At 70.5% G+C, this 224,781-nt stretch carries 211 protein-coding genes, 1 tRNA gene and 7 pseudogenes (2 of these 219 running past the window's edge); 112 read left to right on the plus strand and 107 right to left on the minus strand.

Features of this window, described 5'->3' with window-relative positions; all coding sequences use genetic code 11:
• The 3 genes in view from tyrS to L3Q67_RS40975 are tightly spaced (at most 44 nt apart) and all read right to left on the minus strand, a layout consistent with a single transcriptional unit that may run on beyond the window.
• On the minus strand, nt 1-288 hold the 5' portion of the coding sequence (gene tyrS / locus L3Q67_RS40965; RefSeq protein ID WP_499186776.1) for a tyrosine--tRNA ligase. It extends 987 nt beyond the left edge of the window; 288 of the gene's 1,275 nt are visible here — the first part of the coding sequence; it begins with the start codon at nt 286-288; its stop codon lies off the left edge, out of view.
• Between the two features lie 44 nt (nt 289-332).
• Nucleotides 333-953, minus strand: coding sequence for a DNA-3-methyladenine glycosylase (locus L3Q67_RS40970; RefSeq protein ID WP_499186777.1), 621 nt, complete (start codon nt 951-953; stop codon nt 333-335).
• Nucleotides 950-1,561 (minus strand): VOC family protein, encoded by a 612-nt coding sequence (locus L3Q67_RS40975; protein WP_499186778.1) that lies wholly within the window; start codon nt 1,559-1,561, stop codon nt 950-952. The genes L3Q67_RS40970 and L3Q67_RS40975 overlap by 4 nt, the downstream gene beginning before the upstream one ends.
• A gap of 114 nt (nt 1,562-1,675) precedes the next feature.
• Between L3Q67_RS40975 and L3Q67_RS40980 the strand changes: the two genes are divergently transcribed.
• Genes L3Q67_RS40980 through L3Q67_RS40990 form a run of 3 tightly spaced genes read left to right on the plus strand, consistent with a single transcriptional unit; the run spans nt 1,676 to nt 3,451 of the window.
• A complete protein-coding gene (locus L3Q67_RS40980) occupies nt 1,676-2,182 on the plus strand; it encodes a hypothetical protein (RefSeq protein WP_499186779.1) in 507 nt (168 codons plus the stop codon).
• Nucleotides 2,151-2,819 (plus strand): DUF4166 domain-containing protein, encoded by a 669-nt coding sequence (locus tag L3Q67_RS40985; RefSeq protein ID WP_499186780.1) that lies wholly within the window; start codon nt 2,151-2,153, stop codon nt 2,817-2,819. Before L3Q67_RS40980 ends, L3Q67_RS40985 begins: the two co-directional genes overlap by 32 nt.
• Complete coding sequence (locus tag L3Q67_RS40990) at nt 2,816-3,451, plus strand: TetR/AcrR family transcriptional regulator (protein ID WP_499186781.1); 636 nt, start codon at nt 2,816-2,818, stop codon at nt 3,449-3,451. Before L3Q67_RS40985 ends, L3Q67_RS40990 begins: the two co-directional genes overlap by 4 nt.
• Here the strand turns inward: L3Q67_RS40990 and argH are convergent.
• The 8 genes from argH to L3Q67_RS41030 form a co-directional block, all read right to left on the minus strand.
• Nucleotides 3,444-4,859 carry an argininosuccinate lyase gene (argH, locus tag L3Q67_RS40995; RefSeq protein WP_499186782.1) on the minus strand — a complete coding sequence of 472 codons (1,416 nt, stop codon included), beginning with the start codon at nt 4,857-4,859 and terminating at the stop codon, nt 3,444-3,446. The genes L3Q67_RS40990 and argH overlap by 8 nt on opposite strands.
• A 49-nt stretch (nt 4,860-4,908) precedes the next feature.
• Nucleotides 4,909-5,400 (minus strand): arginine repressor, encoded by a 492-nt coding sequence (locus L3Q67_RS41000; RefSeq protein ID WP_209665689.1) that lies wholly within the window; start codon nt 5,398-5,400, stop codon nt 4,909-4,911.
• Complete coding sequence (argF, locus tag L3Q67_RS41005) at nt 5,397-6,335, minus strand: ornithine carbamoyltransferase (protein WP_499186783.1); 939 nt, start codon at nt 6,333-6,335, stop codon at nt 5,397-5,399. Before argF ends, L3Q67_RS41000 begins: the two co-directional genes overlap by 4 nt.
• 4 nt (nt 6,336-6,339) lie before the next feature.
• On the minus strand, nt 6,340-7,536 hold the full coding sequence (locus L3Q67_RS41010; RefSeq protein WP_499186784.1) for an aspartate aminotransferase family protein: 1,197 nt from the start codon (nt 7,534-7,536) through the stop codon (nt 6,340-6,342).
• A complete protein-coding gene (gene argB, locus L3Q67_RS41015; protein ID WP_499186785.1) occupies nt 7,533-8,453 on the minus strand; it encodes an acetylglutamate kinase in 921 nt (306 codons plus the stop codon). The genes L3Q67_RS41010 and argB overlap by 4 nt, the downstream gene beginning before the upstream one ends.
• On the minus strand, nt 8,450-9,601 hold the full coding sequence (argJ, locus tag L3Q67_RS41020; protein ID WP_499186786.1) for a bifunctional glutamate N-acetyltransferase/amino-acid acetyltransferase: 1,152 nt from the start codon (nt 9,599-9,601) through the stop codon (nt 8,450-8,452). The genes argB and argJ overlap by 4 nt, the downstream gene beginning before the upstream one ends.
• Nucleotides 9,598-10,635: an N-acetyl-gamma-glutamyl-phosphate reductase gene (gene argC, locus L3Q67_RS41025; RefSeq protein ID WP_499186787.1), complete on the minus strand. Its 1,038-nt coding sequence runs from the start codon at nt 10,633-10,635 to the stop codon at nt 9,598-9,600. Before argC ends, argJ begins: the two co-directional genes overlap by 4 nt.
• A gap of 102 nt (nt 10,636-10,737) precedes the next feature.
• Nucleotides 10,738-11,217, minus strand: coding sequence for a helix-turn-helix domain containing protein (locus L3Q67_RS41030; RefSeq protein ID WP_499186788.1), 480 nt, complete (start codon nt 11,215-11,217; stop codon nt 10,738-10,740).
• 129 nt (nt 11,218-11,346) lie between these two features.
• Between L3Q67_RS41030 and L3Q67_RS41035 the strand changes: the two genes are divergently transcribed.
• Nucleotides 11,347-12,033 (plus strand): DNA alkylation repair protein, encoded by a 687-nt coding sequence (locus L3Q67_RS41035; RefSeq protein WP_499186789.1) that lies wholly within the window; start codon nt 11,347-11,349, stop codon nt 12,031-12,033.
• An 8-nt stretch (nt 12,034-12,041) separates the two neighbouring features.
• Here L3Q67_RS41035 and pheT read toward each other — a convergent pair whose 3' ends face one another.
• The 6 genes from pheT to infC form a co-directional block, all read right to left on the minus strand.
• Nucleotides 12,042-14,567, minus strand: a complete 2,526-nt coding sequence (gene pheT, locus L3Q67_RS41040) for a phenylalanine--tRNA ligase subunit beta (protein ID WP_499186790.1) — start codon at nt 14,565-14,567, stop codon at nt 12,042-12,044.
• A complete protein-coding gene (gene pheS, locus L3Q67_RS41045) occupies nt 14,567-15,634 on the minus strand; it encodes a phenylalanine--tRNA ligase subunit alpha (RefSeq protein WP_499186791.1) in 1,068 nt (355 codons plus the stop codon). Before pheS ends, pheT begins: the two co-directional genes overlap by 1 nt.
• 126 nt (nt 15,635-15,760) lie before the next feature.
• Nucleotides 15,761-16,579: a TrmH family RNA methyltransferase gene (locus L3Q67_RS41050; protein ID WP_499186792.1), complete on the minus strand. Its 819-nt coding sequence runs from the start codon at nt 16,577-16,579 to the stop codon at nt 15,761-15,763.
• Nucleotides 16,580-16,590: 11 nt separating this feature from the next.
• Complete coding sequence (gene rplT / locus L3Q67_RS41055; RefSeq protein WP_499186793.1) at nt 16,591-16,971, minus strand: 50S ribosomal protein L20; 381 nt, start codon at nt 16,969-16,971, stop codon at nt 16,591-16,593.
• A 61-nt stretch (nt 16,972-17,032) separates the two neighbouring features.
• Nucleotides 17,033-17,227 carry a 50S ribosomal protein L35 gene (gene rpmI / locus L3Q67_RS41060; protein WP_113692815.1) on the minus strand — a complete coding sequence of 65 codons (195 nt, stop codon included), beginning with the start codon at nt 17,225-17,227 and terminating at the stop codon, nt 17,033-17,035.
• Nucleotides 17,228-17,298: 71 nt separating this feature from the next.
• Entirely contained in the window at nt 17,299-17,928 is a 630-nt protein-coding gene (infC, locus tag L3Q67_RS41065) for a translation initiation factor IF-3 (protein ID WP_499191766.1), read from the minus strand.
• 223 nt (nt 17,929-18,151) lie between these two features.
• Here infC and L3Q67_RS41070 point away from each other — a divergent pair, with 223 nt between their 5' ends.
• The 3 genes from L3Q67_RS41070 to L3Q67_RS41080 are packed head-to-tail and all read left to right on the plus strand — an operon-like array spanning nt 18,152 to nt 20,231.
• Nucleotides 18,152-18,526 carry a DUF1844 domain-containing protein gene (locus tag L3Q67_RS41070; protein ID WP_209665677.1) on the plus strand — a complete coding sequence of 125 codons (375 nt, stop codon included), beginning with the start codon at nt 18,152-18,154 and terminating at the stop codon, nt 18,524-18,526.
• A 56-nt stretch (nt 18,527-18,582) separates the two neighbouring features.
• The gene (locus L3Q67_RS41075) at nt 18,583-19,233 is read left to right on the plus strand and encodes a GntR family transcriptional regulator (protein ID WP_499186794.1); all 651 of its coding nucleotides are present in this window, start codon (nt 18,583-18,585) and stop codon (nt 19,231-19,233) included.
• On the plus strand, nt 19,233-20,231 hold the full coding sequence (locus L3Q67_RS41080) for an aminocyclopropane-1-carboxylate deaminase (protein ID WP_499186795.1): 999 nt from the start codon (nt 19,233-19,235) through the stop codon (nt 20,229-20,231). Before L3Q67_RS41075 ends, L3Q67_RS41080 begins: the two co-directional genes overlap by 1 nt.
• A gap of 546 nt (nt 20,232-20,777) precedes the next feature.
• Here L3Q67_RS41080 and L3Q67_RS41085 read toward each other — a convergent pair.
• From L3Q67_RS41085 to L3Q67_RS41095, 3 genes are read right to left on the minus strand one after another with little or no spacing between them, the layout of a single operon-like run.
• On the minus strand, nt 20,778-21,161 hold the full coding sequence (locus L3Q67_RS41085; RefSeq protein ID WP_499186796.1) for a RidA family protein: 384 nt from the start codon (nt 21,159-21,161) through the stop codon (nt 20,778-20,780).
• A 5-nt stretch (nt 21,162-21,166) separates the two neighbouring features.
• Nucleotides 21,167-21,928, minus strand: a complete 762-nt coding sequence (locus L3Q67_RS41090) for an IclR family transcriptional regulator (protein ID WP_209665673.1) — start codon at nt 21,926-21,928, stop codon at nt 21,167-21,169.
• A complete protein-coding gene (locus L3Q67_RS41095) occupies nt 21,925-22,869 on the minus strand; it encodes a sugar kinase (RefSeq protein ID WP_499191767.1) in 945 nt (314 codons plus the stop codon). The genes L3Q67_RS41090 and L3Q67_RS41095 overlap by 4 nt, the downstream gene beginning before the upstream one ends.
• Before the next feature lie 150 nt (nt 22,870-23,019).
• Between L3Q67_RS41095 and L3Q67_RS41100 the strand changes: the two genes are divergently transcribed.
• The 8 genes from L3Q67_RS41100 to L3Q67_RS41135 all read left to right on the plus strand — a co-directional run bounded on the left by L3Q67_RS41100 (nt 23,020) and on the right by L3Q67_RS41135 (nt 33,226).
• Entirely contained in the window at nt 23,020-24,318 is a 1,299-nt protein-coding gene (locus L3Q67_RS41100) for an amino acid deaminase (protein WP_499191768.1), read from the plus strand.
• 9 nt (nt 24,319-24,327) lie between these two features.
• Entirely contained in the window at nt 24,328-25,926 is a 1,599-nt protein-coding gene (locus L3Q67_RS41105) for an N-acyl-D-amino-acid deacylase family protein (RefSeq protein WP_499186797.1), read from the plus strand.
• Nucleotides 25,923-27,320: a GntP family permease gene (locus L3Q67_RS41110; RefSeq protein ID WP_209665670.1), complete on the plus strand. Its 1,398-nt coding sequence runs from the start codon at nt 25,923-25,925 to the stop codon at nt 27,318-27,320. Before L3Q67_RS41105 ends, L3Q67_RS41110 begins: the two co-directional genes overlap by 4 nt.
• Before the next feature lie 56 nt (nt 27,321-27,376).
• Entirely contained in the window at nt 27,377-28,504 is a 1,128-nt protein-coding gene (locus tag L3Q67_RS41115; RefSeq protein ID WP_499186798.1) for a lactonase family protein, read from the plus strand.
• A 160-nt stretch (nt 28,505-28,664) separates the two neighbouring features.
• Nucleotides 28,665-29,960 (plus strand): type 2 periplasmic-binding domain-containing protein, encoded by a 1,296-nt coding sequence (locus tag L3Q67_RS41120; protein ID WP_499186799.1) that lies wholly within the window; start codon nt 28,665-28,667, stop codon nt 29,958-29,960.
• A 7-nt stretch (nt 29,961-29,967) separates the two neighbouring features.
• Complete coding sequence (locus tag L3Q67_RS41125) at nt 29,968-30,927, plus strand: carbohydrate ABC transporter permease (RefSeq protein WP_499186800.1); 960 nt, start codon at nt 29,968-29,970, stop codon at nt 30,925-30,927.
• Complete coding sequence (locus L3Q67_RS41130) at nt 30,924-31,835, plus strand: carbohydrate ABC transporter permease (protein WP_499186801.1); 912 nt, start codon at nt 30,924-30,926, stop codon at nt 31,833-31,835. Before L3Q67_RS41125 ends, L3Q67_RS41130 begins: the two co-directional genes overlap by 4 nt.
• Nucleotides 31,832-33,226 (plus strand): beta-N-acetylhexosaminidase, encoded by a 1,395-nt coding sequence (locus tag L3Q67_RS41135; RefSeq protein WP_499186802.1) that lies wholly within the window; start codon nt 31,832-31,834, stop codon nt 33,224-33,226. The genes L3Q67_RS41130 and L3Q67_RS41135 overlap by 4 nt, the downstream gene beginning before the upstream one ends.
• 1 nt (nt 33,227) lies before the next feature.
• On the opposite strand, the gene L3Q67_RS41140 is transcribed toward L3Q67_RS41135, so the two are convergent.
• Nucleotides 33,228-33,950, minus strand: coding sequence for a TetR/AcrR family transcriptional regulator (locus tag L3Q67_RS41140; RefSeq protein ID WP_499186803.1), 723 nt, complete (start codon nt 33,948-33,950; stop codon nt 33,228-33,230).
• 100 nt (nt 33,951-34,050) lie between these two features.
• Between L3Q67_RS41140 and L3Q67_RS41145 the strand changes: the two genes are divergently transcribed.
• Complete coding sequence (locus L3Q67_RS41145) at nt 34,051-35,409, plus strand: serine hydrolase domain-containing protein (RefSeq protein WP_499186804.1); 1,359 nt, start codon at nt 34,051-34,053, stop codon at nt 35,407-35,409.
• On the opposite strand, the gene L3Q67_RS41150 is transcribed toward L3Q67_RS41145, so the two are convergent.
• From L3Q67_RS41150 to L3Q67_RS41165, 4 genes are all read right to left on the minus strand, one after another.
• Nucleotides 35,410-36,336, minus strand: coding sequence for an LCP family protein (locus L3Q67_RS41150; protein WP_499186805.1), 927 nt, complete (start codon nt 36,334-36,336; stop codon nt 35,410-35,412). It abuts the gene before it with no gap.
• Nucleotides 36,333-36,836 (minus strand): SigE family RNA polymerase sigma factor, encoded by a 504-nt coding sequence (locus tag L3Q67_RS41155; protein WP_499186806.1) that lies wholly within the window; start codon nt 36,834-36,836, stop codon nt 36,333-36,335. The genes L3Q67_RS41150 and L3Q67_RS41155 overlap by 4 nt, the downstream gene beginning before the upstream one ends.
• An 82-nt stretch (nt 36,837-36,918) precedes the next feature.
• Entirely contained in the window at nt 36,919-37,590 is a 672-nt protein-coding gene (locus L3Q67_RS41160) for a response regulator (protein WP_499186807.1), read from the minus strand.
• Nucleotides 37,587-39,179 carry a sensor histidine kinase gene (locus tag L3Q67_RS41165; protein ID WP_499186808.1) on the minus strand — a complete coding sequence of 531 codons (1,593 nt, stop codon included), beginning with the start codon at nt 39,177-39,179 and terminating at the stop codon, nt 37,587-37,589. Before L3Q67_RS41165 ends, L3Q67_RS41160 begins: the two co-directional genes overlap by 4 nt.
• A 190-nt stretch (nt 39,180-39,369) precedes the next feature.
• Here L3Q67_RS41165 and L3Q67_RS41170 point away from each other — a divergent pair, with 190 nt between their 5' ends.
• Nucleotides 39,370-40,692: a cation:dicarboxylase symporter family transporter gene (locus L3Q67_RS41170; RefSeq protein ID WP_499191769.1), complete on the plus strand. Its 1,323-nt coding sequence runs from the start codon at nt 39,370-39,372 to the stop codon at nt 40,690-40,692.
• Between the two features lie 101 nt (nt 40,693-40,793).
• On the opposite strand, the gene L3Q67_RS41175 is transcribed toward L3Q67_RS41170, so the two are convergent.
• From L3Q67_RS41175 to uvrA, 3 genes are read right to left on the minus strand one after another with little or no spacing between them, the layout of a single operon-like run.
• Nucleotides 40,794-41,666, minus strand: a complete 873-nt coding sequence (locus tag L3Q67_RS41175) for an alpha/beta fold hydrolase (RefSeq protein ID WP_499186809.1) — start codon at nt 41,664-41,666, stop codon at nt 40,794-40,796.
• Nucleotides 41,667-41,678: 12 nt separating this feature from the next.
• On the minus strand, nt 41,679-42,134 hold the full coding sequence (locus L3Q67_RS41180) for an SRPBCC family protein (RefSeq protein ID WP_499186810.1): 456 nt from the start codon (nt 42,132-42,134) through the stop codon (nt 41,679-41,681).
• 31 nt (nt 42,135-42,165) lie between these two features.
• Nucleotides 42,166-45,027, minus strand: a complete 2,862-nt coding sequence (gene uvrA, locus L3Q67_RS41185) for an excinuclease ABC subunit UvrA (protein WP_499186811.1) — start codon at nt 45,025-45,027, stop codon at nt 42,166-42,168.
• A 191-nt stretch (nt 45,028-45,218) separates the two neighbouring features.
• On the opposite strand from uvrA, the gene L3Q67_RS41190 reads away from it, so the two are divergent.
• The gene (locus tag L3Q67_RS41190; RefSeq protein WP_499186812.1) at nt 45,219-45,896 is read left to right on the plus strand and encodes an MBL fold metallo-hydrolase; all 678 of its coding nucleotides are present in this window, start codon (nt 45,219-45,221) and stop codon (nt 45,894-45,896) included.
• Between the two features lie 50 nt (nt 45,897-45,946).
• On the opposite strand, the gene L3Q67_RS41195 is transcribed toward L3Q67_RS41190, so the two are convergent.
• Nucleotides 45,947-46,351: a type II toxin-antitoxin system VapC family toxin gene (locus tag L3Q67_RS41195; RefSeq protein WP_499186813.1), complete on the minus strand. Its 405-nt coding sequence runs from the start codon at nt 46,349-46,351 to the stop codon at nt 45,947-45,949.
• Nucleotides 46,344-46,622, minus strand: coding sequence for a type II toxin-antitoxin system Phd/YefM family antitoxin (locus L3Q67_RS41200; protein WP_499186814.1), 279 nt, complete (start codon nt 46,620-46,622; stop codon nt 46,344-46,346). The genes L3Q67_RS41195 and L3Q67_RS41200 overlap by 8 nt, the downstream gene beginning before the upstream one ends.
• Before the next feature lie 440 nt (nt 46,623-47,062).
• On the opposite strand from L3Q67_RS41200, the gene L3Q67_RS41205 reads away from it, so the two are divergent.
• Nucleotides 47,063-49,171, plus strand: coding sequence for a UvrD-helicase domain-containing protein (locus L3Q67_RS41205; RefSeq protein WP_499186815.1), 2,109 nt, complete (start codon nt 47,063-47,065; stop codon nt 49,169-49,171).
• Nucleotides 49,172-49,177: 6 nt separating this feature from the next.
• On the opposite strand, the gene ligD is transcribed toward L3Q67_RS41205, so the two are convergent.
• Together ligD and L3Q67_RS41215 are read right to left on the minus strand one after the other, a co-directional pair.
• Nucleotides 49,178-50,128, minus strand: coding sequence for a DNA polymerase domain-containing protein (gene ligD / locus L3Q67_RS41210; protein ID WP_499186816.1), 951 nt, complete (start codon nt 50,126-50,128; stop codon nt 49,178-49,180).
• Nucleotides 50,129-50,146: 18 nt separating this feature from the next.
• Nucleotides 50,147-51,223, minus strand: coding sequence for an SRPBCC domain-containing protein (locus L3Q67_RS41215; RefSeq protein ID WP_499186817.1), 1,077 nt, complete (start codon nt 51,221-51,223; stop codon nt 50,147-50,149).
• A gap of 183 nt (nt 51,224-51,406) precedes the next feature.
• Between L3Q67_RS41215 and L3Q67_RS41220 the strand changes: the two genes are divergently transcribed.
• A complete protein-coding gene (locus tag L3Q67_RS41220; RefSeq protein ID WP_499186818.1) occupies nt 51,407-52,453 on the plus strand; it encodes a potassium channel family protein in 1,047 nt (348 codons plus the stop codon).
• Between the two features lie 3 nt (nt 52,454-52,456).
• Here L3Q67_RS41220 and L3Q67_RS41225 read toward each other — a convergent pair whose 3' ends face one another.
• The 7 genes from L3Q67_RS41225 to L3Q67_RS41255 form a co-directional block, all read right to left on the minus strand.
• Entirely contained in the window at nt 52,457-52,777 is a 321-nt protein-coding gene (locus tag L3Q67_RS41225; protein WP_499186819.1) for an ArsR/SmtB family transcription factor, read from the minus strand.
• Nucleotides 52,778-52,819: 42 nt separating this feature from the next.
• Entirely contained in the window at nt 52,820-54,544 is a 1,725-nt protein-coding gene (locus L3Q67_RS41230) for an aminotransferase class V-fold PLP-dependent enzyme (RefSeq protein WP_499186820.1), read from the minus strand.
• Nucleotides 54,541-55,314 (minus strand): amino acid ABC transporter ATP-binding protein, encoded by a 774-nt coding sequence (locus L3Q67_RS41235; RefSeq protein ID WP_499186821.1) that lies wholly within the window; start codon nt 55,312-55,314, stop codon nt 54,541-54,543. The genes L3Q67_RS41230 and L3Q67_RS41235 overlap by 4 nt, the downstream gene beginning before the upstream one ends.
• Complete coding sequence (locus tag L3Q67_RS41240; protein WP_499186822.1) at nt 55,304-56,215, minus strand: amino acid ABC transporter permease; 912 nt, start codon at nt 56,213-56,215, stop codon at nt 55,304-55,306. Before L3Q67_RS41240 ends, L3Q67_RS41235 begins: the two co-directional genes overlap by 11 nt.
• On the minus strand, nt 56,202-57,152 hold the full coding sequence (locus L3Q67_RS41245) for an ABC transporter substrate-binding protein (RefSeq protein WP_499186823.1): 951 nt from the start codon (nt 57,150-57,152) through the stop codon (nt 56,202-56,204). Before L3Q67_RS41245 ends, L3Q67_RS41240 begins: the two co-directional genes overlap by 14 nt.
• Nucleotides 57,153-57,264: 112 nt before the next feature.
• Nucleotides 57,265-57,537: a hypothetical protein gene (locus L3Q67_RS41250; RefSeq protein ID WP_499186824.1), complete on the minus strand. Its 273-nt coding sequence runs from the start codon at nt 57,535-57,537 to the stop codon at nt 57,265-57,267.
• A 175-nt stretch (nt 57,538-57,712) separates the two neighbouring features.
• Nucleotides 57,713-60,385, minus strand: coding sequence for a glycoside hydrolase family 2 protein (locus L3Q67_RS41255; RefSeq protein WP_499186825.1), 2,673 nt, complete (start codon nt 60,383-60,385; stop codon nt 57,713-57,715).
• 113 nt (nt 60,386-60,498) lie between these two features.
• Between L3Q67_RS41255 and L3Q67_RS41260 the strand changes: the two genes are divergently transcribed.
• Entirely contained in the window at nt 60,499-61,173 is a 675-nt protein-coding gene (locus L3Q67_RS41260) for a histidine phosphatase family protein (RefSeq protein WP_499191770.1), read from the plus strand.
• Here L3Q67_RS41260 and L3Q67_RS41265 read toward each other — a convergent pair.
• The 4 genes from L3Q67_RS41265 to L3Q67_RS41280 form a co-directional block, all read right to left on the minus strand.
• On the minus strand, nt 61,163-61,900 hold the full coding sequence (locus L3Q67_RS41265; RefSeq protein ID WP_499186826.1) for an ABC transporter permease: 738 nt from the start codon (nt 61,898-61,900) through the stop codon (nt 61,163-61,165). The two genes, L3Q67_RS41260 and L3Q67_RS41265, sit on opposite strands and share 11 nt — an antisense overlap.
• 820 nt (nt 61,901-62,720) lie before the next feature.
• Entirely contained in the window at nt 62,721-63,209 is a 489-nt protein-coding gene (locus L3Q67_RS41270; protein ID WP_499186827.1) for an MmpS family transport accessory protein, read from the minus strand.
• A 103-nt stretch (nt 63,210-63,312) separates the two neighbouring features.
• Complete coding sequence (locus tag L3Q67_RS41275; RefSeq protein ID WP_499186828.1) at nt 63,313-64,767, minus strand: SDR family oxidoreductase; 1,455 nt, start codon at nt 64,765-64,767, stop codon at nt 63,313-63,315.
• Between the two features lie 38 nt (nt 64,768-64,805).
• A complete protein-coding gene (locus tag L3Q67_RS41280) occupies nt 64,806-65,756 on the minus strand; it encodes a threonine ammonia-lyase (protein WP_499186829.1) in 951 nt (316 codons plus the stop codon).
• 41 nt (nt 65,757-65,797) lie between these two features.
• On the opposite strand from L3Q67_RS41280, the gene L3Q67_RS41285 reads away from it, so the two are divergent.
• The 3 genes from L3Q67_RS41285 (at nt 65,798) to L3Q67_RS41295 (ending at nt 68,480) form a co-directional block, all read left to right on the plus strand.
• Nucleotides 65,798-66,538 carry an AraC family transcriptional regulator gene (locus L3Q67_RS41285; protein WP_499186830.1) on the plus strand — a complete coding sequence of 247 codons (741 nt, stop codon included), beginning with the start codon at nt 65,798-65,800 and terminating at the stop codon, nt 66,536-66,538.
• Nucleotides 66,535-67,413: a hypothetical protein gene (locus L3Q67_RS41290; RefSeq protein ID WP_499186831.1), complete on the plus strand. Its 879-nt coding sequence runs from the start codon at nt 66,535-66,537 to the stop codon at nt 67,411-67,413. The genes L3Q67_RS41285 and L3Q67_RS41290 overlap by 4 nt, the downstream gene beginning before the upstream one ends.
• A gap of 77 nt (nt 67,414-67,490) precedes the next feature.
• Nucleotides 67,491-68,480 (plus strand): aldo-keto reductase family protein, encoded by a 990-nt coding sequence (locus L3Q67_RS41295; protein WP_499186832.1) that lies wholly within the window; start codon nt 67,491-67,493, stop codon nt 68,478-68,480.
• A gap of 2 nt (nt 68,481-68,482) precedes the next feature.
• Here L3Q67_RS41295 and L3Q67_RS41300 read toward each other — a convergent pair whose 3' ends face one another.
• Nucleotides 68,483-69,973 (minus strand): FGGY-family carbohydrate kinase, encoded by a 1,491-nt coding sequence (locus tag L3Q67_RS41300; RefSeq protein WP_499186833.1) that lies wholly within the window; start codon nt 69,971-69,973, stop codon nt 68,483-68,485.
• A gap of 148 nt (nt 69,974-70,121) precedes the next feature.
• Here L3Q67_RS41300 and L3Q67_RS41305 point away from each other — a divergent pair, with 148 nt between their 5' ends.
• On the plus strand, nt 70,122-71,108 hold the full coding sequence (locus L3Q67_RS41305; protein WP_499186834.1) for a LacI family DNA-binding transcriptional regulator: 987 nt from the start codon (nt 70,122-70,124) through the stop codon (nt 71,106-71,108).
• Here the strand turns inward: L3Q67_RS41305 and L3Q67_RS41310 are convergent, their stop codons facing one another.
• Genes L3Q67_RS41310 through L3Q67_RS41320 form a run of 3 tightly spaced genes read right to left on the minus strand, consistent with a single transcriptional unit; the run spans nt 71,109 to nt 74,662 of the window.
• A complete protein-coding gene (locus tag L3Q67_RS41310) occupies nt 71,109-72,113 on the minus strand; it encodes a substrate-binding domain-containing protein (RefSeq protein WP_499186835.1) in 1,005 nt (334 codons plus the stop codon).
• Between the two features lie 12 nt (nt 72,114-72,125).
• The gene (locus L3Q67_RS41315; RefSeq protein ID WP_499186836.1) at nt 72,126-73,103 is read right to left on the minus strand and encodes an ABC transporter permease; all 978 of its coding nucleotides are present in this window, start codon (nt 73,101-73,103) and stop codon (nt 72,126-72,128) included.
• Nucleotides 73,100-74,662, minus strand: a complete 1,563-nt coding sequence (locus L3Q67_RS41320) for a sugar ABC transporter ATP-binding protein (RefSeq protein ID WP_499186837.1) — start codon at nt 74,660-74,662, stop codon at nt 73,100-73,102. Before L3Q67_RS41320 ends, L3Q67_RS41315 begins: the two co-directional genes overlap by 4 nt.
• A gap of 364 nt (nt 74,663-75,026) precedes the next feature.
• Between L3Q67_RS41320 and L3Q67_RS41325 the strand changes: the two genes are divergently transcribed.
• Both L3Q67_RS41325 and L3Q67_RS41330 read left to right on the plus strand, forming a co-directional pair.
• Nucleotides 75,027-75,611, plus strand: a complete 585-nt coding sequence (locus tag L3Q67_RS41325) for a MerR family transcriptional regulator (RefSeq protein ID WP_395906180.1) — start codon at nt 75,027-75,029, stop codon at nt 75,609-75,611.
• 58 nt (nt 75,612-75,669) lie between these two features.
• The gene (locus L3Q67_RS41330) at nt 75,670-76,326 is read left to right on the plus strand and encodes an RES family NAD+ phosphorylase (protein ID WP_209665629.1); all 657 of its coding nucleotides are present in this window, start codon (nt 75,670-75,672) and stop codon (nt 76,324-76,326) included.
• Between the two features lie 86 nt (nt 76,327-76,412).
• On the opposite strand, the gene L3Q67_RS41335 is transcribed toward L3Q67_RS41330, so the two are convergent.
• Genes L3Q67_RS41335 through L3Q67_RS41345 form a run of 3 tightly spaced genes read right to left on the minus strand, consistent with a single transcriptional unit; the run spans nt 76,413 to nt 79,955 of the window.
• Entirely contained in the window at nt 76,413-76,922 is a 510-nt protein-coding gene (locus L3Q67_RS41335; protein ID WP_499186838.1) for a GNAT family N-acetyltransferase, read from the minus strand.
• A complete protein-coding gene (locus L3Q67_RS41340; RefSeq protein ID WP_499186839.1) occupies nt 76,919-78,850 on the minus strand; it encodes a S9 family peptidase in 1,932 nt (643 codons plus the stop codon). Before L3Q67_RS41340 ends, L3Q67_RS41335 begins: the two co-directional genes overlap by 4 nt.
• A gap of 40 nt (nt 78,851-78,890) precedes the next feature.
• A complete protein-coding gene (locus L3Q67_RS41345; RefSeq protein WP_499186840.1) occupies nt 78,891-79,955 on the minus strand; it encodes a TerC family protein in 1,065 nt (354 codons plus the stop codon).
• Between the two features lie 287 nt (nt 79,956-80,242).
• Between L3Q67_RS41345 and L3Q67_RS41350 the strand changes: the two genes are divergently transcribed.
• The 3 genes from L3Q67_RS41350 (at nt 80,243) to L3Q67_RS41360 (ending at nt 85,599) form a co-directional block, all read left to right on the plus strand.
• A complete protein-coding gene (locus L3Q67_RS41350; protein ID WP_499186841.1) occupies nt 80,243-83,155 on the plus strand; it encodes an alpha/beta fold hydrolase in 2,913 nt (970 codons plus the stop codon).
• Nucleotides 83,152-84,114, plus strand: a complete 963-nt coding sequence (locus L3Q67_RS41355; protein ID WP_499186842.1) for an ABC transporter permease — start codon at nt 83,152-83,154, stop codon at nt 84,112-84,114. The genes L3Q67_RS41350 and L3Q67_RS41355 overlap by 4 nt, the downstream gene beginning before the upstream one ends.
• Nucleotides 84,115-84,225: 111 nt before the next feature.
• The gene (locus L3Q67_RS41360; protein ID WP_499186843.1) at nt 84,226-85,599 is read left to right on the plus strand and encodes an alpha/beta hydrolase family protein; all 1,374 of its coding nucleotides are present in this window, start codon (nt 84,226-84,228) and stop codon (nt 85,597-85,599) included.
• Between the two features lie 845 nt (nt 85,600-86,444).
• Here L3Q67_RS41360 and uvrB read toward each other — a convergent pair.
• From uvrB to L3Q67_RS41375, 3 genes are all read right to left on the minus strand, one after another.
• A complete protein-coding gene (gene uvrB / locus L3Q67_RS41365; protein ID WP_499186844.1) occupies nt 86,445-88,601 on the minus strand; it encodes an excinuclease ABC subunit UvrB in 2,157 nt (718 codons plus the stop codon).
• A gap of 38 nt (nt 88,602-88,639) precedes the next feature.
• On the minus strand, nt 88,640-89,845 hold the full coding sequence (locus L3Q67_RS41370) for a DUF5685 family protein (protein WP_499186845.1): 1,206 nt from the start codon (nt 89,843-89,845) through the stop codon (nt 88,640-88,642).
• A 193-nt stretch (nt 89,846-90,038) separates the two neighbouring features.
• Entirely contained in the window at nt 90,039-90,455 is a 417-nt protein-coding gene (locus tag L3Q67_RS41375; protein WP_499186846.1) for a RidA family protein, read from the minus strand.
• Nucleotides 90,456-90,513: 58 nt separating this feature from the next.
• Here L3Q67_RS41375 and L3Q67_RS41380 point away from each other — a divergent pair, with 58 nt between their 5' ends.
• The 7 genes from L3Q67_RS41380 (at nt 90,514) to L3Q67_RS41410 (ending at nt 96,872) form a co-directional block, all read left to right on the plus strand.
• Complete coding sequence (locus L3Q67_RS41380; RefSeq protein ID WP_499186847.1) at nt 90,514-91,029, plus strand: ribonuclease FAU-1 family protein; 516 nt, start codon at nt 90,514-90,516, stop codon at nt 91,027-91,029.
• A complete protein-coding gene (locus L3Q67_RS41385) occupies nt 91,026-91,661 on the plus strand; it encodes an endonuclease V (RefSeq protein ID WP_499186848.1) in 636 nt (211 codons plus the stop codon). The genes L3Q67_RS41380 and L3Q67_RS41385 overlap by 4 nt, the downstream gene beginning before the upstream one ends.
• Before the next feature lie 127 nt (nt 91,662-91,788).
• On the plus strand, nt 91,789-92,703 hold the full coding sequence (locus L3Q67_RS41390; protein WP_499186849.1) for an ABC transporter ATP-binding protein: 915 nt from the start codon (nt 91,789-91,791) through the stop codon (nt 92,701-92,703).
• Nucleotides 92,700-93,449: an ABC transporter permease gene (locus tag L3Q67_RS41395; protein WP_499186850.1), complete on the plus strand. Its 750-nt coding sequence runs from the start codon at nt 92,700-92,702 to the stop codon at nt 93,447-93,449. Before L3Q67_RS41390 ends, L3Q67_RS41395 begins: the two co-directional genes overlap by 4 nt.
• Nucleotides 93,450-93,463: 14 nt before the next feature.
• Nucleotides 93,464-94,966, plus strand: a complete 1,503-nt coding sequence (locus L3Q67_RS41400) for a glycosyltransferase family 39 protein (protein WP_499191771.1) — start codon at nt 93,464-93,466, stop codon at nt 94,964-94,966.
• A 2-nt stretch (nt 94,967-94,968) separates the two neighbouring features.
• Complete coding sequence (locus L3Q67_RS41405; RefSeq protein ID WP_499186851.1) at nt 94,969-96,243, plus strand: sensor histidine kinase; 1,275 nt, start codon at nt 94,969-94,971, stop codon at nt 96,241-96,243.
• Entirely contained in the window at nt 96,240-96,872 is a 633-nt protein-coding gene (locus tag L3Q67_RS41410) for a response regulator (protein WP_209665619.1), read from the plus strand. The genes L3Q67_RS41405 and L3Q67_RS41410 overlap by 4 nt, the downstream gene beginning before the upstream one ends.
• Here L3Q67_RS41410 and coaE read toward each other — a convergent pair.
• Nucleotides 96,859-97,767, minus strand: a pseudogene (gene coaE, locus L3Q67_RS41415) (dephospho-CoA kinase); the annotation flags it as partial. The gene L3Q67_RS41410 and the pseudogene coaE sit on opposite strands and share 14 nt — an antisense overlap.
• 139 nt (nt 97,768-97,906) lie before the next feature.
• On the opposite strand from coaE, the gene L3Q67_RS41420 reads away from it, so the two are divergent.
• The 8 genes from L3Q67_RS41420 (at nt 97,907) to L3Q67_RS41455 (ending at nt 112,840) form a co-directional block, all read left to right on the plus strand.
• A complete protein-coding gene (locus L3Q67_RS41420; protein WP_499186852.1) occupies nt 97,907-98,122 on the plus strand; it encodes a hypothetical protein in 216 nt (71 codons plus the stop codon).
• A gap of 86 nt (nt 98,123-98,208) precedes the next feature.
• Nucleotides 98,209-98,844: a TetR/AcrR family transcriptional regulator gene (locus L3Q67_RS41425; RefSeq protein ID WP_499186853.1), complete on the plus strand. Its 636-nt coding sequence runs from the start codon at nt 98,209-98,211 to the stop codon at nt 98,842-98,844.
• Between the two features lie 255 nt (nt 98,845-99,099).
• A complete protein-coding gene (locus tag L3Q67_RS41430; protein ID WP_499186854.1) occupies nt 99,100-105,756 on the plus strand; it encodes an SDR family NAD(P)-dependent oxidoreductase in 6,657 nt (2,218 codons plus the stop codon).
• Between the two features lie 29 nt (nt 105,757-105,785).
• Nucleotides 105,786-109,610, plus strand: a complete 3,825-nt coding sequence (locus L3Q67_RS41435; RefSeq protein ID WP_499191772.1) for a beta-ketoacyl synthase N-terminal-like domain-containing protein — start codon at nt 105,786-105,788, stop codon at nt 109,608-109,610.
• Nucleotides 109,607-109,894, plus strand: a complete 288-nt coding sequence (locus L3Q67_RS41440; RefSeq protein ID WP_499186855.1) for an acyl carrier protein — start codon at nt 109,607-109,609, stop codon at nt 109,892-109,894. Before L3Q67_RS41435 ends, L3Q67_RS41440 begins: the two co-directional genes overlap by 4 nt.
• Nucleotides 109,891-110,673, plus strand: a complete 783-nt coding sequence (locus L3Q67_RS41445; RefSeq protein ID WP_499186856.1) for an alpha/beta fold hydrolase — start codon at nt 109,891-109,893, stop codon at nt 110,671-110,673. Before L3Q67_RS41440 ends, L3Q67_RS41445 begins: the two co-directional genes overlap by 4 nt.
• Nucleotides 110,670-111,800, plus strand: a complete 1,131-nt coding sequence (locus L3Q67_RS41450) for a glycosyltransferase (RefSeq protein WP_499186857.1) — start codon at nt 110,670-110,672, stop codon at nt 111,798-111,800. Before L3Q67_RS41445 ends, L3Q67_RS41450 begins: the two co-directional genes overlap by 4 nt.
• Nucleotides 111,797-112,840, plus strand: coding sequence for a class I SAM-dependent methyltransferase (locus tag L3Q67_RS41455; RefSeq protein ID WP_499186858.1), 1,044 nt, complete (start codon nt 111,797-111,799; stop codon nt 112,838-112,840). Before L3Q67_RS41450 ends, L3Q67_RS41455 begins: the two co-directional genes overlap by 4 nt.
• On the opposite strand, the gene L3Q67_RS41460 is transcribed toward L3Q67_RS41455, so the two are convergent.
• Entirely contained in the window at nt 112,810-114,654 is a 1,845-nt protein-coding gene (locus tag L3Q67_RS41460; protein WP_499186859.1) for an AfsR/SARP family transcriptional regulator, read from the minus strand. The genes L3Q67_RS41455 and L3Q67_RS41460 overlap by 31 nt on opposite strands.
• Before the next feature lie 524 nt (nt 114,655-115,178).
• Nucleotides 115,179-116,690 carry a 30S ribosomal protein S1 gene (gene rpsA / locus L3Q67_RS41465; protein WP_499186860.1) on the minus strand — a complete coding sequence of 504 codons (1,512 nt, stop codon included), beginning with the start codon at nt 116,688-116,690 and terminating at the stop codon, nt 115,179-115,181.
• Nucleotides 116,691-116,962: 272 nt separating this feature from the next.
• Between rpsA and L3Q67_RS41470 the strand changes: the two genes are divergently transcribed.
• The 6 genes from L3Q67_RS41470 (at nt 116,963) to L3Q67_RS41495 (ending at nt 122,758) form a co-directional block, all read left to right on the plus strand.
• Entirely contained in the window at nt 116,963-117,808 is an 846-nt protein-coding gene (locus tag L3Q67_RS41470; RefSeq protein ID WP_499186861.1) for a class I SAM-dependent methyltransferase, read from the plus strand.
• Nucleotides 117,805-118,698 carry a GNAT family N-acetyltransferase gene (locus L3Q67_RS41475; RefSeq protein ID WP_499186862.1) on the plus strand — a complete coding sequence of 298 codons (894 nt, stop codon included), beginning with the start codon at nt 117,805-117,807 and terminating at the stop codon, nt 118,696-118,698. The genes L3Q67_RS41470 and L3Q67_RS41475 overlap by 4 nt, the downstream gene beginning before the upstream one ends.
• On the plus strand, nt 118,695-119,531 hold the full coding sequence (locus L3Q67_RS41480) for a GNAT family N-acetyltransferase (RefSeq protein ID WP_499186863.1): 837 nt from the start codon (nt 118,695-118,697) through the stop codon (nt 119,529-119,531). The genes L3Q67_RS41475 and L3Q67_RS41480 overlap by 4 nt, the downstream gene beginning before the upstream one ends.
• 97 nt (nt 119,532-119,628) lie before the next feature.
• On the plus strand, nt 119,629-120,291 hold the full coding sequence (locus L3Q67_RS41485; RefSeq protein WP_499186864.1) for an ABC transporter ATP-binding protein: 663 nt from the start codon (nt 119,629-119,631) through the stop codon (nt 120,289-120,291).
• Complete coding sequence (locus tag L3Q67_RS41490; protein WP_499186865.1) at nt 120,288-122,183, plus strand: YhgE/Pip family protein; 1,896 nt, start codon at nt 120,288-120,290, stop codon at nt 122,181-122,183. Before L3Q67_RS41485 ends, L3Q67_RS41490 begins: the two co-directional genes overlap by 4 nt.
• The gene (locus L3Q67_RS41495; protein WP_499186866.1) at nt 122,180-122,758 is read left to right on the plus strand and encodes a TetR/AcrR family transcriptional regulator; all 579 of its coding nucleotides are present in this window, start codon (nt 122,180-122,182) and stop codon (nt 122,756-122,758) included. The genes L3Q67_RS41490 and L3Q67_RS41495 overlap by 4 nt, the downstream gene beginning before the upstream one ends.
• 2 nt (nt 122,759-122,760) lie before the next feature.
• Here L3Q67_RS41495 and L3Q67_RS41500 read toward each other — a convergent pair whose 3' ends face one another.
• Entirely contained in the window at nt 122,761-123,360 is a 600-nt protein-coding gene (locus L3Q67_RS41500; protein WP_499186867.1) for a Rossmann-fold NAD(P)-binding domain-containing protein, read from the minus strand.
• A gap of 487 nt (nt 123,361-123,847) precedes the next feature.
• Nucleotides 123,848-126,562 carry a DNA polymerase I gene (gene polA / locus L3Q67_RS41505; RefSeq protein WP_499186868.1) on the minus strand — a complete coding sequence of 905 codons (2,715 nt, stop codon included), beginning with the start codon at nt 126,560-126,562 and terminating at the stop codon, nt 123,848-123,850.
• 78 nt (nt 126,563-126,640) lie between these two features.
• On the opposite strand from polA, the gene L3Q67_RS41510 reads away from it, so the two are divergent.
• Complete coding sequence (locus L3Q67_RS41510) at nt 126,641-127,045, plus strand: PaaI family thioesterase (RefSeq protein WP_499191773.1); 405 nt, start codon at nt 126,641-126,643, stop codon at nt 127,043-127,045.
• Between the two features lie 5 nt (nt 127,046-127,050).
• Complete coding sequence (locus L3Q67_RS41515) at nt 127,051-128,010, plus strand: LysR family transcriptional regulator (RefSeq protein ID WP_499186869.1); 960 nt, start codon at nt 127,051-127,053, stop codon at nt 128,008-128,010.
• Here the strand turns inward: L3Q67_RS41515 and L3Q67_RS41520 are convergent.
• The 7 genes from L3Q67_RS41520 to L3Q67_RS41550 form a co-directional block, all read right to left on the minus strand.
• Entirely contained in the window at nt 127,988-128,767 is a 780-nt protein-coding gene (locus L3Q67_RS41520; RefSeq protein ID WP_499186870.1) for an alpha/beta hydrolase family protein, read from the minus strand. The genes L3Q67_RS41515 and L3Q67_RS41520 overlap by 23 nt on opposite strands.
• Before the next feature lie 181 nt (nt 128,768-128,948).
• A complete protein-coding gene (locus L3Q67_RS41525; protein WP_395906252.1) occupies nt 128,949-129,662 on the minus strand; it encodes an ABC transporter ATP-binding protein in 714 nt (237 codons plus the stop codon).
• Complete coding sequence (locus L3Q67_RS41530) at nt 129,649-130,602, minus strand: ABC transporter ATP-binding protein (protein WP_499186871.1); 954 nt, start codon at nt 130,600-130,602, stop codon at nt 129,649-129,651. Before L3Q67_RS41530 ends, L3Q67_RS41525 begins: the two co-directional genes overlap by 14 nt.
• On the minus strand, nt 130,602-131,726 hold the full coding sequence (locus L3Q67_RS41535) for a branched-chain amino acid ABC transporter permease (RefSeq protein WP_499186872.1): 1,125 nt from the start codon (nt 131,724-131,726) through the stop codon (nt 130,602-130,604). Before L3Q67_RS41535 ends, L3Q67_RS41530 begins: the two co-directional genes overlap by 1 nt.
• Nucleotides 131,723-132,712: a branched-chain amino acid ABC transporter permease gene (locus L3Q67_RS41540; protein WP_499191774.1), complete on the minus strand. Its 990-nt coding sequence runs from the start codon at nt 132,710-132,712 to the stop codon at nt 131,723-131,725. The genes L3Q67_RS41535 and L3Q67_RS41540 overlap by 4 nt, the downstream gene beginning before the upstream one ends.
• Nucleotides 132,713-132,834: 122 nt before the next feature.
• Nucleotides 132,835-134,016: a branched-chain amino acid ABC transporter substrate-binding protein gene (locus L3Q67_RS41545; RefSeq protein ID WP_499191775.1), complete on the minus strand. Its 1,182-nt coding sequence runs from the start codon at nt 134,014-134,016 to the stop codon at nt 132,835-132,837.
• A 264-nt stretch (nt 134,017-134,280) separates the two neighbouring features.
• Entirely contained in the window at nt 134,281-134,892 is a 612-nt protein-coding gene (locus L3Q67_RS41550) for an ANTAR domain-containing response regulator (protein ID WP_209665594.1), read from the minus strand.
• 220 nt (nt 134,893-135,112) lie between these two features.
• Here L3Q67_RS41550 and L3Q67_RS41555 point away from each other — a divergent pair.
• A tRNA-Leu gene (locus L3Q67_RS41555) sits at nt 135,113-135,186 on the plus strand.
• Nucleotides 135,187-136,169: 983 nt separating this feature from the next.
• On the opposite strand, the gene L3Q67_RS41560 is transcribed toward L3Q67_RS41555, so the two are convergent.
• Both L3Q67_RS41560 and L3Q67_RS41565 read right to left on the minus strand, forming a co-directional pair.
• Nucleotides 136,170-137,039 (minus strand): type II secretion system F family protein, encoded by an 870-nt coding sequence (locus tag L3Q67_RS41560; protein WP_499186873.1) that lies wholly within the window; start codon nt 137,037-137,039, stop codon nt 136,170-136,172.
• A pseudogene (locus tag L3Q67_RS41565) lies at nt 137,036-137,341 on the minus strand (CpaF family protein); the annotation flags it as partial. The gene L3Q67_RS41560 and the pseudogene L3Q67_RS41565, both read right to left, overlap by 4 nt.
• On the opposite strand from L3Q67_RS41565, the gene L3Q67_RS41570 reads away from it, so the two are divergent.
• Together L3Q67_RS41570 and L3Q67_RS41575 are read left to right on the plus strand one after the other, a co-directional pair.
• A complete protein-coding gene (locus L3Q67_RS41570) occupies nt 137,273-137,785 on the plus strand; it encodes a replication-relaxation family protein (protein WP_499186874.1) in 513 nt (170 codons plus the stop codon). The pseudogene L3Q67_RS41565 and the gene L3Q67_RS41570 overlap by 69 nt on opposite strands.
• 303 nt (nt 137,786-138,088) lie before the next feature.
• A pseudogene (locus L3Q67_RS41575) lies at nt 138,089-139,071 on the plus strand (C40 family peptidase).
• Nucleotides 139,072-139,398: 327 nt separating this feature from the next.
• Here the strand turns inward: L3Q67_RS41575 and L3Q67_RS41580 are convergent.
• Entirely contained in the window at nt 139,399-140,040 is a 642-nt protein-coding gene (locus L3Q67_RS41580; RefSeq protein ID WP_499186875.1) for a gamma carbonic anhydrase family protein, read from the minus strand.
• 1,002 nt (nt 140,041-141,042) lie between these two features.
• Between L3Q67_RS41580 and L3Q67_RS41585 the strand changes: the two genes are divergently transcribed.
• Nucleotides 141,043-141,423, plus strand: a complete 381-nt coding sequence (locus L3Q67_RS41585; protein ID WP_499186876.1) for a hypothetical protein — start codon at nt 141,043-141,045, stop codon at nt 141,421-141,423.
• 296 nt (nt 141,424-141,719) lie between these two features.
• Here the strand turns inward: L3Q67_RS41585 and L3Q67_RS41590 are convergent, their stop codons facing one another.
• The 4 genes from L3Q67_RS41590 to L3Q67_RS41605 all read right to left on the minus strand — a co-directional run bounded on the left by L3Q67_RS41590 (nt 141,720) and on the right by L3Q67_RS41605 (nt 144,455).
• Nucleotides 141,720-142,505, minus strand: coding sequence for an SDR family NAD(P)-dependent oxidoreductase (locus L3Q67_RS41590; protein WP_499186877.1), 786 nt, complete (start codon nt 142,503-142,505; stop codon nt 141,720-141,722).
• Nucleotides 142,506-142,582: 77 nt separating this feature from the next.
• On the minus strand, nt 142,583-143,893 hold the full coding sequence (locus L3Q67_RS41595; RefSeq protein ID WP_499186878.1) for a sigma-70 family RNA polymerase sigma factor: 1,311 nt from the start codon (nt 143,891-143,893) through the stop codon (nt 142,583-142,585).
• 35 nt (nt 143,894-143,928) lie between these two features.
• A complete protein-coding gene (locus L3Q67_RS41600) occupies nt 143,929-144,090 on the minus strand; it encodes a GNAT family N-acetyltransferase (RefSeq protein WP_499186879.1) in 162 nt (53 codons plus the stop codon).
• Nucleotides 144,087-144,455 carry a hypothetical protein gene (locus tag L3Q67_RS41605; RefSeq protein ID WP_499186880.1) on the minus strand — a complete coding sequence of 123 codons (369 nt, stop codon included), beginning with the start codon at nt 144,453-144,455 and terminating at the stop codon, nt 144,087-144,089. Before L3Q67_RS41605 ends, L3Q67_RS41600 begins: the two co-directional genes overlap by 4 nt.
• A gap of 236 nt (nt 144,456-144,691) precedes the next feature.
• Here L3Q67_RS41605 and L3Q67_RS41610 point away from each other — a divergent pair, with 236 nt between their 5' ends.
• The 6 genes from L3Q67_RS41610 to L3Q67_RS41635 all read left to right on the plus strand — a co-directional run bounded on the left by L3Q67_RS41610 (nt 144,692) and on the right by L3Q67_RS41635 (nt 150,856).
• Nucleotides 144,692-145,849 (plus strand): sensor histidine kinase, encoded by a 1,158-nt coding sequence (locus tag L3Q67_RS41610; RefSeq protein WP_499186881.1) that lies wholly within the window; start codon nt 144,692-144,694, stop codon nt 145,847-145,849.
• Nucleotides 145,846-146,502 (plus strand): transcriptional regulator, encoded by a 657-nt coding sequence (locus L3Q67_RS41615; RefSeq protein ID WP_499186882.1) that lies wholly within the window; start codon nt 145,846-145,848, stop codon nt 146,500-146,502. The genes L3Q67_RS41610 and L3Q67_RS41615 overlap by 4 nt, the downstream gene beginning before the upstream one ends.
• Before the next feature lie 64 nt (nt 146,503-146,566).
• On the plus strand, nt 146,567-148,438 hold the full coding sequence (locus L3Q67_RS41620; protein WP_499186883.1) for an alpha/beta hydrolase family protein: 1,872 nt from the start codon (nt 146,567-146,569) through the stop codon (nt 148,436-148,438).
• A 90-nt stretch (nt 148,439-148,528) separates the two neighbouring features.
• Complete coding sequence (locus L3Q67_RS41625; RefSeq protein ID WP_499186884.1) at nt 148,529-148,723, plus strand: hypothetical protein; 195 nt, start codon at nt 148,529-148,531, stop codon at nt 148,721-148,723.
• 198 nt (nt 148,724-148,921) lie between these two features.
• On the plus strand, nt 148,922-149,584 hold the full coding sequence (locus tag L3Q67_RS41630) for a hypothetical protein (RefSeq protein WP_499186885.1): 663 nt from the start codon (nt 148,922-148,924) through the stop codon (nt 149,582-149,584).
• 528 nt (nt 149,585-150,112) lie between these two features.
• The gene (locus L3Q67_RS41635) at nt 150,113-150,856 is read left to right on the plus strand and encodes a peptide chain release factor 1 (RefSeq protein WP_499186886.1); all 744 of its coding nucleotides are present in this window, start codon (nt 150,113-150,115) and stop codon (nt 150,854-150,856) included.
• Nucleotides 150,857-151,057: 201 nt separating this feature from the next.
• On the opposite strand, the gene L3Q67_RS41640 is transcribed toward L3Q67_RS41635, so the two are convergent.
• The gene (locus L3Q67_RS41640; protein ID WP_499186887.1) at nt 151,058-151,477 is read right to left on the minus strand and encodes a hypothetical protein; all 420 of its coding nucleotides are present in this window, start codon (nt 151,475-151,477) and stop codon (nt 151,058-151,060) included.
• A gap of 373 nt (nt 151,478-151,850) precedes the next feature.
• A complete protein-coding gene (locus L3Q67_RS41645) occupies nt 151,851-153,236 on the minus strand; it encodes an MFS transporter (RefSeq protein ID WP_499186888.1) in 1,386 nt (461 codons plus the stop codon).
• A 61-nt stretch (nt 153,237-153,297) separates the two neighbouring features.
• Between L3Q67_RS41645 and L3Q67_RS41650 the strand changes: the two genes are divergently transcribed.
• Complete coding sequence (locus L3Q67_RS41650; RefSeq protein WP_499186889.1) at nt 153,298-153,933, plus strand: TetR/AcrR family transcriptional regulator; 636 nt, start codon at nt 153,298-153,300, stop codon at nt 153,931-153,933.
• On the opposite strand, the gene L3Q67_RS41655 is transcribed toward L3Q67_RS41650, so the two are convergent.
• A complete protein-coding gene (locus L3Q67_RS41655; RefSeq protein WP_499191717.1) occupies nt 153,905-155,407 on the minus strand; it encodes a SulP family inorganic anion transporter in 1,503 nt (500 codons plus the stop codon). The genes L3Q67_RS41650 and L3Q67_RS41655 overlap by 29 nt on opposite strands.
• Before the next feature lie 202 nt (nt 155,408-155,609).
• Between L3Q67_RS41655 and L3Q67_RS41660 the strand changes: the two are divergent.
• The 3 genes and pseudogenes from L3Q67_RS41660 to L3Q67_RS41670 form a co-directional block, all read left to right on the plus strand.
• Nucleotides 155,610-155,954, plus strand: a pseudogene (locus L3Q67_RS41660) (MFS transporter); the annotation flags it as partial.
• A 113-nt stretch (nt 155,955-156,067) separates the two neighbouring features.
• Nucleotides 156,068-156,403, plus strand: a pseudogene (locus L3Q67_RS41665) (MFS transporter); the annotation flags it as partial.
• A 91-nt stretch (nt 156,404-156,494) separates the two neighbouring features.
• Nucleotides 156,495-156,953, plus strand: coding sequence for an MFS transporter (locus tag L3Q67_RS41670; protein ID WP_499191809.1), 459 nt, complete (start codon nt 156,495-156,497; stop codon nt 156,951-156,953).
• On the opposite strand, the gene L3Q67_RS41675 is transcribed toward L3Q67_RS41670, so the two are convergent.
• Nucleotides 156,950-157,387 carry a hypothetical protein gene (locus tag L3Q67_RS41675; RefSeq protein WP_499186890.1) on the minus strand — a complete coding sequence of 146 codons (438 nt, stop codon included), beginning with the start codon at nt 157,385-157,387 and terminating at the stop codon, nt 156,950-156,952. The two genes, L3Q67_RS41670 and L3Q67_RS41675, sit on opposite strands and share 4 nt — an antisense overlap.
• On the opposite strand from L3Q67_RS41675, the gene L3Q67_RS41680 reads away from it, so the two are divergent.
• The gene (locus L3Q67_RS41680; RefSeq protein WP_499191776.1) at nt 157,374-157,781 is read left to right on the plus strand and encodes a four-helix bundle copper-binding protein; all 408 of its coding nucleotides are present in this window, start codon (nt 157,374-157,376) and stop codon (nt 157,779-157,781) included. The genes L3Q67_RS41675 and L3Q67_RS41680 overlap by 14 nt on opposite strands.
• A 42-nt stretch (nt 157,782-157,823) precedes the next feature.
• On the opposite strand, the gene L3Q67_RS41685 is transcribed toward L3Q67_RS41680, so the two are convergent.
• A complete protein-coding gene (locus L3Q67_RS41685; protein ID WP_499186891.1) occupies nt 157,824-158,024 on the minus strand; it encodes a hypothetical protein in 201 nt (66 codons plus the stop codon).
• A gap of 347 nt (nt 158,025-158,371) precedes the next feature.
• Between L3Q67_RS41685 and L3Q67_RS41690 the strand changes: the two genes are divergently transcribed.
• The 3 genes from L3Q67_RS41690 to L3Q67_RS41700 all read left to right on the plus strand — a co-directional run bounded on the left by L3Q67_RS41690 (nt 158,372) and on the right by L3Q67_RS41700 (nt 160,029).
• Nucleotides 158,372-158,788 carry a PRC-barrel domain-containing protein gene (locus L3Q67_RS41690; RefSeq protein WP_499186892.1) on the plus strand — a complete coding sequence of 139 codons (417 nt, stop codon included), beginning with the start codon at nt 158,372-158,374 and terminating at the stop codon, nt 158,786-158,788.
• Nucleotides 158,789-158,860: 72 nt separating this feature from the next.
• A complete protein-coding gene (locus L3Q67_RS41695) occupies nt 158,861-159,220 on the plus strand; it encodes an STAS domain-containing protein (protein ID WP_499186893.1) in 360 nt (119 codons plus the stop codon).
• A gap of 569 nt (nt 159,221-159,789) precedes the next feature.
• Complete coding sequence (locus tag L3Q67_RS41700) at nt 159,790-160,029, plus strand: hypothetical protein (protein WP_499186894.1); 240 nt, start codon at nt 159,790-159,792, stop codon at nt 160,027-160,029.
• Nucleotides 160,030-160,114: 85 nt separating this feature from the next.
• Here the strand turns inward: L3Q67_RS41700 and L3Q67_RS41705 are convergent, their stop codons facing one another.
• Together L3Q67_RS41705 and L3Q67_RS41710 are read right to left on the minus strand one after the other, a co-directional pair.
• Entirely contained in the window at nt 160,115-160,660 is a 546-nt protein-coding gene (locus L3Q67_RS41705) for a DUF4232 domain-containing protein (RefSeq protein ID WP_499186895.1), read from the minus strand.
• A gap of 98 nt (nt 160,661-160,758) precedes the next feature.
• Complete coding sequence (locus tag L3Q67_RS41710; RefSeq protein ID WP_499186896.1) at nt 160,759-161,958, minus strand: cation:proton antiporter; 1,200 nt, start codon at nt 161,956-161,958, stop codon at nt 160,759-160,761.
• A 300-nt stretch (nt 161,959-162,258) separates the two neighbouring features.
• On the opposite strand from L3Q67_RS41710, the gene L3Q67_RS41715 reads away from it, so the two are divergent.
• Together L3Q67_RS41715 and L3Q67_RS41720 are read left to right on the plus strand one after the other, a co-directional pair.
• The gene (locus tag L3Q67_RS41715) at nt 162,259-162,726 is read left to right on the plus strand and encodes a hypothetical protein (RefSeq protein ID WP_499186897.1); all 468 of its coding nucleotides are present in this window, start codon (nt 162,259-162,261) and stop codon (nt 162,724-162,726) included.
• Nucleotides 162,727-162,873: 147 nt separating this feature from the next.
• Nucleotides 162,874-163,837 (plus strand): annotated as a pseudogene (locus L3Q67_RS41720) (IS481 family transposase).
• Here the strand turns inward: L3Q67_RS41720 and L3Q67_RS41725 are convergent.
• The 3 genes from L3Q67_RS41725 to L3Q67_RS41735 all read right to left on the minus strand — a co-directional run bounded on the left by L3Q67_RS41725 (nt 163,834) and on the right by L3Q67_RS41735 (nt 166,161).
• Nucleotides 163,834-164,310, minus strand: coding sequence for a copper chaperone PCu(A)C (locus tag L3Q67_RS41725; RefSeq protein WP_499186898.1), 477 nt, complete (start codon nt 164,308-164,310; stop codon nt 163,834-163,836). The pseudogene L3Q67_RS41720 and the gene L3Q67_RS41725 overlap by 4 nt on opposite strands.
• Before the next feature lie 217 nt (nt 164,311-164,527).
• Nucleotides 164,528-165,238: a DUF3040 domain-containing protein gene (locus L3Q67_RS41730; protein WP_499186899.1), complete on the minus strand. Its 711-nt coding sequence runs from the start codon at nt 165,236-165,238 to the stop codon at nt 164,528-164,530.
• Nucleotides 165,235-166,161: a universal stress protein gene (locus L3Q67_RS41735; RefSeq protein ID WP_499186900.1), complete on the minus strand. Its 927-nt coding sequence runs from the start codon at nt 166,159-166,161 to the stop codon at nt 165,235-165,237. The genes L3Q67_RS41730 and L3Q67_RS41735 overlap by 4 nt, the downstream gene beginning before the upstream one ends.
• Before the next feature lie 526 nt (nt 166,162-166,687).
• Between L3Q67_RS41735 and L3Q67_RS41740 the strand changes: the two genes are divergently transcribed.
• From L3Q67_RS41740 to L3Q67_RS41765, 6 genes and pseudogenes are all read left to right on the plus strand, one after another.
• Nucleotides 166,688-166,882 (plus strand): STAS domain-containing protein, encoded by a 195-nt coding sequence (locus L3Q67_RS41740; RefSeq protein WP_499186901.1) that lies wholly within the window; start codon nt 166,688-166,690, stop codon nt 166,880-166,882.
• A 14-nt stretch (nt 166,883-166,896) separates the two neighbouring features.
• Complete coding sequence (locus L3Q67_RS41745; protein ID WP_499186902.1) at nt 166,897-167,241, plus strand: hypothetical protein; 345 nt, start codon at nt 166,897-166,899, stop codon at nt 167,239-167,241.
• 186 nt (nt 167,242-167,427) lie between these two features.
• Complete coding sequence (locus L3Q67_RS41750; protein WP_499186903.1) at nt 167,428-169,260, plus strand: glycoside hydrolase family 15 protein; 1,833 nt, start codon at nt 167,428-167,430, stop codon at nt 169,258-169,260.
• Nucleotides 169,261-169,281: 21 nt separating this feature from the next.
• A complete protein-coding gene (locus L3Q67_RS41755; protein ID WP_499186904.1) occupies nt 169,282-169,785 on the plus strand; it encodes a DUF421 domain-containing protein in 504 nt (167 codons plus the stop codon).
• A 66-nt stretch (nt 169,786-169,851) separates the two neighbouring features.
• Nucleotides 169,852-171,315, plus strand: coding sequence for a peptide MFS transporter (locus L3Q67_RS41760; RefSeq protein WP_499186905.1), 1,464 nt, complete (start codon nt 169,852-169,854; stop codon nt 171,313-171,315).
• 216 nt (nt 171,316-171,531) lie between these two features.
• Nucleotides 171,532-171,993 (plus strand): annotated as a pseudogene (locus L3Q67_RS41765) (alanine:cation symporter family protein); the annotation flags it as partial.
• 52 nt (nt 171,994-172,045) lie between these two features.
• On the opposite strand, the gene L3Q67_RS41770 reads toward L3Q67_RS41765, so the two are convergent.
• Both L3Q67_RS41770 and L3Q67_RS41775 read right to left on the minus strand, forming a co-directional pair.
• On the minus strand, nt 172,046-172,270 hold the full coding sequence (locus tag L3Q67_RS41770) for a hypothetical protein (protein ID WP_499186906.1): 225 nt from the start codon (nt 172,268-172,270) through the stop codon (nt 172,046-172,048).
• 322 nt (nt 172,271-172,592) lie between these two features.
• Entirely contained in the window at nt 172,593-173,264 is a 672-nt protein-coding gene (locus tag L3Q67_RS41775; RefSeq protein ID WP_499186907.1) for an HAD family hydrolase, read from the minus strand.
• Nucleotides 173,265-173,348: 84 nt separating this feature from the next.
• Between L3Q67_RS41775 and L3Q67_RS41780 the strand changes: the two genes are divergently transcribed.
• Nucleotides 173,349-173,681 (plus strand): ArsR/SmtB family transcription factor, encoded by a 333-nt coding sequence (locus tag L3Q67_RS41780; protein WP_499191777.1) that lies wholly within the window; start codon nt 173,349-173,351, stop codon nt 173,679-173,681.
• 6 nt (nt 173,682-173,687) lie between these two features.
• Here L3Q67_RS41780 and L3Q67_RS41785 read toward each other — a convergent pair whose 3' ends face one another.
• Nucleotides 173,688-174,455, minus strand: coding sequence for an SDR family NAD(P)-dependent oxidoreductase (locus L3Q67_RS41785; RefSeq protein WP_499186908.1), 768 nt, complete (start codon nt 174,453-174,455; stop codon nt 173,688-173,690).
• Between the two features lie 53 nt (nt 174,456-174,508).
• On the opposite strand from L3Q67_RS41785, the gene L3Q67_RS41790 reads away from it, so the two are divergent.
• The 7 genes from L3Q67_RS41790 (at nt 174,509) to L3Q67_RS41820 (ending at nt 180,692) form a co-directional block, all read left to right on the plus strand.
• Entirely contained in the window at nt 174,509-174,859 is a 351-nt protein-coding gene (locus L3Q67_RS41790) for an ArsR/SmtB family transcription factor (protein WP_499186909.1), read from the plus strand.
• Between the two features lie 155 nt (nt 174,860-175,014).
• Complete coding sequence (locus L3Q67_RS41795; protein WP_499186910.1) at nt 175,015-175,212, plus strand: hypothetical protein; 198 nt, start codon at nt 175,015-175,017, stop codon at nt 175,210-175,212.
• Nucleotides 175,213-175,296: 84 nt separating this feature from the next.
• Nucleotides 175,297-175,974, plus strand: coding sequence for an MtrA family response regulator transcription factor (locus L3Q67_RS41800; protein ID WP_499186911.1), 678 nt, complete (start codon nt 175,297-175,299; stop codon nt 175,972-175,974).
• The gene (locus L3Q67_RS41805; RefSeq protein WP_499186912.1) at nt 175,971-177,329 is read left to right on the plus strand and encodes a sensor histidine kinase; all 1,359 of its coding nucleotides are present in this window, start codon (nt 175,971-175,973) and stop codon (nt 177,327-177,329) included. Before L3Q67_RS41800 ends, L3Q67_RS41805 begins: the two co-directional genes overlap by 4 nt.
• Nucleotides 177,326-177,544 (plus strand): hypothetical protein, encoded by a 219-nt coding sequence (locus tag L3Q67_RS41810; protein WP_499186913.1) that lies wholly within the window; start codon nt 177,326-177,328, stop codon nt 177,542-177,544. Before L3Q67_RS41805 ends, L3Q67_RS41810 begins: the two co-directional genes overlap by 4 nt.
• Nucleotides 177,545-177,549: 5 nt before the next feature.
• Nucleotides 177,550-178,224, plus strand: coding sequence for a winged helix-turn-helix transcriptional regulator (locus tag L3Q67_RS41815; protein ID WP_499186914.1), 675 nt, complete (start codon nt 177,550-177,552; stop codon nt 178,222-178,224).
• 1,193 nt (nt 178,225-179,417) lie between these two features.
• On the plus strand, nt 179,418-180,692 hold the full coding sequence (locus L3Q67_RS41820) for a cation:proton antiporter (RefSeq protein WP_499186915.1): 1,275 nt from the start codon (nt 179,418-179,420) through the stop codon (nt 180,690-180,692).
• Nucleotides 180,693-182,131: 1,439 nt separating this feature from the next.
• Here L3Q67_RS41820 and L3Q67_RS41825 read toward each other — a convergent pair.
• Nucleotides 182,132-182,431, minus strand: coding sequence for a hypothetical protein (locus L3Q67_RS41825; protein ID WP_499186916.1), 300 nt, complete (start codon nt 182,429-182,431; stop codon nt 182,132-182,134).
• Between the two features lie 500 nt (nt 182,432-182,931).
• Complete coding sequence (locus L3Q67_RS41830) at nt 182,932-185,274, minus strand: ATP-binding protein (protein WP_499186917.1); 2,343 nt, start codon at nt 185,272-185,274, stop codon at nt 182,932-182,934.
• A 197-nt stretch (nt 185,275-185,471) separates the two neighbouring features.
• Between L3Q67_RS41830 and L3Q67_RS41835 the strand changes: the two genes are divergently transcribed.
• The 3 genes from L3Q67_RS41835 to L3Q67_RS41845 are packed head-to-tail and all read left to right on the plus strand — an operon-like array spanning nt 185,472 to nt 186,584.
• On the plus strand, nt 185,472-185,753 hold the full coding sequence (locus L3Q67_RS41835) for a hypothetical protein (protein ID WP_499186918.1): 282 nt from the start codon (nt 185,472-185,474) through the stop codon (nt 185,751-185,753).
• Between the two features lie 49 nt (nt 185,754-185,802).
• Nucleotides 185,803-186,171, plus strand: a complete 369-nt coding sequence (locus L3Q67_RS41840; RefSeq protein ID WP_499186919.1) for a hypothetical protein — start codon at nt 185,803-185,805, stop codon at nt 186,169-186,171.
• Nucleotides 186,172-186,191: 20 nt separating this feature from the next.
• The gene (locus L3Q67_RS41845; RefSeq protein ID WP_499186920.1) at nt 186,192-186,584 is read left to right on the plus strand and encodes a hypothetical protein; all 393 of its coding nucleotides are present in this window, start codon (nt 186,192-186,194) and stop codon (nt 186,582-186,584) included.
• Between the two features lie 95 nt (nt 186,585-186,679).
• Here L3Q67_RS41845 and L3Q67_RS41850 read toward each other — a convergent pair whose 3' ends face one another.
• Together L3Q67_RS41850 and L3Q67_RS41855 are read right to left on the minus strand one after the other, a co-directional pair.
• On the minus strand, nt 186,680-187,948 hold the full coding sequence (locus L3Q67_RS41850; RefSeq protein ID WP_499186921.1) for a cyclase family protein: 1,269 nt from the start codon (nt 187,946-187,948) through the stop codon (nt 186,680-186,682).
• Complete coding sequence (locus tag L3Q67_RS41855) at nt 187,945-189,243, minus strand: helix-turn-helix transcriptional regulator (RefSeq protein WP_499186922.1); 1,299 nt, start codon at nt 189,241-189,243, stop codon at nt 187,945-187,947. The genes L3Q67_RS41850 and L3Q67_RS41855 overlap by 4 nt, the downstream gene beginning before the upstream one ends.
• 26 nt (nt 189,244-189,269) lie before the next feature.
• Between L3Q67_RS41855 and L3Q67_RS41860 the strand changes: the two genes are divergently transcribed.
• Both L3Q67_RS41860 and L3Q67_RS41865 read left to right on the plus strand, forming a co-directional pair.
• On the plus strand, nt 189,270-190,517 hold the full coding sequence (locus tag L3Q67_RS41860; protein WP_499186923.1) for an FAD-dependent oxidoreductase: 1,248 nt from the start codon (nt 189,270-189,272) through the stop codon (nt 190,515-190,517).
• Between the two features lie 153 nt (nt 190,518-190,670).
• Nucleotides 190,671-192,143: an alpha/beta hydrolase gene (locus L3Q67_RS41865; RefSeq protein WP_499186924.1), complete on the plus strand. Its 1,473-nt coding sequence runs from the start codon at nt 190,671-190,673 to the stop codon at nt 192,141-192,143.
• An 88-nt stretch (nt 192,144-192,231) separates the two neighbouring features.
• Here L3Q67_RS41865 and L3Q67_RS41870 read toward each other — a convergent pair whose 3' ends face one another.
• From L3Q67_RS41870 to L3Q67_RS41895, 6 genes are all read right to left on the minus strand, one after another.
• Nucleotides 192,232-192,921, minus strand: coding sequence for a type 1 glutamine amidotransferase domain-containing protein (locus tag L3Q67_RS41870; protein WP_499186925.1), 690 nt, complete (start codon nt 192,919-192,921; stop codon nt 192,232-192,234).
• Nucleotides 192,922-193,002: 81 nt separating this feature from the next.
• Nucleotides 193,003-193,596, minus strand: coding sequence for a TetR/AcrR family transcriptional regulator (locus L3Q67_RS41875; protein WP_499186926.1), 594 nt, complete (start codon nt 193,594-193,596; stop codon nt 193,003-193,005).
• Between the two features lie 79 nt (nt 193,597-193,675).
• Nucleotides 193,676-194,416, minus strand: coding sequence for an MBL fold metallo-hydrolase (locus L3Q67_RS41880; protein ID WP_499186927.1), 741 nt, complete (start codon nt 194,414-194,416; stop codon nt 193,676-193,678).
• Between the two features lie 25 nt (nt 194,417-194,441).
• Nucleotides 194,442-195,014 (minus strand): hypothetical protein, encoded by a 573-nt coding sequence (locus L3Q67_RS41885; protein WP_499186928.1) that lies wholly within the window; start codon nt 195,012-195,014, stop codon nt 194,442-194,444.
• Nucleotides 195,015-195,030: 16 nt separating this feature from the next.
• Nucleotides 195,031-196,179, minus strand: a complete 1,149-nt coding sequence (locus tag L3Q67_RS41890) for a zinc-dependent alcohol dehydrogenase (RefSeq protein WP_499186929.1) — start codon at nt 196,177-196,179, stop codon at nt 195,031-195,033.
• 90 nt (nt 196,180-196,269) lie between these two features.
• Nucleotides 196,270-196,476 (minus strand): hypothetical protein, encoded by a 207-nt coding sequence (locus tag L3Q67_RS41895; RefSeq protein WP_499186930.1) that lies wholly within the window; start codon nt 196,474-196,476, stop codon nt 196,270-196,272.
• A 93-nt stretch (nt 196,477-196,569) separates the two neighbouring features.
• Here L3Q67_RS41895 and L3Q67_RS41900 point away from each other — a divergent pair, with 93 nt between their 5' ends.
• From L3Q67_RS41900 to L3Q67_RS41920, 5 genes are all read left to right on the plus strand, one after another.
• On the plus strand, nt 196,570-196,986 hold the full coding sequence (locus tag L3Q67_RS41900) for an OsmC family protein (RefSeq protein ID WP_499186931.1): 417 nt from the start codon (nt 196,570-196,572) through the stop codon (nt 196,984-196,986).
• Between the two features lie 39 nt (nt 196,987-197,025).
• Entirely contained in the window at nt 197,026-197,865 is an 840-nt protein-coding gene (locus L3Q67_RS41905; RefSeq protein WP_499186932.1) for a manganese catalase family protein, read from the plus strand.
• Nucleotides 197,866-197,890: 25 nt separating this feature from the next.
• Complete coding sequence (locus tag L3Q67_RS41910; RefSeq protein ID WP_499186933.1) at nt 197,891-198,133, plus strand: DUF2630 family protein; 243 nt, start codon at nt 197,891-197,893, stop codon at nt 198,131-198,133.
• A gap of 159 nt (nt 198,134-198,292) precedes the next feature.
• A complete protein-coding gene (locus tag L3Q67_RS41915) occupies nt 198,293-199,006 on the plus strand; it encodes a GAF and ANTAR domain-containing protein (protein WP_499186934.1) in 714 nt (237 codons plus the stop codon).
• A 49-nt stretch (nt 199,007-199,055) separates the two neighbouring features.
• A complete protein-coding gene (locus L3Q67_RS41920; protein ID WP_499186935.1) occupies nt 199,056-199,784 on the plus strand; it encodes a GAF and ANTAR domain-containing protein in 729 nt (242 codons plus the stop codon).
• 171 nt (nt 199,785-199,955) lie between these two features.
• Here the strand turns inward: L3Q67_RS41920 and L3Q67_RS41925 are convergent, their stop codons facing one another.
• The 3 genes from L3Q67_RS41925 to L3Q67_RS41935 form a co-directional block, all read right to left on the minus strand.
• A complete protein-coding gene (locus tag L3Q67_RS41925; protein WP_499186936.1) occupies nt 199,956-201,143 on the minus strand; it encodes a sialidase family protein in 1,188 nt (395 codons plus the stop codon).
• Nucleotides 201,144-201,251: 108 nt separating this feature from the next.
• Complete coding sequence (locus tag L3Q67_RS41930) at nt 201,252-201,683, minus strand: GbsR/MarR family transcriptional regulator (RefSeq protein ID WP_499186937.1); 432 nt, start codon at nt 201,681-201,683, stop codon at nt 201,252-201,254.
• Nucleotides 201,680-202,450: an alpha/beta fold hydrolase gene (locus L3Q67_RS41935; RefSeq protein ID WP_499186938.1), complete on the minus strand. Its 771-nt coding sequence runs from the start codon at nt 202,448-202,450 to the stop codon at nt 201,680-201,682. Before L3Q67_RS41935 ends, L3Q67_RS41930 begins: the two co-directional genes overlap by 4 nt.
• Before the next feature lie 148 nt (nt 202,451-202,598).
• Here L3Q67_RS41935 and L3Q67_RS41940 point away from each other — a divergent pair, with 148 nt between their 5' ends.
• The gene (locus tag L3Q67_RS41940; protein ID WP_499186939.1) at nt 202,599-203,450 is read left to right on the plus strand and encodes an alpha/beta fold hydrolase; all 852 of its coding nucleotides are present in this window, start codon (nt 202,599-202,601) and stop codon (nt 203,448-203,450) included.
• Here L3Q67_RS41940 and L3Q67_RS41945 read toward each other — a convergent pair whose 3' ends face one another.
• The 3 genes from L3Q67_RS41945 to L3Q67_RS41955 are packed head-to-tail and all read right to left on the minus strand — an operon-like array spanning nt 203,451 to nt 205,437.
• Complete coding sequence (locus tag L3Q67_RS41945; RefSeq protein ID WP_499186940.1) at nt 203,451-204,026, minus strand: DUF4232 domain-containing protein; 576 nt, start codon at nt 204,024-204,026, stop codon at nt 203,451-203,453.
• Between the two features lie 54 nt (nt 204,027-204,080).
• Nucleotides 204,081-204,980 (minus strand): pyridoxamine 5'-phosphate oxidase family protein, encoded by a 900-nt coding sequence (locus L3Q67_RS41950; protein WP_499186941.1) that lies wholly within the window; start codon nt 204,978-204,980, stop codon nt 204,081-204,083.
• Nucleotides 204,981-204,984: 4 nt separating this feature from the next.
• Nucleotides 204,985-205,437, minus strand: coding sequence for a VOC family protein (locus tag L3Q67_RS41955; RefSeq protein WP_499186942.1), 453 nt, complete (start codon nt 205,435-205,437; stop codon nt 204,985-204,987).
• A gap of 105 nt (nt 205,438-205,542) precedes the next feature.
• On the opposite strand from L3Q67_RS41955, the gene L3Q67_RS41960 reads away from it, so the two are divergent.
• Nucleotides 205,543-206,061, plus strand: coding sequence for a CGNR zinc finger domain-containing protein (locus L3Q67_RS41960; RefSeq protein ID WP_499186943.1), 519 nt, complete (start codon nt 205,543-205,545; stop codon nt 206,059-206,061).
• Between the two features lie 4 nt (nt 206,062-206,065).
• Here L3Q67_RS41960 and L3Q67_RS41965 read toward each other — a convergent pair whose 3' ends face one another.
• Complete coding sequence (locus L3Q67_RS41965; RefSeq protein ID WP_499186944.1) at nt 206,066-206,959, minus strand: LLM class oxidoreductase; 894 nt, start codon at nt 206,957-206,959, stop codon at nt 206,066-206,068.
• 94 nt (nt 206,960-207,053) lie between these two features.
• The gene (locus tag L3Q67_RS41970; protein WP_499186945.1) at nt 207,054-208,016 is read right to left on the minus strand and encodes a LysR family transcriptional regulator; all 963 of its coding nucleotides are present in this window, start codon (nt 208,014-208,016) and stop codon (nt 207,054-207,056) included.
• Between the two features lie 103 nt (nt 208,017-208,119).
• Here L3Q67_RS41970 and L3Q67_RS41975 point away from each other — a divergent pair, with 103 nt between their 5' ends.
• The 3 genes from L3Q67_RS41975 to rph all read left to right on the plus strand — a co-directional run bounded on the left by L3Q67_RS41975 (nt 208,120) and on the right by rph (nt 212,566).
• Nucleotides 208,120-209,184 carry a spore photoproduct lyase family protein gene (locus tag L3Q67_RS41975; protein ID WP_499186946.1) on the plus strand — a complete coding sequence of 355 codons (1,065 nt, stop codon included), beginning with the start codon at nt 208,120-208,122 and terminating at the stop codon, nt 209,182-209,184.
• Nucleotides 209,185-209,232: 48 nt separating this feature from the next.
• Nucleotides 209,233-209,865, plus strand: a complete 633-nt coding sequence (locus L3Q67_RS41980) for an HAD family hydrolase (RefSeq protein WP_499186947.1) — start codon at nt 209,233-209,235, stop codon at nt 209,863-209,865.
• A 118-nt stretch (nt 209,866-209,983) separates the two neighbouring features.
• Nucleotides 209,984-212,566 (plus strand): phosphoenolpyruvate synthase, encoded by a 2,583-nt coding sequence (gene rph, locus L3Q67_RS41985; protein ID WP_499191778.1) that lies wholly within the window; start codon nt 209,984-209,986, stop codon nt 212,564-212,566.
• Between the two features lie 23 nt (nt 212,567-212,589).
• Here the strand turns inward: rph and L3Q67_RS41990 are convergent, their stop codons facing one another.
• On the minus strand, nt 212,590-213,558 hold the full coding sequence (locus tag L3Q67_RS41990) for a nitrilase family protein (protein ID WP_499186948.1): 969 nt from the start codon (nt 213,556-213,558) through the stop codon (nt 212,590-212,592).
• A gap of 69 nt (nt 213,559-213,627) precedes the next feature.
• Here L3Q67_RS41990 and L3Q67_RS41995 point away from each other — a divergent pair, with 69 nt between their 5' ends.
• Nucleotides 213,628-214,500, plus strand: coding sequence for a LysR family transcriptional regulator (locus tag L3Q67_RS41995; RefSeq protein ID WP_499186949.1), 873 nt, complete (start codon nt 213,628-213,630; stop codon nt 214,498-214,500).
• A gap of 6 nt (nt 214,501-214,506) precedes the next feature.
• Here the strand turns inward: L3Q67_RS41995 and L3Q67_RS42000 are convergent, their stop codons facing one another.
• Complete coding sequence (locus tag L3Q67_RS42000) at nt 214,507-215,292, minus strand: NAD(P)-dependent oxidoreductase (RefSeq protein WP_499186950.1); 786 nt, start codon at nt 215,290-215,292, stop codon at nt 214,507-214,509.
• A gap of 92 nt (nt 215,293-215,384) precedes the next feature.
• Here L3Q67_RS42000 and L3Q67_RS42005 point away from each other — a divergent pair, with 92 nt between their 5' ends.
• The 7 genes from L3Q67_RS42005 to L3Q67_RS42035 all read left to right on the plus strand — a co-directional run bounded on the left by L3Q67_RS42005 (nt 215,385) and on the right by L3Q67_RS42035 (nt 221,143).
• Entirely contained in the window at nt 215,385-216,056 is a 672-nt protein-coding gene (locus tag L3Q67_RS42005) for a GntR family transcriptional regulator (protein ID WP_499186951.1), read from the plus strand.
• A 152-nt stretch (nt 216,057-216,208) separates the two neighbouring features.
• Nucleotides 216,209-217,171 carry a DUF6282 family protein gene (locus L3Q67_RS42010; RefSeq protein ID WP_499186952.1) on the plus strand — a complete coding sequence of 321 codons (963 nt, stop codon included), beginning with the start codon at nt 216,209-216,211 and terminating at the stop codon, nt 217,169-217,171.
• Entirely contained in the window at nt 217,168-217,884 is a 717-nt protein-coding gene (locus L3Q67_RS42015) for a PIG-L deacetylase family protein (RefSeq protein ID WP_499186953.1), read from the plus strand. The genes L3Q67_RS42010 and L3Q67_RS42015 overlap by 4 nt, the downstream gene beginning before the upstream one ends.
• Nucleotides 217,881-218,510, plus strand: coding sequence for an RraA family protein (locus L3Q67_RS42020; RefSeq protein WP_499186954.1), 630 nt, complete (start codon nt 217,881-217,883; stop codon nt 218,508-218,510). The genes L3Q67_RS42015 and L3Q67_RS42020 overlap by 4 nt, the downstream gene beginning before the upstream one ends.
• Nucleotides 218,507-219,271: an ABC transporter ATP-binding protein gene (locus L3Q67_RS42025; protein ID WP_499186955.1), complete on the plus strand. Its 765-nt coding sequence runs from the start codon at nt 218,507-218,509 to the stop codon at nt 219,269-219,271. Before L3Q67_RS42020 ends, L3Q67_RS42025 begins: the two co-directional genes overlap by 4 nt.
• A complete protein-coding gene (locus tag L3Q67_RS42030; protein WP_499186956.1) occupies nt 219,268-220,119 on the plus strand; it encodes an ABC transporter permease in 852 nt (283 codons plus the stop codon). Before L3Q67_RS42025 ends, L3Q67_RS42030 begins: the two co-directional genes overlap by 4 nt.
• On the plus strand, nt 220,112-221,143 hold the full coding sequence (locus L3Q67_RS42035; RefSeq protein ID WP_499186957.1) for an ABC transporter substrate-binding protein: 1,032 nt from the start codon (nt 220,112-220,114) through the stop codon (nt 221,141-221,143). The genes L3Q67_RS42030 and L3Q67_RS42035 overlap by 8 nt, the downstream gene beginning before the upstream one ends.
• A 13-nt stretch (nt 221,144-221,156) precedes the next feature.
• Here the strand turns inward: L3Q67_RS42035 and L3Q67_RS42040 are convergent, their stop codons facing one another.
• A complete protein-coding gene (locus tag L3Q67_RS42040) occupies nt 221,157-221,396 on the minus strand; it encodes a hypothetical protein (protein ID WP_499186958.1) in 240 nt (79 codons plus the stop codon).
• 273 nt (nt 221,397-221,669) lie between these two features.
• Between L3Q67_RS42040 and lanKC the strand changes: the two genes are divergently transcribed.
• Together lanKC and L3Q67_RS42050 are read left to right on the plus strand one after the other, a co-directional pair.
• The gene (lanKC, locus tag L3Q67_RS42045; protein WP_499186959.1) at nt 221,670-224,198 is read left to right on the plus strand and encodes a class III lanthionine synthetase LanKC; all 2,529 of its coding nucleotides are present in this window, start codon (nt 221,670-221,672) and stop codon (nt 224,196-224,198) included.
• Between the two features lie 47 nt (nt 224,199-224,245).
• Entirely contained in the window at nt 224,246-224,380 is a 135-nt protein-coding gene (locus tag L3Q67_RS42050) for a hypothetical protein (protein WP_499186960.1), read from the plus strand.
• 246 nt (nt 224,381-224,626) lie between these two features.
• On the opposite strand, the gene L3Q67_RS42055 is transcribed toward L3Q67_RS42050, so the two are convergent.
• Nucleotides 224,627-224,781 carry the 3' end of a helix-turn-helix domain-containing protein gene (locus L3Q67_RS42055; RefSeq protein ID WP_499186961.1) on the minus strand. It continues 169 nt past the right edge of the window, so only the last 155 of its 324 coding nucleotides appear in the window; its start codon lies off the right edge, out of view; the stop codon is at nt 224,627-224,629.

The following is a 224,781-nucleotide window of genomic DNA, read 5'->3' on the forward strand; positions in this document are numbered from 1 at the left end:
ACCGACCACGTCGAGCGTGTTCAGCGTGCGCTCCCCGGTGTCGCGCGGGTCACCGATCATCCCGGTGGCGCCGCCGGCCAGCACGATCGGCCGGTGCCCGGCGCGCTGGAACCGGCTCAGCATCAGCAGCGGAACCAGGTTGCCCGCGTGCAGGCTGGGCGCGGTCGGGTCGAAGCCGCAATAGAGCGTGAGCGGGCCCTGGTCCAGGTCTCGGCGCAGGGCGTCGACGTCGGTGGACTGCGCGATCAGGCCGCGCCAGGACAGTTCGTCAAGGATGTGCTCACTCACGCCCTGAATGATCCCCCACCAGCGCAATCGGATTCCGGGCGGGCTCACCGCCCCGGCCGCACCCGCCCGCCTCGCCGGTAGGTCGACACCGCGGGCGAGCCGTCCACCCAGAACCGCCACGGGGTGTCCATCGCCGCGGCGACGCCGACCCGCGGGCCGGTGCGGATCTCGCTGGTGGGGACGCGCTCCCCAGTCAGCAACCGCACCGGCGAACCGGGGTCGAGCAGGTCGGTGCCGTTGTGCGCGCGGTCAAGGCCGAGCGCCGAGGTGAGGATCGCCGGGCCGTTCGCGACCGTGGCGGAGCGGGCCTTCGGCCGTCTGGCACGGACGACGTCGGCGCCTTCGACGACCTCGGCCGCGCGCAGCAACACCGCGCCGGGCACCCCGTCCGTGGCGCACACCACGTTGGCGCAGAAGTGCATCCCGTAGACGAAGTACACGTACAGGTGACCCGCCGGGCCCCACATCACGTCGTTGCGCGGAGTCCGGCCGCGGTAGCAGTGCGACGCCGGATCGTCGTGGCCGCGATAGGCCTCCACCTCGACCAGGCGCACACGGACCGTGCCGTCGGGGCCGTCGGCCTCGATCTCGCAGCCCAGCAGGAACGGTGCCGCGACGACCGGGTCGATGGCCAGTTCGTCCGCGGTGACCAGTCGCCCCGTCATTTCAGCACCAGCGCGCCCGAAGTGGTGGCGAACTCGGCCACCAGGGCCGGTTCGGCTGCCTTCGTCACCGCGAGTTCGGTGTCCAGCGCGGCGAACACCGGGGCGAAGCTCGCCGGATCGGGGTGCTCGCCACGCAGTGAGATCAGGCGCGTGCCGGTCACGGCGGTGCGCGACGGGTGTGGTGTGTCGCCCCAGCCGATCACGAACGGCACGAGCCCGCCGCGATCGTCCGGCGGGAAGGCCAGCCGCCAGGACAGCAGCACACCGTCGGGACGGCGGCGGGACATCGGCACGGCGTCGCCGGGTTCGTGCCCGGCCACGCGGGCGCGGTCCAGTGCCGCATCGAGGTCCGGCACCTGGATCGCCCAGGTCACCAGCCTGGGCGCGGTGAGTTCGTCGATGCCGAAGGGCCGGGGTGTGGCCGGCTCGGGCTGCTCCGGGTCCGGGCCGATGACCTCCAGGAACGCGTTCTCGCCGAGTGCGGCGAGGTGGTTGCGCGTGCCCAGGCCGGGGTGCGGCCCGCCGGGACTCAGCGTGATTCCGCGTTCGGCCAGGTCGTCGACCGTCCTGGCGAGGTCCGGTGTCGCGTAGACCAGGTGATCCAGCACCGCGCTCCCCTCTTCGTGTCCGTTTTCCCCCTGACGAGCCTAGCCAGCGTGAGTTTTGAGCAATCGCTCAACTCGGGCTACAGTGATTTGAGCGGTCGCTCAAGAGGAGGCGTGATGGCCCGGATCGAGGTGGAGACGAGCATCCGGACGGACCTCGGCACACTCTGGCGCTACACCCAGGACCCGGCGCTGCACCAGCGCTGGGACCTGCGGTTCGCCGAAATCGTGCCGCTGGCGCCCGGCCGGTTCCGGTACACCAGCCGCTTCCTCGGCGTGGCGGTGACCGGGGTGGGCACGCACGCCGGCGAACGGCACCGGCCGGACGGCGGCTGCACTTCGGCGCTGGAGTTCCGCTCGGCCGATCCGCTGTCGCTCATCCGCCAGGGCTCGGGGTACTGGCGGTACGCACCGGAGCCGGATGGCGTCCGTTTCACCACCGGCTTCGACTACACGACGCGCTGGGGCGCGCTCGGCGACGCGGCCGACCGGGTCTTCCGGCCGGTCTTCGCCCGGCTCACCGCGCACTCGTTCGAACTGCTCCGCCGCTGGCTCGAAGACGGTGTCGAGCCGGAAGGACAAAGGAGGCGACTTGACCATCTTCGAACAAGCTTTCGGTGCTGACTTCCCGCGCCTGCACCCGCGGGTGCGGCAGCGGCTCAGCCTGGGCACCGCGTCCGGGACCGGCATGATCGGACGCGGGGTGATGGAGCGGATCTGGCGTGGTCCGGCGTTCACCGCGCCGTTCCTGCGACTGGGCACCACCCGGCACATCCTCTTCCCCGAACAGGGCCACGACGTGCCGTTCACCATCGAGAACTACCCGTACGCGGACTCTTTCGGCCGCGAGACGCTGTCGTTCGTGCGCACCTTCGAACTCCCCGGCAGGCGGCGGCGGTTCGACGCGCAGATGGTGCTCGACCCGAGGAGCGGGCGCATCGTCGACTACCTCGGCACGCACCAGCACGTGGCGACCGACCTGCGGCCGGAGGTGCGCGGCGACGGTGGATTCCGGCTCACCTCGGGAGAGTTCCGGCTGCACGAAGGTCCACTGCGGACGGTGCTGCCGCCGCGGATCGCCGGCACCGCGGTGGTCGAGGAGTGGTTCGACGAGGACCTCGGGCAGTTCCGGATCGAGGTGGTGGTGGCCAACCCGCGGTTCGGCCCGGTGTTCGGCTACCACGGCCGGTTCACCGCCACCTTCGTCGAGCAGAGGGTGAGCGGCGCGGTGAAACCCCTGCGCGAGAAGGTGTTGTGGTGAACACCAAGCAACGGCTGGTCGAGGGCGTGCTGGCGGTCATCCGCGGTCAGGGCATCACCGCGGTGTCCGCCCGCTCGGTGGCGGCCGCCGCCGGGGCGAACCAGGCGCTGATCTTCTACCACTTCGGCACCGTGGAGGAACTGATCGCCCAGGCCTGCGTGCAGACCACCGAAGCACGGGTCGCCACCTACCGGGACCGGTTCGCTTCGGTGGCCTCGCTCAGCGAACTGCTCGACCTCGGGCGCGAAATCCACGAGACCGAACGCGCCGACGGCAACCTCGCCGTCCTGGCCCAGGCGCTCGCCGGAGCGCAGAGCGGCGGGCGGCTCGCCGAAGCCACCCGCGAGGCGCTGGGCAAGTGGACGGCCGAGGTGGAGAGCACGCTGGTGCGCGTGCTCGCCGGTTCACCGCTGACCGAGTTCGCCGATCCGGCCGGGCTGGCGCGGGCGACCTCGGCCGGGTTCCTCGGGCTCACGCTGTTCGAGACGGTCGACCAGGAAGGCGGTGAGCAGGCGCTGGGCGCGCTGGCTCAGCTCGCCGCCCTGGCCGACGTGCTAGAAAACCTCGGCCCGATGGCCACCAAGGCCGTGCGGGCGAAACTGCGGTCGGCGGCGAAGAACCGCGCTACTTGAGCCAGTCGCGCAGTCCGCCGATCCGCTGCACCAGTCGCTCGCGTTGTTCGGTGACCCGCACGGGCGCGGTCCCGCCGCGCGCGTCGCGAGAAGCGACCGAGCCTTCGATGGTCAGCACCTCGCGCACGGCGGGGGTGAGCGTGGGGTGAATCTTCGCCAGCTCGTCGTCGGTCAGGTCTTCGAGACCGGCGCCGCGGCCCTCGGCCACGCGGACGCACTCCCCCGCGGCCTCGTGCGCCACACGGAACGGAACCCCTTGGCGCACCAGCCATTCCGCGATGTCGGTGGCCAGGGTGAAGCCCGCGGGCGCCAGTTCGGCGAGGCGGCGGGTGTGGAAGGTGAGCGTGCCGAGCATGCCCGCCAGCGCCGGGAACAGCAGGTCCAGCTGCTCGACCGAGTCGAACACCGGCTCCTTGTCCTCCTGCAGGTCCCGGTTGTAGGCCAGCGGCTGCGCCTTGAGCGTGGCGAGCAGGCCGGTGAGGTTGCCGATCAGCCTGCCGGACTTGCCGCGGGTCAGCTCGGCCACGTCCGGGTTCTTCTTCTGCGGCATGATCGAACTGCCGGTGGCCCAGGCGTCGTCGAGCGTGACGTAGCCGAACTCGGCGGTGTTCCAGATGATCACCTCTTCGGCGATCCGCGACAGGTTCACGCCGAGCATGGCGAGCGCGAAGGCGAACTCGGCGGCGAAGTCCCTCGACGCCGTGCCGTCGATGGAGTTCTCCACGGAGGTGTCGAAGCCCAGTTCCGCGGCCACGGCTTCCGGGTCGAGGCCGAGCGAGGAACCGGCGAGCGCGCCGGAACCGTAGGGCGACTCGGCGGTCCGCGCGTCCCAGTCCCGCAGGCGGCCGACGTCACGCAGCAGCGCGTGCGCGTGGGCCTGGAGGTGGTGCGCGAGCAGCACCGGCTGCGCGTGCTGGAGGTGGGTCCGGCCGGGCAGGATCGCGTCGGCGTTGCGTTCGGCCTGCGACACCAGCGCCTCGACCACGTCGAGCGTGCCCGCGATCATCCGGCGCGCGGCGTCACGCAGATACATCCGGAACAACGTGGCGACCTGGTCGTTGCGCGAACGGCCCGCGCGCAGCTTGCCGCCCAGATCGGCACCCGCACGCTCCAGCAGCCCGCGTTCGAGCGCGGTGTGCACGTCCTCGTCCGCGATCTCCGGACTGAACGCGCCGGACGCCACGTCCTCAGCGAGCGCAGCCAGCGCGGCCAGCATCCCGGTCAGCTCGTCCTCGGTGAGCAGCCCGGCCTTGCGCAGCACCCGGGCGTGCGCCCGCGAACCGGCGATGTCGTACGGTGCCAGCCGCCAGTCGAAGTGCGTCGACAGGCTCAACGCCGCCATCGCCTCGGCCGGTCCGCTGGCGAACCTGCCGCCCCACAACTGGACCGGCTGTTCTTTCGCGCTCACTCGCTCACACTTTCTCGTCGCTGAAGTCGTCGTTCGCCGGGCACCCTACTCACTCCTCGGGAGTGGACGAGCGGTCCGCCAGCTCGGCGAACCGCTCGGCCAGGCCCTTGCCGGTCAGCGGCTCGCGCGCGATGACCGCCACGGTGTCGTCGCCGGCGATGGAACCGACGACCTCCTCCAGCGCGGCCCGGTCGATCGCGCTGGCGAGGAACTGCGCCGCACCCGGCGGGGTGCGCAGCACCATGAGATTGCCGGAAGCGTCCACCGAGACCATCAGCTCGGCGAGCAGCTTGGCCAGGCGGGAGGTCCCACCCTGGACCCCGCGCACCGGGCTGCCGTCCTCCGGGATCACGTACACCGGCGCACCCGAATCGGCGCCGCGCAACTTCACCGCGCCCAGTTCGTCGAGATCGCGCGACAGGGTCGCCTGGGTGACGTCGGTGCCCTCGGCGGCCAGCAGCTTGGCCAGCTCGGTCTGGCTGCGGATGGCCATCGTGGACACCAGCTCGATGATCCGCGCCTGCCTGGCCGCCCTGCTCATCGGCGTCGCTCGTCGTGCTTGTTCTCGAACAGCCAGACCAGCAGCGCCTTCTGCGCGTGCAGCCGGTTCTCCGCCTCGTCCCACACCGCGCTGGCCGGGCCGTCGAGCACCTCGTCGGTGATCTCCCAGCCGCGGTGCGCGGGCAGGCAGTGCAGCACGATCGCCTCCGGCGCGGCTCGCTCCAGCAGGGCTGCGTTCACCTGGAGCGAGCGGAACGGGCCGACGCGGTCGAGCCCGTCGTTCTCCTGGCCCATCGAGGTCCAGGTGTCGGTGACCAGCACATCGGCCCCGTCGACCGCGGCGTGCGGGTCGGTGAACACGGTCGCGCTGCCCCCGGTCTCGGACGCGCGGTGCTTGGCGTCCAGCATCACCTGCTGGTCCGGCTGGAAACCCTCCGGCGAGACCACGCGGACGTGCAGGCCCGCGGTGGTGCCGCCGAGCAGCAGCGAATGCGCCATGTTGTTGGCGCCGTCGCCGAGGTAGACCAGGGTCAGCCCGGCGAGCTTGCCCTTGCGCTCGCGGATGGTCTGCAGGTCGGTGAGCACCTGGCAGGGGTGGAACTCGTCGGTGAGCGCGTTGATCACCGGAATCCGGGAGACCGCGGCCATCGCGTCCATGCGCTTCTGCGCGAAGGTCCGCCAGACCACGGCGTCGACGTACCGGGAAAGCACCCGCGAGGTGTCCTCGATGGTCTCCTCGCGGCCGAGCTGCATGGACCGGCCGTCGACGATCACCGGGTGCCCGCCGAGCTGGGCGATCCCGACGTCGAAAGAGAGCCGGGTGCGGGTGGAGTTCTTCTCGAAGATGGCCGCGATCGACTTGCCCTCGAGCGCCCGCGAGCTCAGCGGGGCGGCCTTGAGCTGGTCGGCCAGGTCGAGCACGGCGAGCTGCTCGACAGGGGTCAGGTCGTCGTCACGGAGGAAGTGCCTTGGCATGGGTTCAGTCCTGGGTGGTGGTGCCGAGCGCGTCGGGCAGCGCGGCCAGGAAACCGGCCGCCTCCTGCGCGCTCAGGGTCAGCGGGGGTGCCAGGCGGACGGTGTCCGGCTGGATCGGGTTGACCAGGTAACCGGCGTCCTGGGCGGCGGCGGCGACCGCGGCCGAGGCCGGTTCCGCCAGCGTGATGCCGAGCAGCAGCCCGTGGCCGCGCACGCCGGTCACCAGCGGGTGCCCGAGCTGTTCGACGCCGGCGGTGATCTCCTTGCCCAGCGCGGCGACGTGCTCGTTCAGCCCCTCGGCGGCGATGGTGCGGAGCACGGCCAGCCCGGCCGCGCAGGACACCGGGTTGCCGCCGAAGGTGGTGCCGTGGTGGCCGGGGCCGAACAGGTCGGCCGCCGCGCCCACACCGATCACCGCGCCCAGCGGCAGGCCGCCGCCGAGGCCCTTGGCCAGCGTGATCACGTCCGGCACGATGCCGTCGTGCTGGTAGGCGAACCAGGCACCAGTGCGGCCGATGCCGGTCTGCACCTCGTCGAGCACCAGCAGCGCGCCGGCCGCTTCGGTGATCTCCCTGGCCGCGCGCAGGTAGCCGTCCGGCGCGGGCACCACACCGCCCTCGCCGAGGATCGGCTCCAGGAAGACCGCGGCGGTGTCGGTGTCCACCGCGGCCCGCAGCGCGTCGACGTCACCGAACGGGACGTGTTCGACGCCCGGCACCAGCGGTACGAACGGCTCCTTCTTCGCGGGCTGCCCGGTGAGCGACAGCGCGCCCATGGTCCGGCCGTGGAAGGCGCCCTCGCAGGCGATCACCTTGGTGCGGCCGGTGCGCCTGCTGATCTTGAGCGCGGCTTCGTTGGCCTCGGCACCGGAGTTGACGAACAGGACCTTGCCGCCGCCCCGCAGGCCGGCCACGTCGAGCAGTGCCTCGGCCAGCTCGACGGTCACCGGGTTGATGTAGAGGTTCGAGGTGTGCCCGAGCTGCTTGACCTGCGTGGTCACCGCCTCGACCACCGCCGGGTGGGCGTGCCCGAGCGCGTTGACCGCGATGCCGCCGATCATGTCCACATAGGACTTGCCGTCGGCGTCCCACACCGTCGCACCCTCGCCGCGCACCAGGGTGAGCTTCGGGGTGCCGTAGTTGTCCATCAGCGCGGAGCGCCAGCGCGCCTGACCGTCCTCATTGGACTCGATGGTCGTCATCCCGGCTCTCCTTCCCGCAGCACCATGGTGCCGATCCCCTGGCTGGTGAACACTTCGAGCAGCACCGAGTGCGCGATGCGCCCGTCGATCACGTGCGCCCGCCGGACCCCGCCGCGGATGGCGCGCACGCAGGCCTCCATCTTCGGGATCATGCCGCTGGCCAGCCCCGGCAGGAGCTGCTCCAGCCGGTCCACCCGGATCCGGTCCACCAGCGAGGACCGGTCGGGCCAGTTCGCGTAGAGGCCCTCGACGTCGGTGAGCACCACCAGCTTCTCGGCACCGAGCGCGGCGGCCAGCGCACCGGCGGCGGTGTCGGCGTTGACGTTGTGCACCACGCCGTCCACGTCCGGGGCGACCGTGGAGACCACCGGGATGCGGCCCGCGTTCACGATGTCGAGCACCGCGTCCGGGTTGACCGAGGCCACCTCGCCGACCAGGCCGATGTCCACCGCCTCGCCGTCCACCGTGGCCTGCTTGCGTTCCGCGGTGAACAGCCGCGCGTCCTCACCGGAGATGCCGACCGCGTACGGGCCGTGTGCGTTGATCAGGCCGACCAGCTCGCGGCTGACCTGCCCGACCAGCACCATGCGCACGATGTCCATGGTCTCCGGCGTGGTGACCCGCAGGCCGCCCTTGAACTCGCCTTCGATGCCGAGCCGCCCGAGCATCGCGCTGATCTGCGGCCCGCCGCCGTGCACCACCACCGGGCGCAGCCCGGCGAGGCGGAGGAACACCATGTCCTCGGCGAAGGCGCGCTTGAGCTCGTCGTCGATCATCGCGTTGCCGCCGTACTTGACCACGACGGTGGCCCCGTGGAACCGCTGCAGCCACGGCAGCGCCTCGACCAGCACACCCGCCTTCTCGGCGGCCGTGGTCAGCCGTTCGTCGGCGCTGATCACCGATTCGGACGGGGTCACGTCGAGTACGCCGAGTTCTCGTGCACGTAGGCGTGCGTGAGGTCGTTCGTCCAGATGGTGGCCGCGGCCACGCCCGCCTTGAGGTCGACGGTCACGGTCACCTCGCGCGGGTTCAGGTCCACCTTTTCGCGTGGCTCACCCGGTTCACCACCGCGGCACACCCAGACACCGTTGAACGCCACGTCGAGGCGGTCCGGCTCGAACACCGCCTCGGTGGTGCCGACCGAGGCGAGGATGCGGCCCCAGTTCGGGTCCTTGCCGAACACCGCGGTCTTGAACAGGTTGCTGCGGGCGATGGCCCGGCCCACGTCCACCGCGTCCTGCTCGGTGGCCGCGTTCACCACCTCGATGCTGATGTCGTGGTCGGCGCCCTCGGCGTCGGCGAGCAGTTGCTGGGCGAGGTCGTGGCAGAGGTCGCGCAGCACCTCGCCGAACTCGTTCGGCCCCGGCTTCACCCCGGAGGACCCGCTGCACAGCAGGACCACGGTGTCGTTGGTGGACATGCAGCCGTCGGAATCGAGCCGGTCGAAGGTGAGCCGGGTGGCTTCGCGCAGCGCGGCGTCCGCGGTGGCCGCGTCCACGTCGGCGTCGGTGGTGAGGACCACGAGCATGGTGGCGAGCGCGGGGGCCAGCATGCCCGCCCCCTTGGCGATGCCGCCGATGCGGAAACCCTTGCCCTCGTACACCGCCTCCTTGGCCCGGGTGTCGGTGGTCATGATGGCCTCGGCGGCGGCCGGGCCGCCGTCCGCCGACAACGCCTCGACGGCGGCGTCGATCCCGGTGCGCAGCTTGTCCGCCTGCAACTGCTCGCCGATCAGGCCGGTCGAGCAGACGACCACCTCGACGGCGCCGAGGCCCAGCCGGGCGGCGACCTGCTCGGCGGCGCTGTGCGTGTTCTGGAACCCCTGCGGGCCGGTGTAGCAGTTGGCGCCACCGGAGTTGAGCACGACCGCGCGGGCGCGGCCGTCGTCGAGCGCGCGCTCGCTCCACAGGACCGGGTTGGCCTTGCAGCGGTTCGTGGTGAACACGGCCGCGGCCACGTCGGACGGGCCCTCGTTGACCACGAGGGCGACGTCGGGTTTGCCGCTGGGCTTGAGGCCCGCGGTCACCCCGGCGGCCCGGAAGCCCTGCGGCGCGGTGATCGTCATGGTGCTACTCCCACTGTGGAAAGTCCGGTGGTCTCGTCAAAACCCAGTGCCAGGTTCGCCGACTGCACCGCGCCCCCGGCGGTGCCCTTGGTCAGGTTGTCCAGCGCGGCGATGACCACCAGGCGCCGGGCGTCGGCGTCCACGGTCACCTGCAACTGCACGGCGTTCGAGCCCAGCACGGCGGCGGTGGCCGGCCAGCTGCCCTCCGGCAGCAGGTGCACGAACGGCTCGTCGTGGTAGGCCTTCTCGTACTCGGCCCTGATCGCGTCAGCATCCACAGCGCCCAAGTCCGAGCGCAGGGGCGCGCTCGCCGTGGTCAGGATCCCGCGCGGCATCGGGGCGAGCACCGGCGTGAACGAGACGGTCACCCGCTCGCCCGCGACCAGCCCGAGGTTCTGCGCGAACTCCGGCGTGTGCCGATGCGCTCCGCCGACGCCGTACGCGCTGGCCGAGCCCATCACCTCGGAGCCGAGCAGGTGCGGCTTGGCGCTCTTGCCCGCACCCGAGGTGCCGGTCACCGAGACGAAGTGCGCCTCCGGCTCGACCAGCCCCGCGGCGAAAGCGGGCGCGAGCGCCAGCGAGCCACCGGTCGGGAAGCAGCCGGGCACGGCGATCCGCTTGGTGCCGTACAGCTTCTCCCTGGCGCCGGGCAGTTCGGGCAGGCCGTAGGGCCAGGTGCCCGCGTGCTCGCCGCTGTACCAGCGCTGCCAGTCCGAGGCGTCGCGCAGCCGGTGGTCGGCACCGAGGTCGACCACCAGCACCTCCTCACCGAGCTGCGCGGCGATCTCGCCGGAATGCCCGTGGGGCAGGGCGAGGAACACCACGTCGTGCCCGGCAAGCGTGTCCGCCGTCGTCTCGGCGAGCACCCGGTCGGCGAGCGGCACGAGGTGCGGCTGGTGCTTGCCCAGCCGGTCCCCCGCGCTGCTCGCCGCCGTGAGCGCGCCGATTTCGATCTCCGGGTGGACCAGCAGCAGGCGCAGGAGTTCGCCCCCCGCGTACCCGCTGGCACCGGCCACCGCCGCCTTCACCGTCATACGCATGATTATGCACGCCGACGCAATCCTAAACAAACTGGGCTGGAGCGTGGCGGGCCTTCCTCCCGCCGGTGGGCCGGTCGCACGCGGGGCCGCGCGGAGTCACGGACCTGGTGGATCCTCCCCTCGGCGGCTGGGTGGTTCCGGCAGGTGGGCGCCCCGGACCTCCGGATCGCAGCCCACCCTGGGCAGGCGGGCGCGGATGCTGCCCGGGCTGCGGCCGAAGTCCGCCGCGATCGCCTCGACCGGTTCGCCGGCCAGCCAGCGGCGTTCGAGGTCGGCGTCCTGCTCGGCCGACCACGGTTGCCCCCGCTGGGCCGGCCGTGGACCTGGTCTTCGTGCGCCGGACCGGCCGAGCGCGCCCGCCGAGCGCAGGGCCCTGGAGAGCACGGTGGCCAGCGTGGCCGCGGCCGTGGGGTCGAGTTCGAGGCGCCCGTCCGCGACGGGCTCGCCCTGCGGGCCGGTGGCGTTGACGTCCACCACCACCCGCGGCGGGTCCGCCTCCGGCAGGGAGGCCGCCTCGACGGTGTAGGTACCGGTTTCGGTCCGGATCTGGGTCCGGTGCTGTTCGGAAACTGTCACGCGCCGGACGCTAGCCACGGGGTCCGACAGTTTGCGGACACCGGCGGTGATCGGGTGCTCGCGGAGCGCGGTGGCGGGAAAGTGTCGGTCGGGGTGCTTAGGGTGAGCGGTCCGAGGGGAAGGACGGTTATGACCGCAGAACTGGTGGCGGCCGCACGGGCCGGGCTCGCCGAACTGGGCGACGCGGCCAAGGCACCGCAGATGCAGCGGTACATGAAGTCGGCGATGCCCTTCCGCGGGGTGCCCACGCCTGCCCGGCGGAAGCTGGCGAACCGGTTGTTCCGGGCGCACCCACTGGCGGACGTCGCCGAGTTCACCGCGGTCACGCTGCAGTTGTGGCGTGAGGCCGAGTACCGGGAGGAGCGGTACCTGGCGATCGACCTGACCGGGCACGGCGCCTACCGGGGCTGGCAGTCCGCCGATCTGCTCGAGTTGTACGAGGAGCTGATCGTCACCGGGGCGTGGTGGGACTACGTGGACGAGGTGGCCATCCGCCGGATCGGCCCGCTGCTGCGAGCCGAGCCGCGCGTGCTGAAGCCGGTGCTGCTGGAGTGGTCCACCGGCCAGGACCGGTGGCGGCGCCGCACCTCGATCATCTGCCAGATCGGGGCGAAGGCCGCCACCGACACCGAACTGCTCACGCGAGCCATCGAAGCCAGCATCGGCGAGCCGGACTTCTTCCTGCGCAAGGGGATCGGCTGGGCCCTGCGGGAACTGGCGAAGACCGACCCGGAGTGGGTACTGGCCTTCGCCGAGAACCACGGCGGCCTCTCCCCGCTGTCGCGAAGGGAGGCGCTCAAGCACCTGAAAAACTGAAAACGGCGTCAGGCGCGCAGGGTGACCCCGAACCGCTCGGCGGCCGCGGCGACAGCGGCGTCCCTGGCGGCAGTGGCCTCTTCGACCTTGAGCGTGCGGTCCGGCGCGCGGAACCGCAGCTTGTAGGCGAGGGAGCGCTTGCCGGCTTCGAACTGCTCGCCGCTGTAGACGTCGAACAGCGCGATGTTCTCGAGCAGTTCGCCGCCACCACCGCGCAGCGTCTCGGCCAGCTCGGCCGAGGGCACGGAGCTGTCGGCGACCAGTGCCACGTCCAGCAGCACCGGCGGGTACGGCGAGACGGCGGGCGCCGGGCGGCGCTCGACCAGCGGGATCGCGTCGAGGTCCAGCTCCATCGCCACCGTGCGCTTGGGCAGGCCGAGTGCGTCGATCACCTTGGGGTGCAGCTCACCGGCGTGGCCGACCGGCCAGTCACCGGCGAACAGCCGGGCGCAGCGGCCGGGGTGCCAGGGCAGCAGGTCCGCCGAGCGGGCCTCCAGCTCGACGCCGGCGGCCGCGGCGACGGTGCGGGCGGCTTCGATGGCGTCCGCCCACGAGGCCATCGCGCCTTCGCCCCACCAGCCGGGGCGTTCGCGGTGACCGGTCGCGACCACGGCGACGTGCACCGGCTGCGCGGGCACGGCGGCCTCGAGCGCGGCCAGCTCCTCGTCGGCGGGGCGCTGCCCCACGCCGACCGCGGGCATCGCGGTCTGCTTGCCCGCGGGCAGCACGACCTGGCCGACCTGGTAGAGGCCGACGTCGCGGAAGCCGCGGGAAACGTTGCGCTGCAAGGTTTCCAGCAGACCGGGCAGCAGCGAGGTGGCCAGCTGGTCCTTGTCGGACTCCAGCGGGTTGAGCACCTTCACCGCGTTGCGGCGCACGTCGTCCTCGGGCAGCCCGAAAGCGTCCCAAGTGGACTTCGCGACGAACGGGAAGGGCAGCACCTCGACGTAACCGGCCGCGGCCAGCGAACGCGAGACGGTGCGGCGGCGGCGCTGGGCCTCGGTCAGCCCGGAACCGGCCGGGGCGGTCGGCAGCTCCGACGGGATGCTGTCGTAGCCCTCCAGCCGGAGCACCTCCTCGACCAGGTCGGCGGGCTGCACCAGGTCACCGCGCCAGCTCGGCGGCACGGCGGTGACCAGCGCGTTCCCGTCGTCGGAGGTGCCGATGCCGACCTTGCAGCCGATCTGGGTGAGCCTGCGCGCGGTGACCCCGCGGTCGTAGCGCACACCGGCCACCTCGTCCGGCAGGCTCATCGGCATGGTGATCGGCGTGGGCTGCGGGGCCTGCCCGGCGTCGGTGCGGCCCGGCTGGATGCGGCCTTCGCCGTACTGGCGCAGCAACCGCGCCGCCAGCTCCACCGCCACGGGCGGGAGCTGCGGGTCGGTGAACCGCTCGAACCGCTTGGCCGCCTCGGAGAACAGCTTGTGCCGGCGCGCGGTCCGGCTGATCGACGACGGGTCCCAGTGCGCGGCTTCGAGCAGCACGTCCGTGCTTTCCGGGGTGATCTCCGTGCTCGCGCCGCCCATGGTGCCCGCCAGCGAGATGACGCCGGAGTCGTCGGCGATGACGATGTCGTCGCCGTCCAGCTCGCGCTCGGCGTCGTCCAGCGTGGTCAGCTTCTCGCCCGGCTTCGCCCGGCGGACGACCAGCTCGCCCTGCACCGCGCTGGTGTCGAAGGCGTGCAGCGGGTGACCCAGTTCGAGCATGACGTAGTTGGTCACGTCCACGGCCAGCGAGATCGGGCGCATCCCGGCCAGCAGCAGGCGGCGGCGCATCCACCACGGCGTCGGCGCGGAGGCGTCCAGCCCGGTGACCCGGCGCAGCACGAAGCGCGGGCAGCCTTCGGGGTCCTCGATGCGGACCGGCCACGCCTCACCCTCGGCCACCGGGACTTCGAGCAGTCCCGGGTCGCCGAAGGGTGCGTCGAGCGCGTTCGACAGCTCGCGCGCCAGGCCGCGGATCGACAGCGCGTAGCCGCGGTCCGGCGTCGGCACCAGGTCCAGCACGGTGTCGGCCAGGCCGATCACCTCGGCGGCGTCGTCACCGGGACCGGCTGTCCCCGGCGGCAGCACCAGGATGCCGGAGTGGTCCTCGCCGAGCCCCAGCTCCTTGGCCGAGCAGATCATGCCGTCGCTGATCCGGCCGTAGGTCTTGCGCGAGGCGATGGCGAAACCGCCGGGTAGCACCGCGCCGGGCAGCGCGGCCACCACGAGGTCGCCCTCGGCGAAGTTGCTGGCACCGCAGACGATGCCGCGGGTCCTGATCGCCGAAGGGTCCGGCTCCTCGGTGCCGGTCTCTTCGGGCGCGTGCTCCTCGCCCACCTCGACCCGGCAGAACCGGATCGGCTTCTTGAACCCGGTGAGCTCCTCGATCTCCACGACCCGGCCGATCACCAGCGGGCCGGTGACCGTGTCGAGCGGGTGCATCCCGTCGACCTCGATGCCGATGCGGACGAAGGCGTCGACCAGCTCCTGCGGCCCGACCGCCTCACCGAGTTCGAGGTGCTCGGTCAGCCAGCTGACGGGAACTCGCACTACGCCTCCGTTCCGAAGGGAAGGGTGAACCGGACGTCGCCCTCGACCATGTCGCGCATGTCCGGGATGCCGTTGCGGAACTGCAGGGTGCGCTCCAGGCCCATGCCGAACGCGAAGCCCGAGTAGACCTCGGGGTCGACCCCGCACGACCGCAGCACGTTGGGGTTGACCATGCCGCAGCCGCCCCACTCGACCCAGCCGGGGCCGCCCTTCTTCTGCTCGAACCACACGTCGACCTCGGCCGACGGCTCGGTGAACGGGAAGAAGTGCGGGCGCAGCCGGGTTTTCGAGCTCTCCCCGAACATGGCGCGCGCGAAGGCGTCCAGCGTGCCCTTGAGGTGGGCCATCGTGATGCCCTTGTCCACCGCGAGGCCCTCGACCTGGTGGAACACCGGCGTGTGCGTGGCGTCCAGCTCGTCGGTGCGGTAGGTGCGGCCGGGGCAGACCACGTAGACCGGCAGGTCGCGGTGCAGCAGCGTCCGGGCCTGCACCGGCGAGGTGTGCGTGCGCAGCACCAGGCCGGAGCCCTCCGGCGCCACGTAGAAGGTGTCCGCCAGCTGGCGCGCGGGGTGGTCCTTGCCGAAGTTCAGCGCGTCGAAGTTGAACCACTCGGCTTCCAGCTCGGGCCCGTCGGCGACCTCGTAGCCCATGCCGACGAACACGTCGGCGACCCGCTCGGCGAGCGTGGTCATCGGGTGCCGGGCACCGGCCGAGACCTTGTCCCACGGCAGCGTCACGTCGACGGCTTCTTCGCGCAGCACCCGCTCGTCCCGCTCGACCTGCAGGGTGGCACGGCGCGCGTCGAAGGCGTGCTGGACGGCCGCGCGGGCCTCGTTGACCCGCTTGCCCGCTTCGGCCTTCTCCTGCTTGGAAAGGCCGCCGATCTGCCTGCGGGCGAGCAGCAACGGGGAGTTGTCACCCAGGTGCGCCGGCTTGACCGCGGCGAGGGCGTCGAGGTCCGCGGCCGCGGCGAAGTCCGTGTCCGCGGACTTGACGGCGGCCTGCAGGGTTTCCGGGGCCAGCGCGTCGGCGGTGGCCGGCTCCTGGCTGTCGTTGGCTTCGGACATAGCTCCTCGGCGTCCACTCGGGACGGGTTCGCGGGCGCACGTGCACATTCAGCCGCAGAGTCTAGGCGACCGGCGAATCACCGCGGCGGCTAACCCCTGCTCAACGACGATATCTTGAAAGATCAACTAGCGGTGGGCCGCCATGGCGCTCGCGTAGAGGCACAAACTGGCGGCGGTGGCCAGATTGAGGCTTTCGGCCTTGCCGTAGATCGGCACCCGGATGCCGCGGTCGGCGAGGGCGAGCAGGTCGGCGGAAAGGCCGTGCGCCTCGTTGCCGAGCACCCAGGCGGAGGGGGCGGCGAGGTCGTCGGCGGACTCCAGGCCCGCCTCGGCGTAACCGTCGGCGGCGAACACGCGGAGACCGGCGGCGCGGCAGGCTTCGATGACCTTGGCCACGTCCCGTTCGCGGGCGACCGGGAGGTGGAAGAGGCTGCCGGTGGAGGCGCGCACGCACTTGCCGTTGTGCGGGTCGACCGTGTCACCGGCGAAGATCACCGCGTCCGCGCCGGCGGCGTCGGCGACCCGCAGCACGGTGCCGGCGTTGCCAGGGTCGGCGATGCCCGCGAGGACCGCGACCAGGCGCGGCGAGCCGGACAGCGCGTCGGCGAGCGGGACGTCGACCAGTTCGCAGACGGCGACGAGTCCTTGCGGTGAAACGGTTTCCGATAGCATCTCGGCGGCGCGCTGGGTGATCGAGGAGATCCGCGCACCGCTTTCCGCCGCGCGGGCGACGAGTTCCGGGTGCTTGTCCGCCGCGGCTTCGGTGGCGAACAGCTCGTGCACGGTCCCGTACGCCAGCGCTTCGCGGACGGCCTGCGCGCCTTCGGCGAGGAAGCGGCCCGCTTCGGTGCGCCCGGACCGGGAAGTCAGCCTGCGCGCAGCAACGACCCGGGGGGTCTTGTGGCCCGACAGTGCGGGCAGACCGTCCCCGGGTCGCTGGTTCACGCCGGTGGTGCTCAGGCCGACTTCTTCTCTTCGCCGGTCGTCACGTTCTTCTTGGCCAGCTCGGCCAGTGCCGTGAAGGCGACGGCGTCGTTCACCGCGAGGTCGGCGAGGATCTTGCGGTCGACCTCCACCCCGGCGGCCTTGAGGCCCTGGATGAACCGGTTGTAGGTCACCCCGTTCGCCCGGGCGGCCGCGTTGATGCGGGTGATCCACAGCTGGCGGAAGTCACCCTTGCGGGCCCGGCGGTCCCGGTAGGCGTAGTTCAGGGAGTGAAGCGTCTGCTCCTTGGCCTTGCGGTACAGCCGAGAGCGCTGACCGCGGTAACCACTGGCCAGTTCGAGAGTTGTGCGACGCTTCTTCTTGGCGTTCACCGCCCGCTTGACGCGTGCCACGGGTCCATCCTGTCGATCTCGGGGGGCGGGTTACGCCCCGGGGTGTTCAGAGCAAGTGCGGTCAGCGGCCGAGGAGGCGCTTGACGCGGCTGACGTCGGCCTTGGCGAGCTCGGTGGTGCCTTCGAGGCGCCGGGTCACCTTGCTGGCCTTCTTCTCCATCAGGTGACGGCGGCCGGCCTTCTGGCGGCGGATCTTGCCGGTGCCGGTGACGCGGACTCGCTTGGAGGTCCCGCTGTGGGTCTTGTTCTTGGGCATTTCATCCTCTTTCGTGCGGCAGCACACCGATTTCTCGGTGTGCTGCTGACTGTGCGGGCCCGGGGCCGGTACTAGGAATCCGCCACTTCGGCTTCGGCCTCGGCTTCCTTGGCCTTCGCCTTCGGCGGCTTCACGTTCTTGTGCGGCGCCAGCACCATGATCATGTTGCGGCCGTCCTGCTTGGGCGAGGACTCCACGAAGCCGAGCTCCTGGACGTCGTCGGCCAGCTTCTGCAGCAGGCGGAAACCGAGCTCCGGCCTGGACTGCTCCCGGCCACGGAACATGATCGTGACCTTGACCTTGTTACCAGCGGCGAGGAAGCGGGACACGTGGCCCTTCTTCGTCTCGTAGTCGTGCTGGTCGATCTTCGGGCGCAGCTTCTGCTCTTTGATGACGGTCAGCTGCTGGTTGCGGCGCGACTCACGGGCCTTCTGGGCGCTCTCGTACTTGAACTTGCCGAAGTCCATGAGCTTGGCGACCGGCGGCCGTGCCTGCGGGGCGACCTCGACGAGGTCCAGGTCCGCTTCCTGGGCGAGCCGGAGTGCGTCCTCTATGCGGACGATGCCGACCTGTTCCCCGTTGGGTCCGACCAACCGGACCTCGGGAACGCGGATGCGCTCGTTGATGCGCGTCTCGGAGCTGATGGGGCCTCCTTGGTCCGAGTAATGTTCTGCTTCGCTCGTTCGACCTGGTGCCCACATACCAAAGGCCCCGGCTTCCGCATCTGCATGCGGCCGCGGGGCCCTCATCCGATCGGCCGCCGACACGAGGTCGGCTGCCTTCGCGACGGCCACGCCCGAGCGGGTCGTGCCGTTTCGCGAGACCGGACCCGGCCGCCTGAAAACGGTGACGCGGGTGGGAGCGGGGCTCCACTTGCCGCCCCCGATCACTCAGGGGCTGGTCGCTCGTGGAAGGGTACCAGACGTGTCGTTCAACGCTGGACACCAGCCTCAGAATTCCCCCGCGACGGACGCCGACGGCATCCGCGAGCTCGAAACGATCCCCAGTGTAGAGGTGATCAGCCGGGCCGCCGTGATGCTGATGTCGGCCGGCGCCGAGCGGCTCGGCCTCGCCGACGTGGACCCGGACAACAGCCCCCGCCGCGACCTAGACGAGGCGCGGCGCCTGATCACCGCGCTGGCCGGACTGGTCACCTCGTCGGCGGAGTACCTCGGTGCGCACGCCGGCCCGCTGCGCGACGGACTGCAGTCCTTGCAGAAGGCGTTCCGCGAGGCCTCGGCCGTGCCGGACGCGCCGGGCCAGGGTCCCGGCGAGAAGTACACCGGCCCCGTGCACTGAGCCGGCCTCCCGGCGGACCCTGGCGGTCCCGCTTTCCGACAGCTAACATGTTAGATATGAGTGGGTTGGCACCTGTCCGCCGCGTGCTGCTGCGGGACGAGGCTTATGAACACCTGCGGCGGGCGATCGTCACGGGAGAACTGAAGCCCGGTGAGCAGTTGCGCGAGCACGACCTGGCCGCCGAACTGGGCTTGTCCCGGGCGCCGGTGCGGCAGGCGCTGACCAGGCTCACCGCCGAAGGCCTCGTCGAATCGAAGCCGCAGAGCTTCACCCGTGTCGCGCCACTCGAAAGCGACGACGTGCGTGACGCGCTCCTGTTGACCCGCGCGCTGCACGAGTTCGCCGTGCGTACCGCGCGGCTGACCCCGGAACACCTGGCGCGGATGCGGGCGGCCAACGCGAAGTTCGCCGCCGCCATTGAAGCGCGGGAGGTCGACGCGGCGATCGAGGCGGACGACGAGTTCCACGACGTGCCGGTCGAGGCGTGCGGCAACCGGGCGGTGGCCGAGACGCTCGACCGCTACACCCCGCTGCTCCGCCGCCTCGAACGCGCGCGGTTCTCCAGCCTGCCCGCGCACCGGTCGATCCGGCGGCACGAGCAGTTCATCGAAGCCTGCGCGGCGGGCGACACGGGCGAAGCCGTCCGTATCACCGGCCGGATCTGGGCCGAACTCGGCGACCTGCTGGACGCCGGAAAGGAAAGCTGATGTCCCTCGGCTCGTTCCCCCGCTACCCGTTGCTGTTCGGCCCCTCGCCGGTGCACCGCCTCGACCGGCTCACCGCGCACCTCGGCGGCGCCGAGATCTGGGCCAAGCGCGAGGACGTCAACTCCGGGCTGGCTTACGGCGGCAACAAGACGCGCAAGCTGGAGTACCTGGTCGCCGACGCGCTCGCGACCGGGGCGGACACACTGATCTCGATCGGCGGGGTGCAGTCCAACCACACCAGGCAGGTGGCCGCGGCGGCCGCCCGCACCGGGTTGAAAGCGGTGCTGGTGCAGGAAAACTGGGTGGACTGGGAAGATCCCGGGTACGACCGGGTGGGCAACATCCAGCTCTCCCGGCTGATGGGGGCCGACGTCCGGCTGGTGGACGCCGGTTTCGGCATCGGGTTCAAGGAGAGCTGGGAGCGGGCGGTCGCGGAGATCGAGGCGGGCGGCGGCAAGCCGTACGCGATCCCCGCCGGTGCTTCGGACCACCGGCTCGGCGGGCTCGGGTTCGCGAACTGGATGCTCGAAGTCGAGGCGCAGGAACGGGAACTGGGCGTCCACTTCGACACCATCGTGGTCTGCTCGGTCACCGGGAGCACGCAGGCGGGCATGATCGCGGGCGCCACGCTGGGCGACCGGCCGCGCCGGATCATCGGCATCGACGCCTCGGCGAAACCGGCGGAGACCCGGACGCAGGTCGGCCGGATCGCGAAGGCGACCGCCGAGCTGATCGACGCGCCGCGGGAACCGGACGAGGTGGTGCTGGACGAGCGGTACCACGCCGGGGTCTACGGCGTGCCGGACGAGTCCACTGTGGACGCCATGCGCACGGCGGGCAGGCTGGAGGGCATGATCACCGACCCGGTGTACGAGGGCAAGTCGATGGCGGGCCTGATCGACCTGGTCACCCGCGGCGAAATCCCGCGCTCTTCCACGGTGCTCTACGCCCACCTGGGCGGCCAACCGGCCCTGAACGCCTACAGCGAGGTGCACTAGAGCGCCGCGAAATCGCGCCGATCAACAAAGCGAGACGCGCTCGGCCGCCCAGCGACACGGTGCGCCCCACCCCGCCGACCCGATCAACAGCAATCCCGCCGCCACACCGAAGACGCGGCAGAAAACTCAGTCACCGACTGAGCACCGCGAGACCGCGCCGATCAACAAAGCGAGACGCGCTCGGCCGCCCAGCGACACGGTGCGCCCCACCCCGCCGACCCGATCAACAGCAATCCCGCCGCCACACCGAAGACGCGGCAGAAAACTCAGTCACCGACTGAGCACCGCGAGATCGCGCCGGTCAACGGAGTGGGGCGCGCTGGGCCGCCCAGCGACACGGTGCGCCCCACCCCGCCGACCCGATCAACAGCAATCCCGCCGCCACACCGAAGACGCGGCAGAAAACTCAGTCACCGACTGAGCACCGCGAGATCGCGCCGGTCAACGGAGTGGGGCGCGCTGGGCCGCCCAGCGGCACGGTGTGCCTCACTCCGTTGACCGGATCACAAGCGATCTCGCCGCCACGCCGGAGGCGTGGCAGAAGACTCAGTCGCCGACGACGGCCAGCAGGTCGATTTCGACCAGCAGGCCGGCGGGCAGGCCGACGTAGACGGTGGTGCGCGCCGGGTACGGCTCGCCGATGAGTTCGTTGTAGACCTGGTTGAATTCGGCGAAGTGCCCGGTGTCGGTCAGGTACACCCGCGTCATCACCACGTCGTCCCAGCTCGCCCCGGCCGCCTCCAGCACGGCGGTGAGGTTCTTGAACGTCTGGCGGGTCTGCTCGCCGACCGTGTCCCCGACGATCTTGTTCGTGCCGGGTTCGAAGGCGACCTGGCCGGCCAGCTGCAGGATGTTCCCCTTGCGAACGGCCTGCGCGAAGTTCGCCACCGGCGTCGGGGCGTTCTCCGTGCTGATCGCGACCTTGCCCATGTGCTTCATCCTTCCGTGTTCCTCGCTCCCGTCCATCCACTGTGGATGGACGCCTCCTCCGCGGCCGACACCAGGTCCGGTACCAGCGCGAGCAGTCCTTCGTAGTCCAGCAGCACCTTCGGCACCGACAGGCTGGCCGCGGCCAGCACTTCGCCGCCCGCACCGCGCACCGGCGCGGCGATGCAGTGGATGAAGTCCTCGTGTTCGGCGTTGTCCACCGCGTAGCCGCGGCGCTCGACCTGCGCCAGTTCGGCCAGGTACCCGGCCGCCGAGGAAATCGTATTGGTGGTCAGCCGGACGTAGTCGATCCGGTGAGCCACCTCATGCCGCCGGTCCGGCGTGAACGAGGCGACCAGCACCTTGCCGACCGCGGTGCAGTGCAGCGGCGCGCGTTTGCCGACCCGCGAGTACATCCGGACCGAGTGCCGTCCCTCGTACTTGTCGATGTAGACGACTTCGCCGTCCTCATAGCTGGCCAGGTGCACGGTGTGCCCGGTGCGCGCGTTGAGCGCGGCGAGCGCGGGCTGCGCGGCGCGCCGGACGTCGTAGCCCTCCAGCGCCTGGTTCGCCAGGTCGAACAGCGCGCTGCCGAGCCGGTAGTACCGCGTGCCGTCGCGGCGGACGAAGTGGTGCTGCTCGAGCGTGCGCAGCAGCCGCAGCACGGTCGACTTGTGCACGCCGACCTCTTCGGCGAGCTGGTCCAGCGTCCGGTGTTCCTTGGCCATCCCGGAAAGCAGGGTGAGCGCCCGGTCCAGGCTCTGGCTCATGCGCGTACCACTCCCTCGTCCGTCAGCCGGGTCGCCGCCCAGGCCGCCTCGTCGGCGGCGAGCAGTCCGGCGATCACGTCCGGGGGCAGCGGCGGCCCCACGTCGTCGTGCGTGCGCAGCGTAGAGGCCGCCTGCAGGTGCCCGGACCGCAGCCGGGTCAGCGGGTCTTCCCCGCGCAGGGTCGCGGCGAGGAACCCGGCCGCGAAGGCGTCCCCGGCGCCGACCGGCTCGACCACGTCCACCTTCAGCGCGGGCGCGAACACCGGCTCGCGATCGCCTTCGAGCAGGGTCGCGCCGCGGGCGCCGTGCTTGATCACCAGCGTTTCGGGCTCCGGCAAGCGTTTGCGCAGCACACCGGGATCGCCGCTCCCCCAGACGATCTCGGCTTCGTCGTCACCGGCGAGCACGATGTCGGCCTGGCGGGCGAGCGCGGTCAGTTCGGCGGCGTGGTCGCGCCCGGTCCACAGCACCGGCCGGAAGTTCAGGTCGAACGAAACGCGCGTGCCCGTTCTCGGCCAGGCGAGCACCTCGCGCACGAGTTCGGCGCAGGAGGCCGACAGCGCCGAGGTGATCCCGCTCAGGTGGATCACGTCGACGGCACCGAGGTCGAGGCGCCGCAGCAGTTCCGGGCCCATCGCCGAAGCCGCCGAGCCGGTCCGGTAGTAGCGCACCGGGCTGCCACCCGAGCCGCTTTCCTTGACGTACAGCCCGGTCGGCCGCGCGGGATCGACGACGGCGTCGCTCACGTCCACCCCGGCCGCGCCGATCTCGTCGAGCAGCGCGCGCCCGAACGGATCTTCGCCGACGGCGCTGACCCAGCGGCTGCGCAGGCCCAGTGCGGCGAGGTGGCAGGCCACATTGGACTCCGCGCCGCCGACCGTGCGCTGCCAGGTCCGCACCCGGTGCGGTGGCCCGGCCTCACCGGGGACAAAGAGCGCCATCGACTCGCCGATGCAGAGCACTTCCGGCAGGTTGGACAAACCCGACTCCCCGCGTTTTCTCGCCGTTGACCAGTCGCGACCCGGATGCTACACCTATGCCACGCAATATGCGCAACGCCCGTTGCAACATATGCAACGCTTGGAGGCTGGCTGGTGAGCTGCGTGATCAACGAAGCGGCACTCGAGAGCGCCCGCAACGAAACCATCGACTGGCGGTTCAAGTCGATCCCGGCCGGGCTGTCCGGCCGCCGGATCGGCGAGGCCGCGGCGGCCAAGCCGGACCTGTTCACCGGTGGCTTCCTCGGCCCGGTCGTGGTGCTCGAAGAGGACGCGCTCGCGCACAACCTCCGCGCCATGGCGGACTGGTGCGCGAAGCACGGTGTCGAACTGGCGCCCCACGGCAAGACCACGATGGCGCCCGCGTTGTTCGCCCGCCAGATCGAGCACGGCGCCTGGGGCATCACCACCGCGAACGCCAGCCAGCTGCGGATCTACCGCGCCTTCGGCCTCTCCCGGATCCTGCTGGCCAACCAGCTGGTGGACCCGGCCGCGCTGGCCTGGCTCTCCGCCGAACTGGACGCCGACCCGTCGTTCGAGTTCACCTGCTGGGCCGATTCGACCGACGGCGTGGCGCGGATGAGCGCGGCGCTGACCGGGACGCGACCGGTGGACGTGCTGGTGGAGCTGGGCGCGGACGGCGGCCGCACCGGCGCCCGTGACCGCGCCACCGCGATCGCCGTCGCCGAAGCCGTGCACGCCAGCCCGGCGCTGCGGCTGGCCGGGGTCGGCGGTTACGAGGGCGCCCTCGCGCACGACGCGAGCGAAGCCGCCCAAGCCCGGATCAAGTCCTATGTGGACGACCTGCGTGAGCTGGCGGTCGACCTGCACGGGCGCGGGCTGTTCGCCGACGTCGACGAGATCATCGTGACCGCCGGGGGCAGCGCCTACTTCGACCAGGTCGCCGAGGGCATCACCACCGGCTGGCCGGACGGGCTGACCATCCGCCCGGTGCTGCGCAGCGGCGCCTACCTGACCCACGACGACGGCTTCTACCGCGGGATCTCCCCGCTGGGCGAGCACCCGCGCACCACCGGCGAGCCGTTCCGGTCCGCGTTGCGTGCCTGGGCCCAGGTGACCTCGAAGCCGTCCGACGAACTCGCGTTGCTCACGCTCGGCAAGCGCGACGCCTCCTTCGACGAAGGACTGCCCGAACCGCAGTTGCGCCGCGGGCCGGACGATCGGGTGGAGCCGCTGTCCGGGCACACCCTCACCGCGATGAACGACCAGCACGCCTTCCTCGCCCTGCCGCCCGGGTCTCCCGTCGCGGTCGGCGACTGGATCGGGCTCGGGTTGTCGCACCCCTGCACGGTGTTCGACAAGTGGCCGCTCATCCCCGTGGTGGACGCCGACGGCCGGACGGTCGTCGACTTCGTCCGCACCTACTTCTAGGGGCTGGTTATGGACCTCGTGATCTCCGGCGCGCGGATCGCCGACGGCACCGGCGCGCCGATCGAGACCGGTGACGTCGGCATCGACGGCGGCCGCATCGCCGCGATCGGCGCGCCCGGTTCGCTCAGCGGGCGCAAGACACTCGACGCCGGCGGGCTGGTGCTGGCCCCCGGTTTCATCGACATGCACTCCCACTCGGACATCCAAGTGCTGGCGCAGCCGGACCACCTGGCGAAGGTGTCCCAGGGCGTGACCACCGAGGTCCTCGGCCAGGACGGGCTGTCCTACGCCCCCGTCGACGACTCGACGCTGGCCGCGCTGCGGGCCCAGCTCGCCGGCTGGAACGACGACCCGCCCGGCTTCGACTGGAACTGGCGCTCGGTCGGCGAGTACCTCGACCGGCTCGACCAGGGCATCGCGGTGAACGCGGCGTACCTCATCCCGCAGGGTTCGGTGCGCATGCTGGCCGTCGGCTTCGACGACCGGCCCGCCACCGAGGCCGAGCTGAACCGGATGCGCGAACTGCTGGTCACCGGGCTGGCCGAAGGCGCGGTCGGCATGTCCTCCGGGCTCACTTACACCCCGGGCATGTACGCGAGCACCGAAGAACTCGTGGACCTGTGTGCCGTGGTCGGCGCGCACGGCGGGTTCTACAGCCCGCACCACCGCAGCTACGGCGCCGGGGCGCTGGAGGCGTTCGCGGAGATGGTCGACGTGTCGCGGCGCTCGGGCTGCCCGCTGCACCTCGCGCACGCGACGATGAACTTCTCGGTGAACAAGGGCCGCGCGCCGGAACTGCTGCGGCTGCTCGACGACGCGCTCGCCGAGGGCTGCGACATCTCCCTCGACACCTATCCGTACCTGCCCGGCGCCACCTACCTCTCCGCGTTGCTGCCGAGCTGGTCGGCCGAGGGCGGGCTGGAAGCGACGCTGAACCGGCTGGCCGATCCGGACACCCGCGAGCGGATCCGTGTCGAGATCGAGGAAACCGGTTCGGACGGTGCGCACGGCGTGCCGATCGACTGGGAGGCCATCGAGATCAACGGCGTGCGGAACCCGGACAACGCGCACCTGGTCGGGCACAGCGTGGCCGAGTCCGCGCGGCGTGCCGGGCGCCCGATCTCCGAGCTGTACTTCGACGTGCTGATCTCCGAGCGCCTCGGCACCTCGTGCCTGATGCACGTCGGGCACGAGGAGAACGTGCAGGCGATCATGCGGCACGTCACGCACACCGGCGGCAGCGACGGCCTGCTCGTCGGCGCCCGCCCGCACCCGCGGGCTTGGGGGACCTTCCCCCGCTACCTGGCCAGGTACGTCCGCGAACTGGGCGTGCTGGACCTCGCCGACTGCGTCGCGCACCTCACCGGGCGCGCGGCGAAGCGCCTGCGCCTGGCCGATCGCGGTCTCGTGCGCACGGGGTACGCGGCGGACCTGGTGCTGTTCGACCCGGACGCGGTCGCCGACACCGCCACCTTCGACGAACCCCGGCAGCAGGCCGGCGGCATCCCGTACGTCTTCGTCAACGGGGTCGCCGCGATCGACGGCGGGCGGGCCACCGGCGCGCTCGCCGGGCACTCACTACGCAAGCGAGAAAGCACGACCACATGACCGGATTCATCGACTGGCTGCAGCACTCCACAGCCGGTCTGCTCACCCTCGCCGCGCTTTCCATCGCGGTGCTGCTGCTGGCGATCATCAAGCTCAAGCTCGAGCCGTTCATCGCGCTGATCGTGGTGGGCCTGCTCACCGCGCTCGCCGCGGGCGTACCGGTGGGCACGCTGGTCGGCTCCGCGCAGAAGGCTTCGGACTCCCTGCTGGAAAAGGGGTTCGGCGGCATCCTCGGGCACATCGCGGCGATCATCGGGCTCGGTACCCTGCTCGGCGCGATCCTGGAGAAGTCCGGCGGCGCGCGGGTGCTGACCACCACGCTGCTGCGGGCCTTCGGCGAGAAGCGCGCGCCGCTGGCGATGGGCGTGGCCGGGTTGATCTTCGGCATCCCGGTGTTCTTCGACATCGGCATCTTCGTGCTGGCGCCGCTGGTGTACGTGGCCGCCAAGCAGGGCGGCAAGTCGATCATCCTGTACTGCATGCCGCTGCTCGCCGGGCTTTCGGTGACGCACGCCTTCCTGCCGCCGCACCCCGGTCCGGTGGCCGCGGCGGGCCTGCTGGGCGTGGACCTCGGCTGGGTCATCCTGATGGGCGCGATCTGCGGGCTGCCTGCCTGGTTCATCGGCGGCGTGCTGTATTCGTCGTGGATCGGCAAGAAGATCGTGCTGCCGGTGCCCGAGGAGATGCTCGTCGAGAACGGTGACGACGAGCAGGAGAACCCGCCTTCGCTGAAGCTGGTCGCGTTCATCATCGCGGTGCCGCTGGTGCTGATCCTGGTCGGCACGTTCGGCAGCATCTGGCTGCCCAAGGACGCCACGACGCTGTCCGGCATCGCCGCGTTCATCGGCACGCCCGCGGTGGCGCTGACCATCGCGGTGCTGCTGGCTTCGTGGCTGCTCGGCACCCGGCGCGGCATGACCGGCAAGCAGCTGAGCGAGCTGTCCGCCACCGCGCTGCGGCCGGTGGCGATGATCCTGCTGGTCGTCGGCGCCGGTGCGTTCTTCGGCGCGGTCCTTTCGGCGACCGGCATCGGCAAGGCCGTGGCCGGTTCGCTGGACGACGCCGGGCTGCCGGTGATCCTGGCCGCGTACGTGATCAGCTGCGGCATGCGGATCGCGCAGGGCTCGGCGACCGTGGCCATCGTGACCACCAGCGGCATCATCGCGCCGACGGTCACCGAGCTGGGTTACTCGCAGGTGCAGCTGGCGCTGCTGGTGGTGGCCATCGCCGCCGGGTCGATCATCGCCTCGCACGTCAACGACGGCGGGTTCTGGATCGTCTCGCGGTACTTCGGCATCTCGGTGGCCGACACCCTGAAAACGTGGACAGTGCTGGAAACCGTGCTCTCGGTCGCCGGTTTCGCCGTAGCCGCACTGATCATGGCGTTCGTCTGAGCAGTACCCCGTGAAGCCGCCACAACACGATTCACCACAACTGAAGGAGTGGATGGATGGCAGGGTTCGATCGCCGGAGATTTCTGGGGGCCGTCGGTGCGGCGGGCGCGGTCGGCATGACCGGTGTGTTCACCGGGCGGGCCGCGGCGAGCACGGAAAGGGCGGGTTGCGTGGTCTACCTGGGCAGTTACACCACCTGGGGTGAGCCCCCCGGCGTCGGCCTCCAGGTGGCCACCCGCGGCAGCGGCCCGGCGCTGACGCTGGGCGCGACCGTGCCCGGCGTGGACGACGCGTCGTGGCTGGCGGTGGCCAGGGACAAGCTGTACTCGACCAACGAGCTGGTGCCGGACGGCCGGGTGACCACGCTGAGCGCGGGCAACCCGCCGAAGGTGCTCGGCACCCAGCCGGTCAAGGGCGCCGGGACCACGCACCTGTCGGTGCACCCCGGCGGGCGGTACGTGCTGGCCGCGAACTACACCGACGGCACGGTGTCCGTGCTGCCGATCCGGAGCGGCGGCACGCTCGGCGCGCCGACCGACGTGGTCAAGCACGTCGGCGCGGAGCGGGAGGCCCACGCCCACCAGGTGGTGACCGATCCCAGCGGCCGCTGGGTGGTCGCGGTCGACCTGGGCGCGGACTCGGTCTACGTGTACAAGCTGGACCAGGGCACCGGGAAGCTCACGCAGCACCAGCAGCTCAAGCTGCCCTCGGGGGCCGGGCCGCGGCACCTGGTGTTCCACCCGAACGGCCGGTACGCCTACATCCTCGGCGAGCTGCGCGCGGAGATCACCGTCGCCGCGTGGGACTCGAACGCCGGCAAGCTCACCGCCGGTGCCGTGGTGCCGACCGTCCCGCCGACCGCTCCGGTGCCCCAGTACCCGGCGGAGATCGCCATCTCGAAGGACGGCCGGTTCGTCTACGCCTCGAACCGCGGTGAGGACACCATCGCCACCTTCGGCGTCGGCGCGGCGGGTGCGCAGCTCAAGCGGATCGGCGAGAACGTCAAGACCGGTGGCGCCTGGCCGCGGCACTTCACCCTGGACCCGAGCGAGAAGTGGGTCTACGTGGCGAACCAGCGGTCGAACACGGTGACCTGGCTGCCGCGCGACCCGGCGACCGGCCTGCTGGGCAAACCGGCGGGCTCGCTGACGGTGAACCACGTCGCCTTCGTGCTCTTCCGGTAACTGAACGCTATGAGTGGGGCATTACTTGCGTTCAATGCAAGTAATGCCCCACTCATAGCATTGGCGGGGTGGTCTAGACCCTTGTGTGGGGTGCGGCACCCACCTACGATTCGTTGCTAATAGCGAAACGCCCATTGCGAATAGTGCAACGGAGTGCTTGATGAACAGAAGACTCAGCCGCGTGTTCGCGGCGGTGGCGCTGGCCGCGGGGCTCACCGCCTCCGCGTGCGCGCCCACCCAGTCCGGCGGCCCGAGCCAGGGCGGGGACGAGCAGACCGGCCCGCTGCGGGTGTGGTTGTTCGACGAAGCCAAGCGCCAGCCCAAGGAAGCCGTGGTGAACGAGGCGATCGCCGAGTTCGAAGCCGCGCACCCCGGCGTGGACGTCGAGGTGCAGTGGGTCGCGGTCGAGGGCCGCGCCGACAAGTTCTCCGGTGCCTTCAACGACCCGAACAACGCGCCCGACGTCGCCGAGTTCGGCAACACCGACGCGGCGAGCTACGCCGAGACCGGTGCCTTCGCCGACCTGACCGCCGACGTCCAGGGCTGGTCCGAGGGCGCCGACCTGCTGCCGACCGTGCTCGACACGGCCAAAGTGGACGGCAAGGTCTACGGCCTGCCGTGGTTCACCGGCATCCGCGCGCTGTACTACCGGACCGACGTGTTCACCGAGCTCGGCCTGCAGCCGCCGAAGTCGATCGCGGAGCTGACCGAGACCGCGCGCAAGATCCGCCAGGCGAAGCCGGACCTCTACGGCATCTCCGTCGGCGGCCAGTACACCTACGCGATGCTGCCGTTCCTGTGGGCCAGCGGCGGCGAGATCGCCCGCCAGGACGGCGAGCGCTGGTCGGCCTCGCTCACCTCGGGTGAGGCGAAGGCGGGCATCTCCGCCTACGCCGACCTGATCAAGCCGGACATCTGCCCGCCGGAGCAGTGCGCCAACCTGACCGGGACGCAGAGCGTGCAGGCGTTCTCCGGTGGCAAGGCGGGCATGACCGTCGGCGGTGACTTCAACCGCAAGGCCGTCGAAGAAGGCATGAAGGACAAGTACGCGGTGGTGCCGCTGCCGGGCAAGGACCCGGGCTCGATCGCCCCGGCCTTCGCCGGGGGCAACCTGCTCGGCGTGTTCGGCGCGACCAAGCGCAAGACCCTGGCCGTGCAGTTCACCCAGCTGCTGGGCAGCGCCAAGTACCAGTCCAAGATGTACACCGCGATGGGGAACCTGCCCACGCTCGGCAGCGTGCAGCAGCAGCTGGCCGCCACCGACCCGTTCCTCAAGCCGTTCGCGGACACGCTGACCGCGGGCACCAAGTTCGTGCCCGCCACCCCGGCCTGGTCGAAGATCGACGCCCAGAAGATCCTGCCCACCGCGGTGCAGCAGATCGTCACCGGGGAGCAGAACATCGACGGCGCGCTGGCCGGGGCGAGCGAGCGCATGAACAACGCGTTCGGTTCTTAGGAGCCCGATGGCCACGCAGATCCTCCCGGTCGCGAAACCGCCGCGCGGTGGTGCCGCTCGCCCGTCCCGCAAGCGCGGCGACGGGCGGGCGGCAGCGATCTACCTGCTGCCCGCGGCGATCCTGCTGCTCGCGATCCTGGCGTACCCGATCTACCAGCTGGTGCTGATCTCCTTCTACGACTACGGCCAGGCCCAGGCGGCAGGCCGCGCGCCGCTGGAGTTCATCGGGTTCGACAACTACGCGAAGCTGCTGGGGCAAGCGCAGTTCTGGACGGTGCTGGCGAAGACCGTCGGGTTCGCCGGGGTCTGCGTGGTCGGCAGCCTGCTGGTCGGCACCACGCTCGCGGTGCTGGCCGGCCGGGTGCGCGCGCTGCCGCGCATGCTGCTGTTCATCGCCGCGCTCGGGGCGTGGGCGACCCCCGCGCTGGCCGGGTCCTACATCTGGCTGTTCCTCTTCGACACCGACTTCGGCCTGGTCAACGAGGTGCTCTCCGGCCTGGGCTTCGAATCCATGGCGCGGCACTCGTGGACCTTCGACACCTACAGCGCGTTCGGGCTGGTCGCCGCCGAGGTGATCTGGTGCTCGTTCCCGTTCGTGATGATCACCATGTACGCCGGGATCAAGGCGATCCCGGAGGAGGTGCTCGAAGCGGCCACTTTGGACGGTGCTTCGTGGACGAAGATCGCCACCTCGGTAATGCTGCCGATCCTGCGGCCGGTGCTGATGATCGCCACCATCCAGTCGATCATCTGGGACTTCAAGGTGTTCACCCAGATCTACGTGATGACCAACGGCGGCGGGCTGGCCGGGCGGAACCTGGTGCTCAACGTCTACGCCTACCAGGAGGCGTTCGCCGGGGCCGACTACGGCCTCGGCGCGGCCATCGGCGTGGTGATGACGGTGCTGCTGCTGTCGATCACCACGCTCTACGTCCGTTCGCAGAAACGGGAAGCGGGGCTGTTATGACGGCGACGGCGACCGCGCCGCCGGTGGTGCGGACCGAAACCCGGACGCCGAGGCGGCGGCGGCGCGCCCAGCGGCCGGGCAGGCTGATCGCGGAGATCATCACCGTGGTGGTGGCCGGGATCGTGGCCTTCCCGCTGTACTGGATGGTGCTCTCGGCGCTCAAGCCCGCCGGGGAGATCCAGTCGGCGAACCCGCGGCCGTGGACCTTCTCCCCCAGCTTCGACAGCTTCGAGCGGGTGCTGGGTTCGGCCGGACTGGGCCGCTACTTCGTCAACAGCGTGATCGTCGCGGTGGTGGTGGTCGCGCTGTCCATGCTGCTGTCCTTCCTGGCCGCGGTGGCGCTGACCCGGTTCCACTTCAAGGGCCGCACGGTGCTGCTGGTGATGTTGCTGGTGGCGCAGATGGTGCCGATCGAGGCGCTGACCATCCCGCTGTTCTTCCTGATGCGCTCGGTCGGGGACGTGGCGCCCGCGTTCGGGCTGAACGAACTGGGGTCGCTGGTGCTGGTGCACCTGGCCTTCACCCTGCCGTTCGCGATCTGGATGCTGCGCGGGTTCGTCGCCGCGGTGCCCGCCGAACTGGAGGAAGCCGCCACCGTGGACGGCGCCAGCCGGTTCCGGTTCACCTGGCAGATCCTGTTCCCGCTGGTGGCGCCCGGCCTGGTGGCGACCAGCGTGCTCTCGTTCATCCACGCCTGGAACGACTTCCTGTTCGCCAAGACCTTCATCATCTCCGACACCAGCAACCAGACGCTGCCGCTGGGCATCCTGGTGTTCTTCAAACCCGAAGAGAACGACTGGGGCGCGATCATGGCCGGGTCCACGCTGATGACCATCCCGGTGCTGGTGTTCTTCCTGCTGGTGCAGCGGAAACTGGTCTCCGGCATGGCGGGGGCGGTGAAGGGGTGACCGGCTTCGACGGACTGCTCCCCCGCCCGGTCTCGGTCACCCTGGCACCCGGGGTGTCCACTGTGGATACCGTGACGCACCGGGACGACGCCGGGCTGCCCGCCGAGGGGTACCGGCTGGAGATCACCCCGGACGCGATCACGTTGACCGCTTCCGCCGCGGCGGGCCGGTTCTACGGCATGGAGACGCTGCGGCAGTTGCGTGGGCCGTCCGCGTTCCGGGCCGCCGGTTCCGCGCCGGGCGAGGTGCCGTGCGGCGTGGTGGTCGACCACCCGCGGTTTTCCTGGCGCGGGTGCCTGCTCGACGTGGCACGCAACTTCCGCACCAAGGCCGAGGTGCTGCGGTTCGTCGACCTGCTCGCCGCGCACAAGCTCAACGTGCTGCACTTCCACCTGACCGACGACCAGGGCTGGCGGGTGGAGATCCCCGGGTTCCCGCGGCTGACCTCGGTCGGCGCCTGGCGCCACGAGTCGATGGTCGGCAGGCACGACGGGCCGGAGCGCGACGGCCGCCCGCACGGCGGCTTCTACACCGTCGAAGACCTGCGTGAGATCGTCGCCTACGCGGCCGAGCGGCACATCACCGTGGTGCCGGAGATCGACGTGCCGGGCCACTCGCAGGCGGCCATCGCCGCGTACCCGGAACTGGGCGGCGGCGAGCCGGTCGAGGTGTGGACCTCGTGGGGGATCAACCCGCGCCTGCTGGACCCCACCGAGTCCACTGCGGACTTCTACCGGCGGGTGTTCGACGCGGTGCTGGACATCTTCCCCAGCGAGGTGATCGCGATCGGCGGGGACGAGGTGCCCGGAGCGACCGAGCGGCACGCGTGGTTCGTCGACCGGATGATCGAGCACCTCGAAGCCCGCGGGCGGCGCGCGCTGGGCTGGGACGAGATCCTCGACGGCAAGCCGGCGACCTCGGCGATCATCGGTTCCTGGCGTGGCGAGGAAGCCGGGGTGCTCGCGGCGGCTCAGGGCCACGACGTGGTGATGTGCCCGGAACAGCACGTCTACCTGGACCACCGCCAGTCGGACCATCCGGACGAGCCGATCCCGGTCGGTTACCTGCGCACGCTCGCGGACGTCTACGCCTACGAGCCGTATCCAGCCGAAATGCCCGAGGACGCGCGTCCGCGGGTGCTCGGGGCGCAGGCCCAGGTGTGGACCGAGCACCTCGATTCGGTGCGGCGCGTGGACTACGCGGCGTTCCCGCGGCTGTGCGCGTTCTCGGAGGTCGTGTGGTCCACCGGCCCGCGTGACTTCGACGAGTTCTCCGCGCGGTTGACGGAATCCCACTTGCCGCGACTGGACGCGCTCGGCGTCGAGTACCGCCCGCTCGCCGGGCCGCACCCGTGGCAGACCCGCCCCGGCGTCCCGGGCCGGCCCCGCTAGGTCAGCGACCCAGGCGGTTCTCGAGGCCGTCGAGCATACGTTCCAGGCCGTACTCGAAGCTGTCTTCCCGCGCCTCGCCGGGATCTTCGTGCGTGGTGGTCTCGCTGAACAGCTTCTTCAGGCGTGGATAGGGTTCCGCCGCCGCTTCCACGGTCGGCCGCAGGTATTCGCCCCACTCCTGCTCGCTCTTCCCGCTGCGCGCGAGCATGGTCAGCCACGCCGCCTCGGTGATCCCCATGCCGATCACGTAGGAGACCATCGCGCCCAGCGCGCGGTCCGCCTCGGCCAGGGTGAACCCGGCCGATTCGAAGATGCCGAGCATGCCGTCGTTCAACCGCATCACGTTCGGCCCCAGGTAGGACAGCCCGACCTGGCCGAGCGCCGAGGCGATCCACGGGTGGCGCACGATCATCGACCGGATGCTCTGCGCGCAGCCCCGCGCGACCGCGCGCCATTCACCACCGGCAGGCACCTCGATCTCGCCGTAGACCTCGTCCACGACCAGCTCGATCAGCTCGTCCTTGTTCGCCACGTGCCGGTAGAGCGAGGTCGCCCCGGCACCGAGCCGGGTGCCGAGCGTGCGCATGCTCAGCGCCTCCAGCCCGTCGGCGTCGAGCAACCGGACCGCCTCGGCGACGATCTGCTCCCGGCTCAGGGCCGGCTGCTCCCGGCCGCGACGCGGCCGCGTCCACACCGAGGGGATCGCCTGCTTGTCACCTGCCATGCCGTCAGCCTAGCGCACAGTGTGCGCATGGACGTACGTTGATCCCTATGCGTACAGTGTGCGCAAGAAGAGAACGTCGTACGCACCCGAGGAGCAGGACATGACTTTCGACCGCACCCGCTGGCAGGCCCGGTTCGACGAGCTGCGCGCGGCACACCAGGTGCCCGGCGCCACGCTCGCCGTGCTGGCCGACGGCGAGATCCACGAGCTGGCCAGCGGTGTGCTGCACCGCGGCACCGGCGTGGCGGCCACCACCGACTCGGTGTTCCAGCTCGGGTCGGTGACCAAGGTGCACACCGCGACCCTGGTCATGCAGCTCGCCGACGCCGGGCTGCTGGACCTCGACGCGCCGGTTCGCGAGGTGCTGCCGGACTTCGCGGTGGCCGACGCCGAGGCGACCAAGACCGTCACCCCGCGCCAATTGCTCACCCACACCAGCGGCATCAGCGGCGACTTCACCCTGGACACCGGCCGCGGCGACGACTGCCTCGCCCGCTACGTCGACGCGTGCCACGAAGTCACCCAGGACGTGACCTCCGGCGCGGCGATCTCCTACAGCAGCACCGGGTACAACGTCCTCGGCCGGATCATCGAGGTGCTCACCGGCCAGACCTGGGACGACGCGCTCAGGGACCGCCTGCTCACCCCGCTCGGCATGACCAGCTCGGTCACCCTGCCCGAGGACGTCCTGCGGTTCCGCGCCGCGATGGGTCACGAAGGCGACGAGCCGATGCCGTCGTGGACGCTGATCCCGCGCTCGGGCGGTCCCTACGGCGGCACGCTGTGCTCCACCGCCGCCGACGTGGTCCGGCTGGCCCGCGTGCACCTCGACGGCGGCACCGCACCGGACGGCACCCGGGTGCTCGACGCGGGGACCGTGGCCGAAATGCAGCGGCACGCGGTCGATGTACCGGACCGGTGGACGGTCAGCTCCGACGGCTGGGGCCTGGGCTGGACGCTCTACGACTGGGACGGCGTCACCGGCTACGGCCACGACGGCGCGGCCACCGGCCAGTACTCCTACCTCCGGGTGTTCCCGCGGGCCGGGGTGATCGCCGTGCTGCTGGCCAACGGCGGTCACTCCCGGCACCTCTACGCGGACCTCTTCGGCGAGCTGCTCGGCGAACTGGCCGGCGCGCGGATGCCCGCCGCCTTCGGCGTCGCCGAGCAGCCGCCGGTGGTCGACTTCGGCCGCTACCACGGCACCTACCTGCGCGAGGGCGTGGAGCTGACCGTGTCCGAGCGCGACGGCAAGCCGCACCTGCGGTACGCCTTCGTCGGCGGCATGGCGCACTTCGCGCCGCCGATGGAGCTGGACCTGGTGCCGGTTTCGGAGACCGTGTTCGCCGCGCCCGGACTCGGGGCCTTCGCCGGGGACTGGATGCCGATCGTGTTCAGCACCCTGCCCGACGGCACCCTCTGCCTCTACTCCGGCATGCGGGCCGCCCCACGGGCCTGATCAGTCGACGCAGGGGGCGGCGCCACCCGGACCGCCGCTCCCCGGGGCACCGGCGAAGAATCCGTCCACAAAGGACTTCACCGCCACCGGGTCCACCTCCAGCACCGAACCGGCACCGGTCTCCGCGGACCCGCGCACGGGGATCACCGCCATGTCGCCTGCCGCATCGACCCGGGCGGCGAAGTCCGCGAGGTCCCAGTCCGGATCGGTGCGCAGGTTGCCTGCCGCCAGCTTCGTGAAGTCCATTGTGGACCCGGCGAGCTTCGTGGTCAGGTTCTGCAGGAACACGCGCTGCCGGGCGGTCCGGTCGAGGTCACCGTTGGGCAGCCCGGCCCGTTGCCGCAGGAAAGCCAGCGCGTCGCCGCCGGAGAGGGTCTGCTTCCCGGCCGGGAACCGCGCCCCGCTGTGTGGATCGTCGGCCGGATTCCGCAGGCAGACCTCGACCCCGCCGACGGCGTCGCTCAGCCGGACGAACCCCGCCGCGTCGAGCACCGCGTGGTGGCCGGGCCGCACCCCGGTCAGCGCCTGCACCGCCTCGACCAGGCCGTCGGCGCCCCGGGCGGCGAAGGTCTGGCTCAGCTTCTCCTCGCCCGTCCACGTGTCGCGGGGCAGGGAAACCGCACGCAGTACCCCCTGCGTGTCCAGCCGGGCCAGCAGGATCGCGTCGGCCCGTCCCGATTCGTCCACCCCGATCAGCAGGACGTCCGTCTCGGCGGGTGCCGCGGCGACCGGCGCGTCCGGGGTGGCGGACGGTCCGGCGACCAGAAAGGCCGTGACGAGCCCGGCGGCCACCACGAGCGCGGCCGCCACCACCGGCAGGACCGGGCGGCGGCGCTTCTGCCGCATCCCGGCCAGCACCTCCTCGGCGGGCGGCGCCTGCCCCGCCTGGTCGGCGATCGCCTGGCGGATCAGCTGTTCGTCGGTCATCGCGGCACCTCCGCTGGGATCCGGGCGTCCGCGCGCAGCGTGGCGAGCGCGCGGGAGATGTGGCTGCGCACGGTGCTTTCCGTGCAGCCGAGTACCTGGGCGATCTCCTGGTCCGTGCAGTCCTCGTAGAAGCGCAGCACGATGGCCGCGCGCTGGCGGCGCGGCAGCACCGCGATCCGGGCGCGCATGGCGTCGCGCTCGGCGTGCCGGACCGCCGGGTCGCCCGCCGGCGGGGTCAGCGCGTCGAGGGTGCCCATGGAGGACGCGATGTCCCTGGCGGCACGGCGGTGGCGCCACGACAGGTACTCGTTGGTCACCATCCGCTTGACATAGAGGTAGGGCGCGTCCATCTGCTCGATCCGGGACCAGCGGCGCTGCACGCGCAGCAGCACGTCCTGCACGATGTCCTGGGCGAGGTGGCGGTCGCAGGTCACCGCGGTGGCGTACCGCAGCAGCCGATCGAGCCGATCGGCGGCGAACTGGTCGAATCCGTCCGGCACCACAGCTCCCTTCTGCCTGGTTCGAGTGGGGCGAACGGGAAACCCCGGCAGAGGCCCGGATTGTTGAACACTGTGACCGGCGTCACGCCGGGCGGTACCAGACCTCCGGCCTGCCGACCTGCCCGTAGTGCGGTTCCCGCCGGGCCAGGCCGCTGTCGGCCAGGTACTCCAGGTACCGCCGCGCGGTCACGCGCGACACCCCGACCACCGTGGCCGCCGCGCCCGCGGACAGCCCCTCCCCCGCGGTGGCCAGCGCCTCGGTGATCGTCTCCAGCGTCTGCGCGCTCATGCCCTTGGGCAGCGCGTGGTGGTCCGGCGAGCGCAGGGTCGCCAGCACACCGTCCACATCGGCCTGTCCGCTGACCTCGCCGGACTCGGTGAACCGGTCGCGGAACCGCGCGTACCGCTCCAGTTTCTCCCGCAGTGAGGCAAAGGTGAACGGCTTGAGCAGGTACTGCACCACGCCCACGGACACCGCCGCCTTGACCACGGCCAGGTCCCGCGCGGAGGTCACCGCGATCACGTCGACCGCGAGCCCGGCCGCCCGCAGCGCCCGGCACACCGCCAGGCCGTGGCTGTCAGGCAGGAAGAAGTCCAGTAGCACCAGGTCCACCGGCATCCGTTCGCAGGTCCGCAGCGCGTCCCCGCCGGAGTGCACCACGGCGACCACGGTGAAGCCCGCGACGCGCTCGACGTACCGCCGGTGCGCCTCGGCCACCACCGGATCGTCCTCGACCACCAGCACCCGGATCATGCCTCACCCCGCACCGGCAGCCGGACGGTGAACACCGCGCCGACGTCCCTGGAGATCCCGATCGTGCCGCCGTGGCGGCGCACCGCCTGCCCGGCCAGCGCGAGCCCCAGCCCGCGCCCGGCCGGTCCCTCGGCGGGTTTGCTCGTCCAGCCGCGGCGGAACACCTGCTCGGCGCTGGCCGGGTCGATGCCCGGCCCGGTGTCGGCGACCCTCAGCAGCAGTTCGCCGTGCTCCTGGCGCACGGTGACCGAGACCGTCGGCCTGCCCTGGCTCGCGCCGGCGATCGCCGCGTCGATCGCGTTGTCGACCAGGTTGCCGAGGATGGTCACCAGATCGCGCGTGTCCAGTCCGCCGGTGCCGGAGTCCATCGCGGTGTCCGGCGTGAGCACCAGTTCGGCACCGCGCTCGCTGGCCTCGGCGGCCTTTCCCAGCAGCAGGGCCGCGATCACCGGTTCGGAGACCGCGCCGACCACCTGATCGGTCAGCTGCTGCGCGATCTCCAGTTCGGCGGTGGCGAACCGCACGGCTTCCTCCGGCTCGCCCATCTCCACCAGCGACACCACCGTGTGCAGCCGGTTCGCCGACTCGTGGGCCTGCGACCGCAGCGACTCGGCGAAGCTGCGCACGGTATCCAGCTCACCGGTCAGCGTCTGCAACTGGGTGTGGTCGCGAAGGGTCACCACGCTGCCGAGCGAGCGCTCACGCGACCGCACCGGCTGCGCGCTGAGCAGCAGCACGCCGGTTTCGGTCACGTGGATCTCGTCGGCCCGCGGTTCGCCGGAGAGCAGCGCGGCGGTCAATTCCTCGGGCAGCCCGGCCTCGGCGACCGGGGTGCCCTGTACCTCCGGCGGCAGGTCGAGCAGGGTCCGCGCGCCGTCGTTGATCAGCGCGATCTTCCCGCGGGAATCGATCAGCACCAGCCCTTCGCGGACGGCGTGCAGCACGGCCTCGTGGTAGTCGAACATCGCGCTCAGTTCGGCGGGCGCCACCCCCCGCGTCTGCCGTTTGAGCCGCGCGCTCACCAGCAGGCTGGCGGTGAACCCGACCGCGAGCACCAGCCCGGCCACGGCGAGCACGGTGACCACCCGCTCGCGCAGTTCCGCGCTGATCGTGCTGACCGTGATGCCGACGCTCACCAGCGCGATCACCCGCCCCGGCTCGGCTTCCACCGGCACCACCACGCGCATGGACGGCCCCAGCGTGCCGGTGTAGGTCTCGGTGAAGGTCTCGCCCCGCAGCGCGGCGGCGGTGTTGCCGACGAACGGCTGCCCGATCAGCGCCGGGTTCGGGTGCGTGTACCGGATGCCGCCGGTGTCCATGATCGTGATGAAGTCGACCCCGGTGTCCGCGCGGACCCGCTCGGCGAACGGCTGCAGCACCCCGCTCGGCTCCGGGCCGAGCACCGCGGTCCGCACGCTCGGCGAGTCCGCGACGGTGACCGCGACCGCGGTGACCTCCTCGACCGCCCGGTCCTCGGTGGCCCGTTCGGCGTCCACATAGGCCAGTGTCACCCCGCCGCCGACCAGCACCGCGACCAGCACCACCTGCACGAGCAGGAGCTGGCGCGCGAGGCTCCACCGGTTCGACACGCCCACATACCAGCACACCCGCCGCGCGGGGCGTCGATGTGGCGCGGTTCGTGAACGAAATGAACACAACCGTGACGCCGCTCACCCGGGTGCGCATAGTCACCGGAAACCTTGACGCAACCTGGAGGCAACGGTGCCATCACCGACGACCACAGCCGGTTCGGCTCCGCCCGCCCCGCGCCGGGACCGGATGCACTACCTCTACCTCGCCGTGATCGCGGCCGTCGTGCTCGGCGTGGTCCTCGGTTTCGCCGCGCCGGACGTGGCCAAGGAGCTCAAGCCGCTCGGCACCGGGTTCGTGAACCTGATCAAGATGATGATCTCGCCGATCATCTTCTGCACGATCGTGCTCGGCATCGGCTCGGTGGCCAAGGCCGCCAGCGTCGGCAAGGTCGGCCTGATGGCCATCGTGTACTTCCTCGCGATGTCCACCTTCGCGCTGGCGATCGGCCTGGTCGTCGGCAACATCCTCCACCCCGGCGAGGGCTTGAGCCTGACGCCGGAAGCCGCCGCGAAGGCACAGCAGCAGGCGGAAGGTTCCGAGGGCACCGTCGACTTCCTGCTCGGCATCATCCCGGAAAGCCTGGTTTCGGCGTTCACCGAAGGTTCAGTGCTGCAGACGCTGCTGGTCGCCCTGCTCACCGGGTTCGCGCTGCAGAAGATGGGCCGCGTGGGCGAGCCGGTGCTGCGCGGCATCGAGCACATCCAGCGGCTGGTGTTCCGGATCCTGGCGATGATCATGTGGGCCGCGCCGATCGGCGCGTTCGGCGCCATCGCCGCGGTGGTCGGCGAAACCGGCTGGGACGCGCTGAAGAGCCTCGCGGTGATCATGCTCGGCTTCTACGCCACCTGCCTGCTGTTCGTGTTCGTCGTGCTGGGCTCGGTGCTGTGGTTCGGCGCCCGGGTCAACCTGTTCTCGCTGCTGCGTTACCTCGGCCGCGAGTTCCTGCTGATCGTGTCGACCTCGTCCTCGGAATCGGCGCTGCCGCGGCTGATCGCGAAGATGGAGCACCTCGGGGTGAGCAAGCCGGTCGTCGGCATCACCGTGCCCACCGGGTACTCGTTCAACCTCGACGGCACCGCGATCTACCTGACCATGGCGACGCTGTTCATCGCCACCGCGCAAGGTAGCCCGCTGCCGGTCACCGAGCAGATCTCGCTGCTGGTGTTCATGATCATCGCCTCCAAGGGCGCGGCCGGGGTCAGTGGCGCCGGCATCGCCACGCTGGCCGGTGGCCTGCAGTCGCACCGCCCCGAACTGGTCGACGGCGTCGGTTTCATCCTCGGCATCGACCGGTTCATGTCCGAAGCCCGCGCGGTGACCAACTTCGCCGGCAACGCGGTGGCCACCGTGCTGATCGGCTCGTGGACCAAGGAGTTCGACCGCACCCAGGCACAGCGGGTGTTCGGCGGGGACGACCCGTTCAACGAAGCCACCCTGATCGACGACCACAAACCCGCCGGCGGCGACGAAGCCACGCCGCCGCAGCGGGAGCCCGCGGCGGTCAACTAGCCCGCCCGTCGCCCACCACCACCCTCAACGGAGCGCTCCGCGCCAGAGTCCAACCGCCGCCCTGACGCGGTCGCGAGCTTCCCCCAGGGCTCGCGACCGCGTCAGCCTTTGTCCGACACGAATTCCAGCAGTCGCTCGACCGTCCGCTCCGGCTGCTCCCCCACCAGCGCGTGCGTCGCCTCCGGCCACAACTCCACCTCGGCCCGCGGGAACAACGTCCGCGCCCGCTCGGCCGCCACCTCCGGGTCGTGCACCACGCTCCGGCCGCCGATCAGGGCGAAAACCGGTAGCCGGACCGACCGCAGCACACCGTCGTCCGGATAAGCGAGAGGCGGCAAGCCGGTCCGGAACTCGCTCATCCCGGCGAGCAGCACCTTCGCCGCGGGCACGTCCATCGACGGCGGATTGCCCGAGCACCAGCGCAGGAACCGCTTCATCAGCGCGTCGCCCGGCCAGAGGAACGCGATCGTCGCCCCGGCGTAGAAGCGCTTGGTCAGCTTGCCGAGGGTGTTCGCCGGGTCGAACAACGCGATCGAGGCGAGCCTGCCGGGGAAGTGCCGCGCCTGGTTCAGCGTCTGCCAGCCACCGGCGGACAACCCCGCGAGGTGGAAGCCGTCCAGCCCCAGTTCCTCGAACACGTCCTCCAGCGCCCTGGCGCGCTCGGCGCCGTCGCGCATCGGCGAGGTCTGCACGCTGCGCCCCGGCTCGCCGAGCGTGTCCACGGTGTAGACGGTGCGCTCGGCGATGAGGCCGGGAAGATTGGGCGCCCACATCGCCGAACTCGCGTGCGAGCCGTGCAGCAGCACGATGGGCGCGCCGCCCGCCGAGCCGTAGCGGTAGACGCGCACCGTGCCGTACCGGCTCGGCACGTCCAGTTCCGTGCGCTCCGGCGGGCACTCCCGCATCGCCTCGTCATACGCCGCGAAGTAGCGGGCGCGCCCCTCGACCGTGGTGAAATGACCGACTCTCCCCATGGAGCCAGTCAATCACCTCCCGGTGACCGTGCCCACCCGTTCGGCAAGGCCACGGCGGCCGCGGCGCATCATCAGCGCGTGGTTCGCCCGGAACACCGGCGCCGCCACCGGCGAGAGCAGCCGCAGCAGCGGTTTGTTCACCACCACCTGCTGGGTGATGTCCAGCCGGGTGCCGCCGTCCTGCGCGGAGAGCAGGCAGCCGAGCGAACCCTCGAGGTCCCCGCCGAGGTCCACCAGCAGCCTGCCGTCGCGCTCGTTCTCCTCGACCCTGGTCATGGTGATCCTCAGCTCGTACGGCAATCGCGCGCGGCAGAGGAGCTCCGCGGTGTCGTCGGCCACCTGCCGCACCGATCGCACATCCGGCCACCACTCGGAATAGGCAGCCAGATCGACCAGTGCGGCGAACACCGGCCGCACCGGAGCCTCCACCAGCCAGACGTCGCGAAACCGGTAGTTGTTCACCCGCACGCGGCCATTATGGACAGATCCGCCCGATCATTCAGCCGATCGGCAGGATTTCCCGGAGGAACTCGCCCGTGTAGCTGCCTTCGGTCTCGGCCACCTGCTCCGGCGTGCCCTCCGCGACCACCGTGCCGCCACCGGACCCGCCTTCGGGACCCATGTCGATCAGCCAGTCGGAGGTCTTGATCACATCCAGGTTGTGCTCGATCACGATCACCGAGTTGCCCTTGTCCACCAGGCCGTTGATCACGCCGAGCAGCTTGCGGATGTCTTCGAAGTGCAGCCCGGTGGTCGGCTCGTCGAGGATGTAGACCGTCTTGCCGGTCGAGCGCTTCTGCAGCTCGCTGGCCAGCTTGACCCGCTGCGCCTCACCGCCGGACAGCGTCGGCGCGGGCTGGCCGAGCCGGACGTACCCGAGGCCGACGTCGACCAGGGTCGCCAGGTGCCGGTGGATCGCCTTGATCGGCTCGAAGAACTCGGCGGCCTCCTCGATCGGCATGTCCAGCACGTCCGAGACGGTCTTGCCCTTGTAGTGCACCTCGAGCGTCTCGCGGTTGTACCGCGCGCCCTTGCACACCTCGCACGGCACGTAGACGTCCGGCAGGAAGTTCATCTCGATCTTGATCGTGCCGTCGCCCGCGCACGCTTCGCAGCGCCCGCCCTTGACGTTGAACGAGAACCGGCCCGGCTGGTAGCCGCGGACCTTGGCCTCGGTGGTGGCCGCGAACAGCTTGCGCACGTGGTCCCACACGCCGGTGTAGGTGGCCGGGTTCGACCGCGGGGTGCGCCCGATCGGCGACTGGTCGACGCGGACCAGCTTGTCCACGTTGTCCAGGCCCTTGATCCGGGTGTGCCTGCCGGGGACCTGGCGGGCACCGTTGAGCTTGTTCGCCAGCACCGTGGCCAGGATGTCGTTGACCAGCGTGGACTTGCCGGAGCCGGAGACCCCGGTGACCGAGACCAGGCAGCCGAGCGGGAAGGAGACTTCGAGCCCGCGCAGGTTGTGCTCGCGCGCGCCGACCACGGTCAGCTGGCGCTTGCGGTCGATCGGGCGCCGGATCTCCGGCACGGCGATCTCCCGGCGCTTGGACAGGTAGTCCCCGGTCAGCGACTGCTTGTTCTTCAGCAGCTTCTTGTACGGTCCACTGTGGACGATGTGGCCGCCGTGCTCGCCGGCGCCGGGGCCGATGTCGACCACCCAGTCGCTGGAGCGGATCGTGTCCTCGTCGTGCTCGACCACGATCAGCGTGTTGCCGAGGTCACGAAGCCGGGTCAGCGTCTCGATCAGCCGGTGGTTGTCGCGCTGGTGCAGGCCGATGGACGGCTCGTCCAGCACGTACAGCACGCCGACCAGGCCGGAGCCGATCTGCGTGGCCAGCCGGATGCGCTGCGCCTCGCCACCGGAGAGCGTGCCGGAGGCGCGGTCCAGCGAGAGGTAGTCGAGGCCGACGTCGAGCAGGAACTGCAGCCGCGCCTGGATTTCCTTGAGCACGGCACCGGCGATCATCGACTCGCGCTTGCCCAGCGACAGGCCGTTGAGGAACTCCGAAGCCTCGTCCACCGAGAGCGCGCAGACCTCGGCGATCGACCGGGGCCCGTGCGTGCGGTGCTCCAGGGTGACCGCGAGGATCTCCGGCTTGAGCCGCGTGCCCTGGCAGGTGGGGCACGGGACCTCGCGCATGTAGCCCTCGTACCGCTCGCGCATGTACTCGGACTCGGTCTGCTCCTGGCGGCGCTCGAGGAACGGGATGACGCCCTCGAAGTTGGCGTAGTAAGAACGCTGGCGGCCGTAGCGGTTGCGGTAGCGGACGTGCACCTGCTCGTCGACGCCGTGCAGCACGGCCTTCTGCGCCCGCGCGGGCAGCCGTCGCCACGGCGTGTCCATCCGGAAGCCGATGGTCTCGGCCAGCGATTCGAGCAGCCGCAGGAAGTACTCGGCGCTCTGGCCACCGGCCCACGGCGCCACCGCGCCCTCGCCGAGTGACAGCTCGTCGTCCGGCACCACCAGTTCCGGGTCGACCTCCTTGCGGATGCCGATGCCGGTGCACTCGGGGCAGGCGCCGTAGGGCGAGTTGAAGGAGAACGAGCGCGGCTCGAAGTCCTCGACGGCCAGCGGGTGGCCGTTGGGGCAGGCGAGGTGCTCGGAGAAGCCGCGGATGCGGTGCGTGTCGTGCTCGGGCAGGTCGACGAATTCCAGCTCGACCAGGCCGTCGGCCAGGCGCAGCGCGGTCTCGATGGAGTCGGTGAGGCGCTGCTTCGAGCCGGTCTTCACCGCCAGCCGGTCGATCACCACGCCGATCTCGTGCTTTTCCTGCTTCTTCAGCTTCGGCGGATCGGTCAGCGAGTGCACCGCGCCGTCCACCCGCACCCGCGAGTAGCCCTGCTGCTGCAGGTTGGCGAAGAGGTCGACGTACTCGCCCTTGCGGCCGCGGACCACCGGCGCGAGCACCTGGAAGCGGGTGCCCTGCTCCATCTCGAGCACCTGGTCGACGATCTGCTGCGGGGTCTGCTTGCTGATCGGCTCGCCGCACTTGGGGCAGTGGGGCTTGCCGGCGCGGGCGTAGAGCAGGCGGAGGTAGTCGTAGACCTCGGTGATGGTGCCCACCGTCGAGCGCGGGTTGCGCGAGGTGGACTTCTGGTCGATCGACACCGCGGGTGAGAGGCCCTCGATGAAGTCGACGTCGGGCTTGTCCATCTGACCGAGGAACTGCCGGGCGTAGGCCGAGAGTGACTCAACGTAACGCCGCTGGCCCTCGGCGAAGATCGTGTCGAAGGCAAGGCTGGACTTGCCCGAACCGGACAGGCCGGTGAACACGATCAAGCTGTCCCGCGGGAGGTCGATGTCGACACCGCGGAGGTTGTGCTCACGGGCACCGCGAACAACGAGGCGATCTGCCACGCGAGGTCCCTTCACTGGATTCGGAACGGCCGGGTGTGAGGCGGCCGCCTCCATGCTAGGTCGCACCACCGACAATTTCGGATCGTGGAGGTCCTGCCTGGTGGGGCTGCGAATTCGCGCCGGGTTCGAGGGTACGTGCCCCCGCGCGGCGGGTTCGATGGGGTGAGGTGATTCGTACTAGAGTTCGACGCGTGAACGTCGTGGACACCTACACCGGCCATGTCGAACCGGGCGGCGACGCCGCCCGGCGGACCCTGCCGAAGCTGACCATCACCAAGCTGTCGGTCGGGCCGATGGACAACAACGCGTACCTGCTGATCTGCCGGTCCAGCGGAGAGGCCCTGCTGATCGACGCGGCGGCCGACCCGGAGCGCATTTCGGACCTGATCGGCCACGGCCCGGACCGCCCGGCGTTACGCACCGTGGTCACCACGCACCAGCACGCCGACCACTGGCAGGCACTGGGCGCGGTGGCCGGCGCGAACGGCTCGAACACCGCCGCCCACCCCGCCGACGCCGAACCGCTGCCCGTCCCGCCCGACTTCCTCGTCGAACACGGCGACACCCTGACGGTCGGCGAGAGTGTGCTCGAAGTCATCCACCTGCGCGGTCACACCCCGGGCTCCATCGCCCTGCTCTACCGGGACCCCGCAGGCCCCCCACACCTCTTCACCGGCGATTCCCTCTTCCCGGGAGGCGTAGGACGGACGACCACGCCTGAGGACTTCACTTCCTTGATCGACGACGTGACATCACGGGTGTTCGACGAGTTGCCGGACGAGACGTGGTTCTACCCGGGTCACGGGGACGACTCGACCCTCGGAGAGCAGCGCCCACACCTGAACGAATGGCGCGAGCGCGGCTGGTGAGTTAAGCGACGCGGGCTGCCACGTGCACTTTGACATGCCTTCGACACTGTTCAGACAGCAACGACTTCGACCATGTTGCCCAAGCCTTTGAAATCGTCCGCGTTGCGGGTGTAGAGCGGCAACTGTCGCGAGGACGCGATGGCGGCGATCATCAGATCCATCCGGCGAGGCCGAGGGTCTCGCTTCGCCGAGAGAACCAGCGCCACCAATGTTCCGTAGCGGGCGGCCGCCTCACCGTCGAACGGCAGCGGCACGAAGTCGACGATGGCGGCACCGAGTTTCTCGGTGCGCGCCGCACGGACGGCGACGTCCTTTGCCATCGCCACGCCCTGATGCAGTTCAGCCATGGTGACAGCGGTGAGTTCGGGAATCTCGGGTAGTACAGCAGGATCGAGCAGGCCAAGGTCGATATAAGTACAGGTGTCGAGCACGCCCGCCTCGTGACGTTCAGTCACGAGATCGCTCCCACGCGTCATCAGAGTCCACACGATCGTCGGTGCCGAAGAACTCATCGGCCTCCCGGCGCATCTGGGCAGCCTCGACCGTGGGCAACTTCCGATGCCGCTCCACCAACTCGTCGGCAGTGAGGCGACGCCTACGCGGTAGCGGCCGCAGCTCAGCCACTTCGACGCCGTTGCGAGTGACGTGGTAGATCTCGCCGGCCTCGACGGCGTCCATGACGGCAGCGGAGTTATTGCGGAACTCGCGCTGGGTGATCACCTTCATGAGACGAGTGTAGCCCCGTGTAGCTCGCCGAGCTACGCACAGCTGGCTCGCCGGCTTGACTGTCCTCGGACGAGCAGCGGTCGGCCGTACAGGCACACCCCAAGCCGACCGTGAAACCACCTCGTGCGCATTTCCTGTGCTTACCGTCCCAGACTGCACCCAGTGCACGAACAAGCACTATTCCTACGGCATCGGAGTGGAATCACGCCGGAAGCCACCTAGTCGATGATCTTGGATTTACCGTTGCCGACCAGAAGCTCTTGTTTCGGGGAGGTCGCGTGAATCTGAGCAGGCATGCCGCACGACTTGTGGAGCAAGAAGCGTCCGAGAGGCTGAGACGAGCTCTCCCCGATCTCACGCCCTTGCAACGACGGGTATTCGAAGGGCTGCTGGTCCGAACCGCGCAAAGCTGGTCACTTCTGCTGCGACGTGCTCTTCCCGTGAAAGACCACAGCAGAGCCGATGCGTTCCTGTTCGGTCCGACTGGCGTATACGCCGTGATCGTCGCCGAACAACCGCCTGACGCGGCCGCGGCTCAGGCGATACGCCGCCACGCCGAGGAGCGACTGGCCGGTATCCGTGATCATCGAGGCCAACTCCTCGCCGGCAGCGCCGTTCACCTGGTCCTCGTCACTGCCGGCCGGACCACTGGAAATTCGCACCGGAACGATCGGCCGTATTGGGCGGTGGATGAAACGAAGCTGAACGAACTTTTCCGGCGCGATCTGGCCCACCTCAATCGCAAGCAGATCACCGCGATCACCGAACAGGCAGCGCCACGCCTCGCTGACTACCTGCGATTGGCCGTCCCCAAACCGGAACGCGCGCCCGAGCCGGACGGGCTCCTCCTCGCCGAAGATCTCACCGCGGACCAGGTGGCGGCTGCCCAAACCCGGTCATTCGATTCCTGGCTGACCTTCCTGCACCCCCAGCAACTGGCGATCGTGACCCGGCGGTACAACGGCCCGGCCCGGATCAGCGGTCCGGCGGGCACCGGTAAGACCGTTGTCCTGCTACACCGGCTCCGGCACTTGGCGAGGCATGCGCCGGGTCCGCTGTTGCTCACGACCTTCGTGAAGAATCTCCCTCCGGTCACCGAAGCTTCCTTCCGGCGCCTGGCGCCGGAAGTCGCGGACCGGGTGGAGTTCATCAACCTGCACGCCTGGCTGGGCAGGTTCCTGACCGCCCGCGGCCATCGGCTCAACGTCAACTCCACCCAGATCCGAACCGCCTTTTCCCGTGCTTGGTCACACCACCGCGACGCACTGGAACCGATCGTTCCCCACCAGGAGTACTGCTGGACCGAAGTGGACCGGGTCATCAAGGGCCGTGGTATCACCTCGTTCGAGGAATACGTGGGCATCTCGCGGCGGGGTCGTGGGATGCGCCTGGCCCCGCGGCACAAAGAACTGTTCTGGCAGCTTTACCTGACCTATCAGGAGAAACTGGCCGAACGCGATCTCCACGACTACAACGACATGGTCAGCGTCGCGCATACCGAATTGTCGGAACGGCCGCTGGACGAGCCGTACGCCGCGGTGGCGGTGGACGAGGTCCAGGACATAACGCTGACCGGATTGCGGTTCCTCCGCGAGCTCGCCGGGGACGGCCCCGACCGGCTGTTGCTGGTCGGCGATGGACAGCAGCAGGTGTACCCCGGTGGCTGGCGTCTTTCCGACGCCGGGATCCCCATTCAGGGACGCGGTGAAGTGCTGCGGGTCAACTATCGCAACCGGGCCGAAGTGCTGGCTTTCGCCCAGCGCTTCGACGCGGACAACGAAGTCGACGACCTCGACGGCGCGAGCGGGGTCGCTCTGCTGGACGTCGAATCGGTGAACTCCGGTGGCACCACGCTGTCCTGGCGCGGCCCGGCAGCCGAACTCGGAGCAGCGTTGCGCACCCGAGTCGAGCAGCTTTCCGTGCCACTCGGGCAAACGGCACTCGTGGTGTTCCACCATCGAGACTTGTCCCTGTGCACCAAACCGTTGCGTGAGGCCGGGATTCCCATGACCCTGCTGGAACACTACCGCGGGGAAACGGATGACCGGCTGAAGGTCGGGACGGTGCATCGGGCCAAGGGGCTGGACTTCCAGGCCGTTCTGGTCGTCGATGTCCCGGACAAATCGGTCGAGAACGAACAGGAAGCCCGTGATCTGCGCAGTCGGCAGCGCCTGGTCGCCGCGACCCGCGCACGCGACTTCCTCTGGTGGGGCGTCGTTGCGGAAACCGAGCTCGATCGAGAGCCCGAACCGCCCACACCGCCCCCGGCCGTGGTGGAGTGCGTGCACGAGATGCCGATCGAGTGGTGCGGGACCTGCAAGAAGCCCCCACGCGGAGTCCTGCCTCGGGGCTATCGGACGCGGGGCGGCAACGCCTACCACAACGATCAGCACTGCAACTGGCTCCGGAAGGGCCAAAGCCGGTCAGAGCGCCAAGGCAAGAACGTGCACGACAAGGTTCCGGTCGCCTGGGCGGCGGTACGGCCAGGCGAACTCGAACCCTGCGAATTCTGCTGCACTCCCCAGTGGCTGAAGCGGCACGGTCACTGACCGCGGTTATTCGCGGCGGGCTCGGGCTCGGCGTTTTCCTTCGTGCATGGCTTGCACCCGGGCGATCGGGATGGTGTGGCCTTCTTCGACCAGGTCCGCGGGCAGGTGTTGCGGCTCGGGCATCTGCGCTGCCCAGGGGTCGGACTCGCCCAGTAGGGCCAGGGCGGTGCGCAGGGTGAAGTCGGCGGGTTTCACCCGGTCGAGGTCGTCCCAGGCGACGGGGAACGAGACCGGGGTGCCGGGGCGGAGGCGGGGGCTGTAGGCGGCGACCACGGTGGCGCCGCCGGATCGGGTGGAGTCCAGGAACACCTTGCCTTCCCGGTCTTCGCGGATGAACGCCGTGGTGGCGAGCACCGGGTCGATGCGTTCGGCGCGGGCGGCGACGGCGCGCGTCGCCGCGGCGACGTCGTCGATGGCTTGGGTGGGCGCGAGCGGCACGAAGATGTGCACGCCCTTCGAGCCGCTGGTCTTCACCACGCCCCGCAGGCCGTCGTTCGCCAGTGCCTCGCGGACCAGGAACGCCGCCCGCACCACCACGTCGAAGTGGTCGCCGGCGGGCGGGTCCAGGTCGAGCACGAGGTGCGTCGGGTGCGCGCGCTCCTCGGCGAGGCTGAGCGTCGGGTGGTACTCGACGGCCCGCTGGTTGGCGAACCACAGCAGGGTCGGCCGGTCATCGCAGAGCGCGTAGGAGACCTCGCGCTTCGAACTGTCCGCCCACAGCGCCACGGTCTTCACCCACTCCGGCGTGTTCTTCGGGACGTTCTTCTGCATGAACGGCGCCCGGCCGCGCAGCACGCGCACCACCGAAAGCGGCCTGCCGCGCAACCCGGGGATGATCCGGTCCGAGACGGCGTCGAGGTAGTCGACGAGGTCCCGTTTGGTCGCCCCCGACTCGTCGAAGAGCGGCTGATCCAGGTTGGTCAGCGGCACCCCGTCGCGCTCTTCGTCCGCAGCCATCGGCCCACCTCGTCCGGGTCAGGAAGTCCTGCGCACACGATAGGTCAGATGCTCGGCCGCCGGGGTCGACACGGAGGCGACACGGTCGAGCCGCACCGGCGCGTCCGGCGCGAAGAGCGGCGTGCCCCCGCCGAGCACCACCGGCGCGAGGTGCAGTACCAGCTCGTCCGCCAGCCCGGCCCGCAGGAACGCGCCGCAGGTCTCCCCGCCACCCATGATCACCACGTCCTTGCCGCCCGCGACGGCGTGCGCCTGTTCGAGCGCGCTTTCCAGGCCGTCGGTGACGAAGTTGAACCGGCGGCCCGACAACCGCACCTTCTCGGGCACCGAATGGGTGATCACGAAGACGGGTGGGGCGTCGCTCTGATCACGCTCCGCGCCGTAGCCGACCTCCTCGTTCCAGCCGGTCGGGCCGTCGATGAAGTCGAACAGGCGCCGGCCCATGATCACCGCGCCGGACCGCTCGTAGGCGGCGTCGAGCACCTCCTTGTCCCGCTTGCCCGAGCGCGCCCCCATCGCCCAGAGGTGCAGGTCGTCGCCGCCGATGCCGAGGCCGTGCTCGGTGTCCGGGTTCGGCCCGGTGACGTAACCGTCCAGCGACATGGAGATGTCCACGACCACCAGTCCTCTGGCCGGGCCGACCAGCGCCGCCAGGCGGTCCATCGAATCGCGGATGCCGTACTCCATCCCGCTCTCCACCGCGGTGTCACGGGCCTCGACGCTCGGGAAAACGCTGCGGTTGCGCAACCGGGTGCGGCCGCCGAGGTCCTCGAAGGTGGAGGACTCGAGGCTGACGCTGCCGGGCCACCCTTCGTACTCGAAGGTTTGAACAATCTGCTGGTTCGGCACCACCGTGTGGAAGACGCCGTTGAAGTAGTACTCGCCCTCGTTGTCGGTGTGCACGTAGCGGTAACGCCCTCCCGGGCGCGCGTCGAACTCGAGCACGCGGATTTCGACCTCGCGCGGCCCCATCCACCGCGCCAGCAGTTCCGGGTCGGTCGAGGCGCGGAACAGCAGCTGCGGCGGCGCGTCGAACTCGCGGACCACCTCGATGAACGGGGTGCCGGGCTGGGCGGTGATCGTCGTGCCGGTCATCCTTCGACTCCTTAGTCAACGAACTCGTTTATCAACGGATGCGTTGACCATAGGTGGCCCCGTCGAGCCAGTCAAGGAACAACCCGGGCGTGATGATCCCGTGACGCCATTCGGGTGACCTGCGGACCGGCTCGCGATTACCGTGTCCCGAATCCGGAGGACCGCGACGCAGGGAGGTGTCGGATGCCCGTGTTCCTGATCCGCCTCATCCGCCGCGCCCTCGGCTCGCGCGTCGGCCTGCCACCGCTGGCCGTGGCGCTCTCCGTGTTCGTCACCAGCTGGCCGTTGATGCTGCTGGCCGAGCCCGCCGGGAGCGAACTGGTCGAGCCGGCGAACTTCTGGTGGTGGTTCGTGGTCACCGCCTCGACGGTCGGCTACGGCGACTTCTACCCGGAGACCAGCTGGGGACACCTGGTCGGCGGCTATGTGATCATCGGCGGCATCGCCACGCTGACCACGCTGTTCGCCCAGCTGGCGTCCATGATCGAAAAACGGAGGGGACGGCGCATGCACGGTTCCGGCACGCTCGAGGTCGCCGGCCACATCGTGGTCCTCGGCTACACCCCCGGCCGCACCGAGCGCATCCTCGACGAACTGCATTCCGACGAATCCTTGCGCGCGGTGCTCGGCGCGTGGCCCGAGGTGGAGTCGAACCCGCTGCCGGAACGCACGGTGGAGTTCGTCCGCGGCGACCTGACTTCGGAAAGCGTGCTGCGGCGGGCTTGCGTGCACCGCGCCCGCGCCGTGCTCATCGACGCGCGTGACGACAACGAGGCGCTGGCCATGGCGGTGACCGTCGACCACCTGCAGACCCAGGCGCACGTGGTGGTCGCCCTGCGCGACCTCGACCGGGCGAAGCACTTCCGGTACGTCAGCGAGGCCATCCACTGCGTGCAGTGGCACAACCCGCACATGCTGACCGAGGAACTGCAGGATCCCGGCATCACTCAGGTCTACGAAGAACTGATGACCCACGGCGGCAACGGCAACACCTATTCACTGCGGCTGCCGGAGACCACGGCCTTCGGCGACTGCCAGACCGCGCTGGGCCGCCAGCACGACGCGACGGTGCTCGCCGCCCGCACCCCGGACGACCTGCTGGTGAGCCCGTCGTGGGACACGGCGCTGCCGGCCGGTTCGGTGCTCTATTTCGTGAGCCGGGAACGGATCAGCGAGGCGCAGTTGACCGCGGCCCTGCGCCGGCACCGCACCCGGGTCGCGAGCGAGTAGCACTCAAGGGTTGCTCTCCAGCTCGGCTTTCAGGTCGGTCAGCGCGGAGATCCGCTGCTCGGTGTACTTGTCGATCCAGCGGTTGTGGATGAGCCGGATGGGGACCGCGTTCAGGAAGTGGAGCTTTTCCCGGCCCGATCGCCGCGTGAGCACCAGGTTCGCCTCTTCGAGCACCTTGAGGTGCTTCATCACGCCGAACCGCGACATCTCCAGTTCCGACTCGAGCTCGGTGAGGGTGCGCCCGTCCCTGGCGAAGAGCAGGTCGAGCAGGAACCGGCGCGTCGGGTCGGCGAGCGCCTTGAACACCCGGTCGTCGTCGGTCATCCGCCCAGGATACGTGACCGATAAGTCACACGCCAGCGTGGCTCATTTCCGGATTTCGTTGAGGTAGTTGTAGATCGTGTACCGGGTCACCTCCAGTTCGGTGGCCAGGAAGTCCACCGCGTCCTTGATCAGGAAGAAGCCCGCCTCGTCCAGCTCCCGCACCACCGCCGCCTTGTGCCGCTTCTTCATCAGCTCGACCGGGATGGCCACCTTCTCCACCGCCCGCTCGATCAGGAACCGCTGCAGGCTGTCCACGTCCGGCGGGAAGCTCTCCCGCCGCACGGCCGCCGCGTCGTCGGCGCCGGTGGTCTCGCTGTTCACGCACAGGCAGCCGACCGCCGTGCCGTCGGCATCGCGCAGGAACATCGTCGACGAGCGGATCGGCCGCCCGTCCGGGCCGTGCGTCTCGTAGTTGATCAGGTCCTGCGTGGTGCCGCGGCGCACCAGGCCCAGCAGCAGGTCGGTCATCGGGCCGCCCGCGTCCCGGCCGGTCAGCCCGCCGGCGATCGCCACGATCGAGTCCGGCAGCCGGGAAAGGTCGTGCAGCACCACCTCGTTGCCCGGCCCCAGCATCGCGGCGAGCCCGTCCACGGCCGGGACCAGCGCCGACAGCACGTCGTTCTCGCTGCCCGCGACCCGCGCCGGAACACCGTGCACCGAAACCGCCGGACGGGTCAGCCGGGACAGCGTCAGCCGCAACGCTTCGGCGGCACCGGCGTGCGTCGAAGCGTGCGGCGAAAGGCGGACGTGCTCCGGTCGCACGGTCGCGGTGATCCCGTCGGCCTTCAGCGCCGCCCCGACGCGTTCACTCGGCACCTCGCCGAGGGTGAACGCCAGGATGCCGCCCCGCCGCTCGGTCGCGGAGACGATTTCCCCGCCGCACGAGCGGATCACCTCTTCCAGCTCACCGACCCGCTCGGCGATCCGCGCCTCGATCGCGGCCACGCCCGCCTCCTCGGCCAGCTCCAGCGCGGCGGCGAAGGCGCCCGAGGTGACCGGGCTCAGATTGCTGATCGACCACGACGCCGCGGTGTCCGTCGCCGGGTGGATCTCGTCGTCGAACAGGCCCGGATCACGCGCGCCGGTCCACCCGGACAGCAACGGGTCCATGCGTTCCTGTGCGCAATCTGACAACACGGCGAAACCGGTGCCCCAGCCCGCGCGCAGCCATTTCTGCCCACCGGCGACCAGTACGTCGGCGACCTCCCACGGCGCCTCGACCACCCCGAAGCCCTGGATGCCGTCGACCACCAGTAGCCGGTCGCCGACGACCTCGCGCAGGGCACCGAGGTCCGCGCGAAAACCGGTGCGGAAGTCGACCGCGCTCACCGAGACCACGGTGATCTCCGGCGTCAGCGCGTCCGCGACCGCCTCGGGCGTGACGAATCCGGTGGGCAGCCAGCGGACCTTCGCCCGGCCCGCCTGTTCCGCGCGCGCCCACGAATAGGTGTTCGCCGGGAACTCGCTCGCCGACACCAGCACCTCGCCGGTGGCGTTGAACGCCGCCTGGAACAGCCCGGTGCTGGTGTTCGGCACCAGCACCACGTGGTCGGTGTCGGTGCCGCACAACCGCGCCACCGCCGCCTTGGCCCGGACCTCCTGCAGCATCAGGTCATCCACAGTGGACTGTCCGGCCTTGACCGAGCGGTCCAGCAGGGTGGCGGTGGTGTCCAGCACCGCGTGCGAGGGCGGCCCGAACCGGGCGAAGTCCAGGTAGCCGGGCGTTTCGTCGAACTGGACCAGGTACCGCGCGGAGATCCGGTTCACGGCAGCACCCGCGCCAGGAACTGCCGGGTGCGCTGCTCCTGCGGATCGCCGAGCACCTGCTGCGGCGGCCCGGTCTCCACCACTGCGCCGTCCGCCATGAACACCACCTCGTCGGCGGCCTCCTTGGCGAAGGCCATCTCGTGCGTGACCACCAGCATGGTCATGCCGTCCTCGGCCAGCCCGCGCATCACCTCGAGCACCTCACCCACCAGTTCCGGGTCCAGCGCCGACGTCGGCTCGTCGAACAGCATCAACTTCGGCCGCATGGCCAGCGCCCTGGCGATCGCGACGCGCTGCTGCTGCCCACCGGACAGTTGAGCGGGATAAGCTTTCGCGCGGTCCGCGAGGCCGACGCGGTCCAGCAGGGCGAGCGCGGTTTCCCGCGCTTCGGCCGGGGCGATCCCGCGCACCCGGACCGGGCCTTCGATCACGTTCTGCAGCACGCTGCGGTGGGCGAACAGGTTGAACCGCTGGAACACCATGCCGATGTCGCGCCGCTGCTTGGCGACCTCCCGCTCGCGCAACTCGTAGAGCTTGCCGTTGCGCTCGCGGAAGCCGATCGGCTCGCCGTCGACCCACACCTGGCCGCCGTCGATCGGCTCCAGGTGGTTGACGCAGCGCAGGAAGGTGCTCTTGCCGGCGCCGGACGGGCCGAGCAGGCAGACCACCTGTCCTTTGCGGACGGACAGGTCGATCCCGCGCAGCACCTCGGCCGAGCCGTACCGCTTGCGCACGCCGACCGCACGCAGCAACGGGTCCTCAGATGGCATCTTTCCCCCTCCGCAACGGCACCGTGCGCAACGCCCGAGCCGCCCGTGACCACGGCCCCGCCGCGACGCCAGCGCGGTCGGCGGCGCCGAAGGCCCGTTCCAGGTAGTGCTGCCCGATCCCGGCGACGGTGACCACCACCATGTACCAGATCGCCGCGGCCAGCAGGGTTTCCATCACCAGCAGGTTGTTCGACGAGATGTTGTTCGACGCGTGGATCAGCTCGGTCACGCCGATCACCGAAGCCATCGAGGTCGCCTTCAGCATGTTGATGAAGTCGTTCCCGGTGGGCGGGATGATCACCCGCATCGCCTGCGGCAGCACCACCCGGCGCAGCGTCGTGGCCGGTGTCATGCCGATCGCCTTGGCCGCCTCGGTCTGCCCGCCGTCCACGCTGTTCAGCCCGGCGCGCACGATCTCCGCCATGTACGCGCTTTCGTTGAGCGTCAACCCGAGCAGGGCCGCGACGAAGGCGCTGACCAGTGCGTTGGTCGGCTCGTGCAGCAGGTAGCCGCCGGTGAACGGCAGCGGGATCGAAATGAACTCGAAGACCAGCGCCAGGTTGTACCAGATCAGGATCTGCAGCAGCACCGGCAGGCCGCGGAACAACCAGATGTAGACCATCGCGAACCAGCGCGCGACCGGGTTCGCCGATCGGCGCATCAGCGCCACCACGATGCCGATCACGATCGCCAGTCCCTGCGAGATCACCGCCAGCAGCACGGTGTTCAGCAGGCCCACGGCCATCACGCGGTACCAGAGGAACTCCGGCACCGACTCGTAGTCGATCTTCGCCTGGGCCAGCGCCACGCCGAGCGCCGCGAGCAGCGCCAGGATGATCGCGCCGCTGACCCACCGGCCCCAGTGGCGGAGCCGGACGATCGGCAGCTCAGGAGCCGCCATTGAGCTTCACCTCGCCGACCGCACCCTGCTCGACACCCCACGCCCGCAGGATCTCGTTGTAGCTCCCGTCGGAAACCAGTGCCTGCAAGGCTTTCTGCACGCTCTGCGCCAGTTCGGCGTTGCCCTTGTTCACGCCGATGCCGTACGGGCCGCCGTTGATCGGCTCGCCGGGGATCACCTCGAAGAACTGGCCCTCACCGGCGGTCTTCGCGATGTAGACCGCGCTCGGCAGGTCGTTGAGCACCGCGGCCACCCGGCCGGTGCGCAGCTGGTTCTGGTTCTGCGTGTCGCTGTCGGTGGCGGTGACCGTCACCTCGGGCTTGCCGCCCTGCTTGCACTGCTCGCTCTGCTCGGTGGCGAACTTCTGGTGGCTGGTGCCCTGCACCACGGCGACGGCCTTGCCGCACAAGGTCTCCGGCCCGTTCACCCCGTCCGGGTTGCCCTTGCGGACCATGATCGTGATGCCCGAGGTGAAGTAGTCGACGAAGTCGATCTGCTGCTGCCGCTCGGGCGTGTCGTTCATCGCCGCCATGGTCATGTCGATCCGGCCGGACTGCAGGCTGGTGATCAGCGAGCTGAACGCCATGTCCTCGTGGGCCACGCTCAGCCCGAGCTTGGCGCCGATCGCCTTGGCCAGGTCGACCTCGTAGCCGACCGGGGTCTTGCCGTCGGCGGCGTAGAAGTTGTTCGGCGCGGACTGCAGGTACGAGCCCACCCGCAGGGTGCCCGCCTGCTTGGTGGCCGCGGGCAGGGCGGCGTTGAGCTGCTCGTCCTTGGTGACCTTGGCGAGCAGGGCGGCGGTGTCCGGCACGCCTGCCGACACCCCGCCGCCGGGTTGCTGGGCGGGCTCGCCACCGGCACCGTCCGGCCCACCGCCACAGGCGGTCAGGGCCAGCGCGACCAGCGCGAGAGCAGGCACGAGTTTTCGAGCGGGCATGGGCCACCTCCGCGACCAGGGAAAATGCTGAAGCAGGACGCTACAACTCGTTGTTGAATACGTCAACTACGAGTTGAAATTTGCCGCCTGCCCCGATCGCGGCCGTGCAGGATCAGCCGATCGCCTCCCACCGCTGCGCCCACGGCGTCGCCGGCGGCCGGGCCGGGGAGCCACCCCGGCGGCGCCAGTCGTCGAGCACCGGGTGCACCACCCGGCGGGCCTGCACCGGGATCTCCACGGGTACCTCGGGCGGCTCAGCGTCGACCGCGGCGAACTCCCAGTTGACCGCCCCGCCACCGATGATTTCGGCGTAGCGTTCGGCGGCCAGCCCGGTGCGGAACCGGACCCGCTGACCGGTGATCCGGCTGGTGATCTCGACCGCCATGACGCCCTCCTGTAGCTGGGGCCGGCCCCGATCTTCCCCATCGAGGCCGGCCCGACCAGTAGAACACATGTTCGATCGAGATGCGAGTCCGGGCCGCGGCAGAGTGACCGGGCGCTCGCAGGACGGGCGACCGTCGACGGAATCCGCTTCCGCCGATCCCTGCGGTAGCAACGCTTCAGTGCCGGCCGGGCGCCGCGATCACGAGCGGGTCCACGTTGTGCCCGCTCAATTCGACCACGGGAGCCGTCCCGCCGAGGTCCGCCGTCCGGTACGCGGCCGACAACCGCAGCGTCTCCCCCGGCCACAGCGTCACGTAGTTGTCCGACCAGTCCGTCGGCAGCACTTCGGGGCCACCCGCGCCCTTGCACACGGTCGCTTTGACGAAGAACGCGACCTGCCCGCCCGCCGCGTTGTTCGTCAGGGCCACCTCGGTCCGCGTGCGGTCACCCTCCACAGTGGACTTCGCATGGGCGGTGACCGAGCCCTTGGGCAACCGGTCGAGCCCGGTCAGGTCGGCGTAACCCGTCTGGGGTGTGTGGTACCAGGTCGAACTGCCGTAATCGAGCGTGTCCGCCTGGGTGGAGAGCCAGTAGACGTTGCGGTCGAGCACCTTGCCCGCGGCGTCGGTGAGCAGCAGGCGGGTGAAGTAGGTGGTCGAAAGGCCTGCCGGCTGTGGCAGCGTGCCGGCCCGCACCGATCCGTTCGCCTTGGCCTCGACCGGACGGGTCTCCTTCGCCTTTTCCGTGCCGTCCGCGTTGAAGACGGTCACCTCCACGCGCAACCCCGGCACGGCCTCCAGCCCGGTGTTCACCACGGCCAGCGATTTGTCGTCATAGGAATACTGGACGTGCAGCGGCCGCAACGCGGTTTTCGCGCCGAAATAGGAGCCCGCGGTGTCGAGGTAGTAGTCGTAGAGGTGCCAGTAGGCGGTGGGCCAGGCGTTGTTCAGCATCCAGTAGATGACCCCGGTGGCCGGTTTCGCCGAGTCCGACCAGTCGCGCCCGAAGGCCTCGAACTGTGCGCGGTTCGTCTCGTAGTTGGCCAATTGCGCCTTGCGCACCAGCGCTTCCGGGTTCGCGGGACGGCCGTATCGCTGATCCAGTGCCGTGCCCCAGAAACTGAGCTTGTTGAAGGTGGTGCTCGGCGAAAGGTGGTACTGCGTGGCGTTGTAGTCGGTGAGCTTGGCGATGTCCTCCGGCGTGAGGAACTTCTTCAGCTCCTCCATTTCCGGGATGGCCGGGCCGGGGCCGATTTCCGAGGCGAAGCCGAATGCGCCGCCCTTCTGCTCGTTGTACCAGTAGTTCGGCGGCTCCCACCAGTACGGGCCGTCCATCTTCATGCCGGGACTGCCCAACTGCGGTGAGCTGAACGCCTTCGCGGAGGAGATGACCGGTAGCTTCCAATCCGCCCGATTCAGCGCGTCGAGGTAGATCTTCTCCAGGCCGGCGCCGGGCGCGGCGTCACTGCCGATCATGAAGCCCAGCATGCTCGGGTGGTTGCGTACGCGCTTGGCTTCGCTTTCCGCCGACTGCCCGGCGACGACATTGTCCTCGGCATCGAAGGATGCGTAATCCTCCCATTTCGAACAGCATTCCCAGCCGGTGAGCAGCATGATGCCCAACTGGTCGGCCAGGTCGTAGAACTCGTCGTTCTCCGGTTTGCCTTCGAGCCGGATGGTGTTCATTCCCATCGAACGCACCAGATTCAGCTGGTCACCGATGCGCCGCAGATCCGTGCGCAGGAACAGGTCCGACGCCCAGCCGCCGCCACGCACCAGGAACGGCTTGCCGTTGACCGAGAATTCGCGTGCGCCCTGGTTCAACCGCGAAGTCACCTCACGGATGCCGAACTTCGTTCTGACCGCATCGGAGAGTGCGCCACCAACGGCCGCATTGAGGGAAGCCTCGTACATCGGCTGGCCGCCCATGGTGAACGGCCACCAGACCTGCGGCCGCGCGATCTTCAACGCGGGCGTGTCGGCCGGCGAGAAGGTGAGCGTCCTGGTTTCACCGGGCGCCAGGGTGACCGTGCGGTTGAGCGAGATTTCGCCGACCTTGCCGGCGATCTCGGTGGTCACCGGTTGCGCGGTGTTGTTGCGGACGTCGGCTTTGACGGTCACGTCGGCGCTGCTGAGGTCGGGCAGCGGCAGATCACCGTCTGCGCGGATGTCGCGCAGGGACACCGCGCCGCTGCGGGTCAGCTGGACGTCGCGGAACAGGCCCTGGTTGCGGTCCGGCGGCAACTGGGCCCAGTCGATGAAGTGGATCGACAGGTCCTGCTGCGGATCAGCGGGCATCGCCTTGATCGCCAGGGCGTTGTGCCCCTTGCGCAGCAAGGAGGTCACGTCGAACTCGTGGGTCGGGTAGGCGCCGACGACCTGGTCGGTCCCGGCCACCTTGACGCCGTTGAGCCACACCTCGCCGCGCGAGATGATGCCGCCGTTGAGCTTCAGGAAGGTGTGCGCGCCCGGCTGCGGATCCGCGGTGAACGCCTTGCGGTACCACCACGGCACGGTGAACTCCGACCGCTCGGCGCGCTGCAGGTTGGTGCCGTAGTTGACGTCGCCGTACTTGCCGTTGGCCACCAGCCCGGCCAGCACGGTGGAGCGGGCGGGCACCGGGTACCAGCCGCTGTCGTCGTAGGCGGGCTGGGAGAGGGCGTCACCACCGGCGGTGACCACCTTGCTGGTCTGCAACCGCCAGTCCGGGATGGTGCTGGCCTGGCCGGACGCGGCGGGCGCGGTCATCGGCTCACCGGCCGGAGCGGGTGGCCCGGCCGCCTGCGCGGACAACAGGGGCACGAACACCGCGAGCGCGGCGAGCAACTTCGGCGTACGGCGTAGGCGCATGGCTGCTCCCGGAGTCAGTGGTCCAAACCACCCTGGAGCACTTTCCGATTTCCGTGCAAGGGCCGCCGGGCTGGTTCTGCCCGGCGGGGCAGGTAGGGTCCGCAAGCGTGACGATGCCCGAGGACCCCGCCGAGCCCGAGTACCGCCAGCGCCGCTTCACCGCCCCGCCGGGTGCGGCCGACCTGCTGCTGATCCGCCACGGTGAATCCGCGCCGGCCCGGCCGAGCAAGCCGTTCCCGCTGGTCGACGGCCAGGGCGACCCCGAACTCGCGCCCGAGGGGCTGGCGCAGGCCGACCTGATCGCGCGACGGCTGGGCAAGGAGCACTTCGACGCCCTCTACGTCACCACGCTGCGGCGGACCGCGCAGACCGCGGCGCCGCTGGCCGAGCGGCTGGGGCTGACTCCGCGGGTGTGTCCCGAACTGCGGGAGATCTTCCTCGGTGAGTGGGAGGGCGGGGTGTTCCGGCAGAAGGTCGCGGAGCGAGACCCGCTGGCCGAGAAGCTCTGGGCGGAGGAACGCTGGGGCGTGGCGCCCGGTGCGGAGGACGACGAGGTGTTCGCCGCGCGCGTGCGGGCGGGCATCGAGCGCATCGCCGCGGACCACCCCGGTCAGCGGGTCGCGGTGTTCACCCACGGTGGGGTGATCGGGCAGGTGCTCGCGCTGGCGAGCCGGTCACGGCCGTTCGCCTTCGTCGGGGCGGACAACGGCTCGTTCTCGCAGGTGGTGGTGCACGGTCCACAGTGGATCGTCCGGGGGTTCAACGACATCGCCCACCTCACCACCTGATCCGGCTCGCCGCGACGAACTCGACGGTGGCCAGCACGGCCACCGACTGCGCGGCCAGCAGGCCGATCAGCACGAGCAGCTGCGCGACGCCCGCCTGCACCGGGCTGGCGCCGCCGAGCAGCATGCCGACGTAGGCGCCGGGCAGGGTGACCAGGCCGACCGTACGGGTCTGGTCGAGGCCGGGGACCAGCGCATACCCGGCGGACGGGCGGCAGATCTCCAGCGCGGCGGCGCGGGGCATGAAGCCGAGCGCGAGTGCGGCCTCGTATTCGCCGTGGCGGGTCTTGAGCTCGTCGAGCGCGCGGCGGGCGGCTTGCGCGGTGGCGGTCATCGCGCCGCCGATGACGATGCCGGCGATCGGCACCACGATGATCGGTTTCCACGGCACCACACCGGAAAGCAGCACGAGGGCGAGCACCGGCGCGACCCCGGCGGCGATCGCCGCGGCGAACCAGGGCCAGCCGCCGGGTGCCTTGACGCGGCGGTAGGTGGTGAAGGAGGCGACGGCGAACATGAACGCCACGAAGCCCGCGGTCCACCAGCCGGACCGCAGGATCGCGGTGATCACGACCGACACCGCGGCGAGCTGCGCGACCGCCCGCACCGCGGCGATCAGCACCCCGCGGCCGGACCCGAGCCCGCCGCGCCAGACCACCGCCGCCGCGAGCAGCACGAAGATGACGAGCACCACCGCCAGCACCGGCCCCGCCTCGATAGCTGCACCCACCCCCCGATCCTGCCCGACGCACGCCCTCCCCACCCGCCAACCCCACCCCCACCAGCCGACCCACGTCCACACACCCGAACCCCACGTCCACACACCCGAACCCCACGTTCCGGCAACCGAACTCCACACTCGGGCAGCCGAAGCCCACATTCAGGCACCCGAGCCCCACGTTGAGGCAACCGAACCCCACGTTCAGACAGGCGAACCCCACACTCAGACGGCCACGTCCCCGTTCGGGCCGCCGAGTTCCACATTCGCGACCGCGAGTTCCGCACTCGGGCAGTCGAGTCCCACACTCAGACAGCCGAATCCCACGTTCGGGCAGCCGAGTTCCACACACGCGAGCAGGCTCGCATAAGTGAGGGAGCGGCGGGCGATCGCCGTCGGGCCGCCGAGGCCTACTGATCGACGACGCTGGGATACCGAGCGCGGGATAGGTCAGGCCAACAAGCCCCTGACTATCCGGCTTGCGAAGATCGGCTTCGCCAATGGGGAACTCGGCGGCCTGAACGCAGGACTCAGTTGCACGAACGTGGAACTCACGGCCGCGAACGTGGAACTCGGCTTCCTCAACGTGGGACTCGGCTGCTTGAGTGTGGGACTCGCCCGGGCTCTCGGAATTCACCGGCCGGACCCGGCCACCCGAACGCGGAAGTCAAGCGCTGGAACGTCGAACTCGGCTACCCGAGTGTGGAACTCGCGGTCGCGAACGTGGAACTCGGCTGCACGAACGTGGAACTCGCGTGCGTGGGAGTGGGACTCGGGGTGGGGCGCCGCATGCCGGTGGCGGCGGGCACGGCATGCGGCGCTCGGTGAGTGGTTACCGGCTGTGTGAGCAGGTGACCACGTTCTTGGCCACGGTGGTCGACTTCTGGGACACCACTTGACCGTCCACCACGATGCGGCACGTGAGGCTCCCCGCCGCCGGGTTCTGGGCGGAGATGCTGAAGTACCCCGAGCTCGGGGTCAGCTGCTCCAGCGTCCGCGACCACGGCAGTTCCGCGGAGGTCTCCTGCGCCACGGTGAGTTCGTTGCCCACGTAGGTGATGTTGCGCGCGCCGCTGTCCCCGCTCAGTTCGTACGTCACGTACTTCGACGGCATCGGCGGCACGGCAGGCGCCACGTTGTCCGCGGGCTGCCGCGCCAGGTGCTGCGGGTTCGACCGCGCGGGCCGCTCCCCCGCGGTCACCTGCAGCACCACGCTCGCGGCCCCCACCACGGCCACGCCCAGCATCAGCGAAACCCCGCCGAGCACTCGGCGCGCCCGTCGTTCCGCCAGCAACCGGGCTTCTTCGGAGGTCTCCGTCACGGGTGCCGCTCCCCACGTCACCGCGCCCCAGGTCGGGCACGCTGTTTAATACTCGCTTAATCGCGGAAGGCCGTTACCCCCGAAAGCCGGAATATTTGAATATTCACTCTTTCGGGTGTTCGGCGGTACGGACGATGTTGCGGACCATGCCACCGAACACCAGGCCGTGGAACGGCGCGACCGACCACCAGTACAGGTGCCCGGCCAGTCCTTTCGGGACGAAGACCGCACGCTGCCGGTACACCGAGCCGTGCTCCCCCGGCTCCGCGGCCAGTTCCAGCCACGCCTTCCCGGGCACCTTCATCTCGGCCCGCAACCGCAGCAGCCCGCCGCGTTCGATGGCCTCGACGCGCCACCAGTCCAGCGCCTCACCCAACTGGAGTCGATGCTGGTCACGGCGGCCACGCCGCAGCCCGACGCCACCGGCCAACCGGTCGAGCCAGCCGCGCACCGCCCAGGCCAGCGGGAACGAGTACCAGCCGTTGCTGCCGCCGACGCCCTCGATCACCCGCCACAGCTCCTCGGGTGACGCCGCGCAAGGTGACTGCCGGTGATCGGTGTAGACCGAGCCGCCGGACCACTCCGGGTCCGAGGGCAGCGGCTCGGCGGGCGCGTCCGGCACCGCGGCCCCCGACCAGCGGGTCGGCACCTCGGCGTCCCGGATCCTGGCCAAGGCCAGCTCAACGGCCCTGGCGTAGTCCACCAGCCCCTCCGGCGGATCGGGCACGTACCGCGCGATGTCCCGTTCCCGGCACACCATTTCATGCACCAGTGAATCGATCAGGGGCCGGGCGATGCCGCGCGGGACCGGCGTCACGATGTTCACCCAGTGCGACGAAAGCCGTGGCGTCAACACGGGTGCCGGAACCATCACCCGCCGGATTAATCCTGAAACTTCGGCATAGCGGCGCATCATGCTCCGGTAGGTGAGCACGTCCGGACCGCCGATGTCGAAGGCCCGGTTCACCTCGGCGGGCAGGTCCGCGCAGCCGGTCAGATACCGCAGCACGTCCCGGATGGCGATCGGCTGCACCCGGTTGTGCGCCCACTTCGGCACCACCATCACCGGCAGCCGTTCGGTCAGGTACCGCAGCATCTCGAAGCTCGCCGACCCCGACCCGAGGATGACCGCCGCCCGCAGCACGGCCGTGGGCACCCCCGAACGCAGGAAGATCTCCCCGACCTCGGCGCGGGACGCGAGGTGCTCCGAGAGCTCCCCGTCCGGCTCCAGCCCGCCGAGGTAGACGATGCGGCCGACGCCCCGGTCACGCGCGGCTTCCGCGGTGAGCAGCGCGGCACGCCGGTCGATACCGGCGAAACCCTTGCGCGACAACGAATGCACGAGGTAGTAGAGGACGTCGATACCGTCGGTCGCGTCGTGCAGGCTGTCCGCGTCGAGCACGTCACCGCGCACGATCTCGACCTCACCCGCCCACGGCACGTCCCGCAGCTTCGCCGGATCCCGGACCAGACAGCGCACGGTGTGCCCCGCTTCGAGCAGGCTCGGCACGAGCCTTCCTCCGATGTAACCGGTCGCCCCGGTGACCAGACAGCGCATTCACGCCATTCTCGGGTACCGGCGCCGATCCGGCAGGCTCAGCCGAGTCCGGCCAGCCTGCTCAGGTCGGCGTTGCCGCCCGAGACCACCAGCACGGTCACCCCGTCCGCCGGAGCCCGCACCACGCCCGAGCGCAGCGCCGCGAGGCAGACCGCCGACGCGGGCTCCACCAGCAGCTTGCTCGCCTCGATCAGCTCCTGCCACGCCGAGTGGATCGCGTCCTCGTCCACTTCGACCACCTCGTCCACATAGGCCTGGACGTGCGGCAGCGTGTACTCACCGGCGAAGGGCGCGGTCAGTCCGTCCGCGACGGTGGCCGAAGGGTTCGAAATCCGCACCACCTCACCCGCCGCCAGGCTCTGGCTCATCGCGTTCGAAGTGGCCGGTTCCACGCCGATCACGCGGGCCGCGGGCGCGAGCTTGCGCACCGCGGCGGCCACCCCGCTGAGCAGGCCGCCACCGCCGACCGGCACGAGCACCAAATCGGGTGCGGGCCCGTCCGCGCACAGCTCCAGCCCCGCCGTGCCCTGCCCGGCGATCACCTCGGGCTGGTCGAACGGGTGCAGGATGGGGTAGCCGTGCTCCTCGGCGAGTTCGGCCAGCGTCGCGGCGAAGTCGTCGGTCGGCACGATCTCCCCGCCGAAGCGCTCCACGTTCGCCACTTTCGACGGCACGGGCTTGCTGGGCATCGCGACGATCACCCGCACGCCGAGCCGCTTGCCCGCGTACGCGATGGCCGCCGCGTGGTTGCCCGCCGAGAAACTCACCACGCCCTCGGGGAGTTCACCCCGTTCCTGCCAGGACAGCAGCGCGTTCAGCGCCCCTCGGACCTTGAAACTGCCGGAGTGCTGCAGGTTTTCGGCCTTGAGCAGCACCCGCGTGCCGAACTCCGTGGACAGCCGCTGGTTTTCGATCAGCGGGGTGCGCAGCACGAGGCCGTCGATGCGGGCCGCGGCGTCGGAGATGTCGTCGATGGTCACCAAATCCACGCCCCCGACCGTACTCCGCGAAACTGTCGGGGGCCGGGTGCATGATGGTCGGCGTGTACCGCGAACTGCCCGCACCCGCCCCACTGCGCTCGGTGGTGCGCTGCCGCTGGCTGTCCGTGTCCGGCCGGGACGAACACGAGCACGGCAAGCGGATCGTGCCCGACGGCTGCCTCGACCTGATCGCCGGTGGCGGCCGGGTTTTCGTCGCCGGGCCGGACACCGCGGCCTGGCGGTCGGAAACGCCGGCCGGCACGCGGCTGCACGGGATCCGCTTCCGCCCGGGGCACGCGCCACGGGTGCTCGGGGTACCCGCGGACGAGTTGCGCGACCAGCGGATCGACTTGGCCGACCTGTGGGGCGCACGTGGGCGGGCGCTCACCGAGCGCGTGCTGAACTCCCCCGCCGACCTGATCGAGGTGGTGCGCGAACCGGCCGCGCCGGATCCGGTGCTCGACGTGGTGCTGGCACGGCTGGATCGCGGCGTGCCGCGGGTGTCGGCCGCGCTCACCGGGCTCGACCTGGGCGCGCGGCAGTTCCGCCGCCGCTTCGGGGCCGCGGTGGGTTATGGACCGGCGACCTACCTGCGGGTCGCCCGGCTGCAGCGGGCGATCGCGCTGGCGGAGGAGGTGCCGGACCTGGCCACGCTCGCCGCCGGTGCCGGGTACGCCGACCAGGCGCACCTGAGTCGTGACTGCCGCGACCTGACCGGGGCGACCCCGTCGGTGTACTTCCGTTCTGTTCAAGACCGCAGCCGCCCGGCGGGCCTACGGTCGTCGGCATGAACAGCGAAATCACCCGGAAGGCCGGGGAGTTCCTGGCCACGCACGCACGCCTGCTGGAGCGCCGGCTCGCCCAGGTGCTCGGCGGGGACCACGAAGCCACGCCCGGGGTGCTCGCCGCGCTCGCCGCCCACCGCAACCCCGACGGCGGCCTCGGTCACGCCCTCGAACCCGACGTCCGCGCCCCGGAAAGCCAGCCGCTCGCGGTCGACTTCGGCCTGGAGGTGGTCGAGCGGCTGGTCGGGGCGGCGCCGTCGATCCGGGAGCGGGCCAGGGAGTTCGCCGCCGGACTGCTGCCCTACCTCGAGTCGGTCGCGTCCCCGGGCGGTGGCCTGCGCATCGTGATGCCGTCGGCCGCCGCGCACCCGCACGCCGCGCACTGGGGCGAGTGCGACTTCCCGCCGGGCCTCAACCCGACCGGGAACATCGTCGCGCGCCTGCGAGCGCTCGACCTGTCCTCGCCGTGGCTCGATGACGCGGATTCGTTCTGCCGCACCGAAGTCGACCGCGCGCTCGCCGCGGACGAACTGGACGCACACACCGCCCTCAACGTGCTGACCTACCTGGAGAGCGTGCAGGACCCGAAACTGATGGCCGCCTTCGAGGCCAGGGTCCCCGAACTGACGTTGTTCCACCTCCACCCCGGCGCCGGCTACGGGCTCACCCCGCTGGACTTCGTGCCCGGCCCGGAGAGCCCGCGAGCCCGGCTCTTCCCGCGCGAAGCCGTCGAAGCGCATCTGGACCAGCTCGAGAAGAGCCAGCAGGCCGACGGCGGCTGGCCGGTCAGCTGGGTCCCGCCGGGTCCGGCGGCCGCACTGGAGTGGCGGGGCGTCGTCACCGTGCACGCGATCACCCAGCTGCGCGCCTATGGCCGCTGACCTGCGACGCCCGGCATAACCGCCGGCTATCACGCCAGGTCTTCGACACACGTCCGGTTTTCGACCAGGCTGAAGGCATGACCCTCCCCACCCGCTCACTCGGCGGTCTCGACGTCTCCGCCATCGGTTTCGGCGCCATGGTGCTTTCACCCGGCATGTACGGCGAAATCGACGACGAGACGGCCACGAAGGCGCTCAACCACGCCGTCGACGCCGGGGCCACGCTGATCGACTCCAGCGACGGTTACGGCGCCGGCGGGCACAACGAGAAGCTCATCGGCAACGCCGTGCGCGGCCGCCGCGATGAGGTGGTGCTCGCCACCAAGTTCGGCTTCCGCGTGCCCGAAGGCGCCGAAGCCCACACCTTCCCGGTGAACTACTCGTTCGGCGAACTCGCGGTCAACGCCGAGCCCCAGTACGTCCGCGGGTACGCCGAGCAGAGCCTCCGCAACTTCGGCACCGACCGGATCGACCTGTACTACCCGCACTTCCCCGACCCCGTGGTGCCGATCGAGGACACCGTCGGCGCGGTGGCCGAACTGGTCGAGGCCGGCCTGGTCCGCCACCTCGGGCTATCCAATGTGGACGCCGAGCAGCTGCGGCGGGCGCACGCCGTGCACCCGGTCAGCGCGGTGCAGGCGCAGTGGTCGATGTGGCAGCCGATCGAGCCCGAACTGCTCGCCACCGCCCGGGAACTCGGCGTCGGCGTGGTCGCGTGGAGCCCGCTCGGCAGCGGCTTCCTCACCGGCAAGGTGGGCGCGGTCTCCGAGTCGGACTTCCGCAGCAACATCCCGCGCTTCGACGCCGAAAAGCTGAAGACCAACAACGACAAGTACGCGCCGGTGCGCGCGGTCGCCGCGGACCTCGGGGTGAGCCCGGGGCAGCTCGCGCTGGCCTGGTTGCTGCACCAGTACCCGGCCGTGGTGCCGATCCCGGGTTCGCGGACGCCCGCGCACATCGCCGAGAACCTCCAGGCAGCCGGGATCGAGCTCACCGGTGAAACGCTCGCGCGGGTCGACGAGGCGCTGCGCGAGTTCGCCCCAGCGGGCGAGGGCAGCCTGCGCTGAGGTCATTCGGCCGCGCGTTGCTCGGCGGCCAGGAAGTGCGCGATCTCGCTGGTGGCCGGGTAGAGCGCGCGGTACCGCTGGTAGAAGCGGTCGTACACGCGCGCTCGCCCGGCATCGGGCCGGATCACCGAGCGCACCGGGTTCCACGCCGTGATGTCGGGTGACCACCCGAGCGCGACCGCGGCCAGGTAGGCGTCACCGAGTGCGGCGCCCACCGTCTCGGCGGGCACTTCCTGCTCGAGGCCGGTGACGTCGCTGACGATCCGGGTCCACAGTCCACCTTGGACACCACCGCCGACGGCGACCAGCCGCCGGGCCGCGCCGCCCGCCTCGGCCATCACCTCGAGGTTGTGCCTGACGCCGTACGCGATGCCCTCCAGCACGGCGCGGTACAGCTCGCCGAGGCCGTGCCCGGTGGTCAGCCCGGCGATCACCCCGCGGGCGTCGGGGTCGAACAGCGGCGTGCGCTCTCCGGCGAAGTACGGCAGCATCAGCAGGCCGCGGCTGCCCGCGGGCACCTCCGCGGCGGCCGAGACCAGCTCCCCGAAGTCGTGCCCGGCCAGCTTCCGCAGCCAGTCGGTGATCGCACCGGAGGTCGCCATGCCCGCGGCGAGCGAATAGCTGCCCTGGCGCACGCCGCGCGTGGTCCACAGCCCCGGGTGCGGGCTCGGATCGGCGAGCACCTGGATCAGGAACATGGTCGTGCCGTACATGACCATGGTGTCGCCGGGCTCGGTCACGCCGACGCTGGCCGCCTCCGCCCAGGCGTCCACCGTGCCCGTGGTGACCGGGAGCCCTTCCGGCAGCCCGGTTTCCGCGGCCGCGGCGGCGGTGACCGTACCGGCGATCTCGGCCGGCCAGCACAGGCGCGGCAGCCGGATGCCGGGCGCGACCACTTCGGCCCAGTCCGCCGCCCAGTCCGCCGCGCGCAGGTCGTACATCGGGTCGGCCTGGCTGGCGGAGTGGTGGTCGAGCACGTACTCCCCGGTCAGCCGGTGCACCAGGTAGGAACTGGCCATCAGGAACAACCGCGACGCGCCGAACACGTCGGGCTCGTGCCGCGCCAGCCAGCGCCACTTCGGGCCGACCGCCTGCGACGACAGCACCGTGCCGCCACGCTCCACAATGGATTCGGCACCGAGTTCCTCGGTCAGTTCGTCGATCTCGCGGCTCGCCCTGGTGTCGACGCCGTAGAGCACCGCGGGCCGCAGTGGCCTGCCCTCGGCGTCCGCGGGCAGCAGCACCGGGCCGATACCGCTGACGCCGAGCCCGGCGAGCGGCCGGTCGCCCGCCGCGGCGGCCAGCTCACCGGCGATCGCGGTGAAGTCACGCCACCAGATCGACTCCGCGTCGTGCTCGACCCAGCCGGGGTGCGGGTACGAGGTCTCGTGCGGCCGGGAGGCCCTGGCCACGATCGTCCCTTGTGGATCAACGAGCACGCCCTTCGAACTCGCCGTGCCGATGTCCACCCCGAGCAGCAGCCCGTCGACCACGCGTCACTCCTCCGGCCATGCGGCCACTCCGGCGGCCGGCTTTCGCCGGTTTGGCCGGGCACCATCTGGGTAATCGTTTACCGAAGACGCTATTGTGCGGGTTGAGTAGTGTCAACAGGCGCCGGAGCACGAGGGAAGGGGGCCCGCCATGGCGACCATCAGCGACGTGGCGGCCAGGGCCGGGGTGTCCACCGCGACGGTGTCGAGGGCACTCAACGGCAAGTCCACTGTGGACCCCGCGCTGGCGGAGAAGGTGCGTGAGGCCGCCGCCGCCCTCGGCTACCAGCCGAACGGGCTGGCCAGGAACCTGCGCCGCCAGGAGACCGCGGTGCTCGCGCTGGTGATCTCCGACGTGGAGAACCCGTTCTTCACCGCGATCGCCCGCGGCGTGGAGGACGTGGCGCAGACCTCAGGGTATTCGGTCGTGCTGTGCAACTCGGACGAAAACGCCGAGAAGGAACGCCGCTACCTGGACGTGGCGCTGCAGGAGCGGGTGGCCGGTGTGGTCCTCTCGCCCACCGGCGGCGGCACCGACGTCACCCCGCTGCTCGGCCGCGGCACCCCGGTGGTCGCGGTGGACCGCCCGCTGGACGCGGTCGACGGCGACCAGGTGCTGGTCAACACCCGATGCGCCGCGGACGAAGCGACCCGGCACCTGATCGAGGGCGGGTACCGGCGGATCGGCTGCCTCACCGGGCCGGAGGGCGTGCGCACCGCGGACGACCGCCTGGCCGGGTACCGGAGCGCGATCGCCGGCTCCGACACCCAGCAGGAGACCTACGTCCGCCGGTGCGAACTGCGCACCGCGCACGCGAAGGCGGCGACCCTGGATCTGCTCGACGCCGACGCGCCGGACGCGCTGCTCGTGATCAACAGCACCATGGCCATCGGTGTGCTGGAAGCGCTGCGAGAGCGCGGGTTGCGGCCCGGGCGCGACGTCGGGCTGGTGAGCTTCGACGACACGCCGTGGGCCGCGCTGGTGGACCCGCCGCTGACCGTGGTGGCCCAGCCCGCCTACGAGATCGGCAGCATCGCCGCCCGGCTGCTGCTCGACCGCATCGCCGACAGCTCCCGGCCGCCCGAGGCCAGGGTGCTGGCCGCCGAGCTGATCGAGCGCGGCAGCAGCCACCGGTGATCAGCCGCCGGTGTTGAGGCGGGTGTAGACCTCGGCCGCGTTGTCCTTGGTCACCCGCTCGATCGCCAGGCCCTGCACCTTCGGCACCTGCTGGCAGTCGACCAGGATCTTGCGCGCCGAGTCGACCGCCTCCTTGCCCCCGGTCGGGTAGACGAAGGTGGCCGCCAGCCTGCCCGCCTCCACCGCCTTGATGCCGCCCGCCTCGATCGGCAGCCCGTCGATGCCGACGATCCGGATCCCGGTCAGCCCGGCGTCCTGCGCGGCGAGGTAGGCGCCCTCGCCCATCGGGTCGTTGTGCGCGTAGACCACCTGGACGCCGGGTGTGCCCTTGAGCAGCGCGTCGGCCTGCTGGCGGCCCCGGTCGCGCAGCCAGTCGCCGTCGGCACTGGCCACGATCTCGATGCCCTTGCCGCCGATGCCGAGTTTGAACCCGTCGCTGCGTTCCCTGGCCGGGCTGGAGCCCGCCAGGCCCTTGAGCTCGGCCACCCGGCCACCGCCGGGCAGCAGCGTCTGGGCGACGAACTCGCCCGCCCGGCGGCCGATGTCGAAGTTGTCGGCGCCGATGAACGAGGTGTAGGCGTCGCCGTTGACCTTGCGGTCCAGCACCAGCACCGGGATGCCGCGCTCGTAGGCCTTCTTCACCACCGAAGTCAGCGGGCTCGCCTCGTTCGGGCTGACGATGAGCAGGTCGACCTGCTGGGTGATGAAGTTCTCCACCTGCTCGACCTGCTTGGAGTTGTCCTGCTGCGCGTCGGCGAAGTTGACGGTGAACTGGGGCACCGCGGTGGCGGCCTGCCGGATGTCGGCGTCCATCCGCTCCCGGTACGGCTCGGCGACGTTGGCCTGGCTCACCCCGATCGTGTACTTGCCGCCCGCCCCGCCGCACGGTTTCGGCTCGGCTTTGCCGCCCGCGTTCTCGCTGGTGGTGCCGCAGCCCGTCGCCACGGTCGCCACCAGTGCCGTGCCGAGCAGCAACGCCAGCGCGCCACGCTTGCGAATTGGCATGAGTTCCTCCCTTTACCCCACCGCGGCCGGTCGCAGGCGCTGCAGGCCCGCGGCCGCCACGATCACCAGTCCGATGATCAGCAGCTGCACGTTCGAGTCGATGTTGTTCAGCGTCAGGATGTTGCGCAGCACCCCGACCAGCAGCGCCCCGGCGACCGTACCGACCACCGTGCCCCGCCCGCCGGACAGGCTCGCTCCGCCGATCACCACCGCCGCGATGGCGTCCAGCTCGGCCATCGACCCGTCGTGGGGACCGCCGTAGTTCAGCTGGCCCGCGTGCACGAGCCCGGCCAGCCCGGCGAGCAGCCCGCACAGGCCGAAGACCAGGATCTTCACCCGGTCCACCGGCACACCCGACAGCCGCGCGGCCTTCTCGTTGCCGCCGATGGCGTAGACGTGACGGGAGAAGGCGGTGACGCGCAGCAGGATCGCGGCCAGTCCGGCGACCACGGCGAAGATCAGCGCCGGGATCGGCACCAACCCGTTGAACGTGCGCTCGCCGAGCAGGGAGAAGGCCGTCGGCGCGCGGCCGGGTGCGTCCCCGTACGCGATCTCCACCCCCTGCCCACCCGAGAAGATCCGGGCGAGCGCCCGCGCGATCTGCATGCCCGCCAGCGTCACGATGAACGCCTGGATACCCAGTTTCGCCGTGACCACGCCTTGCAGCAGCCCGAAGGCCAGCCCGGCGGCGAGCACGGCCGTCACCGCGGGCAGCACCCCGAAGTCCTGGCGCACCAGCAGCACCGCCGCGCCGACACTGGCCAGGCCGAGCACCGAGCCGACCGAGAGGTCGATGCCGCCGACCAGGATCACGAAGGTCATGCCGACGGCGAGGATGCCGATCTCCGACATCGCGCGCACCACGTTGAACAGGTTGCCGCTGTCCAGGAAGAGCAGTTCCCCGTTCCGCACCGGCGAGAAGACCACGGCGGCGAGGAACACCAGCACCAGCCCGAACAGGCTCTGGAAGCGGAACAGCCAGGCGGTCATCCGGCCTCCCCCGGAAGTGTGGCCACCTCGCCCATCGACGCGGCCAGCAGCTCGGCCTCACGCGCCTCGGCGGTGCGCAGTTCGCGCACGCTCCGCCCCTCGCGCAGCACCACCACCCGGTCGCACACCCCCGTCAGTTCCGCGAGTTCCGACGACGCCAGGAGCACGCCGACGCCCTGGCCGGCGATTTCGGCCAGCAGCCGGTAGATCTCCGCCTTCGCGCCGACGTCGACGCCCCGGGTCGGATCGTCCAGCAGGAGCAACGCCGGTTCGGTCAGCAGGGTGCGGCCGAGCACCACCTTCTGCTGGTTGCCGCCGGACAGCGAGCCCGCGGGCGCGGCGAGGCCGGACAGGGTGATGCCGAGCCGTTCCGCCGTGCTCATCGCGGCCTGCCGTTCCCGCGCGGCGGGGACCACGCCGAACCGCGCGATCCGGCCGACCACGGACAGCACCGTGTTCGCCAGCACCGAATGCTCCAGCGCCAGCCCGGAGGTGCGGCGGTCCTCCGGCACGAACGCGATCCCGTGCCGGAGTGCTTCGCGCGGGCCGTTCGGATGGATCTCCTTGCCGTGCAGCCGGACGCGGCCCGTCCACCGGCCGGGTGTACCCACGCCGTACAACGTCTCCAGCAGTTCGGTGCGCCCGGAACCGAGGAGTCCGGCCAGGCCGACGATCTCGCCTTCCGCTACCCGCAGCGAGATTCCGGCGGGCTCACGCCTGCCGGGCACCGGCCGCCGGGGGCGCACCGCGAGGTTCTCCACCCCCAGCAGCACGCGGCCGTCGGCTCTGCCGAGCTCGGTGTGTTCGGTGCTGTAGAGCTGCTCCACCCGGCGGCCCACCATCGCTTCGGACGCCTGCTCGGCGGTCATTTCGCGGGCGTCGAACTCGGCGACCACCCGGCCGTTGCGCACCACCGTGGCACGATCGGCGAGCCGGCCGATCTCCGCCATGCGGTGCGAGATGTAGACGATGCCCGCACCGCCCGCACGCAGCTCGGCGATCACCCGGAACAACTGCTCGGCTTCGGCGGGCGGAAGCGCGGAAGTGGGCTCGTCCATGATCAGCACGCGGGCGTCGAGCGAGAGCGCCTTGGCGATGGTGACCAGTTGCTGTTCCCCGGTGCGCAGGTGCTCCACCGGCCGCTTCGGATCGAGGTCGACGCCGGTGCGGGCGAGCAGGTCGCGCGCGGCCGTGAGCATGCGCCGCCGGTCGAGCGTGCCGAAGCGGGTCCGTGGTTCCCGGCCGAGGAAGATGTTCTCCGCCACCGAAAGCGCCGGAACCAGGTCGAGTTCCTGGGGAATCATCGAGATGCCCGCGCGCTGGGCGTCGGCCGGGCCGCCGAAGCGCACCGGCTCCCCGTCGATCCGGATTTCGCCCTGGTATCCGCCCACCTCACCGGCGAGCACCTTCATCAGGGTGGATTTTCCGGCGCCGTTCTCGCCGAGCAACGCGTGCACCTCACCGGCGTGTACGGTGAACCCGGCGTCCCGGATGGCGCGCACCCCGCCGTAGGACTTGCTGATGCCCGTCATGGCGACCAGCGGTGCCCGATCGGTCATGCCCGCCCCCTGCCGGCGGTGGCCTGAGAAAACGATTGCCCAAGCTAGGGTCACCCGTCGCGGGTGTCAAGCACCGCCCTTCCACGGATCGGAAGGTGCACCCCATCGGTTTCGACGCCCATCCGCCGGGCACCCTCGTCGGAGATGCCGGGGCAGGGACGGTCACCCGCGGAATAAGCTCGGATCGCCTCTGTGACGAACCACCGAAGGACTCTGGACAACAGCACCCGGGACGGTCAGACTGACCCACGTTCGTCTACCGTACGTGTTGAGTTATGTGCATTCTGTGTCGATCTTTGGTGACTTGCCACACAATAGCGGCACGAGACCGCACGAACCCGCACACACAGGATAGTCTGGGTGCATGTCTATGGCGCTGGAGACCGTACTGGCGAAAGCCGGGCTCAAGGTGGACGCGACCGAATTCCTCACGCACGTCGAGGACGCGGCCCGCAAACTGTCCCCGCCGAATCCGGACCCGGCGGATTATTTCTCCGCCGACCAGCAGGACGCGCTCATCGACGTCGGACTGGACCTGTCCCCGCAGGCGAACAGCGAACCGGACATGCGCGCCAGGACGGTGGCCGCGCACGCGGTGCTGGCCGACTCGTCGCTGACCGTGCTGGCCGCGGCCGAACGACTGGGCGTGGACGACAGCCGCATCCGGCACAAGATCAAGGACCGCAGGCTGGCCGCGTGGAAGGCGCAGGGCGGCTGGCGGCTGCCGTCGTGGCAGTTCACCTCCTCCGGGCTGCTGCCCGGGCTGGACGTGGTGCTGCGCGCGGTGCCGGAGGACCAGCCACCACTCGTGGTGGCCGCGTTCATCAGCACCCCGCAACCGGACCTGGTGATCAACGACCGGCCGGCGACTCCCCGGCAGTGGTTGCTGGCGGGCGGTGATCCCGAGCCCGTCGCCCGGCTGACCGAGACGCTGGGCACCCCCGCCTGAGCGCTCCGGCTCTCCCCCGAGATCACCTGTCCGCACGAGAAAGTGTTGAACCCCACGCATGGCCAGGCTCCCCCTGCCACCCGCGCGTGCCGTCCTGGTCAGGGAACTGCGGCGCACCGAGGACGTCGTCGCGGTGCACCCGGCGACCAGGCTGGTGCGCATCTTCACCGCGCACGGCAACCACCCCCAGCAGTGGAACACGTTCCGCTACACCGGACCGCTGCCGCACGGCCGCTTCGACCCGCAGCGGCCGGGCCGCGGCGGCGTGCCGGTGACCGACCCGAAGAACGGGGTGCTCTACTTCGGGCTCACCGTGCGCACCAGCGTCGCGGAGGTGTACCAGACCACGTCCACCGTGGACCGCAAAACCCGCGGCCCGCGCCTGGTCGTGGTCCGGCCGACGCGCACCCTGCGCCTGCTCGACCTCGGCGGCCTGTGGCCGACCAGGGTCGGGGCCTCGCAGGAGATCTCCAGCGGGCCGAAGAAGATCACCCAGGCGTGGGCGCGGGCCATCCGCTCGGCCTTCGGCGACCTGGACGGGCTGTGGTACCGCTCGTCGATGGACTCCGGTGACCCGGCCCTGTGCCTGTGGGACCCTCCAGCCGGCGGGGCGCTCCCGCTGAAGCCGGAGGTCCTGCTGCCGCTGGACCACCCGGGGCTGGACGTCCCGCTGGGCCGCGTGTGCCACGAACTCAACTACGACATGGTCAACTAGCCCTTCTTCGCGGAGGCCGCCCAGGTGCCGTGAAAGCCACATTCACGGCGGAATCGGCCGTGAATTGGCTTTCACGGCACGGTCGGTCAAGGTAAGAGGCGCGAGTAGCGGATTTCGACGGCGGAGCGGTCGGCGATCTGCGAAGTCTGGGTGACCTGGTCACACAGCCATCCGTGGTTCTCGTAGAAGCGGCGCGACAGGAAGTTCTCCTCGAAGACCCAGACCACGGCGTGCGAGAAGCCGCAGGTGGTCAGGTGGGCCAGGGCGGCTTCGTGCACGGCGTGGCCCGCGCCGGTGCCGCGCCATTCGAGGGCGGCGTAGAGGGCGCCGAGCATGCCGGGCCTGCTGTCGCCGACGGCGATGGCGTAGGCGCCGATGTCGCCGGCGGAGTTCACCGCGACACACGTCACCGTCCGCTCGGTCATCGCCGCCAGGCGGGCGGCGAACATGTCCTCCCAGTCCGCCTGGCGCAGCGACTCCAGGTAGGCGTCGGGCAGGATGCCGCGGTAGGCCGTCCGCCAGCCGGTCAGGTTGATTTCGGCCAGCCGCGGTGCGTCGGCGGCTTCGGCTCGGCGGACGGCCCATCGCACGCTCATGCCAGGTGCCGCCCCCACCACTCGAGCACCGCGTCGAACCGCTGAACCCGGTGCCGCGGCCGCCCGGACCGGCTCAACTCGTGCCCTTCACCGGGGAACAGCAGGAACTCCGTCTCCACCCCGTTGCCCCTCAGCGCCACGAACAGCCGCTGCGCCTGCTCGAGCGGGCACCGCCAGTCCTCCTCGGAGTGCACCACGGCGAACGGGATGCCGATCTTCGCCGCGTAGGTCAGCGGGCTGCGTTCGCGCTGCACCTCCGGATCGGTGCCGACGTAGCACTCGGCGAACTCCCAGCCGATGTCGGAACTCCCGGCGAACGAGTCCCAGGCGTTGACCGCCCGCTCGCTCCACGCCGCGCGGAACCGCTCGCCGTGGTGCGCCGAGAGCCAGGTGGTCATCAGCCCGCCGTACGACCCGCCCATCACGCCCACGCGCGACGCGTCCAGGTCGGGTCGCTCCAGCGCGGCGTCCAGGAAGCTGAGCAGGTCCGTGACGTCCACTGTGCACAGCGCGCCGACGATCGCCCGTCCGTGTGCCTCGCCGTACCCGGCCGAGCCGCGCGGGTTCGCCATCACCACCGCGTAGCCTGCGGACGCGTACACCTGCGCCTCGTCGAACAGCGACCACTCGTACGGCGAGAACGGCCCGCCGTGGATCACCAGCAGGACCGGGTGCGGCCCGTCGCCCTCCGGCAGCACCACCCAACCGTGTACTTCGTGCCCATCCGACGCGGTGGCCGTCAACTCCACCGCGGTGCGCACCTTCCCCCGCAGCGGCGCGGAGAACTCGGTCAGCGTGCGTGACTCACCGTTCTCGAGAAGGACCACTTCCCCGGCGTCCGACGGCGAAGCCACCACCGCGGCGACGCGCTCACCGTCCACGGTGAACGCCTGCACCGCCGCCTTCTCGCCGAGCAAGCACCGCAGATCGGCGAGCTTGGCCAGGTGCGCGTCCAAGGGCACGGCCCGCAGTTCGGCCGCGCCGTGCGTGCGCACGACCACCAGGACCTCGTCCCCCAGCACGGCGGGCCTGCCCGCCCCGCTGTCGGTGTCGACGGTCTCGGCGTCGGTCATCCGCCGGGCGGTGGCGGGCTCGCCGTCCGTGCGCAGCGGCGCGGTCCACAGCCCGCGGTTGCGCACCATGTCGACCCCGGTGAACTCGAGACCGTGGAAGTAGACGGTGCCGTCCGCGGTGACCAGCGGTGCCGCCGCGTCGCCTTCGGTGCGGACGGCGAGCACCGGCTCACCACCGGCGACGGGCACGGCGTAGAGGTCGGAGTTCAGCGTCTCCACCCGGCCCCAGTCGCGCGGTGCCGCGACCAGCACGAACTCACCGTCGGGTGTCCATTCGGGATCGTGGACGTCCACCCGGTCGTCGGTGAGCGGGGTCAGCTCGGTCGGTTCCTCGATTTCACTGTCCACCACGAACAGCCGTTGTGGACGGTCGAGCAGGAAGCCGACGTGGTCGATCCGGTAGTCGAACCGGGTGATCCGGCGCGGCGCCTCGGCACCGGCGTCGGGGGTCCGGCCGCCGGCGTCGGGCGTGCCGTACCGCCCTGGCTCGGGCACCCGGGCGGTGAACGCGATCCGCCGGGAATCCGGGCCCCAGCTGTACCCCTCGACGCCCAGCGGCACATCGGTGATCCGCTTGGCTTCGCCACCGTCGGCAGGCATCACGTGCACCTGCGCCCCCCGCTCGCCCGTCACCCGCAGGAAAGCGACCCGCGACCCGTCCGGTGAGATGGCCGGGGCGCTGTCGCGCGGGCCGTAGGTCCACGGCCGGTCGCCGCCGGCCAGGCCGACCCGGCGAACCACGCCGTGGGCGCGGTTCGCCTCCAGGTCGGGCCGGGACAGCCCGGTCAGCAGCAGGTCGCCGTGCAGGGCGGGCGAGCGGGGAGCGGTCAGCAGTTCGATGTCAGTCGGAAGCACGCTTCCGACCGTACAACTCCCGGCCGCTCCCGCGGCGGAATCAGCGCTCGGGCTGGGCGTGCCCGGCGGACTCGCGACCGTCGGCGTCCAGCGCCCCGGCCTCGGCTTCGCGCTCCTCCGGCGACTTGGCGTTCAGCTCGAGGTTCGGCCCCTGGACCGACTCCGGGTCCTTGCGGGCCTTGCGCAGGCTGAGCACCGTGGTCAGGGTCAGCACGGTGACGATCACGCCGAGCGAAACCCAGTTGTTGATGTCGAGCCAGTCCGGCACCAGGTGGTACTCGTGCAGCGCGTGCAGGAACAGCTTGGCGCCGATGAAGCCGAGGATGATCGCCAGCCCGTAGGACAGGTAGACCAGCTTGGTGACCAGGCCGCCGAGCAGGAAGTACAGCTGCCGCAGGCCCATCAGCGCGAAGGCGTTGGCGGCGAAGACCAGGTAGGCGTCCTGGGTGATGCCGAAGATGGCCGGGATGGAGTCGACGGCGAAGAGCAGGTCGGCGCTGCCGATGGCGACGATGACCACGAACATCGGGGTGATCCAGCGCCTGCCGTCCCGCTTGACGAAGGACTTGTGACCGACGTAGTCCTCGGTCACCGGGAAGATCCGGCGGACGAACTTGGTGACCGCGTTCTCGTGGTATTCCTCGTGGTCGTCGTTGCCGCGCACCATGCTGACCGCGGTCCAGATCAGGATCGCGCCGAAGACGAAGAACACCCAGACGAACTGGGCGATCAGGGCGGCGCCGACGGCGATGAACGCCCCGCGCATGACCAGCGCGAGCAGGATGCCGATCAGCAGCACGCGGTGCTGGTGGATCGCGGGCACCTTGAACGAGGACATGATCACCATGAAGATGAACAGGTTGTCCACGCTGAGCGAGTACTCGGTGATGTACCCGGTGAAGAACTCGACCCCGGAGTTCTGGCCGCCGAAGACCCAGATGCCGATCCCGAACAGGATGGCGCAGGCGACGTAGAAGGTGACCCACCGGGCGGCTTCGCCGGTGGTCACCTGGTGCGGCTTGCGATCGACCACGACCAGGTCGATGGCGATCAGGACCAGCAGGCCACCGATCGTAGCGATCCATAGCCACAAAGGAACCGTCATGAAACTACCCTCCGGTATAGCGGGGACGACCAACCACTACCCGGAGGTCTCTTCCACCAACCCTGCGGCCGGTCGATGGCGCCGGGCGCCACTGAGGACGGCCGTGCTGACGACGCCATCGCGAAGGAATACTCCCCTCCACGTGCTTGACCATCTTCACCGTTGAGCGGGTCAAACGCCAGCCGGGGTCACCGGTGTCACCGAATTGCCCGGCGTAACCTGCGTCACGCCCGAGCAACCAGATACCCACAGGGCACTCTCAGCAAACGTCCCATACGGTCTGTGGCGTGCCCCCGAATCCACTATCCAGAGCCGGGCTGACCACGCCCCGGCGCCGGTTGACCGCGCTGGCGCTGGTCGTCGTGGTCGCCGCGGCCGGTGTGCTCGTCTGGTCGCAGAGCGGCGAGGAAACCTCGCCGATCCGCACCGAGGACGCCACCGTCGAAGTCGCCGCGGCGCCCGGTTCGCCCGAACGTGTCCGCTTGGACACCACCCTCTACCTCCCCGAGGTGACCCCCGCGCCCGCTGTGCTGATGTCCCACGGTTTCGGCGGCAGCAAGAACAGCGTCGCCGCCGACGCGCGGGAGATGGCCGAACGCGGGTTCGTCGTGCTGGCCTGGTCCGCGCGCGGCTTCGGCCGCAGCACCGGGCAGATCGCGCTGAACGACCCCGACTACGAGGTCGCCGACGCGCAGCGCCTGCTCGACAACCTGGCCCAGCGGCCGGAGGTCCGGACCGACGGCCCCGGCGACCCACGTGTCGGCGTCACCGGCGGTTCCTACGGCGGCGCGCTCTCGCTGCTGCTCGCCGGGATCGACAAGCGCGTGGACAGCATCGCGCCGGTGATCACCTACAACGACCTGGGCCAGGGCCTGATCCCCAACTCGGCGACCCCGGCGGCTTCGGCGGCGGGCACGCCGGCGGAGAACGCCTTCGCGCCGGACGGGGTGTTCAAGCGGTCCTGGGCGGGCATCTTCTTCTCCGCCGGTTCCGGCGGCGCTTCCTCCGGTGACCCCGGCGCTGAAGCCCCCGAAGCCGGGCAGGAACAGGACGACTCGTCCGGCGGCGGCATGGGCGGCGGCCAGGACACCGCGGCCGCCGCGGGGGCGATGGCGGGTGCGGGCCAGCCCGGCGGGCAGGCCGGCCAGGGCGGTCCGCCCGGCGCGGGCGACCCGTGCGGCCGGTTCACCGAAGCCGCCTGCAAGGCCTACGCCGACGTCGCCGCGACCGGCAAGGCCGGGCCGGAGACGCTGGAACTGCTGCGGCGCGTCTCCCCGGTGTCGGTGACCTCGAACATCACCGCGCCGACGCTGCTGGTGCAGGGCGAGCGGGACACCCTGTTCGGCCTCGACCAGTCCGACGCCACCGCCCGGCAGATCGCCGCGGCCGGCGGCAAGGTCAAGTCGATCTGGTTCGCCGGCGGGCACGACGGCGGCCGCCCCGGCCCGAAGCTGCGCGCGCAGATCGGTGACTGGATGGCCTTCCACCTCAAGGGTGAGGGCACCGACCCCGGCACCGGCTTCGCCTACGACGTCCAGGGCGCGCTGCGGACGGACGGCGCGCCGTCGGTCCGCACGGTCGAGGCCCCCGCCTACCCGGGCATCGGCGCTCCCCCGGCCGAACGGCGGCAGATCGCGCTGACCGGGCCGGAACAGCCGATCGTGAACCCACCGGGCGGCAATCCGGCGGCGGTGAGCGGCATCCCCGGGCTCAACGGGATCGCGGCGGGTTCGTCGCGGCTGGCTGGGCTCTTCTCGGTCGAGCCGCCGGGCCAGTCCGCGCGCTTCACCTCCGCACCGGTCGACTCGCAGGTGCTGGTCACCGGCTCGTCGACGGTCCGGCTGCGCGTCGCCGCGAACGGCCCGGTCTCGCCCGACGGCGCGGTGCTGTTCGCGAAGCTGTACGACGCCAGCCAGGACGGCACCCGCACGCTGCCGGGCAACTCGGTCGCCCCGATCCGGATCCCGGCGCTGCCCGCCGACGGCTCGGCCGCCGAGGTCACCGTGACCCTGCCGCCGATCGTGCGGCCGGTCGAGGCCGGGCACTCGCTGGTGCTCGTGGTGAGCACCACCGACCAGGCGTACGCCACGCCGGTGCAGGCCGCCACCTACCGGATCTCGCTCGCCGAGGGCAGCACCCTCGGGGTGCCGGTGGTGCCGGGCACCGCGGTCAGCACCGGCTGGCCGGTCGGGCAGGTGCTCGGGATCGCGGGCACGCTGCTCGCGGCGCTGCTGGTGGCCGTGCTCGCGGGCATCCGGCGCAAGCGCTCGCACGTGCTCGACGAGGAACTGGCGGAGACGCCGCTGGTGATCGAGAACCTGACCAAGGCGTACCCGGGCGGGGTCACCGCGGTGAAGGACCTGTCCTTCCGCGTGGAACCGGGCCAGGTGCTCGGCCTGCTCGGGCCGAACGGCGCGGGCAAGACCACCACGCTGCGCATGCTGATGGGCCTGATCACGCCGACCTCGGGGAAGATCCGGGTGTTCGGCCACACGATCACCTCCGGCGCGCCGGTGTTGTCACGGATCGGGTCCTTCGTGGAGGGTTCCGGCTTCCTGCCGCACCTGTCCGGTCACGACAACCTGCGGCTGTACTGGGACGCCACCGGGCGGCCGGCCGGCCGGGCGCACTTCACCGAGGCGCTCGAGATCGCCGGGCTCGGCGACGCGGTGCACCGCAAGGTCCGCACCTACAGCCAGGGCATGCGGCAGCGGCTCGCGATCGCGCAGGCCATGCTCGGCCTGCCGCAGCTGCTCGTGCTCGACGAACCGACCAACGGGCTCGACCCGCCACAGATCCACCAGATGCGCGAGGTGCTGCAGCGCTACGCCGCGACCGGGCGCACCGTGGTGGTGTCCAGCCACCTGCTCGCCGAGGTCGAGCAGACCTGCAGCCACGTGGTGGTGATGCACCGCGGCAGGCTGGTGGCCGCAGGCGAGGTCAACGACATCGTCGCGGCGGGCGGCGAGGCGACCTTCCGGGTGGACCGCCCGGAGGCGGCCGCCGAGGCGCTGCGCGAGGCCGGGGTGTCCGATGTGGACATCGAAGGCAGGCTGGTGCACGCGGACCTGGACGGCACGCCGCGCGCCGACGCGGTGGCCCTGCTGGTCAAGGCCGGGATCGCGGTCGAGCAGGCCGGACCGCGGCGACGGCTGGAAGACGCGTTCCTGCAACTGGTCGGAGAGGAGGCGAGCGCATGAGCAAGGTGGAGAAACTGGCCGACGCCAACGCGACGGTCGACCACGGCGTGCACACCGATCCGGCGGCACTGCAGGAACTGACCGACGCGGCCAGCGCCGAAGCCACCGAGTTCGGTCCGGACGGGGCCGTCGCCGGCTACCGCGCCGGGCGGACTTTGGGGCTCGGCGTCGAACTGCGGCGCCAGCTCAAGCGGCGGCGCACGCAGCTCGTGCTCGGGCTCGTGGCGTTGCTGCCGTTCGTCCTGGTGATCGCCTTCGAGATCGGGGAGTCGAACCCGAACCGCCGGACGGGCGGGTTCGTCGACCTGGCCACCGCGAGCGCACCGAACTTCGTGGTGCTGGCGCTGTTCGTCTCGGGCACGTTCCTGCTGCCGATGATCGTCGCGTTGTTCTTCGGCGACACCATCGCCAGCGAGGCGTCCTGGTCGAGCCTGAAGTACCTGCTCGCCATCCCGGTGCCGCGGCACCGGGTGCTGCGGCAGAAGGCGATCGTCTCGGCACTGCTCTCGGCGATCGCGCTGGTGCTGCTGCCGCTGGTGGCGTTGCTGGTCGGCGTGGTCTGGTACGGCGCCGGGGACGCGATCAGCCCCACCGGGGACGCGGTGACCTTCGCCGACAGCCTGCTCGCGCTGGGCATGGCGATCGTCTACATCATGGTCCAGCTGGCCTGGGTGGCCGGGCTGGCGCTGCTGCTCAGCGTGCTCACCGACGCACCGCTCGGCGCGGTCGGCGGCGCGGTGCTGGTGGCGATCGTGTCGCAGATCCTCGACCAGATCACCGCGCTGGAGGACCTGCGGAACTACCTGCCGACGCACTACTCGTTCGCGTGGATCGACGTGATCTCCACGGACATCGACTGGTCGAACATGGCCAGCGGGGCGCTGTCCTCGGTGCTGTTCGGCACGGTGTTCGGCCTGCTGGCCGCCCGCCGGTTCGCCACGAAGGACATCACCAGCTGAGTTTGTTTCGGCTGTCGTGGCCCCGGTCGTCCACTGGACGGCCGGGGCTTTTCGTCGCCACCTCCGGATAGCCGATTGCCCACCACGGCCGAATTCTGTGAGGATTCGGCGATGCGCAGGTTCGGTGCCGCGGTGGCGGCGTTGCTGATGGCCGTGGTGCTGGCCTCCCCTACGGCACAGGCCGCCGAGGACATCGCGGACGCGTTGAAGCGCGTGCCCGGGTTGACCGTGGTGTCCGAGGGGACCGCGCCCGCCGGGTTCCGGTTCTTCAAGCTGACCTTCACCCAGCCCGCGGACCACCGGCGTCCCGGCGCCGGTTCGTTCGAGCAGCGGCTCACCCTGCTGCACCAGGACGTGAAGGCGCCGATGGTGATGTACACCAGCGGGTACAACGTCTCGGAGAACCCGAACCGGTCGGAGCCGACGCAGCTGGTCGACGGGAACCAGCTGTCGATGGAGTACCGGTACTTCACGCCGTCGCGCCCGGAACCGGCGGACTGGAGCAGGCAGCTGACCATCTGGCAGGCGGCGACCGACCAGCACCGGGTGGCGGCGGCGTTCAAGGGGTTGTACGGGGCTCGCTGGCTGGCCACCGGCGGGAGCAAGGGTGGCATGACCGCGGTGTACTTCCGCCGGTTCTACCCCGCCGACGTCCAGGGCACGATCGCCTACGTCGCCCCGAACGACGTGTTCGACGGACTGGACGTCTACGACCGGTTCCTGTCCACTGTGGGCGATGACCCGGCGTGCCGGGAAGCCTTGCGCGCCAACCAACGCGAGTCCCTGCGACGGCGCGGCGAACTGGGCGCACTGGCTTCGGCGGAGGCCGCCGCGAAGGGGTACACCTTCGACATCGTCGGCTCGCAGGACAAGGCGATGGAGATCGCGATCGTCGACTCGTACTTCACGTTCTGGCAGTACCAAACGCAGGCGGACTGCGCCTCGGTGCCGGGGCCTTCGGCGTCCACGGCGGAGATCTTCGCGTTCTACGTGGACGTGGAAAGCCTGAACACGTACGCGGACCAGGAGTTGGCGGGGTACGTGCCGTACTACTACCAGGCCGCGGTGCAGCTGGGGGCTCCGCGGTCGTACGAACGGCACCTGCGAGACCTGCTGCGATACCCGGGTACGAATGTGCCGGCCACCTTCGTCCCGGATTCGGTGGCGCTGCCGCGGTTCGACCCGGTGGCCATGCCGGATGTGGACTTCTGGGTGCGTACGCGGGGTTCGGAATTGCTGTTCGTGAACGGGGAGAATGATCCCTGGGGCGCTGAACCCTTCCAGCTGGGCTGGGGTACGCGGGACTCGTACTCATACACCGTCCCCGGCGGCAACCACGGCGCGAAGATCAGCCAGCTCCCGGCCTCGGATGCCGCCGGGGCCACCGCGACCGTCCGACGCTGGGCCGACGTCGACTCGGTCACCACGCCCCAACTCCCCACCCTCGACTCAAACCCCCTCCTCGAAACCCGCCCCCGCCTCTAACCCCAGCCTCCCCACCGCCACCCGACCCCCACGTCCCCCACCCACTCGCCCACCTCCCCGCGCCGCCCGCCCGACCGCCCGCAGCACTCGACTGCCCGAACGCGGGGTTCAACTACCCGAACGCAGAACTCGCCCGCCTGAACGCAGAACTCGGCTACCCGAAAGTCGAACTCGCCTGCATGAACGCGGGGTTCGCCCGCCCGAATGTGGAACTCGGCTACAGGAACGTGGGGTTCGCCTGCCCGAATGCAGGACCCGGGTGCCTGAATGTGGAACTCGCCTGCCTGAATGTGGAACTCGGCTCCAGGAACGCAGGACTCGCGCACGCGAACACCGAACCCGGCTGCCTCAACGTAGGACTCGGCTACCCGAGCGTAGAACTCAGCTGCCCGAACGCGGGATTCGCCCGCCCGAACGCAGGACTCGGCGCCTGACGTAGGCCTCGCCAGCCCGAATGTGGGACTCGGGCGCCTGAACGCAGAACTCGGCTGCCTCAACGTAGAACTCGGCTACCCGAGTGTAGAACTCGGCTACCCGAGTGTAGAACTCGGCTGCCCAAACACGGGGTTCGCGTGCCTGAACGTGGGACTCGGGTGCCTGAACGCGGGGTTCGCGTGCCCGAATGTGGGATTCGGGTGCGGGAACGTGGGCTCGGGTGCTTGAGTGTGGGGCTCGCGATGTGGGAGGGCGGGCGAGTCCTGCGTTCAGGTAGCCGAAGCCCGCATTCAGGCAGTTGAGTTCTACGTTCGGGCGGGCGAAACCTACGTTCAGGAGCCCGAGTTCCACACTCAGGTAGCCGAGTTCCGCACTCGGGCAGCTGAGTTCCACACACTCGGGCGCCCGGGTTATTTGATGCCGGCGGCGTCCATGCCTCGTAGTTCTTTTTTGAGGTCGGCTACTTCGTCTCGCAGGCGAGCGGCCAGTTCGAATTGCAGGTCCCGCGCGGCTTGCATCATCTGGTCGGTCATCTGCTGGATGAGGTCCGCGAGTTCCGCCCGCGGCATGCCGGCGACATTCTTGTCCACCAGGACGCCGGAGCTCCGGCCCCCGCCGCCCTGTACGGGCTTCTTGCCCCGCGAGACATTGCGGCCCGAGCCCCCGACGGCGACCTCGTCGGTGTCTTCGGCTTCGCTGTACACCCGGTCCAGGATGTCGGCGATCTTCTTCCGCAGCGGCTGCGGATCGACCCCCCGCTCGGTGTTGTAGGCGATCTGCTTCTCGCGGCGGCGGTTGGTCTCGTCGATCGCGTGCCGCATGGAGTCGGTGATCCTGTCGGCGTACATGTGCACCTGGCCCGACACGTTCCGCGCCGCCCGCCCGATGGTCTGGATCAGCGAGGTCCCGCTGCGCAGGAAGCCCTCCTTGTCCGCGTCGAGGATCGCCACCAGCGACACCTCGGGCAGGTCGAGCCCCTCCCGCAGCAGGTTGATGCCGATCAGCACGTCGAAGTCGCCCGAGCGCAGCTGCCGCAGCAGCTCGACCCGCCGCAGCGTGTCCACCTCCGAGTGCAGATACCGCACCCGGATGCCCAGTTCGAGCAGGTAGTCGGTGAGGTCCTCGGACATCTTCTTGGTCAGCGTGGTGACCAGCACCCGCTCGTCCTTCTCCGCCCGCTCGCGGATCTCGTGCACCAGGTCGTCGATCTGCCCCTCGGTCGGCTTCACCACCACCTCGGGGTCGATCAGCCCGGTCGGCCGGATCACCTGCTCGACGAACTCGCCGCCGGCCTGACCCATCTCATACGGCCCCGGCGTCGCCGACAGATACACCGTCTGGCCGATCCGGTCGGAGAACTCCTCCCAGGTCAGCGGCCGGTTGTCGGTGGCGCTGGGCAGCCGGAAGCCGAACTCGACCAGGTTCCGCTTGCGGGACATGTCGCCCTCGAACATGCCGCCGATCTGCGGCACCGTGACGTGCGACTCGTCGATGACCAGGAGGAAGTCCTCCGGGAAGTAGTCGATCAGGGTGGCCGGGGCGGACCCGGGCGGGCGGCCGTCGATGTGCCGCGAGTAGTTCTCGATGCCCGAGCAGAAGCCGACCTGGCGCATCATCTCGATGTCGTAGCTGGTGCGCATGCGCAGCCGCTGCGCCTCCAGCAGCTTGCCCTGCTTCTCCAGCTCGGCCAGCCGCCCCTCCAGCTCGGACTCGATGCCCCGGATCGCCTTCTCCATGCGCTCCGGCCCGGCGACGTAGTGGGTGGCCGGGAAGATGCGCACCTCGTCCAGCTCCTGCACGATCTCGCCGGTGAGCGGGTGCAGGTAGTAGAGCTTGTCGATCTCGTCGCCGAAGAACTCGACCCGGATGGCCAGCTCCTCGTACGCCGGGATGATCTCCACGGTGTCCCCGCGGACCCGGAAGGTGCCGCGGGCGAAGGCGATGTCGTTGCGCGCGTACTGCACGTCGACCAGCGCGCGGAGCAGGGTGTCGCGCTCGACCTCGGCGCCGACGGCCAGCCGGGTGGACCGGTCGAGGTAGGACTGCGGCGTACCGAGGCCGTAGATGCAGGACACACTGGCGACCACGATCACGTCACGCCGGGAGAGCAGGTTCATCGTGGCCGAGTGACGCAGGCGCTCGACGTCGTCGTTGATCGACGAGTCCTTCTCGATGTAGGTGTCCGTCTGCGCGATGTACGCCTCGGGCTGGTAGTAGTCGTAGTAGCTGACGAAGTACTCGACCGCGTTGTGCGGGAAGAAGTCGCGCAGCTCGTTCGCCAGCTGGGCGGCCAGCGTCTTGTTCGGCGCCATCACCAGCGTCGGCCGCTGCACCCGCTCGATCAGCCAGGCGGTGGTCGCCGACTTGCCGGTACCGGTGGCACCGAGCAGCACGACGTCCTTCTCGCCGCCGGTGATCCGGCGCTCCAGCTCGTCGATCGCGGCGGGCTGGTCACCGGCGGGCGCGTAGTCGCTGACCATCTTGAACCGCCCGTCGGCCCGGGGGACCTCGGAGACGGGGCGGAACTCGGACTGCGCCAGCACGGGGTGTTCGGTTGCGAAAGCCACGGGATCCAGGGTAGGCGCACCCACCGACAGTTTTCAGCTCAGCAGTCGCAGCCGCAGTCGCAGCAGTCGCAGTTGTCACACCAGGCGTCCCTGGGCTTGCCGCTGAACGGACCGGGATACGGGTCTCGGCAGCACACCTGGCAGCTGCAGCACTCGTAGAAGGCCACCAGGCAGCCCAGCACCGCGCCGCGCTTGCGCGGGGGCACCCGGAACTTCGGCACCCAGCAGCAGCCGCCGTCACCGTCGTGCGGACCGGGGTGCCGCTTCTTCTTGGGTGGCTTCCCGCCCGGCCCGGTCGCCCCGGGCGGCGGCGACGGCTGCTGCCCGTACGGTCCGTAGTGGCCCGGGTGCCCGTGGAGAGACTGCCCGCCCGGGTGGTGCGCCTCGATCTCGAGGTGCCCGAAGGTCCGGCGGACGGCCTGCTCCAGCTCGTGGACCAGCAGCGCGTGCACCAGCGTAGCGTCTTCGAAGCGGGCTTCCTTCATCGCCAGCCGGACGCCCAGCACGGCGTCGTCGCAGTGGCGGCGGACGTCGGCGACGGTCGCGCCGGTGGCCAGCAGCGGGTTCCACGCGCCGGTCTCGGTGTCCTCCGCCAGGTCCTCGACCGCGTCGAGCAGGTGCGCCGCCCGGCCGAAGAGCCTGCCGACCTCGGTCAGCGGCGCGACGTTGCCCGGCCGCCCGGCCAGCACCGCGGTCTGCGCGAAGGCGGCCGCGGTGGCTTCCTCGGTGGGCTCGGTGGCCAGCAGCACCGGGTCGCCGAGCCGGACCGCGCGCTCGACCTCGCCCTGCCGGTCGACCGCTTCGGTGAGCACGGCGGTGTCGAAGCCGATCCGCGCGCCCGTCCGGCTGCCCTGCTCGGCCCAGCGCGAAGCCACCCGGCGGGCGGCGCCTGCCACGGCTTTGCGGCCGAAGGCGCCGTCGCCGTCCTCGACGTGGTCGCTGACCTTGGCCGAGGCGAGCACCAGCGAGACCGCGGCGGCCAGTTGCGCCCCGGACCCCCGCGCCACCGAGGTGGGACGCATGGCGCGCAGCGGGCACGGCCCGGCGTCGCGGCGGCCCTCCGGCCGCGGGGCCTGCGCCTCCACCAGCGCGGAGATCACCAGGCCGTCGTAGTTGGTGACCATCCTCGCGAGCTGCCCGTGCTCGTCGCGCAGCGCCAGGCACAGGCCGCAGAGGTGGGCCAGCCAGTCCGCGTGCTGGTCCGGTGACAGGCGGTGGCGGCAGGGCCGGATGATGCCGAACATGTGGTGCTTCCCCTCGTTTCCCGCGGCACCCTAGGTGCTGTCCGGTGAGTCTGGTCGATGGGCTTCGTGATCCAGGTGGTTCCTGGCGGTGCGGGCGATTCGGCCTCGTACTGGCCGTACTCGGCCGAACTCGCCCGTGCCGCCAGGGGCCACCTGGGCGCGGAGAGCGCGACCTTGACTCGCCGGACAGCACCTAGCCTGCGGCGATCACTTCGATTTCGACCAGCCAGTCGGCGGAGAGCGTTTCGGTCACGATCGCGGTCGTCGGCACCACGCGCCCGCCCAGTGCCGCCACCCTGGCTTCGGCGTTGGCCTCGGCGTAGGACGCGTCGCGCAGGTAGCTGGTGAGCCGGACGATGTTGTCCACGGTCATGTCGGCCGAGGCCAGGATCACCCGCAGGTTGGCCCAGATGAGGTCGAGTTGCTCAGCGAGCGTCGAGCCTGGCGCGCCCTGCGGGTCGAGCCCCATCGTGCCCGCCACGAACAGCAGGCGGCCGGCGCCGCGGACCTCCATGGCATGGACGTAGTCGTCCGACGCCGGGTAGACCCCGTCGGCAGGGCTGTGCGGCAGCAGTTCCATCGGCTCGCTCTCCGTCGTCGGGCGGGACACGCGGGAGATCCTGCCGAATCAACCGCGGTCGTGGTGGCGGAACCGGGAAGATGGGCGGATGAGCGCACCGCATCCGCCCAAAGTGGAGACCTTCGACCCGGACACCGCGGCGAACATCGACAACAAGGGCATCAGCCGCGAGGTCGACGAGTTCCGGGTCGAGCCGTACGGGTTGTACATGGCGCGCCCGGCGCCCGGCCGCGCGCAGTTCCACTACATCGAGTCGTGGCTGCTGCCCGCGCGCGGCCTGCGGGTCACCGACTTCTGGTTCAGCCCCGGCCACGAACGCGACCAGGACTTCTACCTCGACGTGGTGGACGTGGAGACCGACGGGAACACCTGGCGCGCCACCGACCTCTACGTCGACATCGTGCTGCGCGACGGCAAGGGCCTCGAGGTGATCGACACCGACGAGCTGCTCGAGGCGACGGTCGCCGGGCTGATCACCGAGAAGACCGCCCAGCGCGCGCTGGAGACCACCTACGCCACCGTCGCCGGGCTCGCCGCGCACGGTTACCGGCTGCGGGACTGGCTCGCCACCACCGGCGAACACCCGGTCTGGCGCCGCAAGTGACCACCTGGCCGTCCACAGTGGACGAGGCGGTCGAGGTCCAGGAACGCCTGGCGCCCTCGGTGGTCCACGAGGTGCCGCCGGGGTTCGCGCCGCGGACCGCGGCCGGTCTCGACGTCGCGTACGGGCAACGCCTGCGGGCCGCGGTGACCGTGCTCGACCTGGACACGCTCGCGGTCGTCGACCAGGCCGTGGTCGAAGGCGAGGCCACTTTCCCTTACGTACCGGGGTTGTTCGCCTTCCGTGAGCTGCCGGCCCTGCTCGGCGCCCTCGAGAAGCTGGCCACCACCCCGGACGTCCTCGTCTGCGACGGCCAGGGCCTGGCCCACCCGCGCCGCTTCGGGCTCGCCTGCCACGCCGGAGTCCTCACCGGACTGCCTTCGCTCGGTGTCGGCAAGAACGCGCTGGGTGCCTACGAACCGCCCGCGGAAGAACGCGGCGCGTGGTCGGAACTGCGCGACGGAGGCGAAGTGGTCGGCCGCGCGCTGCGCACCCAGGACGGCGTGAAACCGGTGTTCGTCTCGATCGGCCACCGGATGGACCTCGACACCGCCTGCGAGCTCGTACTCACCCTGACCCCGCGCTTCCGCCTCCCCGAGACCACGCGCACCGCGGACCGGCTGTCCAGGGACTGACCCGCCGCTCCACCGATCGGTGGATGCCCGGCACCCGCCGGTGGACCGCGCTTCTGACCGCCGGGACGATCCGCCGACCCCCTTCCCTGCACCAGCCTGGTGGCACACAGGGAAAGGGGATCCGCAGATGCCGATCATCGAGGTATCCGGGCTACGCAAGCGCTACGGGGACAAGCTCGCCGTCGACGGGGTTTCGTTCACCGTCGAACGCGGCGAGATCTTCGGCATCCTCGGGCCGAACGGGGCGGGGAAGACCACCACGGTGGAAATGCTGGAGGGGCTGCGCAAGCCCGACGAGGGCACGGTTTCCGTGCTCGGGCTCGACCCGCAGCGCGACACCGCGGAACTGCGCCAGCGCCTCGGCGTCCAGCTCCAGGAAAGCGAACTGCCGGAGAAGCTGAAGGTGCGCGAGGCGCTCGACCTCTACGCCTCCTTCTACCGCGATCCCGCCGATCCCGAGCGGCTGCTGGCCGATCTCGGGCTCACCGACAAGCGGGACGCCGCCTACAAGAAGCTCTCCGGCGGTCAGAAGCAGCGGCTGTCGATCGCGCTGGCGCTGATCGGCAGCCCCGAGGTGGCCGTGCTCGACGAGCTGACCACCGGGCTCGACCCGCAGTCCCGCCGCGACACCTGGGAACTGATCGAAGGCATCCGGGCAGGCGGGGTGACCATCGTGCTGGTCACCCACTTCATGGAGGAGGCGGAGCGCCTCTGCGACCGGATCGCGGTGATCGACGCGGGCCGGGTGGTCGCCATCGACAGCCCGGCCGGGCTGGTCGCCGGGGTGGACGACGAGCAGCGCATCCGGTTCCGCCCGTCGGGGGCGATCGAGGACGAGGCGTTCACCGTGCTGCCCGAGGTGCGCCGCGTGGAGCGCCAGGGCGGGCAGGTGGTGATCACCGGCACCGGCAACGTGCTGCACGCGGTCAGCTCGGTGCTGGCCAGGCGGCAGATCATCGCCGGTGAGCTGCGCGTGGAGCAGACCACCCTGGACGACGCCTTCGTGGCACTGACCGGACGGAAGCTGGAGGACGCGGGATGAACGCGCGAGCGATGGGGAAACTGACCGCGGTCGAGGCCAAGCTGTTCCTGCGTGACCCCGGGGCGCCGATCGTGGTGCTCGGGATCCCGGTGGCGCTGCTGGCGGTGTTCGGCCTGATGCCGGGGGCGAGCGAGCCGTCGGAGGACTTCGGCGGGAAGGTGCCGCTGGACACCTTCATCGCGCCGCTGTCGATCTCGATCCTGCTGGCCATGCTGGCGCTGACCATGTTCCCCGGGGTGATGGCCACCTACCGCGAGAAGGGTGTGCTGCGGCGGCTGTCGGCCAGCCCGGTGCCGCCGGTGCAGCTGCTCGTCGCGCAACTGGCGGTGAACCTGGCCGCGGCGCTGGTGGTGCTGCTGCTGATCGTCGGCTTCGGCTCGGCGGTGCTGGGCATGGCGCTGCCCGCCAACCTGGGTGGCTTCCTGCTGGTGACGGTGCTGGGGACGATCTCGCTGTTCTCGGTCGGCCTGCTGATCGCGGCGCTGGCCCCGACCGGGCGGGCCGCCGGCGGGATCGGGGCGGCGGCGTTCTTCCCGATGCTGGCCCTCGGCGGGGTGTGGGTGCGCAAGGAGGACCTGCCGGAGTTCCTGCGACCGGTGGCGGACGTGCTGCCGATGGGCTCGACGCTGAACGGCATGCGCGAGACCTGGGCGGGCGGCAACCCGGAGCTGCTGCAGCTCGGCGCGCTCGTGGTGGTCGCGGTGGTCTGCGGCGGGCTCGCCGCCAAGTTCTTCCGGTGGGAGTGAGCGTGACCACCACCATGGGGGTGACGCGGACGGCGGCGCCGACGGTGCACCCCTTCGCCAAGGGGCCGGTGTTCGCCGTGGCCGGTGCGATGGCGGCGGTGCTCCTGCTGCTCAACGGCCGCTACGGCTACTTCGGTGACGAGCTGTACTTCCTGGCGGCCGGCCGGCACCTCGACTGGGGGTATGCCGACCAGCCGCCCGCGCTGCCGCTCCTCGCGTGGCTGATGGACTCGATCGCGCCCGGCTCGGTGTGGGCGCTGCGGCTGCCCGCGGTGCTGGCGGTGGTCGCGGCGGTGGTGCTCACCGCCGCGATCGCCAGGGAACTCGGCGGCGGCAGGCGGGCGCAGCTGCTCGCCGCCGGCGCGGTCGCCGGGAGCATGCAGTTCCTCGGCAGCGGCCACTACCTCGCGACGTCCACGATGGACCCGGTGCTGTGGACCGCGGTGCTGTGGCTGCTCACCCGCTGGCTGCGCACCAGGTCGGACGGCTTGCTGCTGTGGCTGGGGGTGGTCACCGGGCTGGCGCTCACCGTCAAGTTCCTGATCCCGGCGTTCTGGGTGGTCGCGCTGCTGTTCGCGGCCTGGCTCGGCCCGCGCGAGCTGCTCACCCGGCCGAAGCTCTGGTTCGGTGCGGGCATCGCGGTGCTGGCCGCGGTGCCGACGTTGCTCTGGCAGGCGGCGAACGGGTGGCCGCAACTGGCGATGGGCGAGGCGATCGGCGACGAGAACCCGGACAAGCTGGCCGCCGCGCTGAGCATGCCGGTGCTCGGGCTGGTCACCGCGGGGATCGTGACCGGGGCGGTACTGGTCCTCTATGGACTGTGGCAGCTGCTGCACTCGCCGTCCCTGCGCTTCCTCGGCTGGACGATGCTCGCGCTGACGGTGTTGTTCGCGGTGGCCGGTGGCCGCTTCTACTACGTGGCGGGCCTGTATCCGCTGTGCTGGGCGATCGCGGCGGTCCGGCTCGAGGCCGGGCAGGCGCGGCGCTGGTGGCGGTGGCTGGCGACCTGGCCGGTGTACGCGCTCAGCGCGCTGATCGCCATCCCGCTGACGCTGCCCGCGGTGCCCACGTCGGTGCTCGACGCCCACCCCGCTCTGCCGCAGCCGTTGCTGGCCTCGGGGGAACGCGGCTGGCCGGAGTTCGCCGACTCGGTGGCCGCGGTCTACCGGTCGCTGCCGCCGGAGCAGCGCGAGCGGACCGCGATCGTCACGCAGGTGTACTGGCAGGCGTCCGCACTGGACCACTTCGGCCCGGAGCGCGGGCTGCCCGAGCCGTACAGCGGCAATCGGGGGTACTGGACGCTGGCCACTCCCCCGGCTTCGACGGACACCGTGCTCTACGTGGGCGAGGACAGCCCGGTGCTGCGGGCGCGCTTCGCCAGGGTCACCCCGGCCGGGGTGGTCGACACGGGTCAGCCGGCGCCGATGTTCACCCAGGGCGCGCCGATCTGGCTGGCCACCGGGCCGTCCGCGCCGCTGCCGGAACTGTGGCCCGAGTTCCGCGACCTGAAGCTCTGACCATGAACGATAATGCGCGGGTGGGGACCATGCGGGAGCGGCCGAGCTGGGTCGGCGTGTCCGAGGACACGACGGCGAACTGGGGACCGTGGCCGAACCGGGTGGAGCTGGCGTTCCCGTACTTCATGCTCGGGCTCGGGGTGCTGATCCACCTGTCCTCCTCCGAGCAGCCCGCCGGGCACCAGCGCGTCACGCTGGCGCTGGCCGGGGCCGCGTTGTGCTGGGTGGCGCTGACCGACACGCTGCCGAGGCGGTTCCGGCCGGCCGGCCGGTTGCTGCCGCTGCTCTCGCTGGCCGGGGTGCTGGCGCTGGCCGCCGTGCTGATGGCGCGCGAGGTGCCCTACCTGCTGTTCATGATCGTCGGCTTCTTCCACGCGCTGCGCCTGCGGCCGCTGTGGGCGATGTGGGCCGGGCTGGCGGTCACCTCGGTGCTGATCAACAGCGTGGCCGCCGGCGGGCCGGAGGAGACGCTGTCGAACAGCCCCGAGCTGTTCCTGCCGGTGGTCGTGGTGCAGACGCTGGCCATCGGCGGCGGCTCGCTGATGGCCGACAAGCTGCTGGAGCAGAGCGCCAAGCGGCGGGAGGCGCTGGAGAAGCTGGAAGCGGCGATGACCGAGAACGCCGGGTTGCACCGGCAGTTGCTCGCCCAGGCCAGGGAGGCCGGGGTGCTCGACGAACGGCAGCGCCTGAGCCGCGAGATCCACGACACCCTGGCCCAGGGCTTCACCGGCATCATCACCCAGCTCGAAGCCGCCCGCAGCGATCCCCCCGAACAGGAGCGGCACCTGGCCACCGCGGCCGCGCTGGCCAGGGAGAACCTCGCCGAAGCGCGGCGCGCGGTGCACGCGCTGCGGCCCGAGGCACTGGACACCGCCCAGTTGCCCGAGGCGCTGCGCGGGGTGGCCGGGCGCTGGTCCGACCGCGCCCGGGTGCCCATCGAGGTCACCACCACCGGTACCGTGCGCCCGCTGCACCCCGAGGTGGAGGCCACCCTGCTGCGGATCACCCAGGAGGCGCTGACCAATGTGGACAAGCACGCCGCGGCGGGCAGGGCCGGGCTGACGCTGTCCTACATGGAGGACCAGGTGACCTTGGACGTGCGCGACGACGGGCGCGGCTTCGACCCGGGCGGCTCGCGGCCGGGCGGCTACGGGCTCAGCGGGATGCGCCACCGCGCCGAGCGGCTGGCGGGCACGCTGGTCGTGGAGTCCGAACCGGGCGGGGGCACGGCGATCTCGGTGAACCTGCCCGCCATCACCGCGGTGGAGGACCGATGATCACCCTGCTCATCACCGACGACCACCCGGTGGTCCGCGACGGCCTGCGTGGCATCTTCACCGCCGAGCACGGGTTCGAGGTGCTCGGGGAGGCGGCCCACGGCGCGGAGGCGATCGAGCTGGCCGAGCGGCTGCGGCCGGACGTGGTGCTGATGGACCTGCGGATGCCCGGTGTGGACGGGGTCGCCGCGATCACCGAGCTGGCCAGACGCGGCAATCCCGCCAGGGTGCTGGTGCTGACCACCTACGACACCGACTCCGACGTGCTGCCCGCGATCGAGGCGGGCGCCACCGGTTACCTGCTCAAGGACTCCCCGCGGGAGGACCTGTTCCGCGGGGTGCGGGCGGCGGCCAGGGGCGAGTCGGTGCTCTCCCCCGCGGTGGCCAGCCGGATGATGGCGCAGATGCGCGCTCCCGCACGGGAGCCGCTGAGCGGGCGCGAGCTCGAGGTGCTCGGGCTGATCGCGCGGGGGTCGACGAACAAGGAGGCCGCGGTGAAGCTGTTCATCAGCGAGGCCACGGTCAAGACGCACCTGCTGCACGTCTACGCCAAGCTCGGGGTGAAGGACCGGGCCGCGGCGGTGGCGGTGGCCTACGAACGCGGGCTGCTCACACCACGGCGAGGGTGACCGGCCGGCCCGGGTCGGCACCGCGGTGCAGGCCGGGCGGGTCCTCGGGGTCGTGCGGGAAGCCGGCGTTCGCGAGTTCGTCGGTCACGTCGGCGTTCGCGGTGAGCCGCAGCTCGATGACGTCGGGTGCCTCGGTGCCCGGCTCGGTGGCCGGGCCGATGTGCTCGATGTTCTCGCCCTTGGCGCCGACGGCCGCGCGCACCCGCGCGATGACCCGCTCGGCCTGCACCGGCCAGGTGTCGTCGTAGGGCACCGGCTTGAGCGAAGGCAGCGGGCGCACCCGGCGCAACCGGACGTTCGCCTCGTACGGCACGATCCGGTCGGCCCACAGCGCGTCCACTTCGGACAGCACGATGTCCGGGGCACCGCCGTTGTCCAGCCAGACGTCGGCGACCAGGCGGCGCTGCTCGGTGTCCGCCTGCGCGGCGATCCGCGCGCGGGCGTCCGGCTCGGCCATCCCGCGGGCCTCGACCAGCCGCCGCACCCGGACCTCCGGATCGGCGTCGACCACCAGCACCAGGTGGTAGTGCGGGGCGAGCCCGTTCTCCACCAGCAGCGGCACGTCGTGCACCACGATGCCGTCGGGGGCGGCCCGCTCCATCAGCTCCGCGGTCCGCGCGCCCACCCGCGGGTGCACGATCGCGTTGAGCCGCCGCCGCGACTCGTCGTCGGCGAAGGCCTTGGCGGCCAGCGCGGGCCGGTTCAGCGAACCGTCCTCGGCCAGCACGTCCTCGCCGAACGCGGCCACCACCTCGGCCAGCCCGTCGGTGCCCGGCTCGACCACCTCGCGGGCGATCCGGTCGGCGTCGATCACCAGCGCCCCGTGCTCGGCGAGCCGGGTCGCCACCGTCGATTTGCCCGCCCCGATCCCGCCGGTCAGCCCCACACGCAGCATGGCCGCATTCAACCAGGCCGGTTTCCCCGCGCCACCGCGAGTGGCCGTTACCGAACCGATGTGGGTGACGGCCCGTGTCACTACCCGGGTCCGCCGGACGCCGTGCGTACGGTGCCGGTGATCGATCCACGGAGGCACGATGCGCGCGAGCAAGCACGTCGGAAGGCACCGGCTCGGCACCCCGGGCCTGGCCCACTGCGTCCGGCACCGGCCGGTGGCCGAGGCGCTGGTGGAGTACCGCCGCACCTGGCTCACCGCCCTGCTCGTGCCCGCGAAGCACAGCTTGGCCGGGCTGAAGCGCCGCGCCAGGGCCGCCGCCACGATCGACCGCATGTGGGCGCCAGCCACCACCTGACCGGCGGTTCGGGGGTCCGGGGGTCGCCCCCCGTGCGAACGACACCGAGTATGTTTCCCCGTCGGGGCAGAGGAAACGGGGACAGCATGGCGGCACGGGACGGCGCGGCGCGGTCGGCCGCCGAGACCAGGGAACGGTTCCTGCGTGCCGCCATCCGGGTACTGGCCGAACAGGGCGTGGCCGGGCTGACCGTGCGCAACCTCGCCGAAGCCGCCGGCTCCTCCACCATCGGGGTGTACAGCCGGTTCGGCGGGCGCGCCGGCGTGCTCGACGCCTTGTACGAACGGGCTTTCGAACAGCTCGACACGGCTTTCGCCGCGCTGCCACCACGCACCGGTGACCGCACGCGGGACGTGCTCGAACTCGCGCTGACCTACCGCCGGTTCGCACTGGAGAACCCGGCCCGGTACGCGTTCATGTTCGAGCGCCCGGTGGCCGACTTCGATCCGGATCCGGCGCTGCGGCTGAGCGTGCTGCGCACCGGCTTCACCCAGGTGATCGAGCGGGCGCGCCCGGCCGGGGCGTCCGAAGAGGACGGCAGGCAGTACGCCTACCTGCTCTGGACCACGATGCACGGGCTGATCAGCGTGGAGCTGACCAACGCCGCGCGCACGCAGCTCCAGGGGTGGTTCGTCGCCCCGGACGAGCGGGCCCGCGAGGAGATCTACCGCGCCGGGGTGGGCGCGATCACCCGCGGCCTGGACGCCCGGTACTCCGCCTGACCGGATTCATGAATTGTTGACGTCCGGGTCACACGGAAAATATACGGCGTTTTGACAAACGCTTGCCGGGCACTTGGCCGCCGCTTGGCCGTGGCTTGACCCGCAGGTCAACGTCATTGACGCGCCAGTAGCAATCCACCTAAATTGACCCGGCATCACACATCTGAGAATCATCGCCGCCACTCACGAGTGATGTTTTCCGGCAGAACTCACAGCAGTTCGTCCCACCACTGAGGAATTTTAGGGGTGAATTCGGTGACAACCCGATCGGCGGCCGGCTCCGTTCTCGCGCTCGGCCCCCGCGGCTTTCCCAGTGCCCGGCTCGCCGCGGCTGCCGGTCAGGCCGGCGCGCTCGGCGTGCTGGAACTCGGTGCCCGGGCCCGCCCGGACCTCGGTCGCCTGGTCGACTGGACCACCGGTGACTTCGGCGTGCGGCCGGTGCCCGGCTGCCCGCTGCGGCCCGCCGACCTGCCCGGCCGAGCGCGCACCGTGGTGCTCGGCCCGGATTCTCCTTGGGGTATCGCGGAAACAGCCGGTGAACGGCAGGTGCTGGCCGAGGTGACCAACCTCGACGAGGCATTGCGGGCCATCGAAGAGGGCGCGCACGGGCTGATCGCGCGTGGCCACGAATGCGCCGGTGTGGTCGGTGAACTGAGCACCTTCGTCCTGCTGCAGCGGCTCGTCACGGCCACCGGGGTGCCGGTGTGGGCGTGTGGCGGGATCGGGCCGCGGACCGCCGTCGCGGCGATGGTCGGCGGCGCCGCGGGCGTGGTGCTCGATTCCCAGCTCGCGTTGTTCCCCGAAACCGGACTCCCCGCCGGAATCGCCGCCGCGCTGACGGGAATGGACGGTTCGGAGACCACCGTGGTCGACGGCCGCCGCGTGCTCAGCCGCGGCGGGCACACCCTGGAAATCGGGCAGGACGGCTTCCTCGCGGCGGGATTCGCCGGCCGCTGGGGCACCGTGCGTGCCGCGGTCCGCGGTATTCGCGAAGCGGTGGAAAGCGTCGGCGCGGAGTTCGGCGCTCAATTGCCGATCGCGCAGGGGCCGATGACCAGGGTGAGCGATCGTGCCGGATTCGCCGCCTCGGTCGCCCGAGCGGGCGCACTGCCGTTCGTCGCGCTGGCCCTGTCCGGCCGCGACCGGACGCGGGAACTGCTCGAGCGCACCAAGGCGGCGGTCGGCGACCGGCCGTGGGGCGTCGGCGTGCTGGGCTTCGCCCCGGAGGAGACCCGGTCCGCGCAGCTCGAAGCCGTGCACGAGCTGCGGCCGACGCACGCGATCGTGGCCGGTGGCCGTCCCGCGCAGGCGTCCGCGCTCGAAGCGGCGGGCATCCGCACCTACCTGCACGTGCCCTCCCCCGGGCTGCTGGCCCAGTTCCTGCGCTCCGGTGCCAAGCGGTTCATCTTCGAAGGCTCCGAATGCGGCGGGCACGTGGGTCCGCGCACCAGCTTCCCGCTGTGGGAGGCCCAGCTCGACACCCTGCTGGCCAAGGGTGACCTGGACGGCGTGGAGGTCTACTTCGCCGGGGGCATCCACGACGAGCGGTCGGCGGCGATGGTGGCCGCGATGGCCGCGCCCCTGACCGAGCGCGGCGCGAAGTTCGGCGTGCTGATGGGCACGGCGTACCTGTTCACCGAGGAAGCCGTGGCCGAGGGCGCGATCCTGCCCGCGTTCCAGCGGGAGGTGGTCGCCGCGACCGGGACCGCCCTGCTGGAAACCGCGCCGGGGCACGCGACCCGCTGCGTGCGCAGCCCGTTCACCGAGGACTTCGCCGGGATCCGCGACCGGCTGCGGGCCGACGGCGTGCCGGACAAGCAGGCGTGGGCCGAACTCGAGCAGCTCAACGTCGGCAGGCTGCGGCTGGCCAGCAAGGGCGTCGAACGCGTCGGGGACGAACTGCGGCAGGTCGGCGAAGACCGCCAGCTCGCCGAAGGCATGTTCATGGCGGGAGAGGTCGCCGTGCTGCGGTCCGCGGTGACCACCATCGCGCGGCTGCACGAGTCCGTCGGCACGGGTGCCGCCGGGTTCCTGGCCGAGCGCGCCCGGCTGCTGCGCCGGGCGGACCGGCCGGAGCCGGTGGCCCAGCCACTGGACGTGGCGATCGTCGGCATGGCGGGCATGTTCCCCGGTGCCGCCGATCTCGCCGAGTTCTGGGCGAACGTGCTCAGCGGCACCGATTCCGTGACCGAGGTACCGCCGCACCGGTGGGATCCCGCGGTGCACTACGACTCCGGCGCCAGCAAGTCCAAATGGGGTGGTTTCCTCCCGGAGGTCCCGTTCGACCCGCTGCGCTACGGCATCCCGCCCGCCTCACTGGGCAACATCGAACCGGTGCAGTTGCTCGCGCTGGAGGCGGCGCGGCGGGCACTGGACGACGCCGGGCTCGGCGCGTTCGACCGCGCCCGCACCTCGGTGGTCTTCGGCGCCGAAGCGGGCAGCGACCTGTCGAACGCGACCACCCTCGGCGCGGTGCTGCCGTCCTATGTGGACCAGGTACCGCCCGCGCTGGCCGGGCAGCTGCCCGAACTGACCGAGGACTCCTTCCCCGGCATGCTGGCGAACGTGATCGCCGGGCGGATCGCGAATCGGCTCGACCTCGGGGGCGCGAACTACACCGTCGACGCCGCCTGCGCCTCCTCGCTCGCCGCGCTCGACGTGGCCTGCAAGGAACTCGTGGCCGGCACGAGCGACGTGGTGCTCTGCGGTGGCGCCGACCTGCACAACGGGATCAACGACTACGTGCTCTTCTCCTCGGTGCACGCGTTGTCGCCGACCGGCCGCTCGCGCACCTTCGACGACTCGGCCGACGGCATCGCGCTCGGTGAGGGCGTGGCCTGCCTGGTCCTCAAGCGACTGTCCGATGCGGAACGCGACGGCGATCGGATCTACGCCGTGGTCAAGGGCGTCGGCAGTGCCAGCGACGGGCGTTCGCTCGGGCTCACCGCACCACGGCCGGAAGGACAGCGCGCCGCTTTGGAGCGCGCGTACACCTCGGCGGGCATTTCCCCGGCGTCGGTCGGACTGGTCGAGGCGCACGGCACCGGCACGGTGGTCGGCGACCGCACCGAACTGGCCACGCTGACCGCCGTGTTCCGCGAGGCGGGTGCGGAGCCGTCGAGCTGCGCGCTCGGCTCGGTGAAGTCCCAGATCGGGCACACCAAGTGCGCGGCGGGCCTGGCCGGGCTGATCAAGGCGGCGCTCGCGCTGCACACCGGGGTCAAGCCGCCGACGCTGCACCTGAGCAAGCCGAACGCGGCCTGGGAGCCGGAGACCAGCCCCTTCGAGTTCCACGCCAAGCCCAGCCCCTGGGGTTCGGCGGAGCGCATCGCCGGGGTGAGCGCGTTCGGCTTCGGCGGCACGAACTTCCACGCCGTGCTGACCGCCCACGACGACGGCCCGCCACCACGGCACACGCTGGACGCGTGGCCTGCCGAGCTGTTCCTGTTCCGCGACCCCGCCGACGCGCAGAAGCTGCTGGAGCAGGCGCGGACCGGGCAGTGGCGGCTGCGAGACCTCTCGCTGGTGGCGGCACACCGGTCGGACACGCGGACCGGCCCGATCCGGATCGCGGTGGTCGCCAGCAGCGTCGGTGAACTGATCTCGCGGTTGAGCGAATCCGCGCCGGAACCGGCGGTCGCCGGGCCGGTGGCCTTCCTGTTCCCGGGGCAGGGCAGCCAGAAGCCCGGCATGCTGGCCGAACTCTTCGTCGCCTTCCCGGAACTGCGCCGGTACCTCCACCTCGGCGAGCGCTGGCTCCGCGAGTTGTTCCCGCCCGCCGACTTCGACCGCGAGTCGGCCGCCGCGCGCAAGGCGGCGATCACCGACACCCGCGTCGCGCAGCCGGTCCTCGGCATCGCGGGACTCGCCGTCGCGGAGTTGCTCGGGCAGGCGGGCGTGCGTCCCGCGATGACCGCCGGGCACAGCTACGGCGAACTGGTCGCGCTCAGCGTGGCGGGTGCCCTCGAACCGGCGGCCCTGCTGGAGTTGTCGGCCGCGCGTGCCGAATCGATCCTGGCCGCGACCGGTGAGGACCCGGGCACGATGGCCGCGGTGTCGGCCGGTGCCGACGCGGTGGACGCCGCGCTCACCGACCTCGGCACGGTGGTGACGGCGAACCGGAATTCGCCGGAGCAGACGGTCATTTCCGGACCGACGGCCGAGGTGGAGAAAGCGATCGAACTGTTGCGGGAAGCCGGGTTGAGCGCGAAGCGCATCCCGGTCGCCTGCGCTTTCCACAGCCCGCTGGTGGCGGACGCCGGGGAACGGTTCGCGCGAGTGCTGGCCACCCACGAGATCGGCGTGCCCGAGTTGCCGGTGTGGTCGAACCGCACGGCGGCCGAGTACCCGGCCGATCCGGACGCCATCCGGGCCGGACTGGCCGCGCAGATCGGCGCCCCGGTGCGGTTCGCCGAACAGATCGAGGCGATGTACGCGGCCGGTGCCCGGGTCTTCGTCGAAGCCGGGCCGGGATCGGTGCTCACCAAGCTCACCGCGGCCGTGCTCGGCGACCGTCCACACCAGACTGTCACCTGCGACGGCGGGTTGCGCGGCTTCCTGGAGGCGCTGGCCCGGCTGGCGCTCGCCGGGGTCGATGTGACCGCGAGCCACCTGGTCGACGGCCGGGACGCGGTGAGCGCGCCACCGGCGAAGCGTCCGGGGTGGACGGTCGACGGGCAGCTGGTGCGCACCGCCGACGGCAGCATCCCGGCGGGCGCCCTGCGGCCCGCGCAGCGAGTCAAGCTCACCACGGAGGAGACCAGCGTGACCGGCCCCGACGCGCTCATCGCCGAATTCCTGCGCAGCAGCCGTGAGATGGTCGCGGCGCAACGCGACGTCCTGCTCGGCTACCTCGGCACGCGGCAGGGCGTGCCCCCGGTCGCGCTGCCCGCGCCGGTCGCCATCCTCGAACCCGTGCTGGTGGCTGCGGCACCGGCCCCTTCCGCCGCGGTGAACGTGATGCAGGCCGTGGTCGAGATCATCGGCGAACGCACCGGCTACCCCGCCGACATGATCGAACCCGACCTCGACCTCGAAGCCGACCTCAGCGTCGACTCCATCAAACGCGCCGAAATCGCCGGAGAACTCGCGGTCCGGCTCGGCCTCACCTCAGGCTCCGACGAAGAACTCGAAGAACTGTCAAAGGCGCGTACGGCAGCCGCGATCGCCGAACTGCTCGAAGCCAAGCTCTCCAGCAGCACACCGGCACCGGCACCGGTAGCCACGGTCGACGTCATGCGAGCCGTCATCGAGATCATCGGCGAACGCACCGGCTACCCCGCCGACATGATCGAACCCGACCTGGACCTCGAAGCCGACCTGAGCGTCGACTCCATCAAACGCGCCGAGATCGCCGGTGAACTGGCCACGCGCCTCGGACTCAGCGCCGATTCCGACGAGGAACTCGAGGAGCTGTCGAAGGCACGCAGCGCGGCCGCGATTGCCAACCTGCTCAGGGCCAAGCTTTCCGGCGACGAACCGGCTCCGGCGGGCATCGCGCCCAAGCGGTACGAACTCGTGCCCGCCGCACTGACCGGCACCCCGGCCGCGCCGGAACTGCTGGCGGGCAGAACCTTCCGCGTACTCGGCGGCGGCGACCACGCCGATCGGCTGACCGCCCTGCTCACCGGACACGGCGCCCGATCCGGCTCCGCCGTGGACACTGTGGCCACTGTGGACATCGTGGTGCACCTCGACGGGTTCACCGGCACGGATCCGCTCTTCCCCGAGGCCTTCGCCACCTTCCGCGCGGAACTGGCTGGCCGCCCGGGCACGCTGATCGCTGCCGTGCCCGCCGGACTGACCGAACGCACCGACGGTCTGCGCGGTTTCTTCCGCACCCTCGCCCGTGAATATCCCGACACCACGGTCCGGCTGGTCGAGATCGACGGCGAGGACCCGGCCGAAGCCGTCCTGGACGAACTGCTGACCGGCGAAGGCGCTCCGGTCGTCCTGCGCTCCCCCGGCTCCCGGCAGGCGCTGGAACTGGTGGAAAAGCCGCTGGGCCTGCTCGGCACCACGGGCGCCGGGCCCGCCGGGGATGGCGCGGCCGAGGCCGCCGCGCTGGGGCTGGACTCCGATTCCGTGGTGCTGCTGGTCGGCGGTGGCCGGGGCATCACCGCGCACTTCGCCGAGACGCTGGCCGCCGCGAGCCGCTGCCGCATCGAACTCGTCGGGCGCACGACGCCGCCCACCGGGCCGGAGGATCCGGCGACCGCGTCGGCCACCACGCTCGCCGAACTGCGGTCCGCGCTCGCCGCGCCCGGGCTCACGCTGCCCGAGGTCGACCGCACGGCGAACCGCATCCTCGCCCAGCGCGAAGTCGCGGCCACGCTGGCGAAGCTCGCCGAACTGGGCTGCCAGGCCCGCTACCACGCGCTCGACGTCCGGGACGCCGAAGCCGTGCACCGGCTGGTCAAGGAGGTCCACACCGAGCACGGCAGGCTCGACGGCCTGGTCTACGCGGCCGGGGTGATCGAGGACAAGTTGCTGGCCGAGAAGGACCCGGAGTCCTTCCGCCGGGTTTTCGACACCAAAGTGGACGGTGCGCGGGCGCTGCTGGCCGCCGGCGCCGAACTGCCGGTGGCGCCGCGGTTCGCGGTGTTGTTCGGCAGCATCGCGGCGGTGCTCGGCAACCGCGGCCAGTGCGACTACGCCGCGGCGAACGACGCGCTCGAAGCACTCGGCCGCCGCTGGTCCACCGCCGAACGCCGGGCGCTGACCGTCCACTGGGGACCGTGGGCACCCGGCGGCACGCACGGTGGCATGGTCACGCCCGAGCTGATGCGCTCCTACCAGCGGCGCGGGGTGGAGCTGATCGACCAGGAGGAAGGCGCGCTCGCACTCCTGCGCGAACTGGCCTGGGGCGAGGACTCCGCGCGGTCCGTGGTCTACAGCGCGTCGGAGTGGTGAGCGTCGTGACGCCCGTGGCCATCGTCGGCATGTCGGTACTGCTGCCCGGCGCGCCGGACCTGGCGACCTACTGGCGCAACATCACCGGCGGCGTGGACGCGATCAGCGAGGTGCCGGAGGGCCGCTGGGAAGCCGATGGCGAGGTCTACTGCCGTCGCGGCGGCTTCGTCTCCGGTGCCGAGATCGACGTGACCAGCTTCGGCATCATGCCGAACTCCGTGCCGGGCACCGAACCCGACCAGCTGATCGCGCTGCGGGTCGCCGCCGAAGCGCTCGCCGACGCGGGCGGCCGGTTGCCGGATCCGCAGCGCGCCGGGGTGATCCTCGGCCGCGGTGGCTACCTCACGCCCGGCCTCGTCCGGCTCGACCAGCGCGTGCGCACGGCCACCCAGCTGACCAGGACGCTGACCGAACTGCTGCCGGACCTCGGCGCCGACCAGCTGGACCGCGTGCGCTCGGCGTTCACCGACGCGCTCGGGCCGCACTCCCCCGAGTCGGCGATCGGCCTGGTGCCGAACCTGGCCGCGTCCCGGGTGGCGAACCGGCTCGACCTGCGTGGCCCGGCGTACACGGTGGACGCCGCGTGCGCGTCCTCGCTGATCGCCGTGGACCACGCGGTGCGCGAGCTGGCGAGCGGCCGCTGCGACCTGATGCTCGCGGGCGGTGTGCACCACTGCCACGACATCACCCTGTGGAGCGTGTTCTCCCAGCTCAAGGCGCTTTCGCCGACCGAGCGCATCCGGCCGTTCCACCGCGACGCCGACGGCATCCTGATCGGCGAAGGCACCGGCGTGGTCGTGCTCAAGCGGCTCGCGGACGCCGAACGCGACGGCGACCGGATCTACGCGGTCGTCCGCGGCACCGGCGTGGCGAGCGACGGGCGCACCGCCAGCCTGGTCAACCCGGACTCCGGCGGGCAGGTCACCGCCGTGCGGGCGGCGTGGCAAGCCGCCGATCTCGACCCGGCGTCGATCGGCCTGCTGGAAGCCCACGGCACCGCCACCCCGGCCGGGGACGGCGCCGAACTGGCCACGCTCGCCGAGGTGTTCGGCCCGGCCGACGGCCCGCGCGCGGTGATCGGCTCGGTGAAGTCGATGATCGGGCACACCATGCCCGCCGCCGGGGTCGCCGGGCTGGTCAAGGCGGCGCTCGCGGTCTACCACGGCGTGCTGCCGCCGACCCTGCACTGCGACGACCCGCACCCCGGCCTCGCCGGCACCCGCTTCCGGACCACCGGGACCACCGAGGAGTGGCCGGGTCACCGGCTCGCGGGCGTGAACGCGTTCGGCTTCGGCGGCATCAACGCCCACGTCGTGCTCGAACAAGCCGCCCGGCCCGCGCCCGTGGTCGAAGTCCGCGAGCCGGAACGGACGCTGCGCCTGGCCGCGTCCACTGTGGATGAACTGGCTCGGCTGCTGGACAGCGAACCGGAGACCGGCGGCACCGGCCCGGTCCGGCTGGGCATGGCCGATCCGACCCCGAAACGACTGGCCACGGCCAGGAAAGCGGTCGCCAGGGGCAAACCCTGGCGCGGGCGCAACGACATCTGGTTCACGCCGGAACCGCTGTTGTCCTCCGGCGGCAAGCTCGCCTTCGTCTTCCCCGGCTTGGAAGCCGAGTTCGACCCCCACGTCACCGACGTGGCGAAGCACTTCGGCCTGCCGTGGTCGGCACCGGACGTGTCGGTGCTCGGCAGTCACGGCGCCGGGGTCTTCCAGCTGGGCAGGCTGCTGGATTCGGCGTTGCGGCGGATGGGCGTGGTCCCGGACGCGGTGGCCGGGCACAGCGTCGGCGAGTGGACGGCGATGGCCTGCGGTGGCATCTACGACCAGTCCGCTGTGGACGACTTCCTGGGTTCCTTCGACCCGGCCGGGTTGCAGGTGCCGGGCCTCGCGTTCGCGGTGATCGGCACGTCGGCCGGCCGGGTCACCAAGGTGCTGCCGCCGGAAGTCGTGCTGTCCCACGACAACGCGCCCAAGCAGGCGATGGTCTGCGGCCCGGCCGGACCGGTGGGCGAGCTGGTGGCGACCATGCGCGCGGCCGGGGTGATCAGCCAGGTGCTGCCGTTCCGCTCGGGCTTCCACACGCCGATGCTGGAGCCGTACCTCGGCCCGATCCGGGCCGCGGCCGACCGGTTCGAGCTGCACCGGCCGGAGGTGCCCGTCTGGTCGGCGACCACCGCCTCGGAGTTCCCCGAAGCGGACGACGAGGTGCGGGAGTTGTTCCTGCGGCACCTCCTGGAACCGGTGCGGTTCCGGCCGATGATCGAAGCCATGCACGCGGCCGGGTTCCGCGCGTTCGTGCAGCTCGGCGCCGGACAGGTCGGCTCGCTGATCGGCGACACGCTGGCCGGGACCGAGCACCTGGTCGTCGCGGCGAACTCGGCCAAGCGCCCCGGGCTCGCGCAGTTGCGCCGGGTCGCGCTGGCGTTGTGGGTCGAAGGCGCACGTCCTGACCTCCTGGAGCGCCGGCCCGGGGTCCCGATCAACCTGGACACCCCGCCGGTGCGCCTCGGCGGCTCGGTGCGGCTCGACCTCGGCCACCGGTCCGAGCCGGACACACTGGCCGCGCTGAACCACCCCATCGCCACCGAACTCTCCGCGCTGATGCGGGAAACCGCGAACACCGCCGCCGAACTGCTGGCCGCGACCGCACCACCCACCCTGCGTGTCTCGGTGGCCGAGATGCCCTACCTGGTCGACCACTGCTTCTTCCGGCAGCGGGACGACTGGCCGGAGCTGGAGGACCGCTGGCCGATCGTGCCTGCCACCACGGTGATCCAGCACCTGATCGAGTTCGCCGAGCGTGCCGTGCCCGGCACCAGGGCGATCGCGGTGCACGACGTCCGCCTGTCGCGCTGGCTCGCCGCCATCCCGGCCGCCGAGATCCCGGTGTCGGTCAAGGTCACCGCGCCGGGTCAGGTGGCGGTGGAACTCACCGGATACGCCCGTGCCGTGGTCGAACTGGCCACCGCGTACCCGACGCCGGGCGCGCTGTGGCAGCCGGGGCCCGAAGGCGCGCCGCACATGACCGCGGCCCAGTTGTACGACGAGAACTGGATGTTCCACGGCCCGCGGTTCCAAGGGGTCTTGGAGCTGACCGCGATCGGGCCGAACCACGTACGCGGTGTGCTCACCACCCCGCCCGCGCCCGGGGCGCTGCTGGACAACGTGGGTCAGCTGCTGGGGTACTGGATCATCACGCACCACCCGGAACGGGACGTGGTGTTCCCGGTGCACATGCGGCAGATCCGGTTCTTCGGCCCGCACCCCGCCCCCGGCGAGCGGCTCGACTGCCTCATCCGGATCACCGGGCTGACCGAGTCCACTTTGGACGCCGACGTGCAGCTCTCGGCCGGTGGCCGGGTGTGGGCGGAGATCGCCGGCTGGCGCGACCGCCGGTTCGACAGCACCCCGCACACCAGGGCGGCGGACCGCTTCCCCAGCCGCAACACGCTTTCCGTGCCCGACGAGGGTGGCTGGGTGGTGCTGCGCGAGCAGTGGCCGGACCTGGCCTCCCGTGAGCTGATCATGCGCAACCACCTCGGCAAGGCCGAACGCGCGGACTACGAGCAGGTGCCGCCGCGCGAGAAGCGCCAGTGGCTGCTGAAGCGGATCGCGATCAAGGACGCCGTGCGGTGGTGGCTCTGGGGCCGTGGCGAGGGCGAGCTGTTCCCCGCCGAAATCCAGGTCACCGGCGAAAACACGATCACCGGGGCACACGGGCGGGTGCTGCCGCCGATCACCGTCGCCGCGGCCTGCCACGGCACCACGGCGGTCGCCATGGTCGACCCCGGTGGCACCGCGCTGGACCGGATCGCCGCGCAGGCGGCGGAGGAAGGAGTGGGGGTATGAGCGAAGAGCGCATCCTCGCCGAGATCACCGAGATGATCGAGGTGGTGCTGGCCGAGTACGGCACCGGGGACGTGGAGATCGGCATGGACACCCGGTTCACCGACGACCTCGAGATGGAGAGCATCGACCTGGTCGCACTGGCCGGGCAACTGGAGGAACACTACGGCGGGCGGGTCAACTTCGCCGAGTTCATCGCGGACCTGGAGCTGGACGAGATCATCGGGCTGACCGTGGGCGCGCTGGTGGCGCACGTGTCGGGTTCGCTGGTGGGGGCGGCCCGGTGAAGCTGACCGCCAACGGCATCGGCGTGCACGTCCAGCGCCTCGGCCGCGACCGCGCGCCGGTGGTGTTCCTGCACGGCCTCGGCACCGACAGCCTGGCCAGCTACTACTTCACCCTCGGCCCGGCGTTCGCCGCGGCCGGGCACGACGTGGTGATGTACGACCTGCGCGGGCACGGCCGCAGCGAGCGCCCGCCGAGCGGATACCGGCTGGAGACCTTCGTGGACGACCTCGCCGCGCTGCTCGGCGAGCTGGCCGTGACCGCGCCCGTGCACCTGGTCGGCAACTCCTTCGGCGGCACCATCGCCTTCGGTTTCGCCGCGCGGCTGCCGCACCGGGTGGCCTCGGTGACGATGATCGAGTCGGAGCCCGCCACCGCGGCCTGGGCGGCGAAGATGGCGGCGAACCTCGGCCGGGCGCGTGCCCAGCTGGCCGAGGAAGCGGCCTTCGAGTGGATCACCGCGAACCACGGCGCCCACACCAGCAGGCTGGCGCGGTCGGCCGGGCGGATGCTGCGGTCGAGCACGCTCGCCGACGACATCCCGGCCAGCGCGGTACTCAGCGCCGAACAGATCGGTGCCGTGACGACCCCGGTGCTGGCGATCTACGGCGCCGAATCGGACCTGGCTCCGCAGGCGCCGGTGCTCGAGGACCTGCTGCCGGTCTGCCGCACCGTGGTGGTGCCCGGGCAGCAGCACTCGGTGCTGGTCGAACGCACCGAACTGACCAGGGATCTGGTGCTCGGCTGGGTGCGCGAGCACTCGCTGGTGGACGCCGGATGAGCCGGTTCCTGCTGGTGGTGCCGCCGTTCGTGGGGCACGTCAACCCGGTCGTCGGGGTGGCCGCCGAGCTGACCCGGCGCGGGCACGAGGTGGCGTGGGCCGGGCACGCCGAGCTGATCACCCGGCTCGCCGGGGCCGTCCGCACCTACGACTGCGCGCTGCCCGCCGTCACCCCGCGACCGCCCGGACTGCGTGGGGCCGCGGCGCTGAAGTTCCTGTGGGAAGAGGGTTTCCTGCCGCTGGCCGCGGCGATGGCACCGGGCGTGGAAGCGGCGATCGAGGATTTCCGGCCGGACGCGCTGCTGGTCGACCAGCAGGCCGTGGCCGGTGGGCTCATCGCCGAACGACTCGGGCTGCCGTGGCTGACCTCGGCGACCACCTCCGCCGAACTGACCGATCCGCTCGCGTCGATGCCCAAGGTGCGGGACTGGGTGCTCGACCGGCTCGCCGGGCTGCGTACCTCGATCGGTGACCCGGGCGGGATCGCCGATCCGCGCTTCTCCCCGCACGGCGTGGTGGCCTTCACCACCGCCGAGCTGGCCGGTGAAATGCGCGGCGTGCGCTTCGTCGGGCCCTCCATCGGCGATCGCGAATCCACAGTGGACTTCCCGTGGGAGTGGCTGGACCACCGCCCGACCGTGCTGGTCACCCTCGGCACGGCCAACGTCGACGCCGGTACGCGCTTCCTCGCCGAGTGCGCCGCCACCGGGGTGCGGGCCGTGCTCGCCGACCCGGCCGGGGCGATCCCCTCGTCGGACACCGTGCTGTCGCGGCCGTACCTGCCGCAGCTGGCGCTGCTGCCGAAGATGGACGCGGTCGTCTGCCACGGCGGGCACAACACCGTCTGCGAAACCCTGTGGCACGACCTGCCGCTGGTGGTCGCGCCGATCCGGGACGACCAGCCGGTGATCGCCGAGCAGGTGGCCGAAGCCGGCGCCGGCGTCCGGGTGCGGTTCACCAAGGCGACGGCCGAGCACCTGCGGATCGCGATCAGCACCGTGCTCGACCCCGGCAGCGGGATGCGGGCGAACGCGGCGCGGATCGGCCGGTCCTTCCGCGCGGCCGGTGGCGCCGCCGCCGCGGCCACCGAACTGGAATCCTTGACCATGGCGGGAGTGCGCGCATGACCGAGATCGACCGGCTGCGACCGGGGTACCAGGCAGAGCTCGCCGACGGGCTCGACCGGTTCTTCGAACCCCGCGCCGAACGGTGCCCGTGGTGCTCGTCGGACCGGCTGGCCGTCCGGTTGCGCACCCGCGACTTCCTCCAGCACAAACCCGGCCGGTTCACCCTCGAACAGTGCCTGGACTGCGAGCACATCTTCCAGAACCCGCGGCTGAACCCGGCCGGGCTGGAGTTCTACTACCGCGACTTCTACGACGGCCTCGGCGAAAAGCAGCTCGCCGGGCAGTTCGAAGGCCGCGAGAAGACCTACCTCGGGCGGGCGCAGGCGGTCTCCGGGCTGGTTCAGCCGGCCACCTGGCTCGATGTCGGCACCGGGCACGGCCACTTCTGCGAATCCGCCCGCGCGGTCTTCCCGGACACCCGGTTCGACGGGCTCGACCTCAGCGAAGGCGTGAAGCTGGCGGAGGAACACGGGCGGGTGTCCACCGGCTACCGCGGGCTGTTCGCCGAACTGGCCGACGAGCTGGCAGGCACCTACGACGTGGTCAGCATGTACCACTACCTGGAGCACAGCACCGCGCCGCAGGCCGAACTCGACGCCGCGCACCGGGTGCTGCGGCCCGGCGGTCACCTGGTGATCGAGGTGCCGGACCCGGAAAGCCGGTACGCCCGGCTGCTCGGCCGCCGCTGGCTGCCGTGGCTCCAGCCGCAGCACCTGCACTTCGTGCCGCTGGCGAACCTGCGGCAGCGGCTCGAATCGCAGGGCTTCACCGTGGTGCTCGAACAACGCGCCGAAGCACACGACCCGATCGACCTGGTGGCCGCCGCGTGGCTCACGCTCGACGACCTCGCCCCGCGCGAGGACGCCCCCTGGCACCCGCGTCCACCCGGGCGGGCACGCCGGTTCGCGCGTGGTGCTGTGCTGTTGACCGGTGCGCTCGGCGTGGTGCTGGCCGCGCTCGCGGACCGGGTGGTGCGCCCGTTCGCCGGTCGCGCCCGGCTGTCCAACGCCTATCGGATCGTCGCGCGCAAGGCTTCCTGATCGCGCTGACCGCGCTGGCCGCGCTCGCCGATGGCCAGCGCGGCCAGCCGGATCAGCGGGTGCATGCGGTAGCTGAAGTAGCCGGTGCCCGGTTGCGGGCGGTTCTCCTCGACCTCGACGAGCTGCGCTTCGACCAGCTGCTCCAGCCGTGACTCCGCCAGCCGCTCGCCGATCAGGCAGGCGCGGGCGAACTCCGGCACCGAGACCGCCGGGGCGAACAGGCCGGCGAACCGCTGGAAGGCGTCCGACTGGTCGGCGTCGAGCAGCGACGAGGTCCGCTCGACGCTGGCGAGCAGGTCGAGGCGGCCGGCGGACAGCTCACCGAGCCGCTCCGCCGGCGCGCGCAGGCGGTGCACCACCCGCGAGATCGACCAGTGCGGCCGCAGCGCGAGCCGCGTCGCCGCGCCGATCAGCGCCGCGGGCAGGCCGCCGCACAACTCGGCCAGCTCGGCGGCGGCGCCGGGCTCCCGCTCCACCTGCGTGCCGATCGTCGACCCCAGCAACCGCACGGAATCCTCGCCGGACAGCGGCCGCAGGGCCACCGGCACCCCGGCCGGGTCGGCGATGCGGCGGCGGCAACCGGCGAGCACCGCGCTGCCCTCACCGCCGGGCAGCAGCAGGTCCAGCTGCTCGGCGCCGGCCACGTTGTCCAGCACGACCAGCATGCGGTGCCGGGCGGTCCAGCTGCGGAAGAGGTCGGCGCGTTCCTGTTCGCTCGCGGGCAGCCAGCAGTCGGGGCCGCGGATCGCGCGCAGGAAACCGGCCAGGACCTCGCCGGGTGACCCGTGGGCCAGCAGGTCCGCGTACACCTGACCGTCCGGAAAGGACTCGCGCACCTGGTTCGCCACGTGGGCGCAGAGGGTGGAGGTGCCGACCCCCGGCCCACCGGCCACGGTGACCACGGTCAGCTTCGAGGCACCGCGCAGTTCTCCGATGATCCGCTCGCACTCCGCGTCACGGCCGACGACGTCCACCGGATCGGGCAGCAGCTGGGCGGGCGGGTGCCACCACGACCTGGCCCGCCGCACCGAGCCGGTGCCGGGCGGCTGGTCCTGCTTGACCTCGCCGTCGAGCAGTTCCTGGTGCAACCGGCGGGTCGACGCGCTCGGCTCCAGGCCCAGCTGGTCGATGAGGCTCACGCGCAGCCGCTGGAACACGCTCAGCGCCTCCGAGCGCATGCCCGAGCGGTGCAGCGCCAGCATCAGCTTCGCGTGCAGGCCTTCGTGGGTCGGGTACTCCTGCACCAGCACCCGCAGCTCGCCGATCAGTTCGAGGTGGCGGCCCAGCACCAGGTCGACCTCGATGCGCTGTTCCAGCACGGCCGCGCGTTCCTGCCGCAGGCGGGTCACGTGCGGGGCGAGCACCTCGCCGGGGTCGAGGTCGCAGAGCGGGCCACCACGCCACTCCTCCAGCGCGCCGCGGAAGGCGGCCGAAGCCTCTTCGAGCCGTCCGGCGTCGAGTTCGCCGCGGCCGGAGCGGGCCAGCTCGGTGAAGCGCGCGATGTCGAGCGCGTGCTCCGGGAGGTTCAGCGCGTAGCCGACGCGGGGGCGGTGCACCACGGTCCCGCTCGCGGAGCGGGGCTCACCGGCCAGCATGCGGCGGATGTTGGAGACGTAGACCTGGAGCGTGGTGCTGGCCTTGGGCGGCGGGCTGGTGCCCCAGAGTTCGGTGCGGAGCTGCTCGGTGCGGACCACCTTGTTCCAGTTGACCGCGAGGAGTGCGAGCAACTGGCGCACCTTCGGCTGCGAAGGCGTGACCACCAGGCCATCACGCACGACCTCGAGCTCCCCGAGGACACGCACGCCGACAGTCATTCACCCACCCCGAATCAGCGGTCCGAAGATCCGACAACCCCGCGGCACCGTCGGTGCGGGTGACGACAACCGGCCGTCCGGCTGTCATCCCTGAGTATTACGCCGGATCGGGGCCGCGTCCATCAAAATCACCACGGAACGCACACTAGTGAATACTTGATCGCGGGCAATTTTCCCACCATCAGGGAACGTGACAACCCATCCGGCTCACGTGAACACACGTGAGCCGATCGGCCCAACTACCGCGAACGGGTGAGCCGGGCAGCGCGTGTGGCAGCTTCACGAGCGCCCGCTTTCGACCACGCCCAGCGAGCCCCGCCGCCCTCCGACATGAATGCAGTGCACCCGGGAGGTCGCGCCGACGCCCGGACCGGACGCGGATCGCGGCCCCCCAGGCCGCGAGCCGTGTGCGGTCCGGGCGTCGGCTCAAAAGCGACCTCCCGGCCTCGGCTCCGCCGAGGCAGAAAACACAAACCCCGGGACCCAAAGCGGGTCCCGGGGTTCTGTGATGGTTCAGGCGTTGCTCACGCGCCGCCGGAGAGCTTCTCGCGGAGCGCCGCGAGCTGCTCGTCGGAGGCGAGGGTGCCGCCGGTGCTCTTCGAGCCGGAGTCGGCCGGAGCGGAGGTGTAGCTCTGCTCGCCACCGCTGCTGCTCGAGGGGTCGACCCCGGTCGCCGCGTTGGCGGCGGCTTCGGCGTCCTGCTCGGCGGCCTTGGCGATCTGCTTCATGTGGGCCTCGTAGCGGGTGTGGGCCTCGGCGTACTGCCGCTCCCACTCCTCGCGCTGCTTGTCGAAGCCTTCCTGCCACTCCTGGGTGTCCGGGTCGAAGCCCTCGGGGTAGATGTAGTTCCCCTGGTCGTCGTACTCGGCCGCCATGCCGTACTGCGTCGGGTCGAACTCGGACTCGGTGGTGAAGCCCTCGTTGGCCTGCTTCAGCGACAGCGAGATGCGACGCCGCTCGAGGTCGATGTCGATGACCTTGACCATCACGTCGCCGTTGACCTGCACGACCTGCTCCGGGATCTCCACGTGGCGCTCGGCCAGCTCGGAGATGTGCACCAGGCCCTCGATGCCCTCCTCGACGCGCACGAACGCACCGAACGGGACGAGCTTGGTGACCTTGCCCGGCACGATCTGGCCGATCGCGTGGGTGCGGGCGAACTGGCGCCACGGGTCTTCCTGGGTGGCCTTCAGCGACAGGGACACGCGCTCGCGGTCCATGTCCACGTCGAGCACCTCGACGGTGACCTCCTGGCCCACCTCGACGACCTCGCTCGGGTGGTCGATGTGCTTCCAGGACAGCTCGGAGACGTGCACCAGGCCGTCGACGCCACCCAGGTCCACGAAGGCACCGAAGTTGACGATGGAGGACACGACACCCTTGCGGACCTGGCCCTTGGCGAGGGCGTTGAGGAACTCGCTGCGCACCTCGGACTGGGTCTGCTCCAGGTAGGCGCGGCGGGACAGGACCACGTTGTTGCGGTTCTTGTCCAGCTCGATGATCTTCGCCTCGAGCTCGCGGCCGACGTAGGGCTGCAGGTCGCGTACGCGGCGCATCTCGACCAGCGACGCGGGCAGGAAGCCGCGCAGGCCGATGTCCAGGATCAGGCCGCCCTTGACCACCTCGATGACGGTGCCCTTGACCGGCTCGTCCTTCTCCTTGAGCTCCTCGATGGTGCCCCAGGCGCGCTCGTACTGCGCGCGCTTCTTGGAGAGGATGAGGCGGCCTTCCTTGTCCTCCTTCTGGAGAACGAGGGCCTCGACCTCGTCGCCGACGGTGACCACCTCGGCCGGGTCGACATCGTGCTTGATGGACAGCTCACGCGAGGGGATGACGCCCTCGGTCTTGTACCCGATGTCGAGCAGCACTTCGTCGCGATCGACCTTGACGATGGTGCCTTCGACGATGTCGCCATCGTTGAAGTACTTGATCGTCTTGTCGATGGCGGCGAGGAAGTCTTCCTCCGACCCGATGTCGTTGATGGCGACTTGCTGCGGGGTGGACGCAGTCGGGGCGGTGGCGGTGTCGATGGTCATTAGGCGGGTTGCTCCGGTAACGGCTTGGGGATAGTAGGTTTGCTGTTTGCGCGCGCACCGGGCTGCCGGACGAACGATTCTGCGGCGTTCCCGAAGAAGATCGGGCACGTGCAGCACCGACGGCGGTGCGCGACCCGGACCCCAGCTGCACGCCGGAGGGAGAGGTAGCGCGAACCCACTGCGCTAGTGAGTAGCGTACGCGGCCCACCGGGCGCGGCACAAACAGGGTCCACACACGTCGTCGGCTATGGCGCTTGGGGGAGGATGGGCCGGTGAACTCCCCGCCGGCTGATCGTCACGAACGCGCCGAAGAACGCCTCGGCACCGCCGCCGTCGCCTACCGCGAGGTGGGCTCCTCGGAGGCCGCCGCGGCCAACCTGGCCTGGTGGGACGCCGACGCCGACCAGTACCTCGAAACCCACGGCGAGTTCCTCGGCGAGGCCGATTTCCTCTGGTGCCCCGAGGGACTGCGCGAGGCCGACCTCGGCCTGCTCGGCGACGTGGCGGGCCGCCGCGTGCTCGAGGTCGGCTGCGGTTCGGCGCCGTGCGCCCGCTGGCTGACCGCGCAGGGCGCGCGCACCGTCGCGCTCGACCTGTCCGCCGGCATGCTGCGCCACGCCCGCGAAGCCGCCGCCCGCACCGGCATCGAGGTGCCGCTGGTCCAGGCCAACGCGGAGTTCCTGCCGCTGGCCGGTGACACCTTCGACGCGGCCTGCTCGGCGTTCGGCGCGCTGCCCTTCGTGCCGTCGGTCGAGGCGGTCTTCGCCGAGGTGCACCGGGTGCTGCGGCCGGGCGCGCCCTGGGTGTTCGCGGTCACCCACCCGATGCGGTGGATCTTCCCGGACGACCCCGGGCCCGCCGGGCTGACCGCCACCCAGCCGTACTTCGACCGCACCCCGTACGTCGAAGTGGACGGCGAGGGCTCGGCGACCTATGTGGAGTACCACCGCACGCTGGGCGACTACATCCGCGCGCTGTCCGGCGCCGGGCTGGAGCTGCTCGACCTGATCGAACCCGAGTGGCCCGCGGGGCACACCCGCGTCTGGGGCCAGTGGAGCCCGTTGCGCGGCAAGCTCTTCCCCGGCACCGCGATCTTCCGGACGCGGAAGCCGGGGTGAGTTTCGCCGGGCTGGACCCGCTGCTGCCGGAGCCGGGCGCCCCGGCGGGCGAGCGCGTCCACGCCCGGGTGCCGGAGGACGGCCGGGAGGTCACCGCGGTCCTCTACCGGGCCAAGCTCCCGGCCGGCACCGTGGAGCGGCTGTTCTCCCCCGCCCGGACCTGGGAGATCACCCCGCTGCTCGACGCCGGGGACGCGGCGGGCCTGCGGGCCCTGCTGCCCGCGGTCCGGATCCGGCTGCTGACCGAGCGGCCCGGCCCTGACTCGGCGTGCGTGCTGGCCTGGCCCAGCCTGGACGCGCCGGTGGTCCGGCCGCTGCTGCGGCACGGTTTCCTGCCCCGCACCGCGCTCGGCGTGCGCACCGGCCCGGCACCGCCGGTCCCGCACCGCCCGCCAGGCCTCGTCGTGCGCCCCGCGAGCGCGGGTGATCTGGAGGAACTGCTCGCGCTGGAGGTCGCCGAGCTGCGCTACGCCTCGCTGGTCGGCACCGCGACCGTGCTGGACAACGCCGAAGCCCTGCTCGAACCGGGGTTGCGCCGCATGCTGGTCGAGGGCCGCGTCTGGCTCGCCGAGGCGGATGGGCTGGCCGTGGGCATGGTGAGCACCCGCTGCTTGTTCCCCGAAGCCGGTGGGGCGCTGGCGGACAGGCTGCCCGGCGGGCGCTGGGGCCACATCTCCACCGCGTCGGTGGCCGAGCACGCCCGCGGCACCGGGGTCGGCCGGGCGCTGCTCGACGTGGCGCACCGGGAGCTGCTGCGGTCCGGCGTGCGAGGCACCTTCCTCTTCTACAACCCGTGCAACCCGCTCTCCCCGGTGTTCTGGCACCGGCAGGGTTATCGTCCTTTGTGGACCATCTGGGACGTGACTCCGGCCGGAGAGATGAGGGCATGACCGAACTGCGCGCGGTGACCGCGGACGGCGAGCGGGTGTCCGCCGTCCTGCACCGGGAACGCCACGAACCCGGCGCGGTGGAGCTGCTGGTGTCGGCCGCCGAGGTGTGGCGGCTGTTCCCGGAGATCGGCGCCACGGGGACCGCGGGCATGGACGTGCTGCTGCGGGCGCTGCGGGCCGAGCTGGACCGCGAGCCGCCCGGCGAGGACTCGGCGTGCGTGGTGACCTGGCCGAGCCGGGACGCCGAGGCCATCCGCGCCTTCCTGGACCACGGGCTCGCCCCGATGACCGCGCTGGCGGTGCGCACCGCCCCGCCGGAACCGGTCGCCGAGCTCCCCGGCGTGACGATCCGCCGGGCGCGGCCGGCGGACTTCGACGCCGCGCTCGACCTGGCGCTGGAGATCTTCGACTACTCCACCCTGGTCGCGCTGCCGCGGCGCGAAGAGACCGCCGAGATGCTCGCGCCGAGCCTGCGCCGCAAGCTGGACCAGGGCACCGCCCCGGTCTGGGTGGCCGAGGTCGACGGCGTCGTGGCCGGGCTCGCCGACTGCTCGTGGGTGGACGTCACCGCGGACTCCGTGGCCGCCGAACTGCTGCCACCGGGCAGCTGGGGCTACCTGAACAACGTCGGCACGGCACGCGAGCTGCGCGGCCGCGGCATCGGCAGGGCGCTGGCCGGCACGGCGCACGAGTACTTCCACGAACGCGGCGCCACGGGCACCTACCTCTACTACAACCCGCCCAACCCGCTGTCGTCGGTGTTCTGGCACCGGCAGGGCTACCGCCCGCTCCGGACGATCTGGGAGGTTCGTCCGGCTTCGCTGTTGCGGTAGTCACCCGACCGGGGCGTTCCGGCTGCTTCGGCTTGCCCGCTCCCAGCTCTGGACCTACTTTTGAACTGACCAGTCAGTTCAAATACCGGGAGCCCCCGTGCAGGTTCACGCCGATCGCGTGTCCGTCACCGGACCGCACGGCACCTTGTTGCCGCCCACCTCGTTGACCGTCGCCGCCGGGCAGCTGGCGGTGCTGCACGGCGAGCCGGGTGCCGGGCTGACCGCGTTCGGGCTGGCACTGGCCGGGCGGCTGAAGCCGGCCACCGGCACGGTCACCGGCGGGAAGCTGCGCGAGGTCTCGTCGGTGGTCGACGCACCCGGCGTCAGTGAGCCGGACGGCGCGCTGAGCCTGGGCGTGGTCGTCGGCGAGGAGCTCGCGCTGGCCCGCCGTCCATCGTCCAAATCGGACGTCCGGCGGTGGCTGGCGGCGAACGACGCCGGCCCGTTCGCCGACACCCGCTTCGAAAACCTCGAACCCACGCTGCGCACCCGCCTGCTCACCGCGCTCGCCGCGAGCCGCGAAGGCGTCGAACTGCTCGTCCTGGACACACCCGATCGGCACACCAGCGACGTCGGCAGCTGGTCGGCGCTCGCCCGCGAACACGCCGAACGCGGCCTCGCGGTGATCGTGCTGAGCGCGACCACGCCGATCTCGGCCCTGCCGTTCCCGCCCGCGCGGGCCGGTGAGCTGGAGCAGCCCGAGCCGGAGCAGTGCGCGCCGCTGCCGGAACCGGAAGAAGACGAAGGAGAACACCAGTGAGCAGCGTCCGGATCGCCCTCAACGAACTGCGGAGGCTGACCGCCGGGAAGCTGCCCAAGCTGGCGGTGCTGGCCCTGGTGCTGGTCCCGCTGCTCTACGCCTCCTTCTACCTGTACGCGAACTACGACCCGTACGGCAGGCTGAACAAACTGCCCGCCGCGGTGGTCTCGGCCGACACCGGCGCGACCGACAGCGAAGGCACCCAGCGCAACGTGGGCCGTGAGGTGACCGACGAGCTGGTCGGCTCCGGCACCTTCCAGTGGCACGAGGTCTCCGCGGAGGAAGCGCAGGCCGGGGTGCGCGACGACCGGTACTCCTTCGCCATCACCATCCCCCGCGAGTTCTCCACCGCGCTGCTGTCCACCGGCAACTTCCAGCCGCAGCAGGCGACGATCACGCTGACCACCAACGACGCGAACAACTACCTGTCCGGCACGATCGCCGACCAGGTCGCCGAGCAGGTGCGCGCGACGATCGCGGAGAAGGTGGGCAGCGAGGCGGCGGGCCGGTTCCTGGTCGGCTTCTCCACCATCTACGGCAAGATCGAGGAGGCCTCGCGCGGGGCGAACCAGCTCGCCGACGGCGCCGGGCAGCTGGTCACCGGGCAGCAGCAACTCGCGGACGGCGCGAGCCAGCTCTCCACCGGCAGCACGCAGCTCTCGACCGGGCTCACCACGCTGCGCGAAAGCACCGCGCAACTGCCGTCGAAGTCGCAGCAGCTCGCCGACGGCGCGAGCCAGGTCGCCGCGGGCAACGCGAAGGTCGCCTCCGCCGCGCAGGTGGCCGCGGGCGCGTCGAGCGATCTCCAGACTTCGCTGGACAACGCGAACGGCAAGCTGGCGCAGTCGCTGCGCGACGGCGGGCTGAGCGAGGACGAGGTGCAGCACGCGCTGAGCGTGCTCGGCCAGTTGCGCCAGCCGGTCGACGACGCGAACTCCAAGATCCAGCAGGCGAACAGCGACCTGAGCAAGCTCGCCGACGGCGCCCGGCAGGTCTCCGAGGGCGCGGCCCAGCTCGCCGCCTCGGCGCCCACGCTGGTCAACGGCATCGGCAAGGCCGCGGACGGCGCCCAGCAGCTCGTGGACGGCTCGGCGAAACTGGCCACCGGCGAGCAGGACGCGCTCAAGGGCAGCACGCAGCTCCGCGACGGCGCGAACCAGCTCCGCGACGGTCTCGGCGCCGGGCTGAAGGAGATCCCGAACCCCGACGACCCGACCCGCCAGGCCACCGCGAACACCATCGCCGACCCGGTCGCGGTGAACTCGATCGGCGTGGCTTCGGCGGGCACCTACGGCGCCGGGCTGGCCCCGTTCTTCATCTCACTGGCCACCTGGATCGGCGCGTTCGTGCTGTTCCTGCTGCTGCGGCCGCTGTCCACCCGTGCGCTGACCGCGGGCGCGTCGCCGGTGCGGGTGGCGTTCGGCGGCTGGCTGGCTTCGGCCCTGCTCGGGATCGCGCAGGTGCTCGTGCTGTTCGGCGCGGTGACCTGGCTGGTCGGCATCCACGTGGCGCACCCGCTGGGCGCGATCGGCTTCGCGGTACTGGTGTCGCTGTCGTTCACCGCGATCGTGCACGCGCTCAACGCGCTGTTCGGCGCGGTCGGCAAGTTCCTCGGGCTGGTGCTGCTGGTGCTGCAGCTGGTCAGCGCGGGCGGCACCTTCCCGTGGCAGACCATCCCGGACGCGCTGTACCCGTTGCATATCGTGTTGCCCATGGGGTACGCCATCGACGGGTTCCGGCACCTGCTCTACACCGGGGCGTCACTGCGGATCCTCGGCGACATCGGGGTGCTGGCCGCCTACCTGGCCGGCGCGCTGGCGGTCTCGTCGTACGCGGCGAGCAAGCGTCGCATGTGGACGGTGGCGCAGCTGAAGCCGGAGCTGAGCCTGTGACCGCCAGGGCCGACGCCACCCGGCGCAGGCTGTTCGAGGCCACGCTGAAGCTGGCCACCGACCGCGGGCTGGTCGGGCTGACCGTGGACGAGATCGCGGCCGAGGCCGGAGTGGCCAAGGGCACCGTGTACTACAACTTCGGCAGCAAGGACGGGCTGATCGACGCGCTGCTGCGCTACGGCGTCGGCCGGCTCGCCGACCGGCTGCGGGCCGCCGCGTCCCCTGCCGACCCGGTCGAGGCGCTGGAGTCCCAGGTGGACAGCGCGCTGCGGTTCATCGCCGAGTACCCGGGCTTCTCGCAGATCCTGGTCAGCGAGATGTGGCGGACGCCGGGCCAGTGGCACGAAACGCTGTCGCTGCTGCGCGAGGAGATCATCTCCATCGTCAAGGAGCAGTTGCAGCGCGTGGCCGACGCGGGACGGCTGCCCGAGGGGGTGCAGATCCCCACCGCCGCGGCCGGGTTGTTCGGCACGCTGCTGGTGGTCGCCCTGGACTGGCAGGTGTTCCAGCGCCAGCGCAGCCGCGCCGAGGTCCGCGAGTCGGTGATGGTGCTGATCCGCGGCCTGGCGCGCTGACCTCAGCGCACGTAGGGGCGGTTGTGCCCGATCTGGTGCACCATCGTCGGCTTGCCTTCCAGCGCCCGGCTGACCGCTTCGAGCACACCGGCGGCGGTCTCCGCGTGGTTGAGCGGCCTGCCCGTCTGCTCCGAAATGGCGCCGAGGCGCACCTGCTGCGTGGGGTGCGCGACGAGTACCGACTCCGGCTCCCCCGCCCGGACCGATGCGGCTTCCCGCACCTCCACCACCGGGGCTTCCGGGCGCAGGAGCGGCTCCACCACGCCCATCACCGCCCGGCGGTAGGAGTCGTGCACCCAGGCCACCAGCAGGTCCGCCGGTCCCCCGAGCGCCGTTTCCGCCTTCGCCGCCAGTTCGCGTGGCCGTTCCCATTGCGCCTCGACCCAGATGGCCCGGCCCAGCGTCGCCGTGCCGCCCTGCGGCCGGTGTCCGCGCCCGCCCATCGACAGCCGGGCGGCGATGCCCGGCTCGGGCGGACGGCGGCCGACCGGGCTGTAGCGCCTGCTCGGCAGGACCACCAGCCAGTCGTCACCGGTGAGGGCTTCCGCGACACCGGCCAGCATGCCGGTACCTCCCAGGATCAGCGCCTTTCTCAGCACCATGGGGGTCACGCTACTCGTGTGCGGAAGACCTTGCCGTCCGGCGAAAGGCTTGTTCGGCTCCGCCGAACGCCCGCAACCGTCCACACAGAGCCCCCGCTCCCGCGCCGGATCGAACTCCCGTCGCTGGTGTCTTTGGCCTCGCCTCCGGCGAGGCGGGCGAGGTCGCTTTGAGCCGGTCACCGGGCTGCGACCCGCCGTGCCGCTGGGCGGCCCGACGCGCCACAACCCGGTGACCGGCGCGACCTCGCGGTGTGAGCGGTACCGAGGCTGAATTGCCCACCAACAGGCACACCTCGGTCACCGTCAGGTTCGCCGAGCGGAGCAGGTCCTCGACGCTTGCCGTCACTTGCCCCCTTCTCCAACCCCGCGAGGTCGCGCCGGTTATCGGAGTGGGGTGCGACGGGCCGCCCAGCGGCCCGTCGCACCCCACTCCGATAACCGGCTCAAAGGCGACCTCGCCCGCCTCGCCGAAGGCGAGGCCAAAAATTCAGTGCGCGGCGTCGTTCCAGGAGCGGCCGTAGCCGACCGAGACCTCCAGTGGCACGGCCAGTTCGTACGCGGCGCCCATTTCCTTGCGCACCAAGGCTTCCAGCTCGTCGTGCTCGCCGTCGGCCACTTCGATCACGAGTTCGTCGTGCACCTGGAGCAGGACCCGGCTGCGCAGTTTCGCTTCGGTCAGGCCGCGGTGCACGTTGAGCATGGCGACCTTGATGATGTCCGCCGCGCTGCCCTGGATCGGGGCGTTGAGCGCCATCCGCTCGGCCATCTCGCGGCGCTGGCGGTTGTCGCTGTTGAGGTCGGGCAGGTAGCGGCGGCGGCCAAAGATCGTCTCGGTGTACCCGACCTTGCCCGCCTCGACCACCACGGACTGCAGGTAGTCGCGCACCCCGCCGAACCCGGCGAAGTAGTCGTCCATCAGCCCGCGCGCCTCTTCGGTGGAGATGCGCAGCTGCGCGGACAGCCCGTAGGCCGACAGCCCGTAGGCCAGGCCGTAGTTCATCGCCTTGATCTTGGCTCGCTGCGCACCCGTCACCTCGCCGGGCTCCACGCCGAAGACCTTCGCCGCGGTGGCCGCGTGGAAGTCGAAACCGGACTGGAAGGACTCGATCAGCGCCGCGTCCTCGGACAGGTGCGCCATGATCCGCATCTCGATCTGGCTGTAGTCCGCGGTCATCAGGTCGGTGTAGCCCTCGCCGACGACGAAGGCGTCGCGGATGCGGCGGCCCTCCTCGGTGCGGATCGGGATGTTCTGCAGGTTCGGCTCGGTGGAGGAGAGCCGCCCGGTGGCCGCGATGGTCTGGTACAGCGTGGTGTGGATGCGCCGGTCGTCCGCGATCGCCTTGATCAGCCCCTCCACCGTGGTGCGCAGGCGGGTGGCGTCGCGGTGTTCGAGCAGGTGCTGCAGGAACGGGTGCTCGGTCTTCTCGAACAACGTCTGCAGCGCGTCGGCGTCGGTGGTGTAGCCGGTCTTGGTGCGCTTGGTCTTCGGCATCTCCAGCTCGTCGAAGAGCACCACCTGCAACTGCTTCGGCGAGCCGAGGTTGATCTGCTTGCCGATCACCTCGTAGGCGGCCTCGGCGGCCTGGTGCACCCGGTTCGCGTAGTGCGCCTCGAGTTCGGTGAGCTGCTCGATGTCGACCGCGATACCCGCGGCCTCCAGCTCGTTGATCACCTCGAACAGCGGCAGCTCGATCTCGTCGAGCAGCTTGGTGCCGTTCATCTTGGCGAGTTCCTCGTGCAGCGCGCCGGTCAGCTCGGCGATCGCGCGCGCCCGCACCAGCTCGGCCTGCACGATCTTCGCGTCGGCGCCCTCGGCCCCGTCGAGCAGCGAGAGCTGGCCGTCGCCTTCGTCGGCGTCGGAACGCAGCTCACGGCTGAGGTAGCGCAGGGTCAGGTCGTCCAGTTCGAACGAGCGCTGGCCGGGGCGGACCAGGTAGGCGGCCAGCTCGGTGTCGGTGCGCAGCCCGGCCAGCCGCCAGCCGCGGGCGAGCAGCGCGTGCACGGCCACCTTCAGCGCGTGCCCGCTCTTGCCCGCCTTCTCGTCGGCGAGCCAGGCCACCAGCACCTTCTCGTCGGCTTCATCCAAAGTGGACAGATCGAGGTAGGCGCCGGCGCCGTCCTCGGCGGCGAAGGCGATGGACTGCACGTCGGCGGCCACGGAGGCGCCGGTGGTGCGGAAGGAAAGCCCGGTGACGGTGCCGGGGGGCGCGTGCTCGGCCAGCCACGTGGCGATCTGCCCCGGCTCCAGCGCGGCCCCGGTGACCTCGAAGCCCTCGTCGGCCTCCGGCTCGGAGCTGGACAGCGTGGCGAACAGCCGGTCACGCAGGACGCGGAACTCCAGCTCGTCGAACAGCCGGTGCACCGCGTCGCGGTCCCACGGCTTGAGCTCCAGTTCGGCCGGACCGGCCTCCAGCGGCACCTCGCGCACCAGCTCGGTGAGCTGCCGGTTCAGCGCGACGGAGCTGAGGTGGGCCCGCAGCGCGTCACCCGCCTTGCCCTTCACCTCGTCCACCCGGTCGATCAGCTCGTTGAGCGAGCCGAACTGCTGGATCCACTTGGTCGCGGTCTTCTCCCCCACCCCGGGGATGCCGGGCAGGTTGTCCGAGGGGTCGCCGCGCAGCGCGGCGAAGTCGGGGTACTGCGCCGGGGTGAGCCCGTACTTCTCCGACACCGCCGCCGGGTCGAACCGGACCAGGTCGGACACGCCCTTGCGCGGGTAGAGCACGGTGACCGAGTCGGTGACCAGCTGCAGGGCGTCGCGGTCGCCGGTGCAGATGAGGACCTGGTAGCCGAGCGCCTCCGACTGCGTGGTGAGCGTGGCGATGATGTCGTCGGCCTCGTAGTTCTCCTTGGTCAGGATCGGGATGCCCAGCACCCCGAGCACGTCCTTGACCAGCGCCACCTGCCCCTTGAAGTCGTCCGGGGTGGCCGAGCGGCCCGCCTTGTACTCGGCGTAGGCCTCCGAGCGGAAGGTCTGGCGGGACAGGTCGAAGGCCACCGCCAGGTGCGTCGGCTGCTCGTCGCGCAGCAGGTTGATCAGCATCGAGGTGAACCCGAACACCGCGTTGGTGACCTGCCCGGTGGTGGTGCGGAACCGGTCGGCGGGTACCGCGAAGAAGGCGCGGTAGGCCATCGAATGCCCGTCGATGAGCAGCAGGCGGGGTGTGTCGTTCACTACTTGGGTGTTCTCGGCTGGGCTCACGGGAGCGAGTCTAGGGTGAGACCCCGACACTCTAAGGAGGCACGGGTGCCCGACCAGGGGGCGGCGATCACCGCCGAGATGTTCCGGATCGATCCACGCTGGGCCGAGCAGCAGCTCAACGACAAAGTGGGGATGAAGCTGCTGGAAGTGACCCCGGAACGGGTCGTCGGCACGATCCCGGTCGAGGGCAACCTCCAGCCGTACGGCCTGCTGCACGGCGGCGCGAACGCGGTGCTGGCCGAGGCGCTCGGCTCCACCGTCGCCGCGGTCAACGCCGGGCCCGAACGCGCGGCCGTGGGCCTGGAACTTTCGTGCACGCACCACCGCGGCGTCCGCGAAGGACTGGTCACCGGGGTGGCGGTGCCGCTGCACGTCGGCCGGAGCACCATCACCGTGGAGATCGTGCTCACCGACGAGTCCGGCAAGCGGACCTGCACGGCCCGGCTGACCTGCGCGGTGCGGGACCGTCCGCCGGGCGCCTGACCCGCGTGGACCTCGACCTGGGGCAGGTGCGCGCGTTCGTCGCGGTCGCCGAGCACCGGAACTTCACCCGGGCCGCGCAGAGCCTGTTCCTCACCCAGCAGGCGCTCTCCAAGCGCATCGGCAAGCTGGAGGAGTCGCTGCCCGGCGCGTTGTTCCGGCGCACCAACCGCGGCGTCGAGCTGACCGAGGCAGGCAGCCGGTTCCGGCCACTGGCCCGCGAACTGGTCCGGCTGAACGACGAGGCGGTCACCGCGGCCACCGGGGCACAACCGCCCCTGCGGGTCGACGTGATCGACCACCGGCTCTCGCCGTTGTTCGTGCTGCGCCGGTGCGCGATGGCCGATCCCGACCTCCGCGTCGAACGCAGTACCCGCCGGGGGCTGGTGCACAGCTTCGATCCGCTGCTCGCCGGTGAGCTCGACCTGGCCTTCGGCTGGGCGGGCGCGCCGGGTCAGCAGCTGCCCGCCGGGCTGGCGCAGCGGCTGATCCGGCTGGAACCGCTGATCGCCTTGCTGCCGCCGGAGCACCACCTCGCCGCCGGTGCCGCGATCCGCGTGGAGGACCTGCGTGAGGAGGGCGTCTGGCTGCCTTCGCTGGCCGGTCCCGGCGAGTTCCGCGAGTTCCTGCGGGCCTGCTTCGGCGGCTGGTCGGTGCCGATCGACGATTCCGGCGTCAGCTTCGACCTGCGGCACACCCTGGAGCAGACCCGCTTCGGCAAGCCGCGGGTGACGCTGGCCGGGGCCGACATGGAGCTGGCGGCCGACCTGAACCTGCGGCGGCTGCCGTTCGCGCCGTCGCCGCTCTACCCGTGGTCGGTGGTGTGGCGCCGCGGTGGTGAGCCGCCCGCCCTGATCCGGCTGATCAAGCTGCTGAGCCAGCTCAGCCGGAAGGAGGGCTGGTGCGCCTGCGACCCGGGGCGCGACTGGGTCCCCGAAGGCACCGTCATCCCCGCAGCCGGTCGCTGAACCACGCGGTGAACTCGGCGTCGACCGCGGCCGCGTGCTCGTCCGCTTCGGTCAGGCTGTGCCCCATCCCCGGCACCGTGACCAGCTTCGACCGTTCGCCGAGCACCCCGGCCAGCGCCGCCGACGGCTCGCGGAACGCCACGTCGTCGACCTCGCCGACCACGAGCAGCAGATCGGCCTTCAGCTCGTCCGCGCGGTTCACGAAGTCGTAGTGGTCGGCGACCGCGCGCGAGCGATCGGTCCACGGGTAGGCCGAGCCGTAGAAGCGTTCGTTGCGGCCGACCGCCGGCGCCAGCTGCACCACCGGGCTGACCACCGCGGCCGCCGCGATCGGCACCTCGGCCCGCGCGAGCACCTCCAGCGCCACCGTCGACCCGGCCGAACCACCCGCGACGCCGATCGGGCCGTCCCCGATGGCGAACCGCTGCCGCAGCTCGGCCACCGCGGCCGGGAACTCGGCCGCCGCCTGCCCGGTCACCGGCTCCATCACCTGGAGCACGTAGTCCTCGCTCGCGCGCCGGTAGAACTCCTCGAACCCGCCGTCGGGCAGCCGCGCGCCCGACATCGGCAGTCCGAAGTAGACCCGCCAGGCTTCGAGCCCGTGCATCGGCACCGCCTCGGCCATCGCCGCCTCCGACGCGGGCGGCTCCATCAGGTGCCAGGTCACCACCAGCGGCGCCGGCGCTTCCGTGGCGGGCGGCAACGCCACGAACGGCACTCCGGCAGCCACACCCTGGACCAGGTTCGATGTTGTCACGACTCGACTCCCTCGCTTCGTTTCCCTTACTACTCATAGGAAACAGCCCGCGAGGCCGCTACGTCCAACAGCCCTCCGAGCCCCAGCCACAACCACCCGTTGTGGCCCCCAACGCAATGAGTGGGGCATTACTTGCATTGAACGCAAGTAATGCCCCACTCATAGCACTCGGCAGGCGGGGTCAGCCCACGCCCAGGTAGGCCTCCTTGACCGACGGGTCGGCCAGCAGTTCCTTCCCGGAGCCGGTCTTGGTGATCCGCCCGGTCTCCAGCACGTACGCCCGGTGCGCGCGCGAAAGCGCCTGCTGGGCGTTCTGCTCGACCAGCAGCACCGTGGTGCCCTGCTTGTTGATCTCGGTGATGATCCGGAAGATCTGCTGGATGAACTGCGGGGCCAGCCCCATCGAGGGCTCGTCCAGCAGCAGCAGCTTCGGCTTGGCCATCAGCGCGCGCCCGATCGCGAGCATCTGCTGCTCGCCACCGGACATCGTGCCACCGGTCTGCGTCTTCCGCTCCGCCAGCCGCGGGAACAGCTCGAACACCCGGTCCAGGTCCGGTCCCAGGTTCTTCCGGTCCTTGCGGGCGTAGGCGCCCATGTCCAGGTTCTCCATCACCGTCATGCCGGGGAAGATCCCCCGGCCTTCCGGCGCCTGCGAGATGCCGCGCACCACCCGGAGGTCGGCTCGCAGCTTGGTGATGTCCTCACCGGCGAAGGAGATCGACCCGGCCGAAAGCGGCCGGATCCCCGAGATCGCGCGCATGGTGGTGGACTTGCCGGCGCCGTTCGCGCCGATGAGGGTGACGATCTCCCCCTCGGCCACGGTCAGCGTCAGCTCCGACACCGCCTTGATCCGTCCGTAGTGGACGGACACTCCGGAGAGCTCAAGCAACGTCATCGTCTGGCACCCCCAGATACGCCGCGATCACCGCGGGGTTGTCCCTGATCTCGGCGGGGCTGCCGTCCGCGATCTTCTTGCCGAACTCCAGCACCACGATCCGGTCGGTGACGCCCATGACCAGCTTCATGTCGTGCTCGATGAGCAGCACGGTGTAGCCGTCGTCGCGGATCTTCTTGATCAACCCCATGAGTTCTTCCTTCTCCTGGGGGTTGAACCCGGCGGCGGGCTCGTCGAGGCACAGCAGCTTCGGCTCGGTGGCCAGCGCACGGGCGATCTCCAGCCGGCGCTGGTAGCCGTACGGCAGGTTCCTCGCCTTGTCCGCGGCGCGGTCGGCGATGCCGACGAACTCCAGCAGCGCCATCGCCCGCTCCACCGCGGCCTTCTCCTCCTTGAAGTGGCGGGGAAGGCGCAGCAGCGCGCCGAGCACGCTGGTGCGGTGCCGGGCGTCGGTGCCGACGACCACGTTCTCCAGCGCGGTCATCTCGGTGAACAGCCGGATGTTCTGGAACGTCCTGGCGATCCCGAGCTGGGTGATGCCGTGCTTGGAGACCTTGCCCAGCGGTTTGTCCTCCAGCAGCACCTGGCCCGAGGTCGGCCGGTAGACCCCCGTCATCGCGTTGAAGCAGGTGGTCTTGCCCGCGCCGTTCGGCCCGATCAGGCCGAGGATCTCACCGCGCTTGATGGTGAACGAGACGCCGTCCAGCGCGACCAGGCCGCCGAAGCGCACGGTCAGTTCGTTCAGCTCCAGCAGGGTCTCGCCGACGTCGACGGCGATCTCGCGGTCCGGGGCGACGACCTCGGCGACCTCCGCGTCGTGCGCGGCCCGCTCCTCGACCGTCATGTGCTCCAGCTCGGCGACGATGCCACCTTCGGCGACGACCTCCGGACCGGTGTCACCGTTCCGGGGGGCGTCCGAGGGGTTCTCCGGTGTGGTCATCAGCGCGCCCCTCCGTTCTTCTCGGTCACCAGCGCGGTATCGCTCGACACCTGCTCACCCTTGCCCAGCAGGCGCTGGTACGCCAATCTGCCGTAGGTCAGCAATCGCTGGCGCGCACCGAGCAGGCCCTGCGGGCGGAAGATCATCAGCACGATCAGCGCCACGCCGAAGATCAGGAACTTGTATTCGGCGATCACCAGGAAGCGCAGCGGCACGTAGGCGACCACCACCGCGCCGAGGATGACGCCGACCTTGTTGCCCGACCCGCCCAGGATCACCGCGGCGAGGAAGAGCATCGAGGTCACCACGTCGAACTTCTGGTTGTTCACGAAGCCGATCTGCCCGGCGTAGAGCGCGCCCGAAAGCCCGCCGATCGCCGCGCCGATGACGAACGCCCAGATCTTGAACTTGAACGTGTTCACGCCCATGATCGACGCCGCGTCCTCGTCGTCGCGGATGGCGATCCAGGCGCGGCCGACGCGGCTGCGCTCCAGGTTCCCGACCAGGAACAGCACCGCGATGATCACCGTGACGGTCAGCCAGTACCACGGCGTGCCGTCGGTGTTGTTGAACAGCGCGCTGCCGTCGTCGTTGGTGCCCGGCGGGTGCCCGACGCCCTGGAACCCGGACTGGCCGCGCAGCGGGTCGACGTTGTCCGCGACGAGGCGGACGATCTCGCCGAAGCCCAGCGTCACGATCGCCAGGTAGTCACCGCGTAGTCGCAGTGTCGGGGTGCCCAGGATGATGCCGAAGACCATGGTGATCGCCATGGCCAGTGGGATCACCGCCAGGAACGGCAGCTTCTGCAGCGGCGAGTCCGGGCTGGTGAACAGCGCGGCCACGTAGGCGCCGATGGCGAAGAAGCCGATGTAGCCCAGGTCCAGCAGGCCGGCCTGGCCGACCACCACGTTCAGGCCGATGGCCACCAGCGCGTAGCGGGCGACCTCGAACATCGCGATCTGGAAGTCGAACCCGGGTTCGGTGGAGATGATCGGCGGGTTCAGCACCGGCAGCGCGTAGACCAGCGCCACCACCGGGATGAGCACGAGCCACTGCTGCGGCCGGGAGAGGTTGCTCCACCACTCGCCCAACGAGCGGCGGCTTGCGGTGTTTGGCGTTGTCATACCCGTGCCTTCCCGAGAGACTCACCGAGGATGCCGGTAGGACGGAACATCAGGATCAGCACCAGCAGGACGAACGCGACCACGTCGCGCCATTCACCGCCGAACAGCGACTGCCCGTAGTTCTCGGCCAAGCCGAGCAGCAGGCCGCCGAGCAGCGCGCCGCGCAGGTTGCCGATACCGCCGAGCACGGCGGCGGTGAACGCCTTGATCCCGAGCAGGAAGCCGCCCTGGTAGGAGGCGCCCTGCGGGTTCTTCATCATGTACAGCAACGCCGCGGCACCGGCGAGCAGGCCGCCGATGAGGAAGGTCAGCACGATGACCCGTTCCTTGTTCACGCCCATCAGCGTGGCGGTGTCCGGGTCCTGCGCGACCGCGCGGATACCGCGGCCGAGGCGGCTGCGGTTCACGAACGTGTCGATGCCGATCATCATCAGGATCGAGGCGACCACGATGATGATGGTGATGTTGGTGACGCTGGCGCCGAAGATCTCGAAGACCTCCTGCGGGCGCAGCAGCCGGATCGCCTGCTCGGCGTTGCCGCCGCGCCAGATGAAGATCAGCTGCTGGAGCACGAAGGAGGCGCCGATCGCGGTGATCAGGAAGACCAGCCGGGGCGCGCCCTTCTTCCGCAGTGGCCGGTAGGCCACTCTTTCCAGGGCCACCGCCGTGCCACCGGACACCGCCATCGCGGCGACCAGTGCCAGCAGGACGAACCCGATCAGCTCCATCACCGGCAGGTCCGGCGTGGCGCCGGGGCGGAAGCCGAGGCCGTAGAAGACGAACCAGGTGGCGTAGGCGCCGTAGATGAACACTTCCGAATGCGCGAAGTTGATCAGCTTCAGCACGCCGTAGACCAGGGTGTAGCCCAGCGCCACCAGCGCGTAGATGCTGCCCTGCGAAAGTCCCTCGATGGTGCTGTTCCAGAACTGGTCACCCAGCGCCCCGAGGTCGAACTTGATCCAGCTGTCCTCTTGGGCGAGGAACAGCGGTAGTGCGTGGTTTATGGACACACTCGTTCTCCATGTGGTTCCGGGGTGTGCCCGCGACGGGATCGAACCGTCGCGCGCACACCCCGGTTACAAAATCGATTTGCCGAGAGCGGCTCTAGTTACTTGATCTCGGTGTTCCGGACGATCTTTCCGTTTTCGACCTTGTAGGTCCACACGGTGGTGGCGGCCAGCTCACCGGTCGCGTCCCACTTGAACTTCTTGGTCAGGCCCTGGCCGTCGTAGTTCTTGACGTAGTCGAGCAGCCCGGCGCGGTCGGCCTTGCCGGCGTCGATGCCCTTGAGCATGATCGTGGCGAGGTCGTAGCCCTCCGGCGAGTAGGTGCCCGGGTCCTTGCCCGCGAGCGCCTTGTACGCGCTGGTGAACTCGACGAACTGGTCGGCGGGCACGCACGGGCAGGTGAAGTAGGCCGAGGCGGCGGCGTCGCCGGCACCCTTGACGAACTCGTCGTCCTTCACGCCGTCCGGCGCGACGAACTTGGCGGTCACACCGGCGTCGGCGAGCTGCTGCGCGAACGGCGCGGCCTCGCGGTAGTAGCCGGCGTAGAAGACGGCCTGCGGGTCGGCGCCCTTGACCGCGTTCACCGTGGCGGCGAAGTCGATCTGCTTCGACTTGACCTTCTCGTTGCAGGTGACCTTGCTGCCCAGCGCGCCCTTGATGGCGTTGGCCAGGCCGATGCCGTACTCCGAGTCGTCCTCGACGACGCAGACCTTCTCGGCCTTGAGGTCGTTGGTGATGAAGGTGGCGGCGGCCGGACCCTGGGTGTTGTCGTTGCCCAGACCGCGGAAGAAGGTCTTCCAGCCGTTCTGCGACAGGCCGGGGCCGGTGGCCGACGGGGTGATCGAGACCAGGCCCGCGTCGTTGAAGATGTTGCCGGCGGCCTTCGACTCACCGGAGAACGGCAGGCCGATCACGCCGAGGATCTGCGGCGTGTTCACCATCTGGGTGACGATGCCGGGGGCCTTGTCGGGGGTGCCTTCGGTCTCGAACTCCTTGAGCTCGACCTTGCAGCCCGGGTTCGCCTCGTTGTGGCGGTTCACCGCGACCTTGACACCGTTGAGGATGTTCTGGCCCAGCGCGGCGTTCTCACCGTTGATGGTCCCGGCGTACGCGATAGCGGTGCCGGCGGCGCAGGTGGCCTTGCCGTCGCCCTTGGGGTCGGCCGCGTCAGCGGCCTGGGCGGGAGCGCTGGCCTGCGGGGCGGTGGGGGTTTCCCCGTTGGACCCGCTGTCGGTACGCGCCGAACACGCGCCCAGGGCCAGCGATGCGGTCGCTGCCAGCACCAAAACCCGCGTGAGTCGTGCTCTTGACACTCGTTCCTCCAAATGCCGACGAATGACCGCCTACGGCCGTTCGTCCCTGGACCTGACTGGGCGCTGAACCTAGTCGCCCCTCGCCGCGTTGCACAGCGTCACGGTGGCTCTTGTTTCCACATCGTGACGGTGGTCACCGGTGTTAACGGAGGCTTTATACCCGATCATCGGGTTGCAACGAACGGGTGGTAACCACAAGTGACAATTCGCCCAGTCATTTCCGGCGAACCAGACTCAGCCGATCCCCCGAACGACGGCTTCCGCCACGGCCTTCATCGTGGTGCGGCGGTCCATCGCGGTGCGCTGGATCCACCGGAAGGCGTCCGGTTCGGTGAGGCCCTGTTCACTCATCAGGAGGCCCTTGGCCCGGTCGATCACCTTCCGTGTCTCCAGGCGGTCGGTCAGCCCGGCCACTTCGGACTCGAGCGCCTGCAGTTCGGCGAACCGGCTGACCGCCAGTTCGATGGCGGGCACCAGGTCGCGCTTGGCGAACGGCTTGACCAGGTAGGCCATCGTCCCGGCGTCGCGGGCGCGCTCGACCAGGTCGCGCTGGCTGAAGGCGGTCAGGATGACCACCGGCGCCACGCGGTCCCCGGTGATCTTCGAGGCCGCCTCGATACCGTCCAGTTTGGGCATCTTCACGTCGAGGATGACCAGGTCGGGCTTCAGTTCGGTGGCCAGTTTGATGGCCTCCTCGCCGTCGCCGGCCTGGCCGACGACCTCATAGCCCTCTTCGCGGAGCATCTCGACGAGATCGAGGCGGATCAAGGCCTCGTCCTCGGCGACAAGCACCCGACGCTGTGGGGCGGTGGCGACGCCGTTGGCCTCGGCAGCCGGTTCGGTCACCGGTGTCCTCCTGCGAGCTCGAAGGGGTGGAAGGTGCGGCTTGCCGCGGACCCCGAGCCTACCGGCAGCGGAACCGATTGAGAGATGGCGTTCACCACGTGTGTGACCTGGTCACACGGGCTTAACATGATTCAGCGCACAGTGCCGGTACGCCCCACCCGCCCCACTGGTAACCCAGTTGCCGCCCCCCGCCCCTGATCCCGTAAAGTCTGGCGGCGCCGCCCCCGTAGCCCAATCGGCAGAGGCAGCGGACTCAAAATCCGTCCAGTGTGCGTTCGAGTCGCACCGGGGGCACGTACAGGATGCACACAGGCTTTGACCTGCGGTTTTGGCGCATTCGATCACCTTCACCGGGGTCTCCTCCCCCATCGTCCGGCCGATTTCGGCCACCGCGCCCGCCATCTCGCCGGGCAAGGTGACCTGCAGCGTCGCTTCGTCAGTGGCGTAGTGCACCCGGATGGCGAGCTGGGTCAGGTCGAACAGCCGGTCAAGTAGCTCGCTGGGCGCGCGGTTCAGATTGATCGCCAGGTGTGGCAGTGCGTCGAGGAGGCCGAGCTGCCCGGCGCTGGGCCGGTCGGGTTCCTGACCGTCCTGGCTGTCCAGGTCGGCGACGACCTCCAGCAGGGCCTGGCGCTCGGCGTTCAGCTCGTTGTACCACTGCCGCAGCCCTTGGGTGAACGGATCGGCGGGGTCAGCGTCTTCGGCTTGCCGGAGGATGTTGTCCAGCTTCCGGGTCGTGTCCGCGAGCAGCGCGGACTCGACGCCCGCTCCTCCGGCGAGGGTGATCCACACCAGGTCCAGGAACGTCGACAGGGCGCTGCGGAACTGGCGGCGCTGCCGAGCCGCCCGTGTTCGGGCCTGAACGTCCGGCACGACGAAGCCGAGTGCCGCCAGCGCGAATCCCGCTACCAGCGGCAACTCCAGACTCGGCGCGCCCCCGACGAGGACGAGGCTGGCTTGCAGGAGCCACGGCGTAAGCAGTCCGGCCATGGCCAGCAGGGCCTTCGCAGCGAGGTGGGTGTCGCGTCCGCGGCCGACGAGGCGCAGGTCGCGTTCCAGCTTCGTGCCTGGCAGGCCGACCGCGCGCAAGAACGGTATGAAGGGCCGCCCCCAGGCGGTGACCCATGTGATGTCGGCGGGAGCAGCGATCGCCACGGGAGACGGCTGGAACGTGGCCCCGGCAAGGCGAACACCGAGTGGTTCTCGCCGCGGCAGCGCCCAGTTCAGCACCAGCCACAGGCCGATGCCGCTCCCGGCGCCGAACAGAACAGCCGGGATCATGGGTGCTCACCTCCACGGCCGTCGAGCGAGAGCACCCGAGCCTGCCCACCGCTCTTCGCGATCCTCGTGAGCCAGGTGAAGCCCGCGGCGAAGCACCCACCGAGGGCCAGCAGCACGAGTTGGCCGACGGCGGTGCCGTAGCTGGTCAGGTAGCTGCGGTTGAGCAGCACGACGCCGGTGGCGAAGGCCAAGGTCGTGAGGACGATGACCCGCACCGACGTGCGAGTTCGCGCCCGGCCGGTCTCCACGCGCATACGCATCGCGGCCTGTTCGCGGGCGGTGGTCGCGAGGGAGCCGAGCAGGTCGCCGAGTTGGCGGGCCTGGTGTTCCGCGGCGAGCACCAGCGCCGCGAGCACGAGGTCCGCGGTCGGGTCGGCCAGGTCGCCCGCCAGCCCGCGCAGCGCCGGGGCCAGGCGCTGCCCGCTCTCCAGCTTGGCCGCGAGCGCGCTGATCTCGCGGCGGATCGGGGCAGGTGCGAGTGGCGCGGTGGCGAGGATGGCCTGCTCGAGTCCGGCCGCTGCCGACAGCACATCGCGCAGCATCTCGGTCCAGGAGGCGATTGCTTCGATCCGCGCGACCCGGCGCGCGTGAGCCCTGTCGGGGCCGACCAGCCGGGGAAGGAACCACGCGGCCACACCGGCCAGCACAGCCCCGACCACCCAGCCGGTCGCCACGCCGGCCAACAACCCGGCCCCGGCCGCGACCGCCAGCTTCAGCCTGTTGCCCTGGCTCCACGTTCGGCGCCGCCACGACCAGCGCCCACTCGCATCGGCAGGCCGTCGCCACGCGGTCGTGACGAGCAGCGTCCCCGCCGCGGTCCCGAGCCCGCAGGCAGCGAGCACGAGCGAGCCGGTGTCGACGGTCATGGCGCCCACCAGCCCTCGGGACGGGTCAGCAGAGTCGCGTCGAACCCGGCGTTGACCAAGTCGTCCAAAGTGTCCGCCCGCAACGCACCAGCGACCGGGACAGCGCGCCGATCCGGGCCACGGCGGTACACCTCGTTGGACACCACCGTGCCGCCGTCGGCATCGACCACTTCCCGGATCGAAGCGACCCCCCGGGTCGTCCGGTCCGCAGCGCGGTCGAGGTGCACCACGAAATGCACGGCCGAGGCGACCAGCAGCGCGGTGGCCTCCAGCGGCAGTCGCTCCGGCCCCTGGGCCGCGTGAACGACTTCTTCACCTCGCTCATCGCCCGCACCCGCCACACCCGCAGCACCGAGGCGGTGGTGGCATGGTGGTCGGAATCCCGCTGTGCCAAGCATTTCGGTGACTTGGTCATCCCGGATGGCTACGGCCGCTGGCGCACAGGCACCGGGACCACCGCCCGGGAGGTGGAGTGGTTCCTCGAATTCGACACCGGCACCGAATCGCTGACCAAGGTCGGGCGCAAGCTGGCCGGATACGCGCGGCCGAGTCCACCGGGATCGCCACGCCGGTGCTGGTATGGCTGCCCACCACCCGCCGTGAAGCCGGGGCCCGCACCGCGCTGGCGCGGGTACACGCCGACCTCGACGACCCTCGCGCGGTGCCGGTGGCCACCGCAGCGGCCGACCTGCTCGACCCCACCGCCGCGCATCCCAGCCCCGGTGAGGCGGTGTGGCTGCCGTTGACCTCGGCGCGCGCCGATCGCGCCGGCCCGCGCTACGGCCTGGCCGACCTCGCCGGCGCCTGCCCGGCCTGGCGCCGCCGGCCGGCCCCACCACGACCGAGGACGGCGACGGCGAGACCGGTGACGCCGCGGCGGCCTCGCCGTATCGGCTGCCACCGCCGAGTCCGATTCCGCCGCCGAGCTCGCCGAACCGTGTCGCCCGCGACGAGCACTGACACAAGGCCCCTTTCTTACTCCGCCGCGCGGTCCCGGGACTCCTCGCCGTCCGGCTCCGGCGCCATCAACGCAAAGGAGCGATCCAACCATGGCAAGCAAACTCGCGATCGGTGTCGCCGCCGTGATCCTCGCCATTCCGCTGCTCCTCGGCGCCGGGACCGCCAGCATCGTCAGCTCATTGTTCGGCAGCAGCAGTAATGCCTCCGGATCGCTGATCTGCACGCCCGACGGCGCGCCGACCGGCACGGTGCCGGGCCTGACCGTCGAGCAGCTGGGCAACGCCGCCACCATCGTGGCGGTCGGCAAGCAGATGGGCGTGCCTGAGCCGGGCTGGGTTGTCGCGATCGCCGCCGCCATGCAGGAATCCCAGCTGCGCAACCTGCCCTACGGCGACCGCGACAGCCAAGGACTCTTCCAGCAACGTCCCTCGATGGGCTGGGGAACCCCGCAACAGATCACCACGCCGACCTACGCGGCGACGAAGTTCTTCGAACACCTCATGGCCACACCGCACTGGCAGACGATGAGCGTCGACGACGCCGCGCAAACCGTCCAGGGCCCGGGATTCCCCAACGCCTACGCCCAGCACGAGGACAAGGCTCGCCTCATCGTCGCCGCCGTGTCCCAGTGCGCTGCCAACCTGCGCCCGCAATGGCCGGAACCGGGGACTGCAACAACATCCAGGCCGCCACACCCGCCGCGATGACCGCGATGAATTACGCGTGTGGACAGCGGGGACTGCCGTATGTGTGGGGCGGCAATGGCCCGCAGAATGGCGACAGCGGATTCGACTGCTCAGGCCTGACCAAGGCGGCCTGCGAAGCGGCCGGGATTCCGCTGCCCCGGACAACCGACGCCCAATTCCGAGCTGGGCCACGTGCGCCCGAGGGACAGCCGCTCCTACCGGGCGACCTGGTCTACTACGGTTCAGCCTCGAAAATCCACCACGTGGGCCTCTACACAGGAAACGGGAAAATGCTGAACGCCCCGACTTTTGGCCAACCGGTGCAAATCGACAATTACCGCTACCCCCGGGACGATTACGCGGGCGCCACTCGACCCGCACGCTAACCGACCTGTAGTTTCCGGGAGCACATGACATGTTCCGCGCCTAAATGACATGTGCTCGATCTTTTGATCAAAGGCAACGGAAAGACGACCGAGGGCAACGAGCTAGGCCTTCGCTCAAGTTCGGCGGGTGTCATTCCCGCACCACCGGCACAGGAGTTCTGGCTCCCGTTGCACGGCTGGTACTGCAGCGGCAGTTCCAGGCGCACCGCTGGTTCACCGCGTCCGAGGCGGTGAACCAGCGGCCTGGCTTGCCGGACGCGCGCGCCAGAGTGGAATCCGGACGGCGCGTCACCTCACCACTGTACAAGGGCCGCTGATGCGGCGGCGCTAGCCGAGATTCAGAACCTCATCGTCCGCGTGCGTGCCGAACTCGGCGACACGCACCTCCGCGATGCGCTCGTACCGGCTGATCCGATCGGTCCACTCCGCGTCGACACCGAACGCCACCTGCGCGAAGCCCACCCTCCCGACAGCCTCCGCCAGATCCGGATCGCCAGGTGCCAGCAGCCGCACCGACGCGCCAAGCGCCACGGTGTGCGGCGGCACGAAGTACTCGTCCGGAAGAACGGTGCGCGCATGGACGAGCGCGCCGACAGCGACAACCGAGCCGGCCCCCAACCGTGCGCACTGCAGGACCGTCGCCGCGGTCGCCACATAGACGCACCTGCCGACCTCGCAGCCCAGCAGCGTGGCATGCGGCCCCACGAAAACGTGGTCGTCGACAAGCACCGGCTGATCGCCGGCGACCGCGGACCCGCGCAACACCGCGTTCTCGCAGATCACCGCCGCCTCCCCGACCTCGATCCGAGACCCCTCGGCATCGAGCACCGCACCGTACATCACCCGAGCCCTCGGCCCCACCCGGACATCACCGACGAGCGTCGCCGTCGGGGCGACGTAGGCGGTGGGATGGACCTGCGGTTCATACCCCCGGTGCCGGATGCAGATTCCCCGCGCTTCAGCGATCATGAGCCGATTCTCGACTGGCCGACCGCGAGCATGCTGGCGGATTTCGGACGTCGCGTTCGCCAAGACATGTGCCATCCGCTCTGAGACACCACAGGGCGAACGTTGGCTGATACGGCATTAGCACTTGCAACGGTGGCTGACTTGGCATAACCCTCACGCCACTGGTCGTGCGACCCGGCATCTTGGCCCCGCCAGTCCAGCGGGACGGGGTTGCTGTTAAACGGGTGGAGAAGCACCTCCTGCCGCGGAGCGCTTGCCGGGCTGCGGCGATCAAGTACGGCGGGCACCAGCATCTGCCGAGCGATCAAATCGCCCGGAAACCCCGGCGTCATGTGGTCGAACCCCGTCAAGTTGACGCGGAAAGAGCACCCCCGCTGGTTTCCAAGGATGACCGCTTCTGTTCGGTCGGCAACCGGAGAGAGTCATGCTGGCTGCCGGGACACGACTGCATTCCCGTTCATGTGTTTCGCCAAGCGGTCATCTCCGGCAGGGCTCGTGCCGTTGTCCACCGGTTGGTGGACAACGGGTGTCGGTGGGTCAGCCGTGTCAGGCGGGGCGGGCTCGGCGCGAGCCTTGGGGGCATGAGAAACCTGTCTGTGCGAGTCGCTCGGTGGAGCGCCCGTCATCCGTGGCGCGCGATCGGTGGCTGGCTCGTGTTCGTCGCGGTCTGTCTGGGTGTCGGGATCGGGGTGGAAACAACGCCGCTGTCACGGCGGATTACCGGGTCGATGAGGCGGGTCGGGCCGAGGCGATCGCCGCTGAGGGAGGGGTGCAGCGTCGGCCGGTGGAGCACGTGTTGATCACGGCCCGCGATTCACACCCCGCACTGGATAGCAACTCCCTTCGGCTTTTGCTGGATAGCAAGTCCATTCAGGTATGGAAGTTGTCCGCGGCAGGGGAGCCAAACTTCGGCCACAGAGCTACTACCTTCAGGCACCCTCGCGTAGATTCATATTTCCCCACGGGGCACACTTGCCGTCACCAAAAAGTGACCATGAAACCATGACCGTCTGGGACCTGCACGATCAGCTCCAGCCAGCACAGCGGGCGCCCAGTAATATCGGTGTAAAAAGCCTCACTTCTGCTCATTCCAGCGAGAACGATCAACTCGTGGCTCTCGGGAGCGCGGGCGAAATCCTGGTACAGGACATTAGGATGAACTATACCCAAACAAAGATCAACCTTCCGGGTCGTCAGGGCGTCATTGAAGCCTTGGCCTTCGGAGACAACGATCGCAGCCTCGTCGGAGCCACATCGGGGCCGGGAGCCGAAGCCTATGCCTGGCGCTGGGAGCTCGACCCGAAGCAGCGGCCGCCGCCGTGTGCAAGGACCGGAACGTCTCGATGCGTCCTACTGAATGGGAAGCGTTCTTCCCTGACGTGAAGTTCGAGTCGCCATGCCCTTAGCCACTCGCCGTCTTCGGTTCGGGTAGCCAGAGGTTCGCCTGCCACCCCGAGTGCCACATACGAGGGTTTCCCGTCTTCGGTCCCGTGATGACGGTGGCGTCGCGAAAATTCGGCGGGAGGTGAATTGCGCCTCGTCGAACCATGCTGCGCGATTCCAAAAGAGCGGCGGTGTCACTTCGTGTCAGTTGATCATTCCGTCCCGGCCGCGTACTGCGCCTCCAGCGCCGGCGAGCCCCCGGTACCTCCGTCCCCGGAGACTTCGCCGTGGCCGGGTCAGCTGGGGTACATGCTGGTGACGTTGACGAAGGTGCCGGTGATGCCCATGGCGTCGTCGGAGGCGAGGAACGCCAGGGTGGCGGCGACCTCCGCCAGCCGGGGCGACCGTTTGGTCATCCGAGCCTCGGTGAGGGCATTGAGGACGTTCTCTACCATCTCCGGGCTCGCCGGCAGCTGGTTGTTGACGGCGGAGAGCTTCTCGGGCGTGAACGTCTCCGGGATACCGGCCACCCAGATGCCGAGGGCGCGGACGCCGTGCGGGCCGATCTCGACGGCGAGGTTGCGGATGTAGGTGTCCAGCGCGGCGTCGATCGAGCCGGTCGCGCCCATCATCGGGCTCCCGTGGGCCGAGCCGCTGTCGAGGGCGAGGATGACGCCGGAGCCCTGGGTGATCATGTGCCGGGCGGCCGCGCGGGCGGTGATGAAGTTGGCCGTGATGCCGGTGGTGATCGGGCTGACGTAGTCCTCGACCGACATCTCCACGAGCGGGATGCCCTGGACATCGCCCCGGGAGACGAGGTTGAGCGAGATGTCGAGGCTGCCCGCCTCGCTCACCACGGACGCCGCGTGCTCGTCCACCGCGGTCTCATCAAGGGCGTCGACGACGGCGACCTCGGCCTGTCCCCCGGCCCCCTTGATCTCGTCGGCGAGCTTCGTCAGCGCCGGTTCGTGCCGGCCGGTGAGGAAGACGCGTGCGCCGCGCGCGGCGAATTCCCTGGCGACACCGCCGCCGATCGATCCACCGGCGCCGTAGATGACCGCGTTCTTGTTCTGCAGGTTCATGGGGTGTTCCTTCCGCGTGGGTCGCTTCGTGGTGCTCGACCGTTGAGACGCAGAAGGCGCGCCAAACCCATCGGTCCTCAGGTGATCGTCAGCGGCAGGCCGAACGCGGGGAACAGGTGCGGTTCGAAGGCGGTGATCTCGGCGACCTTCCCCTCCTCGATCCGCAGCACGTCGAGCACCTGGGCTCGGTAGATCCGGGTGCCCGGCCGGCGGACGTACCCCGCCGCCGCGGGGAGCCGGTTGGCCCTCGCCGGAAGGTGCTTCCATGCGCCGAAGTACGTCGGTGAGGTCGGAGCGAGTGACTCGCCGACGAACCTGAGGAAGGTGTCGCGACCGGAGAACCACAGCGGGTTCGGCGGCATCGTGACCAGCACGTCCTCCCTGAGCAGCTCGGCCATCGCCCGGATGTCGCCGTTGCCGGTGGCTGCGGCCATGTACCGCCGCAGGACCGCCTGCTCCTCCTCGGTCGGCTCGGCGGCCCTGGCCCAGTCCGCGCGGCGTTGCGGCAGGCGTTCGCGCAGGGTGGGCCGGGCACGCTGGAGTGCGCTGGTGACCGAAGCGACACTGGTTTGCAGCAGGTCGGCGGTCTCCGCGGCCTTCCACCCGAGGACGTCGCAAAGGATCACCACGGCCCGCTGTTTCAGCGGCAGGTGCTGGATGGCGGCGAGGAAGACCAGTTCCATCGTCTCCCTGGTCTCCGCCACCTCGGCGGGTTCGGCCTCCGGCGAGGCGACCTCGTCGAGCTGGAGGTCGGGGTACGGCTGCAGCCAGGGCATGAACTGGGGAGGCTCGCCCCGCTGGTCCACGCCCGGCACCTGGCCGTAGGGGCGCGGGACCCGCTTGTGGCGCCGCAGGAAATCGAGGCAGGTGTTGGTGGCGATGCGGTACAGCCAGGCGCGGAAGCTCGACCGGCCTTCGAAGCCTTCGCGACCTCGCCACGCCCGCAGGAAGGTCTCCTGGACGAGGTCCTCAGCCTCGTCGTAGGAGCCGACCATGCGGTAGCAGTGCACGCGCAGTTCCCGCTGGTGCTGCTCGATCCGGCCGGCGAAGGCGACCTCGTCCAGGATTTCCGTCACGGGCTCCGGCGTGACGCTTTCCCCTGGCGATTCGGCGTCCTTCGTCCGCACCGCCAGCTGGGCGATGCGCCGTAGCTTGCCGACGTCCGAGGCGAGCGTGGTGAGATCGGCGAAGAAGGTGTCCGACGGCTGGGGTGCCAGCCGGTTCGCGACGCGGCCGACCTCGGTGATGAGGGCCTCTACGTCGGGGGCGCGCCGGACCCGGTAGGCCTGCTGCCGGCACGCGGGCGAGCAGTAGACAGCCGTGCGCCCCCGCGGCCCCGTCCTCGGTCGCAACGGGCCGCGACAGTTCGCGCAGACCTGTCCTGCCACAGCGCACTCTCCCCCAAACGTCATTCCCGAGCGCGTTACGAATTATGCATCCCGTCCAGCCGCCCCAGCTGCTCGCGAAGCATCGCGCCACCAATGCCCTGCCCGCGCCGGTCCGGCGCGACCACGATGTTCAGCAGGTACCAGTACGCGCCGGCCTTCGGAAGTCGCTGCCCGGTGAGCTCGATCAGCAGTTTCATCCGGTCGGCGTACTCGCCGTAGGCGTGCTCGATGAACTGGGCGCCCTCCGGGGCCCGCAGACCCGACGTGCCGGTTCCTCGCGAATGGTCGATCCGCTCCCACAGCGAGATCCCGGCCACCGCCCCGGACTCGTCCTCGCCAGCAGCAACTCCCCGGAATGGAGAATGCCTTCCAGGTAGGCCACCGTCGTCTCCGGCCAGGTGCCGATGGTGAGCCGCCGCCGCGCGTCCTCGTCGTCGATCACCCAGCTCAGCACGGGGTCGTGCAGGTTGGCCGCGGTGTAGGCCTCGGCCACCGCCAGCAGCACGAAGATCAGCGGATTGTGCAGCTGGCCGAGCAACCGCCGCATCCGCACCCCGCTCACGCGGGATGGAGTTCGGTCCGTGTCGCGGCCTCCGAAGTGGACAGACCGGTGTCCTGGTCCACCTCCCACCGCTAACGCGGGTCCGCCACCGGCGGTTGGTGCGCCGCCGGCGCGGTGTGTCGATCCCCAGCCACAGCGTCCCTCCTCCGCCGCGACACCCGCCGACAGCGGGCACACCGACCGCTGCCACCCGGTCCGGGCCGCCGGCAGCGGCCGCGGCATGTCAGGGTGGATGAATGTCGCGTGCGGTGTTGTCGGTCGTCGGGTTGGGACTGGCGGTGTATCTGGACGGCAGACAGCTGCACTGGTTCGGGCTGTCGTGGACCGCCGCCCTCCTCATCGCCCTCGCCCTGCTCGCACCCGCGCTGCTGGTCTTGCGCGCACCGCTGGCCGTGTGGCAGGTCATGGCGGCAGGCCTGTTCGGGACGGAGCTGGTGTTCGGCGTGCTCGTCGGCCCCGGCTACAACGATGTCGCGTGGCCGTGGCCGGTGGTGGGCATGGCCGCGTTCGGCGTCGTGCTCTTCGTGGTGGGAAGTCGGCACGACCGGACGACCACCGTGGTGGTCGGGGTGGTCACGGTGCTGGCGGTGTTGGCACCGGCGATCGTGGTGGCGGGCACGCCCCCGTTCACGGTGGCCGTCCTGGGTTTTCTGACCGTGGTACTGCTGGCCTGGGGGGACAGCGTGCGCGTGCGGCAGGCCGCACAGCGGGCGCTGGCCGAGGAGACCGAGCGCAGGCGCACGGACCGGCAGCGCGGCGCGGTGCTGGCCGAACGCGCCCGGATCGCCCGTGAGCTGCACGACGTGGTCGCCCACCACATCTCGATGATCGCCGTCCAGGCGCAGGCGGCGCCGCATCGGACCGGGGACCTGCCGCCGGCCGCGGCCCGCACCTTCGAGGAGATCCGGGCGGCGTCGCGGGAGGCGTTGACCGAGCTGCGGCGCGTGCTGGGGCTGCTGCGCGAGGACGACACGGCGGCCGACCCCGCTCCTCAGCCGGGACTCGGTGACCTGCCCGAGCTCGTCGAGGGGGCTCGACGAGCGGGCGTCACCGCAACGCTGTCGATGTCGGGGACCGCCCCGGAGCCCGACGCGGGCGTCGCGGTGTCGGTGTACCGGGTGGTGCAGGAGGCGTTGAGCAACGCCGCCAGGCACGCACCCGGCTCGACGGTGGCCGTGACCGTGCGGTTCGAGGTGGACCAGCTCACCGTCCGCGTGGTCGACAGCGGCGCGACCACCACGGCGTCCTCGGCACCGCCCGGTTCCGGGCTCGGACTGGTGGGGATGCGAGAACGGGTACGCATGCTCGGCGGCACGCTGAGCGTCGGGCAGGGCGCCGGCGTCGGGTTCGAGGTGCTCGCGACATTTCCGGTTCAGGCACGGAGGCCGACGTGATCAGGGTGCTGGTCGCCGACGACGAGCGGCTGGTTCGCGAAGGTGTGGCGGTGCTGCTGGAGACGGCCGCCGACATCGCGGTGGTCGGTCAGGCTACCGACGGGGCCGATGCGGTGCGGTTGGCGCTGGAGCTGCGTCCGGACGTGGTGGTGATGGACGTCCGGATGCCGGTGATGAACGGCCTGCGGGCGACCGACGAGATCACCGGGCCCGACGGCACCGGCCCCAAGGTGTTGGTGCTGACCACGTTCGACCTCGACGAGTACCTCTTCGAGGCGCTGGCCGCCGGTGCGAGCGGCTTCCTGCTCAAGGACGCCTCCGTGACGGAGCTGACCGAGGCCGTCCGGGTGGTCGCGGCCGGGGACGCGCTGCTGGCGCCGCCGGCGACCCGCCGGATCATCGACGAGTTCACCCGCCTGCGCCGCCCGCCTGGAGGCCGCCAGCGGTCCCCCGCCGCGCTCACGCCACGTGAGGCCGACGTGCTGCGGCTCGTCGCCCGCGGCCGGTCCAACACGGAGATCGCGGCGACGCTGGTGCTCGCGGAGCAGACGGTGAAGACCTACGTCGGCCGGCTGTTGGCCAAGCTGGGGCTGCGGGACCGCACCCAGATCGTGGTATACGCCTACGAGCACGGCCTGGTCGACGACGAGTGATACCCCGGTACTGGGTACCTGGGTAGACAGACGTCGGCGCCCGCTCGCCCTACCGTGTCGCGACATGCGCAGCAGAGCCGCCCGGGTCGTCACCATGACCGCCACCATGCTCGCCGTCGGTACGGCGACGCCGGCCACGCCGACCGCGATGCCCGCCGCCCACGAGTGCGCCACGGCGACCCAACGATGCGACGGCCAGATCGAGGTGCCCCTCGACTGGACCGATCCCGGCTCCGAGCGGATCACCGTGTCCTTCGCATGGCTCCCGCGACTCGACAGGTCCCGGCCAGCGGCGGGGACGGTGCTCGCCATCCACGGTGGACCGACCGCGGCGCTGCCCATGACCGAGATCTATCGCCGGGCGCTGGGTTCGGTGCTGGACCACCAGAACATGCTGATCATCGATCCGCGAGGTTTCGGTGAGTCGACGCCGCTGCTGTGCCCGGACATCGACCTCGACCGGCCGGACTCGATCGCGGAGTGCGCTCGACAGGTGGGACCCCGGGCGCGGTACTTCACCACCGACCAGGCGGTCGCCGACTTCGACGCGGTCCGCCACGCGCTCGGCGTTCGCTCGGTCAGCGTGTACGGCTCCTCCTACGGCACGGTGTGGGGCCACGCCTACGCCACCCGGTTCCCGGACCGCACCCGCGCCGCGCTGCTCGACAGCGTGGTACGCGTCGGCGCCGACGGGTACGTGCGGTGGCCGCTGGGCCGCCCGGTGCACCCCGACCTGGGAAATCTGGACGTGGTGTGTCAGCCGTCGCGCTCGTGCCGAGCCCTGTCGGGGGTGCCCCGGCAGACGTGGGCGGACCTCGTGGCCCGCCTCCGGGAGCGGCCCGATCCCGCCGTACCGCTGCTCGCGCTGCTGCGGCTCCCCCAGCAGACCACCGAGCCCCCGGTGGGCCGGGAGCTCACCGCCGCCGCCACCGCGTATCTGGCCGGGGACCCCCTACCCCTGCGCCGACTGGCGCGAACCTTCGCGGGCGCCGGACCACAGCGGCTCGAACAGGACCCGACGGTGGCCGGCTACCTCGCCTACATCTGTGGCGACGCCGTGTACCCGTATGAACGTGCGGCCGCGCCGGACGAACGCCGGCGCCAACTCGACGCGGTGTATGCCGAGCGCCGGCCGTTCGCCCCGCTCACCACCGAGGAGGTGCTCGACGCCACCAACGGCGACCAGCACCAGTGGTGCCTGAACTGGCCGACGCCGCGGCCGAGCCCACCTGTGCCGCCGCGGCCCCGGTATCCCGCGGTGCCCATGCTGGCCACCGGTGGGGAGCTGGATGTCGCCACGCCGGCAGGCAACGCGGTCGACCTGGCGCGGCGCTTCCCACTGGGGAGGAGCCTCGTGAACGGGTTCGGCGGCCACACGCCCGCGCTCGGTGCCGTCGCCGGTCTCACCGGCCCTTACTGGGACTGCGCGACCGAGACCGTGCGGTCGTTCCTGTTGGCCCCAGAGCGCTTCCGGCAGCGCACGGGGTGCACGGCCGAGAACTACCGGGCGGTCGGCTCCTTCCCCGTCACGAGCGAGGACCTCCCCCGTGTGCCGGTTCCCGGGCTCACCCCACCGGAGCGGACGCTGGTCACCGCGGCCGTCGCCACCGCCATGGACGCGCTGGCACGGCGCAACCCCAACGGTGCCGGCACCACCCGGCTGCCCGGCGAGCCCGGGTTGCGTGGCGGCACGCTGCGGTTCACCGGCCCCGACACCGTGATACTGGACCAGGTGCGCTTCGTGGCCGAGACCGTCGTCTCCGGGCGGCTCACCGCGTCGCCCGCGCACCAGGCGCGGGCGGAGTTGGTGGTCACCGACTCCGGCGGAGGGCACCGTGCGGTCCAACTCGAGTGGGCGCCGTTCCGCGCGGCACCGGTGACGATGGTCGCCGGCCTGCTCGACGGGAGCCGCCCGTTCCACCTCCCCGCATGGTGAGCTTCAGGGCATCAGGCCGGTGACGCCCTCTAGTGACCCGCCCATGCGGCGATCGTGGAGTCCCGAGGACAACGCCGCATTGCGGGGGAAGTGCTGCACGACAACAGAGAGCGGCTGCGCAACGTGGCCCGCCGCGTCAGTCACCACATCGACCACGAGGCCGCGGTGAACGATGCCCTGCACGCCTTGACGCAGGCATGGGACACCGTGCCGCCGGAAGCACGGAAGGCATGGCTGACCACGGTGTCCGTTCCGCTTGAAGGGTACGTATGGGCAGGCTGTTGACCTGGGGTCCGCAAAGTGAGGTCTGGACGGTTTGCCGGGCGATTGTCCGGATCTACTTCGCGGATTCGATGGCGTGGCGCCGTGGTGAGTGTGCTGCAGTCCTTCATGGGGATGATGGCGTGGCCTGGGGCCTGCCCCATCACGCCACCGGCGGTCTACCCCAGTGATCTTCGGGGTTGTCGCCGGTTGACTGCACGCATGACACCACCGTTGTCCAGGCGTACCGCTCTTCGGGGGGCCGCGTTCGCCGTCACCGCAGCCGCGGTCGTCAACCCGACCGCAACCGCCAGCCCGGAGTCCACCGAGTCGAGGGGTGAGCATCCCCACGAGTCCTTCACCGTGCGCGATAATCGGGGGCGGCAGCGCGTGCTCGCCGACACGCGGCGCCCACCCGTGATCATCGGGGGCACGGTGATCCCAGCCGAGCAGCGCCAGGGGCCCGAGCGCGGCACCTATCTGATCTTCAACGACGAGAACGGCTCCGAACGCGGCGGCATCGTCGCGGGAGCGTCGGAGGCCAGCCTCTCCCTCGACTACGTCAACGCGCAGGCCCTCACGCTGGCTACCCGCTGGCAGGGCGACCACGGCGCGACGGCGTTGTTCTTCAAGCAGATGCCGGACCCGCGCCTGCCCATCGAGCAGACACCGCCGATGCCGACCAGGGTCGAGTTGGTCTGGTCGACCGCGGACGGCGCGGTGCTCGCGCTCCGCGATTCGAAGGGCAGGCCCCGCATCGTGCTCTCGGTGGACGCACAGGACGTACCCAGCATCTGCGTGCTGGACGAACACGGCGCTGTGGTCGGTGGCCTGCCCCTCGCCGAGCCGGTGAACGACAGTGGTACGCCTGCCTCCGGCCGTTGACCACGGCCCCGCAAAGTAGTCCGGGCGTGCGAGCGGGCCCGGCTTTGTGTGCAGTCCACGGCAGCCAGAACGGCTGGGACGCGATGCCCACGGCGTCCGGATCGAAGTCGAGCAGCCTCCATCGGTCGCGCTCCCAGCCACGACTCGAACCCCACGTGCCCGCCCATCGTGGCCGACCACCACAAGCCCGGAAAGCGCCGACCTCGAACCGCTCGGCGAGCACGGACGGAGCACCACCAGGCACAAGATCAAAGTTCGGCCCCCGGCATTCTCCAGGCCGCTAGAGACCCGGCCACCAGCGGCCCGCAAGGTAGACCCGAACCCCGCAAGGTTGAAGCGGAAAGGACACCGCTGTCCGTTCCGCTTGAAGATGGCGGATGTTGGACGGCTGACCGGGCGGATTCGGTCCACAGGAGCGGCTTCACGGGCGCGGGCTGCTTCAGCGTCGGCGGTGTGCTCTTGGGCCGCTGGGGCGCCCCGGGCCGCGAGCGGGTGTCGGCTTGACCAGTCCGGCTGCATGATGGACCTATGACGAGGCCGGTGTACGAGGGTGTTCTGTCCGAGTACGCCGCCCTTGAGTCGTCCCTGACCGACCCCGCCGTCCATCGCGACTATCTTCGGGCTGGCCGGCTGCGCCGCTGCCTGGCCGCGCTGGGGCCGTTGCACGCGGCCGCCGTCCGGCTGCGGGCGGTCGAAGAGGATCTGGCGGCGGCTGTCGAGCTGGAGTGTGAGGCCGAGGCGGGACGGTTGTCCGCGCAGGCCGCCGAGCTGCGAAACGATCTTGCCGCCCGGCTGGCACGGCGGGATCCCCTGGCCCCGTTCGACGCGGTCGTCTTCGTCGAGGGCGACGCGGGATGCGTGGCGTCGCTGACGCGCCGTTATCGCGATCTCGCGAAGGAGCGCGGTTGGAGCGTGCAGGACCTGGGCGGCAGGCCCGGCCCGGCGGCCGCGTTCGCCATCACGGCCAACGAGGGCGCCGGGGGGCCGTGGGCGGCGCTCAAGCACGAGAGCGGGCAGTACGGCGCGGACGGCGGGCCGCTGGGTGGGCAGGGCGGTCAGCCGGATGACCGGACGGACGACGCGTCCGCCCGGGTGACAGTGGTGCCGGAGGGCCTGGACGTGCCCGACCTGCTGCCAGAAGACCTGCGCCTCGATCTCTGCTGCACGCGACAGCCGGAGCAGCCGCCGGACGTCTGGGTGACCCATCTGCCGTTGGGCATCCAGGTCCGGGGACGGGCACCCACCCGTCCGAGGCCAAGGCGGCCGCGCTGAGACAGATCCGCGCCTTGGTCGCCGCCGCGGCGAACGCCTGGCCGCGACGATCCCCGGCGCCCGGTGGCAACTGTTCGACCACGCCGGACACCTCGTGATGCGAGACGCACCAGCACAGGTCGGCGTGGCCCTCAGCGATTTCCTGTCCAGCCGCCACCACACGATGGACGCCTGACGACCACAGTCACCCGTGGGATGGGCTCATTCCGGCCGGCACGCGGACGGCCGCAGTACCCGACGATCCGGACACCGCCACCGGGCTGGGCCGGATTCACGCATGGTGCCGAAGTCCACCGGGCGACCGGCGAAGAAGATGGCTTCGCCCGGCGGGGTGCGGCACAGCCGTTCCCCCACCTCCTGCATGTTCTCGTTCTTAGTCCCGGACGGCGAGAACGTCTTACTCTCGACGGTGAACCCGGCCTCGGCCAGCTCGAAGTTCGTGCTGTAGATGTCGCGCTTCCGCCGACTGCACACCCGCACGGTCGACGGCACCGGTCCGTGGGCCGCGTCGCGCAGGAACCGGGCGATCACGTCGACCTCGCGGCTGTTCTGCGGCGCCAGCTGGAAGTGGATGCCGGACTGGCCGGGCAGCTGGTCCGCGGAAGGGTGGGCGGCGATCATGGGCAGTCCCACCTCCCCCACCGCGCTGATGGCGGCGGCGATCGCCTCGTCGCGACGGCGGCCATGGTGACCATGCTCGGGCTGGACGCCGATGCCGGTGTGCTCGAGCTGTGCTGGCGGATGGTCGTGCTCGGAATCGGACGGCGCTGGCCAACTCGCCGGTGATGACGTTGATCCTCGCGGCAGCGCCCGCAGCGCACGGTATCACCAACCTCGGCGGACGCTGGGCAGCACGATCGGCCCGGCCGGCGCCGCCGGGGCGTGGCGTCTGACCGGGGGCGAGCTGGGCGGGTTCCGCACCGGCGTGCTGGTGCTCGCGGCTTTGGTGCTGATCGGGGTGTTCGCCTTGCTTCTCGCCCGCGAGCGCACATAGTCAGCGCGCCTGCTGCGACGCAAGGTTCTCGTCGCGTTGTGGTGGCAGGGCGGTGGCGAGCAGCGCGACGACGATCATCACCGCAGCGATCACGGTAAATGCGCGGCCGTAGGTGGCCGCCTGCGCGTCCGGCGTGACGCCGCCAGGGCCGGCGATGGTCATCAGCACGGCCAGTCCGAGTGCCCCGCCGACCTGCTTGGTGGTGTTCATCAGCCCGGACGCGGCCCCGCTGTCGGCGGTGCTGACGCCGGAGGTGACCAGGGTGGTGGTGGGCGTGTTGATCAGGCCACCGCCGAGGGAGAACACGATCGCCGGGCCCAGGATTCCGGCCAGATAACCGGTATCCGGCGCCAGCAGGCTTTGCCAGGCGAATCCGGCGGCCCCGAGGAGTGCACCGATCGCGATGAGGACGCGGCTGTCCATGCGCCGCATCAGCCACGGGGTGAGGCGGGCGGCGACCACGATGGTGATCACGGTATGCGGCAGAAACGCCAACCCGGTCTGTAAGGGGCTGTAGTGCAGCACGTTTTGCATGGACAAGGTGAGGAAGAACCACATCGGGTTGAGGCAGGCACCAGCCAGCAGCATCACCACGTTGCCGAGTCCGGTCGCGCGAGAGCGGAACAGGCGCAGCGGAACGATGGGGACGGTCGGGAACCGGGCTTCGACCAGAACGAATGCCGCCAGCGCGCCAGCCCCTGTGAGCAGGCTGACCAGCGTCGGGGCCGCACTCCAGCCGACGGTGTGGGAGTGGGCGACGCCGTAGGTCAGCGCGGCTAGGCCCAGCGTGGCCAGCACGGCACCGGCGACGTCGAGCCTCCCCTGTCGTTCCGTGGGCCGGTCGTGGCCGGCGAGGTAGCGCACGGCCAGCACGATGGCCACCGCCCCGATCGGGACGTTGATCAGCAACGTGGAGCGCCACGACAGGTACTCGGTGAGCACCCCGCCGAGCAGGTTGCCCGCGGTCCCTCCGGCGATCCCGACCGCGGTCCACATCGCCAGCGCCCGGGTGCGCCGGGAGCCTTCGGGGAAGGTGCTGGTGAGCACCGTCAGCGTGGCCGGGGCGAGCACGGCGGCCCCGATTCCCTGGACCGCGCGGGCGATGATGAGCAGTTCCGGCGTGTCGGCCAGGCCGCCCGCCAGACTCGCGCCGGTGAACAAGGCGAGCCCGGCGAGGAAGACCCGTTTCCGGCCGTAGAGATCGGCGAGGCGTCCGCCGATCAGGAGCAGTCCGGCGAAGGTCAGGGCGTAGGCGTTGACCACCCACTGTTGCCCTGCCTCATCCAGCCCGAGTGCCCGCTGGATGGAGGGCAGCGCGACGTTGATCACCGAAAGGTCCAGCACGACCATGAACTGCGCCGCGCAGGCGAGCACCAGGACCACCATCGAGCCTCCATCTTGATACAGCCGTATCATATACGCTTGTATCATAAAGGAGGGAGCCGTTGTGCCCAGGACGGTGGACCACGACCAGCGCCGGGAAGAGATCGCCACGGCGCTGGTGCGCGTCGCCGCGCGGGATGGCCTGCACGCGGTCACGATGCGGGCGGTGGCCGCGGAAGCGGACGTGTCACTGCGGCTGGTGCAGTACTACTTCACGTCCAAGGAGCAGTTGATGCTGGGCGCGCTGCGCCACCTGGAACAGCAGAGCCACCAGCGCTGGGCAGCGCGAGTGGCGAAATTGCCGAGCCCGGTGCCACCGAGGCTGTTCGTCGAGGCCTTCTTCGCCGAGGCCCTGCCGACCGACGAGCAGAGCCGGACCTCCCACCTGCTCGGCAGTTCGTATGCGGCGCTGGCGATGACCGACGCCACGCTGGCCGCGGAGCCCTTCATCGCCAACGTCGACGGCCTGGAACACCAGTTGGCCGAAGCGCTGGAGCGAGCCCGAACCGATGGCGACATCGCGCCAGACGCGGACGTCGCCGTCGAAGCAGCTCACTTGGTGGCGCTCAGCCACGGGCTGAGTACCGGCGTACTGCTCGGGCAGCGGGGCGCCGAGGAGGCGATGGTGGTCGTTCGCAGCCACCTCGACGCCCTTTTCACCGGACGGGCCGTCAGTGGCCGGCGGTCAGCTCTCCGGTGAGCTTGCCGTGCATGACCGCGCTGTGCTTGTTCAGGCCCACGATCTCGACGGTCTTCCCGCGGGCGGCGTATTTGGTGGTGATGGCGTCGAGTGCGGCGACGGTGGAGGCGTCCCAGATGTGGGCGTCGGAGAGGTCGACGATCACGCTGTCCGGGTCGTTCGCGTAGTCGAACTGGTAGACCAGGTCGTTGCTGGAGGCGAAGAACAGCTCGCCGGTGACCACGTAGACCACCTGGCCGCGCTCGGGATCGGCGACCGCGCTGACCTCCACCAGGTGCGCGACACGGCGGGCGAAGATGACCATCGCGGTGATCGAGCCGACGACCACGCCGATGGCCAGGTTGCCGGTGGCCACGACCACGGCGACGGTGATGGCCATGACGGCGATCTCCCCGGCGGGCATCCGCTTCAGCGTGGCCGGGGCGACGCTGTGCCAGTCGAAGGTGCCGAAGGCCACCAGCACCATCACCGCGACCAAAGCGGCCATCGGGATGTCGGAGACGACGGGGCCGAACACGATGCACAGCACCATCAGGAACGCCCCGGCCAGGAAGGTCGACAGGCGCGTGCGGGCACCGGCGGTCTTGACGTTGATCATGGTCTGGCCGATCATCGCGCACCCGCCCATACCGCCGAAGAACCCGGTGACCACGTTGGCGACGCCCTGGCCGATCGCCTCGCGGGTCTTGTTCGAGTGGGTGTCGGTGATGTCGTCGACCAGCTTCGCGGTCATCAGCGATTCCATCAGCCCGACCAGCGCGAAGGCGAACGCGTACGGCGCGAGCAGCACCAGGGTGTCCACGGTGAACGGAACCTCGGGGATCCCTGGCACGGGGAGCGAGTCCGGCAGCGCGCCCTTGTCCCCCACCGTGGGAACCGCGACGCCCGCGGCGATCGTCAAGGCCGTGAGCGCCACAATGGACACCAATGGCGCCGGGATCACCTTGGTGAGCTTGGGGAAGAGCACCATGATCCCGAGCCCGGCGGCGAACAGCGGGTACACCGGCCACGGCACGTCGATCAGTTCCGGTACCTGCGCCAGGAAGATCAGGATCGCCAGCGCGTTGACGAAGCCCACCATCACACTGCGCGGCACGAACCGCATCAGCCGGGCGACCCCCAGCGACCCCAGCACGATCTGGAACAGACCACCCAGGATGACCGTGGCGATGAGGTAGCTCAGGCCGTGCTCACGCGCCAGCGGGGCGACCACGAGCGCGATCGCCCCGGTCGCCGCGGAGATCATCGCCGCGCGACCGCCGGCGATCGAAATGACCACCGCCATGGTGAACGACGCGAACAATCCCACGCTCGGGTCGACCCCGGCGATGATCGAGAAGGAGATCGCCTCCGGGATCAGGGCCAGCGCGACGACCAGCCCCGCCAGGATCTCGGTGCGGGCCACCTTCGGCGACAACCACGACGGCCGCACGCCGCGCAGGCGCGCGGGGACCAAGGAAGAAGAACTCGGCACAGAAGACAACCTGACCTGCTCGGGCGCCGGTGGCGCAAACACCGTCACGCCCCCCACGGCGCGACCAAGGACACTGCTGGGCCGACGGTCCCGCACCGGCATCACCGGAAAGGCCGTTCGGCAAGGGAGCCGGGAGCATCGATGACCCCGGGGACATGGCGGCGGACGCGCCGCCTCATCGGCATCTCTTACGTTACGTTAGATGAGAGATGCGCTGCCTGTGAAGGCGCCCCGGGGGGTGTGCCCTCCGGAGCCAGCGCCTCGACACCACTCGTGGCACCCGCGGCGCCCGGCCGGGCCCACCTGTCGCGGGGTGGTCGCCGCGGCGTCGGTCGCACTGACCGCACCCGGGCAGACCGCCGCAGTGTCGGTCTTCGTCGACCCGATCATCCACGACCTCGGCGTCTCACGATCCGCCGTCTCAACGGCCTACCTGATCGGGTCACTGGCCGGAGCCTTCGTCATGCCGGCCCTCGGCCGCCTGATCGACCGCTACGGTCCTCGCCGGATCATGGCAGCCAGCGCCGCCTACTTCGGCGCCTTCCTGATCGCCGCGACCGCGGCCACCGAGATCACCGGGCTGACCGCCGCGTTCATCGGCATCCGGTCGGCGGCCAGGGCGCGCTCAGCCTGGTCGCCACTACCACCGTGGCCATCTACGTGCACCGCCGCCGGGGCTTCGCCATCGGGGTCGCCCCCGCGGTCGGCGCCGCCGGGATATCCCTGGCCCCAATGCTGCTCGAACGACTGGTCTCGGACTGGGGCTGGCGCCAAGTCTGGATCGCCGAGGGCTTGACCGTGTGGGTCCTGGTCATCCCGGCCGCCCTCCTGTTCCTGCCGCGCCGGCCACCCGAACCCCCGGCGCTCGACGACGAGACCGGCACTTCGGCCGCGAGCCTGTTGCCGGTGGACTCGACCTCGAAGCAGGCGATGCGCACCGGCATGTTCTGGGTCGTCACCGCCGGGGTGGGCGTCTGCGCACTGGTCACCACCGAACTGAACTTCCACCAGCAATCCCTGCGCGGCGAACGCGGCCTCACCGCAGCCGAAGCCGCCGCGACCTTCCTGCCGCCAGACCATCGCCGGCTTGATCGCCACGTTCGGTTTCGGCTGGCTCGCCGACCGGTGCTCCGACCGCGTCCTGATCATCACAACCATGGCGATCCTCGCCCTCGGCGCCTGCGGCAACGGCATCCGCACCCTCGAGGCCGTCACATTCCCCCGCTGTTTCGGCCTGAGCCACCTCGGCGCGATCTGCGGCGTGGTGCACTCGGTCACCGTCGGCGCCTCCGCCTTCGGTCCCCTCCTGCTCGCTTTCGGCCGCGACCACGCCACCACCTATCGCCCCGTCCTGCTCGTGACGACAGCACTTCCGTTGGCGGTCATCATCGCCGGAGCGCTGGTGCGCACCCCGCCCCCTGGCCCCGGTCACGCGAGCCGTGATTCGGCGCCGTTCGACTCACCAGTGAGCTGGGCCGCCCTTTCGCCAGCCCTTGCTGTTCACCACCGGAACCGAACGGGACGATGCCTGACGATCCGCCGCTAACCGGAGCCGATCCACCTGGTGAGGCGGAAGCGGGCGAGCCGGTGCAGCATCTCCTCCATCGCCTCCGGCACGATCTGCCCGTCGAGATCGCGCCGCGCCGTCACCACGACATCGCAGATTCCCGACTCCGGCAGCGTCGTCCCGAACTCGGTCGACAACTCGTGGGTGATCCTGCTGACAACATCTTCCGCTGGGCGGGTGCCAATGGTCATTGCTCTCCTCGATGAACGGGTTCTGCTTTGCTCTACCCCATTCTCATCCCGATCGGTGCCCGTCCACCTGACAAACAGCTGACGATGGCAGCGGCAGCACATTGCCGGGAAGGCCGGCACGGCGAGCCCGCGTGAACGCACGGACGCCGGGTACCCCTTCTGTTGTTGACCGCTGAGCAGAACACGAGGAGGTTCGATTGCGGTGACCATGGTTTCGGACATGCTGGACACCTACCCAGCCGACCTTGGACAGGTGGATCGGGACGCGCTTACCCGGTGCATCGAACAGTGCATCTCCTGCGCGCAGGCGTGCACCGCCTGCGCGGACGCCTGCCTGTCGGAAGCGGATGAGCACCTGCCAATGCTGCGCAAGTGCATCCGGTCCTGTGTGGACTGTGCCGACCTGTGCATGGTGACCGGGCAGATCCTTTCCCGGCACACCGGATACGACGCGAACGTCACTCGCGCCACGCTCGAAGCGTGCCTGACCGCGTGCCGGTCCTGTGGTGACGAGTGCGCTCTGCACGCCGACCAGCACGATCACTGCAAGGTGTGCGCCGACGCGTGCCGAGCCTGCGAGCGCGCATGCCGGGAACTGATCGACTCACTAGGCTGAACGACGCCAAGTGCGGCCGCCTCACCTGGCTCACCGGACCCGTCAAGCGGCACTGGTCGTTGTTGTCGCGTTCTCCGGGAACGTGCTCGGCGCAGAATTTCCGGGGAGCTGGGTGATGGCCGGGGTGGCGTCGGCCACCGATGCTGCCACCGGCAGCCGCTCCGGGCGGTCCTGCGTACTCACCCCGCAAGCGGCGGCGAGCAAGGCGGCCACGAGCACCACGCCGGCCATAATCGGTTTCATGGCTGGCCTCCGATAGCTCGGCGGCGAACCGAGCCCATCATCGGGGCCGGTCCTCTACCGGTGGAACTCCGCGGAACTCCCTTTCGCGTTCCCTCACCCCCGCCGCCATACACGTAGCCACTCCCCTCGTGACCAGCCCGTAACCTGGTGCCCTCGCCATGGACACCAGAGGCCGATGGGCAAGCCCGGGAACCTTGCGATTGCCTTACTCTTCGCTTTTGGTGTTGTGTTAAGCACGACTCGGACGTTTCAGCCAATCTTGCGATTACCTGACGAGCGACGACTTCTGGTTCCGGTAGAAGTTTCCCTGGGTAAGCCGGGTTTGACACACAGAAAGGAGCATCGTGATGAACGAATCAGCGCCTCTGGTCCGGCTGGCCGACTCCGAGTTGACCCTCGCCGATCCGGCCGACGATGTGCGGGGCAAGGAAGTCGTCGACCGGAACGCGAACAAGATCGGCGAGGTCTACGGACTGGTGATCGACCAGGACGAGCGCCGGGTCAGGTTGCTGGAATTGGCATCCGGTGGCTTTCTCGGTATCGGCAAGCAGAAAGTGCTCGTGCCGGTTGACGCCGTCTCCGCCATCGACGGCGACTCCGTGTACATCGACAGCGACCGCGATCAGGTGGCGAAGGGCCCGGTCTACGACCCGGAACTGGCCCCCGATCGGGCCACGGTTTCCGATCTCTACAGCTATTACGGTTACCTGCCGTTCTGGCACACCGGATACGTGAACCCGGGCTTTCCGTACCGCGTGCCGTAACCGCGGCACACGGCACCGGCCACCAGCGCGAGTTCGTGCCGATACCGACTCCAACGGCTTCGGAGGTCACAGATGCACGAATACATCTGCTTTCCCACTCTCCTTCCCCACCGAACCGGAAAGCCGGGAAAAGCCGCGCGCACGGTAGTGGTCCGAGGTGAGATCGACACGGTGACCGCGCCCGTGCTCGCCGACAAAGTGGCCGACGAACTCACGGGCAACAGCCGGATCGTTCTCGTCGATCTCGCGGGTGTGACGTTCTTCGGCATCAGTGGCCTGATCGTGCTGCTCGACCTCAGCGAACGCGCGCTGGCCGCCAACAGGGTGCTGGCCCTGTCCGGCTGCTCACCCGCCGTGCTCCGCGTTCTCGAGGTGACCAACACACTGGGCATGTTCGTACTGGACGATGCCACCCGGACTCGCGCCACCTGAAACCGTTCGGCGACAGGGCACATCACGATCCGGTGGCGAACCGGCAGAACGTCTCGGCGCCGCGGCGGGCGACGAGCGCGACCAGGTTGAGCTCGCCGGTGAAGGCGACCTCGTCGTGGCGGGCGAGCTCCTCCCCGCCCCGTTCGAGGTGTGCCGGGCGATGTGGAGCCGCACGGTGGCGTTGCGGTGGTAGCCGAGGCGTTCGGGGAGCACGTCCACGCCGCCGGTCAGGATGATGCCTGAACGCCGGGGGAGGAAATCGGCGAGCCGCCCGAAACGGTCCGGGCGGCGGCGGGAGCAAGCGACCATATTGGGCCTGTCCGTGGACGGCGAGATCACCAGACCCACGACACGCAGCACACCGTCACGGCGGCAGAGCGCAGTAGCGCCGGACGCCGTCTGCTCCGACACCCCGGCCACGTCGCCGGTACACCGGAACGACGCCCCCGGCGCAACTTCCAGCGCCGGGGGCTTCCTGTCCAACTCCTCGGCCATGGCAGGAGCCACGACGATCGACTGGCGACGACCAGGCACGGCTCGACCGCGACCTGCCCGGGAAACTCGACCTGATGAACCCGATGCACTTCCTCGGGCAACGCCACCCCGCCCGGGCGAAGCACTGGTGGATCCGCGTCGGCACCCTGGACACCGACACCTCGCTCACCGTCGTGGGCAACCTCACCTCAGCCCTGGACAACCTCGGCGACGACGTCAACGCCGCAATGTACTGGGACGCGGGCCACGGGGCCAACGAGGACGCGGCGGAGTTCATCGCCTGGATAGCCGAGATCACCGGACACCGCGGATAGCGCTGCCCAAGGCTGTCAACATCGCGTCCGGGCCGGGCTGGTCGCCGACACCAATGACGAACGCCTGACGAAACGCGGCCGCCGTTCACGGGTTCGACGGGGACGGCGCGGTGAAGGCGCCACCGCCCAGCCAGCCGTGCTGGCAGACCGGGCCGAACGCCCACGGCACGGACACCGTGCCCGGCCGGTCGGGCGGGGTCACTTCGAGGCGTGCGGGTTCGGGCTGGCAGGGCGCGTCGAGCGGTTCCCCGGCACCCCGTACGACGGTCCAGTGCAGGAGGCGCTGCGCCGACTCCCCGGCACCGAGGACGACGCTGACCGGTTCGGGATCAGGGGTGCGCCAGGAATCCGTGGGCACCGCGATGTCGTTCGCGTCGACCAGCCGCAGGTCCCCATAGCCGTCCACGGCGCACTCCGGGCCATCGGCATTGGTCAGGGTCAGTGTCGCGTAGCGCTGCCCGGCACCGGGCGAGCCGGGTTCCAGCGCGGCGGTGAGCTGCTCGGCAGGGCACGGCGACGGCGGAGCCGGGTCCGACACGGTCACCGTGCCGGTGTTCCCGATCCCGGGGTTCTCCGCCGGCGAGCCCGCCGCGCAGGCCGTCAGCGTCGCTGTGCCGATTCCGGTGGCCATCGCAATTCGTCCGATTCTCATGCTGGACGAGTTCCCGCCCCGGCCGAAAGGCACCGCCTGACGCGGTCTTCGCAAGGTTTTCGTCAGGTTCGGTGGGGTCATTCGTCCTGGGACCGGTGCCGGCCGGTGGGCAGGTTGTCCGGGGGTTCGACGCGCAGGGCCCTGGCCACCGGCACGTCGGTCGACGAATGCAGCACGATCGACAGCGCGATGGTCACCGCGACCAGGTCGAACACGACCTCGTTGTCCGGGATCCCGGATTGCAGCGCCAGCAGGCCGTAGACGACCGAGGCGAACCCCTTGGGCCCGAACCACGCTGCGGCGGAGCGTTCCCTGCGGGTCATCGGCGTGCGCAGCAGTGACAGCAGCATCGCGGCCGGGCGCACCAGCACGATGGCCAGCACCGCGAGGATCCAGGCACCGACGCTGAGGTGCGACAACCGTTCCGGGGTGATCAGCGCGCCGAACACGAGCAACGCCGCGAATTTGGTGATCTCGGAGAGCAGGTCACCGAGCGGTTCGAAGTGCTCGGCGGCCAGGCGGTCCATGGTGGCGAGAGCGGATCCGGCGGCGAAGGCGGCCAGATAGGGGTTCGCGTGTGTCAGGTGGCACCCGGCGTAGAGCATGACGGCGATCGCCAACGGCCCGAGAGCCTGCAACCGCGGTTCGGCGGTCAGCACCTTGAGCCGCCAGGCCAGCGTGACCGCCACCGGGATCGCGACGCCCAGCGCCAGCCCGAGCACGAGTTCCAGGCCGATCGTGCCCAGGTCCGCCGGTGCGTGGGCCGCGGTCGCCAGGAAGATCAGCACGAACGGCAGCGCCAAGCCGTCGTTGAGGCCGGACTCGACGTTGAGCAAGCGCCGCAAGCGGACGGGAACATCATCGCGGCCGACGATCGCCGCGGCGAACACCGGGTCCGTGGGAGACAGGATGGCCCCGACCAGGAAGGCGGTGGGCCAGTCCAGCCCGGCCAGGAAGTGCGCGGGCACGGCAATGCCGATCATGGTCAGCGGCATGCCCAGGCCCAGCGCCCGGCCGGACAGCCGCCACCCCTCACGCAGCGCGGGCAGGCTCGCCCGCTGCCCGTCGGTGAACAACACGGTGAACAGTGCGATGTCGGCCAGCGTGGTGACCAGGGGATCCGTCGCGCCGATCTCGATCAGCCCGAAGCCGCCCTCCCCGATCAGGGCACCGGCGAGCAGGAACAACAAGGCCGTGGACAGCACCGTGCGCGCGGCCAGCCCCGACAGGGAGACGCTGATCAGCAACACCACACCGAACGCCAGGATCAGCGCCACACCGTTCTCCGCCCTCGACAACCAGCTCGACCCGCTCGTGCAAGACCAGGTTGCCGACCAGACTTCCCGGCGCTCCGCGCGTAAAGATGCCGCAACCGTGGACGAGCGGCAAATCGGGACAAGCGGTCACGCCCGGCTGGTGGTCTCCCGGCGCGCCAAGCACGAATAGCAGTCACGGCAGTGCTGAAAGCGCGGTGACGACAAGGTCTGCGTCCTTTCGACCGATTGGGGGTGAGCCCGCATGGGCACCCCTGTACCGGGTATGTGCCTAGAAGTCGGAAACGACAAAAGGAGTCAACGATGGTCCTGCACAAAGCCCGTGTTCTCGCTATCGGCGGACTGCTGGCACTCGGCGGTCCGCTCGCCGCCTGCGACGACGGCGGGACGAACGGTGGGAACGACACGGGCACCGCCCCTGCGGTGACCACGACAGTGGCCTCAGATCCCCCCGGTGAGCAGCCGCAGTACTTCGGCAGCCAAGAGCACGTCGGCGAGCAGGTCACCATCACCGTGCCGGTGGCCACGAACCTCACCGACGGCTCGCTGGTGCTCGATGCCCGCGCCTACGGTGACGAGAACCTCCTGGTGCTGTTCCCGGACGACCAGCAGCAGTTCACCGAGGGCCAGAACGTCACCGCGACCGGCACCGTGCGCCAGTTCTCCTACGACCAGTACGCCGACCAGTACGGCCTCGGCGAGGCCACTCTTTTCGAGATCTACGCCAACGAAACCTTCCTCGCCGCGGATACGGTCATCCCGCAGGCTTGATCACCAGCCGCGTGAGGCGCTTCTTCGCCTAGGTGTAGTGACCATGGACGTTGTTGACGGTTGAGCGGCGCGTCGGGTTGATCATGAGGAAGATCCCCCTGTGGGGTGGAGGTGTCTGACGCCTTCTACCGCACAACGGAGGTCTTCGTGTCCCACCGTAATGCCCGGTTGACCGTGTATGGGTGGCGACTGCTGGTGCAGCGGGTCACCGCGGGGCGCCCGGTCGCGCACGTCGCCGCGGAAATGGGAGTGTCCCGGGCGACCGCCCACAAGTGGGTCCGCCGCTATCGGCTCGAGGGTGAACACGGCCTGCATGACCGGTCCAGCCGCCCGCATCACTGCCCCCGTCGCACCACGGCCGACGCCGAGTCCGCGATCCTGGCCCTGCGCCGCTCACGCCGGCTCGGCCCGGCCCGGATTGCCGGCATCCTGGGCCTGCACGCTTCCACGGTGCACCGCGTGCTCACCCGCCACCACGAACCCCGGCTGAGCTGGCTGGACCGCCCGAGCGGGCAGCCCATCCGCCGCTACGAACGCGCACGCCCGGCGAACTAGTCCACGTCGATGTCAAAAACTCGGCCGGATACGCGACGGCGGCGGCTGGCGCGCCCACGGCCGTGACAGCTCCCAGCGCCACGCCGCCCGCCGCGCCCCACGGGTGGGCTACGACTACGTCCATTGCGCCATCGACGACCACACCCGCCTGGCCTACGCCGAGATCCACCCCGACGAGACCGCCACCACCTGCGCGGGCTCCCTGCGCCGAGCAGCACAAGCACTCGCCGCCCACGGCATCCCGGCCATCGAACGGGTCATGACCGACAACGCCATGGCCTACCGGCGTTCACGCGCCCTTCGCCCACTCACCGACATCGGCGCCACCCACCGCCTCACCCGCGCCTACCGGCCCCAGACCAACGGCAAAGCCGAACGCTTCAACCGCACCCTCACCGAAGAATGGGCCTACGCCCACACCTTCACCAGCAGCAAGCAAGGCGCCGACACCCTGCCCGACTTCCTCCACCCCTACAACCACCACCGAGCCCACACCGCACTCGCAGGCCAAGCACCCGTCACCCGCGTCAACAACGCATCAGGGCAATACACCTAGGAGGATCCCGGCAGTCCGATGGGCGGCGTGGCGAGGCACGCGTAGTGCGCTGCCTTGTCACGCTCCTCCCGTTCTTGCACCTTGGCCTGCACGGTGCCGGTGCCCGCGTCGGCGAAGGTGAAGGTCAACGGCACGGTGGTACCCGCCAGCACTTCCTGCCCGAAACCGCGCACCGTGAGGTAGTAGGGCAGGTGACCGAACACTTCCTTCCTGAGAGGAGCGGGGACCGAGCCGCGGCGCAAGGGGATCGAGGAGACGGTCTCGGCCTCTCCGTCACAGGCTTGGTCCCAGTGCAGCCGGACGTCCCGGGCGTGGCTGCTGGTCACCGCGATGAGGCTGTCCTGGATCGGCTCGCCGGTGAACAGCGACAGCGCCACCCGCGCGTCTTCGCCGGGCTGGTAGGTCCCGTCGGCGGGCCGTTCGACATAGACGTTGCGCAGCTTGATCGCGCCGATTTCGGCGTTGGTACCCATCGTGCCGGCGCCTTGCCCGTGCTGGAGGGGGTTTCCGCAGCCGGCTATTCCGGCGAGCAAGGCCGCACACAGCGGCACCCTGGCATACGGGTTCGTCAACGGAGTCATACCGCAGCGATACCCGCCAGGCTCCCCCTGCCACGCGGCAACGGGGATCGTCAGGTAGTCGTCAGGTGGTGAGTTCGGCAGCGCCGTCCGGTGCGATCCGGCGCGGGCTTCACCGGCCGTCGCTGTCTCCCCGGCGGTGCGCACCCGTGCCGCCACGATGGTGGTGACGGCGAAGCAAGCAGGCCGCGACAGCGCACCCGGCTGCGACCAGCAGCAGGCTCACGTCCCCCGCGAGTGCGCCCAGCAGGGCTACGACACCGAGCACGATCGCCAGTGCCGTCCACACGGTTGCGACAGAGCCGGTCGTCGTCCGCAGAGTGTGCGCGAACTCGGGATCCTCCTCGGCCAACCGCTGCTCGATCAAGTCGAGTTGCCGTCGTTCCCAGTCGTTGAGCGCACCGCCCTCGTCTCCCCGCCCAGCGGCGGACTTGATCGCCTCCCCCGGTGGGAGCAAACGCCCCTCCGGCACATTCGCGGGTAGCCGCGCTGAGCGCCACCAGTGGTGAAGCCACATCACCGGCCGTCCTTCCCTGGGTCGGGCACGCGGGAGCACGTGCGCCTGAGCTGGACTCCCGTCCTGGAGATTCTGCCGCGGATCGAAGTCCCCCAGGCCCGCCAGGCCGGTATACCCGGCCAGCACAGCGATCACCCCACCGGCGATCGCACCGTGGATGGTGCCGTACACCGCCAGCAGCACGTCGGCGGCCAGCGGGGTCACGGGGCTGAAGGCTCCGTAACTCCAGCCCGACAGGGCTCCGGCCACCGCTCCGGCGATCGCCGCCCGGCTGGTGGTCGAGAGAACGGTACGTCTGACGGTCATCGGCTGTCTTCGCCGGTGTCACGCAGCACGGCCACCGGGCAAGGGGCGTGGTAGAGCACCGCGTGGCTGACCGACCCGAGGAACGCCCGCCCCACCGCACCGCGGCCGTGGCTCCCGACCACGAGCAACCGTGCGTACTCGCCCATCTCCGTGAGGACTCGGGCGGGCTGGTCGGCGACAAACCGTACTTCGGCCCGCACATCCGGGAAACGCTCAGCGTACTCGTCCAGGTGTGCCCGCACCGCCGCTTCGGCCGCGGCATCCTGCCGGTCCCAGCCGGCCGGCGGCATCGGCGCGGCCGCGAGCAGTCCCACCGGCCAGTCCGACCAGGCGTGCACGGCCAGCAGTGGCGAGCCGTGCCCGGCCGCGAACTCGAACGCGAACTCGATCGCGCGGTCACTGGTCGGGGAGCCGTCCACGCCGACCACCACCGGTGCCGCCTCCGCCGCGGTCGCAGGCTCCGGGTCGTCGCCACGGACCACGATCACCGGCCGATCGGCCGCACGGACCACGTCGGCCGCCGTGGAGCCCAGCAGCACGCGCGGGAAGGCTCCGAGGCCCGAAGATCCCACCACGATCAGCGCCGCGCCCACGTCCTCGGCGACCTCGGGCAGGACCACCCCCGCCCTGCCTTCCGGCAGCGCGGTCTCGACGACCAGTTCGGGCCGGGCCTTTCGGCACTGCTCGGCCAGCTCACCGAGCTGGTACTCCGCGTGCTGCCGGATCCGGGCACCCTCCGTATCACCGGCGCTGGTCCAGCCCTGCATGATCGGTGGCGCCCAGGCGAAGCACTGCACGACCAGCAGCGGGCAGCGTCGTCGCGTAGCCTCGGCGGCCGCCCAGTGGACCGCGCGGCGGGAACCATCCGATCCATCGAACCCAGCCAGGATCGAGCCTGCTGCGGTGGCGCCCGAGGTGGTCACTTCCTTCTCCTTCGATCGCCGATTCCCCGCGCGGAATGCCGCGGGCTCCGCTTCGCATTCCCGCCATCTCGTCGGCGCACACGCGCTCGGGCTTCCCGTGACCGAGACGTGATCCGACTCCGATATCTCGAAAGTAATACGCGTCCCCCACCTACCGAACCTTGCGATTGTCTGCCGATTTCGTGATCGTTGACGCCACTGCTCTGCCGGCACCGCCGAAAATCTTCCGCTTCAGTCCGGCCACCTTGCCATCACCTGACGTTGACCGGCTCGCGGTTTGGGCCAGGCGACCCCAAGGGTAGTTCTGAACCAAATGGGAAAGGAGCCGTCGTGATCAGCGAGTCCCCACTCTGGTTCGGCTCCGGCAACGCCTGCCATGGGCGGTCCTGATCGATCGAAAACCGGTTCAAGCGGATTCGGAGGCCGCAGATGCAGGAAAATTCTCGCATTGAGCTTTCTCGCTCCGGCCGATACGGCATTCCGGGAGGAGTCCCACGAACGGTGGCAGCCCGGGGGCGCGATCGACATGGTCACCGCGCCCACCCTGACCGCCCAGTTGACCGAGGAATTCGCACGCGGAAGCCACGTCGTCGCCGACCTCTCCGGTGTGCCGTTCTTCGGAGTGAGCGGCTTGGTGACGCTCTTGGAAGCCGGCGAAGCGGCCGAACGCAAGGACAAAGTGCTGGCCGTCACCACCGGATCCCGGCACTCCCGGAGCTGAAAGGAGTTCGCACGGTGACCACCTCAGCACGTCGAATCCGGCAGCAGGCCGCCCTCGGGCTCGCCGTCGCCCTGGTCACCACCGCCTCAGCATGCGCCGGCGGCACGCCCTCCACGGATCCGCCGCCACCCGGCGAGATCGAGGAGATGCGGGTGACGGGCACGGTCGTGACCGGCGTGGAACCCGGATGCCTTCTCCTCGACACCGGTACGACGCGCTACCTCCTGGTGGGCGGCGACCAGACCCGGCTCGGCCCGCGGCAGCGCGTGACGGTGACCGGACTCGCCGAGCCTGGCACGCCCACCACGTGCATGGAGGGCATTCCCCTCGCCGTCGACGAAATCCATCCGGCGGCCTGATCCCCGCCGCGGACTCGAGCCGGGGAAGTGACCTTGACGAAGGGGCGGCTTGTGCAGAAGGAGCTTGATGCTCGTCGGCAGCGAAGTAGGCGGGCATGGCCGCTCACTCCGCGGGATCTGGGTACCCCCGACAGCAAGCAGCGAAGGACCGCCGGGAGTCCACGTCGCGAGGGAGAAAGGCGAGCCATGCCAGGACGGATCGAAGACTACGCGCTACTGGGCGATCTGCAGACCGCGGCGCTGCTCGGCGATGACGGCAGCATCGATTGGCTCTGCCTGCCCAGGTTCGACTCACCCGCCTGCTTCGCCGCCCTGCTGGACGACGAACGCGCGGGCAGGTGGCTCGTCGCGCCGTCCTCCGGCGGCACTGTCTCCCGCCGCCGGTACCGCGGGGACACCCTCATCATGGAAAGCGAATGGGACACCGCCGAGGGCACCGTGCGCGTCGTGGACTTCATGCCGCCGCGCGGGGAAGCCGCTGACGTGGTGCGGGTCGTGGAGGGCGTTTCCGGCCGCGTTCCGATGCGCATGCGGTTGCGGCTGCGCTTCGACTACGGCCACGTCGCTCCCTGGGTGCGCTACCACGGCAAAGAACTGGCCGCCATCGCCGGCCCGGACGCGGTGTGGCTGCACAGCCCGGTACCGATCTCGGACACAGGCACCGAGGCCGGTGCCGAGTTCGAGGTGGAGGCCGGTGACCGGCTCGCGTTCGTGCTCACCCACCGGCTGTCCCACCTGCCCCGGCCGGATCCCGTCGACGCCGATCAGGCCCTCACCGACACCGAGGCGTTCTGGTCGGGCTGGATCTCCCGATGCCAGTACCGAGGGCCTTGGGAATCCGGAGTGCGCCGTGCCCTGGTCACCCTCAAGGCACTGACCTACGCGCCGACCGGAGGCATCGTCGCCGCCGCCACCACCTCCCTTCCCGAGCAACTCGGGGGCCCGCGCAACTGGGACTACCGCTACTGCTGGCTGCGCGACGCGACCTTCACCCTGCAAGCGCTGCTCGGCACCGGCTTCACCGAAGAAGCCCACGACTGGCGCGAATGGCTGGTCCGCGCCGTCGCGGGCGATCCGGCGAAGCTGCAGATCATGTACGGGCTCGACGGGACACGCCGCCTGCCCGAGCAGACCCTGGACTGGCTCTCCGGCTACGAAGGGGCCGCGCCCGTGCGCGTCGGCAACGCCGCGGCCGACCAGTTCCAGCTCGACGTCTGGGGCGAGGTGCTCGACGGGCTGCACCTGGCCAGGGAAGCCGGACTGCCCGCGCAGGACGTGGCCTGGGACCTGCAGCGCGCGCTGCTGGACTTTCTCGAGGGCAACTGGCAGGAGCCCGACAACAGCCTGTGGGAGATGCGTGGTCCACGACGGCAGTTCGTGCATTCCAAGGTGATGGCCTGGGCCGGGGTGGACCGGGCAGTGGACAGCGTCGAGCGGCACGGCCTGCCCGGCCCCGTCGATCGCTGGCGCGCCCTGCGTGCGGAGATCCACGCCGAGGTTTGCCGGGAAGGCTACGACGCCCACCGCAACACCTTCACCCAGTTCTACGGGTCCGAGGGGCTGGACGCGGCCCTGCTGCTGCTTCCCCGAGTCGGTTTCCTGCCCTGGGACGATCCCCGCATCCGGGGGACCATCGACGCGGTGCGCACCGAACTGTGCGAGCAGGACTTCGTGCTGCGCTATCGCACCGACAGCGACGGCGGAGTCGACGGGCTCCCCGGCGGCGAAGGCGCTTTCCTCGCGTGCAGCTTCTGGCTCGCCGATGCCCTGCACGGTACCGGCAGGCACCAGGAAGCACGGACGTTGTTCGAACGCCTGCTGGACCTGCGCAACGACGTCGGCTTGCTCAGCGAGGAATACGATCCCGCCCGCGGCAGGCACCTCGGCAACACACCACAGGCGTTCAGCATGGTGGGATTGATCAACACCGCCCGCCAGCTCACCGGTAGCCGCACCACCACCTCCGCCTCGCCAGGACGACAAGACCTCGGCCGAGCCCCGCGCACCCGCTCTTCCTGACCTTTCCCGGAGAGGACGACGATGTTCTTCGACAACTGGCAGGCCATCGGGCGGATCGCCCTCGTCGGCACCCTCGCGTTCCTCGCAATGGTGACAGTGCTCCGCCTGTCGGGGAAGCGGACGCTGTCGAAGATGAACGCCTTCGACCTGGTCGTCACCGTCGCGCTGGGCTCCACGCTGGCGAGCATCCTCCTGACCCAGCAGGTCGCTCTCCTCGAAAGCGTCACCGCCCTCGTCGTGCTGGTGGGCCTGCAGTTCCTCGTCGCCTGGCTCGCCGTGCGATCGGCACGAGTGAAGAACGCGGTCAAAGCCTCACCGGTCTTCCTGGTCCGGCGGGGACAACTGCTGCCCACCGCCCTGCGCGAGCACCGGATCACCAGGGACGAGGTGTGCCAGGCGGTACGCGCGCAGGGCCTGGGCAACTTCGAAGAGGTCGACGCCGTGGTCCTGGAAACCGACGGCAGTTTCAGCGTTGTCACCGCCGGCCATGCCGGCTCCCGTGACACCTTGTCCGCTGTGGCGTGACCGGCGAACCGCCGGAAAAGGCAAGGGAAAAGCAGAGCTCGGCCCAACGACGTGGTCTCGGAGGCAATGGTGAACACCACCGCTGACGCGGAAAAGAAGGACACGGCGTTCTTCGGTCACCCACGAGCGCTCGGCACCCTGTTCGGGCTCGAGATGTGGGAACGCTTCTCGTTCTACGGAATGCAGGGCATCCTGACCATCTACCTCTACTACGCCGCCGTGAACGGCGGCCTCGGCCTCCCCGAGGCGACCGCGGCCAGCATCGTGGGCGCCTACGGTGGCCTGGTCTACCTGTCCACGATCGTCGGCGCCTGGCTCGCCGACCGGGTGGCCGGCTCCGAGCACGTGCTGTTCGCCAGCGCCGTGCTCATCATGATCGGCCACCTCTGCCTCGCCCTGCTGCCCGGGTTCGCCGGCGTCGGGGCCGGACTCGTCTGCGTCGCCCTGGGCAGCGGCGGACTCAAGGCCAACGCCACCGCGCTGGCCGGCGCGCTCTATGCCCGCGGCGACGAGCGCCGGGACGCCGGTTTCTCCCTGTTCTACCTCGGCATCAACCTGGGCGCCTTCCTGGGGCCGCTGCTCACCGGACTCGCCCAGCAGCGGCTGGGCTTCCACTACGGTTTCGGGCTCGCGGCGATCGGAATGGCCGCCGGGCTGCTCCAGTACACCTTCGGCCGCAAGAACCTCAGCCCCAGCGCCAACGATGTCCCCAATCCCCTGCCCCGCCGCCGGCGCCCCGTGGTCGCCGCCGCAGCGCTGGCGGCCATCTGCGTGCTCCTCGTGCTCATCCTGAGCGGCGTGATCACACCGGCTAACCTGGCCACCATCACCGTCGCCGTCATCGGGCTCGCCGCGATCACCTACTTCGTGGTCATCCTCACCAGCGGGCGGACCGACCGGATCGAACGCAAGCGGGTGACCAGCTTCATCCCCCTGTTCCTGGCCAGCTTCGTGTTCTTCGCCTTGTTCCAGCAACAGTTCACCGTGGTCATCCTCTACAGCGACCAGCGGCTGGACCGCACGTTCCTCGGCTGGGAGATGCCGGTCGCGTGGGTGAACTCCATCAACCCGATCTTCATCATCCTGCTCGCGGGCGCGTTCGCCGCGCTGTGGACCAAACTGGGCTCACGCCAACCGTCGAGCCCCGTCAAGTTCGCGCTCGGCACCATCACCATGGGCCTGGCGTTCCTCGCCTTCATCCCGTGGGCGAGCGGCACCGGCAACACCACTCCCCTGCTCGCCCTGGTGGGCATCCTGCTGCTGTTCACCATCGCCGAACTGCTGCTGTCGCCGGTAGGCCTGTCACTGGCCACCAAGCTGGCGCCCCGGGCTTTCCGCACCCAGATGGTCTCGCTGAACTTCCTGTCCATCGCACTGGGCACCGCGGTGGCAGGCTCGCTCGCGAAGTACTACGACCCCACGAACGAAACCCCGTACTTCCTCGCCATCGGCGGCACGGCCATCGGTTTCGGCCTACTGCTCGCCCTGGCCAGTCCCTTCATCCGCAAACTCATGCACGGCGTGCGCTAGCCAAGCGCGCACGGTCCTGTTCCCCCACCGCGCCGACTCCGGCTGGTCTGGCCCGGGGCTGACGGGTTTGCCTACGGGCGGCCCCACTCAGGCCCGTGTACAAGCGGTTTCCGGCTGGTCTCGGCGTTCGGTAGGCGTCGGGGATGCCGTCGGCGTCTACATCGAGGTGCTCCAGCTCGTGAATCCGCCGGTACACCCGGTTGCGGGCGCGCAGGATGCACGATGACCGCACTGACCGTGATCATCGCCAAGACCCAGTTCTGGACCGACGCCAAGGCCACCGTGTTCGCCGGCGGCGAGACCCCCGACGGTGTCACGGTCACCTCGGAATCCTTCGCCACCGTGCTGCCGTGGTTCCCCTACGTGCTCACCGTCGCCGTGGTCCTCTTCGCCGTGTCGACCATCATCACCTGGGGCTACTACGGCCAGAAGGCCTGGACCTACCTGTTCGGCAAGAGCCTGCTCAGCGAACGCCTCTACCACGTGGTGTTCTGCCTCTTCGTCGTCGCAGGCTCGGTGCTCACCCTCGGCAGCGTGCTCGACTTCGCCGACGCCGTGCTGTTCCTGCTGGCACTGTTCAACATCGCCGGGCTCTACCTGCTCGCGCCGATCGTCAAACGCGAAATGCGCGACTACCGCGAACGCCGCCACAGCGGAGAAATCGTCCGGGCCAAGTAACCCGCGGCCGCTCCCATCGTCCACCGTGGACGGTGGGAGCGGTTCCGCGTGCTCACCACCTGGCCCGACCGGCCACGTCCCAGCGAGTCAGCCGGAACCGGGCCAGGCGGTGCAGCATCTCCTCCATCGCCTCCGGCACGATCTGCCCGTCGAGGTCACGCTTGGCCGCGACGACCGTGCCGACGATGCCGGACGGTGGCACGGTGGCGAACTCCCCCGCCAGTTCGCGAACCACCTTGCTGACGACGTCCTCACTCCGGGCGGTGTCGATCGACATGTTCCTCCTCGGTCGGCTGCACCCCTATCATCGCCGCGGAAGCCACGGACTCAACTGACGACTGACTGACGATCGCCTGCGTACCTGACGAACACCTTACGAATCGAGGTGTGCTCGGCGAAGACCCGTCAGCGGGCTTGCGCTTGCCGCCGTGAATGGGCCGCACGCGTGAGGTAGCGCGGTGAGAGGCAGGCGCCAGTCCTGGTGGTAGCCGCCCGGTGCGCGTTCATGACGAACACAAGTCCCCCGGACTAGCTCGTCGCGATCGTTCAGCAGCGGTAGAACACCGGAGAACTGGTCCCCCGCTGGACGACGCGTGGCCTCATCCGTTGGCGTGCCGGGTGAGGAGCTGGGTGGCGACGTCGTCGATGTCGGTTGCGGTGAGCGTAGGTGAGCTGATCGCAGGGAGCGGCAGGCGTTGTCCTCGGGTGATGTAGGCGGTGGCGAGGCCGGCGGCTGCGGCGCCGGTGATGTCCCAGTCGTGGGCGGCGATCAGGATCGCGTCGGCGGGTGCGACCTGTTCGGTCTCGAGAACGAGTTGGTAGGGCTCGGGTGCGGGTTTGAGCCGTCCGGCCTGGTCGGCGGAGTAGACGGCGTCGATCAGTGGCCGGAGGCCGGCGTTGCGCAGTTGGTCTTCGGCGACGGCGTTGACGGAGTTGGTCAGGGTGACCACGCCGAACCCGGCCGCGCGCAGCCGGGTGATCGCGTCATGCACCTCGGGGTGGGCAGGGAGCCGGCGCAGGCGGTCACCGAGTTCGCGTTGGTGCTCGGGGGTGGCGGTGCGGCCGCGAGTGGCCGCGATCGGCGGCAGGCAGGCCGCGGCGATCTGCCCGAACGGGCGGTAGTCGCGGGCGGCGGTCAGCGCCAGGGCGTTGTGGATCATCAGGTCGAACCAGTCACGCCGGGCCGCAGGGTCGCCGGTGAGGTCGGCGAAGAAGTCGTCGAGCGCGGCCAGGTCGAGCAGTGTCTCGTTGACGTCGAACACGCACAGCACGATGAGCCCTCCATAGGTACCATGGTTGCCGTACCTCGAAGGTACGATAGCGACCGTACCTTTGTCGAGGAGGGTTTCGTGGACATGCCCGTACCGCCGATGGCCGAGGTCGATCTCGGGCAGGTGTTCCGCGCACTGGCGGATCCGTTGCGCCGTGCGGTGATCGCCGAACTCGCCGCCGATCCGGCGGAGGGCGAGCGCGCGTGTTCCTCGTTCAGCATGCCGGTGGCGAAATCGACCAAGACGCACCATTGGCGGGCGCTGCGCGAGGCCGGTCTGATCGTGCAGCGCGACGCGGGCAACGGCACTTTCGTGCGCCTGCGCCGGGCCGAGTTCGAGCAGCGGTTCCCCGGTCTGCTCGCCCTCACCCACCGACTCCAGGCCGACTCCACGACCACGTCGAAGCCCTCTGACTGAGGGTCGTCAGAGCAGTTCGAGTCCGCCATCGATGGTGAGGACTTGACCGGTGAGCCAGCCGGCCCCGGGGTCGGCCAGGCGCAGGAGCCAGGTGGCTACCTCCTCGGGCTCGCCGCGCCGCCCCAAGGGGATGCGGCGGGCTTCGTCCTGTTTGATCTGGTCCACCGTGTCCGCCGACAGGCCGGCGGCGGTCAGCGCTTCACTCTCGGTGGGCCCCGGGGCCAGCGCGTTGACCCTGATCTTGTCCGGGGCGAGTTCCAGGGCCCAGCTTCGCGTCAGGTGTTCCAGGGCGCTCTTCGTGGCGGCGTAGTGGGCGGCCTGGGGCAGGGGCCGGTGACCGTAGGTGCTGGACACGTTCACGATCGCCCCGCGGGTCCGGCGCAGGTGTGGCAGCGCGGCGCGGGCGAGCAGGCTGGGCGCGGTGACGTTGAGGCGGAACAAGTCGCCGATGCGGGACGCGGTGGCCTCGGCCAGCGGCATCACCGCGGTGGCGCCGGCGTTGTTCACCAGGACGTCCACCCCGCCCCACCGGTCGGCGGCCGCTCGCACGACGGCGTCCGGCGCGTCGTCGGCGCGGATGTCGGCGGCGAACACGGCAATGCCGGGGTGCTGGTGCGCGGTCGTGTCCAGCGCATCCTGACGGCGGCCGACGCCGAGCACGCGCGCTCCGGCGCGGGCGAAAGCGAGCGCGGCGGCGCGCCCGATCCCCGAGCCCGCTCCGGTGACGATCACAACCCGGCCGGCGAACTCGGCCTCTGCGCCCGTGGCTGCCATGACACTCCTTTATTCGATGATCGTAGAACGTCGAATAAGCTAACATGACCGGCATGAAGCAGGCGCGGCATCCGGACACCGGCGAAATGACGCTCGTCTCGGTCATGGCGGCGTTGAGCGACCCCATCAGGGTCGGGCTGGTCCGGGTCCTCTCCGATGACCGTGAGCACGGCTGGGGCGAACTGCGGGCGCCCGTGGCGAAATCGACCCTCAGTCATCACCTCCGGGTGTTGCGCGATGCCGGGATCACCCGCACCCGCCAGGAAGGCACCCGGTGTTACGTCACCCTGCGCCGGGACGACCTCCAGACACGATTCCCCGGCCTGCTGGACGTGGTGCTGAACGTGGCCGGAACAGACGACGTCGGACACCGGGTAGGGCTGGCCGCTCCCACCGCCGAGTGACACCGCACTTCACGGCGAAGCACTTCGGGCAGGGCGGATCGTCAGGTGTTCGTCAGGTGCGAAACGCCGGCCACCCGGCACGATCGGGATGAGAGTGCGCGGCCGTCGGGGGGCGGGCACCCGCGACCGAGCAGGCCCTGACCCGGGAGGACATCATGACCGCTGCACGCCGGACCGGCCGGGCGCTGGTCATCGCCGGTTGTTCCCTCGGCGTGGGTGCGCTGTCCGCGATGCTCTTCGTGGCGCTGAGCCGCGGTGCCCACCCCGGATTCGTGCTGCCGCTGGGCGCGCTCACCCTCGGCCTGGCCATCGCCGTGGTCGCCGGGCTCGCGCTGGATCGGCGTGCTCGGTAGCCCGTGGCGCCATGCGACAATCTGCCGCTCGGAGGTGAAGCGGATGACCCGAGCGCACTCAGCGACCCCGGCCGGATCGGGCTCATGACCTCGGTGCTGCTGGTCGAAGACGACGAACGCATCCGGGAGGCCCTCGGGCTTTCCCTGGCCGACCACGGTTTCGAGGTGGTCGAGGCGGGCTCTGGGGAACAAGCGCTGAGCGTGGTCGAGTCCACGCCGGTCGACGTGGTGCTGCTCGACCTGATGCTGCCCGGCATCGACGGCATGGACGTGTGCCGGTCGCTGCGCTCGCGCGGCGACCTGCCGATCATCATGGTCACCGCGCGCACGGACACCCGCGACGTCATCGACGGCCTGGAGGCCGGTGCCGACGACTACGTGACCAAGCCGCTGGTCGCCGGCGAACTGGCGGCCCGCATCCGGGCCCTGTTGCGCCGCCGCGGCCCCGGCCGCCCCGAACTGGTGGTGGGTGCGCTGAGGATCCACCCGAACACCGGGGAAGTCGAGCGGTCCGGGGAGCCACTGCACCTGACCAGGACGGAGTTCCGGCTGTTGGCCGAACTCGCCGCGGCCGGCGGCGACGTGGTGACCAGGGAACAGCTGCTCCAGCGTGTCTGGGGCTACGACTACTTCGGCGACACCCGGCTGCTGGACGTGCACATCCGCAGGTTGCGCCGCAAGGTCGAGACCGATCCGGACGAACCCGCGCTGGTGCTCACCGTGCGCGGCGTCGGGTACCGGGTGCACCAGGACGGCGGATGACCCCGCGCTGGTCACTGCGGTGGCGGGTGACCGCGGCTCTCGGGGTGGGCTCGCTGCTGATCGTCAGTGTGCTCGCGGTGACCACCTGGAACCTGGCCACCAGCTACCTGCTCGACCAGCGCGAGCAGGCCGCCGTGCGCCAGGCACAGCTCAACGTGCGCCTGGTCGACGCCGCGATCCGCGAGCGGTCCAGCGGCCTCGACGAACTGCTCACCGGCCTGACCACCGGCCCGGACTCGTCGATCCTGGTCTACCGGCCGGGTCGGTGGCTGAGCAGCGGCAGGCAGATTCCGCCGCGAACACTGCCCGACGAGCTGCTGGACCTGGGCCGGGCCGGTGAACCCGCCCGCCAGCGCCTGCACGCCGACGGCATCCCGGCGCTCGCGGTGGTGCTGCCCGTGGTCTCGGAAGGCGGCTTCTACATCGAGCTGTTCCCGTTGGTGGAACTGGACCGCACGATGCGGTTCCTGAGCATCGTGCTGACCGCCGCGACCGTGGCCAGCGGTCTGCTCGGCGGTGGCCTGGGCTGGTGGGCCAGCCGTCGCGCCTTGCGCCCGCTGACCACGCTGACCGATGCCGCCTCCCGCATCGCGGCGGGCGAGCACGGGGCCCGCCTGCCCACGCAGACCGATCCCGACCTCGCCCCGCTCGCGGCCACCTTCAACGCCACCGCCGAAGCCCTGGAGCACCGGGTCCAGCAGGACGCCCGTTTCGCCGGGGACGTCAGCCACGAGCTGCGGTCACCGCTGACCACCATGGCCAACGCCGCCGAAGTGCTCGACCGGCGACGCGAGGCCATCCCGGTTCCCGCCCGCCGGGCGCTGGACCTGCTGACCTCGGAGATCCGCCGGTTCCAGCGCATGGTCGTGGACCTGCTGGAGATCTCCCGTGCCCGGCAGGAGTCCGACGAGCAGTCCTGGGAACTGGTCGACCTCGGTGCCGCGGTCCGCAGCGTGCTGGCCCACCGCGACCAGCCGGACGTGCTGACCGAGACCGCGTCCGTGCTGGTGCTGGCCGATCGGCGAAGGCTCGACCGGGTGGTGGGCAACCTGCTGGACAACGCCGACCGCTACGCCGGCGGCGTGGTGCGCGTCGCCGTCACCAGCCAGGACGGCAAGGTCCGGCTGGAGGTCGACGACCAGGGGCCCGGTGTTCCGGAGGAACTGCGGTCCCGGATCTTCGAACGCTTCACCCGCGGCCAGGCCCGCGGCCGGGGCACCGACACCGACACCGGCAGCGGCCTCGGACTGGCGATCGTGGCCGACCACGTCGCCCGGCACGGCGGCACCGTCCGGGTGGAGGAACGCCCCGGCGGGGGCGCCCGGTTCGTCATCGAACTGCCGGAGGCGGTATGAGGAAGCTGGCTCTCGTGGTCGTGGTCGTGGTCGTGGTCGCCGTGGCGGTTTGCGCCGGGTGCGGCGTGAGCACCCAGGACCACCCGGAGAAACTGCCCTCGGTCACCCGGGCGACCGATCCCGCGCCCTCGGTCACCCAGGTGCCCGACTCCGTTCCCGCCCCCGAATCGTCAGGCAGTCGTCAGGTTCCCCCGCCGGGATCCACGACAGGATGAAGATCGTGAAGCGCTCCGCTACCCACGACCCGGCGGCCAGAACCATCGATCTGCTGGGAGAGGCGTGGACCACGCTGATCGTCACCGAACTGTTCGACGGGCAGCGCTGTCTCGACGACCTCACCGGCGCACTGCCCATGGTGTCCAGATCGAGCCTCGGCCACCGGATGCGCCGCCTGCACGCCGCGGGCCTGGTCGAAGCCAACACCGACCGGCACGGCCGATTCCACTACCGGCTCACCGACGCCGGGCGGGACCTCAAGCCGGTGCTGACCGAACTCGCCCGCTGGGGCAACCGCTGGCTGCCGCCACCCCGCGCCGGTGAGCTGGACCCGCAGGTGCTGCTGAGCGACCTGTGCCGGGCCATCGGCGGCCCACACGACCCGGCCGCCATCCACATCCGCTTCTCCGACGCACCCGGACCGCGGCAATGGTGGGTGGTGCTCGGCGCGAGCCGGGCACGGCCGCACCGGCAACCGCCCGGCCTGCCGGTGCTGGCGGAGGTCGAATGCACACTCACCGCCCTGGCCAACGTGTGGCTGGGGCACAGCCGTTGCCTGGACGAACTACGGGCACGGACCCTGCGCTTCACCGGCAGCCGGGCCGCGGTGCGCCAGGTGGCGGGCTGGCTCGGCGCCCGTTCGGCGATGAGCAGCAAGACGCCGCGAATCGTCAGGTAACCGTCAGGTCGAACCGGCCGCGAACGCGCGAGGATTGACACCGGAATGATCACGGCGCGAAGGGCGCGCCACTCGCGTTGGAGGCCAGGGTTCCACGATGACCGCTGTACCCGCCGGTGGCAGCGTCGCCTTGCGACTGATCTGCGACGGATGCGGCAGGAGTGGCCCACTGGCCGAGCCACGAGTGCCCCACCACGAAGCTTGGTTGCTGCTGTGGGGAAGTGCCTGCCAGGACGGCTGGCGCGGCCACGACCGGGCGATCGGACCGCACTACTGCCCGGACTGCGCCGCCTGAGCCGCCCGCCCTCGCCACAGGGGTTGATGGCGAGGGCGGGACCCGCACAACACCGTCCGGCGTGGACCCGCCACCGACCTTGTGCGCCGCACGCCGTGGCCCGCCGTCGTGGTCCGCGGAGTGGGCGGTGACACACACAACACGGCGGTACGGCCAGTGGTGGTCGGGCTGGACGGATCGGCCATCAGCGACCGCGCAGCCGAAGCCTTCAAGTTCGCCGTGGCGCACGGTACCTCCGTCCGCGTGGCGCACCACTCCCCGTGTCCGGTAGCCGTGCTCCGCGCTTCAGCCGCCGCCTGATGCGCCCGCTGTCCATCGAGGACACCGCGGGAGCGCACTGCGAGCAAGCCCTCGTCTCGTCGGTCGGTGACGATCCGACCAGCACGCCTCTTCACCAGAGACCGCCTCGATGACCTCGGATCCCTGGTCAGCCAAGGGAAGGTGAAGCTCATGGTGTCGTGCGATTCAGCGGTGGGCGGGTGCGCGGCCCTTGACGGTACGAGTGCGGCCGGGACAAGCACGACAGCACAACGAACATTCTGTGCCCTCTCTGGCTCTGTCCATGGCTTGCCAGCGGATCAACCGGCAGTGGGACAGCCGGGCACCAGGTGTTGCTCGTCGACAGCCAGCACGACTCTTGGCCAGGCTTCCCGGCACGCCTGCGGCCACCTACTCCCCTCCCCCGCCGGTGTCACCGCTTGCGTCGCGCTCACCAGGAACGACCGCACCGCAAACGCGCAGCGAAGACCCTCCACTTCGCCAGGTGAGGAGGTGGCCGGAAGCTGATGACGGAGGGGTCGTTGCCCGGTCCCCGCACGGTTGATGGCACCCCGGCATGGGTAGCCCAGGTGCGGTGACGGGTGTCGGGAGTCGCCAGGGTCGAGCATGAGGGCAGGTCATGGCTGATACGGATACGGTGATCATGGCGGCCGCCGGTGTGGCGGCACTGGCGGCGGCGGTGGTGCCGCGTGTGGTGAAGAAGCTTCCGATCTCCATGCCGATGGTGTTCCTCGCCGCCGGAGCGGTGGCATTCACCATCGCTGACCCGTCTCACGACGCCGACCCGGTCGTGGAAACGAGCTTGATCCGGCATCTGGCCGAAGTATGCGTAATCGTCTCGTTGATGGGCGCGGGCCTGGCGCTGAACCGTCGCGTGGGGCTACGTCGCTGGTCATCGACATGGCGCCTGCTGGGTATCACGATGCCCCTGTCCATCGCTGCGGTCGGGTTGCTCGGGTGGGGGGTACTGGGATTCGGGGTAGCCGGAGCCTTGTTGCTCGCCGCCGTCCTCGCCCCCACCGACCCGGTTCTCGCGAGCGAGGTCCAGGTGGGCGAGCCAGCCGAACACGCCGACGATGACGATGAACCACGGTTCGCCCTGACCTCGGAAGCGGGATTGAACGACGGCCTGGCCTTCCCCTTCGTCTACGCCGCAGTGGCTATCAGCTCCGTGGGCCTGGCCCCGGAAGCGTGGCTGGCGGAATGGCTGGCGGTGGATGTGCTCTGGCGCATCGGGGCGGGAGTCGGCTTCGGCTTGCTCATCGGGTGGCTACTGCGCAAACTCTTCTTCTCCGTGCCTTCGGAGAAGTTCCAATTAGCCAAGCACGCCGAGGGGTTCGTCGCCTTGGCTGCGACGTTCCTGGCCTACGGCGTGACCGAACTCGCCGAAGGATACGGCTTCATCGCCGTTTTTGTATGCGCGTGCACCATCCGTGCCGGCGAACGTGCCCACGGCTACCACCGGGTGTTGCATCAATTCATCGAGCAGATCGAACGTTTGCTCACCGTGACGATCATTTTCCTGCTCGGCGCGGCCGTGGCGACCGGTCTGCTGGCCGGCACCACTTGGCAGGAGGTACTGGTGGCGGCAGCCATTCTGCTCGTCGTGCGACCGGCCGCCGGCTTGATCGGGTTGTTGCGCGGCCGGCCCAGCTCCCGTGAGCGCCTGGTCGTCTCCTTCTTCGGCGTCCGCGGAGTAGGCTCGATCTTCTACTTGGCCTACGCACTGGAAAAGGGCCAGTTCAGTGGGCAGGAAGACCTGTGGCGCATCGTGGGACTGGTCGTGGTCGGCTCGATCCTCATCCACGGCGTGACCGCCACACCAGCGATGATGTGGCTCGACAAGAAGAAAAGCCAACCCGCACCGGACGGCCAAGTACTTGCCCGGCAGTGAAGACAAGCGGTGTCACCGTGCTGAGCCCCGTGTCGAAGTCGACCCGATCGCGGCGACGGCAGGCCGGCCGTAGCGGGTGACCACAGCGGCGGCGTATCAAGCACCTTCGACGGCGTGGTGCAGCTTGTCGGTTTCAGCTCGCGCACGCCGGGTAGTCGTGCGGTCCGATCGCGCGGTCACGGCCACGCCACCCGTCTCGGTGAACTCCCTTGGCCTGGTCGATCTCGGCTCGCGAGGTGAGCACGGTTTCCAACCGGGTGGTTTCTCCCGGCACTGCTGCCAACGGCGCGCGTTGATGATCGCGGCCAGGCCGCGGCAGTGACCACAGACCTGATCTGGCCTGCCTGATGCCGTGATCGCCTGTGCTCGCCTTCGCAGCAGCGGCGACGCCGAACTGCTCGCACAGCCAGCCAACCGCGTCTACTCCCCCCGGCCACGCGAACCTGCTCAACTGGCTCCCGATGGCAAGACCACCTACGTCCTGGCTTCGACTTCAGCGGCTTCTCCGACATCGCCGCCCACAGCAAGCACATCAACGGCCACGTCATCCCCCCACAACGCGCTCGACTAACGCCGAAGCCGAGTCGGCGTCACACCAGGCAACCGTGCCCGATTCGACGCCACGCAGTGCACCATCGCGCTGCGGTGCCTTGCCGCGCTGGGGAAGCAGCACACCAAACGGGTCGAAAAGTTCACCGCCCGCACGAGCGGGCGCGCGCCCTCGAAGGCTGGACCAGAAGTGCCCATCGCCTGCCAGCCGACCTCAGAGTAGCCACTGCGTCGAGTCGTCAGCGCCGAGCCGCGACCGGGCTAGCGTTATGCCGTGCGGCACAACTCAGTTCGCCAGCCACGTTCCGGCAATGCCGCGAAACGCGAGCTTGGCTGCACCCTCGCGTCCAGCTTGACAACCCCACGCACATCCCGCTTCAGTAGTCCACCAGAAACGACGTTTCGCTCCGTATCAACGCAGGTCAGGAAGCGTCTTCCCCGCGCGAGCGGGGGTGGTCCCCTTGCGAACTAGCAACGTTGCGAGATCACACGGTCTTCCCCGCGCGAGCGGGGGGTGGTCCCGCCTCGAAGATGGCGATCGCCATGGCGGGCGCGTCTTCCCCCGCGCGAGCGGGGGTAGTCCCTGGGTGAGCCCGCACCAGTACGTCGACACACCGTGTGGTCCCCGTGCGAGCGGGGTGGCCCGTTTCCCGGATGGCGCCCGCCTTCCCGGCCTGCGTCTTCCCCGCGCAAGCGGGGCGGTCCGGCCACCCGCGCGGCCAGCACCTCGACGCCGCCGGCGCCGAAACACGCTGGGGCCCGCACGAGCGCGGCTGGGACCAGTTGCTCACCGCAGCTCGCCAGCCCGGCTCCCCGAATCCAAGCCGGTCGGCGCCCCGCACTCGGTCACCGACGAAACCGGCTGAGCCGTTGAGAGGATGCGCGCCCTCTTACTTTCCGGGGTCGAGCACGAACGTCAGCGACGCGCGCGCGGTCGCGGCGGGCGTGCCGCTCGCGACCACGAGCAGCGCGGCTCGCCAGGCCGCGGCCAGTATGTCCGCGACGGGTGCCTTGTGCTTGGTCAGCAACGGCCGCAGTGCCGCGGCGACCGGGTCGTCGCGCTCCACCGGCGGCTGCTCACCGAGGATCCGGCACACGGTGAACCGGACGGCGGCGTCGAAGGCCACCAGCAGCGCCGCCCGCACCGCGGGCTGCCCGCGCTCGCCCGCCGCAGCGGCCGCGCCCTCCATCCGCTCGACGATCCGCTTCTCCAGGTCTTCGCGGACCAGCTGGTAGAGTCGTTCGAGCTGGCCGCGAGCGTCTTGCCCGCGACTCCTGACCGGGTGAGACCGTCGACTGCCACACAGATACCAAAGACACGATCGTGGCTGGTCCAGCCGTTGACGCGGCCACGGTTGTTGCTGATCTGCACCCGCTTCCTGGCGTGGTCCACGGACGACACCAGGTGCAAGTAGACCGTCCCGGCTACCCGGGCGGGACAATATCCCCGGCCTCCACCTTCGACGGGTCGACCGGAGCAACGACCACCTGCTGCCGACTGCGTATCAGCGGCACCATGGACGAGCCACTGGGCCGGAACGCCACTGTGGCCCCGCCGGCAACCCTGCCTGCCACTGCATCCAACGCGCCCATCCGACGATCGTGGCGGATTTCCCTGCGACATCCCACCGATTTACTTCTCCCAACCCACCAACGAAGCGAACGTTGCGTAGCGCCGGGACACAACCCTTCAGCCGCTCTTGGTTTGCGGGTGGCGCAGTTGGTCGCGAAGAGCCTCGGCTCGGGCATCGCCCAGGTCTTCGTAGATATCGAGGGCCGCCTGCCAGTTCTGCCGGCTGGCCTCGGGCTGCCCGGTTTGGTGGTGGACGATGCCACGAGTGCTGAGAGCAAGAGCCTCGCTGTGCCGATCGCGGAGTTTGCGGGCCAGGTCCAGGCCTTCGGAAAGGCGGTCGAGGGCCTTCCCGTACTCGCCAAGGCCCAGGTGGGACTCGCCGAGGTGGATCAGGGTGACGGCTTCGCCGTGTCGGTGGCGGATGACGCGGCACAGCTCCAGTACCCGGCGAAACTGGCAGAGAGCGTCGTAATAGGCGCCCAGGCCGAGGTAGGCCTCGCCGAGGTTGCCCATGGCGATTCCTTCGCTGTACTGGTTCCCGGTTTCCCGGATGACTTCCACCGCCTGGCTGGCATAGTCGGCGGCATCGGTGTACTGGCACAGACCGAGGTAGGTGTCGGCGAGATTCGCCAGGACCATCCCCTCGCCCCACCGGTCGCCGGCGGCACGGAAGAGTTCGCGGGCGGTCCGGAAGTGGTCCAAGCTCTCGTCGAACCGGCGCATGCCCACATAAGCGGTCGCGAGTCCGTTGAGCATGCGGGCCTGTCCCTTCGGATCGCGCAGTTCGCGGGCGGCCGCGAGGCCGGTCTCGTGCACCGCGACCCAGTCGGTCCAGTACTTGCGCAGGTAGAAGAAGCTCCACAGATTGTTGGCGAGCTGCCACGCCGCGGCACCCAGCCCGGTCTCCGCCGCGACGCGGGCGACCGCCACCAGGTTGGCCCGTTCGGTTTCGCACCACTCGAGCGCCGCGTCGAAGTCACCGAAAACGGCGGGATACCCGGGGACGGGCGTCGCGTCCACCACTCCCCGTTGGCGGCCGGGGTGCAGTTGCCGGTCTGCGGCCGCGGCGGCGTGGAGGTACCAGCCGGCTAGGCGGTGCAGCGCCTCGTGCCGCTCCGCGGCGGTGTCCGTGGCCTCGGCGCACTCGCGGGCGTAGGCCCGGAGCAGGTCGTGCAACTGGACCCGATCCACCTCGGCGGACTCGATCAGATGCGCCTCGACCAGACCGTCGAGGAGTTGCCGTGCGACGGCGGGCGCGAGCCCGGCCATGGCAGCGGCGGCATCGGTGCTGACATCGGGGCCGGGGTGCAGGCCCAGCAGCCGGAGCAGCCGCGCCTGAGCTTCCGGAAGATTCCGATAGGACCACGAAAGCACCGGGCGGATCGCGGTGAACTGGTCGGCACTGAGGCTGAACACTTCGAGTCGCCGGTCGGCATCGACCAGTTCGGCGGCCAGCTCGGCGAGAGCGAAGTGGGGACGGGTGACCGCGCGCTGGGCGGCGATCTGGATCGCGAGCGGCAGCCGATCACACAACTGGGCCAGGTGCGCCACCGCCGCCGGCTCCGCGTCCGCCCGATCCGGGCCGACAATGGCGCGCAGCAATGCCACGGCATCCTTCTCCGGCAGCCGGTCGATGGATATCCGGTGCATTCCCACGCTCACCGCGAGACCGGTGAGTTTGTCGCGGCTGGTGACCACGACCATGCAGGACGACGAACCGGGCAGCAACGGCCGTATCTGTTCCACGCTGTTGGCGTTGTCCAGCACGATCAGCAGGCACCGACCGGTCACCACGGAACGGAACAACGCTGCCCGGTCATCGAGGGACGGCGGAATCTTCGCGGCGGGCACGTCCAGCGCGCGAAGGAAACCGTCCAGCACTTCACCGGGCGTTGCCGGTGGTCCGGGATCGTAGCCACGCAGGTTGACGTACAACTGCCCGTCGGGAAACTTGGCGCGCACGTGGTGTGCCCACATCACGGCCAACGTGGTTTTGCCAACCCCGGCGGTGCCGCTGATCGCCGAAATGACCACTGCCCGGCCGGCCGGTGCCGTTGCCGAACCGGGCTCGTCCATTGAGTCGAAAACCGCGTCGAGTGCGGTCAGTTCCGCTACCCGCCCAGTGAAATCACGGACGGGTGACGGCAGCTGCCCCGGCACGATCCGTGCCGGCTTCCCGGGTGCGTGCCCACCGCGCTCGGGGGCGCTGGATTTCGTGCTTCTCCGGACGCGGCGCGGGACGCACGCTTCCAGGCACGCGCGCTCGTCGTCGCTCAGCCCGAGTGCGTCCGCCAGGGCAAGAACCGTGTGGGGGTAAGGATGTCGGCGCTCCTCCCGTTCCAGCGCGCTGATCGCTTTGGCGCTCACACCGGCTCGCTGGGCCAGTTGCTCCTGGGTCAGGAACGCGCGCTCCCGCAGCCTCCGCAGCAGGGCACCGAACGATTCCCGCAGAACTTCCACGCTTCATGATAACCCCACACTTTACCGAAGTGTGGGACTCACTGTGGGTGGCCAACGCCCGCCTTCCAGCGAAAACTTCGTTTCCTCGATGTCCGAGCGCCGACCGGACGGGGGATCATGAAATCGGCGGGCGGCTTGTCACGAAGATCATCGCGCGCACAGGCTGCCCTTTCACTGGAAGAAAAAATGGGGAAACCATGAGAAGCATCAAGAATCGTCTTGCCTTCATCGCATTCACCGCCGGACTCACGCTGATCGGCACCTCCGGTGCCGCACTGTCCGCGGCCGCCGAGCCCACTGCCGCTCAGGAGCAGGTCACCGAATCCGCCGTGACCTACATGGGCAGCACCAGGGACCTGACCCTCTGCCATTCACACGGACTGTGGCACATAACCCATGGCAGCGGCACCTATTACTACTGCCAGGAATACTACGACCCGGCCTCCGGCCGCTGGTATGCCCTTTACGTCGGCTCGTAGGACTTTGTTCCCGCCCGGGAACAAGACGTGCACGAAAATGGGAGGAAAAATGCACGTTTTCCGGAAGTACCTCATCACCGCCGCACTGACCGGCGGTATCGCGTTCGCCGGCGCGCTGGGCGCCACCGGCGCCTCGGCCGCCGCCGAACCCACGACCGCCGTGGAAACGACGGCGCAGGCGGCGCCGCAGCCGGGCTACATCGCGGTCGGTCGCCAGAACATCGTGTTCAGCGAGTACGGCGGTCCCACGTCGATCGGCTCGACCGCCGAGGAGCTGATCTACGCGCAGTGCCAGCACGACGGGATCTGGGGCTGGCAGACCTACGCCTGGGTGCCCTCGCTGAACAGCTGGGGCTGGCTCCGCAACGGTGACATCACCGGGCTCACCGGTCCGATCTGGTGGCTGGACGTCTGCTGACCGGCGGAATGGAGCGAACCATGCGCAAGATCCTGGCAGCACTCGTGCTGGCCGCGAGTTGCCTTGGCATCGGCGCGGTGCCCGCCCAGGCGGCGGCCACCCCGGCAGCGGCCTGCGCGATCGCGAACGTGCAGCTCACGGTCACCCACTGGGGGTCCGAGGGCGGCTTCCACACCTACTGCCACGAACGCCGGTACGTGGCAGCCACCACCGCCTTCTACGACTCGGCGGGGAACCCGCTCACCGGCATGGGCGGACGCACGCTGATCCACGCCGACGGCCAGTGGCACTGGGTGTGGGCCAACACCCCCTGGGGCGGGGTCTGGCAACCGGTGGCCCGCGGTTGCCTCTGGATCTCCCTCGACAACCCTGGTGGCCCGCTTCTGCACCACCACTGCGCGAACGTGCAGTGACCCTCCACGACGTACCCGGCGCCTCCTTCCGGAGGCACCGGGTGCGTCCGGGTTCCCGCGGGTCAAGTCTCGCCAACTCGGTTACACGAGCGAGGTCAGCGGCGTCGGGGCTGTCCCAGCGCGAGCGGAGGGGTGTTCCCGGCAGTGGCCCCTTCGGCGAACTGGGGGGTCACCGCGAAGACGAATTCATACACCCGGTCGTCGGCGGGGCCGTCGAGCACATAGGACTCGCCGATTCGGATTCCGTTGCGCATCAGCAGTTCCTGATGTACGGGGAAGGCCGATCCGTTGTCGTTGACCGGGTTTCCGAGAACTTCGAGCGCCCAGGTATCACTGCCGATCACGGCAGGCCGGAATCGGGCCAGCCAGCGAGCTTCCCGCAAATAGATCCCGGGCATCCCGTTCGGGGCCTCCCAGCGGAGGATGTCACCCGCATCGCGGCGGGCGAGTAGCTGGTTCCAACCCGTGCGGAACAGCACGACATCGCCCGGCGCGATCCGGTCGATCCCGCCGAATTCCATCGCTTCCTTGATGTCCTCGACGGTGATCCGGTAGTTCTCCCGCAGCAACGGCTTGCCGTTGCTGGCGGGTTCGGCGAGATCCCCGGCCCGGCCCGCGGCCAGCTTCACCCCGAGGATGTCCAGCAACACGCCCCGGGTGACGATCGGGCCCATGTGTTCGTTGCCCAGTTTGGTGGCGCCGTGACCGGCGGCGAAGTCGGGACCCCGGAAACCGTTGTAGTAGTACTCGGCCGCGCCGATGTGGCTGAGGTTGTCGAGCTGGGAGGCGATCTGGTAGGTCGTGGCCAGCGGTACCGGGTGTTTCGCCGACAGTTCCGCCGCGAAACGCTCCTCGTGGTAGCTGAGCTTGTTGGCGCCGAGCGGTTCGGTGGTCATCAGCACGCCACCTGCCTCCTGGAACCCCGGCGGCGGCCGGTACCCGGCGATGGTGAGCCGCTGCTCGTAGGTACGGCGAGGATCGGTTTCGAACGCGGGGAAGCCGTTCCACATCAGCTCTCCCAGGTTGTACGTCCGCACCGGCCGGCCCGGTTTGAGCACACTCAACGCCGCCGCGGTCTTGCCGGGTGTCACCTCGTTGAAACTGCCTCGCTGATCTCCTGCGCCATACCGGCTCGGTGCCCAGTCCGTCAGGTTCGCGGGATCGGCGTAGTCGAACGGCGTGTCATCGAAATCGCCGGGTGAGTCAGGACTGCCCGGGCGGGCGATGCGAGCTTCGGCACTCGCCGGCTGCGCCCCTGCCGACACAGCGACCGCGGCGGCTCCCGCGGCACCTGCCATCCGGAGGGTGTCCCGCCGGTTGACGCGGTACTTGGCGAGGTAGTTGCGCAACAGATCGGGATTCATCCATGGCTCCTTTGCCGTCTCCGTTCCGGACAACACCGCCTCGGTGGTGCCGCCCCCGGTGGCTGGCTTAGATCAAGAAGCGATGCCGGGCATTGACGATCCACGTTCCCCGTGATTCCACCAAGACCCGCCGCGTCAGAGCACCCACTTGCGGATTCGGCGGCGACAACAGGTGACGTCACTTGACCCGCTGCAACCGCCGGTTCGGGCTCGGTGTGCCGCGTCGGGCCGGAAGTGACAGTGCTCCACCGGTGCGCCAAGCGGTGGCAGGCGTCGACGAGTTCCGGGGGCTGCACCTCGGTGAGGTCGGTGTCGAAGGTGGCGAGGATGCCCGCGATACCCGCCCATGACCAAGCTCCGAGGGTGAGCCGGCAGTGGTGGGCGTCGAGGTGTTCGACGACCGAGCCGCCGGGGGCCCAGCGGGCGACCGTCGCGGCGGGCAGGTTCAGCCGGGCGGAGCCGGTGCACTGCCAGGTGGCGGGGGTGTCGCCGCGGTCGTGGCTGGTCATCACGAACGCGGCGACATCACCACCGGGAAGGTCCCTGGCGGTGAACGGGGTGCGGCTGCTCACGCGGGCGTGGATCCGGTCGACGCGGTGCACGCGCCAGGCCTCGTCGGTGAGGTGGCGGGCGACCAGGTACCACCGTCCGGCCCAGACGACCAGGTGGTGCGGCTCCACCCGGACGGCCGAGGTGAAGTCGCCGTCACCGGGTTCGGCGCGAGACCCGTCGGCGCGCAGGACTTCGACGGTGAGCGGGTGCCGGTGGCGCACCGCCGCGCCCACGGTCTTCAGCGCGGCCGGGTCGATGGGCGGCGCCGGGAACTCCCAGTAGTTCCGCAGCCTGGTCAGCCGCAGGGCTTCCATGGACGCGCGCAGCCGGGCCGGCATGACCTGGGTGAGCGCGTCCAGTGCCCGCGCGGCGTCGTCGCCGAGGCCGAACACGGTGCTGGGCGCGGTTTGCAGGGCCACCGCGACGGCGAGCGCCTGGTCCTCGTCGAACAGCAGCGGCGGCAGCGTGTGCCCGGCGCCGAGCTGGTACCCGCCACCGGGGCCGTGCACGGTGACGATCGGATAGTCGAGCTGCCGCAGGGTTTCGATGTCCCGCCGGACGGTGCGTTCGCCCGCACCGAGCCGGGTGGCCAGTTCTTCGAGCGACCACTGCCGACGGGCCGCGAGCAGTGAGAGCAGGCGCAGTGCGCGCCGGGAGGTGTCTGCCACCGCCCCATCATCGCCGAGTGGTGGCCATTCGGTGTCCACCACCGGTGCCAGGCTCAGCCGCGAAAGGTTGTCCATCCGCGGTTGAAGGAGTTCGGGAGCACATGCGCATCGTTGTGGTCGGAGGCGGGATCGGTGGTCTGGCGCTGGGTGCCGGTTTGCGTCGTGAGGGGTTCGACGTCGCGGTGTTCGACCGCGACACCGACGTGACCGCGACGGGCGGTTACCACATCACCTTGGACGGGCGGGCGCAGGCGGCCCTGCGGGGGCTGGTCGCACCGGAGATCTTCGAGCGGCTGCTGGCCTCGGCCTCCGCGCTGCGGTTGCGGGACCGGGACGCCTTCTGGGACCGGCGTGGCAGGCTGCTGGGCCACGGCCCCGACCTCAGCGATGAGTCCAGTGTGGACATCGACCGCGTCACCCTGCGGAGCCTGCTGGCCGAGGCGGTCGGCGGTGACCTCCACCTCGGCCGGGCGGTCACCGGGATCGACCGCGGCGAGGACGGCACACCGCGGGCAGTGTTCACCGATGGCGCACCGGTGCCCGGCGACCTGCTGGTGGGCGCGGACGGAGCCCACTCGCTCGTGGCGCGGCAACTCGCCGGCGGGCCGACCAACGCACCGGCTGGCATCATCGGCTTCTCCGGCAGGACCACGCTGGACGCGCTGGATCCCGGCGAGCGGCAGCGGCTCGGCCCCCGGTCAGGGCTGGCGATCGGCCCCCGGGGCGCGGCGCTGTACGTCGGTTTCCTCGACCCGGTGGGCAATGCCGTGCTCGACGCACCGCACCTGCGGATGTCGATCACCACCGGCCCCACCTACATCTGGGGAGCCATGTTCCCCGAGTCCGCGGCCACCGAGCCGCTGCGCCACCTCCGCGGTGCCGAACTGCGGGACGCGCTCACGGCCCGGTTCCGCGAGCAGCGCTGGCACCCGCGAACGCTGGAGGTGATCGACCGCGCCGACCCGCACAGCGTGGCCGCGTTCCGCTTCAACGCCGCCTCGACCGAGGCCGGCGACCTCGCCCCCTGGCCGGCCGGCCCCGTGACCGCACTCGGCGACGCCGTCCACGCGACCCCGCCGACCGCCGGCATGGGCGCCGGCGCCGCCATCCGCGACGCCGCGAGCCTTCTCGGGCACCTGCGCGAGGCCGACACCGGCGAAACCGCCCTGGCCGTGGCGATCAGCCGGTTCGAAGCGGAGATGCGGGTACGCGGCAGCGAAGTGCTCACCCGCGCCATGCGGACCGTCCGGTGGATCCTGGCCACCGACACCCCGCTCGGCGCGGCGGCCACGGTCGCCGGCACTCCCCTGCTGGCGGCCCTCCGACGCCTCAACCGCCCGGCGGCTTGAACCGGCCTCGACCGGAGTCGAAGCGCGCCCTCGACCGTGGTCGAGGAGCGAAGAAGCCCTGGGGTCGATCCACCGGCCGCCTGATCTCGTGAAACTCGAACGTGCAACTGCCGCTGCAAGGTCAATAGTTGACCGGATTCGGGGGAAACGGATATGGATCGAAAACGCAAAGCGCTTCTGGCCTCGCTGGTCGTGCTCGGCTTGGGCGCTTCGCCGGCCACGGCCTCCGCCATGACCAGCGAGCCCGCGAAGCAGGCGGAGTGGGGCACCTGCCCGGAGGACGTCGTCGCCGCGGCGGCCCCGGCCGTGCTGCAGTGCGCCACCGTGCCGGTGCCGCTGGACTACGCCGATCCTGGCGGCACCCGGATCGATCTCACGATTTCGAAGCTGGCCAGTACGAATCCGGACAAGCGGCGCGGTGTGCTGATGCTCAACCCGGGCGGCCCGGGTGGGTCCGGGCTGACGCTTTCGGCGCTGCTGGTGGCCAAGGGCCTGCCCGCCGGCGTGCTGGAAAGCTACGACGTGATCGGGATGGACACCCGCGGCATCGGGCATTCGGCGCCGGTGAGCTGCGGCTTCACCGCCGATGGGCCCTACCAGGGCAACATCCCGCCGTACGCGGTCGACGACGCGGCGGTCACCGAGCAGGCGGAGGTCGCCAAGGGAGTGGCCCAGCAGTGCGCCGCCAACGACCGCGACGGCCGCCTTCGCCACCTGACCACGGCGACCACCGCTCGGGACCTGGACCGGATCCGGGCCGCGCTCGGTGAGGAGAAGACCAGCTTCCTCGGCTACTCCTACGGTTCGGCGCTGGGTGCCGTGTACGCCTCGATGTTCCCGGAGCGCTCCGACCGGATCGTGCTCGACAGCAACATCGGCGACACCCACCTCGACCGCGAGGGCTTGCGCCGGTACGCCCTGGGCATGGAACAGGTGTTCCCTGCCTTCGCGAACTGGGCGGCGGCCCGACACGACAGCTACGGTCTGGGCCGCACGCCGGACGAGGTGCGCGAAACCTATCTCGCACTCGCCGAGCGGCTCGACAAGACGCCGTCGCAAGGAATAGACGGCAGCCTGTTCCGGACCATCAACTTCGGCGGGCTCTTCAACGAGGTGACGTACGGATCGGTGGCGCAGACCTGGCAGTCACTGCTCAACTCCCGGCCCGGCGCGGCGCCGGCGGGCGGCACGGGGTTGTCGCCCAACGACAACGCTTTCTCGGTGTTCCTTTCGGTGACCTGCAACGACTACAACTGGCCCGAGGACGTCGGCACCTACCGCAAGGCGGTGGCCGAGGACCGCGAGAAGTACCCGCTGTACGGCGCGTCGACCGCGAACATCACGCCGTGCGCCTTCTGGCCGCACGAACCGGCCGAGCCGCCGGTGGCGATCAACGACGACGGGCCGGAAAACGTGCTTCTCGTGCAGAACCTGCGTGATGGGCCCACCCCGCACCGCGGTGGCGAGATGCTGCGGGAGAAGTTCGAGGACCGGTCGCGGCTGCTGAGCGTCGACGGCAGCGGTCACGGCGTCTACGTTCTGGGCGGCAACGCCTGCGCGCTGAACACCACCACGAGCTACCTGGTCGACGGCAAGATGCCGGCCGAGGACCGGCTCTGCAAGTAGCGAGCCTCAGGGGCGAAGCTGGACGCGCGAGCGATCCAGCTTCGCCCCTGTGGAACGGTCCTTCACCCCAGCGCGCGCGTGAACGCGTTCACGCCTTGGTCGTGGTGACCAGCTTGATCAGGGCGTCGGCCGCCGGCGCCGATGAGGCGGGGTTCTGCCCGGTGATCAGCAGACCGTCCTGCACGACGTAGGGCTCCCAGTCACCGCCCTTGGAGTAGACGCCTCCCAGGTGCTTGAGCTCGTCCTCGACCAGGAACGGGACGACCTCGGTGAGCTGAACCGCCTCCTCCTCGGAGTTGGTGAACCCGGTGACCTGCTTGCTCCGCACCAGCGGCGTGCCGTCCTCGTCGACGGCGTGGCGCAGCACGCCGGGAGCGTGGCACACCAGCGCGAGCGGCTTGCCCGAGCGCAAGGTCGTTTCGATCAGCCGCGCGGAGTCGGCGTTTTCGGCCAGGTCCCAAAGCGGTCCGTGGCCGCCGGGATAGAAGACCGTGTCGAAATCGTCGGCTGACACCGAATCCAGGCGTACGGTGGCCGCCAGCGCCGCGATGGCCTCAGGGTCGGCTTCGAAGCGCCGGGTCTCATCGGTCTGGAAGCCGGGTTCGTTGCTCTTCGGGTCCAGCGGCGGCCGGCCGCCCTGCGGCGAGGAGAGCACGATCTGCCAGCCGGCCTCCTTGAAGCGGTAGTACGGCGCGGCCAGTTCCTCCAGCCAGAACCCGGTCTTCCGGCCGGTGTCCCCCAGTTCGTCGTGTGAAGTGAGAACGATGAGTACCTTCATGACTTCCTTCGATAGTAGACCGGTCGTCTTGGGATGGGTGAAAGATGCCCGCGCTCCGGTCGAGCGTGACATCCGAAGGCCCTACAGGTGCAGGAACTGACGGGTCGCCGCCAGGGTGGTGTCCAGTGGCGCGACGCTGCGGTGGATCTTGGCCATCACGCTCGCGCCGAGCCACAGGTCGTACAAGACCTGGGCCATGGCACGGGGATCGCCATCGATCGAGAGCGAGCCGTCCTCCACACCGGCGGCGATCGCTCGCTCGACGCGGTCGACGACAGCGTCCGTGCCTTCCTTCAAAGCCAGCCTCATCGACTCCGAAAGGTCGGCCACCTCGGCGCCGAGCTTCACGGCGAGGCACTTGCCCTGACAGTCATCCACGCTCTGAACCTGCCGCCATTGCTGCCAGTAGGCCATCAGGCGGTCGGCGGCCGACCCGCCGGCCCCGGCGAGGACCCGGTCCATGTCTGCCACATAGTCCGTGAAATAGCTCCTCAGCATCGCTTCACCGAAGGCGTCCTTCGAGGTGAAGAAGTGGTAGAAGGAGCCCTTCGGCACACCGGCCTCCGCGAGCACCTCATTGAGCCCCACAGCGGAGTAGCCCCGGCGAGCCATGATCCGCTGAGCCGCGTCCAGGATGTTCCGACGGGTGTCGGTGTTGCGCGTGGTGACCGGCATGGCTCAGACCCTAGCAGCCGAGTAGACCAGTCGTCTAGTAATGCCTGCCGCCCCTGGACGGCCTTCGGCCCGGAAGCGGTCAGGAGGGACCGTGTCGCCGGGCCAGGTCGACCATCTTCCCGGCGCCCTCTGTCCACGCTGGACCGTGGCCGACGAGGACCGTGGTGGCGCCGGTGTCGGCGATGACGCCCAGCGATTCCAGGGCGCGTTCCTCGTCCACGGTGGCGGCGCCGGAAACGATCTGCGGTCCCGTGGTGCCGCGGTACGGGTTGAGGGTGACCATCGCGTCTCCGGCGATGACCGCGTCCCGGTCGGGGAAGTGCAGCGCGCAGTGCCCCAGCGTGTGCCCGGGGGTGAACAGCACGCGCGGCGATCCGGGCACCGGCAGCACCTCGTCCCGGATGCGTTCGACGCGGCGCACCGGCGCCGGCCACCACGCCCGGCGCGCCACCAGCCCGGCCACGATGGGCATCGCCCGCACCTGGGTCAGCAGGTACTTGGTCAGCGGCCGGGCGCGGCCGTACTGCCGCGGGTGCCGGGTCAGCGGTACGTCGTTGTCGTGGATGTAGACCGGTGCCCCGAGTTCGGCGCGCACCCGCTCGGCGATGCCCAGGTGGTCGAAGTGGCCGTGGGTCAGCACGAGCGCGGCGATGTCCTGCGGTCGCCTGCCCAGTTCCCGCAACGCCGCCACCAGCACCCGCCACGAGGTGGGCAGCCCGGCATCGACCAGGAGCAGCCCGCCTTCCTCTTCGACGAGGTAGAAGTTGACGTGGGACTCGGTGACGCAGTGGATGCCGGGGGCGACGTTCCGGGTCAGCATGGGACCTCTTTTCCGGGGGAACCGATCAGCGACGACGACGGAATATCGCCCTGACGACACAGAAGACGACGCCGCCCGCGAGCAACCAGGGGCCCGCGACGATGACCGGGTCGAGGGCGTGGTGCCGCACATCGGCGCGTTTCCGGCCGAACCGCGACGAGAGGCCGTGCCGCGAGAACTCGCTCAGCACCCCGGTTTCCGTGATGGGATTGTCCGGGCGCGTGGTGGCGAACGAACGCAGGTGGCTTTCCCAGGCGTCCACCCGGTCCGCGCCCAGCAGGATGAGCCAGTGCGCGGCGCGCCCTTCGCTGAACCGGCGGTAGGCGAACCTGCGCAACAACCCGGAAAGGCCTTTCGGCGGACACGACGTACCGAAAACCGGCGTGAGGAACTTGTGCTCGATGGACCGTTCCCGCGGCCATTTTTCCGGTTGCCGTTCCGGGAATTCCCAATGGGCGCCACTGCGGTCTTCCTGCCATTGCAGTTTCGGCACGGACGGCCGGTCCTTCGGGTCCAGATCGACGCCCCAGCCCGGGATCCGGGCACGCAACTGCTCGCTCGATTCGGCGATCGCCGGCCGTTCCGAGGTGTAGGCCATGGTCGTTTCCCCTTTCTCAGGCGGCGTCCGGGACGATGAGCGGTTTGATGCAGCCGTCCAGTTTCGCCGAGAAGATGTGATAGCCCTCGGCGATGTGCTCGAGCGGGATGCGGTGGGTGATGATGTCGCTGGGCTTGAGGTAGCCGTTGCGGATGTGCTCGAACAGGCGTGGCCACTGCCGCTTGACCGGACACTGGTTCATCCGCAGCGTGAGACCCTTGTTCAGGGCATCACCGAACTTCACCGCGCTGAACATCGGCCCGTAGGCACCCATCACCGAGATGGTGCCGCCCTTGCGCACCGAGTCGATCGCCCAGTTCAGCGCCACCGGCGAACCACCCTGCAGCTTCAGCTTCGCCGAGGTCACGTGCTGGGTGAGGTTGCCGTCGGCTTCGGCGCCCACGGCGTCGATGGCGACGTCGGCGCCGAGGTGCTCGGTCAGCTTCTTCATGTGCACGACGATGTCGTCGTATTCGGTGAAGTTGCAGGTCTCGGCGTGGGCGAAGGTGCGGGCCTTCTCCAGGCGGTATTCCAGGTGGTCGACGACGATGACGCGGCCCGCGCCCATCAGCCAGGCCGACTTCGCCGCGAACAGGCCCACCGGCCCGGCGCCGAAGACCACCACCACGTCCCCTTCGACGATGTCGCCGAGCTGCGCGCCGAAGTAGCCGGTGGCCAGCGCGTCGGTGAGCATCACGGCGTCCTCGTCGTCCATCCAGTCCGGGATCACCGTCGGCCCCACGTCGGCGAACGGCACCCGGACGAACTCGGCCTGGCCGCCGTCGTAACCACCGCAGGTGTGGGAGTAGCCGTAGATGCCGCCGACCGCGGTGGCGTTGGGGTTGACGTTGTGGCAGTTGGAGTACAGGCCACGGGCGCAGAACCAGCACGTACCGCAGAAGATGTTGAACGGCACCATGACCCGGTCCCCGCGCTTGAGGTTGCGGACCCCGGAACCGACTTCCTCGACCACGCCGACGAACTCGTGCCCGAAGGTCATGCCGACCCGCGTGTCCGGCATCATCCCGTGGTAGAGGTGCAGATCCGAACCGCAGATCGCCGCCAGGCCGACCCGGACGATCGCATCACCCGGGTGCTCGATCGGCGGGATGTCCCGCTCCTCGACACGGATCTTGTACGGCCCGCGATACACCATCGCACGCATCGAACACACTCCTCCGCACTGGATTGTCAGCGGGCGATTGTCAGCGGGCGCCCGGTCACCCGCGCGATTCACGAATACGCCCGGCCGGGGCTAGTCGCCGCCCGGACCGGTCGGCGGATAGTCGCTCAGGCCGACGTTGCCGGTGGGCTGCGCCTTCTCCGGCCGGTTGGAGACCGCGGACCGGCCCGGCTGGGCTTCGGGCTCCCGCGGCGGTCCGGTGTCGTCCTCCGACATGGCGGTCCGGCTGGCCGCGTCCTCCTGCAGTTCCTCGTCGTCGTTCCGCGGTGTCTCGTCCATGCGCACCGGACTACCCGGCTTCGGGGGCCACAACCACTTGTTTGCCGCCGATCGAGCGGGGAAGCCGACGCGTGCGAAACGAACGGGGATGTCATGACTGAGCGGATCTACACCACCGAAGCGACTTCCGGTCGCGACACGGTGCGCATCGACGGGCGCGACGACATGGGGTTCCCCGTCGGCGAGCCGTCCGGCGGCGGGCAGGACCGGCTGAACCCGGAATGCCTGTACGCCGCCGCGCTGGCCACCTGCCTGCACCAGTCGCTGGTGCTGGTGGCCACCTCGGCCGACGCGGAAACGGCGGAAAGCGCGGTCACCGCCCGCGTCACGCTGTCCCACGACGGCGAACGGAGATACGGCCTGCACGCGACCGTCTTGATGATGCTGCCCGGCGTTTCGGACGAGAAGCTGCGCGACCAGATCACCGCGGAGGCCGTGCGCGTGTGCCCGATGGTGGGTGAAATCCCGGTCAGCGTCGACGACACGGTTGACGACATCGGCGGCGGGTAGACGCCGCGTGTTCCCACTGATCCCAGGAGGTTGTTCACGGTGTTCCGGCATACGAAATTGCTGCAGTTCGAGGCCAAGCCGGAAAAGCCCGACCCGGTGTACGCCCGGAAGTTGCAGGAGCTCATCGGCGGGGCGTACGGCGAGATGACGGTGACCATGCAGTACTTGTTCCAGGGATGGAACTGCCGCATGGAGGGCAAGTACAAGGACCTGATCATGGACACGGCCACCGAGGAGATCGGGCACGTGGAGATGCTGGCCACCATGGTGGCCCGCCTCCTCGAAGGTGCCCCGTCCACGGTGACCGCGGAGGCGGTCAAGGACCCGGTGATGGCCGCGGTGATCGGCGGGATGGACCCGCAGCAGGCGATCATCGGCGGTGGCGGGGCGCTGCCGAACAACTCCCAGGGAGTGCCCTGGATCGGCTCCTACATCGTGGCCAGCGGCAACCTGCTCGCCGACTTCCGCGCCAACGTCGCCGCCGAAGCCCAAGGCCGACTGCAGACCGCCCGGTTGTACAACATGACCGACGACCCCGGCGTGAAGGAAATGCTGAAGTTCAACCTCGCCCGCGACACCGTGCACCAGAAGCAGTGGCTGGCGGCCATCGAAGAACTGAAGACCGACGGTCTGGAAAGCTCGCTGGCTCCCACCGCGTTGTTCGACGAAGAGAACCAGGAGCACAACAACACCGTCTGGCACCTGTCCGACGGACCCGACGGCTCCAAGGGTGGCTGGAGCTTCGGCGCGGAAGGACTCGAGTACCTGATGAAGCCGGAAGCGCAGGGTGGTCCGGGCACCGCCCCGAAACCGGACCCGGCGCTCTACGGCACCTACGCACCCCCGCCGGCCGGTGGCGCCACCGCCCTGCGCGAGTAAGCCCGGAAAGAACGGAGCCCGCACCATGGCCGACGACGACATCACCGAACGGATCACCCAGCTCATCGACGAAGAGCACCGCATCCAGCGCGACCACATCGGCCGCGAGGCCACCACGGAGGAACGGGACCGGCTTCGCGCCATCGAAGTGCAGCTCGACCGCTACTGGGACCTGCTCCGGCAGCGTCAGGCTCGACGGGAGTCCGGCCAGAACCCGGAAGACGCGGATCTGCGCAGCGCGAACACCGTCGAGAACTACCGGCAGTGAGCCCGGCCGGTCCGCGGCGGCCACGCACGGGCGTCCCAGCACGAACCGGTGATCACGGGCGGTGCTCGATGGGTGCCCGGCGGGGCCGCCAGCGGTGCGCGAAAATATCTTCGTCGAGGGCCGCCGGCCCGGTGACTGCCGGCTGGAGGTGGCGAAACGGTGGACGGGCAGCGCCACGACCGGTTGTGGCAGCTGGTCACCGAGCGGGCGAGCCTGCGCACGGCGGCCTCCGGCTGGGTCGGGGTGGTCTGCGCGGTAGCCGCCGAACACCTCGACGTGGACGCAGCGGCGGTCACCGTCCGCACCAGCGCCCCATCACAAGACCTGATCGCCGCCAGCGACACATGGGTGCAATCGCTGGAAGAAGTGCAATACACCGTGGGCGAAGGCCCCGGCGTCACGGCCTTCACCACCGGGGAACCGGTCCTGGTCAGCGACCTGCGGGCCGAGCAGGCCCGCTGGCCCGGATTCGCCGACGAAGTCGCCTCCGCCGTGGTGGGCGCGGTGTTCGCGTTCCCGTTGCAGACCGGGGCCATCCGCATGGGCACCCTCACCCTGTACCGCCACCAAGCCGGCCCACTCGACACACACGGACTGGGCGACGCCGCCGCACTGGCCGAAATCACCACCACCGCGCTCCTGACCGACAGCCAAGACGACAGCGACACAGCGCTATGGACCCGGGAAGAGGTCCCCGGATTCTACGACGAGGTCAACATCGCCACCGGCATGCTCGCCGCCCAACTCCAGGTCAGCCTGGCCGACGCACTACTACGACTACGCGCCCACGCCTTCAGCACGCACCTGCCCCTCACCGAAGTCGCACGAGCGGTCCTCAACCGCCAACTCCACCTCGACTCCACAACCGACTGACCCTTGTCGGTGTCAGCCGCACGCCCCGCGTGGCCTTATGCTGAAGGGCGTGCACAGCCCGGCGGACCACTTCAGCGACCTCGTCGCCGACATCACCGCCCTGCTGACCACCCACCACGACGGCCTCACCGTCGTGCGCGCGGTCACCAGCGCCTGCGCCGACGTACTGGACACCGACGCCGCGGGCATCCTGATCACCGACCCCCGCGGCGGCCTGGCGATGGTCGCCGCCACCGACGAACGCGCCCGGTTCACCGAACTGCTCCAAGTACACATCGAGCAAGGCCCCTGCCGGGACTGCATCGCCGAGAACACCCTCGTCTCCAGCACAGACCTACACCACGACAGCCGCTGGCCCGACTTCACCGCCGCCGCCCTGACCCAGGGCTTCCACGCCGTATACGCCTTCCCCATGCGCCTGCTCGACGACGCCGTAGGCGGGCTGAACATGTTCTTCAACCACCCCACCGAACTCTCCCCCGAGCAACGCCGGCAAGCACAAGCCCTCACCGACCTCGCAGTCCTCGGCCTCACCCAGGAACGCGACCAGCGCCGACTCGAACGACTCGCCGAACGCAGCCTGACCACCCTCAACGAACGAGCACAAATCAACCAAGCCATCGGCATCCTCGCCGGCGCCACCGGAACCGACCCCGACACCGCACGCGACCACCTCACCACCCACAGCATCACCACCCAGCAAACCCTGCTCGACATCGCACGCGCGATAACCAGCGGCTCGCTCAACGCCGAAGACCTGACCACCCCCGGCCAGTAGGCGTCAGTCCAACCGGCGTCGGGATCGGCTCGCCGCTTTCGACCGCAGCCGTCTTCGCGGCGGAGGCTGGCGAAGAGGCCACCGATCCGGTGAGATCGGTGGCATCCCGGCGCGCCTCATCTTCACCGGTGTTCGAGGGCGGGTTTCACCGCTGTCCGAAAACCGAGCGGGTCAGCCGGCGATCCGCCACAGCGGGATCCGCTGGAATGCCACGGTTTCACTGGACCCGGTCACCCCGGTTTCGTAGAGCAGCCCGATCGTGGCGAGGTCGGCCTGCACCAGATCCGAGTAGGCGGCGGGACCGGTGGTCACGGTGAGCCCCGGGCGCCATTCCCGTCCGCCGTCGAGGCTGATCCGCAGCTGCATCTGCCTCCGCTTGGCCGGGTCGGCCGGTCCGGAGAACAGCAGCACCCCCGGCACGATCGTCTGCAGCACACTGCCCTGGACCACCGGCCCGCTCAGGGTTTCCTCGACCTGGTAGGGCGCGGTGAGGGTCTTCCCGCCGTCCGCGCTGTAGGCACCCAGGCGGTGTTCCGGCGCGGAACCCTGGTTGCGGCTGGAGAAGTACAGCCTCCCGTCCGGGAGTTCGGCCACGGAGGTCTCGTTGGGCGCGATCACGCCGTCGGTGTGGTTGTCGCGGAACCCGATGTGCCAGGTCCGCCCGTCGTCGTCGCTGTAGAGGTCGTGGCCGCCGTAGTACTTGGCTTCCGTGCCGACGTCCGGCGAACCGGCGGGCGGCGCGCTGGAATGGTTGGCGGGCACCACGATCCGGCCCGCGTGCGGACCGTGCCGCAGCACGATCGCGTGCCCGGGGCCGGTGGCGTACCAGCGCCAGTCCGGCTGCTTGGTGGCCGCGGTGATGTCGGCGGCCGCGGTCCAGGTCCGGCCGTTGTCCTTGCTGCGCTGGACGAAGACGCGCCTGCTGTCCTGTTCGGACACCGTCCCGGCCATGATCTCCTTTTCGGACACCCGGCCGTTGCGGGTGGTGAGCAGGACCAGTTCGCCGCGGCGGGTCAGCACCGGGGCCGGGTTGCCCGCGGTGGCGTCACCGTTCGCCGAGACCACGGCCAGCGGGCCCCAGGTGCACCCGCCGTCGGCGGACGACCGCGAAACGACCTCGATCGCGCCGGAGTCGCCAGCCGATTCGCGGCGCCCTTCGGCGAAGGCGAGCAGGGAACCGGTGGCCGTGCGCACGAGCGCCGGGATGCGGAAGGTGTGGTAGCCCTCGGTGCCCGAGACGAACGGCACCGAGGAGGTGCACCCGCCGGGCGCCGGAGCCGCCGTGGCCTGGGGAGCGAGCGGCAGGCAGAGCACCGCGGCGGCGAGCAGGGTCGCCGCGAGTCTGGGACGTGGTTTCACCGGATCGGCCTCCTCATTGACAACACAGAGGTAGTACAGAGGTAATACATCTGACATGGGACGTCCCATGTCAGATGTCCGCCAACCTAGGAGGCGGCGAGTCCGCCGTCAAGACCGCCGATCGCGCAGCATCCGGTCCCCCGCTTCCACGTAGGACTCGAAGAACTCGGTGACCTCCGCGAGCCGGGCCTTGGCGTGGGTGCCCTCGGCGCACTGCGTGCCGTTGCGCAGCACGCGGATGAACGAGCGGGTCCGCTCGTGACTGGCGGCGAGGAGTTGCTCGAAGCCTCCCGCCGCCTCGACGAGCAGGCGGCGGCTGCCCGGTTGCGGGATCGTGCGCGCGAGATTCCAGGAGACCAGCTCGCGGACGGCCACGCTCACCGCCCCTTTGCTCAGGCCGAGTGCCTCGCCGAGCGCGTCGAGGGAGGCGGGGTCGGCGTTGAGCAGCAGTCGGCCGTAGACGCGGCCGGTCGCGCGCGGCAGGTTCCAGGAGGCGAGGACGTCGCCCATCGCGGTGACGAACTCATCGCTTTCCGTCATGCCTGTCGCTCCCATCCGGCGATGAGGTGCTCGATGGCCCACGTGGTCGCGTCGGCCGCGTCGAGCGTGACCACGTGCCCGGCGCCGGGGACGACCTGCTCGGTCACGCCTTCGACCCGAGCCCAGCGCGGCATCGCGGTCGCGATGTTCCCGGTGCGGTCGCGATCCCCGCGAACGAGGCCCAGCGGCACGGGCGTGCGGTAGCCCGGATCCGGGTCGACCAGCGACACGGTTGCCCGCCAGACGTCGAGGAACACTCGCTTGGGCATGCGCGCGAACGTCGCTTCGCACTCGGCGATCGCCTCCGGCGTCACGGCCGAGGCGCGGGCCATGAGACCGGGCAGCCGTGCGGCCGGGATGAGCGCCAACGAGGGGGCCGCGAGCCGCAGCGCGAAGCGTTCCGCCGCGGTGAGCGGACCGGCGTTCCAGGTGGCGTCGACAACGATGAGGGCGTGCGCACGTTCAGGGAGGCGACAGACGAGCGCTTGCCCGAGGTTCCCGCCGAGCGAGTGTCCGATGAGGACCGGACGGTCAAGCTCAAGGTGATCGAGGAGCTCGATCAGGTCGCCGAGCGCGTCCGCGGCGGTGAACCGGGTGTCCGATTCGAGCCGCGACTCACCGTGTCCGCGCAGGTCCCAGCTGATGACCCGGTGTCCGGCCGCGTGCAGGGCACGTGCCTGAACGTCGAACATCCGGTGATCCATCCCGGCTCCATGCGTGAACACGACCGGACGCCGGTCGCCCGCGAGGTCGCCGTACCGCAGCACCGCACCTTCCCGCGTCAGGACGCGATCCAGATTTAGCATTTTCTAAATCTAGCTCATATGGGTCGGTCAGTCGCCGGTATTCGCTCGACATCGCGACCACCGTGGCCCTACGCTGTCTAAGTAGAGTGATCTACCTAATGGAGCCGCGATGCCCACGATCGAACTGTCCGCCGGACCCCTCGCCTACGTCGACACCGGCGGCACGGGCCCGGTCCTGCTCTTCACCCACGGCTTCCCGATGAACGACTCGCAGTGGCGCAAGGTCCTCCCACTGCTCCCGGGCTACCGCTGCGTCCTGCCCACGCTGCCACTCGGCGCCCACCGCGTGCCGATGAAACCCGACGCCGATCTTTCCCAGCGCGGCCAGGCACTCCTGCTCGCCGAACTGCTCGAACGACTCGACCTCACCGACGTCACGCTGATCATGAACGACTGGGGCGGCCCCCAGTTCCTGGTCTCCGAAGGCAAAGCGGACCGAGTCGGCAGGCTCGTGCTGGTCGCGTGCGAAGCGTTCGACAACTTCCCGCCGAAGGCCGTGCGCCCCCTGGTTGCCCTCGCCCGCGTCCCCGGCGGCACCTGGCTGATGACGAAACTGTTCGCCACCAAGCTCTTCCGGCACAGCCCCCGCGCATACGGCGGGCTGAGCAAGCACGGCATCCCCGACGACGTGCTCGACGACTGGTTCGCCCCGGCCACCCGCAACCGGGAGATCCGCCGCGACCTCGCCAAGTTCGGGACCTCCGCACCACCTCGCAAGGTGCAGCTCGAATGGACCGCCCGCCTCCGCGAATTCGACCGGCCCGCCCTCGTCGTCTGGGCCACCGAAGACCGCCTCATGCCCGCCGACCACGGCCGGCGCCTGGCCGAACTCCTCCCCCACGCCACCCTGGTCGAAATCTCCGACTCCTCGACGCTGATCCCCGAAGACCAACCGGAAGCCCTGGCCGAGGCACTCACGACTTTCCTCGCCGAGCACGGGGTTCTCCGGCAGGAAGCGTGATCAGGGGCGGACGGCCCAGGTGTTCACGGCCAGCCGCCCGGTCGTGCCGAGGTCGATGCCGCCTTGTGGGGCGACGACCTGGGCCGGTTCCCCGGCGGCCGGGGCGATCTCCAGGTAGTGGCCGTTCGTGGCGGGCACCGTCGAGTCGAGCACCGTGTTGCGCCACAGGATTCGCGCCGTCACCTGCTCACCGGGCCGCACCGTCATCGGCTGGGGCGGGACGTCGTAGCTGTCCGGTGCGCTGACCGGGGCCGACCCGTTGCCGACGACGACGTCGAGCGGCCGCCGGTCCGCGTCCAGCACCCGGACCGCCGGATAGCCGTGCGCGGTGTAGTCACGCGTGCCGCAGTTGGTCAGGAGGATGCCGAGCGCCCGCAGGCCCATGGCGGCTTCCACCTCGCCCGCGGTGATCGCGACTCCCGGCTCCGGGCAGGCGATTTCCGTGCTTTCCGGCGAAGGCGAGGGCAGGGGAATCCCCACCACCACCGGACCCGTGCAGGCGGCGAGCAAAGCGGTTCCGCCGAGTAGCGGGCCGAAGCGGCGGATCGTCCGGGGCAGGCCGGCTGCGGAGTTCACCTGATCGAGCTTTCCATGGTCATCGGCGGGAGAACCGGCAGGCCCGGGGTTCGATCAGGCGATGACCGGGTTGAAGCGGGAGTAGGCCGGAGCGGTCCAGCGCCAGGCGGTCGCCCCCTGGATTTCGACCACGTCGGTGACGGCGAAGTCGACGACGCGCTGGGCTCCGGGGTATCGGGCGGCGCGTTCCGGCGACCAGTCCACGTGGGCGGTTCCGCTCAGGTGCAGGGTGGAGCCGGTGGTGTAGTCGGGGAAGAGCAGTCCGGTGGCGGGCTGCTGCTCGAGGTTGCCCAGGGTCAGGAACATCGCGTTGCCCAGGTAGTCCGGCCAGCTCAGCCGGGTGGGGCCGGTCACATCGACGAACCCCGGGTTCCCGCCCCGGTGCGACATGTCCGCGGAGCCGTCCACCCCGGCCGTGGCGACGAAGAACGTGTCAGCCGCGCGGATCCGGTCGACCTGCGCCGCGCCGAGTTCACCGCCGCGGATGGCCGACGGGCGCACGGCCGGTCCCTCGGCCGGAAGTGGCGTCCGCTGCTGGATGTACTTGGGACAGTTGGAGATCACCTGCTCGACCTCGATCTCCAGGTGGTCGCCGACCGGGCGGCTGCGGCCGTTGACCCGCATCCGGCGGCGCCTGCCCGGTTCGACGGCGATCATCCCGACCTCGGCGACGCCGTCGAGCGCCGCCGCGAGCGGGTCCGCCGAGGTGGGCCGGGCGGCGATGCGCACGGTGCCGTCCCCGGTGGCCTGCACGAACCCGGGCAGCCCGGTGAGCATCGTGCCCCAGAGCCGGTCGCCGTCGCTCGCGCTGAGGTAGATCACCGGTTGCGCGGCGAGGAAGGTCTTCGCGACTTCGGGCATGGTGGCGCGGATGGCCGGGCGGGCGTGCTCGGCGGCGGCCGCCAGCCCGGCGCGGTCCTGCACCGCGAGTTCCCCGTGGTGGTAGTCGGTCATCGGCTCAGAAGAAGCCGCAGGTCGGCGCGCCGGTCGTGGGCGCTTCGGCGGCACCGGCGCCGCTGGGCGCGTAGATCTCCAGCCGGATGCCGTCGGGGTCGGTGAAGAAGATGCCGCCGGAGTCCGCACCCTCGCCGTGCGGCACGACGCCCTCGTGGTGGAACGTCACCGCCAGTTCGCGCAGCACCCGCTCGGCTTCCCGCACCTCGTCGATCGATTCGACCTGGAAGGACAGGTGGTGCAGGCCGGGCCGTTCGGTGGCGAACCGGCCTTCGCTCTGCTGCCACAGCGTCACCAGCAGCTTGCCGTCGCGGCCGAGGAAGGCGAACTCGCGCCCGGGTTCCTTGCCTTCGCCGAGCACCTCGAAGTCGAAGACCTGCTGGTAGAAGCCACGTGAGCGGCCGAGGTCGGTCACGTTCAGGCCGATGTGACCGGTCTGCAGGGCGGTGATCGTCACGGGGAACCTCCGAAGTCGTCTAACCGTTGATGTCAACTTAGACGGTTAGGACTACGATGGTCAACCGTTGATTGTCAGTTAGCCGGTTAGAAGGAAGGTGCGACGATGACCGATCCGCGCCCACTGGTCGGCGAGCCGCTGGCGCTCGACCTGCTCAACACGTGGTGGGACACCACCGGCGAACTGGAAGACCTGCTCACCGGCGTGGCCGGGCTGAAGATCTGGCTGGACAGCGCCGGGCTGCGTGTCCCGGCCGATGAAGCCACGCTCGACGCCACCCGCGACGCGCGAGCCGCGCTGGCCGCCGCCCGCGCCGCCGAGCCCGATCTGGGCCCGCTGAACGACGTCCTCGCCCGCGGGCGGCTGAAGTTGTCGGTGGCCGGAACGCAGCCGCGGGAATCAGCCGAAGTGCCCGACACCGCGTGGCTGCCGGGCTGGCTCGCTGCTCGCAACTACCTGGAGCTGCTGAAGCAGGAGCCGGCCCGGATCAGGCGCTGCGCCAATCCGCAGTGCGTGCTCCACTTCTTCGACATCTCGAAGAACGGCAAGCGCGCCTGGTGCTCGATGGCGCTCTGCGGGAACCGCGCGAAAGCGGCGCGGCACTACTCCCGCACCCGCCGATAGGCGCTCAGCCTCGGGCGGTCAGTTCCAGCAGACGGCCGGTGAGGTCGAGGTGTTCCTCCACGCTGCCGGTGAGGTAGGTGAGGTCCACGAAGGTGTGGTCCGGCTCGAGGAGCGGGACGATCTTCGCCACCGACTCGGCGATGAGTTCCGGCTTGGTGCCGGGAGCGGCGTTCACGCGCAGCGCCACGCCCAGCGCCTCCGGGTCGCGCCCGGCTTTCTCGGCACCGGCGCGGATCTTGGCCAGGCTGCCGGTGAGCGCGTCCGCGGGGAACTGCTCGGGCACCGACCAGACCGGCAGCCAGCCGTCGGCCCGCTCGGCGACCCGGCGCTGCGCGCGCTCGCCGAACCCGGCCAGGTGCACCGGCGGCTTGCGCACCGGCTTGAGGTCGACGTGGGTCGGCGGGACCGTGTAGCCGATGCCTTCGTGCGACACCACGTCCTGGGTCCACCAGGCGTCGAGCAGGTCGAGCAGGTCGTCGAGCCGCTTGCCGCGCTCGGCCATCGGGACGCCGACCGCCGCGTACTCGTCGGGCGACCAGCCGATGCCGAGGCCGGGCAGGAGCCGGCCGTTGCTGGCCACGTCGATGCTGGTCAGCTGCCGGGCGAAGTTGACGGGCTGGTACTGGGAGGCGTTGATGGTGCTGGACCCGAGGATCGCGGTCTCGGTCACCGCCGCCGCGACGGCCAGCGCGACGAACGGATCCTGCGCGGTCCAGAACTCCTCGGGCATGGTCTCGTAACCCGGGTAGGACACCTTCGGCTCCACCGGCGACAACAGCCGGTCGCCGACCCAGAGACCGGCCGCGCCCGCCTGCTCCGCCGCACGCGCATACCGCGCGATCCCACCCGGCGTGGCCGCCGCCCTGCCGAACACCGGAAGACTGAAACCCAAGCGCATGAAGACTCCTCTGCGAGAGCGAGCGGACCGTGACCGGCCTCACTGCCACTACTACGCGCATTTAGTTGCGCGTTCAAGTATCCCAGGTCAGGGGCTATTCCCGGCCTGAGTGGGCGGCCGCATGGTGAGGGATCGTCGCCCAGGTGGGGCGCCAGGACGGGGCGGGTGCTGGCGCCAGGGTCGCGAGGTGCGAGATGAAGTCCCGGAGTGCCGGGTGCGGGTTCGTGCCGAGGTACATCAAGGACAGCGGGTAGGCCGGCGCCGGGTTCAAGATGGGGATGCGGCGTAGGTCGTGGTGCGCGGGCCAGCGGTACCGGTCGCGGGCACCGATGAGGGTGGCCACGTCGGCGGAGTCCGCGAGGGCCTCGAAGAGCACCTCGTTGCCGAAGTTGGGGCCCGCCGCGTCGATGCGGAGGTCGAAGGTGGTGGCCAGCTGGTCGTAGAAGTCCGCCCATTCGCTTCCACGCGCGATGCCCGGCACCCAGATCCGTTGTTTGCGCAGCTCGGGCGGGGTGAGGGCAGGTGCGGAGGCGAGCGGGTGCCGCGGGCCGGCGAGCAGCTCCAGCGGGGAGTCGAAGGCGTGGATCATCCGCACGTCCCGCGGCAGTGTGGCCAGGTCGACAACAGACCGGAACGTGGCGTCGACCTCGCCTGTCTGGACGGCGGCGGCCGCCACGCGGGGATCGTTGACGCGGAGGGTGACCACGTCGAGCTCGATTTCGGGATGGGACCGCCAGTAGTCGTGCAGGACGACGGCCTGGGCGCTTCGCAGGCCGAGCACGTCGATCCGCAGGGGCCGCGCGCCCGGCCGGAGCGCGGCGGCGGCGCGATCGACCCCCGCGACGATGCTCCGGGCGTGCGGCAGGAACGCCTGGCCGTCGTGCGTCAGTTCGACCCCGCGGGCGGTCCGGGTGAACAGACGGGCCTCCAGCTCACGCTCCAGCGCGGCGATCCGCTTCGAGACCGCCTGCTGGGTCACGCCCAGCTCGTCGGCCGCGTGCTGCAACTGCCCGAACTCGGCCGCCAAGACGAAGGAGCGCACTGCCTCGGTGTCCATCGGCCCACCCTAAGCACCCCCAACCAGGCGTTGTGGCTCGGCGGAAGGTGGTTGTGCGCCACTTCGGCGAGCGTTTTGCCGGTCCCGTTCGGACACTGGAGGGGTGACCACCCAGCCGTTGCTCTCGCCCACCCGCATCTACGTGGAGCCCGCCGCCGCCGAGCTGCCACGCGGGCGCGAGGTGCTCGCCCGGTTCCCCGACGCGGAGCGGGTCGAGGTCGACAGCCACTGGCGCATCCCCGAACTGCACGGCGACGAGGCCAACGCCCGGCGCTGGGTGCGCATCAAGAGCGAGGCGCTGGTGCTCGGGGTGAAGAAGTCGCTCAGCGCCCGGCCCAACGGGCGCTCGGCCCACTTCATCGCCCCGTCCACGGCCAACGGGTGCGCGATGGCCTGCGCGTACTGCTACGTCCCGCGGCGCAAGGGCTACTCCAACCCCATCACCGTCTTCGCGAACATCGAGCAGATCACCGGCTACCTGTCCCGGCACGTCGCGCGGCAGGGGCCGATGACCGAGCCGGGCCAGATCGACGGCGAAGCGTGGGTCTACGACATCGGGGAGAACTCCGACTGCTCCGTGGACGCACTGGTCAGCGACAACGTGCGTGACCTGGTGGAGCTGTTCCGCGGCCTGCCCACCGCCAAAGCATCCTTCGCCACCAAGCACGTCAACCGCGACCTGCTGGACTGGGACCCGCGGGGCCGCACCCGCGTGCGGTTCTCCCTGATGCCCGAACGCACCGCGAAGCTCCTCGACATCCGCACCAGCCCGATCGCCGAACGCCTCGCCGCACTGGACGACTTCCGCGCCGCCGGGTACGAGGTGCACGTCAACCTCAGCCCGGTCGTCGTGCACGACGGCTGGCTGGACGACTGGCGCGAACTGCTCGAAGCCCTGGGTGACGCGGCTTCGCCCGCCACCCGCGAGCAGCTGGCCGCGGAGGTCATCATGCTCACCCACAACCAGCAGCTGCACGAGGTCAACCTGCGGTGGCACCCGCGCGCCGAGGAACTCCTGTGGCGGCCGGGCCTGCAAGAGGTGAAGCGCAGCGAAGGCGGCGGCGTCAACGTCCGGTACCGGCAGGGGCTCAAGCGCGGCCTGCTGGACGAGCTCCTGAACCTGATCACCCAGCACGCCCCCTACCTGAGGGTCCGCTACGCCTTCTGACCACTCGCGGCGGTAGCCCTGCCCGGCGGGTTCCGGCACCGTGAAGGGATGACCGCGGAGGATCTGCTCACCGGGCGTGACCACGTACTGGTCGCGCTCGACGGGCCGGTGGCCGGACTGCCCGGCCGGAACGCGATCGCCGCGCGGTTGCGGGTGCTGGTGGCCGACGGGCGGCTGCCGCGGAAGGTCGAACGCACCGAAGACCCGTTCGCCGTCCTCGCTCACGCGGCGACGATCGGTCCCGGCACCGAGCGCGCGGTCTACGCGCAGTTGTGCCGCCTCGAGACCGAACTGGCCGCCGCCGCGCGGATCGCGCCCGGGGTCGAAGAGGCCTTCGCCTCGCTGGGCACCGCGGGCACGCGCCTCACCGTGGTCAGCGACCTGGCCGCCGAGGCCGTCCGCACCATCCTGGTGATGCACGACCTGGACACACACGTGCAGCGCATCGCCGGGCGCGCCGGTCCGGACCTGGAGAACCTGCCACCGGCGCCGGGCCTGATCACCGCCGCGGTGCGGGAGTACCTCGTACCGGTGGAGCACTGCCTGTTCGTCGCCAGCACGGACGCCGACCTCACCGCCGGGCTGGCAGCGGGCGTCGAAACCGTCCGGTATCAAGGCCCCGGGCCCTGGTTCGACGCGCTGGACGTGGCTCGCGCCGCGGACGGACGTCGCGCGTACTGATCCCTGCCCTTTTCAGTTTATCGCAAATCCGGGTCCCTCATGAGGCCCCGGAATTTGTTCCATACTGCCCGTCGCCGGCACCACCTCGACGAACGATGGAGCAACGGAATTGGCCTATGTGATGGGTTTCGGGCAGATCGACCGGACGAACGCCCCGCAGGTCGGCGGGAAAGGGGTGCACCTCGGTGAGCTGTCCCGGATCGACGGCATCTCCGTGCCGGACGGCTTCTGCGTGACCACGGACGCCTACCGGGAGATCGTGGCCGCGGCACCGTCGATCGACGAGCGGCTCGACCGGCTGTCGCAAGTGGAGCCCGGCGACCGCGCGGCGATCCGCACGCTGAGCGCGCAGGTCCGCGACCTCATCGAAGGCGTCGAACTGCCCGGCGACCTGGCGGCGGCGATCACCGGATCGCTGGCCCGGCTCGGGGAGGGGACCGCCTGCGCGGTGCGGTCCAGCGCGACGGCCGAGGACCTGCCGACCGCGTCCTTCGCCGGCCAGCAGGATTCCTACCTGAACATCGTGGGCCCGGAGGCGGTCCTGCGGCACGTCCGGCGGTGCTGGGCCTCGCTGTTCACCGAGCGCGCGGTGACCTACCGGCTGCACAACGGCTTCGACCACCGGGACGTGCGGATGGCCGTGGTGGTGCAGCGGATGGTGTTCCCCGACGTCGCCGGGATCCTGTTCACCGCGGACCCGGTGACGTCGAACCGGAAGGTCGCCACGGTGGAGGCCGGGTGGGGGCTCGGCGAGGCACTGGTCTCGGGCCTGGTGAACGCGGACGTCCACACGGTGCGCGACGACCAGGTCGTGTCCACGGCGATCGGCACCAAGGCGCGGGCCATCCTCGCGCTTCCGGAAGGCGGTACGCACGAGACGCCCGTCGAGCCGGAGCGGCAGGCGCGGGCGGCGCTGACCGAAGCGCAGGTCCTGCGGCTGGTGCGGCTGGGACGGCGGATCGAGGCGTACTTCGGCAGGCCGCAGGACATCGAATGGTGCCTGGCAGGCGACGAGTTCCACCTCGTCCAGAGCCGCCCGATCACCACCCTGTTCCCCATCCCCGAGACCGGCGACGAGGACAACCACGTCTACATCTCCGTCGGCCACCAGCAGATGATGACCGACGCGATGAAGCCGCTGGGGCTTTCCGTGTGGCAACTGACGACCCCGCGGCCGATGCACGAGGCGGGCGGGCGGTTGTTCGTCGACGTCGCCCCGGCGCTGGCGACGCCCGCGGGCCGCGAAGGCGTCATGGGCAACGCGGGCCGGTCCGACCCGCTGATCCGCGACGCCCTGCAGACCGTGCTCGACCGCGGCGACTTCATCCCCTCATGCCCGGACGAGGAGGCAGCCCCGGCCGCCGGTGAAGCGCCCGCTCCCCTCGAAACCGATCCGGCCGCCGTCACCGAGCTGATCACGCGGGACCGGGAATCCGTGGCCACCCTGCGGCGCGAGATCCAGGACCTGTCCGGGCCGGCGCTGCTCGACTTCATCATGGCCGACTTCCATGAGCTGCGGCGGATCCTGTTCGACCCGCGGAGCCACCAGGCGATCATGGCTTCGATGGAGACCACCTGGTGGCTCAACGAACACCTCGAAGAATGGCTCGGCGAGAAGAACGCGGCGGACGCGCTCACGCAGTCCGTGCCCCACAACGTCACCTCGGAGATGGGGCTCGCGCTCCTCGACGTCGCCGACACGATCCGGCCGCACGCCGAGGTCGTGGCCTTCCTGCAGCAAGTGACCGACGACCAGGACTTCCTGGACGAACTCGCCGGACTGCCCGGCGGCCGAGCGGCCCGCGACGCCATCCAGGGCTACCTCGACGAGTACGGCATGCGCTGCGCGGGCGAGATCGACATCACCAGGACGCGCTGGAGTGAGCGGCCCGCCACGCTCGTGCCCACGATCCTCGGCAACATCAGGAACTTCGAGCCAGGCGCCGGGAAGCGGCGTTTCGAACAGGGCCTCCAAGAGGCCCAGCGGAAGGAAGAGGAGGTGCTGACGCGGTTGCGTGCCCTGCCCGGCGGGGAGGCCAAGGCCGAGGAGACCAAGCGGATGATCGACCGCGTCCGCACGTTCGCCGGCTATCGCGAGTACCCCAAGTACGGCATGGTCAGGCGCTACTTCGTCTACAAGCAGGCGTTGCTGCGGGAGGCCGATCGGCTCGTCCGGGCCGGTATCCTGCGCGCCCGGGAGGACCTGTTCTTCCTGCGGCTCCAGGAATTCCACGAGGTCGTGCGCACCAACCAGGTGGACCACCAGCTCATCCGGGAGCGGCGTGAGGCGTTCCAGTCCTACGAGACGCTCACCCCACCCCGGGTCCTCACTTCGGACGGCGAGGCCATCACCGGCGAGTACCGGCGCGACGACGTCCCACCCGGCGCCCTGGCCGGACTGCCGGTCTCGGCGGGCACCGTCGAAGGCCGGGCACGGGTCGTGGTGGACATGGCGCGGGCCGAACTCGAGACGGGCGACATCCTGGTCACCGCCTACACCGACCCCAGCTGGACGCCGCTGTTCGTGGCGATCTCGGGGCTGGTGACCGAGGTCGGCGGCCTGATGACGCACGGCGCGGTGATCGCCAGGGAGTACGGCCTGCCCGCCGTCGTGGGCGTGGAGCAGGCCACCGCGCTGATCCGCGACGGGCAGCGGATCCGGGTCGACGGCACCAACGGGTACGTCGAACTGCTCGACTGAACCGGCGGCCGCCACGGAACCGGTCAGATGTCGACTGGTTCCGTGGCGAAGCGGGCCGTACGCGGGTCGCGCTCGTCGCCCCGGTGGCGGGTCAGGCTTGCGTACAGTTCCGGGCGGCGCCCAGCCAGCCAGCGCCGCCCCGTGGACAACGGGACCAGCCCGAGGTCCAGGTCGGCGAGCACCAGCCGATCCCCGGCCGCCCACGTCTCGGCGAGGATGCGGCCGTAGGGGTCGAGCACCATGGCGTTGCCGGTGCGCACCTCGTCGTCGTCGCGGCCGACGCCGTTGCTGAAGACCAGGAAAAGGCCGTTGTCGTGGGCTCGCGCGGGCAGCCAGCGCATCAGCCACTCGCGGCCGTTGGAGCCGCGGAACTCGCGCTCGACGGCGGCGGGGTCGGTGTGCCGGTTTTCCCAGCAGGCCAACGGGATCGGGCGCATGCCGTGGGGGCTGCGGGAGGCGGTCCCGCCGGTCTGGTGCGGGGCGATGAGCACCGTCGCGCCGTCCAGCGCGCAGGCGCGGACGTTCTCGACGAGGTTGTTGTCCCAGCAGATGAGGATCGCCATCCGCACGCCCCACGGGGTGTCGAACACGGTGAAGCGGTCGCCGCTGCTGATCGCCTCGTGCTCGAACGCGTGCAGCTTGCGGTGGACGTGCACCGTCCCGTCGGGCAGGCACACGGCGTAGGAGTTGAACAACCGGCCGCCGTCGCTCTCCAGGAACCCGGCGCCGACCCCGATCCCGAGCCGGGTCGCCAGCGAACGCACCGCGCTCACCGACGGCCCGTCCACCGGTTCGGCCAGCGCGTGCAACGCCTCCGGGCTGTGCCGGCGCAGGTGCCAGTAGCCGACCAGGCACATCTCCGGGCACACCACCAGCCGGGCGCCCGCCGCGGCGGCCTCGCTCGCGAAGTGCGCGACCCGTCCCAGGTTGTACTGCTTGTCGTCGGCGCGGTGTTCGAACTGCACCGCCGCGACCTTCACCACGGTTGTCACCCGTCCAGCACACCTCGCCCGCACCCATGTGTCCAATGAATCATCGGGCGGATGTCATAACCTCCCGGAATGCATCCTCGCCTGCGTGCCTTCGTCGCGGTCGCCGACCACCACGGCTTCGGCGCGGCGGCGCAGAGCCTGTCGATCACCCAGCCCGCGTTGTCCAAGCAGATCCAGGCGCTGGAACGCGAACTCGGCGGCGGCACCCTGTTCAGCCGGGGCCGCAACGGCGCGGCACTCACCGAGTTCGGCGCGCTGCTGCTGCCCCAGGCGCGCGAGCTGGTCACGACGGCCGACGAGTTCACCCGCCGGGCCCGGCGGCTGGCCCGCGGCGAGTCCGGCAGCCTGTCGGTCGGCTTTGGACTGTCCACACTGGATATCGCGCCACGCGTGATCGCCGAGTTCCGGCGCTGTTTCCCCGACGTCCGGATCAGCCTGGAGGACCTGCCCTCGGCGGTCCAGGCCGACCGGTTGCGCAGCCGGGAACTGGACGTCGGCTTCGTCCGGCTACCCGTGGGCGACCAGCTGCGTCAGCGCGTACTGCGCCGCGACCACCTCGCGATCGCCAGCCCGGGCCCGATCCCGGCGCAGGTCGCCGGCTGGCTCGCCGATCAGCGGCTCATCCGGCTGGCCAGGGCCAAGGGGCCGGGCCTCGCCGCCCAGATCGACCGGTTGTGCGCGGCCTGGGATTGCCGGCCTGGCACCGCGCAGGAGACCCACGACCTGCAGACCGTGCTCGCCCTCGTGGCCGCCGGTGCGGGCTGCGCGCTGATCCCCGCGACCGCCGCCCGCGTCGCCCCACCCGCCGTGACCCTCACCCCGCTCGACGACCCCGCGGCGGCGTGGAACGTCGGCGTCGCCTGGCACCCCGCCCAGCACACCGCCCACGTGCCCAACTTCCTGACGCTGCTGGCCGATTCGAGCCCCGGAACAGCCCGGTAGACGGGGCTACGAGCGGTTCGCGAGGCGCGCGAGGAGGTCGCGGCTCGCCGAGGCGATGGCGGGTTCGACGCCGAGGTCGCGGAGCATGTCCGCAGCCGCGGCCATTTCGTCGGTGCGGCGCACGGCGTGCTGGCGGGTACCGTCCACCAGCCGGTCCACAGTGGACGAGTCAGCGCGGGTCAGTTCGCCGGCGATGTTGTCGCGCAGCCAGTCTTCGCACCCGGCGGCGCGGGCGGCTTCGAGCGCTTCGACCGTCGCGGCGGCCAGGCCCTTGAAGAACACGCTCCGCAGCAGCTTGCGCTCGGCGGCCAGGCCCGCGTCGCCTTCGATGACGTCGACGGCGGCGCCGAAAGAATTGAGGATGCGCTGGGCGGACGTGGCCGCGGCGCCGCTGGCCAGCATCGGGACCCGCAGGCCGAGGCCGGGCACGGGAGCCATGATCGAGACGCCGGTGAAGGCGACGCCGTGACTCTCGGCGATGCCCGCGAGGGTGCGCTTGGCTTCGGGCGAAGCGGTGTTGAGGTCGGCCCAGACACCGCCGGTCATCACCTCGACCGCCGCCTGCAACGCCCCGGCTGCGGCTTTGGCGCTGGTGACGCTGAGCACGAGGTCGGCTCCCGCGGCGGCGTCGGCCTCGCTCGTGGCACCGATGATGCCGTCCCCGGCCTCGACGGCGGGGTCGTAACCCCGGACCACCGCGCCCGCGCCGGCCAGGTCACGGGCGATCGCGCCACCCGCCTCACCGAGGCCGAGTACCGCTATCGTGACCGGCTTCCCGCGCACGTCGGACATCATCGTCTCCTCTCGCGACCGAGACGCTACACTAGGTCAGCGACAATATTGGTGACAATCTCGGCGATGGCCGGGGACCACGAGGGGGCACGGTGACGGCGAACCGGGAGGACGCGGCCCAGTCCGTGGTCACCGCCATCCGCGAGGCGATCGTGCGCGGTGACTTCGTGCCGAACCAGCGGCTGGTCGAAGCCGACCTCTCGGAGCAGTTCACCGCCAGCCGCGCCAGCGTGCGCTCGGCCCTGCTCGAACTGGCCAACGACGGCCTGGTCGAACGCGTGCAGAACCGCGGCGCCCGGGTGCGGGCGGTTTCACTCGACGAGGCGATCGAAATCTCGGAAGTGCGGATGGCCGTGGAAGGCCTGTGCGCGGCGAAGGCAGCTGAGCAGGTGACCGCGGTGGAGGTCCGTGAGCTGAAGGCGATCGGGAAGGACATGCGCAAGGCCGTGTCCGGCGGCGACGTCCTCGGCTACTCGCAGCTCAACCAGCGGCTGCACCGGCGCGTGCGCGAGATCAGCGGTCAGCACACGGCGTCCGGCGTGCTCGAACGCCTGCGCGCGCAGAGCGTCCGCCACCAGTTCAAGCTCGCCATGCACCCCGGGCGGCCCGCGGTCTCACTGCCCGAGCACCTCGCGATCATCGACGCCATCTGCGCGCACGACCCGGCGGCCGCGGAGGCCGCCGCCCGCGCCCACCTGCGCAGCGTCATCACCGCCCTGCGCGAGGTCGACCAGGCAGGCTCGGTCACCCGCGGCCTTCGCTGAACCGTCCGGCCACCTCCGTCCGGCCACCTCCGTGTGGCCACTGTGGACGTCCCCTGATCACCCCTGACGATCGCTCGCGCCCTCGGCACGCTTGACTCTTGCGCCAAAATTGTTAACAATCTCGGTGGAGATCGTGCCCGCAAAGGAGCGTCATGACCGAGCACCCCCAGCCCACCGACCACGCCCGCCACCTGGTCCGAGGGGCCTACGACGTGCACATCCACGTGGCGCCGGACGTGATGCGCCGCCGTATCGACGACGTGACCCTCGCCGACCGGTTCGCCGAAGCCGGCATGGCGGGCTTCGTCCTGAAGTCCCACTACGTGCCCACGGCGGAGCGCGCCGAGGTGGTTCGCCGCGCCCGTCCGGACATCGACGCGGTCGGCGCCATCACGCTGAACGCTTCGGTCGGCGGGCTCAACCCGATCGCCGTCGAGATCGCCGGGCGCGGCGGCGCGAAGGTGGTCTGGATGCCCACTGTGGACAGTGCGAACCAGCGCCTGTGCCAGGCCGCCGAACCCGAAGGCGCCACCCCGCCGATGTGGGCGCGCCTGCAGGCCGACCTGCGTGATGCGGGGATGGCGGCCGATCCGGTCGAGGTGCTCGACGCGGACGGGACGGTCAGCGAGCGGACGAGGCAGGTGCTCCGGCTGATCGCCCGCCACGACATGACACTGGCGACCGGGCACCTGCACGGGGACGAGTCGGCACGGGTGATCGACGCGGCGGTCGAGGAAGGGGTGCGCCGGATCGTCGTCACCCACCCGGAGTTCACCTCCCAGCGCATCGGCCTCGACCACCAGCGGGACCTGGCCGCGAAGGGCGCGCTGCTGGAGCGCTGCTTCACCACGCCCTACACCGGCAAGGTCGGGTGGGACCTGTGGTTCACCAACATCCGCGAGGCAGGCCCGGAGAACTCCGTGCTCTCCAGCGATCTCGGTCAGCCGTTCAACCCACCGGTGGAGGACGGTCTCGCCCTGTGCGCCGACAAGCTCCTCGAAGCCGGTTTCCAGGATGAGGAGATCCGCACCATGGCCGTGCACAACAGCCGGTGGCTGGCAGGCGCCGAACCACTGCCCGACGCTCCCGCCAGGGCGACGGGGGCGAAGGCATGAGCGCGCGACGGTTGCTGGTGGTGGGCGCGCACAGCGCGGACTTCGTCTGGCGGGCGGCGGGCGCGGTGGCCGCGCACACCGCGGCGGGCGGGGAGGCGCTAGTGGTGGCGCTGTCCTACGGCGAGCGCGGTGAGTCCGGCGAGCTGTGGAAGGCCGAGGGCCAGACCGAAGAGAACGTCAAGCGGATCCGCCACGAGGAAGCCACCCAGGCCGCCGCGGCGGTCGGTGCCGAATTCCAGGGGTTCGACCTCGGCGACTACCCGCTGGAGGTCGGCCAGGACGGCCACGACCGGCTGGTGGAGTTGATGCGGGAGTACGCGCCGCACGTCGTGCTGACCCACCCGGACAAGGATCCGTTCAACCCGGACCACCCCGTGGCGCACGCCGCGGTCGCCAGGGCACGGCTGCTCACCTCGGGTGCCGGGGTCGCCAGCGGGTTCAAGACCGCTCCCCCGTCGGAATTCCTGGTCTTCGAGCCGCACCAGCCCGAGCTGTGCGGGTTCCTGCCCACGGTCTACGTCGACATCACCGCGGTGTTCGAGCGCAAGGTCGAGGCGATGAAGCACATGGCGGCGCAGAAGTACCTGCAGGAGTACTACGCGCAGCGGGCGGAGCACCGGGGCAACCACGCCCGCAAGGTGACCGGCGACAGCGCGATCCGGCAGGCCGAGGCGTTCCAGCGGTTGCTGCCCCACGTGGTCGGTGCGCTGTGAACGCCGTGCACGAGGAACTCGCCGCGGCCGGGGTCGCGACGGTGTATGAGGCGTATGGCCGCCGCGGCCTGCTCGACGTCGACCTCCAGCCGCTCGCCGCGGGCCGCCGCGCCGCGGGACCGGCCAGGATCGCGTTGTGCGGTCAGGGTGACAACCGCGCGGTGCACGAGGTGATGGCGCACCTGCGACCCGGCGAGATCCTGGTGCTGACGATGCCGGAACCGGCACCGGTGGCCCTGCTCGGCGACCTGCTGGCCACGCAGGCACAGGCCAGGGGCGCGGCCGGGATCCTGGTGAACGCCGCCGTGCGGGACAGCGCCGACCTGGCCGCGTTCGACGTGCCGATCTGGACCCGGTGGCGGCGGGCCACCGGCGCCACGAAGGACACCCGCGGCAGCGTCGACGTGCCGGTGACCATCGGCGGCACCCGGATCGCCCCCGGCGACCTGCTCGTGCTGGACGACGACGGCGCCACCGCGGTCCTCGAGTCCGATGTGGACGATCTGCGGGAGGCGGTCCGGCAGCGCCTGGCCAAGGAAGAGGGCCTGCGTGCGCGGTGGGCGGCCGGTGAGCTCAGCTACGACGCCTACGGCCTGCGTGCCGAGGACGAACGGGGCCGGTCATGACCGCCGTCCTGCGTGCCGAACGGCTCAGCAAGCAGTTCGCCAAGGACGACGTCGCGGTCGTGGCCCTGCGTGAGTTCTCCCTGAGCATCGAGGAAGGCAGCTTCGTCTCGGTGCTCGGCCGCAGCGGGTGCGGCAAGTCCACCATGCTCAACCTGCTCGCCGGGCTGACCCGGCCGAGCGAGGGCGAGGTGCTCTACCGGGGCCGGAAGCTGACCGGGCCGGACGTGGAGATCGGGTACCTCACGCAGTCCGACACGCTGATGCCGTGGCGGGACGTGCGGCGCAACGTCGAACTGCCGATGGAGATCCGCGGGGTCGCGGCGAAGGAACGCCGCCGGATCGCCACCGAACTGGTGCGGCGCGTGGGCCTCGCCGGCTTCGAGAAGCACTACCCGCGCGAGCTGTCCGGTGGCATGCGGCGGCGGGCGAGCCTGGCGAGGATGCTGGCGGGCGAACCGGGCACGCTGCTGATGGACGAGCCGTTCGGCGCGCTGGACGCGCAACTGCGCACGGAACTGCAGGAAGAACTGCTCCGGCTGTGGCAGGGCAGCGGGCAGACCGTCGTGTTCGTCACCCACGACATCGAAGAAGCGATCCTGCTCGGCGATCGCGTGGTCGTGCTCGGCGGCCTCGGCCGGATCGTGCTCGACCGGCCCGTCGACCTGCCGCGCCCCAGGACGCTCGACGAGCTGCGGGTCGACCCCGGGTTCGTCGCGGTGCACGGCGAACTCGCCGCCGCCTTGAAGGAGGGCGCGCGATGAGCCCCACGGACGAACTGACCGCACCACCGGACGGCGCCGCCACCGGCCCGGTCCGGATCGGGCTGAACCGGAGCTGGTGGCAGCGGCACGGGGTGAGCACCACCGTCTGGCTGGTGCGCGTGGTGCTGGTCGCCGCGTTCCTGGTGCTCTGGGAGGTCTCGGCCGACCGCTGGATCGACATCACCTTCGTCAGCAGGCCGAGCGACATAGCCGTGCGCCTCGGCGAATGGGGCGCCGACGGTACATTGTGGACGAACAGCTGGATCACCATCCAGGAGATCGTCTACGGCTTCGGACTCGGCGCCGCGGCCGGGGCGATCGCCGGTTTCGTGCTGGCGTCGCTGGAGTTCGTCTACCGCGTGCTGGACCCGTTCATGATGGCGCTGTACTCGATCCCCAAGGTCGCGCTGGCGCCGTTGTTCATCGTGTGGTTCGGCATCGGCATGCACATGAAGGTGCTGCTGGCCGCCGCGACGGTGTTCTTCCTGGTCTTCCTGAACACCGCCGCCGGCGTGCGCGAGGTCGACCGCGGGCTCGTCGACGCGGTGCGGCTGATGGGCGGCGGCCGCTGGGAGGTGGCCCGCAAAGTGGTGCTGCCCGCGTCGATGACCGGCGTGCTCACCGGGCTCAAGGTGGCCATCCCGTACGCCCTGATCGGCGCGGTGATCGGGGAACTGGTCGCGTCCAACCGGGGGCTCGGGTACCTGATCAACGACGCGGCGTCCCAGTTCGACACCGCCGGGGTGTTCGCCACGCTGGTGGTGCTCAGCGTGATCGCCGGGGTGCTCAACGTCCTGGTCGGGCTGATCGGCAAGCGCGTCAACCGCTGGAAGCCGATCGATGGCTGAGCGGATCGGGCGCCGGAGCGTCCTCAAAGGACTGGCGGCGGCGGTGCCTGCCGGGCTGCTCGCCGGCTGTGCCCAGCGCGAGTCGACCACCCCGGCCGGGGTGCTCAACATCGGGCAGATCAGCAATTCCGTGGCGTTCCTCCCGTTGTTCGTGGCGGAGACGAAGGGCTACTTCACCGCCGAGGGCATCACGCTCGGGGACCGCCCGCGCCTGGGAACGGGTGCCAAGGTGGCCGCCGCGCTGAAGTCCGGCAGCGTGGACCTCGGGGCCGGGGTGATCACCGACGCGTTCAACCTGGCCAAGATCGAGGACGGCGCGCGGATCGTGTCGAGCCTGGTCACCGAGTTCTACGTGGACATCGTGGTGCCACCGGCGTTCGCCGGGCCGGGTGACGGCGCGCCGCTCGAGGCGAAGATCGCCGCGCTGACCGGCAAGTCGATCGGCATCACCGGGCCGGCCAGCGGGACCGAGGCGCTGGTCAGCTACCTGTTCGGCAGCATCGGCCGCAACGCCGCCACCGACGCGACCCTGGTCAACCTCGGCAGCGCGACCACGGCGGCCATCGGCGCGCTCAAGGCGAACCGGGTGGACGCGCTGGCGTTCTTCCAGCCGATCGCGCAGCAGGCCGAAGCCGCGAACATCGGGCGCACCTACCTCTCACCGGCCCGCGGTGACGTGCCCGGCCTGCGCGGCGCCCTGCACGGGGTCGTGTTCAGCACGCGCGAACTGCTGGACCGCAAGCGGGACGAAGTGGCCGGGTTCCAGCGCGCCATGCAGCACGCGCTGGACGACATCCACAGCGACCCGGCGGCCGCCAGGACACTGCTCGGGCAGTACCTGAAGGACACCGATCCGAAGGCGCTCGACGCGCTGGTCCCCATCCTGGGCCGGGAAATCCCGGCTTCGCCCGTGGTCCAGCGCGCTTCCTACGACACCGCGCTGAAGTTCCACCTGGACAGTGGCCTGATCAAGAAGTCGTTCGGCTACGACCAGGTGATCCCGGAGGCGCTGCGAGCCGGATGAGCGGAGGGTGTGGTCAGTCGGACCAGCTGACGAGGCCGGTGTACTGGAAGTTCTGGTAACCGCAGCCGATCCAGGTGACCAGGTAGCCCTCGGCCCGCTTCTGCTGGGCGAGCTGCGAACCCGCCGCTTCGCACTCGGCCTTGGTCAGGCCGGTGACGGTCTGCTGGTAGTACCTCGTCTCGGCGTGCGCGGGCGCGGCGACGACGAGGGCCGCGGCGACGAGGGTCACGCTGGCAAACAGTTTCTTCACCATGTGCGCAGTCAAGCACGCGCCGCGGCCCGCCGTCGTGGGTACTTTTGCCAGCTCCGGCGCCGGGGCGGGTTCAGGCCTGGTGGCCTCGGCGAAGCAGCGGCAGGCAGGTCACTCGCGGGGGGTATTTCTGGAACCCGTACAAAATGTTTGGAAACCCGGTCGTCACCTGAAGGAATGAGCTTGATCGACTGGGCGAATGACCGTTGCTAGGGTCGGAATGGTTCAGCTCCACGACGTCGAAAAAACCCACGTCGAATTTGGAGGAAGGGCCCGGTGGAATGGCGCTATTTCGAATTCTGCGTTGACGGTTCGCCGTACTACGACAAGCCAGTCGAACAGGCTGACGGCCGGGAAACCTTCGCCGGTGCCGCCCCCGTTCCCGACGGCTGGCTGTCCGGTGAAAGCGGCCCGTGGCGGATCCTGCGGCCACGATCCGGCGTGCTTCCGGCGCAGGGGTGGAAAGTGCACGTTTCGGCCACCCCGGCCGAGGCCGAGCGGGTCCTGCGGACCACGCACGCCTACTGCGCCGAACGCGGACTGACCTTCAAGCACCTGCGATCCGCACGGGTGTTGTCCTGGTCGAACCGCAAATACGCGCCGAGGAGCAGCAGCGGCAAGTTCCTCACGATCTACCCGCCCGACGAGCGGTCGCTGCGGGCGCTCCTGGAGGAGCTTTCGGCCGAACTGGCCGGGGTCCAGGGGCCCTACATCCTTTCCGATCTCCGCTACGGCGCCGGTCCGCTTTACACCCGTTATGGCTCGTTCACCGCGCAGTGGGCGGACGACCGGACGCTCGGGCTGACGCGGCCGGACGGGGTCGTGGTGCCGGACCAGCGGACGCCCTGGTTCGAGGTCCCCGAGTGGGTCAGCCTCCCCGCGTTCCTCGAACCGCACCTCGAAGCCCGGCGGTCCACCGGCACCGCGCTGCCCTACCAGGTCGTCGAGGCCCTGCACTTCTCCAACGCCGGGGGCGTCTACCGGGCGGTCCGCCACGCGGACGGCACCCCGGTGATCCTGAAGGAGGCCCGCCCGCACGCCGGTCTCGACGCGCGGGGCAGGCACGCCGTCGAGCGGTTGCTGCACGAACGCGACATGCTCCGGCGGCTGGCGGGCATCCCGGGCATCCCGGCGGTGCACGACCACTTCGTCGCCGGGGACCACCACTTCCTGGCCCTCACCGAAATGCCGGGGATCCGGCTGAACCAGTGGCTGGGTACCCACTACCCGCTGACCCGGGTCGCGCCCGCGGAGCCCGACGTCCGCGCCTACACCGGCCAGGCACTCGACCTGAGCCAGCGCGTCGCGCACCTCATCGAGCAGGTGCACGCCCGCGGGGTGGTCATGTGCGATCTGCACCCCGGCAACATCCTGATCGACGAGTCCGGCGCGTTGTCGCTGATCGACTTCGAGACCGCGTCCGACACGCTCCACCCCACCCGGCAGCTCATGGCGGCGCCCGGGTTCCGGGCTCCGCGAGGACTACGCGGCACGGAGGTCGACCAGCACGCGCTGGCGATGCTGCGCCTGTGGTTCTTCGCGCCGCTGACCAACCTGCTCGAGGTGGCACCGGCCAAGCTCGCCGACTGGGTGGCGTACGCGGAACAGCGCTTCGACCTGCCCCCGCACTTCGGCTCGGCCGTGCTCGGGGTGCCGGAACCCCGCGACCGGAGATCCACCGGGGCGTCATGGCCCGCTGACCCGGGACCCGCGGACTGGCCTGCCCTGCGCACCTCGATCGCCGACGGCATCCTGGCGAGCGCGACACCCGGCCGGACGGACCGGTTGTTCCCCGGGGACATCAACCAGTTCGAAACCGGCGGCACCGGCTTCGCCCACGGAGCCGCCGGGGTCCTCTACGCGCTGGACGTCGCCGGCGCGGGCCGCGATCCCCAGCACGAAGCCTGGCTGCTCGACGCGATCCGCCGCACGCCACCGGATCGCTCCGGTTTCTTCGACGGTGGCCACGGCATCGCCTACGTGCTGGACCACCTGGGCTACCACGAAGAAGCGGCCGTCCTGCTCAAGACCTCGATGCCGTGGGAGGACCACAACGACCGCCCCGGCATCGGCAGCGGGCTGGCCGGGATCGGCCTCACCCACCTGCACCTGGGTGCCCAGCACGACGACGAGGCACGGATCGCGCACGCGGCGTCCGTCGGGCGCCGGCTGGTGACGATGCTGTCCCGGGCGAACTCCCGGATCACAGCGGGTTTCGAGGACGGCTGGTCGGGGGCGGCACTGCTGTTCGTGCGGCTGTACGAAGTCACCGGCGCCCCGAGCTGGCTGGAGCACGCGGACCGGGCGTTGCGCCGCGACCTGACCGAGTGCGTCCCCGTTCCCGGCGATGCCCTGCAGGTCAAGGACGCCGAAACCGGCGCTCTGCTGCCCTACCTCGCCGCCGGGTCCGCGGGAGTCGCGCTCGCGGCCGCGGAACTCGCCGCCCACCACCCGGACGCGCCGGCCGTCGCCCGGCTTCCCGAGCTGGTGCGCGGTTGTCAGAGTGATTTCACCGTCCACCCCGGACTCTTCCGCGGGCGGGCGGGCCTGATCCTCACCCTCGCCTCCGTCGGCCGCGGGACCGACGCCGCGCTCGCGCGGCACCTGTCCGGCCTCGGCCTGCACGCGGTGACCAGGGACGGCACCACCTGCTTCCCCGGGCACCAGCTGCTGCGCCTGTCCGCCGACCTGGCCACCGGCAGCGCCGGGATCCTGCTGGCCCTGCACGCCGCACTCGGTGACGCGCCCGTCACCGCCCTGCCGTTCCCGCCCCGGCACGCCCGGGTTCCCGCGGGAACGCCCTGAACTCGGCCACGCGGCCGGGAAGTACACCGCCCACGAAAGGGGACACCATGGAATCCATTCTCGACCTGCAGGCCCGCCCGGTGCTGCACCAACGCCGCACCGAAGCGGCGGAAATGCCTCTCCACAGCACCGTCAGCCTCCTCATCTGCGTCGACGACGACGACCACTGGTGGGACAACTGAGCGAAGAGACCCCGGTGCGGGGGTGACCGGACCGGCCACCCCCGCACCCCGTTCCCCGGGCCGGACGCCCGGCAGGTCGCGGTCATGGCACACGGCACGATCGAGTTCTTCAAGGCGGAGAAGGGCTGGAGCCGTTGCGCGATCGAAAGCCGAGGGCTTCCGCGCCAGGCTCCCATCCACACGGGACGAAGAATGGAGCTGAGCACCGCGGGTGTACCACCGGGATCGGCGGTACACCCACCGGGTTCAGTGTGAAGCCTGCTCGCCGGAGTTGCGTCGCTGGGCTTCGTGCAACTGGTCTTCGAGGGAGACGATGCGGCACGCCGCGTCGACGGCGGTGCCCTGATCGACCAGTTCCCGCACCCGCGCGGCGATGCGCAACTGGTGGCGGGAGTAACGAC

It is taken from the genome of Saccharothrix sp. AJ9571 (assembly GCF_021725495.1).
Classification (GTDB): Bacteria; Actinomycetota; Actinomycetes; order Mycobacteriales; family Pseudonocardiaceae; genus Amycolatopsis; species Amycolatopsis magusensis.

Bases quoted from the DNA above. Each gene is read 5' to 3' on its own strand.
- L3Q67_RS40970 (WP_499186777.1), bottom strand. From the start codon at position 953: ATGACGGGGCGACTGGTCACCGCGGACGAACTGGCCATCGACCCGGTC.
- L3Q67_RS40980 (WP_499186779.1), top strand. From the start codon at position 1,676: ATGGCCCGGATCGAGGTGGAGACGAGCATCCGGACGGACCTCGGCACA.
- L3Q67_RS41000 (WP_209665689.1), bottom strand. From the start codon at position 5,400: ATGAGCAGGGCGGCCAGGCAGGCGCGGATCATCGAGCTGGTGTCCACG.
- argF (WP_499186783.1), bottom strand. From the start codon at position 6,335: ATGCCAAGGCACTTCCTCCGTGACGACGACCTGACCCCTGTCGAGCAG.
- L3Q67_RS41010 (WP_499186784.1), bottom strand. From the start codon at position 7,536: ATGACGACCATCGAGTCCAATGAGGACGGTCAGGCGCGCTGGCGCTCC.
- argJ (WP_499186786.1), bottom strand. From the start codon at position 9,601: ATGACGATCACCGCGCCGCAGGGCTTCCGGGCCGCCGGGGTGACCGCG.
- argC (WP_499186787.1), bottom strand. From the start codon at position 10,635: ATGACGGTGAAGGCGGCGGTGGCCGGTGCCAGCGGGTACGCGGGGGGC.
- L3Q67_RS41035 (WP_499186789.1), top strand. From the start codon at position 11,347: ATGACCGCAGAACTGGTGGCGGCCGCACGGGCCGGGCTCGCCGAACTG.
- pheS (WP_499186791.1), bottom strand. From the start codon at position 15,634: ATGTCCGAAGCCAACGACAGCCAGGAGCCGGCCACCGCCGACGCGCTG.
- rpmI (WP_113692815.1), bottom strand. From the start codon at position 17,227: ATGCCCAAGAACAAGACCCACAGCGGGACCTCCAAGCGAGTCCGCGTC.
- infC (WP_499191766.1), bottom strand. From the start codon at position 17,928: ATGTGGGCACCAGGTCGAACGAGCGAAGCAGAACATTACTCGGACCAA.
- L3Q67_RS41075 (WP_499186794.1), top strand. From the start codon at position 18,583: ATGAGTGGGTTGGCACCTGTCCGCCGCGTGCTGCTGCGGGACGAGGCT.
- L3Q67_RS41080 (WP_499186795.1), top strand. From the start codon at position 19,233: ATGTCCCTCGGCTCGTTCCCCCGCTACCCGTTGCTGTTCGGCCCCTCG.
- L3Q67_RS41085 (WP_499186796.1), bottom strand. From the start codon at position 21,161: ATGGGCAAGGTCGCGATCAGCACGGAGAACGCCCCGACGCCGGTGGCG.
- L3Q67_RS41090 (WP_209665673.1), bottom strand. From the start codon at position 21,928: ATGAGCCAGAGCCTGGACCGGGCGCTCACCCTGCTTTCCGGGATGGCC.
- L3Q67_RS41095 (WP_499191767.1), bottom strand. From the start codon at position 22,869: ATGGCGCTCTTTGTCCCCGGTGAGGCCGGGCCACCGCACCGGGTGCGG.
- L3Q67_RS41105 (WP_499186797.1), top strand. From the start codon at position 24,328: ATGGACCTCGTGATCTCCGGCGCGCGGATCGCCGACGGCACCGGCGCG.
- L3Q67_RS41110 (WP_209665670.1), top strand. From the start codon at position 25,923: ATGACCGGATTCATCGACTGGCTGCAGCACTCCACAGCCGGTCTGCTC.
- L3Q67_RS41115 (WP_499186798.1), top strand. From the start codon at position 27,377: ATGGCAGGGTTCGATCGCCGGAGATTTCTGGGGGCCGTCGGTGCGGCG.
- L3Q67_RS41120 (WP_499186799.1), top strand. From the start codon at position 28,665: ATGAACAGAAGACTCAGCCGCGTGTTCGCGGCGGTGGCGCTGGCCGCG.
- L3Q67_RS41125 (WP_499186800.1), top strand. From the start codon at position 29,968: ATGGCCACGCAGATCCTCCCGGTCGCGAAACCGCCGCGCGGTGGTGCC.
- L3Q67_RS41130 (WP_499186801.1), top strand. From the start codon at position 30,924: ATGACGGCGACGGCGACCGCGCCGCCGGTGGTGCGGACCGAAACCCGG.
- L3Q67_RS41140 (WP_499186803.1), bottom strand. From the start codon at position 33,950: ATGGCAGGTGACAAGCAGGCGATCCCCTCGGTGTGGACGCGGCCGCGT.
- L3Q67_RS41145 (WP_499186804.1), top strand. From the start codon at position 34,051: ATGACTTTCGACCGCACCCGCTGGCAGGCCCGGTTCGACGAGCTGCGC.
- L3Q67_RS41150 (WP_499186805.1), bottom strand. From the start codon at position 36,336: ATGACCGACGAACAGCTGATCCGCCAGGCGATCGCCGACCAGGCGGGG.
- L3Q67_RS41160 (WP_499186807.1), bottom strand. From the start codon at position 37,590: ATGATCCGGGTGCTGGTGGTCGAGGACGATCCGGTGGTGGCCGAGGCG.
- L3Q67_RS41170 (WP_499191769.1), top strand. From the start codon at position 39,370: ATGCACTACCTCTACCTCGCCGTGATCGCGGCCGTCGTGCTCGGCGTG.
- L3Q67_RS41175 (WP_499186809.1), bottom strand. From the start codon at position 41,666: ATGGGGAGAGTCGGTCATTTCACCACGGTCGAGGGGCGCGCCCGCTAC.
- L3Q67_RS41200 (WP_499186814.1), bottom strand. From the start codon at position 46,622: ATGAAGGTGATCACCCAGCGCGAGTTCCGCAATAACTCCGCTGCCGTC.
- ligD (WP_499186816.1), bottom strand. From the start codon at position 50,128: ATGGCTGCGGACGAAGAGCGCGACGGGGTGCCGCTGACCAACCTGGAT.
- L3Q67_RS41215 (WP_499186817.1), bottom strand. From the start codon at position 51,223: ATGACCGGCACGACGATCACCGCCCAGCCCGGCACCCCGTTCATCGAG.
- L3Q67_RS41220 (WP_499186818.1), top strand. From the start codon at position 51,407: ATGCCCGTGTTCCTGATCCGCCTCATCCGCCGCGCCCTCGGCTCGCGC.
- L3Q67_RS41225 (WP_499186819.1), bottom strand. From the start codon at position 52,777: ATGACCGACGACGACCGGGTGTTCAAGGCGCTCGCCGACCCGACGCGC.
- L3Q67_RS41235 (WP_499186821.1), bottom strand. From the start codon at position 55,314: ATGCCATCTGAGGACCCGTTGCTGCGTGCGGTCGGCGTGCGCAAGCGG.
- L3Q67_RS41240 (WP_499186822.1), bottom strand. From the start codon at position 56,215: ATGGCGGCTCCTGAGCTGCCGATCGTCCGGCTCCGCCACTGGGGCCGG.
- L3Q67_RS41245 (WP_499186823.1), bottom strand. From the start codon at position 57,152: ATGCCCGCTCGAAAACTCGTGCCTGCTCTCGCGCTGGTCGCGCTGGCC.
- L3Q67_RS41250 (WP_499186824.1), bottom strand. From the start codon at position 57,537: ATGGCGGTCGAGATCACCAGCCGGATCACCGGTCAGCGGGTCCGGTTC.
- L3Q67_RS41255 (WP_499186825.1), bottom strand. From the start codon at position 60,385: ATGCGCCTACGCCGTACGCCGAAGTTGCTCGCCGCGCTCGCGGTGTTC.
- L3Q67_RS41260 (WP_499191770.1), top strand. From the start codon at position 60,499: ATGCCCGAGGACCCCGCCGAGCCCGAGTACCGCCAGCGCCGCTTCACC.
- L3Q67_RS41275 (WP_499186828.1), bottom strand. From the start codon at position 64,767: ATGCGCTGTCTGGTCACCGGGGCGACCGGTTACATCGGAGGAAGGCTC.
- L3Q67_RS41285 (WP_499186830.1), top strand. From the start codon at position 65,798: ATGATGGTCGGCGTGTACCGCGAACTGCCCGCACCCGCCCCACTGCGC.
- L3Q67_RS41290 (WP_499186831.1), top strand. From the start codon at position 66,535: ATGAACAGCGAAATCACCCGGAAGGCCGGGGAGTTCCTGGCCACGCAC.
- L3Q67_RS41295 (WP_499186832.1), top strand. From the start codon at position 67,491: ATGACCCTCCCCACCCGCTCACTCGGCGGTCTCGACGTCTCCGCCATC.
- L3Q67_RS41305 (WP_499186834.1), top strand. From the start codon at position 70,122: ATGGCGACCATCAGCGACGTGGCGGCCAGGGCCGGGGTGTCCACCGCG.
- L3Q67_RS41310 (WP_499186835.1), bottom strand. From the start codon at position 72,113: ATGCCAATTCGCAAGCGTGGCGCGCTGGCGTTGCTGCTCGGCACGGCA.
- L3Q67_RS41315 (WP_499186836.1), bottom strand. From the start codon at position 73,103: ATGACCGCCTGGCTGTTCCGCTTCCAGAGCCTGTTCGGGCTGGTGCTG.
- L3Q67_RS41320 (WP_499186837.1), bottom strand. From the start codon at position 74,662: ATGACCGATCGGGCACCGCTGGTCGCCATGACGGGCATCAGCAAGTCC.
- L3Q67_RS41325 (WP_395906180.1), top strand. From the start codon at position 75,027: ATGTCTATGGCGCTGGAGACCGTACTGGCGAAAGCCGGGCTCAAGGTG.
- L3Q67_RS41330 (WP_209665629.1), top strand. From the start codon at position 75,670: ATGGCCAGGCTCCCCCTGCCACCCGCGCGTGCCGTCCTGGTCAGGGAA.
- L3Q67_RS41335 (WP_499186838.1), bottom strand. From the start codon at position 76,922: ATGAGCGTGCGATGGGCCGTCCGCCGAGCCGAAGCCGCCGACGCACCG.
- L3Q67_RS41345 (WP_499186840.1), bottom strand. From the start codon at position 79,955: ATGACGGTTCCTTTGTGGCTATGGATCGCTACGATCGGTGGCCTGCTG.
- L3Q67_RS41355 (WP_499186842.1), top strand. From the start codon at position 83,152: ATGAGCAAGGTGGAGAAACTGGCCGACGCCAACGCGACGGTCGACCAC.
- L3Q67_RS41360 (WP_499186843.1), top strand. From the start codon at position 84,226: ATGCGCAGGTTCGGTGCCGCGGTGGCGGCGTTGCTGATGGCCGTGGTG.
- L3Q67_RS41370 (WP_499186845.1), bottom strand. From the start codon at position 89,845: ATGTTCGGCATCATCCGGCCCTGCCGCCACCGCCTGTCACCGGACCAG.
- L3Q67_RS41380 (WP_499186847.1), top strand. From the start codon at position 90,514: ATGAGCGCACCGCATCCGCCCAAAGTGGAGACCTTCGACCCGGACACC.
- L3Q67_RS41390 (WP_499186849.1), top strand. From the start codon at position 91,789: ATGCCGATCATCGAGGTATCCGGGCTACGCAAGCGCTACGGGGACAAG.
- L3Q67_RS41395 (WP_499186850.1), top strand. From the start codon at position 92,700: ATGAACGCGCGAGCGATGGGGAAACTGACCGCGGTCGAGGCCAAGCTG.
- L3Q67_RS41400 (WP_499191771.1), top strand. From the start codon at position 93,464: ATGGGGGTGACGCGGACGGCGGCGCCGACGGTGCACCCCTTCGCCAAG.
- L3Q67_RS41405 (WP_499186851.1), top strand. From the start codon at position 94,969: ATGAACGATAATGCGCGGGTGGGGACCATGCGGGAGCGGCCGAGCTGG.
- L3Q67_RS41410 (WP_209665619.1), top strand. From the start codon at position 96,240: ATGATCACCCTGCTCATCACCGACGACCACCCGGTGGTCCGCGACGGC.
- L3Q67_RS41420 (WP_499186852.1), top strand. From the start codon at position 97,907: ATGCGCGCGAGCAAGCACGTCGGAAGGCACCGGCTCGGCACCCCGGGC.
- L3Q67_RS41425 (WP_499186853.1), top strand. From the start codon at position 98,209: ATGGCGGCACGGGACGGCGCGGCGCGGTCGGCCGCCGAGACCAGGGAA.
- L3Q67_RS41435 (WP_499191772.1), top strand. From the start codon at position 105,786: ATGTCGGTACTGCTGCCCGGCGCGCCGGACCTGGCGACCTACTGGCGC.
- L3Q67_RS41440 (WP_499186855.1), top strand. From the start codon at position 109,607: ATGAGCGAAGAGCGCATCCTCGCCGAGATCACCGAGATGATCGAGGTG.
- L3Q67_RS41450 (WP_499186857.1), top strand. From the start codon at position 110,670: ATGAGCCGGTTCCTGCTGGTGGTGCCGCCGTTCGTGGGGCACGTCAAC.
- L3Q67_RS41455 (WP_499186858.1), top strand. From the start codon at position 111,797: ATGACCGAGATCGACCGGCTGCGACCGGGGTACCAGGCAGAGCTCGCC.
- L3Q67_RS41460 (WP_499186859.1), bottom strand. From the start codon at position 114,654: ATGACTGTCGGCGTGCGTGTCCTCGGGGAGCTCGAGGTCGTGCGTGAT.
- rpsA (WP_499186860.1), bottom strand. From the start codon at position 116,690: ATGACCATCGACACCGCCACCGCCCCGACTGCGTCCACCCCGCAGCAA.
- L3Q67_RS41480 (WP_499186863.1), top strand. From the start codon at position 118,695: ATGACCGAACTGCGCGCGGTGACCGCGGACGGCGAGCGGGTGTCCGCC.
- L3Q67_RS41500 (WP_499186867.1), bottom strand. From the start codon at position 123,360: ATGGTGCTGAGAAAGGCGCTGATCCTGGGAGGTACCGGCATGCTGGCC.
- L3Q67_RS41510 (WP_499191773.1), top strand. From the start codon at position 126,641: ATGTTCCGGATCGATCCACGCTGGGCCGAGCAGCAGCTCAACGACAAA.
- L3Q67_RS41525 (WP_395906252.1), bottom strand. From the start codon at position 129,662: ATGACGTTGCTTGAGCTCTCCGGAGTGTCCGTCCACTACGGACGGATC.
- L3Q67_RS41530 (WP_499186871.1), bottom strand. From the start codon at position 130,602: ATGACCACACCGGAGAACCCCTCGGACGCCCCCCGGAACGGTGACACC.
- L3Q67_RS41535 (WP_499186872.1), bottom strand. From the start codon at position 131,726: ATGACAACGCCAAACACCGCAAGCCGCCGCTCGTTGGGCGAGTGGTGG.
- L3Q67_RS41560 (WP_499186873.1), bottom strand. From the start codon at position 137,039: ATGACCGTCGACACCGGCTCGCTCGTGCTCGCTGCCTGCGGGCTCGGG.
- L3Q67_RS41570 (WP_499186874.1), top strand. From the start codon at position 137,273: ATGCACGGCCGAGGCGACCAGCAGCGCGGTGGCCTCCAGCGGCAGTCG.
- L3Q67_RS41580 (WP_499186875.1), bottom strand. From the start codon at position 140,040: ATGATCGCTGAAGCGCGGGGAATCTGCATCCGGCACCGGGGGTATGAA.
- L3Q67_RS41585 (WP_499186876.1), top strand. From the start codon at position 141,043: ATGACCGTCTGGGACCTGCACGATCAGCTCCAGCCAGCACAGCGGGCG.
- L3Q67_RS41590 (WP_499186877.1), bottom strand. From the start codon at position 142,505: ATGAACCTGCAGAACAAGAACGCGGTCATCTACGGCGCCGGTGGATCG.
- L3Q67_RS41600 (WP_499186879.1), bottom strand. From the start codon at position 144,090: ATGAAACTGCTGATCGAGCTCACCGGGCAGCGACTTCCGAAGGCCGGC.
- L3Q67_RS41610 (WP_499186881.1), top strand. From the start codon at position 144,692: ATGTCGCGTGCGGTGTTGTCGGTCGTCGGGTTGGGACTGGCGGTGTAT.
- L3Q67_RS41620 (WP_499186883.1), top strand. From the start codon at position 146,567: ATGCGCAGCAGAGCCGCCCGGGTCGTCACCATGACCGCCACCATGCTC.
- L3Q67_RS41630 (WP_499186885.1), top strand. From the start codon at position 148,922: ATGACACCACCGTTGTCCAGGCGTACCGCTCTTCGGGGGGCCGCGTTC.
- L3Q67_RS41635 (WP_499186886.1), top strand. From the start codon at position 150,113: ATGACGAGGCCGGTGTACGAGGGTGTTCTGTCCGAGTACGCCGCCCTT.
- L3Q67_RS41640 (WP_499186887.1), bottom strand. From the start codon at position 151,477: ATGATCGCCGCCCACCCTTCCGCGGACCAGCTGCCCGGCCAGTCCGGC.
- L3Q67_RS41645 (WP_499186888.1), bottom strand. From the start codon at position 153,236: ATGGTGGTCCTGGTGCTCGCCTGCGCGGCGCAGTTCATGGTCGTGCTG.
- L3Q67_RS41680 (WP_499191776.1), top strand. From the start codon at position 157,374: ATGGTTTCGGACATGCTGGACACCTACCCAGCCGACCTTGGACAGGTG.
- L3Q67_RS41675 (WP_499186890.1), bottom strand. From the start codon at position 157,387: ATGTCCGAAACCATGGTCACCGCAATCGAACCTCCTCGTGTTCTGCTC.
- L3Q67_RS41685 (WP_499186891.1), bottom strand. From the start codon at position 158,024: ATGAAACCGATTATGGCCGGCGTGGTGCTCGTGGCCGCCTTGCTCGCC.
- L3Q67_RS41690 (WP_499186892.1), top strand. From the start codon at position 158,372: ATGAACGAATCAGCGCCTCTGGTCCGGCTGGCCGACTCCGAGTTGACC.
- L3Q67_RS41695 (WP_499186893.1), top strand. From the start codon at position 158,861: ATGCACGAATACATCTGCTTTCCCACTCTCCTTCCCCACCGAACCGGA.
- L3Q67_RS41700 (WP_499186894.1), top strand. From the start codon at position 159,790: ATGAACCCGATGCACTTCCTCGGGCAACGCCACCCCGCCCGGGCGAAG.
- L3Q67_RS41705 (WP_499186895.1), bottom strand. From the start codon at position 160,660: ATGGCCACCGGAATCGGCACAGCGACGCTGACGGCCTGCGCGGCGGGC.
- L3Q67_RS41715 (WP_499186897.1), top strand. From the start codon at position 162,259: ATGGTCCTGCACAAAGCCCGTGTTCTCGCTATCGGCGGACTGCTGGCA.
- L3Q67_RS41725 (WP_499186898.1), bottom strand. From the start codon at position 164,310: ATGGGTACCAACGCCGAAATCGGCGCGATCAAGCTGCGCAACGTCTAT.
- L3Q67_RS41730 (WP_499186899.1), bottom strand. From the start codon at position 165,238: ATGACCGTCAGACGTACCGTTCTCTCGACCACCAGCCGGGCGGCGATC.
- L3Q67_RS41740 (WP_499186901.1), top strand. From the start codon at position 166,688: ATGGTCACCGCGCCCACCCTGACCGCCCAGTTGACCGAGGAATTCGCA.
- L3Q67_RS41750 (WP_499186903.1), top strand. From the start codon at position 167,428: ATGCCAGGACGGATCGAAGACTACGCGCTACTGGGCGATCTGCAGACC.
- L3Q67_RS41755 (WP_499186904.1), top strand. From the start codon at position 169,282: ATGTTCTTCGACAACTGGCAGGCCATCGGGCGGATCGCCCTCGTCGGC.
- L3Q67_RS41760 (WP_499186905.1), top strand. From the start codon at position 169,852: ATGGTGAACACCACCGCTGACGCGGAAAAGAAGGACACGGCGTTCTTC.
- L3Q67_RS41770 (WP_499186906.1), bottom strand. From the start codon at position 172,270: ATGTCGATCGACACCGCCCGGAGTGAGGACGTCGTCAGCAAGGTGGTT.
- L3Q67_RS41780 (WP_499191777.1), top strand. From the start codon at position 173,349: ATGCCCGTACCGCCGATGGCCGAGGTCGATCTCGGGCAGGTGTTCCGC.
- L3Q67_RS41785 (WP_499186908.1), bottom strand. From the start codon at position 174,455: ATGGCAGCCACGGGCGCAGAGGCCGAGTTCGCCGGCCGGGTTGTGATC.
- L3Q67_RS41790 (WP_499186909.1), top strand. From the start codon at position 174,509: ATGAAGCAGGCGCGGCATCCGGACACCGGCGAAATGACGCTCGTCTCG.
- L3Q67_RS41795 (WP_499186910.1), top strand. From the start codon at position 175,015: ATGACCGCTGCACGCCGGACCGGCCGGGCGCTGGTCATCGCCGGTTGT.
- L3Q67_RS41800 (WP_499186911.1), top strand. From the start codon at position 175,297: ATGACCTCGGTGCTGCTGGTCGAAGACGACGAACGCATCCGGGAGGCC.
- L3Q67_RS41805 (WP_499186912.1), top strand. From the start codon at position 175,971: ATGACCCCGCGCTGGTCACTGCGGTGGCGGGTGACCGCGGCTCTCGGG.
- L3Q67_RS41810 (WP_499186913.1), top strand. From the start codon at position 177,326: ATGAGGAAGCTGGCTCTCGTGGTCGTGGTCGTGGTCGTGGTCGCCGTG.
- L3Q67_RS41820 (WP_499186915.1), top strand. From the start codon at position 179,418: ATGGCTGATACGGATACGGTGATCATGGCGGCCGCCGGTGTGGCGGCA.
- L3Q67_RS41825 (WP_499186916.1), bottom strand. From the start codon at position 182,431: ATGGAGGGCGCGGCCGCTGCGGCGGGCGAGCGCGGGCAGCCCGCGGTG.
- L3Q67_RS41835 (WP_499186918.1), top strand. From the start codon at position 185,472: ATGAGAAGCATCAAGAATCGTCTTGCCTTCATCGCATTCACCGCCGGA.
- L3Q67_RS41840 (WP_499186919.1), top strand. From the start codon at position 185,803: ATGCACGTTTTCCGGAAGTACCTCATCACCGCCGCACTGACCGGCGGT.
- L3Q67_RS41845 (WP_499186920.1), top strand. From the start codon at position 186,192: ATGCGCAAGATCCTGGCAGCACTCGTGCTGGCCGCGAGTTGCCTTGGC.
- L3Q67_RS41850 (WP_499186921.1), bottom strand. From the start codon at position 187,948: ATGAATCCCGATCTGTTGCGCAACTACCTCGCCAAGTACCGCGTCAAC.
- L3Q67_RS41855 (WP_499186922.1), bottom strand. From the start codon at position 189,243: ATGGACAACCTTTCGCGGCTGAGCCTGGCACCGGTGGTGGACACCGAA.
- L3Q67_RS41860 (WP_499186923.1), top strand. From the start codon at position 189,270: ATGCGCATCGTTGTGGTCGGAGGCGGGATCGGTGGTCTGGCGCTGGGT.
- L3Q67_RS41865 (WP_499186924.1), top strand. From the start codon at position 190,671: ATGGATCGAAAACGCAAAGCGCTTCTGGCCTCGCTGGTCGTGCTCGGC.
- L3Q67_RS41870 (WP_499186925.1), bottom strand. From the start codon at position 192,921: ATGAAGGTACTCATCGTTCTCACTTCACACGACGAACTGGGGGACACC.
- L3Q67_RS41875 (WP_499186926.1), bottom strand. From the start codon at position 193,596: ATGCCGGTCACCACGCGCAACACCGACACCCGTCGGAACATCCTGGAC.
- L3Q67_RS41880 (WP_499186927.1), bottom strand. From the start codon at position 194,416: ATGCTGACCCGGAACGTCGCCCCCGGCATCCACTGCGTCACCGAGTCC.
- L3Q67_RS41885 (WP_499186928.1), bottom strand. From the start codon at position 195,014: ATGGCCTACACCTCGGAACGGCCGGCGATCGCCGAATCGAGCGAGCAG.
- L3Q67_RS41890 (WP_499186929.1), bottom strand. From the start codon at position 196,179: ATGCGTGCGATGGTGTATCGCGGGCCGTACAAGATCCGTGTCGAGGAG.
- L3Q67_RS41895 (WP_499186930.1), bottom strand. From the start codon at position 196,476: ATGGACGAGACACCGCGGAACGACGACGAGGAACTGCAGGAGGACGCG.
- L3Q67_RS41900 (WP_499186931.1), top strand. From the start codon at position 196,570: ATGACTGAGCGGATCTACACCACCGAAGCGACTTCCGGTCGCGACACG.
- L3Q67_RS41910 (WP_499186933.1), top strand. From the start codon at position 197,891: ATGGCCGACGACGACATCACCGAACGGATCACCCAGCTCATCGACGAA.
- L3Q67_RS41930 (WP_499186937.1), bottom strand. From the start codon at position 201,683: ATGACGGAAAGCGATGAGTTCGTCACCGCGATGGGCGACGTCCTCGCC.
- L3Q67_RS41940 (WP_499186939.1), top strand. From the start codon at position 202,599: ATGCCCACGATCGAACTGTCCGCCGGACCCCTCGCCTACGTCGACACC.
- L3Q67_RS41950 (WP_499186941.1), bottom strand. From the start codon at position 204,980: ATGACCGACTACCACCACGGGGAACTCGCGGTGCAGGACCGCGCCGGG.
- L3Q67_RS41960 (WP_499186943.1), top strand. From the start codon at position 205,543: ATGACCGATCCGCGCCCACTGGTCGGCGAGCCGCTGGCGCTCGACCTG.
- L3Q67_RS41965 (WP_499186944.1), bottom strand. From the start codon at position 206,959: ATGCGCTTGGGTTTCAGTCTTCCGGTGTTCGGCAGGGCGGCGGCCACG.
- L3Q67_RS41970 (WP_499186945.1), bottom strand. From the start codon at position 208,016: ATGGACACCGAGGCAGTGCGCTCCTTCGTCTTGGCGGCCGAGTTCGGG.
- L3Q67_RS41980 (WP_499186947.1), top strand. From the start codon at position 209,233: ATGACCGCGGAGGATCTGCTCACCGGGCGTGACCACGTACTGGTCGCG.
- L3Q67_RS41995 (WP_499186949.1), top strand. From the start codon at position 213,628: ATGCATCCTCGCCTGCGTGCCTTCGTCGCGGTCGCCGACCACCACGGC.
- L3Q67_RS42000 (WP_499186950.1), bottom strand. From the start codon at position 215,292: ATGTCCGACGTGCGCGGGAAGCCGGTCACGATAGCGGTACTCGGCCTC.
- L3Q67_RS42010 (WP_499186952.1), top strand. From the start codon at position 216,209: ATGACCGAGCACCCCCAGCCCACCGACCACGCCCGCCACCTGGTCCGA.
- L3Q67_RS42015 (WP_499186953.1), top strand. From the start codon at position 217,168: ATGAGCGCGCGACGGTTGCTGGTGGTGGGCGCGCACAGCGCGGACTTC.
- L3Q67_RS42025 (WP_499186955.1), top strand. From the start codon at position 218,507: ATGACCGCCGTCCTGCGTGCCGAACGGCTCAGCAAGCAGTTCGCCAAG.
- L3Q67_RS42030 (WP_499186956.1), top strand. From the start codon at position 219,268: ATGAGCCCCACGGACGAACTGACCGCACCACCGGACGGCGCCGCCACC.
- L3Q67_RS42035 (WP_499186957.1), top strand. From the start codon at position 220,112: ATGGCTGAGCGGATCGGGCGCCGGAGCGTCCTCAAAGGACTGGCGGCG.
- L3Q67_RS42040 (WP_499186958.1), bottom strand. From the start codon at position 221,396: ATGGTGAAGAAACTGTTTGCCAGCGTGACCCTCGTCGCCGCGGCCCTC.
- L3Q67_RS42050 (WP_499186960.1), top strand. From the start codon at position 224,246: ATGGAATCCATTCTCGACCTGCAGGCCCGCCCGGTGCTGCACCAACGC.